Raw genomic sequence first — 228,477 nt, 5'->3', positions numbered from 1 at the left:
TGGCCGACAGAATTCACGTTTATTGATGAAGGATCGTCTCCGGCAGCTGCCGGTCCACGCCGCACTGAGCTCGTAGCTAAGCTGTCTGAGGAGGTGGATCGTCAACGAAAGTAATACCATTACGCGCTTTCGGCGACAATTGGGCTGGCCCCTACATGTTTAGATTAGATATTCCCGGTCATCGATGCTGCAGCATCATTTGCGAAGTACGAAATCGCCATCGTGCCTCGAAGTAACTTAGCAATGTAAATTTGTTGGATTCGGTAGCACTTTCCTTAGAGCGGGTTGATCTCTCGCACAATGTCAGTCGCAGTCGTTAGTATCGCATGGGTTGAACGATAGTCTGGCTCTTCGGCTCTATGAATGACGTCGTTCCTGGTGTCCGCCAGGATCTTCAGATCTTTATACGAGGCTTTGAAAGTAAATTGCGAGTCCTTCGCAATTGAGATTTGTGCCCCCAAAGTTGGCTTGTTTTTCAACCGTTTACGTTGAGATTCTGGCAGTTCGGAGGATCGTTTTTTCAGCTCTTTTAAGAGAGCTATTTCAACTGCTGCGGCTGCGTCTATTACTGCTCGACGGTAGTACTTTCTGTTTATTGCTGCACGTCCATCACGTAGCAAGGTGTGCTCTAAAGGAGGTGCCTTGTCTTGTTCGACAGCTGTCAGGATCTCTTGCCATTGATCGTGTCTAATAGGAATGACCGGCCCCAAACCGAAACGCATTATTATTGGTCCGTCGCGTTTGGGCTCGATGAATGTCAATCCAGCGCCCAGAGCCTCCGCATCGTAGACGCGGTGGTTTGGGTCAAGATCTTGTGCTGTTAGAACTTCAACCCAAGTGCGAACGCATTCGAACCAGTGATCGATTCGCTCGGCAAGTAGATGTTCTGGCGGTCGGCGGACCCTGGTCGGGATCGTGCGTGTGCTGGTCGGCATCGTGCGTGTGATGGAGGAATCAACGAGGACTCTTATTAGGGCAGTTGCGGGACTGTTGGATTCTGGAATTATGCTGGCAAAGTTTGCTGTCCATCCGGCATAGTGTTCGTCGACGATCTCTGGAATTTGAAGGTCGCTCGAGACAGGCGCTTCATCTGGTTCTCCAGGCTTTTGGGGCATTACGACGTCAAAACTAAGACCTTTGACTCCAGTTGTATAGGTTTTGCCCAGACACGAGTAACTCACCCAAATCGGAACTGGAAGCTTATAGATAGCCGCAACTCGTGCGGCAAGTTCGTTCTTCAAATGACAACATCCATCTCATTGTGTAACAGGAACGACGGCGAAATCGTTGCGGTCGGAGCTCTAATTAACGGGAGTCGGCGCGAATAATGATCTGCGCATAGACGAAACTCAGCAAAATAGCTGAGCTTGCGACGCCCCTGCAGTAGAGAAGTATCTTCCAATTCGGATGGAAAAGATTTAGCGTGGCGGATCTACTCTCCGCGGACGAGTGATGGCTCATGACTCATGCTTTGGAATGATACTTTGCCTCCGTCCTTTCATTTCGTACTGTTCATAGTTGTACACCACCGACTACCGGACGTTTTGATGCGTGGTTAGCGTTCTTGGTGACCATCTATAGTCAACGCTGGCTCATCGAGCTCTGGCAGATTCCATGAAACGAAAATTGGGTTTCCCTGCGCATCCCGCTTGACGTTTTCAGGTTGCGCCCGCCAACGCGCGGGTGCAATTGATTTGACACGTACGTTGAATCCCTCCAAATGTTCTTCCGCTAAGGCTATTTGCAGGTCGTCTGAATTGGAAGCAATTACCCGGTCACTAGCCACCCTGACTGATCCTAGATCAACTCTGCTGTTTTGAAACTCAAAAGGGAACCGAGGGAATATCGCCATGAAGGGTCGACCTTCAGAAGATAAGTCTCGGGCTAAATTTGCGGAATTTTCCCCACCCCCACTTAACTCAACATTGAAGATTCCGTCTACCGGAAGCCACGTACTGTAGCCTTCCAGCAGCAATTTAGATGCACGAAGCATTCCGCGTTCCCAATGCGTCAATGTCGCTGGCAACACAAATTTCAGTCCCGAAGCTTTCTGCACGACATCAAGATCATCGAGTACTCCTCGGAGATAGGAATCTGTCTGCCATGGATCTCTATCGTTGTTGATCTGCAGGAGCGCAATCTTTTGACCATTAATATAGAATTCCAGCTTTGCCTGTGGTTGTAGTGCTTCCATCATGTCAATGCCATACACGGCGGCGTCAATCAGTTTTCCATCAAGATCTAGATCAAACTGCATCTGCCCCTGCGGTTTGCCATCTCCCAGCCGGTCCAGCGATATCACTGCGGTCAAGCAACTGCCGAACCCAACCTGAATGCTATTCCCCCGCAATCCACTGGTTCGCCCCAAGATCTTCCCTTCAAAACGGCCTTTGCTAAATTGCCATTCATCACGAACGTCCAAAGTGACGATCTCCGAATCCAACGGAACATTAATCGGAGTCCCCAGCGAAAACTTTTCCTGATCATTATTTGTATACGGAGCAATCCATTCCGGACCAGTCCTCGACACTTTGCCCACTCCGTGAGGCAAGTCAACAGCCTCGAAAGCTCCATAATCAAGCACCTTCTGCACCATTTGGGCAATGGCACCATCTTCTGCACCAAATGACATTGTGAAATGGGTCTTAATCGGTTCATGTTTCATCGCATCAGGATGCTTGGGTCTATAAGACTCTTCATAGCCGTCAGAAGTAACGATGAAATCAGTGCTCCAATACAGGCTCCTATCCTCGGCAACCGATTGGAGGCCTTGAGCACGCTCACTGAGATCGGACGGACCAACAAGAGCCGCGCTTTCTTCTCGTATTTGTTTAAGAAGTTCGACTAACTCATTCCGCAAGACTGCTGCTTCAATATCGCGATGCTTAGCCAACAAACCATCCAGTTGGGCAACACCCCAACAATCAGTCGACACAGGCTTGCCACCAGCCAGCTTTAGCACTTCGTTAAGTTCATTTTTGTGCGGATTCTTAGGCATGACCAACGTCCACTCAGAAGGCCAATGATTCCTCCATGCGGAAGCAAACGACTCTTGAACCTGCGGCAAGCGACTTTTCCGAAACTCCCCCGTGAACCCTTCAGGAAAATACTTAAGCTGAAAGATACGTTCAATCCCCCCACTTCCTCTATCCCAGACGCCAACGTCTATGCCACCATCACCTCCTTTTCCATCAATAGCTCTAGCTACATGGTTCTCATCAGTGAACTCGCGAACAAGGAGCGCTTCAACAACTCGATTAAAGTCCTCTTCTGAAATACGGCCCCAGTCAATCCGATATTCGTTAACTCGATAAGGTCGTCCCGCCACAGCTTTAGTCCCCCTATAGGTCCACACAAACTTCCACATATGTACGCACAGCGTATACGACCTCAGAATCTTTCCAATGCGCGCAAGAAAAGAAATCGGAACACATACGACTCTCACTCCTCACCAAGAAAATCACCGACGTCGTCCTAAACGCGCTCACGATTAAGCGGTTAGATCGCAGGGAACCCGAAGCTCGACAAAGCTAAAGAACACCCACACAAAAATTTAGTAAAATCTCATTTGCTACAATTCAAGGTGTCAGATCAACCCACCCCAAGGACACCCCAATGCACGGCCTCACCCTCGAACAAGCAGCCAACAAAGCAGACATCAAACCCGCCTACTTCCGCTACCTCATGTCCCAACTCAACGGCACCAACCTCGACCTACGCACCCCACCAGAACCAGGCGAACGCGCTCGCCGGTATAGCCCGCAGAAGCTTGCTGCCTGGATGAAGAGTGGGAAGCCGCTTCCAGCGTCTGAGCGGACTACCGTTCCAGAAGATGCTGATGCGCAGACGCACGTGGCTGGTACAGCGGTCAGGACTACCAATGGCAATGGGTGGACTGTTTCCGTTGAAGATCCATCCATCCTGGTAGAAGCCAACACCTTACAGCGGGCTTGGTCCTTGAGTCGTATGAAAGCTGCGGAAAAACTAGGGATCGACCTCGAAGATGTGGTTGTCGACGTCATTGTTGAATTCCCCGCGGAACAGGCCGCGCACTTCGAGACTGGGCGCCAGCTCGCAGCCGAGGCGGAAGCTACGCGCCTGAAAGCAGAGCAGCACCGTATGGAGGGAATACAGGGCTTGGTCAAGGCCGGTTGGAGAAACAATGAGATTGCTGCTGCGTTGGGAATGACTCCCCAGCGCATACAGCAATTGCTGGCAGGTAAATAGTCGGGGACATACCAGTTTGCCCTGTCTGCAAGGCTTTTAGCCTGTTACAATTTATATGAAAGCGCCCCGTTCGCGAGGCTTCCCTTTATGGTGAAGCTGCGAGGAATGATCTGACAATCTACCTCTTCTCCGGGGCGCTTTTCTCTTGCCTATAATCGGCTGGCTCAAGCTAGGGCTTATAGGCAATAAATGGTGTCTGGCCCGGGCATGCCACCCGGACCAAACCACCTCAAAACCCAGAATTAGCGGCTACGCCCACCCCAACCAGCCCGAGCATAAAGACCCTCCTCAGCAATAGAAGCAGTGCCATAAACCTCAGGACCAACCAGGTACGGAACAGGTTTCCTGGCCACCTCCCGCTCCTTCAACAAGAGCTCTGATTCCTTGATGATCAAAGGCAGCGCCGGACGTTCCAACGAATCCGCGTGCGTCCAGCAAAACCATTCACACGCACGCCGGCGATGCTCAATGGGCATGCCACGGTGGAGCCTAATCATCTCTCTGATCCCGGAATTAATCGCTCCTTCAATCATGTTCGTTGTCGTACTGACGCCAAGACCAATGAGCTCCGGCTTCAGATACGTGAACAGATGGCCACGCTTCAAAACAGAGTTCATTGCGTTATAAGCCTTGAGCAATCGCTCGTGGGTCGGCCAGGACTTCCGGGACTGACTGATGCCTCTGGGCCAGGGCCCAGCCCAGTCTTTGGCGTAGGTGCGCTCATCGAGCAGATACTGATACTTTGACTGCCATTCAGCTAAGGCAGCCGCCCAACAGGCGGCTTCGTCCTGGTCTTTGATCCTGGTCAATTGCAAGCTCAAATGCCGTAGTGACTTGCCTGCTTCCATTCGTGGCTTCAGGGTCAGGTACGTGCGTATGGTGCGTTGGATATGCACTAGGCATCGTTGGACTTCCACTCCGGGCCAGAGCATTTTCAGCGCTTTGAGCAGTCCTGAGCCACCGTCGGTGACAACGACTTTCGGTTGTGGGAAGTGTTTGAGCAGCGCAATCCAAGCAGCTGATTTTTCGTGGTCGCACCATTGCCAGCCGATGACTTTGCCGTTGGCGATAGCGATGAGAAGGCACCAGCCTGGGCGCAGGTAGATCCCGTCGACCTGGATCTCGTCAAAGACTTCGCCGGTCTGGTTCAGGTACGGATACACGTCCCAGCACCACTGGGTTTGGTAGCGGAAGGTCCTGCCAGTGCCGCCAGCGTGGTCGGCTTGGGTTTGCTTGCTCAGCAGCCAGTTGACGAAGCCGATGAGGACGTTGCGTTGGGTCGTATCTGGTCGTTGATGAGTGGTCGAGGCATTGCAGCTAATGCATCGCCATCGTTGCTTGCCGTTGCGTTTCCCGTTCTTCTTTTGGGGACTTTGGCAGATACTACATAGGTGGGTGTTTTTTCTCTTAAGGGTCACACCTATGGGAACGAAATCCATGCAAAACTTGATTCTGCCCCGGAGTGCCGGGGCAGAATCAAGTTTTCAGACACCACTTATTGCCTATAGGCCCAAGCTAGCCGAACGTCGTCGGGTCGACATCTCTGACAACCCTCGTATTCAATGTGATGGCACCTTCAGGCACCTGGCTATCTGCTTGCTCTTTGGCGCCGTAGTAGTCTGGTCCGCTTACGGTAATACGGTCGACAACATCGCCAAGTTCATACGTCACGATCACATCCAAAGTGCGAATTTTATGCTGGTTCCAACTAGCCAGCACACGATCGATCGCTCCTAGCCAGCAAGATCCTGAACTCGTCTTCGCACAAGCCTGCGTCAGACTGTCCAATGACCGAAAGTATCCGCTGTTGGTTAGCCGCATCAAGAGCGTCCCAAGCCTGCAGTATTGCCTCGCATTCCGATAAGGATTCGGTTTGCAGATGCACCTTGCTGCAATCCACCTCGCTCGCGGCAACTAATGCCGCCACTTCGCTACGTGCCAAACGCCAACGGGCTATGCGAGCAAGCACTCAAACTATGAAAACCAGCCCTGTCAGCCATGCGGTTCCCAACCAGGCAGAGCGCACCTCCGGACGCGCGCCCTCTCTCGAAATCAGCACTAAGAATGCTGAAATAACCAGGGCCGCAAAGAAAGCCAGACACAGCAAGCAACTGCCCTTGGAAAAACGACTCAATGCTTTAAACCTCAGGTTGAATCCCCTGGACACTGTGTCGAGAAGATCCGGATACCACTGCTGATTCTTCCGTGGCAGGAAAAGGGTATAGCCCTCTGAGCGGAGATGGAGCCATGATGCGGTTGATCTCTCGTTGGTGCCAAAAGCGCCGTTAAGCGAGGTAGTGAAATTCATGGCTATTCCTCTTCCGGAACTTTCGAGCTAGCCCGCATCTGGGGGATCTGGCTTTCATTTACGGGTACGCGTTGCGCATGGCGGCTTTTATGGGTACGCCAGTGGCTCACGTCGAGAGGCATGCCGGCTGCACTGGTTAGTTTCTTCCGCCGGCGGAAGGTCGGCCGTGGCATCCAGGCGAGGCTGCCGAGCAGTACGACCGTGAGGACGAGGCTGTTTGCAGAGTCGGTGCGTTGGTTCAGATCCATGGGGACATACCGCCTAAAGATCCGCTGCGGCCAGGTCGTTCGCTGCTGCGATAGCCGCGTCGATTTTGGTGGGGTTGAATCCGTACCAGTGATCGCCTGTATGGGTATCGAAGACGACAGGGTTTTGGATGTAGCCCAGGTCTTTCAGACGCTGGAGTGCGTCCGGGTCGGCGGTGACGTCGTGGATTTTGTAATCAGCGTTACGCTTCTCCAGGTAGTTCTTCACTCGGTGCATGGCCCGCAGTGTGGTTTTGAGAATAGCTCTAGCATGGTCGTTCCCTTTCTTCAGAGGGGACGTACCGTAGATGGCGTTACTCCCCTGCAGCTGGATACTTCATGGCCAGCGTGGTTTCAATGCGTTTGAATCCCATCAGCGTATACAACGTCAGGTGATTGTCAGTATGAGCAACCAACCCCACAGTATGGTTCTGCTGGTATTGATGAGCTAGCCCCTGAATGAGGAGTTTTCCGTCACCAGGAGCCGACTTTTTCCACGGGCAATGCAGCTGAGCTCAACGTCAGTCGGGCCAAGGTCCTTGGTGAGATTCTTCCGGCTCATTTCCCGTTCAGCGGTCCGGCTTTCCCTGCTGGCGGACTGCGATGGCTGGCACCAAGGCATAAGCCACCGCCACATCCCACCACACTCCAGGAGGGCTCAAGAGTATTGCTACCACGAGGGGAGAAAGGAGAACGATCAGAAGGCTGAGTATGTCTGCTGCTCGATGGGCCGCTGTTGGTTTGAGGTCGTTAACGATCCCTAGTGCATGATTCTGCTGATAGAGCCGCCCACGAAGCTTTGCGCCGAGAGCAATGGAAAGTTAAACCGGGTAGGTGATCACGCGCATTATCCCTGCTCCTGGCTCGTGCCGGGAGAAGGCTGCCACCATGGTTCCTGCAGCTCCGGGGGACATACCACCATGGAGTTTTGGAGATCTCGTTGACGGTATAGGAACGGTTGGCTGAATGCCTGGCCAAAAGGCTACGTTGCACTGCTCAGTGGTTGCCACTGGATTCATGGCAAAGCAGGCCGGCAGTGAGATGCAGCATGTTTCGATACCTGGTGATTCATTTCCGGTATTTGGTGAAACTGGCATCAGGCCTCGCGTGTCGAGAACGTCGACGGTGCCCAGGATTCGGATCATTGGCGCCTTGTCATCAGTGCGCCGTGCCAGCAGTTGCTGAGCTTCGGTATGATGCGCAGCAACTGGATTGTCCATAAATATTTCGCCATCGAAGAAGAGCATCTCACGGCCCTCGGAAAGAGGACAGTGCATATGCCTTGGCGTCAGACTCCTCCACAAACAAAAGCGTTTCGGCCACGGCGGAAACTTATGGCGCTTGCTCTGCGTAGAGGCGCAGTTGATCCAATTTGTCCCCTTCGCTTTCGCGAACGTTCGCAGCCAACTCTTCACACTGTTCAACGCTCAAATCAGGATTGATGATCGCCACTTGCAGCACCACCTCGGTGTACCCGGCGTCGTCTTTCAGATCGTATCGGTAGGACAGCCCGTCCGGATTCTCTGAAGTGTGCATGATCAGCAGCCGATTCTCAATCAGGTCGTGGACGCGGTAGACCCGTTCGTGGCCTGCGACTCTATAGACCAGATTGGTTCCGACTTTTAGTTCTGGGTCATCTGAATGCATGGAACCAATTCCATGGATCCACAAAGGAGCTGCTGCCCAGTCGGTCAGCAATTCCCAGACGCGGCGCACCGGAAGATGTATGAGAACGGTGCTTTCAAAAACACTGAACTGGCTCATACCGGAATCGTTGCACTCTCGCCGTTTAATGGGAATAGTTTTCAGAAGATTTGGGTAGATAAAAACCGGCACCAGGCAATTCCCTGCCTGGCGCCGGTCAAATGCGCTACTGGTGTTTACCAGTCTTCTTCGACGTCTGCCTCGGAAATGCCCAGCTCTGGTTCCTGCTCACGGTCAAAGTTGTACCAAGCTTCAGTGAAGTCAGCCATCGAATCCAGCGCGTCCTGCGCATCGCCGTCCAAGACCTCCAGGGCCTCAGGGCTGTTCAACACAGCAGTCACCGCAACGAATGGGTGATGCTCAAAGTAATCGGTTGGGGTGGCATCTTCGTTAAACGTCAGATTCTCGCTCTGTGCAAAGAGTTCGACGTATTGCGCCACTGCCTCGGGCAGACGGCTCAGGTTGATGCCAGTCAAGGACTCATTGTAGATCTCAGCAGTTGCGTCGGCCCACTGCTCAATGAGCTCTTCGCTCATCATTGCCATCTGATTATCCACCTCGTGGTCGGGGTTTTTGCTTCACGTGATTCGGTAGCAATTCATCTTATTTCTTCAGGCCGAGCATGCCAAGACAGAATCTTCAGTTGGATTGTGATCTTTTCGATCGTGTGAATTTCGCTGGATGCTACTGGTCCAGCGATGGGATGTCAGGCAGTTCTGGCATGGGTGAAAAACTGAATTCTTCAGGCTTCGGCACAGGGGTTCTAGTCAACCGGTCAAGTTCTTCGCGTGGCAGCTGAACTGGTCCCGAAGGCTCTTCATCCACGGTTCCTCCAGAGCTGTCCGAGGACTGCGGGACACCAGCAAGCAATGAGAGCGACAGGACAAATGCAATGAATCCGAACACCAGATGCACCCCGATGAAGTACATCCCGCCGATGTTGCCTCGCAGCAGCGCGAAGCCTCTCGCTTTTGCCGAGCTGCTCACCGCCAGCCCATAAGCGAAAGCGTTGTTCTTGAATCCCAGACGGAGCTGGCAATAGGCCAAAACCCCACCGACCACCAACAGTCCCATACCCGCCGACCACATCGGAACTGCGGCCATCTGGCTTGGGCGGGCCATGCACACTCCGAAGAAGGCCAAATGCGCGAAAACTATCAGCACACGTTTCCAGAAGCCTGCTGCGTAGCTTCCGCTCAGGCGCACCAGATGCACCCTTTGTTCTTCAGGATCCTGGCGGTTCTGCGGAGGCCCTGATATTTCTCGAAATATGAGAGCATCGGCCACCCTGCCCGACACAACCCCAAGAAGCATCAAGATCGCACCCGCGAGTGGAACGAAGCAGCCCGCCACAGCGCCAGCTACCGCAGCCGCCCAACTGGCCTGGTACCCGCGCATGGCTTTGGGCAGCGCCGGGAAGCGGGCGTGAATATCTTTGATGTACCCGGAAGGTAGCGTTTTCTCCGTCCTTTTATAAGTGGAGATATTCCACCAAGCGAACAGGCCACCACCGCCAAGCACCAGCACAACCACAATCAGGGTGACCGGCAAGCTGGCAGCGTGCCCAAAAGCAGCGACGGCTGCGAGCGCCGGAATGGATAACCACCAGCGGTCGGCGTAAACCGCCTGCTTGACCAGAAAGTTCTCCGCGTAGTCCTCGTGCAGCTTTTCGTTCAATGGATCGCTGGCCAGCATGCCGCGCAATAATTGGCCGTGGTCCCCCACGATCATGCGACCCATTTCGATGCTGCCTGCCGAACGCAATAGCCCTTGATGATGAGGGTCAATGCGCAGCCCTGCTTCCAGGAGCCTCATCGCGCCGCGGTGATCTCCGGCGATGTCGGCTGCGAGAGCTGCACCTTGATAAAAGTCGGGGTTTTCAGGTTCCAATTTCAGTGCATGCTCAGTGGCCTGGCGGGCCAAGATCCGCTCGTCATTGTTCTGGATATTGCCCAGCAAGAAGATGCCCAGCAGATAGTGTCCACGCGCATGCTCCGGCGCCACCGCGATGACCTGTTGGATGGTTGCCAGGGCCTCTTCGCGACGGCGCTGGCCGGAAAGTGCCACCGCGAGCTGCTCGCCAGCTACTGGATGCTCGGGATTCAGCCCCAATGCCACGCGGGCGGCGGCTTCAGCTTCGCTCCACTGCTCCAGGTTCAGATGGCAGGCCGCGTACAGGATCCAGAATTCGGCAACCTGCTGATAATCATTGAGATTGTCCTTGAGCAGGCTAATGGCTTCGGCTTCCCTGCCCGTTGCCAGATGATGGGTGATCCTGGTGTAGAGGACGTCAAAATCCATGCGGTGCCTTCCGGGATTGGATTACAACAGTTTTCTGGCGACCAGATAATCAGCCAGCTCGTCGTAACGCCCATTTTCGTTGCTGAACCGCACCACATTGCGTGCAGACTCCAGCCACGGCAGGGTCGATGGCTTCACTTCTTTCATCGCCAGATGAATATGTGCCATATTCACCGGCAGCACCTCATTGCGCTCGATGGACTGCATCATGGCTTTTTCCGCGGCAGTGGTGCACAAGTGCTCCAGGTCGGCGCCCGAGAATCCATCGGTTTGCGCGGCAATCCATTTCAGGTCGATACCTGCGATGGGTCGACGCTCCAGGTGATAGCGCAGGATTGATTCGCGAGCTGGCTGGTCCGGAGCGGTGACCAGCACTGAGCGATCCAAACGTCCTGGGCGCAACAGCGCCTCATCCAGGTCCCATGGGTGGTTGGTCGCGGCCAGGATGTAGAGTCCGTCATTGTTTGAGGAGAGCGAATCCATCTCCATAAGCAGCTGATTGACCATCTGGCGCAGCCATGACGCGCTTCCGGTTAATGAGCCTCGGCGCAGCCCCAATGCATCAACTTCATCGAGGAACAACACTGTCGGCGAGTTGCTGCGGGCCTTGTCGAAGACCGCTTTAATATTCTTCTCAGTTTCACCGATAAGCGAATCAAGAATGTCGGTCATGGTGACGGCCATGAAGTTCGCTTGGAGCTCACCGGCAACCGCGCGAGCCACAAAGGTCTTGCCACAGCCGGGAGGACCGTACAGCAGCAGTCCGCCTCGCAGGGATTTGCCGAAGGCCTTGGCGATGGCGGCGTTGCGCATCGGTGCCAAGAATGATTCATTCAGCCGGTCTTTAACATTCTGCAGACCGCCAACATCAGCCAAGGTAATGCGCTGCCCCGCTGGTTCTACTGGGGCGACAGTTTCTGCGCTCCCGCCCATCTGGATTTCTGGCTCCGCAAATGGGGCTGGCACGGATTGGCCGAGCTGCTGGGCCGCCGCATCCCAATCAAAATCAGGTTCTTCGGTGTGCTGTGGCTTTGCTGGTTCCGGTGCGGAAGCCGGTGCGGGTATGGCGTTGCCCAGCAGCGCAGCACTCACCTGGCCGAGCAATTGCAAGGCCGCGGTGTTGCCGGGATCTTTTTGGACCACAATGTTGATATGCGTCAGAGCTTCAGCGGCACGGTTGGCCTGGTGCAGCTGCTGGGCCAGATGGAGGCGCAACTCGTGTTCCTCTGGCGCGGCGTCGACGGCGCGCATGAGGCTGGCGATCAGGGGATCATTCATGTCTTTGAGCTCCGCTATTGCAAGTTGTAGCTGCCAAACTTCATCTGACTGCTCTGCCACTTAAGGCATCCAACGGGTACCGCATAAACGATACCCGTTGGAATTATATGCCCGCTTAGAGCCTCGCCACGGAACCGACCCGGAGCATCCGCGCCGAAGTGCAGCCTAGTAGGCTTTGACCCCTTGTTCCACGATCAAGTGGATCAAGGCGAAAGTCCCGTTCTCCTCGATTGCCTCCACCGCTGCTTCCAGCGCTGCCGGGATCTCAGCATCCTTCTCTACGCGGACTCCAAAACCGCCAAAGGACTGGGCCATCAATGCGAAGTCAGGATTCTGCAGTTGCGTGCCGGAAATTCGCTCCGGATACTGACGCTCCTGGTGGGTGCGGATGGTGCCGTATTGCTGGTTGTCCATGATGATCACCAGCGGCGTTGCCCCATATTGGGTTGCCGTGGCCAGCTCTTGGCCGTTCATCAGGAATTCGCCGTCACCCGCAATGGCCACGACGCGGCGCCCCGGGTAATTCAGCGATGCTGCCACGGCCGATGGGATCGAGTAGCCCATGGAGCCGTTGCGTGCCGAGAGCATCGAGGCATAGCCGTTGGTCGGGAAGTAGCGGTGCGCCCAGTTGGTGTGCTCGCCGGCACCGAAGGTGACCATCGCATTTTCGGGCAGTGCGGTGACCAGATTCGACATCAAGGTCGCCATTTTTGCTGGCCCGTCCGCCGGCACCGGGGTTGGCAGCGCGGCGAATTTCTCCTGCTCGCCACGCATCCGCGAGGTCCATTCCTTCCAGGAATCCTTCACCGGCAAGTCCATGAGCAGCAGGTCGCGGACGAAGACATCCGGCTTGGCCACAATCTGGTGCGAGACCGGACCGGAGCGTCCGCGCAGCGACGGGTCGATGGTCACCAGGAAGTTTTTCTTCTCCCAGTTTTGGCGGACGTTGAAGCCGTCGGTGATGACGTCCCCGGGTACGGTGCCAACGAAGATCAGCAGATCTGTTTCTTCCAGGAGATCGTAGGTTGGCTTGGGACGCCCGTAGCCGATGGGCCCAACGTAGGAAGGAGAGCTGAACGGAACGGTTCCTTCGCAACGCCATTCGGCAGCGGCAGGAAGATCGTGTTCTTCGAGCCAGCGGGTGAAATCGGCAGCACCCTGCTGGGACCAGTCGTTGCCGCCAAAAATAAACAGTGGCTTATCCGCTTCCTGCAAGGCATTGTTCAGCGACTTCCAGTCAGTCACGGTCATGCCGCCGGTGGCGACAGGAATTTCCGGGTGCAGCTCGGCAGAAATCTCGTTGCGGATCACGTCTTCCGGAAGCCCGACCACCACCGGCCCCGGACGTCCGGACATGGCCGCGAACATCGCTTCGGCGACGACTTCGCTGGCGCGGTCCGCATGGTCCAGGATCATCACGCGCTTGGCTCCGGTGCCAAACCACGCCTTCGGGTCAAACTCCTGGAAGGCTTCTTTTTCGCGGTGCTCGAAGGGAATCAGGCCAACAAAGAGCACCAGCGGAGTGGAGTCCTGCCATGCAGTGTGCAGGCCAACGTGCGCGTTGGCGGCACCTGGCCCTCGGGTCACCATCGCGATGCCGGGGCGCTGATGCATTTTTCCTTCGGCTTCGGCCATGTAGGTCGCTCCGCCTTCGTGGCGGCAAACGACGGTCTCGATGGATGAGTTGTGCAGTCCGTCGAGGACGTCCAGGTAGCTTTCGCCCGGGACGACGTAGGCTCGTTCAACGCCGTGTGCGGCAAGCGTATCGACAATGACATGTCCGGCTGACTTCTTTGTCAGACCTTGAGCATTTTCACTCATCTTCAGGCGTCTTTCTGGTTGCGAGCAATAGTTGGACGCAACGGAAATTGGGGGCGCTAAAGCCGGTGATGCAACGTTGCGTCGTCGAGAAACAGTACTAAAGAACACCGGATTGCGCACCGTGAATGCCTATTGCTACGCGACTATGACACCATGCATGCCACAATGCATATTCTTGGGCAAATTGTCTAGATTTTTTCGATCAATGGAGCAGTAACGTTCATCACTCTGCGGGGCGAGCCATTTCACAGTCATAAAGCTGCCGGCCATTGACCTGTCGTAGCTCACACAAGTAGCCTATTGAGAAATAAAAGTTTACCTACGGTAAGCATTCTCACTCGCATCGGGGAAATCCATGGAATTCATCAATGGGGCCATTGTCGCGCTATATCTCGCGGCCATGCTCGCTTTTGGATGGTGGGGCAAGTCCCGCACCAAAAACAGCAGCGATTATCTGGTCGCCGGCCGTCGGCTCGGCCCCTTCCTCTACACCGGAACCATGGCAGCGGTGGTGCTCGGTGGCGCATCCACCGTGGGCGGCGTCGGGCTGGGCTACAAGCACGGGATCTCCGGCATGTGGCTCGTGGTGGCCATTGGCGCAGGCGTCATCCTGCTTTCGCTGGCCTTCGCACCGACCTTGCAGAAGCTGAAGGTCTTCACCGTCTCCCAGATGCTGAATCTGCGCTACGGCAGCGCGGCAGCAACCAATACCTCCGGCATCGTGATGCTGGCCTATACGCTGATGCTCTGCGCAACCTCCACCAGCGCCTACGCCACCATCTTTGTTGTGCTCTTCGGCTGGGAGAAGTGGGTTGCTATCGCCATTGGCGGCGCGATCGTTGTGGTGTATTCGACCATCGGTGGCATGTGGTCCATCACCCTGGCAGACCAGGTCCAGTTCATCATCAAGACCATCGGCATCTTCGCACTGATGCTGCCATTCTCGCTGAACGCCGCCGGCGGCCTGGATGGCATCCGCGAGCGCGTGGGCGCCGAGTTCTTCGACATCAACGGCATGGGCCTGCAGTCGATCATCACCTACTTTGTGGTCTACACCCTGGGCCTGCTCATCGGCCAGGACATCTGGCAGCGCGTCTTCACCGCGAAGACTCCAAAAGTGGCCCGCTGGGGCGGCATGACCGCCGGCATCTACTGCGTCTTCTACGGCGCCGCCGGCGCATTGATCGGCATGGCCGCGAAGGTCGCATTGCCAGAGATCGCAGGGGCTGCAGACAACAAGGACGTCGTCTACGCAGAAGTCGCCACACAGCTGCTTCCAGTTGCCGTCGGCGGGCTGGTGATGGCCGCAGCCGTGGCCGCCATGATGTCCACCGCCTCCGGCGCGCTGATCGCCGCGGCGACAGTTGCCCGTACTGACGTGACCCCATTTGTTGCCAGCTGGTTCGGCAAGCAGATCCAGGTCAACTCGAATGAGAACCCCGAGCACGATGTCCGGGCCAACCGCATCTGGGTGATGGTGCTGGGACTGGTCACCGTGGCCCTGGCAATCCTGGTGGACGACGTGGTTGCAGCACTGACCATCGCCTACGACATTCTGGTGGGCGGCTTGCTGGTGGCCATTATCGGTGGCCTGCTGTGGAAGCGCGGCAACGGTGTTGGCGCTACAGCCTCCATGGCTGCAGGTTCCCTCGTTACGCTCGGCACGATGATCGTCTTGGAAATCCAGGCCGAGAACAAGTTCGACGGCGTCTACGCCAATGAACCGATCTACTTCGGCCTCGTCGCTTCGGCGGTGGCATTCATAGTTGTATCGCTATTGACCAAGTCCACTGACCGACAGGTGATTGAGCACTGGAACCTGCGCGTAGCGGGCAAGATCCAGGACGCTCCGGTCAACACAGCGGCACAAGAGCCAACACTCTAGTCGGCTAGGAATACCGAGCCGGACTCATGAATTCGAGCCCTGTACTCAGCGGTGCAACCCGCTGAGCACAGGGCTCGTCTTGTTCCTTGCGTTTTAGTTCCTGGAGCCTGCGCCCCATTTTGCTGCCGGCGCCTGCCACAAAGACAGGGCATCCAAAAGCGCTTCTGGTTCGCTGGCCACCACCAATGAGTCGCGGAACTGCGAGGCCAAGAATCCCTGATCAGTCATGTGGTCCAGCATATTCAGCAGAGGCTGCCAGAATCCGTCAACATCCAGGAGTGCTACTGGTTTCGCGTGGATTCCAAGTTGCTGCCAGGTCCACACTTCAAAGAGCTCTTCCAAGGTCCCAGCACCACCTGGCAGGGCAACAAAGCCATCTGCCAGTTCCGACATGCGGTGTTTGCGTGCATGCATGTCGGGCACAACTTCCAGGCTCGTTAATCCTGGATGCGCCAGTTCGCCATCAACCAGGAATTGCGGCATGACCCCGAAAACTTCGCCGCCAACCTTGCGCGCCGCATCAGCAATTGTTCCCATCAAACCCACGCGTCCACCGCCATAAACGATGGCCCGGCCCGAGGCGGCAACAGTGCGTGCGAAGTTTTCTGCCGCCTTCTCATAAATGGATGACGCGCCTGAAGCCGAACCGGTGAAAACTGCCAACCTCTGGATATTTCGTTGCCCAGCGAGCAAAGCAGGGAAGACCACGTCTTGGAGCAAGGGTGCGACCTCGTCTAATTTCGCTGAGGGGTCGATCCACCGTAGCTGCTCAATTTCAGCCAAAGGTTCACCAATCGGAACCAAACGATGTTCAAATACGGTGGCTTGAACACGGCACCCCGACGAAATCGTCCAAAAACAAGGAATTTTATTCCTGCATCATGTGCCGCAACTAGTGACGCAGATTCATGCTTACACCATTAGTCACTAGAGGCTTTTATTAGATCGCCGATCGTACTCATCAAGTTTGATCGCGTAGCCGCCAAAGCCAGGAAAAAGACGGGCAAAGCCTAGGTCTGGTTCTCTGCGGCATATAGCAAAGTTTCAGATACAAAATGCTTAACCTGACATTTCAGTGCTCACGGTTGGCGCGCAGGGAATTGGAGGCTCAATTCGAAAATGAGAAGAAAATACCTTGAAATTGGTTGTGGCCACACTGTTTTCTATGTAGCGTCTATACAAAAGGCCCAAATCACGTCCGAAAGTGGAAAATCTATGAAGAAGCAGTTTGCGATAGCTCTTGCACTGTCATTAGCCCTAACAGGTACCATTCCTGCACATGCAATGAGTCCAGACAAAGCTGCCCCGGATGTTGTTAAGACTGCCAACGCCTCGTCCAATCCTTCAAAAGCTGATTCGTTGCCCATCTCCCCTGCAACGCCTGCTCGCGGGAGCGTTACATACTACCGATATGACGTGATCGATCTGAAGAAGACCAAAAATTGGACGAACACCAAAAAGCAACTAGGTATTTGCAAGGTGTCCAAAGGCGTCGGCGGCAGCTGCAGCATCAACGCCGGCTATTCAATTGGCACTGACGTCTCGGTAAGTCTAGGCGCGACCATTAACGATATTTCCGGCTCCGTAGGTTTCAACCGCCACTATTCGGCCAACGGCTCCGTCTCTTGGACCTCACCATCAATTAGCAAGAAATCCGCTGCCACCTATCGCGCTTACGCTGTAGGAACCAAGGCAACCTACAAAATCAGGAAGATGAAAGGCGTGAAAGCACTGGGACAAAAGAAAACACGGTGGACCACAGTAAGCACATCGGGCACCCTGACCGCTTTTTCGCCTAACATTGGATTCGACATCAAGAAATAAGGAAATTAATTGAACACTTACACAAGGTTGTTTCAACTTCTCGGGTGGACCATCGCGGTGCTTTCAACAGCATTTGGCATATTTTTCGTATCAAAAAAGGAAGCTATAGCCTGGGATCCTCAGCAGGGTTCTGCAGAGATATTTACTTCACGAGTGGTTTACCTAGAACCTGTAGGCTTGGCGCTACTGGTGGCAGGTGTCCTTTCGCTCGTAGCCCTATGCATCGTGGAAACTGTTCGAAAGCGTTAGTTCCCGGGGACCATTTCCGAGTGCGCCTCCGTGATATTGGCTTTAGCGTAAAGCAAGATTGGTGTCCCTGTAAGTTCAACTGCTTTAGCTGAATCACACTATTTCGTGTCGGTGTGATCGAGATATGAGTTTTTCTTGAAATCCGTCAATCGACGATTCGCTTGAATTCCAGGCCACCCAGATACCGTGCCGCGGCTTTGCTGATGTTGTTCGACGTTAGTCCATAGTCAATCAAAACCAGGCGGGAAACGTGCCCCGAGTTCAGCTTGGCATGAATCCTAGTGCCACCGGCCGGCACGAGTACGAGCCGGGACCAAGCCTGATCCGCACCATTCACGCGTGCCGTTTTCTACTATGTCCGGCACCGGTCCAAACGACCTTCTCCACCCCGATGTCACCGGCGGTTTTCAGACCATTCGTGGCGGCATAATTGAACAAATTTGCCACTGGACGAACAAGACTTATCGAGCAGGGAATAGCTCGACTTTTTGCATTCCTTGAGGCCCAAGCCAAGCCCTAGCATCGGTTGGTAATCTGCATCACATTTACGTGCGCAGTTTCCGCTGTTTCGCGAAAGGCACTCATGTCTATCACTTCTCAATCTTCGCTCGGTGCCACTAACGCAGCCACCAAAGAACGTCGCAAGGCCCAAGCATCTAGTTTTATGGGCACCTTGCTCGAAGCCTACGATTTTGTTCTCTACACCGCCGCAGCCGCATTGGTATCTCCCAAAGTTCTCTTCAGCGGCATAGATCCAGCATTGGGAACGATGCTGGCTTTTGTCACTCACTCATGGCCGGCTACTTAGCGAGGCCTATTGGCGGTCTACTTTTTGGGCACTTCGGTGACAAAATTGGCCGCAAACATATGCCCTTCACCACGGTCCTCATCATGGGCGTTGTTTCATTGGCCATTGGCCTGATGCCAACCACGCTCGGGGCCGCCACCGCAGGAATCTTGCTGACACTCATTCGTGTCATTCAGGGCCTAGTCGCTGGTGGCGAATGGGGTGGTGCGACGTTGATGTCAATGGAGCATTCCTCGAAGAAGACCAAGGGCTTCGGGGCTTCTCTCTCGGTTGCTGGAGGTCCCACCGGAGCACTAATGGCAACATTTGTCCTCGGTATCTTTGCTTCGCTCCCCGAAGAACAATTCCTCTCTTGGGGTTGGCGCATGCCGTTTTTGGCGTCCATCATCGTGGTCCTAGTTGCCCTGTACCGGCGTTATCAGGTGTCGGAATCTCCAGAGTTCCTGGCCGCCGAAAAGATTGCACGCACGCAAGAACCACCCATTCTCCAGATTCTGAAACAATACCGCTTCAAGACCTTCTTTGGCATCTTGCTGGCGTTGGCCCCACTCTTCTTATAGGCAATGTTGTCGGCCTTTATGGTGCCGTTCCTCGCAGGGCGTTCCGCTCAGATTGCCAGTGAAGGCCAAGAGCCCGCGGTAGCCGTAGGCTCCTTGCTCTTCATGGTCACCATTGCCAGTGGCTTAGCGGTACTCACCATTCCACTCGTGGGATGGCTTTCGGATCGCTTCGGACGAGATCGAATGCTAATTGTCGGTTCTGTGTTGGGCTTAGTAGACGTCTGGCCAATGATGCAACTGTTTATGTCTAACGACCCGATGTTGATTTGTGCTGGTTTCATCTTGGGACTGCCCATTATGCAGGTCGCCATTCTCGGCGTGCTCGGCTCCTACCTAGCCGAACTATTCAGCCCCACCACTCGCTACACCGGTTTATCTCTGACCTATCAGGTCGGTTCCGGCCTGGCTGCAGGAACCGCCCCACTGGTTGCCCAAGCCCTCGCAGCGTAGAGCAATAGCAGCCTGACGCTAATCGCTGTCTACTACATGGCGCTGGCAGCCGTCGCGATCATCTCAGTGCTCGCCTTGCGCGCTCACTCCCAGAAGAAAAACGTCACTTCAAACTAGCTGCAAAGAGCCGGCGCATGGATTATGCCTACGCCGTCAGCTTTGACGGTGCAGGCTTTTGCTTGGGCGGTGGTCGCAGCCTCAGCTATTGCGATGGTCAAGGCGACATTTTCCTTGATAAACGGAGCCACCATGTCCTGATTTCCGGCAAGATCCAGGACGCTCCGGTCAACACAGCGGCACAAGAGCCAACACTCTAGTCGGCTAGGAATACCGAGCCGGACTCATGAATTCGAGCCCTGTACTCAGCGGTGCAACCCGCTGAGCACAGGGCTCGTCTTGTTCCTTGCGTTTTAGTTCCTGGAGCCTGCGCCCCATTTTGCTGCCGGCGCCTGCCACAAAGACAGGGCATCCAAAAGCGCTTCTGGTTCGCTGGCCACCACCAATGAGTCGCGGAACTGCGAGGCCAAGAATCCCTGATCAGTCATGTGGTCCAGCATATTCAGCAGAGGCTGCCAGAATCCGTCAACATCCAGGAGTGCTACTGGTTTCGCGTGGATTCCAAGTTGCTGCCAGGTCCACACTTCAAAGAGCTCTTCCAAGGTCCCAGCACCACCTGGCAGGGCAACAAAGCCATCTGCCAGTTCCGACATGCGGTGTTTGCGTGCATGCATGTCGGGCACAACTTCCAGGCTCGTTAATCCTGGATGCGCCAGTTCGCCATCAACCAGGAATTGCGGCATGACCCCGAAAACTTCGCCGCCAACCTTGCGCGCCGCATCAGCAATTGTTCCCATCAAACCCACGCGTCCACCGCCATAAACGATGGCCCGGCCCGAGGCGGCAACAGTGCGTGCGAAGTTTTCTGCCGCCTTCTCATAAATGGATGACGCGCCTGAAGCCGAACCGGTGAAAACTGCCAACCTCTGGATATTTCGTTGCCCAGCGAGCAAAGCAGGGAAGACCACGTCTTGGAGCAAGGGTGCGACCTCGTCTAATTTCGCTGAGGGGTCGATCCACCGTAGCTGCTCAATTTCAGCCAAAGGTTCACCAATCGGAACCAAACGATGTTCAAATACGGTGGCTTGAACGCTATGCCCCTCTTCATTGGTTGCCGGGGCCGTGAAGGTTCCAACGAGACGCAGCAAAGCTGGATCCAGGTTCACTCCCAGCTCTTCGCTCACTTCCCGTACCGCCGCATCGATAGGCGACTCCCCCAGTTCCGGCTTGCCACCCGGGAACATGAATAATGTTGTTCCTCGCTTGCGAACGGTCAGAACCTGTCCCGCATCGTTTCGGATAATGACGGCGCTGACAGTGATCTGTGCTGGCAATGATATTCCTTCTTGTTCCATCCACGAACTGGTTGCGCCTGTTCGGTGCAACCGGCGGTCACAATTCAATTCTAGGGTTTTCATCTGGGCGTGCCTGAATCACGTGAGCAACCTGCTTCAACGCTATGCAAATGAAAAGGGGCCTTCGCAATTCATCAATTGATGAACTGCGAAGGCCCCTTAGCTTATGGAAATTAGTCCTTGATCAAATCGTGGCGCACGATGGTCTGATCGCGGTCCGGGCCCACGCCGATGGCGGAGATACGGGTGCCGGAGATCTTCTCCAAAGCCAGGATGTAGTTCCGGGCGTTCTCCGGAAGATCTTCCATGGTCTGCGCGCCAGAGATGTCCTCGGTCCAGCCCGGGAAGTACTCGAAGATCGGCTTCGCATGGTGGAAGTCGGTCTGCGTCATTGGCATTTCATCGTGGCGGATGCCGTCTACGTCATAGGCAACGCACACTGGGATCTGCTCGATATTGGTGAGCACATCCAGCTTGGTCACGAAGTAGTCAGTGAAGCCGTTCACGCGCGAGGCGTGGCGGGCCAGAACAGCGTCGTACCAGCCGCAACGACGTGGGCGGCCAGTGTTCACACCGAATTCGCCGCCGGTCTTCTGAAGGTAGATGCCCATGTCATCGAACAGCTCGGTCGGGAACGGACCTGCACCCACGCGGGTGGTGTAGGCCTTGATGATGCCGATGGAGCGGGTGATGCGGGTCGGGCCGACGCCCGAGCCCACCGACGCTCCGCCAGCGGTTGGGTTCGAGGAAGTCACGAACGGGTAGGTGCCGTGGTCCACGTCCAGGAAGGTAGCCTGGCCGCCTTCCATCAGCACAACCTTGTCCTCGTCCAGGGCCTTGTTCAGCTCGTAGGTGGAGTCGATGACCAGCGGGCGCAGGCGCTCGGCGTAGGACAGGAAGTACGAGACGATCTCCTCGACCTCGACGCTGCGCCGGTTGTAGATCTTGACCAGCAGTTCGTTCTTCTGGCGCAACGCGCCTTCGACCTTCTGGCGCAGGATGGACTCGTCGAAGACGTCCTGCACGCGGATGCCCAGGCGTCCGACCTTGTCCATGTAGGCAGGGCCGATGCCGCGTCCGGTGGTGCCGATGGCACGCTTGCCCAGGAAGCGCTCGGTGACCTTGTCCATGGTCTGGTGGTATGGAGCCACCAGGTGCGCGTTGGCCGAGACACGCAGCTTCGAGGTGTCGGCGCCGCGCGATTCCAGGCCGTCGATTTCTTCGAAGAGGGCTTCAAGGTTCACCACGCAGCCGTTGCCGATAATCGGAGTGGCGTTGGGGGAAAGGATGCCGGCTGGAAGGAGCTTGAGCTCGTACTTCTCGCCGCCGACGACCACGGTATGCCCGGCGTTGTTGCCGCCATTTGGCTTGACTACGTAGTCGACCTTGCCGCCGAGCAGGTCGGTGGCTTTTCCTTTACCCTCATCGCCCCATTGGGCTCCGACGATCACGATTGCTGGCATGGGATCCTCCCCCTTGCTTAAAGCAGTGGTTACGGCGTGCTTAGCGCCGTCCCGGCACGGTGCCGGGCAAAAAATATGCCCCTGTCCTGCTCACTGAAACCCGAAGGTTCGTTGCAAGAGTTAGGGGCTCTTACGACCAAAGTTTACCGAAACGATTAGTGAATCTCGAGCTGTGCGTCGCGGTGTCGTCCGCGGCGGCCATATGCGACGACCAGAACCGCAATTCCCGTGAAGAGCACCGCAATGGAGACCACGTACACGCTGATCACGCCATACCCCTGGTCCGGATTGAGGAACGGGTAGGGAACCCATCCATCGGTGGCTCCGCGCACCAGAACGGCCCCGGTCCACAGCAGCGGGTAAATCAGGATCAAGAACACTGCGCTATATGGCAAGGCCATACGGTCCTTGGCCAAAAGCCAATCTCCCAGGACGAACAGCGGCCCGAGAATATGCATCACCCAATTGGCCCAGGGAAGCGGCACTCCACCGGCCGCGCCCAGCGGTGCCAATAGGGTGAGGTAAATCAGTCCGACTACGACCATGCACACGCACACAAGGGCGCGCAGGCCAACAACCCAGCGAGGCACCCGCTCCGCTTTCACCAGCCCGGCAACCCCGGCAACAAGCCCCACGGCGACTACGAGCGCATTTGACTGTATGGTGAAGTATCCAAAGAAATTCATCGGCTGCACCGGACCCCTCGAGGCGGTGTCCGCGTAGGTTGCCACGATCGCCGCCAAGGTGACCAGCGCCCAAAGTATTCGCGCCAGATTGAAGCTGCGCAGGGTGGCTTGAGAAGTATTCACCCTCGAAGACTATCCTCCACGGGTGTAACGTCCAAAGGCCCAGCAATACCCTGCAATTGATATCCGTTGCCTTCCTTTCGACTTGCCCCCCGAGGCAGCGCTCGCGGTGCAACAATGGATTCCAGCCAGGAATTGACCCTGACACAGTGTGAGGGCGGAGAACTGAAGAATGTTATCCATCGGGATGTTTGCCCAGATCGGCCAGGTCACCCACCGCATGTTGCGGCATTGGGATACTGCCGGCCTGCTCACCCCCCGCCCACGTGGACCCGTTTAGCGGCTATCGCTCCTACGATCCCTCCCAGCTTCAGCGTTTGCATCAGATCGTTGCCCTGCGCGATTTGGGATTCGGGCTCGAAGAGATTTCTTTGATCCTGGACCAGGGAGCCACCGCAGGAAAAATAGCCGAACTTTTGCACATTCGCCAGGCGCAGGTCGAGGCCGAGCACCAGCTGGCCACGCAGCGCTTGGCCGATGTACAGCGGCGTCTGCAACTGATCTCCAAGGAGAACCTCATGTCTCACATTGAAATCATCCACAAGCCACTGCCCGCGGTGCGCTTGGCGGCCGGCCGCTTCACGGTGGCCGAGCAGCCTGAAATCGCCGGACGCATCGGCCCGCTCTTCGACAGAATCGCGCAGTCCATTCAGGGCCAAAGCCTTGCCACGCCCATTGCGCAATACAACGGCACCGAGGATGGAGTGGAGGTCATTGCCGGATACGCCACGAGCGCCCAAAGCCTGGCCGATGTCGAAATCATCGAGCTTCCCGCGGTGTCCGAAGCCATCTGCGGAGTGCACCTTGGCTCGATGGACACCATCCATGAAAGCTGGCAGGCCGTGCACGAAGAAGTCCTCGCCCGTGGTTTGGTGCCTACCGGTCCGTGCCGCGAAGTCTACGTGCGTGCTGTGTCCGACGACCAGGCGGATTGGGTGACCGAACTTCAGCAGCCGGTCGGCACTCCTTAATCCACCAGCAGGTGCGGGGCCTCCAGCAGGTCCCCGACCACGCTGCGCGCGGCCCCGGCCAGCGCACCGGTTTGGCCCAGCGGCGAGCACAGCAACCGGGCTTGCCCGGCAATGCTCGGCGCGTGCGCTTGGAGCCCAGCCTCCATGGCGGGGTGCAACCACTGCTCCAGGGCGGCAAAGTGCCCGCCAAAGACCACGGTGGAAACGTTGTACAGGCGCAGGGCCGAGGCCACGGCGATTCCCAAGGATTTTCCGGCCTCGGCCACGGCGCTCACCGCGGGCTCGGTACCAGTTTCCAGTGCTTGGCAGAGCTGGCTCATCCGCTCCTGCCGCGAAATCCTATCTGCTGCGGAACCGAGATTGGCGGCGGCCAAAATGGCTTCCTGTCCGGCCACGGTTTCCAGGCATCCGCGTCCTCCGCAGCTGCAGGCTTTGCCGTCGGGGGCGATCACCACATGGCCGAGCTCGCCTGCATGGCCCTGGGGCCCGACAAATAGTTCACCATCGATAATCAAGCCGCCGCCGATGCCCACTTCCCCGGAGACAAAGAGGAAGTCGCGGTCCTGGGCATCCATCAAATGCTGCTGGGCCAGCGCCGAGGCATTGGCTTCGTTAAAGAGCCGGAAGCGGGTTTTGGGTTCGGGCAGCAACGCTGCAACATCGAGTTCTTGCCCCTCCCAGCCAAGGTTCGGAGCTTGGAGAACGGTGAACTGCTCCTCGTTAACCAGGCCCGGAACAGCCAATCCGCCGCCCAGAATCATCAGGCCCTGGGCCCGGGCAGCGCCTTGGAGGCCTTGGCTCAGTTCTCCCAGAGCACCGAGCACCTCACTGGCAGTCGAGCGGTGATTGGTGCGCGGCAGGATTTCGTGCGCCAGCAGTTTGCCGTTGAGGTCAACGAGTCCGGCGGCAATGTAGTCGACGTTGATTTCCATGCCCATCACGCAGCGCGCGGGATTCAGCACCAGGCCCACCGAAGGCCGTCCGCGTTCCCCATCGCGGTGCACGCCGATTTCGATGACCAGCCCAGCGGCCAGCAAGTCGGCGACCAGGCTGGAGACCGAGGCCTTGGTCAACTGGCTGACTTGAGCGATATCAGCCCGTGATAGCCGCTGGTCATCCCCCGCGGCTGCAATCACGGACAACACCCTGGCCAAGTTGGCTCTGCGCACGTCCCCGACTGTGCCCGGGGCCGAAGACGTCGCGGCTCGGGCGGAAGGGGCTGGCTGGCGCATGCTTTCTCCTTGTCGAAATTCCTGGAATGCATTTGCAGAGTTCGCTATTGACTCTAGCGCATCACCGCCCATATAGTTCAGATCATAAACTAAATGGCTTAGGCCAGCCCTGCGATCCAAGGATGTATCTCGATGAGCGTTGCCCCGACCCCTGCAGACCATTTCACCTTCGGCCTCTGGACCGTGGGATGGACCGGTGCCGATCCCTTCGGCGTCGCCACCCGCAAGAACCTGGACCCGGTAGAAGCCGTCCACAAGCTCGCCGAGCTCGGCGCCTACGGCATCACCTTCCACGACAATGACCTGATTCCCTTTGACGCCACCGAGGCAGAACGCGAAAAGATCCTCGGCGACTTCAACCAGGCGCTGGAGGACACCGGACTGAAGGTCCCGATGGTGACCACCAACCTGTTCAGCCACCCGGTCTTCAAGGACGGCGGCTTCACCTCCAACGACCGTTCGATCCGCCGCTTCGCCCTGGCCAAGGTGCTGCACAACATCGACCTGGCTGCGCAAATGGGCGCCGAAACCTTCGTCATGTGGGGCGGGCGCGAAGGCAGCGAATACGATGGCTCCAAGGACCTGGCCGCAGCACTGGATCGCATGCGAGAAGGCGTTGACACGGCAGCGGGCTACATCAAGGACAAGGGCTACAACCTGCGCATTGCGCTGGAGCCGAAGCCGAATGAACCACGCGGCGACATCTTCCTGCCCACCGTCGGCCACGGCCTGGCCTTCATCGAGCAGCTGGAGCACGGGGACATCGTCGGCCTGAACCCGGAAACCGGCCACGAGCAGATGGCCGGGCTGAACTTCACCCACGGCATCGCCCAGGCACTGTGGGCCGAAAAGCTGTTCCACATCGACCTCAACGGCCAGCGCGGCATCAAGTACGACCAGGACCTGGTCTTCGGCCACGGCGATCTGACCAGCGCCTTCTTCACCGTCGACCTGCTGGAGAACGGCTTCCCCAACGGCGGGCCGAAGTACACCGGACCGCGCCACTTCGACTACAAGCCATCGCGCACCGATGGCTACGACGGCGTCTGGGACTCGGCCAAGGCCAACATGTCCATGTACCTGCTGCTCAAGGAGCGCGCGCTGGCCTTCCGCGCGGACCCGGAAGTCCAGGAAGCCATGAAGACCTCGGGCGTCTTCGAACTGGGCGAATCCACCCTGGACGCCGGGGAAAGCGCAGCGGATCTGATGAGCGATTCGGCGAGCTTCGCCGGCTTTGACGCCGAGGCCGCAGCACAGCGCAACTTCGCCTTCATCCGCCTGAACCAGCTGGCCATCGAGCACCTGCTCGGCTCCCGCTAGCCCCTGCCAGAACCCACCGCAGAAAGCAGCCACATTCAATGACGCTTGTCGCCGGGATCGACTCCTCCACCCAGTCCTGCAAGGTTGTCATCCGCGACGCCGGCACCGGAGCCCTGGTCCGCTCCGGACGTGCCAGCCACCCGGAGGGCACCGAAGTGGACCCGGAGTTCTGGTTCAGCGCCCTGCAAGAAGCGATCGCCCAGGCCGGCGGCCTGGATGATGTGGCCGCGATCTCGGTGGGCGGGCAACAGCACGGCATGGTGGTGCTGGATGCCACCGGTGCGGTGATCCGCCCTGCGCTGCTGTGGAATGACAATCGCAGCGCGCAGGCGGCCACCGACATCATCGCCGAAGCCGGCAACGGCGACAGCGAGGCCGGCGCCGCCTACTGGGCACAGCGCACCGGCACCCTGCCCGTCTCCTCGATCACCCTGACCAAGCTGCGCTGGCTCAAGGACCATGAACCGGACAACGCGGCCAAGGTCGCCGCGGTCTGCCTGCCCCACGACTGGCTGTCCTGGCGACTGGCCGGCAACGGCCCGGGCAGCGGCGCCGAAGGCTTGGCAGCCCTGCGCACCGATCGTTCGGACGCTTCGGGCACCGGCTATTACCGGGCCTCCGAGAACGCCTATGACCTCGAAGCGCTGGAGCAGCACCTGGGGCACGCCCCGATTCTTCCCACCGTGGCCGGCCCGCTGGAATCCATTGGCTGCACCGCTTCTGGCGCGCTGATCGGCCCTGGCGCGGGCGATAATGCCGCCGCCGGATTGGGCGTTGGCGCCACCGTTGGCGATGTGGTCATGTCGCTGGGCACCTCCGGCACGGTCTTCGCCGTCGCCGACGCACCCAGCGCAGATGCCACCGGGCTGGTGGCCGGGTTTGCCGATGCCACCGGTAACTACCTCCCGCTGGTATGCACCCTGAATGCCACCCGAATTTTTGATGCCACCGCAAATATCTTGCAGGTGAGCCTGGCAGAGTTTAACGACCTCGCGCTGTCCGCCAGCCCGGGCTGCGACGGCCTGGCGCTGCTGCCCTACTTTGACGGCGAGCGCACCCCGAACCTGCCAGATGCCACCGGTTCGCTGCACGGAATCACCCGGGCGAATTACACCGCACCGAACTTGGCCCGCAGCGCGGTGGAAGCGGTGGTCTGTTCTTTGGCCGACGGCCTGCAGGCGCTGGAGGCCCAGGGTGTTGCGGCGCAGCGCATCATCCTGGTGGGCGGCGGGGCGCAGTCCCGCGCGGTTCAGCACATTGCAGCCCAGGTGCTGGGCCTGCCGATCGTGGTTCCGGCACCGGGCGAATATGTCGCCGACGGTGCCGCTCGCCAGGCCGCCGGAGTGCTTGCCGGGCAGTTCCCGCAGTGGGCCCGGGATTCTGCCGAAGTCCCCGCCACAGAAGCAAGCCCGCATGTTTTGGAACGCTACCGTTCGCTGGTTTCCAGCCAGTGGACAGCAAAGTAGGGATTAGCCGTGAAGCTAGAGACCAGGGAACTGAACTGGGCCGGAAACCTCGAGTACCGGGCCAGCCAATTGCTGTACCCCACCAGCGTCGAGCAGCTGCAGGAACAGGTTCGCGCAGCAACCAAGGTGCGGGCCTTGGGCTCTCGCCATTCCTTTAATGGCATTGCCGATACCAGTGAAACCTTGATTTCCTTGAGCAAGATGCCTGAAGTCATCGAGATCGATGCGAAGGCCATGAGCGTGCGCGTCAGTGGCGGAACCACTTATGGCGCGCTGGCTGATGCTCTTGAGCAAGCTGGTTTTGCGCTGCACAACCTCGCTTCCCTGCCGCATATCTCGGTGGCCGGGGCGGTATCCACCGGCACCCATGGCTCGGGCGAAGCCCACGGCAACCTTGCTACCGCGGTCAGCGCGGTGGAACTGGTACTGGCCGATGGCTCGCAGCTATCCGCCAAGTGGGGCGACCCGGAGTTCGACGGCTACGTGGTGTCCCTTGGCGCCTTGGGTGTAATGACTCACCTGACCTTGGATATTGTGCCGAGCTTTGATGTTCAGCAAACCGTGTACGAGCAGCTGTCCTGGGACAAGGTGCTCGACAACTTTGATGGCCTCCAGGCTTCTGCCTATAGCGTCAGCCTGTTCACCGACTGGAGCGGGGAGCTGGTAGGCCAGACCTGGCTCAAGCGCCGTGTTGGCGATGGCCTGGTCGATGATATTGACCAGGGCAAGTTTGGCGGATTCCCGGCCACCGCCGCGATGCATCCGCTGCCCGGGGCCGACGGCGCCATCTGCAGCGAACAGCTCGGAGCGGCTGGGCCGTGGTCCGACCGGCTCTCCCATTTCCGCATGGACTTCATGCCCAGTGCCGGTGATGAGCTGCAGACCGAATACCTGGTCCCGCGCGAATACGCCGTTCAAGCCATGGCCGCAATGCGACAGCTATCCCCGGTGCTCACTCCCTTGCTGCTGGTGGCCGAGGTGCGAACCATCGCCGCCGACGATTTATGGCTCAGCGGCAACTATGGCCGAGACGGCATTGCCCTGCACTTTACGTGGAAGCCGCAGCAGCAAGCAGTCGAGGCCATCCTCCCGCAGGTTGAATCCGCCCTCGCTCCCTACGCACCTCGCCCGCACTGGGGCAAGCTCTTTGCTGCCACCGCAGCAGATCTGCGTGGAATCTACCCGAAGTTCAACGACTTCATCGCATTAGCTCGGCGCTTGGATCCTGACGGCAAATTCCGCAACGAGTTCCTTCAGCGCAATATTTTTGGTGCGTAGTCACCGAATTACAACAAGTTCGGCCCAATGGGAGACGCGACAGGAAGGTTTCCTTTTCAATCCTGCATCGATCGCAATCGATAGGCCGCAAATCATCTCATTGAGGGCTGTTCCCCTGTTACGAAGATGCCTTTTCCACGATCGCCCGCGCTGCCCTCTCGGCCTGGATCAGCTTGGTATTGCTAATGGGGTCAAAGCCATATCCCGCCCGGGTCTTCATGTGCAGCAGGGTGTCTAGCAATTTTGCAGCTGCGGCATCCGCAGTTGCCAGCAACTTGACGGCATCTTGGTGACTGTCACACTGCGCATACTTGCCAAGAGAGACAGCACAAATAACGTCAGCAGCAGCAATCCCCGCATGAACGTACAGGGTCACCGCAGTGTCTGCCACGACCGAGTCATCCTCATAAAGACTACGAAGATCGTCCGCAGATTGAAGGAATTGCCGAGCTTTGCTTAATCGGCCCTGACGCTCAGCTTTCCCTGCATCTACAGTCTTGATTTTGTCGTGTTTAGGGGTCACTGCGAAACCTTATGCCCACGTGCCATTCGCCGCAGCCACGCCGGGTCTCCCGCAACATCCACCCCGTCTTTGATAATGAGGTCAAATATCGGGGCTGGTTTTACCTCGGCGGCGCGATAGAGCAACGGCCGTACGTCATTGCCCGTCCACCGTGCGACCTTGCTGGCCAGGGCACCAGCCAATTCGTCGTCCAGCCCTTCCGGTGTTTCATCGGGCATCACGATGAGGATGTCAATGTCGCTGTCCGACCGCATTTCACCTCGGGCCGCTGAGCCAAAGATCGTCGCCGTCACAGGCTTGACTGGCCAGCTGTTGATGACATCTTGGATTAGCGAGGTCAGCTCTCTTCTGGAATTGGCGATTTTCAAGATGACATCCGCCAGCAGATGTTCCCGATTCAGGGCATAGGAGTGGGTCCTGCCCGTTATTTGCTCGAGGACGACGCCCTGCTCCACCAATCGAGAGAGCGCCTTGCGCGCCCCCGTGGATGACCCCTCCTCGGGGAGCAGCCGATGGATAGCGGGAATGGTCAGATATTGTTCACTGCGCGATAGGACAGCGAGAACCTGCGAGTCCATTCCCGTTGATCCCAGGGCAGCGAATGGGTTCTGCAGCCGCATAGATGCCTCCTTTATCGACAACAAGTACGCTCTCCTGATACACGAAAGTGTACTTGAATTGACGGAAGAACATCTATGCGCACGAAAGTGCATATCTGATCTGCCCTACTTCCCCCATCTTTTGCGAAGTCAGTAAGCGATTCCCTAATTGATCAACGACAGCACACGCTCAGAATCATGCCGCAGCTTTCGTGGACGCGATGGCTTTGCCGTTCACATTATTTGGAAACCACAGCGACAAGCCGAGGAGACGATCCTGCCTCGCGCCCTGCGCACCTCGCCCGCACTGGGGCAAGCTCTTTGCAGCCACCGCAGGGCAGCTGAGCAGCATGCACCCGAAGTTCTACGACTTCATCGCATTAGCTCGGCGCTTGGATCCTGACGGCAAATTCCGCAACGAGTTCCTTCGGCGCAATATTTTTGGTGCGCAGTCGCTGAAACGATTGGACCTATACTCCGCGGGCTCCACACCAACAGGATCAATAGCGCAACAGCAATCAGTGCCATGCCCGCCCAGCCCGTGAACCCCAAATGCTCCGAGAGCAATCCGACGGCCAATGCGGCGGCAACGGCTGGCTCGCTCAGCGTCACTGTGGTGGCGGTGCTCGCCGGCACCTTGGCCAGCGCCATGCCAAATGCGAGATAGCCCAGGAACATCGGAATCAGTGCCAGATAAGCAGCGACCATGAAGTTCTGGGCGCTGTCCAGAAGTGGCGCGCCGGAGAAAAGCAACACCGGCATCAGCAGCAAGCCTCCGACCCCGAAGACCGAACCCACGGCACCTTGTCGGCCAATCCCAGCCCGGATCAACCGTCCGGTAGCCCATGAATAGCAGGCGTAGCTGGCGCCGGCGACAAGCCCGAGCAGGCACCCTGCCACTACGCCAGTGCCGCTGCCTCCACTCTCCGCGGCTCGCGAGAATCCGAGCAGGGTGCTTCCCGCGATCCCCAGGATCGCCGCGGCATGCCAGCGCACCGTCAATCGTGCACCGTCAGCAAATCGTTCAAGGATTCCGGAAAAGAGCGGGGCCGTGCCCAAGGAGATCACGGTGCCCAGCGCTACTCCTCCCAAGGACATGGAACTGTAGAAGGCCAGCGGATAGATCATGACGGCCACCCCGCCGAAGATCACCAGGCCCTTGTTATCAACCAGTGCACTGCGGTCGCCCCACACCCGGCGTGCTCCCACTGCGCACTGCAGCAGACCGCCAATTCCCAGCGAGGCAGCACCGATGGCAAGTGGCGAAACCTCTGGTGCTTGCGCGGCCACGGTGCCGGTCGTCCCCCACAAAATGGAGGCGAGCAACAAGAGCCCGATAGCTCCGCCTGCACCATTTTGGCGCGGCCTGTTCACAGTGCTCCAACCATGTCGCTGATCATGGACCGCGCTCGCAAGAGCAACGCGCTGCTCCCCTCCAGACCGGCACGCGATATCGCGCCTTCCAGCAGGAAGGAAATCTGCCCGGCCAGCAGGGCAGCCTGTTTTTTCGCAGTCAGGGTTTCCAGGTGGCCAGCAAGAAGTTGTTCCACCTGGGACTTGTGAGCCGCGACAATCGCACGACCCGGATCTCCGGCTGGCAGTTCAGCGGCGGCATTAAGCAGGCCACAGCCGCGGAAACCGTGCTCATACCCGGCTTCCGCGTGGTCAATGTAGGCGTCTACAACGGCGAGCACTCCACCGGCTCCAGCGCCCGCCTTTTCCAGGCGCCTTTGATAGAGCTCCAGCCACTCCTGGTGACGGGCCTGAAGATAAGCGAGAACCAATCCGGTTTTTGACTCGAAGTTGTTGTAGAGGCTCATCTTGGCCACACCGGCCTTGGCGATCACCGCATCGATTCCGGTGGCCGATATCCCGTCGGCATAAAAAAGCTGCGCGGCCGCGTCGAGAAGCTTGGTGCGGGCGGTGATGCGAGGTGACATGAAAACTCCAAAGTAGACTGTTCTGTCTACTTTAAGAGAATAGCCGACTTATACCGACCGGTCTAGCTGTTGCCCGCCCTCGAGATCAGCTTCAAGCAAGCACTCCTGGAAAGCCGTGGCTGCAGGATTTTCAACACCCGTGCCTGCATAGAGCCGCGTCTTCGGCTTGCCCGACAAAGGATGGAATGAGACCTCGGGCATCTGGAAGCGGGAAACCGAGGCTGGCAGGATTGAGACTCCCAGTCCGGCAGCAACCAGCCCGAGGATGGTCTCCTGATGGATCGCCCGTTCCACAATTCGAGGGGGCGTATGCCCGTCAAACAATGAGTGCACCAGGGAATAGAAACCGCTCATGTACTTGTAGGGGAACAGGACAAAGTCTTCGTCCGCTAGCTCGCTAGCGTCGATCTGATCCTGGTTGCCCAGGCGATGCCCTGCAGGAAGTGCCACCACCAGCGGCTCCGAATGGATTTCCCGCAGTTCGATACCGGGCACTCGCGTTGGGTCACGCAGAATCCCAAGGTCGAGACTGCCCTCCAGCAACTTTTCTATCTGCTCGTCCGTAGTCAGCGGGTTCAGCACCAGCTCCACATTCGGCCGCAGCTCACGGAACCTGCGCAGTGCCGAGGGCATGGTGGCATAGCTCGCCGAGCTGACAAATCCAACATTGAGCCGCCCGCGCAGCCCCAGCCCGGCTTCCGTGAGTTCCCGGTTGGCCTTGTCCAGGTCGGACAGCAGCGGCTTGATCCGATCCAGGTACATTCGCCCGGCCGGGGTAAGGCTCACGCTGCGGGTAGTTCGATCAAAAAGCTGGACCCCCAGCTCTTGCTCCAGCTTTTTCACAGCCACCGTCAGGGGTGGCTGGGACATGCGGAGCTCTTCGGCGGCGCGGCCGAAATGCAAATGTTCTGCAACAACGAGGAAGTAGTGAAGGTGGCGCAGTTCCATGCAGTCTATTTTTGCACAAGAACTAATAATGTCTAGGAAAAAAGTATTGGACTGCCTAATAATACGCGTGAGTTACTAGAGGTAGAACAACAAAGATGCCCAGATCAGGAGCAAGCCATGAGCACCTCGTCCCAGTCCCCCTCCGCAGAATACGTCGTCATTGGGGCAGGTCTGGCCGGCTCTTCAACAGCCTGGCGACTAGCTCAGCGAGGCTACGAAGTCGCATTGCTTGAACGCAAGGTACCAGCGGCAGCCGATGCCAGTTCGCATGGCTCCGCACGAATTTTCCGCTACGCCTACCCCGACCAGTTCTACACGGATCTTGTTGTCCGCGCCCGTACCGCTTGGGACGAGCTGGAAGAAGCCAGCGGCAGCCAGCTGATCGCCCCGCATGGCTCCGTCGACTACGGCCCTTTGCGCAACCCCCGGCACCTCGCCGAAATTCTCGCAAACTCCGGCGTGGAGCATGAACTGCTCTCGGCCGCTGAGGCGCGCAACCGCTTTAACGGAATCAACTTCGATACCGAGGTTCTCTGGCACCCAGGGGCCGGGGTGTTGGATTCCGAACGCTCCGTCCAGGCGATGGTCGCACAGGCAAAGATCCACGGAGTCAAGATTGAAACCCAATGGCCCGTCGCCTCTGTCGAGGCAACAGCTAATGGCTACAAGCTCACCTCCAGCGACGGCCGCACCTATCTCGCTTCCAAGATCATCGTCACCGCAGGTGGCTGGCTGCCAGAACTGCTCGGCAATCTGCCATTGCCCTCCGGCTTCCTGCGCAGCATCCCCACGATGGACATCTATCAAGAGAATGCCTACCACTTCCCCTACCGGGACCAGGATCCCGAGGCCCGCCTGGCATGGCCCACCTACATCCACAAGGATCCTGCTTTCAAGTCCTACGGCCTGCCCGGTGGACGCGACGCAAGCTTCCGCGGCCAAAAGGTCGCAGAGTACATGGCCGGGCACCGCATGGACACCGCCAGCCAGCAGAACGGCCAGATCGATCCGGCCAACCGCGAACGCGTGATCGAGTACGTGAAAAAGTACCTTCCCGGACTGGAACCCACGCCCTATGCGGAGACCACCTGCATCTTCAGCGCAACCCCCACCGAGGATTTCATCATGGATGAAGCGGATGGCATCACCATCCTCTCCCCTTGCTCGGGGCATGGCGCCAAGTTCGGTCCGCTGCTCGGCGAACTGGCGGCAGACCTCGCCACCGGGGCGCGCGAAACCCCCGAGCTTTTCCGCCTGGCATCCCACGCCAAGGCCATGGCCTAGAAGACCGAGCAGAAAGCCCTTTTGGAGAATCCCTTGTTCAACATCCCGCTAGACCTGCCCACGACGACGGTCACCGAGCTCATGGCAGGCATCGCTGAAACCGGCCAAGACCAGCTGCGAGGCGGCTACTCCCGCCCAGTGTATTCCAGCGCTGAAATTGATTTGCGCACCTGGTTCATCGAGCAAGCCACTCGACGGCAGCTGAGCGTTGAGGAAGACGGCAACGGTGCACTATGGGCATGGTGGGATTTGCCGACCGGCATCCGCACCAACGCTGTAGTTACCGGTAGCCACCTTGATTCGGTTCCCGGCGGCGGACCCTTTGACGGTCCGTTGGGTGTAGCCAGCGCACTAATTGCCTTTGACCTGATGCAGTCACGCAATCTTGTGCGCACCCGAGCCATGGCCATCGTGGTCTTCCCGGAAGAAGAAGGCTCCCGCTTTGGCGTGGCTTGCCTGGGTTCGCGCCTGCTCACCGGAGCCATCGACCGGGACAAGGCCCTGAACCTGAAGGACCCCGACGGCAACAGTTTTGCTGATATCGCTACCAGAAATGGCCTTGATCCACGCTTCATCGGCTCGGACCGCCGCCTCTTGGGACAGATTGGCGTCTTCGTCGAGCTGCATGTGGAACAGGGACTCGGCCTGGCAGACCTTGATCATCCGGTAGCCATCGGCGGATCCATCCTCGGCCACGGCCGCTGGAAGCTGAGCATGCTCGGGCAAGGCAACCACGCCGGAACAACGCTCATGTCCGACAGGAAGGACCCGATGGTGGCCGCTGCCCGGAGCATTGCCGCGGTGCAGCATATTGCCCGCTCGCGAGATAACGCACGAGCTACCGTGGGCCGGCTGCAGCCGGTGCCAGGCGGAACCAACGTCATCGCTTCGCGCGTGGACTACTGGCTGGACGTGCGGCATCCAGATGATGCGGTGACAGCCGGAGTAGTTCAAGAGATTCACGAATCAGCGCGGATCATTGCCGCTGAAGAGGGGTGTACGCTGGAATTTTCCCAGGAGTCGTTGAGCCCGACGGTAACTTTTGATGCAGGGCTTTCTGGGAAACTTTCCCTGGCGCTCCCCAAAGCACCGGTACTGGATACCGGCGCGGGGCATGACGCTGGAGTACTGGCCAGACACGTACCGAGTGCCATGATCTTTGTCCGCAATCCCAACGGTGTCTCCCACTCCCCCGAAGAATACGTGGAAGACGCTGATGCCGAGCTCGGTGCGGCAGCTCTGGCCGACGCCTTGTCGTCTTTGCTGTCATAGCCGCTCCGCAGCTAAAAGCGCAGTGCCGGATACCGGTGCTGCGCTTTTGCGTGTTTTGAAATGGATGGTGCTTGCTACCTGGGATTCAGGGGCGCTCTTCCCAAAACATTAGCTCATGCCTATCGCAAGAGAATAGTCGTTCCATGCAACGCTGCACTCGATGCAACCCGGCACTGGTAGAGAACGGGAGCCGACAAGCCTTCCTAGCTTTCCAGCTTTCCAGCTTTCCAGCTTTCCAGCTTCCTAGCTTTCTAGCTTTCTAGCTTTCTAGCTTTCTAGCTTTCTAGCAAGCATGTATTTTGCCCGCAGGCAACTCAATCGCTCTCCCAAATTCCACTGACGATTCCTGCACCTGTCTCAAGCCCAGAATCCGTTGGAAATGCCCTCGCAATCTGCTCCGGACATGGCAAATCCCCGGAAAGCGGCCACACTCCGCTTTCCGGGGATCTGCGTTTATCTAAGTCCGGCAAGCCGGACCTAAAACTCTAGGCGAGGACCGGGGCGTCCCACAGGTTCAGGACCTGGCCAATGTTCTTCTCCTCGGCCGACTGGTACAGATCGGTAGCCCATGCCACGTCTTCAATCGGCATGCCACCCACCGAGTAGAGGATGATTTCTTCATCATTGCGGCGAGCCGGGATCTTGCCGGTAGCGACGTCAGCAATCTCTTCCAGCTTGGATTCGGGCAGCTTGCCTTCACGCATCAAATCATGGAAGTGAGTGCCGGGAATCCCCAGCAGCTGATAGGCCTGGGTGCCGTACTCCTCAGCCCACGCATCGTACAAGCCGCGGGCATCGAGAATCAGCCGAGCGTCGTTGATGACAAAGTCATCATCAAAACGTGCAGCCGCGGGCAGCAGCAAGAGAGCTCCGGGCTTGATGGCTGCGGTTGGGAAGTAAGGGAACGCCTCGGATCCCTTGATGTCGGTGCTGGTGGTCGCCATAATGACGTCCGCATCCTTGATCGCTTCCTCAACAGAGCCAGCGGCCACAATCGACTTCACCTGCGGGAAGTTGTCACGGATGTACTGCGCAAAGGTCTCCACGCCAGCGGCCGAACGGCCCTTGACGGTCACGGTGTCGATGCTCGGACGCAGTGACAGGGTCGCGTCAATGACGGACTTGGCAATCACACCTGGGCCAACGACGGCAGCAACCTTGGCATCCTGCTTGGCCAGGTGCTTCACACCAACCCCCGGAACGGCTCCTGTGCGGTAGGCACTGAGCAGGTTTGCGCTCATCACAGCCATCGGGGCGCCGGTGTCGGTGTCGTTAAGGGTGAACAGGTGAATGGACCGGGGCTGGCCCTTGGCCCGGTTCGCGGTGTTCGAGCCGTACCACTTCACGCCCGTGGTCCCGAATCGTCCACCGAGATAGGCCGGCATGGCCATGAAACGGCGGTCAGGGCCATCGCTTGGCATGCCTTCGTGAACAGGGTTCTGCGGGAAGGTGATCATCGCTCCGTGCGAGTTTCCGTTCTCGCCGGCCATCCGGTAGTCCCCATTGCGCAACAGGATCAGCGCTTCTTCCATCACCTCGGTGCAACGGGTGATGTCGGTGACTCCTGCTGCGATCATGTCCTGTTCGCTGAGGTAGCGGAAGTTGATAGTAGTCATGTGGTGCTCCTTTGCTGGATTTTCTAATCGATCAATGCTCAGATGGCTGCTTCGCCGGTTTCACCGGTTCGCACGCGGATGATCTGTTCCAGTGAAGAAACCCAGACCTTGCCGTCGCCGATTTCGCCGTCCTCGCCGGTTTTTGCGGTGCGGACAATAAGGTCCAGGGCGCGTTCCAAATCCGATTCTGCAACCAGCAGTTCCAGGCGGATCTTGGTCCTGAACTTCACGGAAAATTCTTGGCCTCGGTAATACTCGGTGCGCCCGCCCTGGGCGCCCCGGCCCTGGACTTCGGTGGCGGTCACTCCCGAGAAGCCGGCCTTCTCCAATTCGGAACATATGGATTCAAGCCTGATGGGCTTGATAACTGCAGTGATAAGTTTCATGGCAGAGCCTTTCTGTTCAGGCTGCTAGAGCTGACGGCTGTCGTAGGCGGATTCGGCATGGATGGAGTTATCCAACCCAGCCTCTTCTTCCGCCTCGCTGACGCGGATTGGGGAAATCTTGTTCATCACCCAGGCGATGGCGAAGGTCATGGCGAAGCTGTAAATCAAGGTGGCGGCAATCGCGATCAGCTCGTGGCCCAACTCGGCGAAGTGGCCACCGAAGAAGATGCCAGCCATTTCACCTGGCGCTTTTGGATTGGCGAAAAAGGTCGCGAACAGCGAACCGGTGATGCCGGCGATGCCGTGCACCGCAAAAACATCCAGCGAGTCATCAATCTGGTGGCGACGCTTCCAGGTGATGGCCCACGCGGCAGCTGCGGCGGCAAGGAAACCGACCATCAGTGCGCCAATCGGACCCACCACGTCTGCCACCGGGGTGATGCCGACCATTCCGGCAATGGCTCCGGTACCCAAACCCAGCATGGTGGCATGGCCATCACGGACACGCTCGATCGTGATGAACCCCAGCATGCCACCGCACAGGGCCAGCAAGGTAGTGAGGATGACGTATTGGGCCATGAAATTCGCTCCGCCGGCGGTGCCGCCGTTGAACCCCATCCAGCCAGTAGCAAGCAAGCCCACGCCGATCATCATCAGCGGCAGGTTATGCGGACGCCCCGGGTGCATTTTTCGCTTGCCCAAGACCACGGCCAGCGCCAGACCCGCAGCACCGGCATTCATGTGCACCGCGGTGCCACCGGCAAAGTCGTGGAAGCCCAGTTTGTTGCGCAACCAGCCGCCGACGGCGCCGGTCTCTGGATTATCAAGCGCAAAGACCCAGTGTCCCAGCGGGCAGTAGACCAAAATGATCCACAGGGCCACGAAGACCAGCCAAGCACCGAATTTCATGCGCCCGGCAGCGCCGGAAGCTACCAGCGCCACGGAGATTGCGGCAAAGAGGATGTAGAACGCACCCCAGAAGGTTCCTCCCGCCTCGTCGTCGGACATGAAGTCGGAGAAGAAGGTGTAGTCGAAGGGATTGCCGATGATTCCTGCGCCCCCGAGCGAATCACCGAGAACCAGTCCATGGCCGATAACCACGTAGACAACGCCGGTCACCGCCAATGCGCTGAGCACCATCAGCATCATGTTCAGGACGTTGCGTCCGTTGAGCATGCCACCGTACAGCATTGCCAGTCCTGGGAACATCAGCAGGACCATGGCGAATGCCGCCAGGAGCCATGCCATGTCAGCGGCTTCCATGATGGGCGCCCCTTTCGAAGTTTGTGTTTGCGAGCAATTTCAAACTATCGATGCAACATTCCGCTTCGCTTTCGAATCCATTTCCAGCAAGCAACATAATGTTTCGTTTCACAGCCCAAATATCGACCGTGTGAATTCTTTGTAAAAGGCCGGTCATCAGCGGACTTCTTGTAGGTTGACGGGCACCTCGAAGATATTCTGGAAGGCAATTATTAGCGGTCGACATGGCTTTATTAGCCAGTCGCTATAGATGAACTTGGGGAAACATGCAGGAAACATCCGCGATTCCACTACGAAATCCGGGACTTGTAGCTTAGGTTTCATCAACCCTTATCGGCCATTTTCACAGGCCCGAAATGCATTAGTTGGAGCTGGTCTTGGCACCTTTGAATTTCACGGTTCTGCACATACGCGAATCCCGACCGCACAACCCCCTATTCCAGCAGGAACTTGACGAGCTCAACGAAAACACCGTCGGCCAGATCATCGATGCCGGGCACAACGCAGCGCTGGTTCCATGCAGTGAACTAAGCCTCGAGCAGGTGCTGCAGTTTGTTGACGCGGCAGACGCAGTGCTGGTCATGGGCGGCGAAGATGTCGAGCCATCGCTCTACGGACGCACCTCGGCCTACCCCGGAGGTGGTCATCACGAGCTTGCTGCGGACCGGAACCACGTTGCCGCCATCCAGCATGCCATCGCCACCAGGACGCCTTTGCTCGGAATCTGCCGTGGCCTGCAGCTGTTAAACGTTGCCTTGGGCGGCACCTTGATTCAGCACCTGGAGAATGCCGATGCCCACCGCAGCACGGGTAATGATCCTTTTGTCGATACCCGTTTCGACTCCATCGCTTCCGGGCTGGAAGAAGACCTGTCTGCCAAGGCCACCCACAAGTGCACACATCACCAAGCCATACACGAGCTGGGCAAGGGCCTGCAGATCGCAGCCATGTCCACCGACGACATTATCGAGGCGGTCGTGCACGAGTCAGCTCCAGTGACCGCAGTGCAATGGCACCCGGAACATCCCCACACTGCTTCCAGCCAGCTCCGCGCGCTGATCCAGCGCTTGGCAATGCAGTGCCAGGCAGCATCAGGCGTAGCTCCCGAACTCATCAACGGCTAGCACGCCAGAGAGCTGCCTGCCTGAGGCTAGACTTGGTCTTATGGCATTGACTCAGTTAGCGGTCGTGAGTACCGCGGTCGACATCCTGCAACAGTTCGGGTTGGCTGACTTGTCGATGCGCCGTCTGGCCAAGGAGCTGGATGTTCAAGTTGGCGCTCTCTACTGGCATGTGAAGAACAAGCAGGAATTGCTGGCCCAGGTGGCCGCCAAGCTGCTCAACACTCCGCAGCTCTCGGTCAATGCCCATGACTTCAGCACTCCTGCCGATGCCATTCTTCAACTTTCTCGGCGGCTGTATCTCGCGTTGTTGCCGATTCAGGACAGCCCTGAAGTCATTGAAGTTGCCACCGCAATGCAGGCCACTGAATTGTCTCCAGTTCTGCAATTGCGCGAGCTCTTGGAAGCTTCGGGACTGTCTGCCGAGAACGCCCGCCACGGTCAGCAATTGCTGCTCAACCACATCCTCGGGTCTGTCGCCTTCCGCCAGAACCTCGTGCAGTTGGATGTTGATGCACCGCTAGCGGATGGCTTCGATTGGGGACTGCAAAGAGCTGTTGCAGGGCTGGTCAGCTGATAAGTCAGGTTAGAGCCCTATACTGATTCTTGAAGAAACTGAACTGGTACCGGCTTCGGCCCGTCAAGGTTCCGGGCTCCCGGCGACTGCTGCGGCACAAGGGAGCTTCTTCACCGATTACCCTTCGCTTTTGCTTGGCCCCTAATGTGACTGAGCATTCTCCAACAGCGTCAGAACGCGCTAAGCGCAAATACCACGAAGAAAAATGCGCAGGCCCAGAAGGCCACAAGCGCCCAATTGCCAACGAACTTGTCTTCCTCGGAACCGGTTTCCTTCCGATCTCGGCGTTCCCATTCGAATACACCGATGAACAACAAGGCCAAGAGCAAGGCAATGATTGCCGCGACTATCACTTAGTACCAGCTTTCGAATCGTTCACGCACCTGACAATATAGTTCAGTCCGTCGCTTATCGACGTGCGTTATTTCGGACAGCCCTCACGTACTAACCGCGTCATAGATTTGGGGCACATGGCGTGCCACCAGTCTCTTGAACCGAATTTGTCGTATTCACCATTGGAGAACATCTCGATGCCAGAGGTATCAGCGCTCGTTCGGTAATAGGTGATGATCGGATCCCCTTCAGTAGTTGGCGATAAAACAGCCGACTCGGCATTGCGCTCACCTGTCGCTGCATCCATGCAGTCAATGGCCTCTGCTGGTATCTGTTCACCCTGGGCAAGGGTTATCTCCCCACAGGACTCACGTTGAACATCATCATGGAATGCCGAGGGCGCGCGATCAGAATTTCGGGATTTTTCGAATATGTCTTGGGGCCCCGGCTGTCCATCAGGTGTCGCCCCAGCACACCCGGATAGCATCAGCATCGCAAGAACAACGAGAAGCAAGCCAACCGGAATCTTCATGCACAGAGTCTTGCACACGAGACTTCACCAGAAAACAGGCGTAATCGAAACGTGACTTGGGAGTGTTCGAGGGCTAACTCAGCTTGCCGCCAGAGGCTTCCAGATAGCAGGTCGCACATAGCGACTCGTACCAAACGTCGTCACCGTCGATAGCTACCTGGTCTCCGTCAAAGACCACAGCTTCACCAACCCGTCGGGTGTTAAACATCGCCTTGCGCCCACAACGGCAAATGGTCTTCAGCTCTTCCAAGGAATGGGCGAGCTCCATCAGGCGGGCCGAGCCCGGGAAGGCATGGGTGCGGAAGTCAGTGCGGATGCCATAGGCCAATACCGGCACGTTATCCAGCACTGCGATACGCAGCAGATCGTCAACTTGTTCGCGGGAGAGGAATTGCGCCTCATCCACCAGAAGGCATGCCACCGGTGGAGCATCGACATGCGTCAACAACGCATCGGGGTCATCTCCCGAGCTCTGTGCAGCGAATTGCTCCCTGACATTATCTTCAGGGCTAATGGTGAAGTCGGCGATGCGCTTGATTCCCAGTCTCGAAACGATCGAGTTCTCGCCCTTGGTATCCACGCCAGGCTTAGCCAGCAGGATTCGCTGGCCCCGTTCTTCATAGTTGAAAGCAGCCTGGAGCAAACTCGTGGACTTGCCAGAATTCATTGCTCCGTAGCGGAAATACAACTTGGCCACTATCGCTCCTCCAAGAATCGTTGCGCCAACTAACTAGATGGCACCCTACGATCTTAGTGCCAGCACCCTGATACTGTGGTGGTTACACTCGGGCCCGCACTCGATCCAGCTCAACTCACAGCTGGGCTGTTGGCCTGCCCTACCAAGAACTAAACGGATTCCTTCTGCGCTTTTCTGGCAAAAACTAGCCAGTACAGTACCGACATCACTACGACGAAAGGTACGCCGAAGATCAACGTGAACTTGAACTGGGGAACAAAGTACGAGGTCACCAGCAAGGCAGCCAGCAAGAGAGCGCCAAGGATGGACGCAGCTGGGTACCCGAACAGCTTGAACTCCAAGACTTCCTGTTCGCGTTTCACCCTGCGCCGGAAGGACACGTGGGTTAGCAGAATCATGAGCCAGGTAGCCAGCGCGCCGAAGGTGGCCAAAGACAGCATGATGCCGAATCCTCCATCGGGAACCAACGCATAAACCACGGCGGCGACGGCAATGCCGCCAGCAGACATCCACACTGCATGAATCGGCGCCCCTGCACTGTTGGTCCGATGCGCAATGCGTGGCGCATGACCTGAATCAGCCAGGGAATGCAGCATGCGAGTCGCGGCATATAGTTGTGCGTTCATGGCCGAGAGCGCTGCAATAATCAGCACAAAATTCAACACGGAATCAGCAAAGGGTATACCCACCTGGGACATCACCGTCACGAAGGGCGAGCCCCCGGAAATCAGTTCGCTGGTTGGCGCGACTGCCAGAATGAGAGCCATGGTGAATACGTAGAAGAGCAAGAGCCTCAGGAAGGAGACCTTGAAGGACTTGCGCACCGCAATCTTCGGGTTTCGGGCCTCGGCGGCAGCAATTGAGATTGCTTCAATGCCCATATAGGAGAAGATCGCAACAATCACCGCGCTCCATGTGCCAAACAATCCGTTGGCGAAGAAACCGCCTTCAGCGCTGTAGTTATGCACGCCAAACTGGTCTTGCGGATTATGGAATACCAGCCACAGGGCGATGATGATGAAGGCAAGAACCGCAAAAACCTTGATGGCCGAGAACCAGTATTCGGTGGTTCCGAAGATCTTCACGCTGCAGAAGTTCACCGCCAAGAGTACGGCGGAGAAAATAGCCACCCACCACAGTCCGGGAATTTGCGGGAACCAGTACTGCATATATTCGCCGACAGCACTGACTTCGGTACCGACCGCGAAGATCAGCGCGGACCAATACAGGTATTTGGTGAGGTATCCGGCGAAACGGCCCAGATACCGTTCGGCGTAAACGCCAAAGGATCCTGCCACCGGTTGCTTGACCGTCATTTCGGCGAGCGCACCCATCACCAGCAGGGCCACCACGCCACCGATCACGTAGCTGAGGATTACCGATGGCCCAGCCATCATGATGGCCAGCTTGCTGCCGGCAAAAAGCCCGGTGCCAATGGCACTGCCCAGGGCAATCATGGACATTTGCGCAGGGGTCAGTGATTTCTTCAGACCCGACCCGACGTCAGTGGCGCGTACCGGCTGCTTGCCCAACGATGCTCCCTTTAAACTCATACGAACAGCACGGCATCAGAACATGCCGTGCTGCGTATAAGCGTACTCTGGCCATCGCAGGCCATTGGTGGAGCAATCGCAAATTGCCGCCGCTAGTTTCCCGGCTACGTCACGGCATTTCGCACGGCGTACTCTTCACGGTGCCATGCGCCGGTGTGCAGAATTTCACGCAGTTTCTCCACGGCATCCCAGATATCGGTGCGTGTCAGGTACAACGGGGTGATTCCAAAGCGCAGGACTTCGGGCTCGCGGTAATCTCCGATGACGTCGTGGTCGATCAGCGCGGCGATGATTTCGTAGCCATGCTCGTGGCGGAAGCTCACGTGGCTGCCCCGGGCCGTATGCTCTCGTGGAGTCACCAGTTCCAGGCCGTATCCCGCGCACCGGGTCTCAACCAGCGTGATGAACAGGTCCACCAGCTCAAGCGACTTGGCCCGCACCTGAACCATATCGGCTTCCACGGCGATATCGAGTCCTACCTCGACCATGGCCAGCGAGGTCATTGGCTGGGTGCCGCACATGAATCGGCGGATGTCATTGGCTGGCGTGTAGCTTTGCGACATTTCGAATGGCTTGTTGTGGGACCACCATCCTGACAGGGGCTGCCAGAAGCGTTCGTGATGGCGGGCGTTGACCCAAATGAAGGCCGGTGAGCCCGGTCCTCCGTTGAGGTATTTGTAGGTGCACCCCACCGCGTAGTCTGCATCTGCGAGATTCAAGTCGATCGGTACCGCACCTGCGGCATGGGCCAGGTCCCAAATAACCAGCGCGCCGGCAGCGTGGACCGCGGCGGTGATTTCATCCATATTCCACATCGCGCCGGTCCGGTAATTCACATGCGACAGTGCCACGACTGCAACGCTGTCATCCAAAGCCGCGCGCAATGAATCTTCGTCATCAATCAGCTTCACCTCATAGGCGACACCGGTTTCCTGTGACAGCGAGTTGACGAGGTCGGCCAGGCCTTCGGCGATGTAAATGTCGGTAGGGAAATTATCGCGTTCGGTCAGGATCACTCGACGTTCAGGCGCATCGGCCTTTTGCGTACGCAGAGCGGACGCCAGAGCTTTAAAAAGATTCAGCGTGGTGGTGTCGGTGATTGCAGTTTCGTTCGGCTTCCCGCCGATCATGCTGCCGAGCTTGTCCCCCAGCTTCAGCGGCAGGTCGAACCAGCCAGCGGTATTCCATGAACGGATCAGCCCTTGTCCCCATTCTTCGCTGACCACCTGGGCTGCGCGTTCGGCAGCGCCCTTGGGCAAAGCCCCGAGCGAGTTTCCATCAAGGTAAATGATGTTTTCGGGCAAGATGAAACGGTCCGCGAAAGCGGTGAGCGGATCCGCAGCATCCAGCTGGGCCAAGGAATGGCGAGTCAACTCGGTAGGCATTTTGCTCCTAAGATTTCGGTTCTCTGCACTGTAGACATCGTAGAATCGAACACGAGATTATGCGACTGAATCCGAACTTTAATAAAGAATGAATTGAGATATCCGTGGAAAATTCCCTCTGGGAAGTGCAAGGCGAAGCTGTTCCGAATCCTGTTCGCGTTGATGCCACCGATCTGGCGATCCTCTCTGAGCTGAGCCAGGACGCCCGGATCCCCAACAATATTCTCGCCGCGAAAGTTGGCGTGGCTCCATCAACCTGTCTTGGACGGGTCAAAGCCTTGTCCTCGGCCGGAATCATTACCGGGTACCACACGGCTATCAATGAAAAACTGCTTGGTGTCACGGTCAATGCAATGATTTCTGTACTCGTATCGCCGTCAGCCCGGGACCGGTTGCTCTCCTCCGCAAAATCCTTGCAACGGTTGCCCGAAGTAAAAGAAGTCTTCGTATTGGGCGGATCCCCCGATCTGCTGGTTCGGGTAGCTACCCGGAGCATCGATGATCTGCGGACCTTTGTCGCTTCGCATCTGGGGTCTAACCGGGCGTTTTCTTCAACCCAAACAGTGATCATTTTTGAGCATCTGCGCTAGCTGAGCCCGTACCGTCATCTATCGGCAGCTCTCATCTAGATCTCATGTGCATCCGGAACAATGGGTGGCATGGGAAAGGAAACGTTGCGCCGCATTGTGGCTTCATTCGCCGTAGTGGCGGTGATCGGCTTGGGCATCTTTGGAATCAGCCGCGCCATGGGCGGGCCTTCGGACCAGGATCTAGGCGAAGGGTTCATCTTCAAAGAAGATCCTCCTTCCCACACCAGCGGCGTGCCCAACGGACCGACGCGGTCACCGAGTCCGTCAGAGTCTACAACTGCCAAGCCAACGCCTACTCCGTCCACAACGCCTAAACCAAGCAGTTCAACGAAAAATCCGTCGCCAAAACCCACCGCAACGGTTAAGCCCAAACCAACAGCGCCCGCTCCGCCTAAGAAAACCGTCACGCCATTGCCTCCCTCAGGTAGCCAAAACTACGATGACGACGACGATGATGATTACGAAGCCGATGACGACGATGCGGCCGACGACGTAGGCGACGATGACTAAAGCACCCGAACGCCGATGGTCCATCCGCGCTCGCGTGCTAACCGGCATGTTGCTCTTGGTCGGCCTGGCTCTTGTTGCTGCTGGTGCTGCAAGCTTCGCTGTGCAACGCCATGAACTCAATGAACGACTTGATGAATCCCTTTCACGGTCCGTCAAAGAATTCGGCGTGCTGACCGAAACGGGTGTTGACCCGCGGACCATGAAACGATTCGAGCATGCCGAGGACCTGCTCTACATCGCCATGCAGCGCACCCTCCCCTCCCCTAAGCAAGGAATGGTTTCCCTGGTTGGCAAGGAGGTGCGCTGGACTGCGCCGGATATAGTGGGCATCCGGCTGGAAGACGACCCCGAATTCATCGAATGGGCCTTCAACGTTCAAGCCAGCAATCATATTCGGCTCGGCACCGTCAAGACTGACGTCGCCACCTATCGTGCTGTCGTGGTCCCGGTAAGCTTGCCTGCCGACCGCGAGCGCGGCTCCTTTGTCTTGGCCTATGACTACTCGGCCGAGGCTATAGCAAATGACCGGAACTTCATGATCTACAGTGCTGTGGGTGCTTCGGTCATGTTGTTGTCGGCCCTGGCTGCGTGGCTGGTTGTGGGACGAATGCTGGAGCCGATTCGCAGATTGCAGACCACCGCGCAGCAGATCTCCGAAACCGATGTTTCCCAGCGCATTGAAGTCTCCGGCAATGACGAGTTCGCGGATTTGACCGTCACGATTAATGAAATGCTGGACCGCCTCGATGGCGCGCTGAAAGCCCAACGCCAGCTGCTGGACGACGTGGGACATGAGCTTCGCACCCCGGTGACGATCATCAATGGCCACCTGGAGCTCATGGATCCCCATGACCCGCAGGATGTGGAGCAGAGCCGCGATATCGCCATGGACGAGCTGGGTCGCATGTCCCTGCTCATCAATGACCTGGTGACACTCGCCAAGACCAACCGCACAGACTTCCTGCAAATTGAGCCGGTCCAGGTAGGCAAGCTGCTTGACGACATCCTGGATAAGGCCCGCGGGCTGGGCCAGCGCCAATGGCGCATCGACTACCGCACCGAGGCTACGGTCCGATTGGACCCGGCACGCTTGACCCAGGCCATGTTGCAGCTATGCGCCAACGCGGTGAAATTCTCGGAAGAGAATAGCCGTATTGCCCTGGGAAACGAGATCTTGCGGAACGGCCGTGGAGAGACCACCCTGCGCTGGTGGGTATCCGATGCCGGTATCGGCATTCGCTCTGATGATTTGGAACGCATCTTTGAACGCTTTGGCCGCGGGCAGAATTCTGCGCGCTCCTCGGGCTCCGGTTTGGGCCTGAATATCGTGCAAGCTATCGCCGAAACCCACGGTGGACGCGTCTGGGTAAACTCGGAGCCAAAAAACGGTTCCACGTTCTATATTGATTTGCCGCTGTCGACAGGAAGCAAGGAAGAATGAGCCAAATATTGATCGTAGAAGATGAACCTCGCATCAGCTCCTTTGTCGCAAAAGGACTGCGGGCCGCCGGTCTGACCTCCTCCATTGCCCAGACCGGCCACGACGGATTCACCCAAGCGCTCGACGGCGATCACGAATTGATCATCTTGGATTTGGGCTTGCCGGACGAAGACGGCTTCTCTGTCCTGCGCCGGCTGCGGGCAGCGCACATCACCATCCCGGTCATCATTCTGACCGCTCGCGGAAGCGTTGAGGATACTGTCGCCGGACTGCAAAATGGCGCCGATGACTACATGGCCAAGCCATTCCATTTTGATGAGCTGCTTGCCCGGGTTCGGCTGCGGTTGCGGTCCGACGACCACGCCCCTGAAGCTTCTTCCTTGACTCATGAAAACCTGCACATGGATCTGCTACGCAGACGAGTTACGGTGGATTCAACGGAGGTAGATCTTTCCGCCCGTGAATTCGCGCTTACCGAGGCCTTCTTGCGCAACCCTGGCCAGGTGCTCAGCCGCGAACAGCTGCTTTCACGGGTTTGGGGCTACGATTTTGATCCTGGTTCCAACGTCGTAGACGTTTACGTCCGCTACCTTCGCAACAAACTCGGCTCGTCACGCTTCGAGACCGTCCGCGGATTCGGCTACCGGCTAGCGGCCTCAAAATAGTTGGACGGAGCACGGGTTAGCCCAGCGTTGGATCCGGGACAAAATTCTGCTGCAACAACCTGCTCCAGCGGTTCGCGGGAAGATGCGGATTCAGCAGAGCCACGCCGATGCAGTACTTGGACATTGATACTTCGCGAATGCCCAGCTCTGCCAGTGCCCGGTCTGAGGCTCCTCGACCATCAGCGGACTTCGTCTCGACAACAATGAGATCCGGCCCGTTGATCTGCTTATTGGCGTTGGCGTATTCCAATTCGACATCGCAGGTCAGGCGTTCAGAATCGATCGGGTTCACGAAGGTGGCCCGCGTGTAGGCGCTGTCTAGCACCGGATGCAGTTCGGGGACTTGTTGGCCGTATTCGCTGTGCAGCACCGAGCCCAGGAACTGCAGGTTATCCACGGTCAGTTTTCCAGCCTCGTGCATCTCCTGCTGGATCCGGTGTTTCACGGTGGCCCCGCGCAATCCCTTGGTCTTGATTTCAAACATCGACAATCCGGTATCGGCATAGGTTCGTGAACGAACTTTGTAGCGTCTGCGCCGGCCCTGGCGGTGAGCCCGATACTGCTCGAAGTCCTCGGTATCGAAGTAAACGGATTCATACCGGAAAGTTCGCAGGCCATCGATCTGCATGATCTTGAATTTCTCGCCCAGTCGTTCCGATAATGCGGTGAACTGCTGGGGCGTGAGCACGAATTTCTTGTCAACACGCGTCTGCAGGGCAGCTTCGGAAACGACTTCCTGCAAGCTGATTGGTTCGCGATGCGCCACAGCTTCTTCCAGCGCAGTGCGGGCGCCAGCCGAGATAGCACTTCGAGTGCGGCTATCCAGCGCGGTCATCGGGACCACGTATCCTGCTTGGTTCCGTTCTGCGAAGAAGAATTCCCTGCTGTGCTTTGTCCATTGGCCAGTTCGAATGTTCCCGCGTGGGCGAAGCTGCTATCCGATTTGGCAGCTGAAGCGGCATTTGTGCGGAACCGAACATCTACTATGGTCAGATCGCGAACCATGTCCAGCTCGACCACCACGGTGCGCAGAACCTTGGCATCTAGCAGTTCTTCGAGCGCAGCTTGAAGTTCAGGCTTTTTCGGGTAGGCCTTTTCCAAGGTGACCGTCTGGCGTTCGGTACGTGGGGCGAAACTTGGGTGATCGGCGAGGAACATGACGAGCACCAGAGCCGCGGTGGCCGAAGGGGCCAACCACGCTGGATCTGGGTGCAGTCCGTTGACCAGTCCGATGGCCAGCGATATGAAGTAGTAGGCAACTTCTTCCTGGGTCAGCGTGTCTGACCGAAGGCGAATGATGGAAAGGATGCCGAAGAGTCCGAGCCCCAGCCCCATTCCTGCCCCGCTGCCGGAAAGAAGCAGGGTCACCGCGAAGATGCCCATGCTCAATGCGATGTACGCAAGCACCAAATCGCGGCGGAAGTGGCGACGGAAGTATACGAAGTACACCAGCACGGTAATGCCGATGATGTTTGAGGCCAGGCCTGTCCAGAAAGACAACATTCTTATCCCTTTCAATGATGTGAAGCGATGATCCCTTCTAAGTGAACTTTAGGTGAGCAGAATGAAGACAAATGTAGAACAGGATGAGAAAGTCCTCATATTACTGAATGCTTCATGACCTGAAGTTATAAGATTCCAGCTGTTGAAATACGATGATTCGCCGGTCACGCTGCTTGTAGACAATGCCCGATTATGACAAACGGCGACTCGTCCCGTAATGGGACGAGCCGCCGTTTGGCGATACTGCGGTTGCTTACTTGCCAGCTTCGATTTCAGCCTTGGCCGAAGCATCCGAATCGTTCAGGAATTTGCCGATTCGATCAACTTCTTCAGCTTCGCCGATGGCTGCGGCCGCACGACCCAGCGCGTAGAGCGAGCGGAGGAAGCCGCGGTTAGGCTCGTGGCTCCAAGGAACGGGTCCCTGCCCGCGCCATCCGGCCTTGCGCAACGAGTCGAGGCCGCGGTGGTAGCCCACGCGCGCGAACGCGTAGGACTCCACGGTGCGGCCTTCGCCATGTGCTTCGTCGGCCAGCAGCGCCCACACCAGGGAAGAAGATGGGAAATTAGCGGCCAAATCAACTGGCTCATCGCCAGCTTCGAGGCGCGCCAAGACCTCAGACTCTTCTGGGAGTAGCGTTTCTGGAATGCCCAGCAGGTTCTCTCCTGCCATCTTTACTTCAGCGACTTTCCGGCCGAGCCCAGCTGCTGCGCAGCTTCTACGATGCGAGCTGCCATGGACTCTTCGGCCTTGGCACCCCAAACGCGTGGGTCATAGGTCTTCTTGTTGCCAACTTCGCCGTCGATCTTCAGCACGCCGTCGTAGTTGCTCAGCATGTGGCCGGCTACCGGACGGGTGAATGCGTACTGGGTATCGGTATCGATGTTCATCTTGATGACACCGTAGGCAACAGCGTCAGCGATTTCCTGCTCGGAGGAGCCCGAACCACCGTGGAATACGAGGTCGAATGGGTTTTCCTTGCCGATCTTGGCGCCAACCTGAGCCTGGATGTCCTTCAGGATCTCCGGACGCAGCTTCACGTTGCCTGGCTTGTAAACGCCGTGGACGTTGCCGAAGGTCAGCGCGGTGATGTAGCGGCCCTTTTCGCCAGCACCCAGGGCATCGATGGTTGCCAGTGCATCCTCAACGGTGGAGTACAGCTTGTCGTTGATGGCGTTTTCCACGCCGTCTTCTTCGCCGCCCACTGCGCCGATTTCAACTTCGAGGATCTGCTTGGCAGCTGCGGTGCGTGGAAGCAGCTCTGCAGCGATGCGCAGGTTTTCTTCGAGGGTTTCAGCCGAACCATCCCACATGTGGGAGTTGAAGAATGGGTCGCGGCCGGCCGCAACTTCTGCTTCCGATGCAGCCAGCAGTGGCAGCACGAAGCTGTCCAGCTTGTCTGCTGGGCAGTGGTCGGTGTGCAGTGCGATGTTGACGCCGTAGTTCTTGGCTACTTCGCGGGCGAAGGCCGCGAAGCCCAACGAGCCTGCGACCATGTCCTTGATGGAGGCGCCGGACCAATAGGCGGCACCGCCAGTGGAGACCTGGATAATGCCGTCAGACTCGGCTTCGGCGAAGCCACGGATTGCGGCGTTCAGGGTCTGCGAGCTGGTCACGTTCACTGCTGGGAAGGCGTAGCCGCCTGCCTTGGCAGCATCAATCATGGCATTGTACTTATCGGGGGTTGCGATAGGCATGCTTCACTCCTGGTGATTAGCGAGGTTTCGCGTCTCCATTGACGGCGGTTCGCCATCCATCCTATCGTCTAGGTCACTATCTCTACCTAAAATCTCATATCGTGACACGGTAAAGAACCGCGTATCTGCAAAGACAGCGGCCGCCGGGAACGAGTGGAACACTCGCCCCCGGCGGCCGCCGTCTAGACAGTTGTTGGCTATTCACCAATGAATGCTGACAAACTTGCACCTTCGCTCGGATCAATCGAGACCTCAAGGCTCAAGGAATTCGATACTGAAGGTTCCGACGTCGTGGCTGGCGAACTGCTCGTAGCACCTGTACGGCTTGTCGGGCTGCCAGAAGTCTGTTCAGACGAAGATTCCTCGACTGCCTTGAACGAACTCTTATCAGGTTCAGCCGATCCCTCAGGCGTCACCGTCGTCGATGATTCCCGCGATGGAGAAACAGAGGTTGTCGGGGAATCCGATGTCGGGGGAACCGATGACTCGTCTGGCGACTTGGTGCCTGTTGGCTGTTCTGTCGTCGGAGCGGTAGAGGACGGCGGCCCGCTAGTCGTCGGGGCCTCGGTCTCGCTCTTGGACGGCGAGGTGGATTCGCTCGGGCTCTTCGAACCCGTAGGGCTCTTGCTCTCTTCATCGCTCTGGCTTGGCGTCGGCTTGGCCGACTTGGTCGGCGTAGGGCGCGGCTTCGGAGAAGGAACATATGGAGTGTCGTTCTCCGGAACTACGATGTCCGGATCTGGAGCATGATTGGATTGGCCAGAATTCTGCGAACCGTTTCCTTTCGGCGCGCTGTTCGCGTTGACGGTCAGCCGCTGGGAATCGATCATTGCATTGCGCTGGCCCGGGATCAGAGGCAGGTAGTTGCGAGGGTCATGCCAGCGCCCATCGATGATGACTTCAAAGTGCACGTGGCAGCCGGTGGAGTTGCCCGTGGTTCCGGCGAGCGCGATCAATTCGCCCTGCTTCACGCTCTGGCCAACCTTGGCGATCAGTTTTGAGTTATGGCTGTAACCGGTTTGGACGTTGAACCCATGGTCAATGGTCACGCGCATGCCGGAGTGCCCAGCCCATGCCGAGACCGAGACGGTGCCGTCTTCGGCAGCGTAAACCGGCGAACCGCAAGAAATTGGGTAGTCCTGGCCGATATGGATCTGGTTGCCCGGGCCGGTGGGGTTCGCGCGCCAACCGTAAGGGCTGGAAATGCGGCGGGTCGTCACCGGGTGCATCAGCTGCAAGTCCCCGGGAAGCTTGCCAAGTTCGCCAACGGTTCCGGCCAGCAACGCGGTGGAATCTTCGCTGGCGCTGCTCGATTCAGATGTCTCGGCGGCGCCCTCAATCATGCCAACTGGACGCCCATCAATAGCCAGTTCCTTGCCGGAAGCTCCAAAGGCATTCAGTGGGGCATCGCCACTGACAAAAACGGGACCATCGCCGACCGAGTAGTCAGCGATAGCTTCCATCGATACCGGAACGTCGCCCTGACGCGAATCAGCGGGCTGCGCCACGAGGGGAATAGCCAACGCTCCCGTCAGCGCGAAGGCAGCAACTATAGAGGTCGTCCAGATGACCACAGGTTTTTTGCGTCGGGGTAATCCAGGCAGCAATAGATCATGGTTCACTTGATGACGACGATTCACAGCCACTCACTCCCAGATCACATTTTCATAACCGATTAACAGCGTATGCGCAAAAATGTAACTAATCCAGATGCTCGACTAAAACTCTTCAGTAATAATTCCTGCGTTAGCTGACCCGCTGCCCAAATACGTGCCTGCGGATCCATGCGTGCATGGCAATTCCAGCAGCAGAGGCGGCATTGATTGAACGCGTTGAGCCGAATTGCTCAATTGACAAGGTGTCCTTGGCAGCAGCGTGAACTTCCGGGCTCAACCCCGGCCCCTCTTGGCCAAAGACCAAGACGCAATTCTTGGGAATATCGTAGGTTTCCAGCGGCACGGAATCCGGGAAAATGTCGATTCCCAATATCGTGAGCCCCTCGGATTCGGCCCAGATAACAAAATCCTCGACGGTTGGATGATGACGCACATGTTGGTAACGATCTGTCACCATCGCACCCCTTCGATTCCAACGGCGACGGCCAATAATGTGCACTTCCTTGGCCAGGAACGCGTTGGCGCTGCGCACTACCGTGCCGATATTCATGTCATGCTGCCAATTTTCAATGGCGATATGGAAGTCATGGCGGCGCTCGTCTAGATCCGCAATGATGGCATCCATTTTCCAGTAACGATATTTGTCAGCGACATTGCGCCGGTCGCCAAGTTCCAGCAACTCAGGATCATACTTTTCATCTAATGGGAGCTCCCCTTCCCAGGGGCCCACTCCAATGACATGCTGCTCGCTGGGGTCATTGACCGGGTCATGCAATTCTTGATTCACGCTATTAAGCGTAGTTCTTTCTGATCGTGCCCTTGTTCACGGCGCAATTCCCCAAGGCTGTGTAGTCTTTTTATTAGCAGGGGAATCTTTCAACGCAGATAGCTCCCACCACAATTTCATCAGGGAGGACTTCACCTCGTGACGACTACCAACCGCGCCGCACGCACCGTCCATGACATCAAGTGCTGGCTCACTGATATGGACGGCGTTCTTGTCCACGAAAATCAGGCCGTTAAGGGTGCCGCAGAGTTGATGGGGTACTGGCGTGAGAACAATCTGCGTTTCCTGGTCTTGACCAATAACTCCATCTTCACCCCTCGCGACCTTCGCGCCCGCCTGCTCGCTTCGGGCCTGGACGTTCCAGAGGAGAACATCTGGACCTCGGCCATGGCCACGGCAGAGTTCTTGGCCCGCCAGCGCCCGGGTGGCCGCACCTTTGTGATCGGTGAAGCGGGTTTGACCACGGCATTGCACGATGCAGGGTTCATCATGACCGACCAGAACCCGGACTACGTGGTGCTGGGCGAGACCCGCACCTACTCTTTCGAAGCCATCACCAAGGCAATCCGGCTCATTGAAGGTGGCGCCAAGTTCATCGCCACCAACCCGGACGCCACCGGCCCATCGGCCGAAGGGCTCTTGCCCGCAACGGGCGCCATCGCCGCATTGATCTCTCGAGCAACCAATCGCGAACCATACGTGGTGGGCAAGCCGAATCCAATGATGTTCCGTTCCGCGTTGAACCGCATCGATGCGCATTCGGAAACCACGGCAATGATTGGCGACCGCATGGACACCGACATTGTTGCTGGCATGGAAGCTGGCCTGCTGACCGCTTTGGTCTTCACCGGCATCACCGCCCGCGAAGATATGGACACCTTCCCGTTCCGCCCGGACCTGCAGTACCCCTCTGTAGCGAACCTGCATGCAGAATTGGCCAAGGGCGCACAACCAACTGAAACTCCTGCAACGAAGAAGTAGTTCTCGATGCACGCTGAAGGCCGGGCTTTGCCCGGCCTTCAGCGTTTTCCGGGACATCAGCGAATCTGAGCCCCGAGACGTATCCTGAAGCAGTGAGTAAGCCAGTACCGAATGAAGTCCCCGGTGCCCGCAAGCGCGGACGCCCCAAGGGAAGTACCACCGGATCAACAAAGTCCAAGATCCTCAAAGCCGCATCCAAGGAATTCGCCCATGCCGGCTTCGAGGGGGCGAGCCTGCGTTCCGTGGCCCGCCGCGCCTCAGTGGATCCAGCTTTGGTGCACCACTATTTCAAGGACAAGGGCGAGCTCTTCATCCAGACCATGCACCTCCCGGTCAACCCGGCAGCCATCATTGGGCAGGCGGTAACCGCACCGCTGGAAGAATTGGGCTACTCGCTGACCAGTGCCCTGATCAGCACTTGGCGAAAACCAGCATTTCGGCCACCTGCGATAGCCATGGTTCGAGGGCTGATTTCCAGCAACAACGCCGCAAAAATTTTAAAGCCGTTCATTCAGAAAGAGATTTTCTCCCGTGTGGGCGCCCGCCTGCCGCAGGAAACTGCAGAAGCGCGTGTTGCCCTGGTGGCCAGCCAGTTCATCGGCCTGATTATCGCCCGGTATGTTGTTGCCCTGGAGCCCTTGGCCTCCATGGATGATGATGAGCTCATCGAACTCGTAGCGCCAACAATTCAGCGTTACCTCACCGGGGATCTTCCTATCCAAAAGCATTGACTTGTCCGCCAAACGGGTCTCTAATTCATTATGTGATGAATAAATCGGCTTGTATCGACGTGCAAGAGCTCAACGTCAAGAGGGGCAAGAATCTGGTCCTGGACCAGCTGAGCTTCCAGCTTGAAGCGGGCAAGATCATCGGGCTGCTCGGTCCCAGCGGAAGCGGCAAGAGCACGCTGCTGCGCAGCATCGTTGGCAACCAGATCATCACCAGCGGCACCGTCACCGTCCACGGCCTGCCCTCAGGCAGCAAGGCCTTGCGGCACAAAGTCGGCTATATGACCCAGGCAGCCAGTGTCTATGACGATCTGACGGTAACGCAGAACGTCGCCTATTTCGCCAAAATTCTTGGGCTCCCCGATGAAGAGGTGAACCGTGTCATCCAAGGCACTGACCTCTCCGAGCAGGCTTCCAGCCTGGTCATTGACCTCTCGGGTGGCCAACGCAATCGCGTCTCACTGGCCATCGCGCTGCTGGGCAGCCCTGAAATTGTCATCCTTGACGAGCCCACGGTCGGGCTTGACCCGGTGCTGCGCGCAGATTTGTGGGGCCTATTCGCACGGCTGGCCGCCACCGGCTTATGCTTGGTGGTTTCCAGCCACGTTATGGATGAGGCCATGCGTTGCGATCAAATCCTGCTGCTCCGAGAAGGAAAAATACTCGCACAACTGACACCGTACGAACTCATGGAACGCACCGGCGCCACCGATCCGGAGACCGCGTTTTTGAAACTCATTGATACGGGCGCTTCGAATTCGCATGACAATGCCACCCCTGCCCCTGATTCGGCACCTCGGCACCGTGCCAGCGCAGATGGGAGCAAATAATGCGCAGAACATTAGCCACCACCGGCAGGGTGCTGAATCAAGTCCGCCACGACCCGCGAACCATTGCCCTGATGCTCGTGGTCCCCAGCCTCCTGATCGGATTGATCGCTTGGATTTTCACCGATACACCTGCTTTTCAGCGTATCGGCCCATCCATGATTGCCCTGTTTCCCTTTGTCGTGATGTTCCTTGTCACTAGCATCGCCACTCTGCGAGAACGGCGCAGCGGCACGCTTGAACGGCTTCTGAGCATGCCGCTAGCCAAGGGGGAATTCATCTTTGGCTACGCGGTGGCTTTCACCATGATCGCCATCGTCCAAACCATTATTGCCTCGAGCTTTGCCGTCTGGGTTTGCGGCCTGGAAATCTCAGGCAGTTTCTGGTTGATGTTCGCCGTGGCCGCGCTGGATGCCCTGCTGGGAATCAGCCTTGGACTCATGGCCAGCGCCTTCGCCCGCACGGAATTCCAGGTCGTGCAATTCATGCCGGCCTTGGTCATCCCCCAATTCTTGCTGGCGGGAATCATCCTTCCCCGAGAACAGCTTCCAGGAGTCCTTGAATCCATCGGCGATTGGCTGCCACTGTCCCATGCCATCGACGCCCTTTCTGACGTCGCAGCAGGGACCACGGATTCGGACACTGCTTTCAGCATGCTGGTGATCGTTGCGTGGATCGTCGTGGCGCTGCTTGTCGGATCGCTGACCCTGCGCCGGCGCACCGCGTAGCTGCTAGCTAACAACCACCCTTGTATCCATCACCCGGCCTTCACCGACTTCGCGGATATCCCCGACAATCTTGAACGCTTCCTGCTGGCCCAGATCCTCGCTATTGGAGCCAATAGCCGCAGTGAACTTTCCAGGCTCCACGATCCGGCGTCCGGCAAGCCCGGTAAACGAGGTCCGATCCGCATGCACAGTGAAGGCCACTCGTTTCGACTCCCCCGCTTCTAGCTTGATCTTCGCAAAGCCTGCCAGCCAGCGCCGTGGGCGAACTACCTGCGAGATCTCATCGGAGAGATACAGCTGAATGGCTTCGGCCCCCTGGCGCTCCCCGGTATTGGTCACGGTCGCGCTGACTTCCACCGTCCCTGCCGTCGGGATTTCCGTGGCTGATAACTGAAGCGCTGAGATTTCGAAACTCGTGTAGGACAGTCCGTAGCCGAAGGGATAGAGCGGGCGCGGATCAAGGTTCGATACCCCATCTGAATGCCATCCCAATTTAGGCGCCAGGTAGGTTCCGGGCTGCCCGCCGACATGGTCAGGGATCTGCACCGGCAATTTGCCCGAAGGATTCACTTCACCGGTGAGCACACCCGCCAACGCTGGTCCGCCTTCCACCCCTGGCATGAAGCACTGGACAATGCCCGCCGCCCGATCAGCGAATTGCCCCAGCGAATACGGGCGGCCGGTGACCAATACCAGGACGGTGGGCGTACCGGTTTCCAGCACGGCCTCAACAAGTTCAGCTTGCCGCCCGGGCAGTTTCAGATCCACCACGTCGCACCCTTCACCGGACGTTCCGCGGCCAAAGAGGCCTGCCAAATCACCCACGGTCACTACCGCCACTTCAGCATTCCGAGCTGTTTCAACGGCCTGTTCAATACCCGCATCATCAAGGTCCGTGAAGTCCACGCCACGGGCATATTCGATCTGGCTTCCGGCGAGCGCCGGAGACTCGCGCAGCGCCTGGAGAATGGAAACCATCTCCACGCCGTGGTCTTCTTGTTCGGCGAAGCGCGAGTACACGTGGTTGGTAAAGGAATAACAGCCCAGGTGGGTGCGTGGCTGGGTGGCGCTAGGGCCGATCACCGCGAGGCGGGCCGGGTTCGTTAATGGCAGGATCTGCTCATTGCGCAGCAGGATGATGGACTCTTCTGCCATGGCACGGGCCAGCGCCCGGTTCTGCCCAGAATCCAATTCCACGTCTGTGCCCAGCCAGGCCTGCTCAGGGCTGTAGCCAGGATCCAGCAGTCCGGCCTCGATCTTCTGGGTGAGCACGCGGCGTACCGCAGTGTCCAGGATCGTTTCGTCCAAGCCGCCGTCGCGCACCGCCTCCGCAAGGCGAGCGAAGGCGATCGTTTCGGGCAGTTCCACATCCATGCCGGCGCTCAGGGCCAGCAGTCCTGCAGCATCTTCGCTGTCGGCAATTTCATGCATGCTGTGCAGGAAGCTCACGGCCCAGTAGTCGGCCACCACGGTGCCGGTGAATCCCCAGCGTTCACGCAGTACGCCGGTGAGCAGCCGGCGGCTGGCCGCTGGCGCTTCGCCGTCGATATCCGCGTAGGAGTTCATCACCGACTGGACCTTGGCTTCGCGCACTGCTCGTTCAAATGGCGGGAATACGATGTCTTCCAAAGCGCGCTGGCCGATGGCTACCGGTGCGTGATTGCGTCCGGCCTGCGAAGCGGCGTAGCCGGCGAAATGCTTCAGGGTGGCATTGACGCCAGAACCCTGCAGCCCCTTCACATAAGCGACAGCGAGTTCTCCTACCAGGTGCGGATCTTCTCCAATGGTTTCTTCCACGCGTCCCCAGCGGTAGTCGCGCACAACATCCAATACCGGGGACAGGCCCTGGTGCACGCCCATCTTTTTCATATCCGCCCCGATATGCGCTGCCATGGACTGGACCAGTTCCGGGTTGAAGGTTGCTCCCCAGGCAATGGATGCCGGGTAGCAGGTGGCACCCAAGGCGGTGAAGCCGGTCAGGCACTCTTCATGGGCGATGGCTGGAATTCCGAAGCGGTTCGAGGCAATAACTTGCTCTTGCAGTTCGGCGAGCCGGGCGCGGCCCTGGCCCGGGTCCAGCGGAACGGTGCCAAAGGCCCGGGTAATGTGGCCTAGTCCGTTCTTGATGGCTGTCTCGAAGCTCGGGCCGCCGCCGAAAGTATCGGCCATCGGCGCCACATTGCTCTCGCCGTCGTGTTGTTCCTCCTCCGGACGGATCCAGTAGGAGCCCAGCTGCCCCGCTTTTTCTTCGAGCGTCATCTGCGCTAGAAGCGCGGCAACGCGCTGATCTGTTGGAAGGTTGGCATTGCGCCAGGTCTGCTCGGCAGTTTTCATGAAAATCCTATTCTCAAAAGAAGATCGGGTGCGCTTGGAGGCCCGCAATCTCAGCCCTTGACTGCGCCCTGCAGCCCGTTGACGATGCGCTTTTGCATGGCGAGGAAAAAAATCAGCGCGGGGATCATCGCCAAGGCGGTGAAGGCGAAAACGCCAGCGGTATCCGCAGAGTGCTCGCTGGAATAATCCGCAACACCCAATGGCAGGGTGCGCATATCCCCTTGCAGCAAGAGCAGCGGCAGCAAGTAGGCATTCCACGAGCCGACAAAGGCCAGAACGCCCACGGTGACCATGCCCGGACCGGACAGTGGCAGCAAGATGCGCCAGAAGAAGCCAATCCGGCTGGCCCCATCCAGCTGCGCGGCTTCCTCCAATTCCTGGGGCAGGGCCATGAGGAACGGGCGCAAGATGACCACGGTCATGGGCAGTGCGAAGGCCGCCTGCGGCAAGGCCACGCCCCACCAGGTGTTGCCCATATGCAGATCGCGGGTGATCAGGATGAACAGCGGAACGATGGCCACGGTAGCGGGAAAGAGCAGTCCCAGCACGAACACCATGAAGATCGGCTCGCGCATCCGGAATTGATAGCGGGCCAGCGGATAGGCGGCCATAATGCCCAGGACCACGACGATCACCGTGGTGATGACCGCGATCATGGTCGAATTCAGCGCGTACTGCCAGAAGTCCGGGTTTTTCAGCACCCCGGAATAGTTGTCCAGCACCCATGGCTCCGGCAAGCCTGACGGGTTTTCGGCCAGTTGCGCGTTGCTGCGGAAACCGCCGAGGATGCCATAGAGCACCGGGCCGAGGGTCAGTGCCACCACCGCCAGGGCGATGGCGTAAATGGCGACATTCCCGCCTTGGTTCCCGGCTCGTTTTTTGGCGCGCAGGGCCTGTGCCGGGGTGTGCTGCGGGCCGGTGGCCACGGTGGCGCTCATGCTTTGACCTTCTTCGGGTTGATTCGTCCGCCATCTGGCTGGGAGTCCCGCTTGAGGACAAACTGCTGGTAGGACACGGCGAGGACCAGGGCAACGATGAACAGCACCACCGAGGCGGCTGCGGCCACACCGAAATTCTGTCTTTTGGTGCCTTCGGATACTAGGAAGCTGGCCATGGTGGTGGTGGCGTTGGCCGGCCCGCCGCCGGTGAGGATCCACACCATGTCGAACAGCTGCAGCGAGCCGATCATCGAGAGGAACCCCCAGGTGCGCAGGGTGGGGCCGAGCAGCGGAATGGTGATCTTGCGCTGGATTTGCCACCAGGATGCCCCGTCGATCTCCGCGGCTTCGTAGAGCTCGGAGGGCACGCCCTGCAGCCCGGCCAAGAACAGGATGACGGCCAGGCCAAGGTACTTCCAGGTCAGCACCGCCAGCACGGTCCACAGCGCCAGTTCGGGTGTACCCAGCCAGCCCTGGGCCGGGCCTTGGACGCCGAGCTTGGACATGATGGTGTCTATTACCCCGTACTGGGGCTGCAGCAGCTGGAACCAGATGACACCGGCGATCACTTCGGAGAGCACGTAGGGAACAAAGATGATCGTGCGCAGCAGCGACTGGATCTTCATCTTCCGATTCAGCAGCAGGGCGAGGCCCAGGCCGATGGGCAGCTGCAGAGCAATGGATCCGCCGATGATGATCAAGTTGTGGATCATCGCATCGGTGAAGACCTCGTTTTGCAGCACCCGTGCGTAGTTTTTCAGCCCGACAAAGTCCACCAGCGGGCCGAAGCCCTTCCAGTTGTACACCGAGAAGCGCACAGCTTGGATGATGGGCAGCAGCATGAACACGGCGATCAGCACAAGCGCCGGGCTGACAAAGAACAGGATCTCCAGCGTTTTGCGCCGGTCCGAGGGCCTGCGCCCGCGCCGCTCGGCCTTATCCGCCCTGCGCGCGCCGGCCTGCCGTTCGCTGATGCCCGACTGTGGCGCGGTGCGCTCGGCCACGGAGCTTGATACACAAGTTGCTTCTTGAGCCACGACCCGAATCACTTCTCCAAGTCGGCGGCATCTTGGCTGGCGTCAACGATTTTCTGCGCGTCTGACTTGCCAGCGAAGAGCAAGGCGATTTCATCATTCATGGCGCCTCCCACGGATGCGCCGAAGGCGGTGTCAAAGTACAGCTGGAAATAGGGAGCCTTATCGCGCACTTCCAGCATGGAAGCCAGAGCTGGATCTGCAACGGCATCCGTTGCCTTGGGATTGGTCGGCAGGCCCATATCAAGTTCTGCAAAACCACGCTGGACCTTTTCGGAGAGCATGTACTTGGCAAATTCCACGGCTTCATCCGGTGCATCTTGGGCCACTGCCCAGGCGTCGCCGCCGCCGAGCTGCGCTTCCGGATTGCCCTGGCCGCCTTCGATGGCGGGGAAGGAGAACCAGCCGGTGTCAGCCCCAAGGCCCTTGCCGTCTTCGGTCAGTCCCTGCATCACGCCTGGCTCCCAGTGGCCGGCGAGCTCCATGGCGACCTTGCCGGTGGCGAGCAGGCCCGAGGCCGAAGTTGGCCCGGATTGCGCCGGGGTGGACAGGAAACCAGCGTTGAAAGGCTCGGCCTTGATCAGTTCATCCACGTCTTCGCCGGCCTTCACGAAGCACTGGTCGCTGAAGTCCATGTTGGCCACGGAATCGGCCATGGTTTGCTCGGAGCATTCGCGGACTGCGGCGTAATACCAATAGTGAGCCGCAGGCCATTTGTCGCCCGCGCCCACCGAGAGCGGGGTGATGCCTGCGCCCTTGAGCTTCTTGCTGGCGTCGAGGAGTTCTTGCCAGGTTTCCGGGGCTTTTTCAACGCCGGCTTTTTTGAACAGGGCCTTGTTGTACCAGAAGCCTGCTGCGCCCAGCGAGTAGGGCAGGGCGTAGGTTTTGCCATCAATTTGCCAGCCGCCAGCCGTATCGCCCAGGAAGCCGATTTCTTCGCTGGCCAGGTCGCTGAGGTCCTTTGTCAGTCCGGCGGCCACATGGGCTGCGAGCTCTCCACCACCACGTTCCATGTAGACGTCCGGCGCGTCGCCGCTTTGGAATGCCGCATCGAGTTTGGTGAGCATGTCTTCGTGCTGCATGGCTTGGACTTCGACGTCCACGCCTGGGTGCTCTGCTTCAAAATCCTTGGCGACCTTTTCGTAGTAGGCCTTGCCTTCGCCGTTGTTGGAATTGTGCCACCAGGTAACGGTGGTGCTTCCGTCGGCTGAATCCCCGGACGTTGATGATCCGGAAGCGCATCCGGCGAAAAGCAGCGAGCCAGTGGCTGCCAGCGCCAGAATTCTTGCGGTGCGGGACGTGGATAGCATGCGTGTGCTCCTGAGCAGTGGTGGTAGTGAGTTGGCCCTGCCGGCTTTCGCGCGGCAGGCACTTGGCTTCACCAAGAATTGCACCGTGACGCAGGTCATGTCAATCGTTTTCGATAACGTTTTCGAAATCATTGGCGAAAACGTTATCGCAATTTCCTCTGCGGCATGTCATGCGCCCGCAAACTCCACTGTTTTAGCGGAAATATGCGCTACTGTTAGTCGGGTGATGACCCCTGAGACCGAACACCCCGTGAATGCCACCGCCGGATGGCTGCCAGCGCCTGCTGAAAACCAGGTGGCAACCAGGGTCACCATCAACGATGTGGCTCGCGTCGCCGAGGTTTCGGTATCCACCGTTTCAAAGGTGGTCAACGGCCGCTATGGTGTCGCGCCGGCAACCATTGCCCGCGTGCACCAGGTCATCAACGAGCTCGGATACGAAACCTCGCTGGTTGCCTCCTCCATGCGCAATTCACGCACCAATATCATCGGCATCCTGGTGGCCGAATTCGAGCCCTTCGCCTTGGAGCTGCTGAATGGAATTTCCGCCACCCTGCGCGGCACCAAATACGATCTGATGGCGTACGCAGGCAACCTCACGCCGGAAGGGCATATCGGCTGGGAACGCCGCTCGCTCTCGCGCTTGGGCGGCACGCTCATCGACGGCGCCATCATTGTGACTCCCACCGTTGAAATCCCCCATAGCCCGGTCCCAGTGGTGGCGATCGACCCTCAGGCCGGCACCGACATGCCCATCATTGTGGACGTGGATAATTCCGGGGGAGCGCAAAAAGCCACGGAGCACCTGCTGGGACTTGGGCACCAGCGCATCGGGCACATCCGCGGCCGCGAGGATCTGAAATCAGCGCACCTGCGCGAGGCCGGATACCGGCAAGCGCTGGAGAACGCCGGCATCCCCCATGATGAACAGCTCATCGAGCAGGGCGATTACCAGCATGACGCAGCGGTAGAAGCGGCCCGGCGCCTGCTTGATCTTCCCCAGCCGCCCAGCGCAATTTTCGCAGCCAACGACATCTCCGCCCTGGCAGCCCTGGGCGTTGCGGCCGAACGCGGGCTGGCCGTGCCCGAGGACCTTTCCATCATCGGATTTGATGATATTCCCGCTGCGGCACAGAGCACTCCGGCGCTGAGCACGGTGCGCCAACCACTGCATGAGATGGGCAGCCACGCGGTGCGCCTGCTGCTGTCGCTACTTGACGGCGAAGAAGCCACCGCGCCACAGCAATTGCCAGCGGTACTGGTTCCCCGCGATACAACTGCGCCACCACGCGCCAATTAAGAAATGAAACCCGCCATCCCGGAAAGCCGGAATGGCGGGCTGCAGGCAATAGTGCTGGCTGGCTACAGGCCCAGCTCGTCCTTGCCGTAGGCGAACAGGTACGGAACGCCAGCTTCTGCTTCGATGCGTTCCTTGGCGCCGGTATCGCGGTCAACGATCACAGCCACAGCGATCACATTGCCTCCGGCCTTGCGCACGCCTTCAACGGCGGTCAGCGCCGAGCCACCGGTGGTGGAAGTATCTTCCAGCACGATGACATCGCGTCCCTCGACGCTTGGGCCCTCGACCTGGCGGCCCATGCCGTAGGACTTCTGCGCCTTGCGAACCACGAAGGCATCCACGGCGCGATCATTGGCGCGCGCGGTGTGCATGATTGCGGTGCCCACCGGGTCTGCGCCCATGGTCAAGCCGCCAACGTTGGTGAACTCGAGCTTCGCTTCATCCAGCAGATCAAGCATGACTTCGCCCACCAGGCCCGAGGCCTCCTGATGCAGGGTGACTCGGCGCAAATCGATGTAGTAGTCAGCTTCCTTGCCGGAAGACAAGATGACCTTGCCGCGCACAATGGCAAGTTCTTGGATCAGTTCTTTTAGCCGCTCTCGGGCGCTGGTTTTGCTCATACTCTCGATTCTAGTCGGCATCATCGCTAGGCTGATTTTATGAACGCACAACGCCCCTTGGGATACTGGCTAAAATTGGTGGATTCGCTGATTGACGAGCAGTTTGCAGCGACCTTGGAAGAACACGGTGTGACACGCCGGCAGTGGCAGGTGCTCAACTTGCTCGAGCAGCAACCGGCCACCGAGGCGCAGCTGAATGCCGGGCTCTCGCCCTTCTTCGCTTCCGAGGATGAGCCGCAATCATTGAACGAGCACCTGGCCGAACTGGTGGAATCGGGCTGGGTCACCGTCCACGAGGGCGAGTATTCGATCACCGACCGCGGCCACATCTCCCTGCTGAAGCTCAGCGAGCTGGTGGAAAAGATCCGCACGCAGTTCGGGCAGGATCTGGACGGCTCGGAATATGACGCGGTGGTGCAGACCCTGGAAAAGATTGCACGCAGCCTCGGCTGGGATCCGGAGCAAGCCCAGCAGTAGCCGGTCGCCGTTGCAGCGTATGTTGAGAACAGATTAATTTTCGAGGCAAACGCGGCCCCTGGCCTCCTCTAGCCGTGCCGACTGCCTAGGATTGAAGACATGCGTGAATTGCAAGCAGAGATCATTGAAGAGCTGGGCGTGCGCCCGGAAATCGACGCCGCGCAGGAGATCAGGCGTCGCGTGGATTTCCTCAAGGACTACCTCGCCGCGACCGGCGCCAAGGGCTTTGTGCTGGGGATTTCTGGCGGAATTGATTCCACCTTGGCCGGACGCCTGGCCCAGCTGGCTGTTCAGGAAGTGCGCGAAGCCTCAGGCGAGGCTCGCTTCATTTCGGTACGCCTCCCGCACGGGGTGCAGCAGGATGCCGACGACGCCGCAGCGGCCATGGACTTCATTGCCGCCGATGAGCAGTTCGAGGTTAATATCGCCAAGCCGGTGGCTGCCCTGGATGAAGCGATCGCCGATGCCGGCCACCCGAGGATCAGCGACTTCAACCGCGGCAACGCGAAGGCCCGCACCCGCATGATCGTGCAGTATGCGATCGCAGGCGATCGCGGCATGCTGGTTTTGGGCACCGACCACGCCGCCGAATCGGTGACCGGCTTCTTCACCAAGTTTGGCGATGGAGGTGCCGACCTGCTGCCGCTGGCCGGCCTGAACAAGCGGCAGAACCAGGCCTTGCTGCGTGAATTGCAGGCTCCGGAATTGCTCTGGTCCAAGAAGCCCACCGCTGACCTGCTTGATGGCCAGCCACAGCGCGCAGATGAGGAAGAGCTCGGCCTGACCTACGATCAGATCGATGACTACCTCGAGGGCCGCGAAGTTGCCGAATCGGCCGCCGAGGCCATCGAGAAGCGCTTTGTGGCCTCGCGCCATAAGCGTGCGGTGCCGGCCACCTACTGGGATCAGTGGTGGCGTTCCTAGGGATTACGCCAAACCGGTAATCTCTTTCAGCGCTTGAACATGTTGTGCAAAGGCCTTGCGCCCGGTCGAAGTGAGCTTCGCCCAGGTGCGGGGCCTTTTGCCGACATACCCTTTTTTGATCTGCACGTAGCCGCCAGCTTCAAGCGCGCTCAAATGCCGCGAAAGCACCGAATCGGAGACGCCCAGGGCTTCTTTCAGGGACTTGAAATCAGCCTCGTCCACGGCCTGCAGCAATCCCATGACCGATAGCCGCAGGGGATTCGAGAAATCTCCATTCAGCCGATCCCGGGCATGGGCGCTCATCGCCGCACCATCGCAATTCCAGTTGCGCACAATGGCGCAGCAACAACAACGCCAATGAGCGCCATTGCCGGCCAATCCAGCGGTCCGGCGCCAATCAATGCCACTGACACCGCGTAGAGCACCATGCTGGTCATGAATCCGCGCAGGTACATTTTCGAGTATCCCCTCGGAAGCGAACGGTAGAGCTTCCCATAGGCCAGGGACATCGCGAGAACAGCTGCGGCAAACAGCGCCATGATGACGATGAATCCGGCGAATTTCTCATCAGGTCGATAGATCTGCAAGAGCGCCGCGAGGCCGCCGATCAGCAGGCCCAGGGCAATGCAATAGGATCCCAGCAATCTGGCGCCCTACCCGGAGGCGCGATCCATGCCCTGCTGCGCCTTGCCCAGCGCGGCCAATTGCTCCTCGGGGCCCAGTTCCTGTTCCGAGCTCACTTGCTGTCCAATGCCAGGGCCTTGCGCTGCCGCTGCGCAAACAACGAGGCCATTGTCATGGTGGTAGCCATGAAGATCCCCATGCCGATGAAAATCAAGGCCTGTTGGCCGGTGGCGTACGCACTGAGCGCAAGCGCAAAAAAGGCCAATCCCGTCGCGATGATCGCGGTGAGGTACCAAGTGCTGAACGTCGCTTTCATGATCCTGCTCCTTTGCCTGCGAACCTTCGAATACCCCAACACTAACAAGTACTTTCCAGAATGGAAAGTACTTGTTAGTTGTTTTATTGGCTTTCGAACCGCTCAACGCCCGCTACACAAACGCGCTGATGCCTGTCAGCGCCCGCCCAACAATGAGCGAATTGATTTCGTAGGTGCCTTCATAGGTGTGCAGGATTTCCACGTCGCAGAACACCTTGGCCATCTCGAAATCGCTCACCACGCCATTGCCGCCCATCATCGCCCTGCCCAGCGCCGCGGATTCCCGTGCCAGCCGGGTGGCAGTGGACTTTGCCATGGCCGCATCAACCATCTGCAGGTCTCCGCGCTCCTGCTTGCGGGCAATATCGCCCATCATCGACAGGCAGAGGCTCAAATTGCCGGCGATCTGCGCCAGCGGCTGCTGTATCAGCTGGAAGGACGCAATGGGCTGCCCGAATTGCTGGCGCTCAAGGGCGTAGGCCTGGCAGATATCCAGGGTCGCCATCATCGCGCCAACCGCCTGCCAGCCCACCCAGGCCCGGGATTGCATCAGCAACCCGTTGGCGGAGGCAAAACTGCTCGCCCCGGGAAGCTTGTTGGCCACCGGGATCCGCACCTGGTCAAAAGCGATGTCCGCATTTTGCATGATCCGCAGCCCGATTTTATGCTCAATCTTGGTGGCGCTGTAGCCCGGGCGGTCGGATTCCACAAGGTACGCGCCGAGATCTCCGGTGCCTTCGTCCTTGGCCCAGATCAGTGCGAAGTCGCTTATGGTCCCCATGCCGATCCAGCGCTTGGCTCCGGAAATAACGTATGCGTCCCCGTCGCGCCGGGCGGTGCATTGCACTCCCCCAGCGATGTCAGAGCCATGCTCGGGTTCGGTGAGCGCAAAAGCGCCGAAAGCTTCAAAGGCCATGAGCTTGGGCAGCCATTGGTCCTGCTGCTCCTGGGACCCAAGTTCATGAATCATCCCGACCACCAGCTCATTGTGGATGCCCACCACCGAGGACAGCGAGATATCCGCCCTGGCGATTTCCGCATGAATCAGGCCGCGCAGCAGGTGCGAGCATTCCTCTAATTGCATTCCGGCTAATCCATGCTGCGCCAGCAGTGCCACCAGATCCTTGGGGAATTCTTCGCGGTTCCAGTAGCTGATGGACTGCTTGCGGATTTTGTCCTGCACCAGTTCTCTCACTTCCAGCAGGCGTTCATGTTCGCGATCGCCCAGCTGTTGTGCCACACCCAATAGGTCCATGGGGGTTCTCCTTCCAAACCTTAGGAAGTCCAAGTATATTGTTGGACTAGGTCTTCTTATGGGGGTATTCAAATGACTTCTCCGTTGCCACGCGACCCGATTGCCCAGGCCCGGGAACAGTGGATTTCACATGGATGGACAGCCCAAGCTGATTCCATGGCCGCGATTACCGCGGTAATGCGCACTGCGTCGATCTTCTTGCAGCGCGCCGATGCGATCCTCAAGCCGCACGGACTGACCTTTGCGCGTTTTGAGGTCCTGGCCCTGCTGGGATTCTCCAAGCGGGGATCGCTGCCCATGAGCCAGGCCAGCGACCTGCTCCAGGTGCACGCCACCAGCCTGACCAACTCGGTAGACCGCTTGGAATCCACCGGCCTGGTGCGCCGCATTGCGCACCCGACCGATGGCCGCACCCGGCTGCTGGAACTCACCACTCAAGGGCAGAAGGTCCTCGGCGCGGCCCGGGACGATCTCAACGAGCAGCTTTTCGCCCAGAGCAAGCTCTCCGGCATGGACGCCATCGAGCTTTTCGAAATCCTTGCCCGCTTCCGCAAGGCCTCCGGGGATTTCCTATAGCGATCCATCGCGAATGGCGTTGATGATGCCGGAGAAATCCGTTCCCGCATTGCCCTCGTCGCTGAATTTCCGATACAGGGCAGCAGCAAGGGAACCGAGCTGGGCATCTGTGGTGGTATGTTCCAACGCGCTGGCCGCCAGCCCAAGATCCTTGGCCATCAGGGCCGCGGCAAACCCTGGCTGATAATCCCGGTTTGCCGGCGAGGTCGGCACCGGGCCAGGCACCGGGCAGTTGGTGGTCACCGCCCAGCATTGGCCCGAAGCCGAGGAAATCACGTCATAGAGCGCCTGATGCTCCAGGCCCAATCGTTCGCCGAGCACAAAAGCCTCGGCCGCCCCGATCATGGAGATGCCCAACAGCATGTTGTTGCAGACCTTGGCCGCCTGGCCTGCGCCATAACCACCGCAGTGCACGATCCTCTTGCCCATGTGCTCAAGGACCGCGGTGATCTCTTCCAAATCCTCGCCCTGCGCGCCGAGCATGAAGGTCAAGGTCCCCGCTTCGGCGCCTACTACGCCGCCAGACACCGGGGCATCCGCGCTGCGGTGGCCAGCTGCCACCGCAAGCTCCGCGGCTTGCCGGGCCTGGGCAACATCAATGGTGGAGCATTCCAGAAACAGCGTATTGGGCTTGGCGCTTTTCAAAAGATACTGCGCATAGGCGTCAAGAACATGCTGCCCGGAAGGGAACATGGTCAGCACTATGTCAACGTCAACAGCGGCTTCAGCGCCGCTGCCCACGGTTTCGATCCCGGCATCCTGCGCGGCCTGCACCGCCGCAGGAACCACGTCGAATCCCTTCAGCTGATAGCCGGCACGATGCAGGTTGATGGCCATGGGCAAACCCATATGGCCCAGGCCCAAAAAGCCGATGACTGGCTTGTCGCTCATGATGCGCTCTTTTCTCCTCGGCTTGCACCCAGCAAGGCGTAGTTCAGTTCGGCACCCGGAAGCGGGCCGAGGTGCCGTTCGGTTCGTTGTTCATGGCTCATCCCGGGCAGAGATTCCGCCCAGTGCGGCGTACGATCTTTATCGATCACCGCGGCCCGGATGCCTTCTGCGAAGTCCGGGTCGTCCAGGCGATGCAATGCCGCCCGGAATTCCCGCTTGAGATCCGTGCGCAGATCATTGCCGGCCTGCCGCATGAGTTCACTGGTCAGCCGCACTGAACTAGGGCAAGCAGCACGAAGTGCTTCGGCCATCTCATGTGCTCGAGGTGCATCGCTGTTTTGCAGCGACAGAAGCACCGCGCGGAGATTGTCCTCGTCAAAGGCCTGCACCCACGGCTCGTGCATGAAGCCCTGGGGCGGCCTTTCCGCATAGCGCCCGATAGCGCTTTGGGCAGCCTCGGTTTCCAGCGCTGCCAGCAACGACGGCAGTTTTTCCTGCGGCACATAGTTGTCAGCCAGCCCAAGGAGGATGGCATCGGCCGCGCCAAATTTAGTTCCGGTCAATGCGGCCAGCCGTCCCGCTGCTCGCGGAGCCTTGCCCAGCAGATGTGTTCCGCCAACGTCAGGGAAGAACCCGATGCCGACTTCCGGCATGCCGCACTTGCTGGCATTGGTAACAATTCGATGGCTTCCGTGCGCAGAGATGCCGATTCCTCCACCGAGCACGATGCCGTCCATCAAGGCAATGTAGGGCTTGGGATACTCATTGATCAAGACGTTGAGCTGGTATTCGATGCGCCAGAAGTTCTCGGATGATCCGGTGCGCTCCTTGATGTCCTGGTATATGGCGACAATGTCGCCACCGGCGCATAGCCCGCGCTCCCCCGAGCCCTGGACGGCGACCTGGCTTATATCGGGGTCATCGCGCCAACCGAGCAAAGCATCAAGAAAAATCTGGCACATTTGAGTATTCAAAGCGTTGAGTGCTTTGGGTCGGTTAAGCGTGATGAGGCCTAAGTGGCCGCGACGTTCCGTCAGGATTTCAGGCAACATTGCCTCCTTGGAGTGATTGGCGTCACCTTCTGCACTCGAATATACTCGGACTTCCAAGTAAATTGAAGTGGCACAGGTCAGCAAACTTGATAGGTTGAACTTGTGAAGATTGCAACTTGGAATGTGAACTCGCTGCGAGCCCGCGCCGACCGCGTTGAGGACTGGCTGCGACGCACCGACGTAGATGTCCTGGCTATCCAGGAAACGAAATGCAAAGACGAGAATTTTCCGTGGGAATTGTTCGAGAACAATGACTACGAGGTAGCGCACTTTGGCGTTAACCAATGGAACGGCGTGGCCATCGCGTCACGCGTAGGCCTTGAAGATGTGCAGCGCACCTTCCCGGGCCAGCCTGAATTCGGCAAGGGCGGCAAGAACCCGATCCAGGAGCCGCGCGCCCTGGCCGCGACCTGCGGCGGCATTCGCATCTGGAGCTTGTACGTGCCCAACGGCCGGGCCCTGGACGATGAGCACATGGCCTACAAGCTGAATTGGCTCAACGAGCTCAAGGAACGCTCCGGGCAATGGCTGGCCGAGAACCCGGAGGCCCAGATCGCCCTGATGGGCGACTGGAATATCGCACCGAAGGATGAAGATGTCTGGGACATTGATTTCTTCCTGGAAAACAAGCTCACGCACGTTTCAGCTCCCGAGCGCGCGGCGTTCACCGCTTTTGAGGATCTGGGCTTCAGCGACGTCGTTCGCGGCTACACCGAGGGCCAGTACACCTACTGGGATTACACCCAGCTGCGCTTCCCCAAGGGCGAAGGCATGCGCATTGACTTCTCCTTGACCTCCCCAGCGCTCACCGCACGAGTCACCGCGGCAAGCATTGACCGCGAGGAACGCAAGGGCAAGGGCGCTAGCGACCACGCGCCGGTGATCGTGGAGCTCTCGGACTGACCATGACTTCTAAATTGACTGGGCCCACCAATGAGCTCACTTCGGCCACGGCGCACCTTCGTGTTTATGAACCGCTGGACACCTTTGAAGACTGGGCCCAGTCAATCATTCTGCGCACGCCACAGCGGACCGCCCAGCAATGGGACGAGTTTGAGAACGAACGCCTTTGGCAGCGCTCCCTGCGCAGTGTTTCCGACCCCTTCCCCCACAATGAGCCAGAATTCTTCCGGGCCATCAAGACCCTGGACTACCAGGGCACGGAGCACACCCGCTACTGCCCAGGGCAGTTGCAGGCTCGCAGCCTGCTAGCGGCCGAACAGGCTGAAGAAGCCATCCGGCCTGAGGTTTTCGACCTTCTCGTTCCTCCAGCTTCCCGGCAGGCTAATGCACAGCGCGTTAATCCCGACCGGCTCGCAGGAGATCTGACGCACCTTCACACCCGCACGTCCTCATGGGGCATTCCACTGAGCTGGTTCGCCCTGTTCCGCGAAGAAGACGAGCACGAAGTGATCCATGAGGGCGACCGCCTGAAGACCGTGCGCATGTACATTGGCTTCGATCAGGCAGTGGAACGACTGGCGTGGGCAGTCCAGACCCTGGTGGCCCACGCGCCGCAGTCGCAGCTCTTCGAGGAGCTGGGCGCCCTGGGCAGCTGGCTGGAGTCCTTTGATAGCCGTGCAGTGATTGAGCTGGACTACGGGCTGCTGGCTGAAATAGTTTGGCCCGACGATTCAGCCAGCGATCTCCTGGACGGCTTGCAGGCATTGGATGACGGGGATATGACTGGAGCCGCTGCGGCCTATCGCCGGCTGAGCAACCGCTGGATCGGTCCACGCCATCTGGGGCGCGCCAACTAACAGGCCCCAGATACAGCAAATGCCCCGGAAAACCGGAGCATCTGTTTATTGGCGACCCTGACGGGACTTGAACCCGCGACCTCCGCCGTGACAGGGCGGCGCGCTAACCAACTGCGCTACAGGGCCTAGTGTTTTGAATTACTTTCAATACACACAGTAAAACCCTCGGTAAACCGAGGGCCTGCGTGGCTCCGACCGGCGTCGATCCGGTGACCTTTCGATTTTCAGTCGAACGCTCTACCAACTGAGCTACAGAGCCTGGTACCACTAAGTGGACACCAAATTTACTAATAGATTAGTAAATCGAGCGACCCTGACGGGACTTGAACCCGCGACCTCCGCCGTGACAGGGCGGCGCGCTAACCAACTGCGCTACAGGGCCTTGCTTTCGCAAGCCAATGGATTTTATCCATCTGACAACTAATGAATTAGTTGTTTGTACCCCCAACGGGATTCGAACCCGTGCCGCCGCCGTGAAAGGGCGGTGTCCTAGGCCGCTAGACGATGGGGGCCTAAGTCGCTTCGGTTTCTTGCGTCTCCGTAGCGGACTCCAATAACTATACGTGGGGTTTTTTGATTTCGCAAAATCGGCTCCCGGGGCATTTTTTCGATGCCAATTCCGAGGTTCGCAACTAGGCTGAAAACATGGCTTTAGAGATGAGTGATGACGAGTTCGAGCAGCTGGTTGAGCAGGCGATCGATGCCATTCCAAAGGCAGCTTTCGCCATGATGGATAACGTCATTTTCTTTATCGAAGACGAATACTCCCCTCGTCCAGGCGAACCAAAAAACCTTGAAATTCTGGGGCAATACGAGGGTGTCGCTCTCACCGAAAGGGATCTAGGCTGGAGCGCAGGCGCGCTTCCCGACCAGATCACGATCTTCAAAAATCCGACTCTTCGAGCCTGCAAAACCCGGGAAGATGTCGTTCGCGAAATAGGCGTCACGGTCATGCACGAGGTGGCCCACCACTTCGGAATCGACGACCACAGATTGCATGCTTTGGGGTGGTCTTGAGCCCAAATCCGCTAAAACTTCTTTTGAGATCTGCCTCACAAATTTTCCTGAATCCGGTGGCCAGAAGGGGTTCCAAAGAGAGCCAGAACACATTGGATCTTCCCGCGCAAGATCGCCCCTTCCCCAATCTTCGGAGAACACGGTTTTGAGCTCCCCGAGAACGCTCCCTTTTAAAGGCAGTTTTTTGGTGGCGGAATTCGGATCAGCTTTGCCCCAGCTCTTTTAGTGCATCCACAGCGTTACCGAAGCTTCATGATGAGAGCGCTCAGATAACACTTCCCTGCACGCCTCCAAAAAAATTTCCAAGGTTTCTTTCAGGAAAATCTGCCCGCAATGTCCTGCGTTCCCGCAGATCACACCCCATAACCGCAAGTGAATTACACGTTTGGGATTCATGTGACTGATGTGAACAGTGTTGCCAAGGATGTTGCAGTTGGCCTAATGTGCTATTTGGAGCCTTGTCCTATTCGTGACCTTTCCTCCTCAGGAAGTCACGGTTTGAACGCTCCCTGTCATCCATGAACTTAGTGAGGAACGATATGGCTACTCGCCACACGCTCGGTGTCGCTGCTAGCACACTGGCCTTAGCAGCATCCTGCCTTGCAGGTGCCTTGCCCGCGTCCGCATCCACTCCAGCTACGTTCCCAGCATCTGTCTCCATCGCAGCTGCACCAAGCACTTCGGCTCTGCCCACGGATGCAGAAATCCAAGAGGCCAAGAAGAGCAAAGACTCCACAAACGCCATGATCGCCCGCATCGAGGCTTCCCTGGCTTCAAGCCGCGCTGAACTGCAGCGGGTTGAAACCGAAGCTGCCGAGGCGCAGGAATCCCTGCTGTCCGCTGGCGAAGAGCGCGACCAGCGCACCGCCGAAGCCGAGAAGGCCGTCAAGCAGCTCGATTATGCAAAGACCTACCTAGCTCAGAGCCGCAAGGACCTGGGCGCTATCGCCTCGGACATTTACCGCAATGGCGCTGGCACCTCCACCTTGGGCCTCCTGCTGGATGACAACAAGGAAGGCGACCTCTTCTACAAGGCCGCCACCATCGATGCACTGAGCGAACAGCAGGTCCAGTCGGTCAACACCGCCTCCGAGGCAGAAGCACTGGTTTCGGCCTGGCAGGAATACGCTGACGCGGCCCAGAGCGCAGCCGAAGATGCCGCAGCCAACTACGACTCGGCTGCAGCCACCGCCAACAGCACCCTCAACACCTACGAATCAGCCGTGGAGCCAGAGAAGAAGCTCCGCAATGAACTCATCGGCCACCTTGCCACCTTGCAGCAGAAGGAAGAAGCTGAAGTTCGCAAGGCAGTAGAGAAGAAGGAAGCCCAGGAACAGGAAGCAGCCCTCGAAGAGGCCATCGCTACCGAAGACACCACCGAGGTTCCTGAAGAAAAGCCTGCGGCAATTAAGCCACTGGCAGTAGCTGAGCCCCAGGAACTGGAACCTACCGAGTCCGACGATGAGCCAACGATCAAGCCAAAAGCAGTTGAGCTCGAAACCCTGACTCCAACGGCCGTGCCAAAGCCTCCAAAGGCCGAGCCAACCAAGACTGCTGAGCCGAAGCCGGAACCAACCAAGACGGCTGAGCCGAAGCCAACCAAGACTGCTGAGCCGAAGCCGGAACCAACCAAGACGGCTGAGCCGAAGCCAACCAAGACGGCGGAGCCGACTCCGAAGCCTGAGCCCAAGCCGACCAAGACCGCGGAGCCAAAGCCGACCAAAACGGCTGAGCCTAAGCCAACTCCGAAGCCTGAGCCAAAGCCAACCAAGACCGCGGAGCCCAAGCCGACTCCAACGCCAACGCCAAAGCCGACCCCTAAGCCTGAGCCAACCAAGACCGCGGAGCCACAGCCGGAACCGGACACTGGCCGCAGCTACTCGGCTGCCATCGCCTGGGCCTTGAAGACCGCTGACGACCCAAGCAAGTACTACGTCTACGGCGGCAACGGCCCTAACGCCTTTGACTGCTCGAGCTTCTCGCAGCGTGCCTTCGGCCAGTCGGGCATCAGCCTGCCACGCACCTCGACCCAGCAGTTCTTCAGCGCACCGCAGTACGTGTCGCTGAGCAACCTGCGCCCGGGCGACCTGGTGTTCTCCTCCTCCAACGGCGGATCCTCGTTCTACCACGTAGCCATCTACATCGGCAACGGCAATGTCGTCCACGCCCGCAACCCAAGTGTCGGCATTTCGGTGACGCCATTGAGCTGGGTCAACAACCTGTACTCAAAGGCAGCTCGCTACTAGAAGCAGCCGCCGAACAGCAGAAGGCCACGCACCCATCGGGTGCGTGGCCTTCTGCTATTCGCCTACTGCAGTGGCCGCGGCTACTGATCCTGGGCTCGGGTATCGAAGTTCTTGCGATCTTCCAGCCGTGGATCCTCGGAATCGGGAACCACCATGACCGGGCCCTTGGAGTGGTGCAGCACGCCCTGCGAAGTGGACCCCAGCAGCATGCCGGTGAATCCACCGCGGCCTCGCGAACCGGTCACGGTCAACACCGCATGCTCGGACTCGCGGATCAGCACCTCGACCGGAGGCCCGGAGACCACGTCGGTTTCCATCTTCAGCTCAGGGTAGTGCGAACGCAGCCACTTCGTGCCCACGCCCATCTGATAGCGGACATCTTCGAGCACCGCTTCCTGGTCAATGGTCGCCGGCATCCATGCCAGCGCCGCACCCACCGGTGGCACCGCGCAGATCAGGCGCAGCGTCAGGTCGCTGGCCATCGCCGCGTCAGCGGCCGCGAGCACCGCGGAGCGCGCCCGGTCAGAACCATCCACGCCAACCACAATGCACTTGCGATCAGCGGCCACATCTCCGGTGGCGTCCTGCTCCTTGGACATGCACAAGGGCACGACCACGGTCGGGCACTTGGAGTGGGCTGGCAGGGCCGAGGACACCGAGCCGAGCAGGCGGCCCACAAAACCGCCACGTCCACGGGTGCCGACCACGACCAGCTCGGCGTCCTGGCTCAAATCCAGGAGCACCCCGGCCGGGTCCCCCGACTCGATGTACGTGCGGATCTGCGCCGCACTGCCTTCAAGGTCGATCCGCGCCTGGCGCACGATTTCTTCGGCGCCACCGCGAATCAGGTCATCATCCAGGGTCGAATAGCCGGCATCCATGGAGGATGCGGCAAAGACCGGGATGGTGTAGGCGGAAACGATATTCAGCACGCTGCCGCGGCGCACCGCCTCGCGTTCGGCCCAGCGCAACGCGCACTTGCTTTGCTGCGAACCGTCAACACCGACAACAATTCCTTCGATCTTTTCTGCTGCGACTGGCGCTTCGTCACTCATCTGAATCGCTCCTTCATAACCTCAGATCAACATGGGTGTGATTTCCCTTACCTCCAATGTACTTGCTTTGATAGTTCTTGGTGTGAGTTGGGTCTAAAGATTTTTGATTGCGCCTAGTTAGCCATGAATCAGGTATCATTTGGCAACTAAAACGACATAGAATTTTTGCATGTCCTCCTCCACAAACACCGCGTCCGGGACTTCTGTGGCCGCGCGCATCGACCGATACTTCAAGATTTCGGAACGGCGTTCAACGTTCTCCACCGAAGTTCGCGGCGGCATCGCCACGTTCTTCGCGATGAGCTACATCGTCGTCCTCAACCCGCTGGTGCTCTCCGGCGCCGATTCCTCGGGCGGTGAGCTGGGCATCCAGCGCGTTGCCGCTGTGACCGCTTTCGTGGCTGGCATCCTGACCATCCTGATGGGCATTTGGGCCCGCCACCCCTTCGCCATGGCCACCGGCCTGGGCGTCAATGCCTTTGTGGCCATCACCGTGGCCACCAACCCTGAACTGACCTGGGCCGACGTCATGGGCCTGGTGCTCATCGCCGGTGTGGTCATGTTCGTCCTGGTGCTCACCGGCTTCAGAACCGCGGTGTTCAACGCCGTTCCGGCCGGGCTGAAAACGGCCATCGTGGTGGGCATCGGCATGTTCATCGCATTGATCGGCCTGGTGAACGCCGGATTCGTGCAGCGCATCCCGGATGCAGCGAACACCACCGTGCCGGTGGGGCTGGGCTTTGACGGCGAGTTGATGGGCTGGCCAATCCTGGTCTTCATCATCGGCCTGCTGCTGACCATGGCACTGGTGGTGCGCAAGGTCAAGGGCGCGATCCTGATCGGCATCGTCGTCTCCGCCATCCTGGCCAACATCCTCGAAGCCGTCTTCCACATCGGCGAATTCGAGACCGGCAGCTGGTCCCTGGTCGTCCCGTCCCTGCCGGAGTGGACCCTGCCTGACCTCTCGCTGATCGGCCAGGTGAGCATCTTCGGCGCCTTCAGCAAGATCGGCTTCACCGCGGCATCGCTGCTGGCCTTCGTCATCCTGCTCTCGATCTTCTTCGACGCCATGGGCACCATGGTGGGACTGGCTTCCGAAGCCGGCACCATGGACGAGAACGGGCAGATCCCCGACGTGGACAAGGTGCTGATGGTTGATGCAGCCGGCGCCATCGTGGGCGGCGGAACCTCCAGCTCCTCGGCCCAGATCTTCGTGGAGTCCGGTGCCGGCATCGGCGAGGGCGCGCGCACCGGCCTGGCCTCGGTAATCACCGGCTTGCTGATGATCGTCGCGATGTTCCTGAGCCCGCTGATCTACCTGGTGCCTTTCGAGGCTGTGGCCCCGGCCCTGGTGGTCGTCGGCTTCATGATGATCACCCAGGTCTCCAAGATCGACTGGAACGACTGGGGCATTGCGCTGCCGGCCTTCCTGACCTTCACCCTGATGCCGTTCACCTATTCGATTGCCAACGGCATCGGCGCCGGCTTCATCTCCTACGTCTTCATCCGCGCCACCCAGGGCCGCGCCAAGGAAATCCACCCGCTGATGTGGGTTGTCTCCGCGGCGTTCGTGCTGTTCTTCGGCATCGGCCTGATCGAGATGTGGGTCGGGGTCAAGTAATCCCGCGCTTCATGCTGCAGCCCGCCATGGCCTGTCCATGGCGGGCTGTTGTGCGTCTTCATCCATTTGCCGATTGGCTAGGATAAGGAGCATGAGCGAAGAGCACCCGATTGCCGGGCAATGGATCCAAGTCGCTGCCGGGTTGAAGAATCCCGGCATGCGCCAGCTGCTCGGGGCAGTGCTTGCCGGGACCGGGATGCCCGCGGAGCCCAGCAAGTCCCAGCTCAAGGACCTGGCGCGCTGGGAAAAGATCGGCTTGCTCCGCCATGACGGGCAAGGCTGGCAGGTCAACGAACAGCTATTGGAGCGGACCCTGTCTTCGGCGAGCGCGCAGAAGGCCGATCGCAGCGGCATCCAGCGCTTCTTCGACGGACCACGCCTGGCGGCTCTTCCGGCCAAGCCCGGGGACCGGCACGAGGTGCTGGTGCATATCCGCGACGCGGTGATCAGCCCGGCGGAGCAGCTGCGCGAAGAGCAGCTGAACGAGCGGCTGCGGGTCTTCCACCCCGATACCGCCCTGCTGCGCCGCTATATGGTCGATCATGCCCTGCTGCTGCGCGCAGCCGATGGCTCCAGCTACCGGATCGGTTCCGGAGCCTAGTGCCTAGGCCTGGGGAAGGATCGGGCTGGCCCCTGCGGCAAAGCGCTGCACCGAGGCCCCGGAGACCAGTTGCGCTGGCAGCGGCGCGGTGCGCAGGTTGCGCTCGAAAGCTGCGCCCAGGGTGAGCGGCTCGTCGCTGGCCAGGAAGACGATATTGCCGTAGCGCCGGCCCTTGAGCATCGGCGGGTCGGCAATCATGGCCACGTGCTCGAACACTTCAAGCAGGGTGGCTGCCTCGGCCTTGGCCCCGGCCAGATCGGCGGTGTCCCCGCAGTTCATGATGTACACGCCGCCGCCGTCCAGCACCCGCTGGGCATGGCGGGCGTAGTCCACCGTGGTCAGTTCGCGCGGGGTGGCGCTTCCGGCAAAAACGTCGCGGATGATCACGTCGCGGCTGTCATCGCTCAGGGTGGGCAGCACCTGGCCGGCATCGCCCACGCGCAGCCGCACCAGCGGGGCACGGGGCACGTCGAACGAGGTGCGCACCAGTTCAGCCAGCTTCGCGTCCAGTTCCACCACGACCTGGCGGGCGTTCTCGTAGCTTGCCGCGACCCAGCGGGCCATGGAGCAGCCGCCTCCGCCCAGATGCAGCACGCGCAGCTTGCGGGCGCGCCCGTCGAAGTCGCTGGCCGGGAAGCCGAAGGTGAAAATCGGTTCCATCCAGCGCATGTACTCGAAGTCGAGGTATGTCGGATCATCCAGGTCCACGTGCGAGGACGGGACGCCGTTGACCTTCAGGATGTAGCGGTTGCCGCCATAGGGGTCGGCCTCGATCATGGCGCTTCCGGTATCAATGGGGAATTCGCCGAGCAACGAGTCCCTGGAATCCCTAGCCATGTGCGCGCACCATCCGTCGTTCTACCAGTCCCTGCCAGGTGCCAACCAGTGCTTCGGTGGTTCCATCGGCGGTGAATCCCTGTTTTTCAAAAAATGCCTGCGCCCGGTGGTTGCCCTCCAGCACCCAGACCAGGGCATCGCGCTGCCCGAGCACCACCTGCATCAGGTGGGCGCCCAGTCCGCTGCCGTAGTACTGCTCGAGCACGTAGAGCATGCCCAGCTCGATATCGACGCCGGCATCCTGGTCTTCGTCGATGCTCGGGGTTGCCCCGGCCAGGCCGATGATCGCCCCCTGTGGGTCTTCGGCGATGAAAAACTGCGCGCCGGAGGCCAGTCCGCGTTCCCACCACGCAACCTGCCCGTCGAGCTCTTGCTCATGATGGGCGAAAAAGGATGGTTCGCGCAGTCCGGCATAGGCTTCGCGCCAGCATTGCAGCTTCATCTCCAGCGCTTTGCGCACGTCGTTCTCGGTCGCCAGGCGGATTCGGTAGTCGTTCATATGTGGCACATTTATACCCTACGGCAGTGCCCTGGCCTATTTCAGCCAACGCTCCCTGCGCCCCTCCTACTTAAGTAGGATTGCAGACAGTCCAAGTGTTTGAAAAAATACTAGTCGAGGCTCAATCCACCGGGAGCAGAAAAAGAGGCAAGGTTTGCATCAAAATACGAAGTACGCGTGTTTGACTGCAGGACTTGTCGGCTCGCTCACCCTGGCCATCAGCCTCTCTGCGACGCTGTGGGTGATCCTGCTCGGATCCATCATCCTCGCCGCCGGATTCAGCCTCCTGTCCAAGCTCGAGCGCTTGTGGGGCCCAGCCGCCCCGGAACATTACTACTACATCATCCCGATGCTGGTGGGCCCGGTCGTCGCCGGCCTGGTGCGCAATACCGAATACGCGCTGTGGGTGGGAGCCCCGGTGGCCTTGATCTGTGCGCTGGCGGTGCATTACCTGATCATCAAGTCCCCGCCGTTCAGGCATGACCCTGATGAAGAATTCGACCGCGAGTTCCACGATCACCATTCAGCGCGCTAGCCATCGGCTTTGCTCCCTACAGCACCCGCGCGAGCGCGAATCCGTCCCAGCCCTTGGAGCCCAGCGTCTGCAAAGCGGTCGCCGAGATCCGCGGATGATCACGCAGCCACAGCAGCGACTCCTGGACTCCGCGCACGTCGGCTTCCTGGCTGCCCAGCTGGCCCGGATCATCCAAGATGGCGCCGCCACGCACCACGTTGTCCACGACCAGCACCGTGCCCGGGTGCGAGAGCTCCAGCGCACGCTCCAGATAGATCACGTTGTTGCGCTTGTCGGCATCGATGAAGATCAAATCAAAGGCTTCGCTGCGCTTGGCAATCAAGGTGTCCAGGGTTCCGCGGGCGGCTCCCAGCTTGATTTCCACCCGGTCCGCGAGCCCGGAGCGTTCCAAATTCTCCCGGGCCACCGAGGCGTGCAACGGCTCGAATTCGCAGGTGACCACCTTGCCGGACGGACCGGCTCCGAGGGCCAGCCAGCTGGTCGAATAGCCGCCGAGCGTGCCGATCTCCAATACCCGCCGGGCGCCAATCATCTCTGCGAGCAGCTGCAGGAATTTGCCCTGGCCCGCGCTGACTTCAATGGGCGGCAAGCCGGCGGCCCGGCCGTGCTCGCGCCCTTTCTCCAGGGACTCGACCTGGAGCCCGAGGGATTCTTCCAGATATTGCTCAACCGCACCGGCCTCTCGGTCGGTTGAATGGTGAATCATGACGATGCACTCCCCTCACTATCCTTGATTGCCTGCTCCAGCCGCTGGATCTTTCCATCCAGTTCGCCTTCGCGTCCGGGACGGATATCGGCTTTGATGACCAGCGAGATGCGCGAGCCAAAGGGCGCGACGGCCTCGGTGGCGCGTTTCACGACGTCGAAAACCTCGTCCCATTCGCCTTCAATTTCGGTGAACATGGAACTGGTGCGGTTGGGCAACCCGGAATCGCGCACGACTCTTACGGCTTCGGCGACGGCGTCATGCACCGATCCGTCGGGGTTGCTGCCAGTACCGGATGGGGCTACAGAAAAAGCTACGATCATGCATCTACTTTCCCACCCCGGCCCCGGCTTGTCATCTGCTTTGAGCAGGTGCTCAGGCGGCCAGCCCGGTGGCGCGCAGCAGAATCGCGGCCAGCGCCCCGGCCAATACCACCACCAGGTAGGGAGCTTTGAAGAACAGCGCGATCATGGCGGCCGCCAAGGCGCCGATGCGTGCATCGAGCACCAGCTCCTGGCCGGAAGTGAACGCGTTGACGGTGACCAGGGAGGCCAGCAGCGCTATGGTCAGTGTCGAGGCCACGCGGGTCATGATCGGCGAATCCAGGACCTTGCGCGGAACGAAATAGCCGCACAGCTTGATGGCATAGGCGGCAAGGCAAGCGCCCAGAACCCACCAGCTCAGTTCGCTCATTTTTGCTCCTCGCCCACGCTGTGCAGCCCGCCATGCTCGGTTGCCGGCGGCGCCTTGCGCACCGTGCATAGCGCATAGATCGCGGCACAGACCGCGGTGATCAAAATCGGCAGGCCAGGGGCGCTGATCGGCACGGCCAGTGCGGTCAGCACCGCGGCGGCCACGGCGATGAGCACCGGCTGCATGGATTTCAGCCGCGGCCACAACAGGCCGATAAAGGCCGCGACCGCAGCACCGTCAAGACCCCAGGCTGCCGGATCCCCCATCTGCTCGCCGAGCAGGGCGCCGGCCAGCGTGAACAGGTTCCACAGCACATAGACCCCCACGCCCGCGGTCACAAATCCCCGGCGCTTTTCCGAGATCTTCGCCTGCCCCAGGCTCACGGCCGTTGATTCGTCGATGGTCACCTGGGCCATCCACGGCACCTGCTTGCCCAGCGGCCGCAAGGCCTGCTTGATCTGCATTCCGTAGACGGCGTTGCGCACGCCCAGCAGCGTGGCGGCAGAAAATGCGGCCGAGGCCGCGCCGCCGCCGGAGATCACTCCGATGAAGGCGAACTGCGACCCGCCGGTGAACATCAAGGCGCTCAATGCCACCGTCTGCCACAGGTCCAGTCCCGCGGCGATGGACAGGGCGCCAAAGGAAATTCCGTACAACCCGGTGGCGATCGAAATGGACAGGCCCATTTTTGTCGCCGGGGTCAAGAATCTAGCCACCGTGGCTGGCCTCGTAGCGCACCTTGCAGGCTCCGCGCTTGACCTTGGCTTCGAGAATAGTGAACCCGCTGAGCTGATCGACGTTGCCCACGTGGGTGCCGCCGCAGGGTTCGGCGTTGATCCCGGCGATGGTGACGGTGCGATGCCCTGCGGCGTCCATGGCGCTGCTGATGGCTCCGCCCTGGGCTACCAGCTGGTCAACCCGCTGCTGCAGCCATTGCCTGGCGGCTGCGCGTTGCGCCTCGTCAGCCAGCGGCATGTCGATGCTGTCCGGGTCGAAGTCCAGGCGCGCCTGCCCCGGGAAGTGCGAGTGGCCCCGGTGCTGCCAGCCGCGCTGTTCGCCGGCGAATCCCAGCACGTGCCCGGCGGTGTGCAAGGCAGCGTGCTTGAGGCGCAGTTCGCGGTCGATCGCCGTGTGCACCACTGCGCCGGCATTCTTGGCTTCTGCGCCGCGCAGGATCACCAGGCCATCCTTATTGCGCTGCACGGTGACCTGCTGCCCGTCAACGGTGCCCGAATCCTCGGGCTGCCCGCCTCCGCGCGGATGGAAAATATTGGGGCTCACCGCCACCCAGCGGCCCTCTTCGTCATCGCCGGTGGCTATGACGGTCGCCGTGGTGCTGAAAACATAGGTGTCCTGCAGATACAGGTTGATCTGGTCGATAGTATTGCCGCTCATGATCCTAGTGCTGTTCCAATTCCCTGCGTAGTTCCACCGGCCGGTTGCTGGTCAGCTCCCCGACTCCGAGCCCAATCAAATACTGCGCGTCGGCCGGGCGGTCCACCGTCCAGATCCGGGCCTGCCGCCCTTCATCCAGCCAGCGGCGCACGATCTTCTCATTGGCCCGCGTCCAGGCGACTCCGGATCCGATAATGCCGGCCCCGCCGGCGTTGATCAGCTCGATGCCCTCGGCCACCGAGCGGCAGAGCACCGAGTACACCCCGGCCCGCCCGACCTGGCCGGAATCCAGGAGCTCCTGGATGTACTCGGGGTTCACCTCGGTCATCAGCTGGCACAGCAGGCTGGAATCCACCGTGCGGCCCAGGTAGCGCAGCGAGTCCGGCTCAAAGCTCATCAGGGTCACCGCGATCTGCCCGCGGCTGCCGGCCTTCCCGGTCCCGGGATCAAAGCCATGGGCGTCGAGCACCTGCAGCACCCGGTCTTCGAGCAGGTGCCCGTAGGGACTGGGGTGCTTGATTTCCACGGCCAGGCCCACCGGCGTGCCGCGCTGATCGATCAGCTCCAGCAGCTCGCCCAGGCTCAGCAGCTGCTCATTTTCGGTGCCGTATTCTGCCGGCACCTCCGCGGGCACGACCCCGGTGAAGTCCATGGCCTTGAGCTGCTCGAGGGTGAAGGCGGAAACCAGGCCGGAGGCGTCGGAGGTGCGATCCACGGTGGGGTCATGGTGGCACACCACTTCCCCGTCCATGCTCAAATGGACATCGCACTCTATTCCGTCCGCGCCCTCGTCAATGGCCTGCAGGTAGGCGGCCCGGGTATTCTCCGAGTATTTGTGCGAACTGCCGCGGTGGGCGAAAAAGAGCGTATCCATGGTTCCTACGCTACGCGATATCGGCCCTAATTCCAGCCTTCGGTGGCATCGCGCAGCTTCGCGTAGCCTGCATAGATTTCCGGCCGGGGCGAGGCCTGGTAGCGGGTTGGCTCGGCGATATCCCAGACCGGCGGCTGCTCCTGGCCGCCCAGCGCCCAGGCCGCTTGCCGGGCGGCTCCCAGCGCCACGTATTCAGCAGTCCTGGGCACGTCCACGGCCACCCCGAAAATTTGCGGGGCGATGACCCGGACCGCCTCGGCCTGGGCGCCGCCGCCGATCAGCAGGATCCGCTTCGTGGCCACCTTGGTGCTCGCTTCCAGCGCCGCGACCGCATCCTTCATGGAGCACAGCAGCCCTTCCACATAGGCGCGGGCGATCTGCTCGCGGGTGGTGGTGCCGCGCAGCCCCTGAAGCAGGCCGGTGGCTTCGGGCCGGTTGGGGGTGCGTTCCCCGCCGAGGTACGGCAGCAGCACGACCCCGCCGGACCCCGGCTCGGCAGCCAGCGCCAGGTCGGAGAATTCCTGCTTCCCGACCCCGAGCATGCGTGCACCGAAGTCCAGGACCGGCGCCCCGTTCAGGGTGCAGGCCAGCGGCAGGAATTTGCCGTTGGCGGCGACAAAGCCGGTCACCATTCCGCTGCCGTCATGCACGCTGTCCTCGACCACCGCGGAGGCCACCCCGGAGGTGCCGACGGAGATGCAGACATCACCGGGCTGCAGGTCGAGCCCCAGCGCGGCAGCCATATTATCCCCGGTGCCCGCGCCGATCACGGCGCCGGTGGAGGTCCGCCCCACCGCCTCATTGGCCTCGGCCAGCCGCGGCAGCGCCACGCTGTGCCCCAGCGCGGCCGCCGCGAGATCGGGCAAGAAGCGGCGCGCGGCCGGATCGTAGTACCCGGTGCCCGAAGCGTCCCCGTGATCGGTCACCGCTTCCTTGCGCCCGCCCAAATGCCAGGTGAGGTAGTCGTGGGGCAGCAGGACCTGGGTGGTGCGCGACGCGTTCTCCGGCTCGTGATCGCGCAGCCAGCGCAGCTTGGTCACGGTCAGCGAGGCCACCGGGACGCTGCCGATCTTCTCGGCGCAGGCCTGCGCGCCGCCGAGCTCTTCGGTCAGGTCCCTGGCTTGCCGGGCGGAGGAGGTATCGTTCCACAGCATGGCCTCGCGCACCGGCTGCCCGTGCTCGTCCAGGGCCACCATGCCGTGCTGCTGCCCGGCGATGGACACCGCGGAAGCCTGCTCCAGCAGTCCCGCGGTGGCCGATTCCAGCGCGGTGATCCAGTGCTGCGGATCGATCTGGGTTCCCGGCAGGTGGCTGCTGCGCTGCTCGGCCACCACTTCCCCGCTCTGCGCGTCGACCAGCAGGGCCTTGCAGGATTGGGTGGAAGAGTCGATGCCTAGGACGTAGGTGGGTTTCATGGCTGTTCCTTTGCTCAGGTGCTGACGATGTGGATGCGCGGGCCCAGGCCCTGCAGTTCGCTCATGAGCCGCTGATCGAGCTGGTCGTCGATGACCACGTCGTCGATTTCGGCCAGGTCCATGACGTGGTAGATGCCGGCGGATTCGAATTTGCTGGAGTCCATCACCAGGATCTTGCGCCGGCCCATTTGCAGCAGGCTGCGCTTGGTGCGCGCCGCTTCGGCGTCCGGGTGCAGCAGGGCCTGGTTCTTGATGGCCGTGGTGGACACGAATACGGCGTCGGCCATCAGCCGCTGGGCTTGCTCGACCACGATCGAGCCGAGGAAGGAATCGGTTTCGGCATAGTACTGTCCGCCCAGGCCGACCATGTCGATATGCGCCATCGCGGAAACCGCGCCCATCAGCGCCAGCGAGTGGGTGATCACGGTGGACGGTTCGCGTTCTTCTAAATAGCTGCCCAGCGCCCCGATGGTGGTGGAGTCATCCAGTGCGATCACCGAGTTGCGTTCGATCAGCTGCGCCGCGGTGGCGGCGAGCTGGCGCTTGACCTCGGCGTTCAGGTGCCGGCGCAGGCGCACATCGCGTTCGGCGAGCCGGGCGGTGATGGCCCGGGCTCCTCCGCGGATCCGCTCCACCCGGCCTTCCTTGGCCAGCTGTTCCAGGTCGCGGTGGATGGTCATGGCACTGACCCCGAAGATCTCGGCCAGCTCTTCCACCCGGCAGCTGCGGGACTTGTTCACATGCCCGGTGATTTCCTCGCGGCGGGTCTCCGGAGGCAGCCCCTGGGCTGCATCGGGAGCATCGTTTTTAACATCAGATTCGTTATATGCCACAACTTCGATGATAGATGCTGCACCCGCACTTGCAAAACATCATTTTTAGCAAGTTTTTAACAAAAAATCTGTTGAGTTTGTTGTTTTGGTGTTAGATTAGTTCAATCGATCACACCTGCAAGGCCGTCGCAAAGGAGCGCCATGAATTCCCACCCATTGCCTGCACCACCGAGCACGAGCACCTCGATCCTCGATAAGCTCGGGCTGCCTCGCCCGCTGCTCTGGGGCTTCGTGGGCCTGATGATCTTCATGATCGGCGACGGCGTGGAAACGAACATCCTCGCCCCCTACCTGACCGGCGAACACGGCTTCTCGATCCCGCTGGCCGGAACCCTGGTCACCATTTACGGCGTGGCCGTGGCCATCGCCGCCTTCCTCTCCGCCTCGCTCTCAGATCTCTGGGGCCCGCGCAAGGTCATGTTCATCGGCGCAGGCATCTGGGTGGTCTTCGAGCTGCTCTTCCTGGGCGTCGCCCTGCACAGCTCGAGCATGCCGCTGATCTTCATCGCCTACGGGCTTCGCGGCTTCGGCTACCCCTTCTTCGCCTACGGCTTCCTGGTCTGGATTTCAGCCACGGCCAATGCCAAGCGCCTGGCCGTGGCCATCGGCTGGTTCTATGTGGCCTTCAGCTCCGGGCTTCCCACCCTCGGCGCGCTGACCGCCAGCGCCAGCCTGGAAATCTTCTCCCTGAGCTACTACCAGACCCTCTGGGTCTCCCTGGCGCTGGTTGTGATCGGCGCGGCGATCGCGCTGATTGGCGTGAAGGAAAAAACCGGACGCGCCGCCCTGGTCAGCAACCCGGAAGAAGTCTTCAAGACCATGAGCTTTGGGCTGCGCCTGCTGGCGAGCAATCGCAAGGCGCTGCTGGTGATGCTCACCCGGACCATCAACTCCGTCCCCACCTACGGCATGGCCATCTTCTTCCCGGCGCTGTTCGTGGACCGATTCGGCTGGAGCGTCGGCCAGTTCCTGATCCTGACCACGGTGATCTACGCGGTGAACATCCCGTTCAACCTGTTCTTCGGTGCGCTGGGCGACAAGCTGGGCTGGTCCAAGGTCGTGGTCTGGTTCGGCGCGGTGCTCTGCGCGATCTCCATGGCGGCGCTCTACCTCGTGCCTGCCTGGGCCGTCGATCACGGCTATTCCTTCGCCTACGCCCTGACCCTGGTGATTGGTGCGGTCTTCGGCATCGGCCTGGCAGGCTTCGTTCCGCTTTCGGCCATCGCCGTCTCCCTGGCGCCCGAGCACCCCGGAGCCGCCATGGCCTCCTACAACCTGGGCATTGGCGCCGCCGTCTTCGCCGGCCCGCTGCTGGTGGCCCTGCTCTACAACGTCCTCGGGGCCTCGGGCATGGTCTTCCTCTTCGCGGCGCTCTACCTGGTTGCGGCAATCATGTCCCACGCGCTGCGCGGCACCCAGCCCGGCTTCCACGGCGTGCAGCAGCCCGCCACCATCGCAGCACGCTGATCCACCCTCGAACTTGCCGACCAAGGAGCAATCAACCATGAAACTGAACAACCGCACCCTGACCCAGCTTGATCCGCAGGTGGGCACCCCGCAGTACGACCGCAACAAGGCCACCGCCGGCATTGTGCACTTCGGCGTCGGCGGATTCCACCGGGCCCACCAGGCCATGTACCTGAATCGGCTGATGAATCAGGGCAAGGCCCTGGACTGGGGAATTATCGGCATGGGCGTGATGGAATCCGATCAGCGCATGCGCGATGTGCTGTCGGCCAGCGATGGGCTCTACACCCTCGTGGTGAAGAACCCCGATGGCTCCCGTGACGTCGAAGTGATCGGCTCGATCCTCGGCTTCCTCTACGCACCCGACGATCTGGACGCCGCCATTGAGCAGCTGGCGGACCCGGCGATCCGCATTGTCTCGCTCACGGTCACCGAGGGTGGCTACAACGTGCACCCGGTCACCGGCGAATTCGACCTGGGCAACCGGGCCATCGCCGCAGACCTTGCCAACCCGCAGGCCCCGCGCACCACCTTCGGCCTGATCAGCGCCGGGCTGAAGCTGCGCCGCGAACGCGGCATCGCCCCCTTCACCGTGATGAGCTGCGACAACATCCAGGGCAACGGCGAGGTGGCGCACAAGATGTTCGGCGCCTTCGCCACGGCGCTGGACCCCGAGTTCGGCGACTGGGTGCAGGAGAACGTATCCTTCCCGAACTCCATGGTGGATCGCATTACCCCGGTCACCACGGATGCAGACCGCGCCGATGTCGCCGAGCGCTACGGCATCGAGGATGGATGGCCCGTGGTCTGTGAGGACTTCGAGCAGTGGGTGCTGGAAGACAAGTTCGTGGCCGGCCGCCCGCCCTACGAGGAAGCCGGAGTGCAGCTGGTCGATGACGTGGTGCCCTATGAACTGATGAAGCTGCGCCTGCTCAACGCCACCCACCAGGGTCTGTGCTACTTCGGCCACCTGGCCGGCTACCGCGCAGTGCATGATGTGGCGCGCAATCCCCTGTTCGCCGATTTCTTGTTGAGCTACATGAAAAACGAGGCCGAACCTACCCTGCGCGAGCTTCCCGGCGTGGATCTGGATGCGTACCAGCACAAGCTCATCGAGCGCTACAGCAATGAATATGTGGCCGACACCGTAGCACGGCTGTGCGCTGATTCCTCGGACCGCATCCCCAAGTGGCTCATGCCCGTGGTCCGCGAGAATCTCGCCGCCGATCGGGACGTCACCTTATCGGCCGCCATCGTGGCCAGCTGGGCGCGTTATGCCGAGGGCACCGATGAATCCGACGAAGCCATCGCCATCGTCGACAGGCTGGCCGAAGAAGTGCGTGCTGCCGCGTCCAACCACGGCGACGACCCGTTGGCCTTCCTGCGCCAGCGCGACCTCTTTGGGGACGTGGTTGATGATGAGCGTTTCACTACCCCGTACCTGAAGACCTTGGAATCCCTGCATGAGCACGGATCCCTTGCGACCCTGGCTGAGCTCATGGGCCAGAAGGCCACCGCCCGCTAATCAAAAACCCGCGCCAAAGCCGGCCTGCTCATGAACTCATTGCACGAGCAGGCCGGCTTTATTGCGCGCGGCGATAGTGGGCGGCAATAACGCCATTGTCCAGGCTCATTGTTTCCCGCAACTCCAGCCGGCGCGAAGCAGGCAACCCCGCATCGTACAGCCGCGGTCCATGCCCGGCAATGATCGGGTGAACCAGAAAGCGGTACTCGTCGATCAGTCCCAGCTGGTCCAATGCTGTTGCCAGCTTGCCGCTGCCCAAAAGCACGCCGTCCGGCACACGCTCTATCAGCTCTTGAACCGACGTGCGCAGGTCGCCAATGAGATGGTGGCTGTTATTCCACGGAAAGTCGGCGCGCTGAGCGGAAACCACATATTTGGACTTGTCCTGCAGCTTCAATGCCCAATCGCGCAGCGCCTGGGGCGCCTCGACTTCTCCGCTGGCCACCAGCGGCCAGTACTCTTCCATCATTTCGTAGGTAGTCCGGCCCCACAGCATTGCTCCGTGCTGGTCCATCAAGCCGGTGAAGTACTCGTGAGTCTCATCGTCAGCGATCCCCACTCTATGATCAATACAGCCATCAAGGGTGACATTGATAGCGAACGTTAGATGCCCCATCTGCGGATTCTCCTCGGCCAACGACCAGCGCGTGGGTCGACTCTAGAGCGGCCACGACTCGAGCGTCAAGGGACACCCAGCTAGTTATTGCTCTTTAAACAGGAAAAAAAGGGGGGGGCCAGGCACCGACCCTGGACTGCTCCCCAGAAGTTGGACTGAGAAATCAGAACTACTTCCGGGGAGCATTTTCATGCACAAACGCAGCTTATTTACCGAGGACCAACGAGTTCGGCTCGTTGAACTCTTCGAAGCAGGCATGGGAGCGACTGCGGCATCCAACCGCCTGAACGTTCGTTACTCCGCCACGGAGAAGCTTTACAATCGGTGGCGATTACATGGCAGGCTTTGTCTTATGGAAAAGCCAACCAAGACTGCGCTTTCCTTCGAGACCAAGAAGGAAATAGTCCAGCGGTACCTCGCCGGTGAAACTACCATGAATCTCGCAACTGAATTTCATCTCAGTTCAAATGCGTTGGTGCAGAAATGGGTGCGAGCATGGCGCCAAGGCGGGGACGAAGCGCTCATGCCCAAACCTAAAGGACGTCCTAAAGGTATTGCCAAGCCAGAACCATTAAGCGAAGAAGAGAAGCTCCGCCGGGAGAACAAGCGCCTGCTCGCCGAGGTGGCCTACCTGAAAAAATTGCGGGATTTGAGGGAGCAGGGGCGCGCCTGAAAACCCAGGCGATCGTCACCCTCAAGTCTATGCACGACCTCAATGACCTACTCGCCGTAGCCGGCCTAGCCAGATCAACCTACTATTACCAACTCAAATGCCTGGAAAAGCCGGAGAAACATGCCAAGCTCAAGGCCGCCATCGCCGGGTCCTTCAAGGAAAGTAAAGCCTGCTACGGGTACCGGAAAGTCCGGCTCGACCTGCAAGCCCATGGCTGGACAGTCAGCAAGAAACTGGTCCTCAAGCTCATGAAAGAACTGGGACTGAAGTCCAAGGTGCGGCGCCGGAAGAAATACAGTTCCTACCAGGGCGCTATTGGCAAGACGGCACCCAACCTGCTGGACCGCCAATTCGAGGTTGCTCAGCCGGATACGGCCTATGTCAGTGACGTGACCGAGTTCGCCGTGGCAGGACGCAAACTCTATCTCTCGCCAGTCATGGACTTATTTGACCGCAGCATCCTCAGCTTCACGTTCTCAACCTCGCCGACCACTGCATTCACAGCCAAGAGCCTGGAGATGGCCTTAGGCGATCGCCAGTTCAACAGGAAGCTTTTGGTGCACACCGATCAGGGAATCCACTACCAGCATTCCTCGTGGAGGAAGCTGCTTGCAGAGCATGGTGCGGTGCAGTCCATGTCTCGCAAGGGCAACTGCTATGACAATGCGGTCATGGAGAACTTCTTCGGCCAGCTGAAGACCGAGGCGTTCCATGGTGAGCGCTTTGAAAGCGTTGACGAACTGGCTGCAGTGCTTGAAACGCATATCGGCTGGTACAACTTGAAACGACGCCAAGAACGGCTGAAGGGCATGGCACCGATGGAATATCGGCACTATGCCCTTGCAGCCTGAGGGTGGCTTAGTATTTAGTTAGTCCAACTTTCGGGGACCAGTCCACCCGAACCCCCACCAACCAAAAACACCAACCAACAAGCCATCCCAGCACCAACCACCCTGTTTTGCTGGTTAAACAAGCAAGGGCCCTGACACACACTGTGTCAGGGCCCAAACCACATATTATCCAAGTTAAGTCCGGCGGTGACCTACTCTCCCACACCCTCACGAGTGCAGTACCATCGGCGCAATGGGCCTTAGCTTCCGGGTTCGGTATGGGACCGGGCGTTTCCCCCACGCTATGACCGCCGTAACAATCACGAAGCACACAAACCAACCATTCCTGGTCATGTTTTTCGGTGTCATCAAAGTCTTATATCTTCTTTTATGGTTTCAGAGGTTGTTGTCTCGTAACCGCATAGTGAACGCGAGCAGCATTGAAAAATTGTTAGTTCAAATAATGCTTTATTGTGTGTTGAAAGTCATCGGCCTATTAGTACAGGTCAGCTACACAAGTCTTCAGTCCTTGCTTCCACATCCTGCCTATCAACCCAGTGGTCTAGCTGGGGGCCTCACACACTCAAGGTGCATGGAAATCTCATCTCGAAGCAGGCTTCCCGCTTAGATGCTTTCAGCGGTTATCCCTTCCCAACGTAGCTAATCAGCGATGCACTTGGCAGTACAACTGACACACCAGAGGTTAGTCCGTCCCGGTCCTCTCGTACTAAGGACAGCCCTTCTCAAATTTCCAACGCGCGCAGCGGATAGGGACCGAACTGTCTCACGACGTTCTAAACCCAGCTCGCGTACCGCTTTAATGGGCGAACAGCCCAACCCTTGGGACCTACTCCAGCCCCAGGATGCGACGAGCCGACATCGAGGTGCCAAACCATGCCGTCGATATGGACTCTTGGGCAAGATCAGCCTGTTATCCCCGAGGTACCTTTTATCCGTTGAGCGACGGCCCTTCCACGAGGTGCCGCCGGATCACTAGTCCCGACTTTCGTCCCTGCTCGAGCTGTCACTCTCACAGTCAAGCTCCCTTGTGCACTTACACTCGACACCTGATTGCCAACCAGGCTGAGGGAACCTTTGGGCGCCTCCGTTACATTTTAGGAGGCAACCGCCCCAGTTAAACTACCCATCAGGCACTGTCCCTGAACCAGATCATGGTCCGAAGTTAGGTGACCGATACAGCCAGAGTGGTATTTCAACGATGACTCCACCTGAACTAGCGTCCAAGCTTCACAGTCTCCCACCTATCCTACACAAGCTGCACCGAACACCAATACCAAACTATAGTAAAGGTCTCGGGGTCTTTCCGTCCTGCTGCGCGTAACGAGCATCTTTACTCGTACTGCAATTTCGCCGAGTTCATGGTTGAGACAGCGGGGAAGTCGTTACTCCATTCGTGCAGGTCGGAACTTACCCGACAAGGAATTTCGCTACCTTAGGATGGTTATAGTTACCACCGCCGTTTACTGGGGCTTAAATTCTCAGCTTCGCCACTAGGGCTAACCAGTCCTCTTAACCTTCCAGCACCGGGCAGGAGTCAGTCCGTATACATCGTCTTGCGACTTCGCACGGACCTGTGTTTTTAGTAAACAGTCGCTTCCCCCTGGTCTCTGCGGCCCACACCCGCTCACAACTGCAAGAGCTGATCACGAGGCAGGCCCCCCTTCTTCCGAAGTTACGGGGGCATTTTGCCGAGTTCCTTAACCATGATTCTCTCGATCGCCTTAGTATTCTCTACCTGATCACCTGTGTCGGTTTGGGGTACGGGCGGACTGGGACCTCGCGCCGATGCTTTTCTAGGCAGCATAGGATCACCGAATCACCCACCAAAGCGGGCGCCTATCAGGTCTCAGAACATATGAGCGGCGGATTTGCCAACCACTCTTCCTACACCCTTGGACCAGGTCAATTCCATTGCCTGGCTCGGCTACCTTCCTGCGTCACACCTGTTAATACGCTGACCTCACTGCATCGGTTCCCACCACATCACACAACCAACAACCCGAAGGCTGCAACAATCATGATCCATCATGGTTAGCATCCACAGCTCAGTATGGGCGGTCCTTCGCCGGTACGGGAATATCAACCCGTTATCCATCGACTACGCCTGTCGGCCTCGCCTTAGGCCCCGACTAACCCAGGGCAGATTAGCTTAACCCTGGAACCCTTGATCATTCGGCGGACGGGTTTCTCACCCGTCATTCGCTACTCATGCCTGCATTCTCACTCGTATAGCGTCCACCGCTGGTTTCCACCGCGACTTCACCCGCTATACGACGCTCCCCTACCCATCCAAACACCCAATCGAAACCAGGTTAATATTTGAATGACGCAACTTCGGCGGTGTGCTTGAGCCCCGCTACATTATCGGCGCGGAATCACTTGACCAGTGAGCTATTACGCACTCTTTCAAGGGTGGCTGCTTCTAAGCCAACCTCCTGGTTGTCACAGCAACTCCACATCCTTTCCCACTTAGCACACGCTTAGGGGCCTTAGTTGGCGTTCTGGGCTGTTTCCCTCTCGACTATGAAGCTTATCCCCCACAGTCTCACTGCTGCGCTCTCACTTACCGGCATTCGGAGTTTGGCTAAGGTCAGTAACCTTGTAGGGCCCATCGCCTATCCAGTAGCTCTACCTCCAGCAAGAAACACGCAACGCTGCACCTAAATGCATTTCGGGGAGAACCAGCTATCACGAAGTTTGATTGGCCTTTCACCCCTACCCACAGCTCATCCCCTCCATTTTCAACTGAAGTGGGTTCGGTCCTCCACACGCTCTTACACGCGCTTCAACCTGGCCATGGGTAGATCACTTCGCTTCGGGTCTAGACCGTGCCACTCAAACGCCCTATTCAGACTCGCTTTCGCTACGGCTACCCCACACGGGTTAACCTCGCGACACAGCACTAACTCGCAGGCTCATTCTTCAAAAGGCACGCCATCACCCAGGAACAAGTCCCAGGCCCTGACGGATTGTAAGCGCACGGTTTCAGGTACTATTTCACTCCCCTCCCGGGGTACTTTTCACCATTCCCTCACGGTACTGATTCACTATCGGTCATCAAGTAGTATTCAGGCTTACCAGGTGGTCCTGGCAGATTCACACAAGGTTTCACGGGCCCCGTGCTACTCGGGTATCAACACTAGAACGGCAGACACGCATTACACCTACGGGACTATCACCCTCTATGGTCCGGCATTCCAACCGATTCACCTATACGCCTGCACCTCATCCCACCAGCAAGATAGCACTGGTACATGTCAACCCCACAACCCCGATGATGCAACGCCTATCCGCTATCACACACCAACCGGTTTAGCCCCATCCGCGTTCGCTCGCCACTACTAACGGAATCACTATTGTTTTCTCTTCCTGCGGGTACTGAGATGTTTCACTTCCCCGCGTTCCCTCCACACAGCCTATACATTCAGCTGCAGGTCACACCACATAACATGGTGCGGGGTTCCCCCATTCGGAAATCCTGGTATCAACGTCCGGTTATCGACTCCACCAGGCTTATCGCAGATTCCCACGTCCTTCATCGGCTCTTGATGCCAAGGCATCCACCGTGCGCCCTTAAAAACTTCAACACAAAACAAAGTTCTCAGAATTGAGCAATAAAACAATCTAACAAAATCACGCAGACAAGACTCAAACACCCCAGAATCCAAGGAAAAGGACCCCAAAGCTCATCTCATCTGCAAGATGCTCGCGTTCACTATACAGTTCCCAAACAACAACCCCGCACCCCCGCAAACACACCCCCGCGGCAACAACCCGCAACCCCCACCCCAAAGGATGAAAACCACAAACCACCACCACGCCAGGCACGCCCACGGCAAACACAGGACAAACACCGAAACACCAAGAACCCCTTGCAAACCCCAACCAGCAACCACCACCAACCCCCAACACGCACAAAACGCATCAAAGGCCAACAGCCAATCACCAGCCAGGCAAGGAGGCTTGTTGCCTCAAAACCCAACAGCATGCCAAACCATACAAGCCACACAACACCACCACCATCTTTCCAACACCCCAAAGGATGCGTACTCGACAACAACAGCGCCGCACAGCCACAGCCAGTACCCCGCCCGCACCACACAACCCCACCAAGGGGCCGATCAGGCACACGCGCTTTCCAGTACTGAGTTCATTGATATTCCACCCATGAGCAACCCACCCGGACAACACTCGTGTCCAGCATGGGCAACCAAAAAATGGTTAGCTCCTTAGAAAGGAGGTGATCCAGCCGCACCTTCCGGTACGGCTACCTTGTTACGACTTAGTCCCAATCGCCAGTCCCACCTTCGACGACTCCCCCCACACAAGGTGGTTAGGCCATCGGCTTCGGGTGTTACCAACTTTCGTGACTTGACGGGCGGTGTGTACAAGGCCCGGGAACGTATTCACCGCAGCGTTGCTGATCTGCGATTACTAGCGACTCCGACTTCATGGGGTCGAGTTGCAGACCCCAATCCGAACTGAGACCGGCTTTTAGGGATTAGCTCCACCTCACAGTATCGCAACCCATTGTACCGGCCATTGTAGCATGCGTGAAGCCCAAGACATAAGGGGCATGATGATTTGACGTCATCCCCACCTTCCTCCGAGTTGACCCCGGCAGTCTCCCATGAGTCCCCACCACTACGTGCTGGCAACATGGAACGAGGGTTGCGCTCGTTGCGGGACTTAACCCAACATCTCACGACACGAGCTGACGACAACCATGCACCACCTGTGAACCAGCCCCGAAGGGAAACCCCATCTCTGGAGCGGTCTGGCACATGTCAAGCCTTGGTAAGGTTCTTCGCGTTGCATCGAATTAATCCGCATGCTCCGCCGCTTGTGCGGGCCCCCGTCAATTCCTTTGAGTTTTAGCCTTGCGGCCGTACTCCCCAGGCGGGGCACTTAATGCGTTAGCTACGGCGCGGAAAACGTGGAATGTCCCCCACACCTAGTGCCCAACGTTTACGGCATGGACTACCAGGGTATCTAATCCTGTTCGCTCCCCATGCTTTCGCTCCTCAGCGTCAGTAAATGCCCAGAGACCTGCCTTCGCCATCGGTGTTCCTCCTGATATCTGCGCATTTCACCGCTACACCAGGAATTCCAGTCTCCCCTACATCACTCTAGTCTGCCCGTACCCACCGCAGATCCGAGGTTGAGCCTCGGACTTTCACGGCAGACGCGACAAACCGCCTACGAGCTCTTTACGCCCAATAAATCCGGATAACGCTTGCGCCCTACGTATTACCGCGGCTGCTGGCACGTAGTTAGCCGGCGCTTCTTCTGCAGGTACCGTCACTTTCGCTTCTTCCCTACTGAAAGAGGTTTACAACCCGAAGGCCGTCATCCCTCACGCGGCGTCGCTGCATCAGGCTTCCGCCCATTGTGCAATATTCCCCACTGCTGCCTCCCGTAGGAGTCTGGGCCGTGTCTCAGTCCCAGTGTGGCCGGTCACCCTCTCAGGCCGGCTACCCGTCGTCGCCTTGGTGAGCCATTACCTCACCAACAAGCTGATAGGCCGCGAGTCCATCCCCCACCGATAAATCTTTCAACAACCCACCATGCGGCAGGAAGTCATATCCGGTATTAGACCCAGTTTCCCGGGCTTATCCCAAAGTCGGGGGCAGGTTACTCACGTGTTACTCACCCGTTCGCCACTAATCCACCCAGCAAGCTGGGCTTCATCGTTCGACTTGCATGTGTTAAGCACGCCGCCAGCGTTCATCCTGAGCCAGGATCAAACTCTCCATAAAAAACAAAAAGCCACCGAAACCCCTCGGAAAATAAGGGAGAATCAATGAAAAAATCCTGGCGAATAAAAAACACTCAAGAACATCACACGGGGGTGCAATGCCTCAAGCAAATGTTATGTATTCACCAAATAAAAATATTCGGTATCAACAAACTTGGCACACTATTGAGTTCTCAAACAACAAACACTTACCGGTTCTCCACAACCCGTCAATTCGAGCCATGATTTCGTCCAGCGTTATATTCAAATCTTATCACCGTGAATTTCTGAAAGTCAAATCAATTGTTTGTGATTTGAAACAGTATTCACGATTCCCATTTATCAATGAATTCCGACAGTGACCTGTGCGAAAACCGTTGATTTTCTGGGGTTTTGCCTCCGTTTTGCATCCGGTTATTTCTTCCGTTTTGCTCTCGGCGACAAGGAAAAACTATACACAGGTTTTGGGGGTGGTGCAAATCGGGTGGGTGGTTTGCGGCGGTGACCGTGGACACTTAATCGATTGCACGTGTCCATATCCCCGGATTTACGCGGTTTAAACCGAAAAAACACCCCGTAAAACAGCTAACGCTGTATTACGGGGCGTTCCCTCGACATCCTCAGAGGCGCCAAACTCGGTTCGCCATCTAGTCCTCTACGATTTCGGATTCCAAAATCCGCGGATCATCCAGCGGCAGTGCGCTGGGCACCACCGTCGGGATGCCGGCAAAGGCCTCCTTGGCATTCTCGATCACGCGCTTGGCCATGTATCGGTTGCCTGCTCCACCGATCACCGCGCCAACACCGAAGGGAACCAGGCGTCCCACAACGCTAGCCGCCTGCGTGCCGATGATCTTGTGCAAGAACTTCTTCTGCAAGGTGCGCTGCACGCTCGCGTAGAAGCTGGTGCTCTTGTTCGCGCCGAAAGCCTGGGCCCAGCCCTTAACAGGTCCACCGCCGCGGCCGGCCGCCTGCGACGTAAGTCCAGCAATCATGGAACTGCCTTCCTCGCCCATCAAGATGCCCATGACCAAAACGCGCGAATGATCAGGATTCTCGATGGCGATGCCATGCAGTTCCGCCAGGCTCTGGGCGTAGAGGGCCGAAGCCTCCAGGAAGCCCAGGGTAGCGGCGACCGAAAGGCCCAAAGCGACACCGGTGCCAACAGCCGGCACCGCCGCGGTGCCGCCAACAGCCGCTCCGGACCCGGTGACAATACGAAGGTAATCCCGTTCAACGATAGCGGCCAGCTCGGGGGTATCGGCTTGGGGATTCTTCTTGCGAAGACGATTAATATACGCGAGCACCAGAGGCCGTTGCACTCCGATGCCCTTCAAGATGGCCTGCTGCACGCTGGAGCGCGGCTTGCCATCTTTGCCAATGAAAGTCATCGAGATTGGATCGTTTTTCATGATGCCCCCAGCTTATCTGCATGACCCTGAGAGTTGCCTTGGGACTGCCGGGTCTTGCGCGGTTCTTCTGAGAATGATTGGAACGTGTGGCATCTGCGTGCCTCGGCTGCCCTGCATAAACCCTCAGACCAGCGGGCTGTTGCCTGCAGAGCGAGTCCGCCTTCGATGCCTTGCAGAGTACAGCGGGCAGGGTCGATCGCCCTGCGCGAACGGATCTATCTGGCTGCAGTCCTGGCCCTGGGCAGCCATGCCAAGCCTAGAACTCGATGTCGGTCCAGATCAGGGATCCGGGTTCCTCGACGTCATTTGGCACTGCTTCTTCCAGCAGGGGTTCACGCTGCTCGATGCGCCCCTGGCCCGTAACCTCCCATGAGGAATCCGGGACCAGGTAGCTGCCGTCATCGTTCAGGGCATCTTCACGAGCTAATCCCTGGAGGAACGATTCCAGCCGGTCCGCGGAAGAATCCTGGAGATCCAGGGCGCCCGCTACGACGAACTTCTCACCGCCCAGGCCTTCGGCGTGACCGTCGCTGTCGGTGTGGACGTAGTCCTTGCCGGCCACGTAGTCCGAAATGACCTTCAGTTCATCAGCGTGCCGAGCTTGGGAGAATTCTCGGTTCCGGCCTTCGGGCTCGGTCTGGGTCGCGACAACATGGACCTGCTGGCCGCGATAGTCAATCGGGATATCCCAGAGGCCGGTGCTCATCACCGGGATGGAGGCTGCCAGCACGCCGGACAAGCCGGTGTGGTGCAACTGGTCGTTCTCGACCTGCTGCCACTTGAGCTTCGAGACGGCGGTAATCTTTCCTTCGTCCACCGGGTACTTGGAGAGCACTACTATCGAGCCCTGCTCTTCGAAGGCCCCCTGCCCCCAGGCGTCTTCGGCACTGCCGATCACGCCGTCTGCGTTCAAGTCGGCACCGCTCTGCAATCCCTTGGAGCCAACCGCCAGATAGGAATACGGGTAGTCCACGTCCGCGCGATCGTCCGCGATGTTGTTCAGGTAGAGATTCTTGAAGGTGTCGACTGCGCCTTGCTCGGCATCCATATTGGTCAGGACAACCACGTCGGCATCGGCGGCGGAAAGGCTGTCGGCCACCTGGGCCGCCTGCGAATTGGTTCCGCCCATCAGCTTCTCTTCCAGCCCATCGGCGGTATCGCCTGTGAGGTTGGCCTGGATGGTGGCCACGCGCAGGGAGGATCCGGAAAACAGCTGGGTCGGCTCGTCGGCCTGGTTGCCAAAACTAGTTGGTACAGCAAAGGCGGCAGTCGCCGGGAGGAGGCAAAGCGCTCCCAGGCTCAGGCTGGCTGTTCCTACTAAGATCTTGCGCACGAGTCAACCCTACGCCGTACCCAAGCTGTTTTTCCAGCGTCTTAATCGGATTGTAATGCCAGTGCCGCGGCGGCTTTCTTGTTGGCCGCGAGCACCTCTTCCATATAGGGGGCGCGAACCCGCGCGGAAATGCGGGCATCAACCAGGCAGACGCCCCGCGCGCCATCGGCCACCCATTGCCTGAGCCCGGCCAGATCCGCGAGCTCCTCTACCCGGACCCCGGTCGCGCCCATGGACCGGGCAATGCCGGCAAAATCGACGGTCGGAATCAGCATCGGGTCTTCATGCAGGCCGATCGAGCCGTACTGGTGGACCTCGGCACCGTAGGCAGAGTCGTTGTAGATCACGATCACCCCGCTGTCGATGGTGCGGATAATGGATTCGAGATCGGCCAAGCCCATCAGGAACCCGCCGTCACCGGCAGCCAGGACAACGGTGCGTCCTTCGGCCGCGGCCCCGGCACCCACCATTGAAGCGATTCCCAGGCCAATGGACTGGTAGGCGGTGCCGACGCAGGCCAGCGAACGCGCGCCGGTGGTTGACCAGTACATCGGGCCCCAGCCGATGAAATGCCCGCCATCCTGGACCAGGACTCGATTGGCCGGCAAGATCTTCTCCACCTCGCTGGCTACACGGCGCGGATCCAGCAGCCCGTCTTCGGCCTTTTCATCGCCGGCCGGGCGGCTGCGCACATCGTGCAGGTCAAGGCCCGAGCACCAGCTGCTTTCGGCAGCCTCGACGGCACCCAGCAGATCCAGGGCAGCGCTCTGGGCATCGGCGGTGGCAAAGCAGTCGACGCGGGCGTTGGTGGCAGCTGGCCCAAGATCGATCTGGATCAGCGTCGCCGACTCATTAATCAGCTCGCCGAAGCGCATGGTGAATTGGTTCAGGGAAGCGCCCAGGACCAGCACGGTATCTGCCCGGGCGATGACGCCCGCATTGGCCTCGGTGGAGAAACCGCCGGTAATGCCCAGATCGAACTCGTAGTCCAGCAGGTCGCGTGCCAGCAGCGTGCCCGAGGTGGTGGCATCCAGCTTCTGCGCCAGTTCCTTGACCTGCTCGGCGGCATCAATGGCACCCCGGCCATAGAGAATATGGGTGCGCTTCGAGGCGTTCAGCTTCGTTGCGATCTGCGCCAGCGCAGCAGGCTCAAGACGCGGCGTCGGCGGCAGGCAAGCCAGCGAGGCGAAATCCGGAAGTTCTTCCCCTGCGCATTCGGCGGCTGCCAGGTCATAGGGAATGGCGAGGACCACCGGGGCCTGTTCGCGCAGCGCATGGGCGGCGGCCTGCAGCGCGGTGCTCCCCGGGGTATGGCGGTCCACGACATAGCGAGGTGCTCGCACGCCAGCGTCGATGGCCCCCTGGTCAACGTCCCAGCCGCGCAATCCGGTGCTGGGAGCATCACCGGTGACAAATAGCAATGGGGTTCGGGCCGCTGCGGCTTCAGCCAGTGCGGTCACGGCGTTGGTGTACCCGGCACCGTAGGTGGTGGTGGCAATGGCCAGCTGGTTCGAAATCCGGAAATAGGCGTCGGCGGCCGAAACAGCTGCGGACTCATGGCGCACTGCGGTGTAGTCGAATCCCGCGCGAATGGCGGCATCAAGGAAGTGGGCGTTGCCATTTCCCATCAATCCGAAGATCTGCGGGGCAACTGGTTTCAGGGCATGGGCAATGGCTGCGGAAACGCTAGACATTATGGACTCTTTTCAAGAAATGATGCTGAAGAAAATTCCATATATGTCTGCCGTTACCAGTTGCTTGACGGCAACGGGTATCGCCCCTTTTGAGAGCGCCGGAAACCACAAGACTGTGGCTCCTGACTCAATGATGATAGGGCACCGGGACCGCTTTGCGCTAGATGGTGCGCGGCGTTGGCTTTCCCCGCATGTTGCGGTTCCAGCCAACGCCGCTACCCGCCTACCCCTTGACGCACAGGATGGTGCGCAGGTGGCCGACGACTTCCACCAGATCCTTCTGTGCTTCAATCACCTGGTGGATGTCCTTGTAGGCCGCGGGGATCTCATCCACGACCCCCGCATCCTTGCGGCACTCGATGCCTACAGTCTGCGCGGCGAGGTCATCGGCCGAGTACATCTTCTTCGCCGCCGTCCTACTCATCCGACGCCCGGCACCGTGGGAGGCCGAGAAGTACGACCCTGGGTTGCCGCGCCCACGCACAACATAGGATCCAGTGCCCATGGACCCAGGTATCAGGGCGAGATCTCCGGCACCAGCACGGATAGCGCCCTTGCGCGTCACCAGCAGCGCCTGCCCATCGATCATCTCCTCGTTCACGTAGTTGTGGTGGACGTTGATCGGCGCATCAAACCGGACATCAAGGGTTTCGAAGTGCCGGACTACGGCCTCCTTGAACAGCGCGAGCATCAGGGCCCGCGACGCGGCCGCGTACTCCTGCGCCCACCACAGATCGTGCTTATAGGCATCCATCTGCGGTGTGCCCTCGATGAAGACAGCCAGTTCCTTGTCGACCAAGCCCTGGTTGTGCCCCAGCGACTTCGCGATGCCGATGTGCCTGTCAGCCAGGGTCTTGCCGATATTGCGCGAACCGGAATGCAGGGTAATCCACACCCGATCATCCTGATCGAGGCACAGCTCCAGGAAGTGGTTGCCACCTCCCAGGGTCCCCAGCTGGCCGATGGCCTTGCTCTTGAGCTTCTGCACCTTCTCATCCAGGGTTTCGAACCTGCCGAAGAGCTGATCCACCCCGGGTTCCAGGCCGAAACGGCGCAACTGGGGCAGCTCCTCGTGAGCGTTGAATCCCACGGGGATCGCAGCTTCGATACTGGCTCGCAGCAGCTCCAAGCCAGCCAACTGGTCGGCACGGATGCTGGTGCGCACGGCGGCGACGCCGCAGCCGATGTCAACGCCCACCGCTGAAGGCGAGACGGCCTGGTTCATGGCGATGACGCTGCCGATCGTCGCCCCCTTGCCGACGTGGACGTCGGGCATCACGCGTACGCCGTGGACCCATGGCAGCTGAGCCACGCGGCGCAGCTGCTCAAGTGCTTCGTGTTCCACTTCGGCTTCTGCGGCCCACATTTTTACGCGGTCATTGCTGCCGGTCAGCGCTACGGGGAACGCTGCTGGACGATTCATCATTCTTCCTTCTTCTAGGAATTTAATGCGGATAAATTTTTCGCCTATTTCAATTTTCTGGCATGACAAATAAACCCATGCAAAACAATTGAATGGAAAATAGAAAAGGAGCCAATGAACTAAGTTCATCGACTCCCAGGGGAATTGCTGACCGCACCTCCAGCTTTCACCCAACCGGGCGGCAACTGGCACTAAAATATTAGATCTGGCAGGTCAAAGCGTGATTCATTCACCATTTCCGGCGAGTAAGAGTCGATGCGCACGTGGCTTCAGAAACCCGAACTGATGAGGTTGGCGGGGTTCACCTGTGCCGCTAAACAATCCCTGGAAGCTGACGGCTTGCAACTGATACTGCTCTCGTTGAGCATTATTATTCAACATCGCCATCCTCCTTCAAGTTTTCAGCGGTCGACAATTACTCTATTTACGATAATGTACTTTTCGCAGAATATCCACTCGAAACCAAAACATTCTCTAATTAATCCTGTTTCCCGCGCATCTATTATCGGTGCAAGACCAAACCCAAGCACACAATGCCGCAGGACCTTGAACAGCAGTTGGCACTCCTGTTCAAGGTCCTTGAAGCGATGGCGGAGCATCCCCCGTTGCGCTCGCGCGCTCTACTTCGCCTGGACCAGAGGCAGAACCGCCTTGTAGTCGGCTTCCTGCTTGGTCCAGAACTCGCCGTATTCCGCGGAATCCTGGTAGCTGGTGGTTAGCCCCAGATTGTCCATCTTCGAAACCACAGACTCGTCATCGATAGCAGCCTGCAGTGCAGACTCCAATTTCTTGGCCACTTCTTCAGGCAGGCCGGCCGGCGCGGCATAACCGCGAGCGGTTGCGGCCACCACGTCGTATCCTTCTTCGGCGAAGGTTGGCACATCCGGCAGAACATCGGTGCGTTCCGAGTCCATCACGCCGAGCACCTTCGCCTTGCCCTGCTTCTGAAGATCAATCACTTCGCTGACATTTCCAACCAGCACGTCAACGTGCTTGCCCAGGAATGCGGTGGAAGCCTGCGAGGCGCCTTCCGAGAAGTGCACGGGGCTCAGCTCAGCGCCTGTGGCCTCGTTGATCTGCGCGATGGCAAAGTGCTCGCCGCCCATCTGCCCTGTCGTCGTGGCGTTGACAGCCCCAGGATTGGCCTTGCTGTCCTCGAGCAGGTCCTTGAGATTCTTGTATTTGCTGTCCGCCTGGACCGCAATCACCATCGGATCAACCACCTGGCGTGCCAGTGGCTGAAGATCTTCTCGAGTAAACGCCGCTCCGCGCGCCTCGTCCAACGGGATGACCACAATCGACGGTGAGCCCACAGCGCCAATGGTGTAGCCATCGGGCTTGGCGTTGGCCAGCGAGGTGTAGCCGATCTGCCCGCCAGCACCTGGCTTATTAATCACTTCAACGTTGGTTCCCAGCTCTTTTTCCAGCACAGGCTGAATCAAGCGGGCGGCCGTGTCCACCGGTCCGCCGGGCGAGAATGCCACCAGCAGTTCCACAGGCTTGCCGTTTTTCGGGAAATCGGCTCCCGCATTGGACGGGGATCCGCTGCTCGACCCGCAGCCAGCGGCGGCCAGGGTCAGAGCACCTGCAGCAATAACGGTGATGATGCGTTTCATTTGAGTTCCTTCGGGTTCGGTACAGCTAATTTGCGGGTGTTCAGCTTTCGGGATCTTCAGCCACCAGCGCGGCTGGCTTGCGCAGTTTCAGCAGCGGGCTGCAGACAATGGCCAAGGCGATGAGCAGAAGCACCATGGTGATGGGACGATCGAGGAAGATGGCGAAGCTGCCATGGGAAATATCCAGGGATTCACGCAGCGAGCGTTCCATCAGCGGTCCCAGCACCAGGGTCAGGACCATCGGCGCCAGAGGAATATCCAGGCGCCGCAGACCCAGGCCCACCAGTCCGAAGATGATCATGACAAAGACGTCGAAGACCGAGAAGTTGATCGTGTACGCGCCCACAACCATGAACATCAAGATCAAGCCGGCCAGAATCGGGTAGGGCACTTTCAGGATCGAAGTCCAGAGGCCGACCAAGGGGACATTGAGAACGAGCAGCAGAATATTGCCAATGAACAGGCTGGCGATAATCGTCCATGCCAGCGTGCTGTGCTCGGCGAACAAGGTCGGGCCTGGGGTGAGGCCCTGCTGCAAGAAGGCTCCCATGAGCACGGCGATAGTCGGCGATGCTGGAATTCCGAGGGTAAAGAGCGGGATCAGCGCGCCGTTTGCGTGCGCATTATTCGCGGTCTCGGGTCCGGCAACGCCTTCGATGGCGCCCTGGCCCAGTTCGTCGCGATGCTTTGAGAACTTCTTCTCGGCGCCGTAGGACAGCAGCGAGGAAACCGACCCGGTCATTCCGGGAATCAGCCCCATGGCGAATCCAATGCCGGTGCCGCGCGCGAAGGCCGGGGTACTGCGCTTCCAGTCAGTTCGCGTGGGGAGCAGGGCACGCATTCCGGGTGCCTGCGTCACCGCCTGGTTCTTCCCCGGGCGGTAGGACAAGATTTCGGATAGCCCGAAAATGCCGACGATGACCGCCACGAATGAAACGCCGTCAAGCAAACGCTCCATGCCGAAGGTGAAACGCGGGGCTCCCATGACAGGATCGATGCCAATCATTGAAATCAGCAGGCCCAGGGCGCCGGAAATCAGGGCCCGGACCATTGAGCGCCCCGCCAAGGCAACAAGCAGCGAAATGCCGACAACCACGAGCGCGAAGAATTCCGGCGGCCCGATCAGCAGCCCCAGGCTGCCCAGGGGCTTGGCCGCCATGACCAGGCCAACGGTGGCGATGGTGCCGCCGATGAATGAGCCTACCGCGGCAATGGTCAGCGCTACGCCCGCCCGCCCGACTTTGGTCATTTGATAGCCGTCGATGGCGGTAATGGCCGATGCCGCCTCGCCGGGCGTATTAAGCAGGACGCTGGTAATGGTGCCACCGTAGGTTGTGCCATAAAAAATCGCGCACAACATGATGATGGATCCGGCAGGATCAAGGTTGAGGGTCAGCGGAATCAGCAAGGCGATGCCCGCGACAGGCCCAATGCCGGGCAGGACGCCAATGACCGTGCCCAGCAAGCAGCCGACAAAGGCGAAGAGGAGGTTTTGCCAAGTCATTGCCGCGGCAAAACCCATCATGAGTTCATTGAGAACATCCATGTCAAAGTCCAATCATGCTCAGTGGCGGCAGCGTTGCCACCGGCAGGGTGACGTGCAGGACGGTGGTGAACAGGTAAAAAACGCCGACGCTGCCGCAAAGGGAAATAACGATGGCTTTCACCCTTCCAATCCGGGCCCGGAAGCTGAGGTGGTACATGAGAAAGGCAAATACGCTCAGCTGGAATCCGAGGAATGGCAAGGCAGCGGCCAGAATCACCAAGCTGGCAATGACAGCCCAGACCTGCGCCCGGTCAAACGTCTCTCCCCCGGTTTCCACCGTTGGCTTGGCACGTTCCTGCACAAACCACAGGGCGACGAGAACCATCAGGAAAATGCCAAGTACTGCTGGAAAGAAGCCGGCCCCCGGGCCGAGGCTGCTCCAGAGTCCAAGGCTCAATGAGCCCAGGAACGCATACAGGCCGACGAGGGCGATAATTGCCTGGCCAATGAGGATTGGCCATCGTCCCGGTGGAACCCGTCTCCCCGTTGCATCGTTCGACACAGCTTCCTCCAATTGCATAGTTTGTTCATAAATTTCATACTGTAAAATTATCTAGCGTTCCATGAAATGGTGACATGGGGCACAGGCGGCCGTCAAGGAAGTGCATCAAATTACAAATTAATTGCATAGAATGAAATCATGGCGGCAGAAAAAGAGAAGTCCGAGACACCCAACGGCATGAGGTCTTTAACCAGGGCCATTGCCGTATTTGAGCAGATCCAGCGCTATGAGCACCCCAGGCGCCTGAGCGCCATCGCTGCCGATATGGGCATGAGCTCGCCGACAACACTGCGCATCCTGCGGGTGCTCCATGAGGCGGGACTCGTCAGCCAGACCGACAAGAGCTATCGATTGGGCCCAGCAGTACTGCCCGCAGCCCGCGTCTTCCTGGAAAATGACCCGCTGCCCCGTGTTGCGCAGCCGATCCTCCAGCAACTTTCCCAGGCCACCAATCTGACAGCTTCGCTGTACACGCGATTGGGCAGCGAGCGGGTACTGGTTGAACGCGTCGTGGGCGAAAGCTCCCTGGGCTACAACCTCCCGCAGGGCCGGCGCCTGCCCCTGACATCCGGCGCAGCCGGACGCATCTTCCTGCTCGGCGCCGATGACGACGAGCTAACGCAGATCGCCGAAGCATCCCGGCGCCTGCATTACGAATCCGAAGACTTCGATCTCGACGCCATCAAGTCCCGCACGCCCAAGGCTGGTGCAAACTACGCCATCTCCGAAGATGAGCGCGCCCTGGGCATCATCTCCATGGCCACCGCCATCCCGTCGCGCCAGGGCCCGCCCACGGAAGCGCTCTCGCTGACCGGCCCCATCCACACCGTGACCCGCGAAGCCCTGGAAACCCGGGCTCCCGAACTCCTCCAGGCCGCCCGCCGCCTATCCGACCTGCTGGCGAGCAGCGTCTACTAACGGCCGCAACCGCCCCGCCAATCAGGCGCGTGGATCACGCGCCTGATTGGCGCGCCCGGATTCCCCGGCGCCTTGGGCGCTCCTGCGCGAAACCCCCGCCCCCGCACCTTGACACTGTGATGCACCCCATGCAATGATTCCGTACATCATCAATAAATTGCGTAGTGTGAAACTATAGACCGGCTAATGAAATTTACCCTTGGCTGTTTCACGCTCGCCCCAGGACTTGGGACAGGTGCACCATGAACCAATCGACGCAATCTCTTCTCGTCGAGCAATCCGTCATCGATCGGCTCGCTGCGCTTCCGGCCGCCAACATCGGCGACGCCATGCAGCGGCTGGGCATTGCCTCAGCAGAAATCCAGGCAGTGTGGGATGGCGCCAAAATTTCCGGGCCGGCGTATACCGTCTGGGTGGCCCCGGGGGACAACGCCGGAATCCACGAAGCCCTCAAACATGTTCAACCCGGACAGGTTATCGTCGTCAACGGCGGGGGCTACACCGACCGCGCGCTTCTCGGAGAGCTCATCGGCGAACGCGCGATATCCAAGGGTGTCGCCGGATTCGCCGTTGACGGGGCAGTTCGCGATGCCGTGGATCTCGGCGAAATCAACCTGCCGGTCTTCGCCCGGGCCACCAGCCCCGCCGGCCCCTACAAGAATGGCCCCTTCGAGGTCAACGGGACTATCGCCTTTGGCGGCGTCGCGGTCTCGCCAGGAGACATCGTCGTCGGAGACTCGGACGGATTGGTGGTTATCCCGGCAGAGCGCGCCGAAGATATCGCCACCGCCGCAGAAGCAGTGAATCTTGACGAGTCCCAGCGCCGCGCAGCCATTCTTGCCGACCGCGCCAACACCCATTCCTGATTATTTAAGGCCCTGACACTATGAAATGTGCACTCATCGGACTAGGCGAGGTCGGACAGATTTATGCTGCCGCGCTCCTCGAAGCCGGCCACGACATCATCGGCTACGATCCATTCATCAACCACGCCCCGCACGGCGCGCACCTGGCCCAGTCGGCGGCAGAAGCAGCCAAGGATGCAGACATGGTCCTGGTGCTGACCGGCGCCGGTGCCGCACCGAAGGTCTCCCGGGAATGCTTGCCGGTGATGAAGCCGGGATCTGGCTATGCGGACCTGACCAGTTCATCCCCCAAGGTCATGGAGGAGCTGGGCTCCACTTCGAGCCAGGCCAGCTTCATCGATGTCGCGATCCTCGGACCCGTCATTGCCCAGGGGGCAAAAACTCCATTGATGGCCAGCGGCCAAGGAGCCGCGGCCTTTGCCGATCTGCTCGAATCCGTGGGAGCGCCGGTCGAGGTCGTGGAAGGCGGGCCGGGCAGCGCCATGGCCCACAAGCTGCTGCGCAGCATCTTCACCAAGGGCCTGGCCTCGGTGGTGATTGAAGCAGTTCGAGCCGGTGCCGCTGCGGGGCTTGAACCCTGGATCCGGGCAGAAATCTCCAAAATGCTGGCCGGCGACGGCCAGGCAACCATCGATCGCTTCCTGTCCGGCACCGCCAAGCACGCAGTACGCCGCGCAGCAGAGATGCGCTCCACCGGCGGGTATCTGGACGACCTCGGCGTCCCCCGCGAAATGACCGACGCCTCGGCCAGCGCCATGGAGCGCATGGCCATGGATACTAGGATGACAGCTGGCTAGCAGCGACGCTGGCAAGCTCTGGAAGGAAACAGCATGATTGGCATCTGGGCGCTGGGCGCCTACCTCGCGGTCATCATCATTTGGACGGTGCTGATGCGCCGCAACGTTGGCGAGGCGATGATTCTCGGCTTCATCGTGGCCGCGGCATTCAGCGGCAGCCAGATGCTCCCGGTTGGCTGGGCGGCGCTCTATGAAGCGCTCACCGATGAAATCGTCTATGCGACGGTGATTTTTGTGTTCATGGGCTACCTGCTCGAACGCGCCGGGGTCATGGAACGCATGATCAACCTGCTGGATTCGCTGATCGGCGGCCACAAGGGCGGGGCGGCCTACGTGTCCACGGTGTCCTCGGCCAGCTTGGGCAGCATCGTGCACAATCAGGCGGCCATCGCCGCGACGGTGGGATCAATTACCATTCCGTGGATGGAGCGCTCGAAGATCGACCGCCCCACCGCTGCCACCATCGTGGCCGGCAACGCGGGCATGGGAATCACCTTCCCCTTCAGCGCTTCGATGTTCGTTCTGGTTGGCTCCTCCACCGTCGGGCCGCTGCTCTCGGCCAATGAGCTCTTGGTCCCCTTGATTTTTGGCGGGCTTTGGTGCGTGGCGCACAGGTTGGTGGTCACCTATATCCTGGTTCGCCGCAGTGGCGCGCAAGCCACCCCTGCCGAACAGCGCCAGCTGCTATCGGTGGCATTCAGGCAAGGCTGGAGCACCCTCCTGCTTTTTGTCGGCGTTGCCATTCCGATGATCATCACCAGCGGCGCTGTCGCCGAGGCCTTGAGCAGCTACACCCAAACCAACGTTGCCAAGGCGATCAGCCCGATCTTCTGGATCCCCATCGCGTTGATCGCCATGGGCCTGCTGCTCGGGCTGGGCAAATTGCCCCGCAGCCTCAAGGCCTGGTCGCGCATGATCGAGGACTCCATCCCCCGTTTTGGCATTGTCGGCGTCACCGTGCTTTTCGCCTTCGCCGGAGCCAACGCCCTGGCCAGCACCGGATTGCCCGAGCAGCTCACCACGGTGCTGAACCAGCTTTCGCTGCCGGTGTGGCTGCTTGCCCTGGTGATCGGCCTGATTGTCATTGCCGTCGCGGCCCCGCTGTCCTCGACTGCGACAATGGCGGCCGTGGGCACCGTGGGAGTGGCTGCCCTTGTTGCCGCAGGGGTCCCTGCCCCGACCGCCGCGGTGGCCGTGCTGGTATTCTCCTCCTGCGAAGCAGCTGTTCCGCCCGGAGGCGCTCCCCTCTACGTTGCCTGCGGCATCGCCGGGGTCAACCCATACAGCACCTTCCGCCGGATGATGCTGTTCTACGCACTGCCATTGCTGGCTATCGGCGTGCTGATCGCGTCCGGGATCTTGCCGGTCTAACCCCCAAGGAGCCAAAATGTACCAACTTGTACTTCGAAAAACCTTCGTCGCCTCGCTGGCTCTGGCCCTGGGCGGTGGAATCGTGTTTGTCCTGCTGCAATTAGCCGGGATTATCCTCGGCAACGCGCCGCTGCTGACCGCACCGAACTCGGTGTTCAAGACGGTCCTTTGCATCTGCGCCTCCACCGCCTCGATCGCCGCGTACCTGCTGCTTCATGCAGGCTCCACCCCGCGCAAATACGCCCAGGAGAACGTTTCCAAATGAGCGGGAAGAAAAAGTACCCCACTCGTGCCGAGCTGAAACAGCGCCCGGGCCGGCTTGCCGGTACCTCATGGGACCTGTTCGCCTCCCCCTTGGCCGGAGCTCCGGGCAAAATTGATGCAGCCAAGCGCATTGCCGCGGCCGCATCGGTGCGCCTGGGCGAATGCTTCGGGCTGGATTATCCGATCGATGCCTTTTCGCCGGGCATGTCCAAAACCCGTGGCGCGCCAGAGCACCATATTTTTGGCAATCATCCGGCCCATCGCGACGACTATCTGGACGGCTTCTACCTGCAGGGCTCGTCGCAGATCGATGGGCTGCGCCACCGCCGTTCTGACGAGGTCGGCTTCTACAACGGCGTGCCCGACGAAAAGATCGTCCCTGGAACCACCGAGCTGGGAATCCAGTACTGGTCGGATCAGCCCATCGTTACCCGTGGCCTCCTGGTGGACCTCGACGGGTTTTCCAGGGCCCGGGGCCGGCAGCTGGATCACGCACACGGGGAGCAGATCCCGCTTTCGCTGCTGCTCGAAGCCCTGGACCACCAGGGAATTACTGCAGAAGAAGGCGATGCGCTGATGGTCCACACCGGCTGGAGCGAGTGGTTCCTGGCGCTGTCCCCCGAAGAGAAATCCAGGCAGCGCGACTGCGGCAAGGCTACCGGGCTGGTGCAGTCCGAACAGCTGCTGGACTGGGCCTGGGATTCGGGGCTGAGCATCCTGGCGGCAGATAACTTTGCCGTCGAATGCCTGCCGCCGGCCGCCAATTCCCCGTTCCTCGCCTCGGCTCCGAATGACCGCGGAATGATGCACCAGGAATTCCTGGCGAAGCTCGGCCTTCCGCTCGGGGAGCTGTGGCGCCTGGACCCGCTGGCACGGCGAATGAGCCAGCTGCAACGATGGGAGTGCCTGCTGACGATCAAGCCATTAAACGTTGTGGGAGGCACCGGGTCGCCGGCCAATGCCACCGCGGTGCTTTGAGCCCAAACTAACTGCCCTGTGGCGCCGGATCGCTTCCCGGCGCCGACAGGACGTGTAGCTACAGCGCCTTGGGGCCAATCTCAGCCAGGAACTGGCCCGGGCCGGGATTGGCGGCGGCGTCTTCGCCGCCCAGGTGCTTGACCACGCCCCACAGCGCGTTCAGGCCCGTGGTCACCGCGCCTTCGGCCCAGCCGGCAGTCCAGGACACGTCGTCGCCGGCCAGGAAGATGCCGCGGTGCGCAGCATCCATGCCTTGCTGGTCGAAGTGGGTGTACAGGCGCTGCTGGTAGCGGTAGTGGCCGGGCAGGTTGGCCTTGAACGCGCCCATGAAGTTCGGATCGGACTCCCAGGACACGGTGATCGGCTGGCCCACGATGTGGCTGCGGATATCCACGCCCGGGTAGATCTTCTCCAGCGAGTGCAGCATCAGCTCCATCCGGCGTTCGGCCGACAGGGACAGCCACTTCAGCGCATCGTCGTTCCAGGTGTAGGAGAGCAGGATGACCGCCGGCTGGTCCTCGCCGTGATCCAGCAGGTAGGTGGCGCGGTTCAGCCGGTCGGTGAGCGTCATGGACATGGCGTATTCTCCGGTCACCGGGTCGCGGTCCTTCCAGAACGGGCGATCCACCATCACGAAGGTCTTCGAGGACTGCATGTAGTGGCTGCGCTCGATCGCGGTCCACAGTTCTGCGCCGAACAGCTCCTCGTCGGTGTCGATGCCGGTGGACAGCAGCCAGGACTGCACCGTGGAGACCACGGCGCCGAATTCTTGGGTGCGGCCAAAGCGCTCGGTGACCTCGATGGTGTTCGCGCCGTTGAAGCCCGGGTTTCCGGTGCGGTAGACCTTGGCCACCGCGCCGCGCGGGGCGCCGGAGTGCAGCGAGGACAGGGAAGTGCCCGCCGGCCAGTGCGCCATCTTTTCCGGGGCGTGGTTCCACAGGGCCTCGGGCAGCTTGGCCGCTCCCCCGGTGATGCCGCGGTGGTAGTCGTCGGCGTCGGTGTAGACCACGCGCAGGATTTCCAGGATCGAGTTGGGGAAGTCGGTGTCCCAGCCGCCGGAGCCGAAGCCCACCTGGCCAAAGGCCTCGCGGTGCTCGAAGCCGGCCTGCTTGAAGGCCTTGGAGTTCGCGATGAACCCGTAGAAGCTTTCCTCGTCGAACTCCTGGAGCATCGAGTCCCAGAGTTCCTTGATCATTTTGGCATCGCGGTCGCGGATGGCCTGCTGCATCTGCTCGAAGTGGGCGTCTTCGCGCAGCGCCTGCTTCCAGGCGTCGGCCACTTCCTGGTAGAAGACCGGCAGGTCGGCCGGGTCCTCCACATAGATCTTCTGCCCCTTGAGCTCGATCACCGTGGAGTCGGTGGGCTCGGCCAGCGGGTTCGGGAAATCGTAGGTGTCCAGGCCCAGCAGCTCGATGTAGTGGTACAGCGCCTTGCTGGAGACCGGGAAGCGCATGCCGCCCAGGTCGCAGGTGATCTGCGGGGCCGCGGCGAAGCTTGCGGTGCGCAGCCGCCCGCCGATCTGGTCGGCCTCGTACACCACCGGCTTCAGGCCCAGCTTCATCAGCTCGTACGCGGTGACCAGGCCGGAAAGCCCGGCGCCGATCACTGCCACCTCGGTGCCATAGAGCGACTCGGGCACCGAGCCCAGGCCGGCGTCGTTGGCCAGGTAGAGGTCGTAGCTGAACGGGAAGTCCGGGTTGAGCATGGTGATGGGATTGGTGCTGTTCATGAAAAAATCCTGTGTTCCTACTTGCTGTTCAAAAGGTGGCTGTCGATATATTCCTGCTTGCTCAGCTTCCCGAGCACCGAGCGGCGGCGGCCATAGGCCAGGTAGATCACGATGCCCACGGCCATCCAGATCCCGAAGACCAGCCAGGTGTGCCAGCCCAGCTGGCTCATCAGGAACAGGCAGGCGGCCACGCCGAGGATCGGGGTGATCGGGTAGAAGGGCACCTTGAAGGTGCGCGGTGCCAGCGGCTGCTTGCGGCGCAGGTACATCACCGAGACGCCCACCAGCGCGAAGGCGAACAGGGTGCCGATGCTCGTCGCGTCGGCCAGCGCGCCCAGCGGGATGAACCCGGCGGTGATCGCCACCAGGATGCCGGTGATCAGGGTGCCGATCACCGGGGTTCCGGTGCGCGGGGAGATCTTGCCGAAGGCCGCCGGCACCAGACCGTCGCGGGACATGGACAGCAGGATGCGGGTCTGCCCGTAGAGCACGGTCAGCACCACCGAGGCGATGGCCAGCACCGAGGCCAGCGCAAAGACCAGCACCAGCCAGGGCTGTCCGGTCAGCTCGCCGACGATCTGCACCAGCGCGGCTTCGGTGCCCTCGAACCAGGTCCACTCGCGGGCGCCGATCGCGGAGACCGCCACCAAAACGTAGGTGATGGTCACGATCAGCATCGAGAGCATGATCGCGCGCGGCAGATCGCGCTTGGGGTTCTTGGCCTCTTCGCCGGCCGTGGAGGCGGCGTCGAAACCGATATAGGAGAAGAACACGCTGGAGGCCGCCGCGGTCACGCCGGCAGCGCCCATCGGCAGCAGCGGCTCGAAGTTGCCGGCGTTGAAGGCGCTGAAGGCGACGATCGAGAAGAAGACGAGGATGCCGGCCTTGATGACCACCACGATGGTGTTCACGATCGCCGATTCGCGCGCTCCGCGCACCAGCAGCAAGGTGGCCAGCACCACGACGATCAGCGCCGGCAGGTTCACCACCCCGCCTTCGGCCGGCCCGCCGGCCAAAGAGGCGGGCAGCTGCATATTAAAGGCCCGCAGGGTTTCGTTGACATATTCGCCGGCGCCCACCGCCACCGCGGCTACCGAGACCGCGTATTCGAGCACCAGGCACCAGCCGCAGATCCAGGCGATCCCTTCGCCCATGGTCGCGTAGGAATAGGAGTAGCTGGAGCCGGCCACCGGCACCATGCCTGCCATTTCCGCGTAGGACACGGCCGAAAGCAGCGCGGTCACGCCAGCGATCACGAAGGAGATCCAGATGGCCGGGCCGGCGATCGGCACGGTCGCGCCCAGGATCACCAGAATTCCGGTGCCCATGGTGGCGCCGACGCTGATCATGGTCAGCTGCCACATGCCCAGGGTGCGGCGCAGCGCACCGCCCGATGAGCTGGATTCCGCGTCGCCGATCATCTGCTGGATCGGCTTGCGGCGCCGCAGCTGCGGGCCAAGGCCAGTGGCTTGTTTCGGCCTGGCGCCGGTGGTGCTGTTCATCTCGGGTCCTCGCTGCATTGTGGATTGTGCTGCACTGTGGTTTTTCTTCCGCCTTCAAGCCTAGATCTGTGATCCGGCTCTCAAGATGTAAGTTTTGAACTAAAATAGTTTCTCATGGGACATTCCGCACCACAGCAATCAGTGTTCGACGCGACAGCTCCCGGCATCACGCTGCGCCGCTTCCTGCGCCAGCTGCCCCCGGAAATCTCCCTGGCCCACGACGCCGGCGATCGGCCGCTGCGCTGGGTCGAGGCCAGCGACATGGACGATCCCACCGACTACCTGCTCGACGAGGAAATGATCCTCACCAGCGGCTTCCCGCTGCTCGGCCATGATCAGAACCCCGAGCAGGTCCGGCAATTCATCGCCCGGCTCGCCCAGGCCAAGGTCAGCGCCCTGGGCTTCGGCCTCGAGCCCTACTTCACCGCCATCCCGCCCACCGTGCTCGACGCCTGCCGCGAGCACGACCTGCCACTGCTGGAAATTCCGCCCAGCGTCCCCTTCGCCGCCATCGGCATCGCCTTCGCGCAACTGATCGAGGCCGACAATGCCGCCCAGCTGCGCGGCAGCGCCGAAGCCAACCGCGCCCTCCTGCGCTGCCTGGCCCACCCGGACCCCGAAGCCCAGCTGGCCGCCGTGCTCTCCCAGCGGCTCAAGGCCAGCGTCCGCCTGCTCGGATCCGAGGGTAAGGTCCGCCACGAGACCTCCGCCGCCGAAACCGCCGACCTCGGCGACCAGCTCAAATCCGAGCTCTTCGAACAGGCCGCCAGCGGCGCCAACAACCAGCAATTTGCCATGCACCGCTCAGATTCGCAGGTTGACCTGGCTTTTCCGATCCGCGCCACGCTCGCCTCGTCCGGCCGCGCGCCACTTCTGGGCGTACTATGCATCGGCTTCGCGCGCACCCCGTCGGCCTTTGACCACAACCTGATCGCCACCGCGCTGGGCCTGCTCGACGTCCTCGCGCGCGAACGCGCCGCCAGCTCCCCCGCCTCAACCCAGCTGGCCACCGCACTGCTCCTGCGTTCGCGCGCCACTCTCGACGCCCCGGACCTCGCCCTGCTGGCCGCAAGCCTTGGCGGCGGCAGCACGCAGCCCATCCGCGTTGCGGTCATTTCGCCGCTGGACGCCCCCGCCGAACAACCGCTCACACTGCACCTCACCCACCTCCAAGCACTCCTGGACACCCACCTGGCAATGCAGCAGGACGACCACTTCATTGCGCTCACGCGGACCAAGCCGACCCAGGCCATATTCGATCGGCTCAAAACTGCCGGGTACGTCGCCGCCTTCAGCACCCCAGAGCCAGCCGACCTCCAGCTCGGCGAAAAATTGGGCGACCTGCAAGCCCAGGCCACCGGACTGCTCCCCCGCATCCGCGAAAAGCGCCAGAGCCTCGATACCCGATCCATTCCGCGCTCATTCCTGTCCCTCCTGCCGCCGCAGGCAGGCAAGCAACTCGCCGAAGAGGCCCTCGCGCCAATCCTTGAACTGCCCGATGCCCGTCGCGACCTCTATCTAGAGGTGCTTCAAGGCTGGCTGGAGGCCAACGGATCGTGGGACCAAACATCAAAGAACATCGACCTGCATCGCAATTCCGTGCGCCGCCACATCGCTACCATCGGCGAGGTTCTCGACAAGGACCTGAACCGGGCAGACGTGCGCCAGGAGCTCTACCTCGCGCTGAACTTCCTCGCCAGGAGCTAGCCAGAACCGCCCTGGCTCTGGTTAAAGTTTTCCACATTATTCGAAGACATATTCGAGATTACGAAGTATAATTAGAACATGTCCGAAGCAAAGGCGCACGGAGATAGCCTGCCCCCAGCGGTAGAGCCAGAGGAGTTCGAAAACCACTGGCTCGCACTGCAGAAAGAACTGGCGTGGATGCAAGACCACGGCGGTAAAGCCGACTGCGTCCGTGGCATAGAGGTGCTCGAAGCCCTCATCGCTTCTGCCCGATTCCAGCAAGCCTGCCTTTCCTATCATCTGGAGAAAGAGTTTGTTCGCGATCATGAAGAACGCGGAGTCAACCTGGATGATCAGACCCGCGGCGCAGCCGGCAGCGTGGCCATCGCCCGCAAACAATCCCCAACCGGATTCCGCAACTACCTAGTCAACTGCCGCATCTTGCTAGAAGACACACCTAATATTGCCGCCGCATTTTCCAGGGGTGAATTTACCGAACCCCAAGTCTTGGCAATCCTCAACGAGCTGCAGACCGTCAAAGCGCAACGCCGTACAGAATTTGATGAGATCTACGGCCAGAATCCAGACATGTTCGAGTGCATGGGTCGGAACCAGATCAAGGACACCGTTCGGAAATTCACGCTTTCCTACAATTCCGATCCGGTCTCCAAGGAGCATAAAACCATCGAAGAGCGCCGATTCGCTCGCATGGAGATCGATGAAGCGTCCGGCAGCGTGAAGCTAACTGCGCAGTTCCCGCTGCTTCCCGGCATGGGACTTAGAAACTATCTCTACAAGGAGTCCCGCAAGCTCAAGAAGAAGGGCGACAAGCGCACTCTCGAACAGATCAGGGCCGATATCCTCTTTAGCTACATGATGATCGGCGAGCCTTCAAAGATGCCGATCAATTTGCAGGTTGGCGTCATCATGACTGATCGAGCCCTGTTCCAGGGCGAACGGGAACCCGCATACCTTGAAGGCTACGGATACATCCCCGCACAGGATGTTCGTGAATGGATCGGCGGACATCAAATCGAGAACGAACTGACCTTTGAAGAGATGGAAGCAAGACTCACTCCGGAACACATTGAGCAGATTGAAGTGCTGACTGAACTTTCCAGGATCTACACGGCACCCGGAGATCAGGATTTGATAAGCATGGATTCCAAAGCCCGGATCTTCCCGGAGAAGCTCAAAAAATTCATCAGCATTCGAGACCGGCATTGCCGCACACCTTTTTGCGACGGAATCGTCGAAGAAGCAGACCACGTGAAACAGTACGCAAAGGGCGGAAAGACCAGCGTGCATAATTGCTGCGGCCGCTGCAAGGTCTGCAACAAAACCAAAGAGGCCCGCGGCTGGTTTGAATTTACCCTCTTGAAGGACCAGCACACCATGCTCATCAATCCGGTATCCGGGATGTCGTATCGGTCCACAGCTCCACCGGCGACCGGATACATTCACAAGCCTTTCCCGCAGTTGACGACCGATTCAAAATGGTTCAACGACTTCAAGGAAAAACTGAGCCGGCGCGATGCCCCGGAAGCCTCTGCGGCATAACCACAATCCCAAAACTCTAGATGTTTCCACACGGCGCTTCGCCGTGTGGAAATGCCCTAGAAGTTGATCATTCCGCAGATTGCCATTGAGCGTAAAGGTCCCGTCGAGCCTCCGAAAGATACGGAACTTCAGCCCTGATCTGCGCCAAAGAACTCACATCAATCTCGGCTGCAAGCAGTTCTGCACCAGATCCAGCTTGGGCCAAGACGGCACCGTCAGCACCGGCGATGACGCTAGTTCCCGCCAAGTCGAATCCAGCTTCAGAACCGCAGTGGTTCGCGTAGGCAATGAAAAGCTGGCTTTCCATGGCACGCGTCGGAACCAAACGAGTGCAAACCTGCTCATATCCGCGCCCCATAGCCGTCGGGACGAGCAAAAGTTGCACCGAACGACGAGCGGCCTCGCGGACAACCTCAGGAAATTCCACATCGAAGCAGATCACCATGCCCAACGTCATTCCCTTGTAATCGAATGATGCAGGAGGGTTGCTGCCCGCGATGAACACTTCATGTTCTTCAGCTCCGAAGAGCTGGACCTTCTGATAATGAGCACGCTTCACTCCGCGATCATCAAGGAAAGTTGAAGTGATCAGCCAGCCATCATCAGTGATTTCGGGAAGGGAGTAAACCAGTGCTATCGAATGCTTCGACGCAATGTGCGACAGCCGCTCATGCGCGGAGGGCAACAGGGAAACATCCAGCGAATCACGCAGGACGTAGGGCGCATAGCCCACGGCAAAAAGTTCGGAGGTGAGCAAGATTTTTGCGCCATCTCCAGCGGCACGCTGCGCAGCTTGATCGATGGCATCGAGATTGCGCTCAATCCCCAAGACCTCTGCTTCGCCCTGCATAACAGCGATGCGCATGTGGCTCCCTCCGAGCATCATTGATGACTAACATTAACCCTATTTCGAACACATCATCACTCGACTAGGGTATTTGGCACCGAACCAGAGCTGATGAGTACTTTTCGCACCAATGAGCACGCCTCCCGGAAACACCTCCCTGGACGGCGCCCGTCCCTACTGCTTAGTGGCAGCTTCAGCGAGAAGCTCGACCACGTGGCGGTATTCCTTTCCGGTTGCCCTCGTCATTCCCAATTCACAGGTGCGGTTGCACGAAGCATGGGCCGCGGCATCAAGATCGCGAACCTCGGCTGCTTCGCGCGCGGTTGCCGAATCGGTCAGCTCAGGATGCAGCATGCCGCGATCCCCGGCGAAAGCACAGCAGCCCCAATTCACCGGGGTATTCACCGTCTGCGCCACGGCCTCAGCAATTTTCTGCAAGTCCGAGTTGAGGCCCATCTGGGTCGACGAACAGGTCGGGTGCAGGGTCAGCGAGGAAATCTTCTCGATCCGAGGCAACTTCTCCAGCAGGTGCTTCGAGGTGAACGCCAACAAGTCGACCACCTCGTATCCATGCGCCTCAAGGGTGTGGGCAAAGCCTTCGGTGCAGCTGGACGCGTCCGAAATCACCGGCAGGTTCTTGCCAGGCATAGCCGCGCGAACTTCTTCGAGCACCCGAGCGGCCATTGCTTCATGCCCATCGGCATAGCCCTTGGAAGTCCATGGGGTGCCACAGCACATGGATTCAATGCCCTGCGGAACAAATACCGAGACGCCCGCGGCATGCAACAACTTAGTGAAGGCCGAAGCCACGCCTTCGCCCTCGCCGGCCGGTCCGAACATCGAGTTCACACAGGCCGGGAGGTAGACGGCCAGCAGTTCGGAGCCAGCAGCACCCAGATTGCCAGCCAGCGGCTTTCGGGCCTTGCCGCCGCCAGGAAGATCCGCGTCGTAGCGTGGCATGAGGTCGGTGCCCACGACCTTGCGGGCCGCATCGGTGATGCCTCCAACCAGCGTAGCCGGGAACTTATCGGCAATGCTGAGCGCTATCGAGCCGGCCCGGGTGGCCGGGCCCCAGCCCTTGGCAGCGGCTTTGAATCCGGCGGCGAGCACCGGGTGCGCGTCTTCGCGGCGCAGGCGCTTGACCAGCAGGCCGGTGTTAATGCCGACCGGGCAGGCGGTAACGCACATTCCGTCCACGGCACAGGTCTGCACGCCGTTGTATTCGTAATCGCGCTCCAGCTCGGCGGCCAATTCGGCGTTGCCCTCGGCCTCGGCCTTGGCGATGGCGCGACGCACCACGATGCGCTGGCGCGGGGTGAGAGTCAGGTCCTTGGAAGGGCAGACAGGTTCGCAATAACCGCATTCCACGCAGTGGTCGGCCTCAACTTCAATGGTTTCATTGAGCTTGATGTTGCGGATGTGCGCTGCGTGGTCCTCGTCGATGATCACGCCCGGGTTCATCATCAGGCGCGGGTCGCAGGCGGCTTTGAGTTCCAGGTGAACGTCGTAGAGTTCGTCGCCGTACTGCGCACGGACAAATGGCGCCATGGCGCGGCCGGTTCCGTGCTCGGCCTTGAGGTTGCCGCCCCTGGCGAGGACCAGTTCGACCATTTTTTCGTTGAAGGCGTTGTAGCGGTTCAGTGCCGCATCGCCCTCGAAACGGTCGGTGAGCATGAAGTGGATATTGCCGTCCTTGGCGTGCCCGAAGATCACCGAGTCCTCGTAGCCGTGCTCGGTGAACAGTTCCTGCAGGCTGCCACAGGTTTCGGCCAGCGATTGAACGGGGACGACCACATCTTCGAGCAGGGCGGTGGTCCCGGAAACACGGGCACCGGCCACCGAGGCGTAGAGCCCCTTGCGGAATTTCCAGGCTGCATTGCGGTTCTTGGCGTCCTGGGATAGCAGCGCCGGGGCGCGCAGCGCAGCCGAATCCAGCAGGCGCTGGCCGGCGCTTTGCAGCCCAGCTAATTCCTCGGCAGCGTCGGCATGGTATTCAACCAGCAGCGCGGCCTGTTGATCCACGTCAAAACCCATAATGGCATCGGGGACACCGGGCAGCCCTTGGCCCACGCGCAGCGAGGTGGAGTCCATGAGTTCCAGGGTGGCGGCACCTGAGTCCAGCAGTTCGGGCAGTGCACGTGTGGCCAGATCGAGGTTATCGAAGACTGCCAGGGTGGCGACGGCCAGTTTGCGGATGGGCACGGTGCGGAACACTGCCTCGGCGACAAAAGCCAAGGTGCCTTCGGAACCGATGATCAGGTGGGCCATCAGCTCGGCCGGGGTGCCATAGTCCAGGAAGGCGTTCAGCCCATAGCCCATGGTGTTTTTCAGGGCGAAGTGCTTCTGGATCTTGGCTACCGAGGCCGGGTTGGCGCGCACGCGGTCCAGCAGCTTTTCCAGGGTGGCGACCAGCTGCGGCTCGGCTGCGGCCAGCTGGCGGTCGGCGTCGGGATCGGCGGTGTTGATCATGGTGCCCGAGGGCAGCACGAAGGTCATCGATTCCAGGGTGCGGTAGGTGTTGAATTCGGTGCCGCAGGCCATGCCCGAGGAGTTGTTGGCGATCACTCCGCCGATGGTGCAGGCGGCCTCGCTGGCGGGATCCGGGCCGAGCTTGGTGCCGCAGACGGCCAGGCGCGCGTTGACTTGGCGCACGGTGGCGCCGGGCTGGACGCGCACGCGTGCCCCATTATCGAGCACCTGGATCTCGCGGAAGTTGCGGCGCACGTCGATCATCAGCCCGTCGCCGCTGGCTTGGCCGGCCAGCGAGGTGCCGCCCGAGCGCAGGGTGACCGGCTGGTTGTTGCTGGAGGCCGCACGCAGCAGGGCCGATACTTCGGCGGCGTCCTTGGCCAGGATCACGGCTTGCGGGGTGTACAGGTAGTGCGAGGCATCCGAGGCGTAGGCGACGCGGTCGATGGATCGGGTTTTGACGCGCCCAGGTTCGCTGACGAGGTCGAGAATGCTGGATGAAACCGTAGGTTCACCGAGTGCCGGCGTGCTCAATGCCATGGTGCGCTCCTGTGTGGAGGGCAAGAAAAACCTGCCCAAGAAGAAAATTGTCTAACAAGTACACATGCCATCGTAGTACGATTCATGGGATACTTGCATAGTTATTTTCTGCCGGCGCGAAAGGATCCCAGTGGCGGCCCGTTTAGGAGTGGTTTCGGTGGTCCAGGCGGTCATCGCCTCGCTGCGCACCCGGATCTTCAGCGGCGAGCTGGCTCCCGGCACGCCCTTGGGCGAAGTGGATGTGGCCGCGCACTATGAGGTCGCCCGGCCCACAGCCAAGGCCGCACTGGAAAATCTGGTGGCCAGCGGCCTGCTGACCCGCAACGCGCACCAGAGCGCCCGGGTTACGCGCCTTTCCTCGGCCGACGCCCGCGATATCTACCGCACCCGCGCGATCATCGAGGCCGAAGCGGTGCGCCTGCTGGCCAGCACCTCCCGGGTTCCGGAAGCCGCCCGCGAGGCCAACGCGGAAATCACCGCGCTCTCGGAGGCTTCGCCGATCCAGATCGTCGATCCCGACGTGCGATTCCACAGCGCGCTGGTCCAAGCCCTGGGGTCTTCTCGCACCAGTGCCATCTACGGCCAGCTCAGCGACGAGATCCGCCTGTGCATGACCCAGGTCCAGGACGCGACGCTGCTGAACACCTGCGACATCGCTGACGAGCACGCCCGCCTGCTGGAGAAGATCGCCGCCGGCGACCAGCAAGGCGCCGCGGAGCTCTTGGCCCGGCATCTGGAAAATGCCAGCGACCGGCTCTCCGCGCATCTAGATAGCCTGGCGGCAGGTTTCCAGCAGGCGTAGCCAAATTTCGCTGATGGTCGGGTAGGCCGGGACCGCATGCCACAGCCGATCCAGCGGGATTTCACCGACGATCGCGATGGTAGCCGCATGCAGCAGCTCGGCCACATCCTGGCCAACAAACGTCGCCCCGATCACCACCTGGCGCTCCCGGTCGATCACCAGCTGGGCGCGCCCGGAATAGCCATCGGCATGCAGGCTCGCACCGGCGACCTGGCCCAGGTCATAGGCCACGATCTGCACGGGGATCCCAGCATCCCTGGCCTGGGATTCGGTCAGCCCCACGGCGGCCACCTCCGGATCGGTGAAGATGACCCGCGGAACGGCGTGGTGATCGGCCGTGGCGGCATGCGCGCCCCACGGCCCGGCTGACAGCGGGGTACCATTCAGCCGGGCCGCGATCGCCTCGCCGGCAATGCGCGCCTGGTACTTGCCCTGATGGGTCAGCAGCGCCCGGCCGTTCACATCGCCCACGGCGTAAAGCCAATCGGTGCCGGCAACGAGCATGGTGTCATCAACGGCGAGCTTGGCATCCACCCCGGCGGCCTCCAGCCCCAGCTCAAGGGTGGCAGGGGCGCGCCCGGCGGCCACCACCAGTTCGCTGGCGCGCAGCGATGATCCATCGTCCAGGGCGATAGCGATCATGCCATGCTGGTCGCGGTCCACACGGGTGGGGGCGGCCCCGAAGCGCACCTGGACTCCCGCATCCTTGAGCCCGGCGGCGGCATATTCGCCGGCAAAGGGTTCTTCGCGGCCCAGCAGCGGACCGCGCGAAATCAGCGTGACGGCAGATCCCATCGAAGCGAAGGCGAGGGCCATCTCGGTGCCGGCCACCCCGCCGCCGAGGATGGCCAGGGATTCGGGCACATGGTCCGCCGCGGTGATTTCGCGCGTTCCCCAGGGCCGGGCTTCGGCCAGCCCCGGGATCTCCGGGAGCTTGGGGATCGATCCGGTGGCCAGCGCCACGGCGCGCGCGCTGAGAATCCGGTCGCCGACCTGCACCTTGCCGACCCCCAGCAGGCGGCCTCGGCCACGGATCAGCTCGATCCCGGCAGACTCCAGCCATTGGGCCTGCCCGTCGTCTTTCCATCCGCTGGTGAATTGCGTGCGCCTTGCCAGCACCGCGCTGGCATCAAGTTTCCCGGTGGCCGCTTGGCTGGCGCCGGGCACCCGCTGGGCCGCGCGCAGCGCATGTCCGCTGCGCAGCAGCGCCTTGGAAGGCATGCACGCCCAGTAGGAGCATTCCCCGCCCACCAGTTCGGACTCGACGATGGCCACGCGCACGCCTTTGCGGGTCGCATAGTCGGCCACATTTTCACCGACCGGTCCGGCGCCGATGACAATCAGGTCGTAGTTCTCTTGCTCGTTCATGCTCTAGCCTTTCGAAGCGTGAGGCCCAGGCTGCTGGCCGATATGGGAAAGAAGCCTGCCTCGAGCATGGCATAGCCAGCTGCCCCGGTCATCATGGATTGGCCCCCGGTTCCCCAGACGGCGAGCGCGAATGGGAGCGGAATCGATGCAATAGGGATTGCGCAGCTTGCTGGAGCAGCCGGTGGGGCAGCCCGGACGCCGGCCAGATTCAACATCGCCCCAGGCATACCCCCCACGGTATTATTGACATACCCCCTGGGGTATATCCTATGCTGGACTCAACACCAGACGAAAGGACAAGCGAATGCTTCTCGAACGCCTTTACGACGAGGACTTGGCGCAGGCCAGCTACTTCATCGGCTGCCAGGCCAAGGGCGAAGCCCTGGTCGTCGATGCACGCCGCGACATCTCCGACTACTTGGCATTGGCTGCCAAGCACGGCATGCGCATCACCGCTGCGGCCGAAACCCACATCCACGCCGATTACCTCTCCGGCACCCGCGAACTGGCAGCTGCCACCGGCGCAACGGCCTACGTCTCGGGCGAAGGCGGCAAGGATTGGCAGTACGGCTTCGAGGCAGAGCGGCTCATGGACGGTGACGCCATCAACCTGGGCAACCTGAAGATCATTGCCCGGCACACCCCGGGCCACACCCCCGAGCACCTGTCCTACCTGCTCACCGACGGCGCCTTCAGCAGCTCTCCTGGCTACCTGCTCTCCGGCGACTTCATCTTCGCTGGCGACCTGGGCCGCCCCGATCTGCTCGATGAGGCCGCCGGCGGCGTGGACACCCGCTTCGCAGGAGCCCGCGATCTCTACGCTTCGCTGAAGAAGACCCTGGCCGAACTGCCGGACTATATCCAAGTCCATCCGGGCCACGGTTCTGGCAGCGCCTGCGGCAAAGCCCTAGGCGCAGTGCCTTCCACTACCCTGGGCTACGAACGCGAGTTCTCCTGGTGGGCTGGCTACCTGGCCAATAACGACGAACAGGGCTTCATCGACGAGCTGCTCAATGGCCAGCCTGACGCGCATGCCTACTTCGCTCGAATGAAAAGCGAGAACCGCGAAGGCCCAGCAGTGCTTGGCCCGCTGCCGCACCTCGAAAAGGTCTGCGCCCAAGAAATCCTGGCGCAAGTCCAGGACGGCGCAGCAGTATTCGTCGACACCCGGTCGCACATCGAGATCGCCGCAGGCACGGTTCCAGGAGCATTATCCATTCCCGGCCTGGGCAAGACCGCCAGCTTCGGCGCCTGGGCCTACGACCCGGAGAACGACCAGCGCTCGATGATCGTGCTAGCCCAATCCGCGGAGCATGCCGAGCGGATCCGCGCACATCTGATGCGCGTGGGCATCGACGCGGTCACCGGCTATGCCACCAGCCTGGAAGGGCTGCCACTGGCCGTTCCGAAGTCCATCTCCCCGGCCCAGCTGGAGGAATTCGCCTATGAATTGCTGCTGGATGTGCGCAACAAGAGCGAGTACGCAGCCGGCCACATCCCGGGAGCGCGCCACCTCTCAGGCGGCAAGGTGCTGTGGCATCAGCAGGAGCTGCCTGCCGGCGGCAAAATCGTGACGTACTGCCAGAGCGGCATGCGCAACGCAGTAGCTGCCAGCGCACTGCGCGATGCCGGATTCGACGTGGTCGAGCTCGAAGGCAGCTACCTTGGCTGGAAAAACAGCTCCAACTAACCAACCTCCCAACGAAAAGGTGGACCGCATTCAATGAGTACCCCAGTGATGACCATGGACGCCGAAGCACTCAAGTGCCTAGTGGACTCCCCCAACGCCGATCTCGCGCTGATCGACGTGCGCACCCCAGGCGAATTCGAAACCGTCCACATCCCCGGCTCCTGCAACGTGCCGCTGGATGACTTCACCGCTAATCCCGCCGAGGTGCTGGCCAAGCTACCGGGCAAGCCGCTGCTGATCTGCCATAGCGGCAGCCGCGCAGCCAAGGCTCAGCGCGCGCTGCAGGATGCCGGCTTGGAGCACGGCACCGTGCTTAGCGGCGGAGTTACCGCCTACCAGGCTGCCGGAGGCACCGTGGCGCGAGGCATCCAGCGCTGGGCAATGGACCGCCAGATGCGCCTGACCGCAGGATCGCTCGTGGTGGCCGGGCTGATCGGCGCAAAAGTCATTTCCCCGAAGGCCGCTTGGCTTTCGGCGGCCATCGGCGGCGGGCTGGTGTTCTCGGCGGTGCGCGACTCCTGCCCGATGATCAGCGTGTTGGGCAAGATGCCCTGGAACAAGACGGGAAAGTAGGCAGTGGCAACCTCCGTGCTGATCATGACCTTGGCCGCTACCGTCCTGGTGGGGCTGAGCCTGGGGCTGTTTGGAGGCGGAGGGTCGATTCTGATGGTTCCGCTGCTCAGCTACATGGCCAAAATGCCGGCCCACGAATCGATCGCCACTTCCTTGCTGGTAGTGGGCGCGACCTCGGCGGCCACCCTGGTTCCCCATGCATTCAAGAAGAATGTGCGCTTTGGCCCCGGCGTGGCCCTGGCTGCAGCGAGCATGATCGGAGCATATGCCGGCGGGATGCTGGCCAAGGGCATCCCTGCCGCCGTGCTGATGGCCGGGTTCGCGGGGATCATGATAGCCAGCGCCCTGGGCATGATCCGCGGCCGCAAGCAGCCAGCGCGCACGCTGCCTGGCTTGCTGGTCCTCCCGATCGGCCTGGGCATTGGGCTGCTTACCGGTCTGCTCGGCGCCGGTGGCGGGTTCCTGATCGTTCCAGCACTGGTGCTGCTGGCGGGATTGCCCATGGGGCAGGCAGTCGGGACCTCGCTGCTGGTCATCGCCTTGAATTCGGTTGCCGGCGTGGCCGGGCAGGCAGCCTCGGCAGCAGTGAACGTGCCACTGTCCGCTGGGCTGGTGGCTGCCGCGATCCTCGGTTCGCTGGCCGGCGCACGCCTGGCGCACAGCATCAACGAGAAAGCGCTGCGCCGAAGCTTCGGATGGTTCGTGCTGGCGATGGGCGTCTTCGTGCTGACCCAGGAACTGCCAGCGCCTGCTGGCATCGCCGTCCTCGCTGTCGCAGGCGCGGCCAGCCTGCTCGGTACAGCCTGCCTCGTGATGCCCAACTGCCGGCTAGCCCTGAGAGCAGCTAGATCATGAAACCCGCAGACATCGCCGATTCCACCTGGACATCACCTTCGGAAAGGCCAACACGAAAATCCAGCCGGGGCTGGCCAAGGCCAGGCAAATTGCCGCGGTCCCGACGCTGATGGCGTTCAAGAAATGGAATACTTGTACATTCAGAACCCGGAGCACTGAACCCTGTTGCGTTCGAACAGCTGCTCACCGCGCTGGAGGACCACGGCACCAACACAAGGAGCAATTGATGCGCACCGCTGATGAAGCAACCCGCAAGCGAATCCTCAACCGGCTCAAGCGCGCCCGCGGCCAGCTCGATGCGGTGATCAACGCCGTGGAAACCGACGGATCCTGCAGGGAAGTGGTCACGCAGCTTGCTGCAGTGTCCACCGCGCTGGACCGCGCCGGATTCGCCATAGTGTCCACCGCGATGCAGTACTGCATCGCCGACCCGCAGAAGGCCTCCGAAGAAGAGGACGGCCTGAGCGTCGAAGAGCTCGAAAAGCTCTTCCTTTCCCTTTCATAGCCAACACCAAGGAGAAATCATGTGCCGCCAGGTTCAGTGCAAGATCTGCCAGAAGACCACCTGGGCTGGCTGTGGCCAGCACGTTGATTCCGTCATGCGCGGCGTTCCAGCCAAGGATCGTTGCGCCGGCCACGGGAACGAGGCGAAGAAGGGCTTCCTCGCCCGCCTGTTCGGCAGGTGAAAAGGGGGCAAGCGCTATTTCTGCGCCGCCTCGGCGCCTTCGTAGCCGATCAGCCAGTGCAGCCCATAGCGGTCGCGCACCTGCCCGTCGCTCGCGCCCCAGGGCTTCACCGAGAGCGGGTCGATCACTTCGCCCGAGGCGCCAAGCTGGTCGAACCACCGGTGCAGCACCGCCGGTTCCGCGGTGCCCAGCAGCGAAAGCATCATTCCCTCGGAGCGAAATGGCCGATCCTCCCCGGAGGCATCGGAGCCAGCCAAGCAAACCACGCCATTGAGCTCGCCATGGGCGATGGCCTGCGGGTCGCCATCGGTGCGGTTGAACTCCTCAAGGGTGTACAGCGCGAGCTCGCCGCCAAAAATGCCGGCGTAGAAGCCCAGCGCTTCGCGGGCAGTGCCCGGGAAATGGATATAGACCTTGGGACCTTGCATCAGTCGCTCCTAGCTGGAGGGGAATTCTATGATCTGGCTGCGGATCAGGAAGCGCTTGCCTTCCGGGGCCTCTACCGAGAACCCGGAGCCGCGCCCGGCCACCACATCAACGGTCAGCTTGGTGTGCTTCCAATACTCGAACTGCTCCTTGGACATCCAGAATTCGATCTCGCCCAGTGATTGGCCCTGCCCATCATCCAAGGGAAGCAGGCCGAGCAGGATATCCGAGCCGCCGGTGCGGAATTCTCCGGCCGGATAGCACATGGGCGAGGAGCCGTCGCAGCAGCCACCGGATTGGTGGAACATCAGCGGGCCATGGATCCCCCAGAGCTTGCGCAGCAGTTCCAAGGCCTCGGGGGTGAAAGCCACCCGGGAGAAGCTTTCCCCGTTGATGGTCGCCTTGGTTTCTCTCGCGGTACTCATGATTCGCTCCTGCGTGAAGTTGTTGTTGCCAGTGTCCTCCATTTGATCAATGCAGTCCACGGTGCTGGGCATACGCCAATGCCCGAGCCTGGCCGCCGAAAGGGGACGGCTGCCAGGCACGGGCAAGCGGTCGCGACTATTTTTCTCCGGTGTAGTCGATCACCACGCGGCCATCGATCTTGGCATGGCGCATCTCATCGAAGACTGCATTAATGTCGTCCAGGGGCCGTGTGTGGAATGTCGGTTTGATCTTTCCCGCGGCGTAGAAGTCCAGCGCCTCGATCATGTCCTGTCGGGTTCCGACGATCGAACCGCGGATAGTCAGACCCTTGAGCACGATGTCGAAGATCGGGGCCGGGAAGTCACCGGCTGGCAGCCCGTTGAACACAATAGTTCCGCCACGGCGAGTCATGCCGATCGCCTGCCCAAACGCCTTGGGGTGGACAGCGGTCACGAGCACGCCGTGTGTTCCGCCAATCTTTTCCTGGATCACTTCAGCAGGATCTTGGGCGAAGGCATTTACTGTAATTTCTGCACCGTGTTTAGCAGCCAATGCCAACTTGTCGTCAGCCACGTCAATGGCGATGACGCGCATTCCCATGGCTACTGCGTACTGCACCGCAATATGCCCCAGCCCTCCAATGCCCGAGATGGCGACCCACTGGCCGGGCCTGACTTCGGTCATCTTCAGCCCCTTGTACACCGTCACCCCCGCGCACAGCACCGGAGCAATTTCGTGGGGGTCTGAGCCTTCAGGGATGCGCGCCGCATAACGCGCATCGACCAGCATGTACTGGCCGAACGATCCGTCCACCGAATACCCGCCGTTGGTTTGGGCCTCGCACAGTGTCTCCCAACCGGTTCGGCAGTATTGGCAATGACCGCAAGCACTGGCGAGCCAGGCATTGCCAATCAAGTCGCCCACCGCGACTTCGGTGACTCCTTCGCCAAGCTTCTCAACAGTTCCCACGCCTTCATGCCCCGGGATCAATGGCAGCTTGGGCTTGACTGGCCAGTCACCTTCGGCAGCGTGAAGATCCGTATGGCAAACGCCGGAGGCAATCAGCTTGACCAGCACTTGACCGGGGCCCGGTTGCGGAATCGCAGCGTCCTTTACCTGAAACTCTTCGCCGAAACCTTCAACTATTGCAGCTTTCATCGTGCTCATGTACTTTGTCCTTTGCATGGCTTTCAAAGGTGCGGGGCAACGGATAGCTTCCGGGAAATGAGGCTAATCGAGTCCCGGTTGTTATCGGTGTTGACCCCGCACCTTTGAGGTCTACGTACTTTTGATAGTGCCTGTGGCAGTTATTCCGGCTTAGAAGAAGCCGAGCTTGTCCTCCGAGTAGGAGACAAGCAGGTTCTTGGTCTGCTGGTAGTGATCGAGCATCATCAGGTGGTTTTCGCGCCCGATGCCCGAGGACTTGTACCCGCCGAAGGCCGAGTGCGCCGGGTAGGCGTGATACTGGTTGACCCAGACGCGTCCGGCCTGGATGGCCCGGCCGGCGCGGTAGGCCACGTTGCCGTTGCGGCTCCACACGCCCGAGCCCAGCCCGTAGAGGGTGTCGTTGGCGATGGAGATCGCGTCGTTGTAGTCCTTGAACCTGGTCACCGCGACCACCGGTCCGAAGATCTCCTCCTGGAAGATGCGCATGTCATTGGTGCCCTCGAAAATGGTCGGCTGTACATAGTAGCCTCCGGACAGTTCCCCGCCCAGATCCGCGCGCCCGCCGCCGAGCAGCACCTTGGCGCCTTCGGCCTTGCCGATCTCCATGTAGGAGAGGATCTTCTCCAGCTGGTCGTTGGAGGCCTGGGCACCCATCATGGTGTCGGTATCCAGCGGGTGGCCCTGCTTGATGGCCTTGGTGCGGGCCACCACATCTCCCATGAAGCGCTCGTAGATGCTCTCCTGGATCAGCGCGCGCGATGGGCAGGTGCAGACCTCGCCCTGGTTCAGCGCGAACAGGGTGAACCCTTCCTGGGCCTTGTCATAGAAGGCGTCATCCTTGGCGGCGATGTCCTCGAAGAAGATGTTCGGGGACTTGCCGCCCAGCTCCAGGGTCACCGGGATCAGGTTCTCCGAGGCATACTGCATGATCAGCCGGCCGGTGGTGGTCTCGCCGGTGAAGGCGATCTTGCGGATGCGCTTGTTGGATGCCAGCGGCTTGCCCGCTTCCACGCCGAAGCCGTTGACCACGTTGAGCACGCCGGCGGGCAGCAGGTCGCCGATCAGTTCCATGAGCACCAGGATGGAGACCGGAGTCTGCTCGGCGGGCTTGAGCACGATCGCGTTGCCGGCGGCCAGCGCCGGGGCGAGCTTCCACACGGCCATGAGCAGCGGGAAGTTCCACGGGATGATCTGCCCGACCACGCCCAGCGGCTCATGGTAATGGTAGGCGGTGGTGTCATCGTCCAGCTGGGAGAGGCTGCCCTCCTGGGCGCGGATGGCTCCGGCGAAGTAGCGGAAGTGGTCCACCGCCAGCGGGAGGTCGGCGTTCAGGCATTCGCGGATGGCCTTGCCGTTGTCCCAGGTTTCGGCCACGGACAGCATTTCGAGGTTCTCCTCGATGCGGTCGGCGATCTTGTTCAGGATCACCGCGCGCTGCGCCGGGCTGGTTTTGCCCCAGGCGCCAGCCGCCGCATGGGCCGCATCCAGGGCGATCTCGATGTCCTCGGCGGTGGAGCGGGCCACCTCGCAGAAGACCTTGCCGGTCACCGGGGTGACGTTCTCGAAGTACATGCCCTTGGACGGGGCGACCCATTGCCCGCCAATGTAGTTCTCGTAGCGCGGCTTGAAATCGACCAGCGCGCCGTCGGTATTCGGGTTTGCGTAAACGCTCATGGCTGCGTGACTCCTTTGTCAGTACCTGATGCCGCGGATTCGGCCCCGCAGCCTCTTGAGTGAGACTTTAGCCACAGCTACGTTGCAGTCAGGTTGCAACCCAGTCCGGGCCTCTAGGCTTCGAGCCCCTGGATCTCGGCCACGATCAGCGAGCGTGCTGGAGAGCTGGCGGGAAGCTCGCGCAAGGCGGCGCGCAGCAAATTGGAATCGGCGAGTTGGCGGCCGAGATTCAGCAGTTGCTGGGCGCTGCCCCGGTCCATCACCAGTTCGCGCAGCGCGGCCTCTGCGCGGTAGCGCAAGGCGAGGATGCCCGGTGCTTGCGATCGCTCGAGCATTCCCGGGGAATACAGCTGCAGGGCAGTTTCGATATCGCCGCTTTCCAGCGCGCTCCACAGGCGCCCGATGGTCGTTTGGAGTTCCCATTGCAACCGGTACGGGCGCGAGGTCAGCGATCGGCCCGGGGATGAAGCCAGGACCTTGCGCAGCCGGACCATTTCGGCACGGACCGTGCCTTCAGCGGCGGCATCTGGCCGCTCGAAAAGCTCGTCAACCAGCTGGGCGCTGGATAAGCCATCGCGATGCTGCGCCAAAAGCGCCAGGATCTCGGCGTGGCGCAGGGAGACGGGGCAGGATCCGAGGTGCGCGCCGTCCGGGCGGCCCAGGTCCAGGTAATCGGGATCGGCCACCACCCCGGCCCCGGGAAGCAGCAGCTGGGTTTCTGCCGCCATGACGGCCGCTTGCAAAAGCGGCAGCGAGTGCGTTGCGATGGCCTCCGGCCCACCGGTCAGGTCGATGGCGCCAATCACCTGTCCGGTGCGCGGATCCCGAATGGGCACAGCCGAACAGCTGTACTGCTGGGCCTGCTCATACAGATGCTCCGCCCCTGAAACCTGCGATCCGGAACCAGTGGCCAATGCCATGCCGGGCGCGGAGGTGCCCACGGACTGTTCCGCCCAGTCGGCACCGGCCGTGAAGCCCACATGCTCGGCTTGGCTCATCGAGCCATTGCTTCCCGCCACCCACAGCAAGGTTCCCCCGGCGTCAGCGAGGGCGACCAGAAGGTTGGCATCGGTCGCGGCCGGGACCAGCAGTTTCTCGAACACGGGCCAGATCCGCTGCAGCTCGCTGCGTTCACGCGCAAGGCGCAGCCTGTCATTGCTCAATACCGGCGGGCCCTGGACTGAGCTCGCTTGGGCCAGCGACCGCCTCCAGGATTCCCGCACGTCATTGCGCAACGGGAGGTCGCTGATTCCAGCTTCCTTCGAGGAGAGCAGCTCGCGGGCTTTTTGCGCACGCAGATTTGCGTTGGACCAGTCGATGGCTGACGCGCCCATGCTCCCCCTTCACTTCGCTGGAAAGATGGTTCTGTGCGGTTCCCACCAGACTAGGCGAAGGGCGGGAACTTGAGAAGAGCCCAGTTCCAGCCGCTACTTCAACAGGTCGACCAGGGCATCCTCGTGGGTGAGCTGCAGGTGGTGCCCCGCGGAGGGAAGGGCCTGCAGTTCCACCTCGGGCCTGGACTCCAGATGCTCGATTGCCGAGGGCAGCAACGGGTCATCGGTTCCCCAGATCACGCTCAGCGGCCCGTCATAGCGATCGAGCGCCTCCCGCAATTCCCCGCGCCATTGCCCGGAACTTGCCAGGGCCAGGTGCGCAGCTGCCGCTGCGGCGGAACTTCGCAACAGATCGCTGGCGCTGGTGGCCAAGGCCGCGCAGCTCGCCGCGCTTCCGGTCAATTGGCGGGAGAGCCGTGCCGCGCTGGCATGGCGCAAATAGCTTCGAACCAGCGGCTGGATCTTCGCCGTCCTGTCTGCGGGCCCTTGCAAGAAGAACGGCGCGACCAAGGTCAAGGAGCGGACCTTGCCTGGGTGCTGATCGGCGGCGAGCACCGCGGCGGCTGCTCCGATGGAGTGCCCGATCAGGTCCACCGGGCCACCTTCCAGAAGGGCGGCGAGCCAGCGGTCCCAATCCGCGATGCCCTTCCCGCCACTGAGCCCAAGGCCTGGCAGGTCAACGGCCCTTCCTCCAATTCCCTGGGCCACGCCGGCCCACGTATCGGCATTCACCGGAAGTCCAGGGAAGATCAACTTGCGCGCCTCGCGGTCGCCCAGTTCAAAGGTTTTCACTCCCCCGACATCGACAAAGCGGCGTGCATCAGCTGGTGCGGCTCCGAATCGGTGTGCGGCCAGATAGTCGGCCCAGCGCTCCAGCGAGAGGCCGGCATCAGGCATCTGGAGTCCATGCCGGTTGGCGAATTCGATCGCGGGCCCGGTCGGATAGCGATCCGCGGACATGAAATGCAGCGTTTCCGGATCGGCTTTGGTAATCCATGAAGGAAGCGCCTTGATAAGCCCCACGGGCAAGCGCAGCTTGGGAACTTTCGCGCCAAGATGGCGGCCGGTGCTGGCCAGCAGTTGCCCCAGCGGCGCGGTGGCGTCATCCAACAGCCAATAGGATGTGCCGATTGCCTCCGGCGCGATAGCCACGGCCTGCATGAACGCGGCCATGTAGTCGACGGTGAGCACCGGCAGGAAAGTCGAGTCGCCTGCGGGCAGGGCAGCGGTTTTCCCTTCCCAGAGTTGTTCAATGGTGCTGGCCAGCCCAATGTGCTGATCTGTTTCCCCGGTAATGCTGTGGCCGATGACGCTCGCCGGATTGAGGATGCTCCAAGGAATTCCGCGTTCGTTGCCCAGAGCCTGGAATACCGCGTCGGACTCCACCTTGGAGGCTTCGTACGCGCCAAGTGTCCGGTAGAGCCGATCGCGGCGCTCTTGCGACCACCCAGCGAGCGAGGGATCCTGCCCGCCAACGCGATATCCGGAGATATGCACGATGCGCTGCAGCTCAGGCAGCGCTGCGGCAAAATCCATCAGCTTCTCGACGATGCCGACGTTGGCGCTGCGGGCTTCTTGCGCGCTCATGCCGAATCGGTAGGTTCCGGCGCAATTGTGGATTTCGGTGATATCGGCGAACGCTGCCGGTCCGCCGGCCAGGATTTCGGGGGCGCCGAAGTCTACGATCGCCGTCTTGATCCCTGGTGCCGCGCCGTGCAGGTCCAGCCATTTTTTGAGCCTTGCTGCAGATTCAGGACTCCGGACGGCTGCTGTCACCTGCGCTCCGGCTTCCAGCAGGGCAAGGATGAGGTGCCGTCCGATCAGCCCCGATGCCCCGAAGACCAGTACCCGGCGAAAATCCGTGCCGTGCATCAGCTTTGTGTCCCTTCGCCCTGGCGGCGCAGGCCGATGAGCTCCCCTACGGCGTCCGCCGCAGCCAGCAGCGGCTGCGTGTTTTTCATCGCCCGGGAAAGGATGGCCGCCCCTTCGATGGTCGAGACGATCACCGTTGCAAGGGACTTTGCTTGAGCGCGATCCACCCCGTCGGCTTCGAGCAGGGCGGCGGTCGGGGCGATCCATGATTCGAAAGCTGTGGCGCAGGCCTGCCGCAGGCGTTCGCTTGAATCCCCCATTTCCAAGGTCACCACCGAGACCGGGCAGCCTAAGCGGAAGCCGCTGTCGCTGATGATCGCGGCCAGCGCTTGGATAGCGAGCTTGGCCGCTTCGCCAGCACCGCCTGCGCTCTGGGCAGCCTGGATGATCATGGCCTCGAATTGCTTGGCGGCCAGTGCTACCGCGGCGACCCCCAGCTCCTCCTTCCCATCGGGAAAGTGGAAATAGACCGATCCCTTTGGTGCTGAGGCGTGCTCGATCACGGCGTTGAGGCCGGTGCCGCTGTAGCCGCTGGCCTGGATGAGTTCAAGCATGGACTGCGCGAGCCGTGCCTTGGTGAGGTCCCCTTTGGAAGTCATGGAGTTAAAAATAGACCAGTCTATATATTTTGGCAATCCGGCCTCGCGAGCGGCTCGTGCGGCGCAATAGTCCTGGACCACTACCCGATGGGAGACAAGTCATCTATTTCCCGCTAAGAAATATAGGTGACAAGTGGACTATTGGCAATCAATTTTGCTCCACCCCTTTACTCGCGCCGCATCATGGGGGTAATATACAACCAAATGGTTGTATATGAGTTGAGCGAAGAACAGACAAACAAGGTCTTCCGCGCCTTGGCCGATGCCACACGACGAGATATCGTGCGGCGGACCCTTCACGCCGAGGTGAGCGTTTCGGAACTTGCCGCAAGCTACGACATGTCTTTTGCGGCCGTCCAGAAACACGTCGCAGCACTGGAGGCCGCTGGCCTGGTCATAAAAATCGCACGTGGCCGCGAACGCATAGTTCGCGGGCAGCCGGACACCATCCGGCACGCACAAGAACTACTCTCTTCCCTCGAAGACATCTGGCGCCAGCGCATCAGCCGGCTCGATGATTTCCTCGCCGACGAGGACACATAAGGAGCATTCCCATGCCTGTCACATCCGTAGTCAAAGATCCCGAAGCACTCTCGCTCACCGTCCACGCTGAATTCCCGGTCAAGGTTTCCCGGCTCTGGGACGCCTACCTGGACGCCCGGCAGATCGAGAAGTTCTGGGGACCGGTCGAATACCCGGCAACGTTCACCCGCCACGATGCAACGCCCGGCGGCCGTTCCAACTACCACATGACCTCGCCCGAAGGCGAAGAGTTCCACGGCTATTGGCTCTGGCACGAAGTCGTCGAGCACAAATTCTTCGAAGTCAGCGACGGCTTTGCACATGCCGATGGCACCCCGAACTCCGATTTGCCGGTCAACCGCATGGTCTTTTCCTTCGACCCGACCGCCGAAGGATCAAAACTGACCATTACCGCCGCCTTCGATTCCGCCGAGGAACTGGAACAGGTCGTGGAAATGGGCATGATCGATGGCACCCGTTCGGCCATGAGCCAGATCGAACAGGTCCTCATGGACCTGCGCAACTACGCCCAGAATTTCGGCACCGATACGCAGATCCTGTCGGACACGCAGGTGCGCATCACCCGCCTGGTTCGCGGGACGGTCGAGCAAGTCTGGCGGGCCCACCATGACGAGCAGCTCATGAAGCGCTGGATGCTCGGCCCTGACGGATGGCAGATGGCCGAATGCGTGACGGCGCAAGAGGCCGGGGAAACCTACCGATACTGGTGGGAACCGCTCTCGACCGAGGCCGGCTCGGGCTTTGGATTCACCGGAACCGTGCTCGAAACGCTGCCCCGGTCCTACGAGCGGACCACGGAGCAAATGATCGACACGCAGTACCCGGCCACGGTGAACGAGCTGACGCTGACACCCAACGAGGGCGGCACCCTGCTGACCGTCCTCATCACCTACCCGGACGCGCAAACCCGCGACATGGTGCTCGCCACCGGAATGACCGACGGAATGGAGGCAAGCTACGCCCGGCTCGAATCGATCCTCTAGTTGGCGATTCGCCCCACATCCGGCGCCGAGGCGCGCGCAAATATGAAACACTTGGAATCATGAGTTCTCACAACGCGCGCGCAGGCCTGGACAAGAAGGCCGACCAGGTTCAGGACATGTTCGACAAGCTGGCTCCACGCTACGACTTGCTCAATACCTTGATGACCGGCGGCATTGTGAACTACTGGCGCAAGATCACCACCGAGGCCATCGCGCCGAAGCCCGGCGAGCGCATCCTCGACCTGGCCGCCGGCACCGGAACCTCCTCGGTCCCGCTGGCCGAGGCCGGCGCGAAGGTGACCGCCTGCGACATGTCCAACGGCATGCTCGCCGAGGGGCGCAAGCGCTACCCGCAGCTGGACTTCGTCTACGGCGACGCCCACGAGCTGCCCTTCGAGGATGGCACCTTTGATGCGGTCACCATTTCCTATGGGCTGCGCAATATCGACGACACCGAAAAGGCGCTGTCCGAAATGCGCCGCGTGACCAAGCCTGGCGGGCGCATCGTCGTCGCCGAGTTCTCCACCCCGACGGTGGCCCCGATCAAGGTGGCCTACCAGCAATTCCTGCCGCGCGTCATCCCGGCGCTGGGCTACCTGGTATCGCCAAACCCGACCGCGTACGCCTACCTGGCCGAATCCATCGCGGCGTGGCCGAACCAGGAAGACCTGGGCGCCAAATTCCTCAACGTCGGCTGGAAGAATGTGGAATACCGCAATCTGACCGGCGGCATCGTCGCGGTGCACCGCGCCTTCAAGTAGGCCTTCCGCAGCTTTGGCTTTTCGGCCCGCATCCACCCATGGATGCGGGCCGAATGCCGTTAAGCGCCGGCCGGGGGTTACGAGCCGAAATCCTGCCTGCTACACTCGATGGCATGGATACCTACTAAGCCAGCCAATGACCACGCGCCGAATCTGACCGGTGCACCTTGTTCATTTCGGCTACCGGCTTCGGTATCCATTTCTTTTCGGCTCCCCTTGAAGGTTGAGCCAGTTCCGTGATTCCCCTAGCCGGCGGCCCCTGCACAATCGTAGGAGGACCCTGCATGTCTATGACACCACCTATCACCCTGAAGAACCTCAGTTTCGCCTGGCCCTCGGGGGAACGCGCCCTGGCCCATGTGGACGGCACATTTCCCTCCGGCCGGACCGGATTGATCGGCGCCAACGGCAGCGGCAAGTCGACGTTGCTGAAATTGATCGCCGGGCAGTTGCGGCCCACCAGCGGAACCGCGGAAGCCAACGCGCCACTGGGCTATCTTCCGCAAACCCTCGCTTTGGAGCAGGACACCACCGTCGCGCAGCTGCTCGGGATTCATCGAGTCCTGGCCGCGATCGAAGCCATCGAATCGGGCAGTGTCGATCCGGCGGATTTCGATGCGGTCGGCGCGAATTGGGATGTGGAAGCCCGGGTTCGGGCTGAGCTGGCTCCGTTGGGCTTTGACGGCCTGGACCTGGGCCGCGGGATAGCCACGTTATCGGGCGGGGAAACAATGCTGCTGGCTGTGCTCGGCCTGCGCCTGGCGGACTCGCCCATCACGCTGCTCGACGAACCCACGAATAACCTCGATCGGCCGACCCGTGAGCTGCTCTACGATATGGTGCGCACGTGGAAGGGCACCTTGGTCGTGGTGAGCCACGATATCGAGCTGCTCGAGCTCATGGAGCATACGGTGGAGCTGCACGACGGGGAGCTCAGTGTTTTCGGCGGCCCCTTCAGCGCCTACCGCGAGCAGCTCGAAACCGAGCAGCAGGCGGCGCAGCAGGCAGCCAGAACCGCCCAGGCATCCTTGAAGGTGGAAAAGCGCCAGCGGGTCGAAGCGGAAACGAAGCTGGCGCGCGCCAAGCGCCAGGGACGGGCCGTCCAGCTTTCCGGCGGAATGCCCAAGATCCTGGCCAACCACCTTCGCCAGAAATCCGAGGCCAACGCGGGAAAGATGCGCTCCAACCTGGATGGCAAGGTCGATTCCGCCCAAGCCAGGCTCGATGATGCCGATCAGCGGGTGCGGCAGGTCGAGCACATCAACATCGAGTTGGCCGATCCGCTGCTGCCCTCGGGCAAGCAAGTGGCGATGCTCGGTTCGGCCGATCGCCAGTTCATCATCCAGGGAGCAGAACGAGTGGGCCTTGTCGGACCCAACGGCTCGGGGAAAACCACGCTGCTCAAGGCGATGCTCGCAGGAGTTGATGCCGGGCCCTCGCTGGGCGGAAAGCTCTTCCTGGACCGGATTGGATATCTGCCCCAGCGCTTGGACGGCTTGGACGAGGAGTTGAGCGCCATGGACAATGTGGCCGCCGTGGCGCCCAAGGCCACCGCGAATCACGTGCGCAACATGCTGGCCCGGTTGCTGTTGCGCGGCTCCAGCGCCGACCGGCCGCTGGCGGTGCTTTCCGGCGGCGAGCGCTTCCGGGTATATCTGGCGACGCTGCTGCTGGCAGAACCCGCCGCGCAGCTGCTCATCCTCGACGAGCCCACGAATAATCTGGATATGGACAGCGTGCGCCAGCTCGGCGAAGCGCTGGGCGCCTACAAGGGTGCGTTGCTGGTGGTCAGCCACGATCAGCATTTCTTGTCGCAGCTGGATCTGGACTATTTGCTGGAGGTAGGCCCGCATGGGAGCTTGGTGAAGTCCTACCCGAATCCGGCATGATTCCCCCACGGCGGTGTGCTGCCGGTCTAGACTTGTTCAAAGCACACCGCCGAGGACCCCGAAAGCAAGTTGACCATGTCCTATCCCCAGCGCACCGTCGAAGTCGTCAATACCGGCCTCGTGATCGACCAGTCCGCAACCCTGCTCTGGCAGGACATCAAACGCGCCTTCATCTATGAAACCGGCTCCGGCCAGGATGCCCTCACCTGCGCTGAATTCATGCTGGTTGAGGGCTACAGCGTGGAAATCAACAGCCAAATGCCCGGCTGGGATGCAGCTCTTGAGCATCTGCCCCGGCGCATCAACAATCTCGTCGACGAACGCTAGAGACCCCTAGGAGTACTGCCATGGCAACCATTGTCTTGTTCCACCACGTCCAAGGGCTTACCCCCGGAGTCCAGGCAATGGCAGCGCAATTGCGTGCCGCGGGGCATGCGGTTCACACCCTGGACCTGTTCGCGGGCAAGCTGCCCAAGGATCTTGAGGCCGGCATCCGCATGGCCAACAAGCTCAGCGAAGACAAGATCCAGGAACGCGTTGACAAGCTGTTCAGCAAATTGCCCGAAGAACTGGTCTACATCGGCACTTCGTGGGGCGCAGCGCTGGCCCAGCAGTGCGCGCAGCAGCGTCCCGGGGCGGTAGCCGCCATCCTGCTCGAATCCTTTGTGGGCCTGGACGCTGAATGGAGCTTCGGCCCATGGCCGGAAAATGTTCCGGTGCAGATCCATGGCATGGACGAGGATCCATTCTTCGCCAAGGAAGGCGATCTGGAAGCGGCGCAGGACTTTGCGCAAGGCGAAGGCCGGGAGCTGGCCCAGCTGTTCACCTACCCCGGAAACAAGCACCTGTTTACCGATAGCTCGTTGCGTTCCCACGACCCCGAAGCTCGCGCCTTGGTCATGGAGCGCATGATCAAGTTCCTGGAGCCCTACGCCTGAGTGCTGGGGACGCCGAAGTTCCTGAAGATGAGCTTGGGCGGCCAATGGCGAATCGGCGGCTCCAAGGTTGCCCGCTGATTCAGGCTCTTATATCCGGGACGCTCAAAATGCACCAAAGCACCCGTTGTTGGCCCATCTGGCTGGGCGGCCTCCCCAGCCCCGCTGTTAAGACGAAATAGGATCCAGCTTGCAGGAGCAAGCTGGATCCTATTTCATTTTTTGTGCGCCCTGCGGGGATCGAACCCGCGACCAATGGATTAAAAGTCCAGTGCTCTACCAGCTGAGCTAAAGGCGCACGGCACAAGGCCAAAATCCATACTACCCGATGGAACCGCATGAGTATTAATCGGCGGTTTCCGCCGGTGCGCTGGCGTTAAAACCTGCTGAATCCCGGGCGATATGAGGCGCAACACCCGTTAACGAAGCACCAAGGTTCAGCGAGTATTCTTGAGCCCATGAAAGGTGCACGCGCAGGATCTAAAGTTGCCCAGGATGCCGGATACCGCCATCACAAACCACGCCCATTCGCGCCAGAGGAATTCGAGCCCTACGAAGGCGGGGCCGATCCGGCGCGCGTTTCGGAAGCCGCCCACCTTTCAGCCCAGGCCTTTGTGCGCCGGGGCATCGAGAACAATGATCCGGAAGTGTCCCACCGGCTGATCGCGGTGGCAGAAGACGAGGGCCTGGAAGTCCTGGCTGAGCTGTGGAGCGAGGCGCCGGCCCATTCGCTGCCCGGGGCCCTGTGGAGGCTGTACGCAGTACGCGCGGCGACCATGGGCAAGCCCGAAGTGCACTCGGCCCGCTTCCAAGCCGGTGCCCACCGCGCGCAGGTGGAACGCATCGTTGCCGGCGTTGCCGAGCCGCCGACGGCTGAAGAGCTGAAGAAGATGACCGGGTCGATTCTTTCCGGCGCTTTTGATGGAGACTTTGCCCACGCGCTGGAACGCACCGCGGCTTATTGCCGGGTGCTGGTGCTGGGCATGACCGAGCACGCAGACGCCGCTGACCTGTCCAATAGCGAACGCGGGACCAAGCTGACCCAGCAAGCCCGGGCCTTGAGCAAGACCGCCGACGACCTGGAAATTTGTGCCCGGCTGTGGCGGCAAGACGCGTTGGACTGAAATCCCGGATCGGAGTTCTAGGATGGATGAGGAACTAGTCCCGCAATTTTAGGCAGGTGCGCGTGGTCGCCGGATCGAAAGCGAGCTCTTCGGGGATCATGCGCTGGCTGGTGATCCTGATCGCCACCGGGCTGCTTTCGCAGACCGCATTGAACCTCGTTCGGCCGGTCACCACCTATAAGCTCATCTCCTTCGGTTCAGGTTCCTTCACCGTGGGCGCGGTGACCGCAGCCTACGCGATCCTTCCGCTGTTCACCGCCATGATGCTGGGTCGGGTCAGTTCGCGCATCCGCCGGATTCGATTCCTGATGGTCGCCGGCGTGGGTCTCATCGCCGTTGGCGGCCTGGGCATTAATCTCGCCCCCAACGCGCTGGCGGTGGCACTGGCCAGCGCCGTGCTGGGCTTGGGGCATTTGATGTTCACCATCGGCGGCCAGTCCTCCATTGCCCGGTATTTCCCGGACAGCGACCTTGACAAGGGCTTCGGCTGGTTTACCGCCGCCTATGCCGCCGGGCAGTTCATCGGCCCGCTGATCGCCGGCATGGTGCTGGGTTCGGGCACCGATGCCGTGTCGGCGGAACGAATCGCGGATATCAGCCTGTCCTTGTGGATCGGCATGGGCGCCGCATTGCTGGCGGTGCCGTTCCTGCTCCCGAATTGGCAGCCGCGGGTTTCCAAGTCGGTGTCGGCTACCTCACCGGAGCGCTCCTCGGCGTCAATTGGCTCGGTGCTGCGGATCAAGGGCATGGCATCGCATATCTTCGCGTCGATGACGCTGCTGTCCATGCTGGACATCCTCACCGCTTTCCTGCCGCTGGTCGCCGAGAAACATAACGTCACACCGGCTGCAGTCGGTGTGCTTTTGGCCATCCGGGGTTGCGCCTCGGTGGTGTCCAGGTTGTTCATCCCGAAACTCTCCGCGCATTTCGAGCGCCGGGATTTGCTGGTGACCAGCCTGTATGTCGCCGGGGTTTCCATCGCGCTGGCCCCGGTCTTCATCGACGTGCTGTGGGCTTCCGGCCTCGCCTTGCTCATTGGCGGCTTCTTCCTGGGGCTGGGCCAGCCGATGACAATGACGATGATTTCCACCTCGGTGCCACCGGTGGACCGAGGTGCGGCGTTGGCCGTGCGATTGATGGGAAACCGGCTCGGACAAGTGGCTTTGCCGGTGATTTCGAGCACCGTGGCCGCCGGCTTGGGGCCGGCTGGCGCGGTGTGGTTCTGTTGCGCGCTATTGTGCTTGAGCGGGGCAGAAAAGAATCTGCGCCATTAGCGTGAGAAAACGCACGCACCGGCCGCTGTGGTTGACAGCAGGGGCGTTGGGCGAGAAAACTAGGTAGCGGTGTCGGGCCGCTGGTAACCCCGGGCTCCAAAATTCTGCCGCTTCGAGCGGCCTTCCGCCGAGAGGCGTTCCCGGTCCGACATCATCAAACCCCGGCGTTAACTTCCACGTCGTAAACTGTTCTGCGTTGGTACCCGAAGCAGTCGATCCGAATGGTGCGCCCAAAAGTGAAGTTCCAGGTCTTTCCCTCCTCCTCGCGTGGCATCGAGCTGCTTCGCGCGTTGACCACCACTATCCGTGGATCGGTGGAGAGCGTGGCCGAAATGATCGGCAGCCCGAGCACCCGTTCCGAGCGCCTGCGTGATCTGGCCGGCGCCGAGGCCGAAGCTTCCGACCTGGTGCACGCGGTGATGACCCACCTGCGAACCAGCTATGTCAGCCCGCTGCCGCGCGAGGACATGTATGCGCTCTCGCGCTTCCTGCACGAAACCATGGAGCATCTGCGCGGCACCGGCGAGCTGATCATGACCGTTGGCTCCACCCCGCTCTCGGAGCGTTCCTCGGAGCAGCTGGAATTGATCTCGCAGCTCGCGGAACTGGCCTCCGATGCGGTGCAGCGGCTGAACAACCTTGATGACCTGGAAGATCATTGGCTGCAGATGCTGCAGTTCTCCAAGCGCGCCTCGCGCACCCATCTGGTGTGGGGCCATGAGATCGCCAATTTTTCCAAGGCAAGCACCATTCATCGGCATCAGCTGGTTGCTGACCAGCTGATGCTGACCGCCAACACCCTGCGCCAGTTCGCCGATCACCTCGGCCGCGTGCTGGTCAAGGAGTCCTAAGGCCCATGACCCTCATTTCGGTGCTCACCGCGGTCGCGCTCGTGCTGACCCTGGCCTACGCGGTGCTCAACGGCATGCGTGATGCTTCCACCGCGGTCGCAGCCTCGGTCAGGACCCGGGCGCTGCGCCCGGGCATTGCGGTGTCCGTGGCGGCCCTTTTTGCCTTCCTGGGCACCATGGGCACCTCGGGGCTGAGCGTGGCCCTGGTGCAGGAATTGAACTTCAATGTGCCCGAGGGCGTTCTAGGGTTGAAACTGCTGATTTGCAGCCTGCTGGTGGCAGGGGCGTGGGGCATCTACTGCTGGTGGCGCGGCCTGCCGATCAGTTCCACCCATGCCCTGCTTTCAGCCTTGGTCGGTGGCAGCGGCGCTTCGGCGTTGATGGGCGACCAGTCGGTGTCCAACGCGTGGGGGCTGCTGCTCTCCTCGGTGATTCTTCCGATGCTGCTCGCCTCGGTGATCGCCTACACGCTCTCGTATCTGCTGGTGTTCCCGGCGACCAGGCTGCTGCGCTACAACACCTCGCGATCGGTGAATGAAGGTTCCCGCGCGGGGCAGGCTGTCGCGGCCGGGGCCGTGGCCCTGGGCCTTGGGCTCCAAGATGGCCAGCGCACCGCCGCCCTGTTGAGCCTGGTGCTGATTACTGGCCGGGCGATGGATCCGGGCCCGGTGACCCTGGCCATCCAGCTTTCCGCGGCGTTCGCCTTGAGCTTTGGTGTGCTTCTGGGCGGATGGCGGATTACCTACACGCTGGGCCGCCGCCTGGTGAATTTTGATCCGCTGCGCGGCATGATCGCCCAGGGCGTTGCCGCCGTAATGCTTTTTGTGGGTTCGCTCGTGCTTCACCTGCCGCTGTCCACGAACCAGTCGGTAACCAGCGGCATCGTCGGTGCCGGACGGAACCAGGCCTTTGAATCGGTCGTGTGGCGCAACGTGCTCAGGGTGTTCCGGCACTGGCTTTTGACACCCGTTGCCTGTGTTGCCGGCGGGGCGATCCTCACCCTGGCGGTGCGCCCGCTGTTTGCTGCAGGCTAGTGCTCGCCGGGGCTGAACAGGTCCTCGATGCGGCAGTTGAACACCGCGGCAAGCTTGAAGGCGAGGGGCAAAGACGGGTCGTAGCGCCCTTTTTCCAGGGAGATGATCGTCTGCCGGGATACACCGAGCTGGTCGGCTAGCGCCTGCTGCGAGAATCCGTGCTCCTTGCGGTAGTCGCCGAGGTTGTTCTCCATTAGCCTTCGGCTCGCTTAATCAGCAGGTAGCGGACCGCGAAATCCACCATGGCCACGAGGACCATGCCGGCTAGGGCCAGACCCAGCGAGACGGCTACCGGAATGAATGAAAACAGCGCTGCACCAAGGCCGCACACGATCAGCAGATCCTGGAATACCCCGACGGCCGCCTTGTCATGCCATTGGCTCTCCACCGATATCTCCGGATTTCTTGTGGCGCCGCGCAAGGTGTTCCGGTCCAGCAGCAATGCCCAGCAGGCTGTTGAAATCACCGGCAGCAAACCTGCGGCCATGATCAATGCTGCCAGCATGAAATGATCCGGGGCATTGAGCCGGGCGAACAGCACGCCGGCGCCAGCGGACAGCACCACGCCAGTGACGAGGCTGGCCGCGACCAGGGCTCCCGGGCCGCCGCCAAAGCGCGAACGGCCCCACTTGCTTTGAGTTGCAGCTTTCATCTCCACACCATTGCTCCCATTCGAATTGATGTAAACCTTACTTTACTGTCAAGCTTGCTTTACGGTCAAGGGTGCTTTACACGAGGAATTAAAAACCAACGGCGCACCAGTATTGGTGCGCCGTTGGCGGTGATCCCCTCCAGGATCCCCGGAAGACCCCCCTTCCGGTTCGTCTATCGCCAGCTCAAGAAGCGGCGATATCCGAAATCTTTATCCGAAGCGTCCGGAGACGTAGTCTTCGGTGGCCTTCTGCTCCGGGTTGGAGAAGATGGCGGTGGTGTCGTTGAACTCGATGAGCTTGCCCGGCTTGCCGGTGCCCGCAATGTTGAAGAATGCGGTCTTGTCGCTCACGCGCGCCGCCTGCTGCATATTGTGGGTCACGATCACCACGGTGAAGTCGTTCTTCAGCTCGTTGATCAAGTCCTCGATGGCCAAGGTCGAGATCGGGTCCAGTGCCGAGCAGGGCTCGTCCATCAGGATCACATCTGGCTTCACGGCGATGGTGCGGGCAATGCACAAACGCTGCTGCTGGCCGCCGGAGAGGCCCGAGCCCGGCTTGTCCAGGCGGTCCTTGACTTCGTTCCACAGGTTGGCGCCGCGCAGCGACTTCTCCACCAGGTCATCGGCGTCGGAGCGCGAGATCTTGGTTCCGTTCAGCTTCACGCCGGCGAGCACGTTGTCCTTGATGGACATGGTCGGGAACGGGTTCGGGCGCTGGAAGACCATGCCGATCTGGCTGCGCACGGTCACCGGGTCGACACCGGCGCCGTAGAGGTCATCCCCGTCCAGCAGCACCTGGCCCTCGACGCGGCCGCCGGGGATCACTTCGTGCATGCGGTTCAGGGTGCGCAGGAAGGTGGACTTGCCGCAGCCCGACGGTCCGATGAAAGCGGTGACGGACTTTGGCTCGATGTTGATCGAGACGCCTTCGACGGCGAGGAACTTGGAGTAGTAGACGTTCAGATCGTTGACGTCAATGCGTTTTGCCATGATGTATTCCTTGGAAAGTTTGGGTTTGTCCGGACCGGAGCCTTGGCTCAACGGCCCTTCTTTGGGGCGAAGATCGAGGCGACCAGGCGGGCGATCAGGTTCAATGCCATCACCATCAGGATCAGCAGCAGGGCGGCAGCCCAGGCTCGCTGCACCGACGGGTCGATGTTCGTCGGGCTGGTCGGAGTCAGGATCTGGTAGTAGATGAAGGTCGGCAACGTGGACATCCAGTTGGCGAACACATTCATGTTGATCTGGCTTGCGATGCCGGCGGTGACCAGGATTGGCGCCGTTTCGCCGATCACGCGGGCGATGGCCAGGGTGACACCCGAGGCGATGCCCGAGATCGCCGTCGGGATGACAACCTTCAAGATGGTGCGCCAGCGGCGCACGCCCAGTGCGAAGGAGGCTTCGCGCAGTTCGTTCGGAACGATCTTGAGCATTTCCTCGGTGGAGCGGACCACGGTCGGGATCATCAGCACGCTCAAGGCCACCGCGGCCACAATGCCCATGCGGGCGTTGGGCCCCAGGATCATGCCGAAGAAAGCGGCAGCGAACAGGCCGGCCACGATCGAGGGGATGCCGGTCATCACGTCAACGAAGAAGGTGATTGCCTTGGACAAGGCCTTTCCCTGCCCGTATTCGACCAGGTACACGGCGGTGAGCATGCCCACCGGAACCGAGATCAAGGTGGCCCAGAGGGTGATCAGCAAGGTGCCGATCACTGCGTGGTAGGCGCCGCCGATCACTGGCTCGCCGTTGGCCACGGTCTGGTTGTCGATGGCGCCGGTGACCCCGTTCATGGAAGAGAACAGGAAGTGGCTGTTGATGCCGGGCAGGCCCTTTTGCAGCACGGTGTAGAGCACCGAGGCCAGCGGGATCAGTGCCACGATGAAGGCGGCGTAGATCAGGTAGGTCCACATGGCATTCTTGCCGCGGCGCTTGCCCTCCACCACGGTGGTGATCACTGAGGCCGCAATCAGGAAGATGATCGCCGAGTAGATCGCGAAGGCGGCAACGCTGAAGCCGGTCAGGGTGGAGATCGCGGCGCCGATGATGATCGATCCTGCGGCGATGGCCCAGATGGCCCATTTCGGCAGCTTGCCCTTGGCCAGGGAGTTGCGCTTGCGCACCGGCGGGGTGGAATTGCCGCTGGCCTGGTTGCTGAGTCTGGTTGTGGTGGCACTCATCAGTTAGCTCCCGAGAATTCCTTGTGGCGGGCGATGATTCCGCGGGCGATCATGTTCACGATCAGGGTGATCAGGAACAAGACCAGACCAGCGGCAATCAGCTCCGAAAGACGCAGCCCGAAGGCTTCGGGGAAGTTCAACGCGATTTCCGCGGCAATCGTCTGGTTGCCGGTTTTGATCAGCGACGGGATCAGGTTGCCGGTGGAGAGCACCAGGGCCACGGCCATGGTCTCGCCCAGGGCGCGGCCCAGGCCCAGCATGACGGCGGAGATGATGCCCGGTCGGGCGAAGGGGATCACCGCGGTGGTGATCATTTCCCAGCGGGTGGCACCCAGGGCCAGGGCCGCTTCCTCATGCAGCTTTGGAGTCTGCAGGAAGATTTCGCGGCTCAGCGAGGTGATGATCGGCAGCACCATCACGGCCAGCACTATGCCGGCGGTGAGCATGGTCTTTCCGGTCTGGCTGGCAGGACCTTCAAAGAGCGGGATGAAACCCAGGTTCTTGGAGAGCCATTCAAAGCCCGGGACCAGGGCCGGTGCCAGGACCATGTAGCCCCAGGCACCGTAGATCACCGATGGGATCGCGGCCAGCAGGTCGATCAGGTAGCCCAGCGGGCCAGCCACCTTGCGTGGAGCGAAGTGCGAGATGAACAGCGCCACGCCGAGGCCGATCGGGGTAGCTACAGCCAGCGCAATGGCTGCTGCAATAACGGTGCCGATAACAATCGGCCAGATGTAGGCAAAGAATCCTTGGCCGCCGGAAATCTCTGCTGGATCAGCAAAGAACGTCGGCAGGGCCTGGATCAGCAAGAAGACCGCAACCGCGAAGAGCGTGATCAGGATCAGTACACCGGCAGCCAGCGCGGCACCGGAGAAGATCTTGTCACCTGCGCGGCCTGAAGTCGATGACTTGCTTGTCAAAGCATTGGTAGTCATGGCTAAAGCCTTTACGAAACGGGGGTGAAGCAGTTTTACCTGCTGGGGGGTGGAGGGGTGTTGCTGGTGCGGGTGGTCGAGTTCACCACCCGCACCAAATACCGGTTGCCCGGTTGGAGTTCTACTTGGCTACGGTGATCGAGTCGATCGCCTTGGCAGCCTTCTCAGCGATGGCCGCCGAGATTGGGGCGTTGCCGGCCGAGTCCTGTGCGGCCTTCTGGCCCTCATCGGAAACTACATAGTTGCCGAAGGCCTTGACCAAGTCCACAGTGGCCTGGTCCTTGTAGCTGCTGCAGAAGATGTGGTAGGAAACCAGCACGATGGGGTAGGTTCCGGCTTCGGTGGTGTCGCGCTTCAGATCCAGCGCGAGGTCGTTCTCGGAAGCACCTTCAACCGGGGTTGCGGCATCCAGCGCCTTGGCAGCAGCCTCGGCAGAGATCTTGGTGTACTCGTCGCCCACCTTGACGTTCACGGTGGACAGCTTGCCCACTGCAGAGTGGTCAGCGTAGGTGATGGCGCCGTTGGTGGAGGTGGTGGTCGAAACCACGCCGGAGGTGCCCTTGGCGTTCTCCGACTGGATGTCGCTTGGCCAGTCGCCGGACACGTCGTAGGTCCAGACATCGCCTGCGGCAGCCTTCAAGTACTCGACGAAGTTCTCGGTGGTGCCGGACTCGTCATTGCGGTGGACCACGGTGATGGCGGTGTCAGGCAGGTCCACATCCGGGTTCTGCTTGGCGATGGCCTCATCGTTCCACTTGGTGATTTCCTTCTTGAACACCTTGGCGATGGTGTCGGCATCCATGTTGATCTCATCGACGCCTTCAAGGTTGAAGGCGATCGCGATCGGGGAAACGTAGGCCGGAATGTTGAAGGCGCCATCCGGGCCGCAAACTTCCTTGGCCTTCTGCGCTTCGTCCTCCTTCAGGTAGGCGTCCGAGCCTGCGAACTGTGCTCCACCAGCCAAGAAGGCTTCGCGGCCTGCACCCGAGCCGTCTGGCGAGTACTGCACGGTGGCGCCCGAGTTGGCTGCCTTGAAGCCGGTGCTCCATGCTTCCATGGCCGAGTTCTGGCTGGAAGCACCGATACCGGTCAAGGTGCCAGTGACGCCAGCTGCGGACGAGCCGGCTGCGCTCTCAGAGCTGGCAGCGGTTGGATTGTCTGAACCGCAAGCGGTCAGTGCGATTGCCGCGACAGAAAGGACGGCAGCTGCACTGCCAAGGCGATTGAGCTTCACGAGTTGTACTCCCCATGTTGAATACTAAATGTAAGAAACTTTTCAGCGGATTCTGCCCCGCTTCATCTATGACGGTAAAGAGCCAAGGTAACCAGCTCCCCCGGCGAAGGTGAACAAGAGGTTAACAGCTTCTACGCCGGCTGGTGATCCTGCTCACGGAAGCAATATGGGCGCATGTTCATCGGCTTCGCGGCCGGTCCGTGGGAGACTGTGCCTATGGCTATTGGGAGCACGCCGAAGCGGATGCCGGCAAAGGTTACCGGCTTCCTCGCCGCGCGAAACCGCTCGGGGCTGCTGCGCGCGCGCAATTCGCTGCCGAGAATCCTGCGCATGACCCTGGGCGCCATAGGCGCTTTCTGGATTGCAGAGAGCATCTGGGGACACACGCAGCCCATTTTTGCCGCCACCAGCGCCCTGATCTCCCTGGGTTTCGGCGCCTCCACCACGGTGCGCAAAACCGCCGAAGTAGCCCTTGGGTGCACCCTCGGCGTGGCCCTGGGCGATACCTTGATGCACTGGTTCGGCCAGGGAATCTGGCAGGCAGCCCTGGTGATGTCGCTGAGCCTGGTTGTCGCCCGCTACCTGGATTCGGGCACCATCTTCTCCACCCAGCTGGGCATGCAATCGGCACTGGTGGTGCTGCTGCCGATCAGCGTCGACGGCCCTTTTGCCAGATCCATCGACGCACTGACCGGGTCCCTGCTGGCCCTGCTGGTCATCGTCTTCTGGCCCACCGACCCGCGCCGCACCCCGGTCGCGGCGCTCAGCGAGCTGTTCAAGGAACTCTCCGAAGCGATCCTCGAATGCTCGTGGGCGATCCGCGACGATGACCGTCGCTCGGCCTTCCATGCGCTGATCAAGGCCCGGGGAACCCAGAAGCATCTCGATCAGCTGCCCGGCGCCTTCAGCGTGTCCAAGGAGATCGCGACCATTTCCCCCGCCGGCCGCCGGCACCGCCACGAACTGAACCGGCTCTCCGAACGCTTCAACCATTACGACTGGACCGCCCGCAACTTGCGCGTTTTTGCCCGCCGGCTGGCTTCGGTGCTCAGCAACGGGGCCTTGACCCCGCAGGGCGCCCAAGCCCTGGCACCGCTGCTGCGCGAAGTCTCGGAGGCGGCGAACTCGTTGTCCCACTCGGTGCGCGAGCAAACCGTTGCCGGGCAGCGGAAATATGAAAAGGCCGCCGTGCTGCAGCTTGAAAATGCCGCGGCGCAGCTTGATCCGCAAGCCTTGGGAGTTGAAGGCTTGCAGGGTGAAGGGCTGGTGCTGCTGCTGCGCCCGATGATCGTGGATCTCCTGGAAGCGGCCGGGCGCAACCATGATGAGGCCATCGAAGCCCTGCCCAAGCTGTCTTGAGCAATTTTGTCCTCCCGGCTCGATAGCATGGGCCTATGGCCAAAACCTCCACGCGCAGCAAGTCCTCGCCCACATTCAAATGCTCTGAATGCGGCTGGACCACCATCAAATGGGTGGGACGCTGCGGCGAATGCCAGGCGTGGGGCACCGTTGAAGAAGTAGGCGTCGTTTCGGCGCGCACCGTGGCCGCGGCCAAGGTGGCGCATCCGGCCAAGCCCATCGCCCAGATCGACGGTTCCGAAGCGGCCTTCCGCCCCAGCGGCGTCTCCGAGCTGGACCGCGTGCTGGGTGGCGGGCTGGTCCCGGCCGCCGCCATCCTGCTGGCCGGCGAGCCGGGTGTCGGCAAGTCCACGCTGCTGCTGGATGTGGCGGCCAAGGCCGCGCAAACCGGGCTTCGGGTGCTCTACCTGACCGGCGAGGAATCAGCCGCCCAGGTCAAATCCCGTGCCGAGCGCATCAATGCCATTGCCGACACCCTGTACCTGGCCGCCGAAACAGACCTCGCATTGGCCCTGGGGCAGATCCAGGAAATCGATCCGCAGCTGCTGATCCTCGACTCGGTGCAGACCTTCTCCTCCGCAGAAATCGACGGGGCGGCCGGCGGTGTCTCCCAGGTGCGCGAGGTGGCCGCCTCGATCATCAACGCCGCCAAGACCCGCGCCATGTCCACCATCATGGTGGGGCATGTGACCAAGGAAGGCTCGGTTGCCGGACCCCGCTTGCTCGAGCACCTGGTGGATGTGGTCTGCCAATTCGACGGCGAGAAGCATTCGCGCCTGCGCATCCTGCGCGCGCTGAAGAACCGCTACGGCGCCACCGACGAGGTGGGCTGCTTCGACTTGAACGAAGACGGCATCGAGTCCCTGACCGACCCGTCAAAGCTCTTTGTCACCCGCACCCGCACTCCGGTTCCCGGCACCTGCATCACGGTGACCCTGGAGGGCCGCCGCCCCCTGGTGGCGGAAGTGCAGACCTTGCTCTCGCGCAGCAACGCCCCGGCTGCCCGCCGTGCCACCAGTGGACTGGACGCGGCTCGAGCGCAAATGGTGGTCGCGGTATTGCAGGCGCGGGCGCATATGGATTTATCCGCCATGGACTCCTACATCGCCACGGTCGGCGGAGTGAAAATCGCCGAGCCTGCCTCGGATTTGGCCTGCGCTCTGGCCCTGGCCTCCTCGATGAACGAGTTCCCGCTGCCGCAGGATTTTGTGGCCTTCGGCGAGGTGGGGCTGGCCGGCGAGGTGCGCCAGGTGCCCGAGATCTCCCGCCGCATCACCGAGGCGCAGCGCCTGGGCTTCTCCTTTGCGATGGCCCCGGCCACCCCCGAACCGCTGAAGAACATCCCCGACGGGATCCGTGTTTTCCAGGTGGAGAACATTGCCCAGGCCCTGGATATCGCCTTCGCCCAGCGGCAGAAGCCAGCACGATAAACTAGAGTGTTGCCGCCCGCCGAAAGGACGCACGTTGAAAGCGAACTCATCCCCCGGTTTTCTTGCCATTCTGGCCCAGATCGCCCCGGGCACCGAACTTGCCCAGGGGCTCGAGCGCATCCAGCGCGGCCGCACCGGCGCCCTGATCGTGCTGGGACATGACAAGGTGGTTGAATCCGTCAGCTCCGGCGGGTTCAGGATCAACACCGAATACACCCCCACCCGCCTTCGCGAACTGGCCAAAATGGACGGGGCGATCATCCTTGATGGCACCGCCCGCCAGATCCTGCAGGCCGGGGTGCAGCTGATGCCCGACGCGCGGATCGACACCCAGGAATCAGGCACGCGCCACCGGACCGCAGAACGCGTGGCGGCGCAGACCGGGTTCCCGACCATCTCGGTGTCCCAGTCGATGCAGACCATCACGCTCTATGCCGCCGGCGAGCGCCACGTGCTGGAACCTGCCGAGCGGCTGCTGGCACGAGGCAACCAGGCCATCGCCACCCTGGAGCGCTACCGGCACCGGCTGGACCAGGTCACCAGCGCCCTGTCGGCTGCGGAAATCGAGGATGTGGCCACCGCGCGCGAAGTATTGGCGGTGTTGCAGCGCACCGAAATGCTGCGGCGCACCAGCGAGGAAATCTCCCGCAACGTCCTGGAGCTGGGCATCGACGGGCGCCTGCTGGCCGCCCAGCACGCGGAATTGCTCTCCGGCATCCAGATCGACAACCAGCTGCTGATGCACGACTATGCGCAGGCCGAAGGCCAGGAACTGGATATCGACGTCGCCCTCGAGCGCCTGCACGAGGTCTCCGACGCGCAGCTGATCGACCTTGAGCCCCTGGCCAAGATCCTGTTCCCGCAGGGCACCATCGGACAGGACGACCAGCTCACGCCCAAGGGCTACCGGCTGCTTTCGCAGATTCGAACGGTGCCCAAGGCCATTGGCGACCGGCTGGTGGCGTCCTTCGATAATTTGCAGCTGCTGATGGCGGCGTCGACGACCGCGCTGATGGAAATCGAGGGCGTCGGCGAACAGCGTGCCCGTTCCATCCGCGAAGGACTGGCCCGCATGGCCGAGTCCTCGCTGCTGGACCGCTACATCTAAGGGGCTACTCCAGGGTGAAGCTCACCGGTTCGGATTCGATTTCCCCGATGGCCGCGGTGAACTTGTAGGTGCCCGGGCGCGGCTGCACGCTCACGGCTTTGCAGCCCGGGGCCGAGCGATCACGATTCCAGGTGAAGCGGGCATTCTCCTTCTGCCCGGGGGCGAAGACCAGCTGGACGTCCTCGCCGTTTTGCAGGCAGTCCACGGTGGAGAAGACCCTGTCGGCGCCGCTGGAGATCAGGAATTCCTGCATGCTGGTGCCCACGTTCAGTTCGCACTCGCGCTTGGAGGTATTTTCGACGCCCAGGATCAGTACCGGCTTTTTGCCCGCGGCATAGCTCTTCGCGTCCGTGGAGGCGGTGACCTTGACTTCGCCCGCCTTGCACTTCTTGCCCGCATCCTGATCGGAGTCCGGGCTTTGGGCAGGCGCGCTGGACTGCGCCGTGGGGGCAGGCGCTGCAGGATTTTCTGGATCCGGTGACAGCAAGCCGGCAATGGCGGCAATGCCCCAGATGATCAAGCCCACCAGTACCAAGGCGATCACCGCGAAGGTGATGCGCCGGCGCCGATAGACGCTGGCTGGAAGCTTTCCCCCTGATGCATTGCTCATGGCTTAAGGCTAGTTCATTGGCGTCCGGGAACCCGGTAATGGCAGGGGAATCGAGGCAATGAAGCGTCGTTGGCTACAGTGGTGTGGTGCAACAAATCCATCGCCAAATCAATCAGTGGTACCAGAAGAACTCCCGGGACCTGCCGTGGCGCAAAGAAGGCGTGAGCGGCTGGGAGGTGATGGTCAGCGAATTCATGCTGCAGCAGACCCCCGTGGTGCGTGTTTTGCCGGTCTGGGAGGAATGGATGCGCCGCTGGCCGCGGCCGCAAGACCTGGCTGGCGAACCGCTGTCCGAAGCGCTCAAGGCCTGGGGCCGGCTGGGATATCCACGCCGGGCCCAGCGCTTGCATGCCGCCGCCGTGGAAATCACCACCGAGTACAACGGCCAGGTGCCGCGCACCGAAGACGCGTTGAGGGCCTTGCCGGGCGTCGGGGACTATACGGCTGCGGCTATCGCCTGTTTTGCCTTTGGCGAGCCCACCGTGGTGGTTGATACCAATATCCGCCGGGTTCACGCCAGGCTCTTTGGCGGCATGGCCCTGCCCGAGCCCAGCCCGCGCGCCAGCGAATTTGCCCGCGCCCGGCAGGTGCAGCCCGAGGATGCCGAGCAGGCCAATGCGTGGAACATCTCGGTGATGGAGCTCGGTGCGCTGGTGTGCACCGCGCGCAGCCCCAAATGCGATTCCTGCCCGGTCTTTGAGAGCTGCGCATGGATTGCGGCCGGGCAGCCGGCCCCGCATTACACTCCCAAGGGCCAGGCCTGGAAGGGCACCGACCGCCAAGTGCGCGGAGCGATCATGGCGGTCTTGCGCGAGCATGAGCATCCGGTGCCGCAGGCTTCCTTCCTGGCGGACCTTGGCGGGCAGGAGCATCCCGCCTATGTGGCGCTGGAAAAATTGCAGGCCGAATCCCAGCAGCGCGAGCGGGCACTAGCCGGATTGCTCAAGGACGGGCTGGCAGTGCTCGAGGATGGCGGCGTGCGCCTGCCATCCTAGCTATGCTTGGCGCATGAACGATTCGGTTGACCCGGCCGCTGCCGCACAGCAGGCGGCACGGCACCCGCTCTTTGAGCGCTTGGCCCGGCTGGGCTACGTCGCCAACGGCATTTTGCACGCCACCTTGGGGGTGCTCGCTTCCGTGGTGGCCACCGGCGGCAAGGCCCAGGCCGATCAAAGCGGTGCCATGCGGGCGCTATCGGCCCAGCCCTTTGGTGTTGCGCTGCTGTGGATCTGTGCCATCGGAGCCCTCTTATTGGGGCTGTGGTCGCTGGCGCAACTGCTGCTGCCCGGGAAGAAAACGCGGGAACGGCTCAAGCTTGCGGGCACCGGGCTGGTCTTTTTGGCCGCAGGGTTCACCTTTGGCCGTTTTGGCATGGGCAATCCCAGCGACTCGGAGCACACCGCCACCAGTCTCAGCGGCGAGCTGATGAAGTCCTTGGCCGGCAGGGCGGCACTGGTGGCTCTCGGCGCGGTGCTGCTGGTGATGGCCGGCTACTACATCTACAAGGGCGCCAGCAGAAGGTTCCTTGATGACTTGCACCGCTCCAGCCGGCGCGAAATCTCTTGGGCGGTCAGGTATTCCGGGATGATCGGCTACCCGGCCAAGGGCCTGGTTCTTGGCGCCCTGGGTTTGCTGTTCATTGTGGCCACCGTCCAGGGCGATCCCGAAGAGGCTGGCGGCATCGATGGCGCGCTCAAGGCGATCCGCGACCAGGATCACGGGTCGGTGGCCTTGGGCGCCATCGCCGCTGGGCTGATCAGCTATGCCCTGTACCTGATATTGCGGGCCCGCTATGACCGGATGGACTAGCCGGGGCTAGTCCAGGGTGATGATCATGCGGGTATTGCCCAGGGTGTTGGGCTTGACCCGGGCCAGGTCCAGGAATTCGGCGACGCCCTCATCGCGTGAGAGCAGGATTTCCTGGTATACCGAGGGGTCCACGGCGCTTTGATCGGCCATCACGGAAAAGCCCTGGCGCTCGAAGAAGGACACTTCGAAGGTCAGGCAGAAGACGCGGGCCACGCCTACCGCCTTGGCCCGGCGCAGCAGTTCCTGCAGCAGCACATGGCCCACGCCCATGCCGCGCACCTGATCGGAGGTGGCCAGGGTGCGGATCTCGGCAATATCTTCCCAGATCACGTGCAGGCCGCCGCAACCAACAACATTTCCGTCCGCGTCTTGGGCTATGACGAATTCCTGGATGGACTCGTAATAGGTGACCGCTTCCTTGTCCAGCAAGATGCGCTCTTCGGCCAGCGGACGGACAAGGTCGCGAATGGCCGGGACATCACTGGTTTTGGCGGAGCGGACGGTAAAAGTATTCACCTTTCAAATCCTATGCCCGATGGCCGGCAGATCCGAAGCCGGTCCCGGATATGTCATAGTGCCCGGGAAGCCGGCTCGCTGGTGCAAGAACTTGGCTAGAATCGCGGTAGCGCCAAACAGAAGGATGAGGATGACAGCCAGAGAAGCACGCCCCGGATTCGGGCTGCTGGCCATCCTCCTGGCAGCCGTCGGCATTGCTCCGCTGCTGAGCTATGGGCTGAACGCCACCAGCGACCTGGTGATCCGCGACCTGGGCATCAGCGAATCCCAGTTCGGGCTCTTGGCTACGGTCTGCTTTGGCTGCGCTGCCATTGGCAATCTGGCGTTCGGGAAATTCTCCGATGCACAGCCCGATGCCCGGTTGATGCTGATCATCTTTGGCACCGCGGCCCTGGCCATGGGCTTGGCTGCGGTGGATGCCGGGTATGCGCTGCTGCTCGCGGCGTCGGGGATCGCTGGCTTCGCGCAATCTTTTCCCAATGGGGTGACCAACCGGATCCTGGCCCAGCGCGTGCCCAGCGCCTGGCGCATTGGCTGGACCGGAATCAAGCAGTCCGGCGTGCAGGTCTCCCAGCTGGTGGGCAGCCTCGCCTTCCCCCTCTTGGCCGCGTTCATCGGCTGGCAGGGCGCCTCCTTGGCCGGGGCTGTGGTGGCCGCTGGCTTGGCGCTGCTGGCACTGCGCGTTCTCCAGTCCGCCCCGTTGCTCGCGGCCCCGGCACCCGGCAAGAGCAGCCGGAGCGGCACGGCGAACAGCGAGCCGGCAGCCGGCGCGGCGGACTCCACGCGGTTCATCATCTACGCTTTGACCCTTTTCGGGTTCATCAACGGTGTGGGCGTGCAGGCCACCAACGTCTATTTGGCGCTGTTTGCGGTGCGCGAATTGGACTTCTCGCTGGTGGCCGGAGGGCTGACCGCTGCCGTGGCCGGGATCGTGGGGGTCAGCGCACGGGTTGGCTGGGGGCAGATGATGTCCCGCGGAGTGGCCGCGCCCAAGCTGCTGCTTCTCTTGGCGCTGCTGGCCACCGGTGGCGGCACGAGTTTCCTGCTGGCCCAGCAGCTGCATTCGCCGATTCTGCTCTGGGTTGCGGTGGCACTGCACGGCGCCTCGGCGCTCGGGGTCTCCGTGGTGCTGATGGCGGCGCTGCTCCGCGTGGTTCCGGCTAGCCGCTTGGGCAGCTCCAGCGGCCTGGTCTCCGCGGGGCAATTCGGCGGCTTCACCGTCGGGCCCCTGGCCATGGGGCTTCTGGTTGGTTCTCCTGGCGGTTTCACCGCAGGCTGGATCTGCGTTATCGGGGTATACCTGTGCTGCACGCTGCTGGGCGTCTTCCTGGTCCTGCGTTCAGCGCGGAGGCGATAGCCCATGGATAACCAGGCGCTGAAGGTTCTGGCTCACCTTCGCCGGGCCAAGGACCTGATGGACCGGCACTACGATCAGCCGCTGGATGTCCCGGCGATGGCCAGCAAGGCAGTGATGTCCCCCGCGCACTTTTCGCGCGAGTTCAAGCGGGCCTACGGCGAGACGCCCTATTCCTACCTGCTGACCCGGCGCATTGAACGGGCCATGCACCTGCTGCGCTCCGGGGTCTCGGTCACCGATGCCTGCATGCAGGTTGGCTGGAGCTCCCTGGGTTCTTTCAGCACGCGCTTCACCGAGGTTGTCGGCGAGACGCCCACCGCCTACCGGGAACGCGATCACGAGGATTCTGAACATATCCCGGCGTGCATTGCCAAGATCCTGTTGCGGCCCTCGAGATTCTGAGCAGTTTTGAAGAAGCCGTGGACACCATCCAGCTTCTAAGCTGAATCCATGGCAAATATTTCAGTTCAGCATTTCCCGCTCATCGTTCTCGACGTGGACGAAGCCCTGGCTTTCTACCGCGACGGCTTGGGCCTCGAGGTCGTTTCAGATGTCGCCAACGGCGACTTCCGCTGGGTTTCGCTTGGCGTTCCAGGCCAGCCCGGCTTGAATATCGTGCTCTCCGCTCCGGGAGCCGGCCGCTCGGACGAGGATGCACAGGTCATTGCGGAGCAGGTGGCCAAGGGCGCCTTCGGGCCATTGGTCTTTTCCGTGGCTGACCTTGATTCGCTCTTCGAGTCGCTGTCGGCCAGTGGCGCCGAGGTGCTGCAGGAGCCGGCTCTCCAGCCGTGGGGACCACGCGACTGCGCATTCCGCGACCCTTCGGGCAACATGATCCGCATCAACCAGGCAGCCTAGGAGCAAAAGATGGCAAACGAAGAAAAGACCGGCTTCAGCGATGCCGAGAAAGCAGCAATGAAGGATCGCGCGGCAGAGGTCAAGGCGACGAAGAAGCGCATGACCAAGGCTGAGAAGGCCGCCGCGGCCCTGGCCGCGGTGGAAGAAAAGATCGCCTCCTACGAGGGCACCGACAAGGTGCTGGCCCAAGCGCTGCATCGGATCATCACCTCAACGGCACCCGAGCTGGAACCCAGAACCTGGTACGGGATGCCGGCCTACGCCCTGGACGGCAACATCCTGTGCTTCATCCAGGATGCGGCCAAATTCGGTGCCCGCTACCTGACCCTGGGCTTCAACGATGCGGCGAAGCTGGATGACGGGACACTGTGGGCCACATCCTTCGCCATCACCTCATTGGATGGGCAGCAGGAGCAGATGATTGCCCGGCTGGTCAGCAAGTCCGTGGGACGCTAGCTGCGCGCCAGGGCGATGCCGATCAAAGGAACCTAGGGGACGAGTGTTTCCTGCTTTGCGCGTGGCAACGACCACGCCAGGACCGGAGCCGAGAGCCCAAATACGACGACTAGCCCAAGCAGCCCCATGCCCACGGGCAGGGAACCAGCTTCCTGCGCTTGTCGCCCCATCACGGTTACAAGCATCGATGCGCCCAGTGAAAGAATGCCGAACCCTGCCGCGAGGAAGCACACGACGATGGCCTTGGGACCTGGATACCAATGCCCCAGGGAATAGAAGTCCCGATAGGCCACAATGCCGATCAGCAAGCTGATGGCTGCGACTGCGCCAATGACCAGGGCTGCAAGCCACAGCGGGCCATATCCGGCGCCGTCGGGGCCCGCATGCCGAGCCAGCTGGCCGGGCAATAGCGGTCGCAGCACTGCATAAAGCACGGCATAGGCCACGATTGCCAGGCCCGAAATGACAATTAATCGGCCGATTCCGCTTCGCTTCATGGAATCAGCCTACGATCAATGGAATTAAAGTCAACGAGCCGCGGAACCAGTTTCATCTGGTTCCCCGGCTCGTCGCTAGTCAGGTGCTGCGCTTAGCTTTCCAGCGCAGCCGGTGCCGGCTCGCCTTCCAGCTGGCCGGTGCCGCCCTCAGCGTGGAAGACGAACTTCTGCTCCGCTCCCTCGCCTTCGACGTCCACCGTGACCTTCTGTCCGGCAAGGATCTGGCCGAAGAGGATCCGCTCGGAGAGCTGGTCTTCGATATCGCGCTGGATGGTGCGGCGCAACGGACGGGCACCCATGGCTGGGTCGTAGCCGCGCTGTGCCAGCAGGCTGCGGGCAGCCTGGGTCAGCTCGATCGTCATGTCGCGTTCCTTCAAGCGCTTGGCCAAGCGGCCAACAAACAGGTCGACGATCTCTTCGATCTCGTCCTGGTTCAGCTGCGGGAAGACCACGGTGTCATCAACACGGTTCAGGAATTCAGGGCGGAAGTGCTGGCGCAGCTCTTCCTGGACCTTGGCCTGCATCCGCTCATAACCGGTCTTGGTATCCGCGGCCGACTGGAAGCCGGTCATCACACCCTTGGAGATGTCGCGGGTACCGAGGTTGGTAGTCATGATGATGATGGTGTTCTTGAAGTCCACCACGCGACCCTGGGAGTCGGTCAAGCGGCCGTCTTCCAGAATCTGCAGCAGCGAGTTGAACAGGTCGGCGTGGGCCTTCTCCACCTCGTCGAAGAGCACGACGGAGAACGGACGGCGGCGGACCTTCTCGGTCAGCTGTCCGCCTTCTTCGTAGCCGACGTAGCCTGGAGGGGCACCGAACAGGCGGGAAACGGTGTGCTTCTCCGAGTATTCGGACATGTCCAGGGTGATCAGCGCGTCTTCCTCGCCGAAGAGGAACTCTGCCAGCGCCTTGGCCAGCTCGGTCTTGCCGACACCGGTTGGGCCGGCGAAGATGAACGAGCCGCCTGGGCGGTTTGGATCCTTCAGGCCTGCACGGGTGCGGCGGATCGCCTGGGAGATGGCCTTGATCGCCGAATCCTGGCCGATCACGCGCTTGTGCAGTTCGTCTTCCATGTTCAGCAGGCGCGAGGACTCTTCCTCGGTCAGCTTCACTACCGGGATGCCGGTGGAGTTTGCCAGAACTTCGGCAATCAGCTCTTCGGTGACCTCGGATACTTCATCCATGTCACCGTTGCGCCACGACTTTTCCTTTTCGTTGCGCGCCTCGATGAGCTTGGACTCCTTGTCGCGCAGCGAAGCGGCGCCTTCGAAGTCCTGAGCGTCGATCGCAGCTTCCTTCTCCAGGCGTACGGTCGCGATCTCCTCGTCCATTTCCTTCAGGGCAGGAGGGGCGGTCATGCGCTGGATGCGCAGGCGGGCACCGGCTTCATCGATCAGGTCCACTGCCTTGTCTGGCAGGAAGCGGTCCGAGATGTAGCGGTGGGCCAGCGTTGCGGCAGCCTGCAGCGCGCCATCGGTGATGGTCACGCGGTGGTGTGCCTCGTAGCGGTCGCGCAGGCCGCGCAGGATTTGCGTGGTCAGCTCAACCGAAGGCTCCTTGACCTGGATCGGCTGGAAGCGGCGCTCGAGCGCGGCATCCTTCTCGATGTTCTTGCGGTACTCGTCAAGGGTGGTGGCGCCAATGGTCTGCAGCTCTCCACGAGCCAGCATGGGCTTGAGGATCGAGGCAGCGTCAATAGCGCCTTCGGCGGCACCGGCACCCACGAGGGTGTGGATCTCATCGATGAACAAGATGATGTCGCCACGGGTGCGGATCTCCTTGAGAACCTTCTTCAGGCGCTCTTCGAAGTCACCGCGGTAGCGCGAGCCGGCCACCAGGGAACCGAGGTCCAAGGTGTACAGCTGCTTGTCCTTGATGGTTTCTGGCACGTCGCCGCGGACGATCGACTGGGCCAGGCCCTCGACGACAGCGGTCTTGCCAACACCAGGCTCGCCGATCAGCACCGGGTTGTTCTTGGTGCGGCGTGAGAGGACCTGCATGACGCGTTCCATCTCGTGCTCGCGGCCAATCACCGGATCGAGCTTGCCTTCGCGGGCTGCGGCGGTGAGGTTGCGGCCGAACTGGTCCAGTACTGCTGAACCAGCCGGGGTGCCTTCCTGCTGCCCGCCCGAGCTGACACCAGCGGAGGCAGTTTCCTTGCCGCCCTGGTAGCCCGAGAGCAGCTGAATGACCTGCTGGCGCACGCGGCCGAGGTCGGCACCCAGTTTCACCAGCACCTGGGCGGCTACGCCCTCGCCTTCGCGGATCAGGCCGAGCAGGATGTGCTCGGTCCCAATGTAGTTATGTCCCAGCTGCAATGCTTCGCGCAGCGACAATTCCAAGACCTTCTTGGCGCGAGGAGTGAACGGGATGTGACCGGAAGGCGCCTGCTGGCCCTTGCCGATAATCTCCTGAACCTGCTCACGTACGGCACCCAGCGAAATATTCAGCGACTCGAGCGCTTTTGCGGCTACACCGTCACCTTCGTGGATTAGGCCGAGCAGCAGGTGCTCGGTGCCGATGTAATTGTGGTTGAGCATGCGCGCCTCTTCTTGGGCGAGCACGACAACTCGACGGGCACGGTCGGTAAATCTCTCAAACATCTTCGGCACACTCCTTGCTTACCAATAATTCGATGCTACGCATCTAGCGCCTTCAATTCGCCCTTGTTCGCCACGGGGATAACCCGATCAGTTGCGTCAGCCCTGATTTCCGGCTCCGGGAAACGGGAGCGAATGCATTTTAGTTATTGCACAAACACTATTATCTTCAACCAAATTAAATGGATATATCACGGTCGCCGTTATAAGAAAATGAGTCGGCACATAGAATGTGCCGACTCATTTGAAGTTTATCTGCAACCGAATGAATTACTTCGTGCGGTTGCGACCGCCTTTGCGCATTGCAGCATTGTAGGCATCTACAACTTCTGCATTAAGGCGCCCGCGGGCATTGACCTTAATATTATTCTCTTTTGCCCAGGCGCGAATAGCTGGAGCTTCGCTGGTTGCAGTCTGCTTCGACGAACGCGCAGCTTCTACATACGGTTCAATAGCCGCGTGGAATTGTGCAGCATGCTCGTCGTTCAAATCAATTTCGAAGTGCTGGCCAGCAACACTAAAAGCAATTGATTCGGTTGCTTCGCTACCATCAATATCATCAATCAGGGCAATTTGAACCTGACGTGCCATCTGAGGATTCCTCCGAGCTTGAATGTGCTGGACTATCTGGTTTGAACCCACCAGTCCTTTTCAATGTTCAAGCCTATACAAATAACGCCTGGGAATTCTAATTCTGATCAGAATTCACAAGATTCTTTCAGGAATACCCTAATTCTCGTTAGACTGATTATTGGAATCCGAACGATTTTGAATAAGCGCATCGGCTTCCGCTTCGGCTTGGCGCTCTTTTCGGTCCGCGTTTGTAATAACTTTCATCACGTACCAAAAAAGCAACGCCAGGCAGATAGTCGGAACAATTGCCTCGATATATGGCATTTCTATGCCTCCGGCTTGAGCAGTGGGAAGAGAATGGTTTCGCGGATGCCTACATTGGTAAAGAGCATCACCAGGCGGTCAATGCCCAAACCGATGCCGCCCATTGGCGGGGCACCATATTCCAAGGCACGCAGGAAGTCTTCATCGAGCTGCATCGCTTCGGGATCGCCGCCGGCGGCCAGCAGGGACTGCTCGGTGAGGCGCTCGCGCTGGATGACCGGGTCGATCAGCTCGGAGAACGCGGTTCCGCGTTCCATGCCGCCGATGATCAGGTCCCAGGCCTCGATAACCCCTGGCTTCGAGCGGTGCGGACGAGCCAATGGCTGGGCCAGCGGCGGGTAGTCGCAGACGAAGGTCGGGTCGATCAAGGTCGGTTCGACGATCTCGCCGAACAGCTCAATCACCAGCTTCTGGGCACCCCAGGCAGGATCGATCTTGACTTCGTGCTTTTCGGCAATTTCGCGCAGCACCGAAGCCTCGGTGTCCGGGGTGATCTCGACGCCCACGGCATCGGACAGACCCGGGTACACGCTGAGCCAGCGCCATTCGCCATCCAGGTTGGCGGTACCCTTGGGGGTCTCGATGCTGCGGCCGGCTCCGATGGCGTCGGCGGCATTGAGGATGATCTCCTTGATGCGGTCGGCCATGACGTACTGGTCTGCGTAGGCTTCGTAGGATTCAAGGGTGGTGAATTCCGGCGAGTGGGTCGAGTCGACGCCTTCGTTGCGGAAGATGCGTCCAACCTCGAACACTCGGTCCACGCCGCCGACAACGCAGCGCTTGAGGTAGAGCTCGGTGGCGATGCGCAGGGTCATTTCCTGGTCGAAGGCATTCAGGTGGGTCTTGAATGGGCGGGCCGAAGCACCACCGTGGACCAGCTGCAGCATCGGGGTCTCAACCTCGACGTAGTTGTGGTTCTCGAGGGTGTTGCGCACGGCGCGAACAATTGCTGCGCGCTTGTAGACCATCTCGCGGGCTTCATTGCGCACGATCAGATCGGCGTAGCGCTGGCGAACACGGGTTTCCTCGTTCAGGTCGGCATGCAGCACCGGCAATGGGCGCAGGGCCTTGGAAGCCATCTCGAATGCATCTGCCATGATCGACAGCTCGCCGCGGCGGGAGGAAATCACCTTGCCGCTGACAAAGACGTGGTCACCCAGGTCGACCAGGGACTTCCACGCAGCCAGGCGCTCTTCGCCGACATTGGCCAGCGACAGCATGACCTGCAGGCGCACGCCTTCGCCCTTGGGGCCGCCCTCCTGCAAGGTGGCGAAGCACAGCTTGCCGGTATTGCGCATGAACACGATGCGGCCGACAACGCCCACCACATCCTCGGTTTCTTCGCCGGCTTCGAGGTGCTCGTATTTGTCGCGGATTTCCAGCAGGGAGTGGGTGCGGGCCACACCCACAGGGTAGGCTTCCTCACCCTTGGCCAAGAACTGGTTGCGCTTATCGGCACGAACCTGTCGCTGGTCGTTGGGATCAATGGGCTGTGCGGGATTATTTTCGGAAGTCACAATAGTCCATTCTACGTGTCATTGTGCACGGATAAAGCCCATCATGATCAGACTTACACCCCGAAGTTCAGCCAGCGACGACGGCAGGGCACCGGAAAAGCGAACTTTCCGATGCCCTGCCAGAGTGTTTTGATTATTACCAGATTTCAACGCGCTGCGCTGGATCCAGCCACATGCCATCTCCCGGCTTCGTGCCGAAGGCCTCGTGGAATGCCTCGAGGTTCTTGGGAACCTGGTTGCAGCGGAATTCGCCCGGCGCGTGCGGGTCGGTGCGCACCCGGACCACAGCGGTTTCCGGGCGGATGAGGGTGCGCCAGCATTCGGCCCAGGAGTAGAAGAAGCGCTGGTCGCCGGTGACACCGTCGATCACCTCGTCCTCGGTGATTCCGCGGGCCGCGAGCTCGAGCTTGTACGCCTTATAGGCGATGCCCAATCCACCCAAGTCGCCAATGTTTTCACCCAAGGTCAGGGCGCCATTGACATTGTGCTCCGGCGCTTCGGTAGGCGAGAGCGCGTTGTACTGTTCTACCAGCTTGCCGGTGAGCTTCTCGAAAGCGGCCCGGTCATCATCGGTCCACCAATTGGTCAGCTGGCCGCTGCCGTCAAACTGCGATCCCTGGTCATCAAAGCCGTGGCCGATCTCGTGTCCGATCACCGCGCCGATGGCGCCGAAGTTCGAGGCGATATCCCGGTCCACATCAAAGAACGGCAAGCGCAGGATGGCTGCGGGGAAGGCGATCTCGTTCAGCAGCGGGTGGTAGTAGGCGTTCACCGTCTGCGGGTACATGAACCACAGCTCGCGGTTAACGCCGTCGTCGATCTTCTTCAGCTCGCGCTTGAATTCGAATTCGTTGGCGGATGCCAGGTTGGCGATGACGTCCAGCTCATCGGTGGTGATGGACGAGTAGTCGATCCACTCGTTCGGGTAGCCGATCTTCGGGCGGAACTTCGAGAGCTTGTCCAGCGCCTTTTCAATGGTCTGCTCACCCATCCACGACAGCTCGCCAATGGAGATCCGGTAGGCCTCGATCAGACGCTGCACCAGCTGGTCCATGGCGGCTTTGGCTTCTGGCGGGAAATTCTCGGCAACGTAAAGCTGGCCGATATCTTCGCCGACCGCGCCTTCGGTGAAGGCGACACCACGCTTCCAGCGGTCCTTGATCTGCTCCACCCCGCCGAGCTTGGCGGAATAGAAGGAGAAGTTCTCATTCACGAAGTCGCTGGAGAGGTAGGGCGCGAAGGAACGCAGCACCTGCACACGCAGCCAGTTCTTCCATGCTTCCAGCGGCTGCTCGGCGACTAGTCCTGAGAGCCCCTCGAGGTAGCTTGGCTGCCAAACGACAACTTCCCCATAGTAGTTGGCATCGATTCCGGCACCAGACAGCCACTCTTTCAGCCCGGCGAAGAGGTCAAAGAGCTGCTCGCCGCTCAAGAGGTTGTAGCGGGCCTGGGCATCGCGGACCTTGACCCTGTCCCAGTGGCATTCGGCGATGGCCGTTTCGAGCTCGACAACTTGAACCGCGGCTTCCTCGGCGCCGTCAAAGCCGCCGAGGCTGAGCAGGCGCACCAGGTGCTCACGGTAATCGGAGACGGTCTCTGCCAGTTGCTCGTCGTGGTAGTAGGACTCGTCCGGAAGGCCCAGGCCGCCTTGGAGGAAGGTCAGCAGGTTGCGCTCCGGATTGCCCGCATCATTCATGGCCCCGATCTCGAGGAATCCGCTGATGCCCTTGCGGTAGAACGAGCCAGAGAGTTCAAGCAGGGATTCGACGCTTTGGATTTCGGAGATGGCCTGCAGGTATCCGGCGATCGGTCCCGCACCGCGCTCTTCGATGACTGCTTCATTCATGAATGAGCCATACAGGTGGGCGATGCGTTGTGTTGCTCCATCGGTGGCTGAGCCCGACTCGTAGGCCTGGACCGCTTCCTTGATAATGGCGTGAACTGCGTCTTCTGCCTGGTCGCGCAGTTCCATGAAGGAACCGTAGATCCCCTGGTCTCCGGGGATAGTGGCGGTTTCGAACCACTTGCCGTTGCTGTGGCGGTAGAGATCGTCCTGGGGACGAATCGAATCGTCGCGATAGCGCAGCGGGCTCGTTGTCTCAGTAGTCAAAGCAGGGCTCCCTCGGTAGCAGATCTCGTTTTATCTACTACACACTGTAACCAGTTCCCCGATGAAATAGAGCGTGAGTACCAATGGTGCGCGGACGGCTTAAACAGGTTTGGGCCCTGACACAAACTGTGTCAGGGCCCAAACCACATATTATCCAAGTTAAGTCCGGCGGTGACCTACTCTCCCACACCCTCACGAGTGCAGTACCATCGGCGCAATGGGCCTTAGCTTCCGGGTTCGGTATGGGACCGGGCGTTTCCCCCACGCTATGACCGCCGTAACAATCACGAAGCACACAAACCAACCATTCCTGGTCATATGTGTTTCCAGTGCCAGGACCGAAGCCCTGCACCTGCAAAAGTTTTATGGTTTCAGAGGTTGTTGTCTCGTAACCGCATAGTGAACGCGAGCAGCATTGAAAAATTGTTAGTTCAAATAATGCTTTATTGTGTGTTGAAAGTCATCGGCCTATTAGTACAGGTCAGCTACACAAGTCTTCAGTCCTTGCTTCCACATCCTGCCTATCAACCCAGTGGTCTAGCTGGGGGCCTCACACACTCAAGGTGCATGGAAATCTCATCTCGAAGCAGGCTTCCCGCTTAGATGCTTTCAGCGGTTATCCCTTCCCAACGTAGCTAATCAGCGATGCACTTGGCAGTACAACTGACACACCAGAGGTTAGTCCGTCCCGGTCCTCTCGTACTAAGGACAGCCCTTCTCAAATTTCCAACGCGCGCAGCGGATAGGGACCGAACTGTCTCACGACGTTCTAAACCCAGCTCGCGTACCGCTTTAATGGGCGAACAGCCCAACCCTTGGGACCTACTCCAGCCCCAGGATGCGACGAGCCGACATCGAGGTGCCAAACCATGCCGTCGATATGGACTCTTGGGCAAGATCAGCCTGTTATCCCCGAGGTACCTTTTATCCGTTGAGCGACGGCCCTTCCACGAGGTGCCGCCGGATCACTAGTCCCGACTTTCGTCCCTGCTCGAGCTGTCACTCTCACAGTCAAGCTCCCTTGTGCACTTACACTCGACACCTGATTGCCAACCAGGCTGAGGGAACCTTTGGGCGCCTCCGTTACATTTTAGGAGGCAACCGCCCCAGTTAAACTACCCATCAGGCACTGTCCCTGAACCAGATCATGGTCCGAAGTTAGGTGACCGATACAGCCAGAGTGGTATTTCAACGATGACTCCACCTGAACTAGCGTCCAAGCTTCACAGTCTCCCACCTATCCTACACAAGCTGCACCGAACACCAATACCAAACTATAGTAAAGGTCTCGGGGTCTTTCCGTCCTGCTGCGCGTAACGAGCATCTTTACTCGTACTGCAATTTCGCCGAGTTCATGGTTGAGACAGCGGGGAAGTCGTTACTCCATTCGTGCAGGTCGGAACTTACCCGACAAGGAATTTCGCTACCTTAGGATGGTTATAGTTACCACCGCCGTTTACTGGGGCTTAAATTCTCAGCTTCGCCTTACGGCTAACCAGTCCTCTTAACCTTCCAGCACCGGGCAGGAGTCAGTCCGTATACATCGTCTTGCGACTTCGCACGGACCTGTGTTTTTAGTAAACAGTCGCTTCCCCCTGGTCTCTGCGGCCCACACCCGCTCACAACTGCAAGAGCTGATCACGAGGCAGGCCCCCCTTCTTCCGAAGTTACGGGGGCATTTTGCCGAGTTCCTTAACCATGATTCTCTCGATCGCCTTAGTATTCTCTACCTGATCACCTGTGTCGGTTTGGGGTACGGGCGGACTGGGACCTCGCGCCGATGCTTTTCTAGGCAGCATAGGATCACCGAATCACCCACCAAAGCGGGCGCCTATCAGGTCTCAGAACATATGAGCGGCGGATTTGCCAACCACTCTTCCTACACCCTTGGACCAGGTCAATTCCATTGCCTGGCTCGGCTACCTTCCTGCGTCACACCTGTTAATACGCTGACCTCACTGCATCGGTTCCCACCACATCACACAACCAACAACCCGAAGGCTGCAACAATCATGATCCATCATGGTTAGCATCCACAGCTCAGTATGGGCGGTCCTTCGCCGGTACGGGAATATCAACCCGTTATCCATCGACTACGCCTGTCGGCCTCGCCTTAGGCCCCGACTAACCCAGGGCAGATTAGCTTAACCCTGGAACCCTTGATCATTCGGCGGACGGGTTTCTCACCCGTCATTCGCTACTCATGCCTGCATTCTCACTCGTATAGCGTCCACCGCTGGTTTCCACCGCGACTTCACCCGCTATACGACGCTCCCCTACCCATCCAAACACCCAATCGAAACCAGGTTAATATTTGAATGACGCAACTTCGGCGGTGTGCTTGAGCCCCGCTACATTATCGGCGCGGAATCACTTGACCAGTGAGCTATTACGCACTCTTTCAAGGGTGGCTGCTTCTAAGCCAACCTCCTGGTTGTCACAGCAACTCCACATCCTTTCCCACTTAGCACACGCTTAGGGGCCTTAGTTGGCGTTCTGGGCTGTTTCCCTCTCGACTATGAAGCTTATCCCCCACAGTCTCACTGCTGCGCTCTCACTTACCGGCATTCGGAGTTTGGCTAAGGTCAGTAACCTTGTAGGGCCCATCGCCTATCCAGTAGCTCTACCTCCAGCAAGAAACACGCAACGCTGCACCTAAATGCATTTCGGGGAGAACCAGCTATCACGAAGTTTGATTGGCCTTTCACCCCTACCCACAGCTCATCCCCTCCATTTTCAACTGAAGTGGGTTCGGTCCTCCACACGCTCTTACACGCGCTTCAACCTGGCCATGGGTAGATCACTTCGCTTCGGGTCTAGACCGTGCCACTCAAACGCCCTATTCAGACTCGCTTTCGCTACGGCTACCCCACACGGGTTAACCTCGCGACACAGCACTAACTCGCAGGCTCATTCTTCAAAAGGCACGCCATCACCCAGGAACAAGTCCCAGGCCCTGACGGATTGTAAGCGCACGGTTTCAGGTACTATTTCACTCCCCTCCCGGGGTACTTTTCACCATTCCCTCACGGTACTGATTCACTATCGGTCATCAAGTAGTATTCAGGCTTACCAGGTGGTCCTGGCAGATTCACACAAGGTTTCACGGGCCCCGTGCTACTCGGGTATCAACACTAGAACGGCAGACACGCATTACACCTACGGGACTATCACCCTCTATGGTCCGGCATTCCAACCGATTCACCTATACGCCTGCACCTCATCCCACCAGCAAGATAGCACTGGTACATGTCAACCCCACAACCCCGATGATGCAACGCCTATCCGCTATCACACACCAACCGGTTTAGCCCCATCCGCGTTCGCTCGCCACTACTAACGGAATCACTATTGTTTTCTCTTCCTGCGGGTACTGAGATGTTTCACTTCCCCGCGTTCCCTCCACACAGCCTATACATTCAGCTGCAGGTCACACCACATAACATGGTGCGGGGTTCCCCCATTCGGAAATCCTGGTATCAACGTCCGGTTATCGACTCCACCAGGCTTATCGCAGATTCCCACGTCCTTCATCGGCTCTTGATGCCAAGGCATCCACCGTGCGCCCTTAAAAACTTCAACACAAAACAAAGTTCTCAGAATTGAGCAATAAAACAATCTAACAAAATCACGCAGACAAGACTCAAACACCCCAGAATCCAAGGAAAAGGACCCCAAAGCTCATCTCATCTGCAAGATGCTCGCGTTCACTATACAGTTCCCAAACAACAACCCCGCACCCCCGCAAACACACCCCCGCGGCAACAACCCGCAACCCCCACCCCAAAGGATGAAAACCACAAACCACCACCACGCCAGGCACGCCCACGGCAAACACAGGACAAACACCGAAACACCAAGAACCCCTTGCAAACCCCAACCAGCAACCACCACCAACCCCCAACACGCACAAAACGCATCAAAGGCCAACAGCCAATCACCAGCCAGGCAAGGAGGCTTGTTGCCTCAAAACCCAACAGCATGCCAAACCATACAAGCCACACAACACCACCACCATCTTTCCAACACCCCAAAGGATGCGTACTCGACAACAACAGCGCCGCACAGCCACAGCCAGTACCCCGCCCGCACCACACAACCCCACCAAGGGGCCGATCAGGCACACGCGCTTTCCAGTACTGAGTTCATTGATATTCCACCCATGAGCAACCCACCCGGACAACACTCGTGTCCAGCATGGGCAACCAAAAAATGGTTAGCTCCTTAGAAAGGAGGTGATCCAGCCGCACCTTCCGGTACGGCTACCTTGTTACGACTTAGTCCCAATCGCCAGTCCCACCTTCGACGACTCCCCCCACACAAGGTGGTTAGGCCATCGGCTTCGGGTGTTACCAACTTTCGTGACTTGACGGGCGGTGTGTACAAGGCCCGGGAACGTATTCACCGCAGCGTTGCTGATCTGCGATTACTAGCGACTCCGACTTCATGGGGTCGAGTTGCAGACCCCAATCCGAACTGAGACCGGCTTTTAGGGATTAGCTCCACCTCACAGTATCGCAACCCATTGTACCGGCCATTGTAGCATGCGTGAAGCCCAAGACATAAGGGGCATGATGATTTGACGTCATCCCCACCTTCCTCCGAGTTGACCCCGGCAGTCTCCCATGAGTCCCCACCACTACGTGCTGGCAACATGGAACGAGGGTTGCGCTCGTTGCGGGACTTAACCCAACATCTCACGACACGAGCTGACGACAACCATGCACCACCTGTGAACCAGCCCCGAAGGGAAACCCCATCTCTGGAGCGGTCTGGCACATGTCAAGCCTTGGTAAGGTTCTTCGCGTTGCATCGAATTAATCCGCATGCTCCGCCGCTTGTGCGGGCCCCCGTCAATTCCTTTGAGTTTTAGCCTTGCGGCCGTACTCCCCAGGCGGGGCACTTAATGCGTTAGCTACGGCGCGGAAAACGTGGAATGTCCCCCACACCTAGTGCCCAACGTTTACGGCATGGACTACCAGGGTATCTAATCCTGTTCGCTCCCCATGCTTTCGCTCCTCAGCGTCAGTAAATGCCCAGAGACCTGCCTTCGCCATCGGTGTTCCTCCTGATATCTGCGCATTTCACCGCTACACCAGGAATTCCAGTCTCCCCTACATCACTCTAGTCTGCCCGTACCCACCGCAGATCCGAGGTTGAGCCTCGGACTTTCACGGCAGACGCGACAAACCGCCTACGAGCTCTTTACGCCCAATAAATCCGGATAACGCTTGCGCCCTACGTATTACCGCGGCTGCTGGCACGTAGTTAGCCGGCGCTTCTTCTGCAGGTACCGTCACTTTCGCTTCTTCCCTACTGAAAGAGGTTTACAACCCGAAGGCCGTCATCCCTCACGCGGCGTCGCTGCATCAGGCTTCCGCCCATTGTGCAATATTCCCCACTGCTGCCTCCCGTAGGAGTCTGGGCCGTGTCTCAGTCCCAGTGTGGCCGGTCACCCTCTCAGGCCGGCTACCCGTCGTCGCCTTGGTGAGCCATTACCTCACCAACAAGCTGATAGGCCGCGAGTCCATCCCCCACCGATAAATCTTTCAACAACCCACCATGCGGCAGGAAGTCATATCCGGTATTAGACCCAGTTTCCCGGGCTTATCCCAAAGTCGGGGGCAGGTTACTCACGTGTTACTCACCCGTTCGCCACTAATCCACCCAGCAAGCTGGGCTTCATCGTTCGACTTGCATGTGTTAAGCACGCCGCCAGCGTTCATCCTGAGCCAGGATCAAACTCTCCATAAAAAACAAAAAGCCACCGAAACCCCTCGGAAAATAAGGGAGAATCAATGAAAAAATCCTGGCGAATAAAAAACACTCAAGAACATCACACGGGGGTGCAATGCCTCAAGCAAATGTTATGTATTCACCAAATAAAAATATCCGGTATCAACAAACTTGGCACACTATTGAGTTCTCAAACAACAAACACTTACCGGTTCTCCACAACCCGTCAATTCGAGCCATGATTTCGTCCAGCGTTATATTCAAATCTTATCACCGTGAATTTCTGAAAGTCAAATCAATTGTTTGTGATTTGAAACAGTATTCACGATTCCCATTTATCAATGAATTCCGACAGTGACCTGTGCGAAAACCGTTGATTTTCTGGGGTTTTGCCTCCGTTTTGCATCCGGTTATTTCTTCCGTTTTGCTCTCGGCGACAAGGAAAAACTATACACAGGTTTTGGGGGTGGTGCAAATCGGGTGGGTGGTTTGTGGCGGTGACCGTGGACACTTAATCCAAATGGGCCGTTTCGGAGCTTACAAAGCAACCGTGCCAGTAAATGTCCAAGGAATCTAGAATTCCCTCGTCTCGCCAAATCCGTTTATGCGCTTGCGCTAATTGTTCTCCTAGGATTCCCCTCTCTTCAGCCTGTTACAACGCCCTGAGTGCGCCCGTGCCGTAAGCGCTCAACAACTTCGCAGAGAAGTCCGCGCTCATAGCCGGTCAAGACACGAAGCGATCAATCCCCAAGCCATCAACTGCGGCCTGAACCTCCTGAGCTTCTCATCGGCCGGATTGCATCGCTCTCGCTAGATGGTCGATCCGAACGCTCCTGCTGGAAGGGGCACGTATCGAGGTCCCCGTAGATTCCACGACAATCGGAGCTGCATCGCTGAGGCTCACGGAAGCGTATGCCTAGAAGTAGCGACCCGCGTTCATGGATAACCCGGCAGATGCCAGCGAGGTCGCTGATTCAACTGCTCCTGTAGCCGGAAGCATCGGGGTAACCAACACGGGAGGGGAGCCGCAACCACCATCTGCGAACGCATGAGCCGTTTGGAATTGCGCCTGGGCGTTGGCCAACTGGACTACTCGTGCACGTGGAGCGCCTCGTCCCATAGAACGCCACATGTCGTCAATGAGCGCTTCCATCGAACCCTGGTTGTGGAGCGCCACATAGGCAGCTCCCTTGCGGCTTAATCCCCTCGCCCCTGTCCACCAGAAACTGCATGTACTTCCGCTGAATTGCGGCACTGTCCGTTTGGTTGGTCAACGTGGGCACGGCTTCCATCGCGTCTTCGCCCTTCCCTGCAATCCCCGCATTGTTGGGATCAGCTTGGCTGAGTTCGGCAAGCCCAAGCTGTCGCGGGCCGGATGAAGGGGTGGTGCGTCTAGTGCCGTGCCGCATGATGCCGGAAGCTGATGAGGGAGGCAGCAGCTTCAACGATAAGTTGTCCGGGTTTCACGTAAAGTCCCAATGCCAGCAGGCACTGCCGGCTGACGCTGCATCGCAGGCTCCGTAAGCCGGGCTCGGAAAGTCCCGTTTTTGCTCCGCCATCCAATAGTGCTCTTCGGATCCAATGGAGATTACCGGAAGTGTCGTCCTGGGTGCGCGCAACCAACACTTTCTCTAATACGGTAAGCAAGACACGGATCGATTGGCTCTTGGAGCCACCAACCTGATTTGCTCGCGTGGTTTAGGACCGGGTCCGATTCCTGAAAGCCAGTATTGCGTTGTCGGATCGCCCCACTGCAGAAGGGGCCCGCAAATTCCGTTCCGAGATCGGCTTGTGAATATAGCGAGCGCGCCAGCGCAATAGTAAGTACATAGGACTGCGGCTAGCCTTGAATAGCTGCACCTGGAACGAACAGCAAGCTGGCATCATTGTAGGCAATGGCCTCATCGCCCTCTGCGAGGATGGCTACACCACGGACGTACCTACACCAATGAAGTGATACTTTGAAGTACACCGCGTTAGAACGCTATTGCCTCGTTACCGGCCGTACACACAGTGGAGTGACTCCCGATGAGCAGCAGAGCGACTACCAAGCTGGGGTCGCCGAGATTGACGGTCAGCTGTGGCGCATCAGGACCGCACGGATCACGCCCACCAAGTCAGGTGGGTTCGTAGCCATATGGAAGCGTGACAATACTGGGACTACTGCGCCCTACGAATTCGACGAAAGGCTCCACGGGGTCCTGGTCTTCATCGAGGAAGGCAAAAACTTCGGAGTCTTTCGCTTCGCTCAACAGCATCTCGAGCGCCTGGGCATCTTCGCCTCAACGTCCTCTCCGGGCAAGCGCGGTTTCCGCATCTATCCTTCTTGGACCACTGGGCTCAAGGGACAAGCAAAGAAAAGCCAGGAAAGTCAGCTGCCTGCGTTCACGTTACTCGCCGGCTAGCTCAGGGCGCTCGGACGTCTACTCCATCTCCATGCGCCGAAACCGCAGCTCCCTTTGTGCACCGCGCAGAGGCGACCCATCAAACGGAAGTTCACCAAGGTCTACGGCCATCGCCGCTTTCAGGGCTAACTGGTTGGCAGACTGCGCAGCACGGCCAGTTAGCCCCAGCCCTCCGGCAAGTTCGTCCCAGTGCTTCCTCTTCAGGTTCTTTGTCTTTCCTGCGACGGTCAGCGCCATGGTGTCATCGCCGTAGACCAAGGTGCAGGGGATGTCATAGATGGGTGCAACGCTGAACCGTCCATACTCGTCCGCCAGAATCGAAACGTTCTTTCCATGCAAATCGCCGTTGCCGGTTAGCCAGGCAAAAACGAACTGCATGTACAGGTTGCGTCTCGCGAGCACCGGAGCTTGGCACTGTAGCGCTAACGCCTCAATGACTTGCTCCGTTCCCACGGCATACTTGCTTGCCGGCGGAAGGTTCAGTACCTGCATGGCATCTTCCAATGCCAACCGGATCGTATGGTCTGTTTTCCCGATGGCTTTGCGATCGAATCTCTCGACCAGGAGCCCCTGGCTCCCCTTCGAGTCCAGAACTAGCTGATTGCTAACCACCGGAAGCTTGAGCGCTTTTGCTGCCTTCAGGTGCTGGGCCTCGTTAACCACCAGATGCGGGTGATCACGAGGATCGAGCTTGAGCAGATATGCGCTGTTCTTGAATTCCACTGGAGTCGTCAGCATCGTTGCGCTGATCTTGTCTTGCACACCAGGTATCGAGTGGCGGTCCAGGGTCCGTGCGAGAACTGAGAAGTCGAGGTCAGCTGCGCTGCTGAAATCGGCAACCACCGGAGCTTGTTCCAGTGCCGACCCCGCCGGGACAATGCGAACGTTGCCGGGGGTATCAGAGCCAACGGCCATCAATAGAGTCAGCTCGTCGGAGAGGCTAGTCTTAGTTGCGTCTTTGAGGACAGTAAGACGATGGCCTTCGGGTAATAGCCCCGAGAAGAACGACGGCAAGGCGCCCCCGGGGCCAAAGTATGGCTCCGGGGAAACAGGCAGAGATGTAGCAATGGCCGAGCGGCCGCCTGCAAGATAGTTCTCGTCATAGGTGAAGGCAACGCTTCCATCTGCTTGCCTGGTTAGATAGCCGGCCAGGCTTTCGTTGCAGTACACGTCAGCCTGAGTGACAAGCTTGAGGTCTTGGAGTTGTGGATTCATTGAGCCACAACAATTCGCAGGCCGAGAACATTTGCTACAGAGAACACGGCATCAATGGATGGGTTCCCCGCGCCGCGCTCTATGGAGCGCAGTGTACGTTCGGAGATGCCGGCTAATTCAGCCAGCTGCTCCTGTGTCAGGCCATTCTGTTTTCTGGCGCGTTGCAATTCTGCTCCGAGCTCCGTCACTGAATTCATGAATGATCCTTTTCCGGCAGTATGTCGCCGATTGGCAACATTCTGTTCCTAATCATTCACTACAGCACAGAATTCGGCAAGAAGTTACCGGAATGCCGGACTAGCGAAGATGATCGGGCCCCAGACAACCTGATAGGCAAAACTTTGCCGATCTACTGCTCTGGGGAAGTGATCGCTGCAGAAGCAGTGATGCTCCACTATAATGGCGCGGTGATCTGCCAGAAGCCGCCTGCCCAACTTAGTCGACTCGAGAGCCTGGGATCAGAACGATGGTCCGCCTGAACTGGACTCACATTCCAGCGCCTGGCATGTCGCTCTCCGCTAAGACGCCGCGGTAGCCGGTCAGCATCCAACGCTCTTTAAACAGGAAAAAAAGGGGGCCAGGCACACACCCGAACCCCCACCAACCTGTTTCACTGGTTAAACAAGCAAGGGCCCTGACACACAAACTGTGTCAGGGCCCAAACCACATATTATCCAAGTTAAGTCCGGCGGTGACCTACTCTCCCACACCCTCACGAGTGCAGTACCATCGGCGCAATGGGCCTTAGCTTCCGGGTTCGGTATGGGACCGGGCGTTTCCCCCACGCTATGACCGCCGTAACAATCACGAAGCACACAAACCAACCATTCCTGGTCATATGTGTTTCCAGTGCCAGGACCGAAGCCCTGCACCTGCAAAAGTTTTATGGTTTCAGAGGTTGTTGTCTCGTAACCGCATAGTGAACGCGAGCAGCATTGAAAAATTGTTAGTTCAAATAATGCTTTATTGTGTGTTGAAAGTCATCGGCCTATTAGTACAGGTCAGCTACACAAGTCTTCAGTCCTTGCTTCCACATCCTGCCTATCAACCCAGTGGTCTAGCTGGGGGCCTCACACACTCAAGGTGCATGGAAATCTCATCTCGAAGCAGGCTTCCCGCTTAGATGCTTTCAGCGGTTATCCCTTCCCAACGTAGCTAATCAGCGATGCACTTGGCAGTACAACTGACACACCAGAGGTTAGTCCGTCCCGGTCCTCTCGTACTAAGGACAGCCCTTCTCAAATTTCCAACGCGCGCAGCGGATAGGGACCGAACTGTCTCACGACGTTCTAAACCCAGCTCGCGTACCGCTTTAATGGGCGAACAGCCCAACCCTTGGGACCTACTCCAGCCCCAGGATGCGACGAGCCGACATCGAGGTGCCAAACCATGCCGTCGATATGGACTCTTGGGCAAGATCAGCCTGTTATCCCCGAGGTACCTTTTATCCGTTGAGCGACGGCCCTTCCACGAGGTGCCGCCGGATCACTAGTCCCGACTTTCGTCCCTGCTCGAGCTGTCACTCTCACAGTCAAGCTCCCTTGTGCACTTACACTCGACACCTGATTGCCAACCAGGCTGAGGGAACCTTTGGGCGCCTCCGTTACATTTTAGGAGGCAACCGCCCCAGTTAAACTACCCATCAGGCACTGTCCCTGAACCAGATCATGGTCCGAAGTTAGGTGACCGATACAGCCAGAGTGGTATTTCAACGATGACTCCACCTGAACTAGCGTCCAAGCTTCACAGTCTCCCACCTATCCTACACAAGCTGCACCGAACACCAATACCAAACTATAGTAAAGGTCTCGGGGTCTTTCCGTCCTGCTGCGCGTAACGAGCATCTTTACTCGTACTGCAATTTCGCCGAGTTCATGGTTGAGACAGCGGGGAAGTCGTTACTCCATTCGTGCAGGTCGGAACTTACCCGACAAGGAATTTCGCTACCTTAGGATGGTTATAGTTACCACCGCCGTTTACTGGGGCTTAAATTCTCAGCTTCGCCACTAGGGCTAACCAGTCCTCTTAACCTTCCAGCACCGGGCAGGAGTCAGTCCGTATACATCGTCTTGCGACTTCGCACGGACCTGTGTTTTTAGTAAACAGTCGCTTCCCCCTGGTCTCTGCGGCCCACACCCGCTCACAACTGCAAGAGCTGATCACGAGGCAGGCCCCCCTTCTTCCGAAGTTACGGGGGCATTTTGCCGAGTTCCTTAACCATGATTCTCTCGATCGCCTTAGTATTCTCTACCTGATCACCTGTGTCGGTTTGGGGTACGGGCGGACTGGGACCTCGCGCCGATGCTTTTCTAGGCAGCATAGGATCACCGAATCACCCACCAAAGCGGGCGCCTATCAGGTCTCAGAACATATGAGCGGCGGATTTGCCAACCACTCTTCCTACACCCTTGGACCAGGTCAATTCCATTGCCTGGCTCGGCTACCTTCCTGCGTCACACCTGTTAATACGCTGACCTCACTGCATCGGTTCCCACCACATCACACAACCAACAACCCGAAGGCTGCAACAATCATGATCCATCATGGTTAGCATCCACAGCTCAGTATGGGCGGTCCTTCGCCGGTACGGGAATATCAACCCGTTATCCATCGACTACGCCTGTCGGCCTCGCCTTAGGCCCCGACTAACCCAGGGCAGATTAGCTTAACCCTGGAACCCTTGATCATTCGGCGGACGGGTTTCTCACCCGTCATTCGCTACTCATGCCTGCATTCTCACTCGTATAGCGTCCACCGCTGGTTTCCACCGCGACTTCACCCGCTATACGACGCTCCCCTACCCATCCAAACACCCAATCGAAACCAGGTTAATATTTGAATGACGCAACTTCGGCGGTGTGCTTGAGCCCCGCTACATTATCGGCGCGGAATCACTTGACCAGTGAGCTATTACGCACTCTTTCAAGGGTGGCTGCTTCTAAGCCAACCTCCTGGTTGTCACAGCAACTCCACATCCTTTCCCACTTAGCACACGCTTAGGGGCCTTAGTTGGCGTTCTGGGCTGTTTCCCTCTCGACTATGAAGCTTATCCCCCACAGTCTCACTGCTGCGCTCTCACTTACCGGCATTCGGAGTTTGGCTAAGGTCAGTAACCTTGTAGGGCCCATCGCCTATCCAGTAGCTCTACCTCCAGCAAGAAACACGCAACGCTGCACCTAAATGCATTTCGGGGAGAACCAGCTATCACGAAGTTTGATTGGCCTTTCACCCCTACCCACAGCTCATCCCCTCCATTTTCAACTGAAGTGGGTTCGGTCCTCCACACGCTCTTACACGCGCTTCAACCTGGCCATGGGTAGATCACTTCGCTTCGGGTCTAGACCGTGCCACTCAAACGCCCTATTCAGACTCGCTTTCGCTACGGCTACCCCACACGGGTTAACCTCGCGACACAGCACTAACTCGCAGGCTCATTCTTCAAAAGGCACGCCATCACCCAGGAACAAGTCCCAGGCCCTGACGGATTGTAAGCGCACGGTTTCAGGTACTATTTCACTCCCCTCCCGGGGTACTTTTCACCATTCCCTCACGGTACTGATTCACTATCGGTCATCAAGTAGTATTCAGGCTTACCAGGTGGTCCTGGCAGATTCACACAAGGTTTCACGGGCCCCGTGCTACTCGGGTATCAACACTAGAACGGCAGACACGCATTACACCTACGGGACTATCACCCTCTATGGTCCGGCATTCCAACCGATTCACCTATACGCCTGCACCTCATCCCACCAGCAAGATAGCACTGGTACATGTCAACCCCACAACCCCGATGATGCAACGCCTATCCGCTATCACACACCAACCGGTTTAGCCCCATCCGCGTTCGCTCGCCACTACTAACGGAATCACTATTGTTTTCTCTTCCTGCGGGTACTGAGATGTTTCACTTCCCCGCGTTCCCTCCACACAGCCTATACATTCAGCTGCAGGTCACACCACATAACATGGTGCGGGGTTCCCCCATTCGGAAATCCTGGTATCAACGTCCGGTTATCGACTCCACCAGGCTTATCGCAGATTCCCACGTCCTTCATCGGCTCTTGATGCCAAGGCATCCACCGTGCGCCCTTAAAAACTTCAACACAAAACAAAGTTCTCAGAATTGAGCAATAAAACAATCTAACAAAATCACGCAGACAAGACTCAAACACCCCAGAATCCAAGGAAAAGGACCCCAAAGCTCATCTCATCTGCAAGATGCTCGCGTTCACTATACAGTTCCCAAACAACAACCCCGCACCCCCGCAAACACACCCCCGCGGCAACAACCCGCAACCCCCACCCCAAAGGATGAAAACCACAAACCACCACCACGCCAGGCACGCCCACGGCAAACACAGGACAAACACCGAAACACCAAGAACCCCTTGCAAACCCCAACCAGCAACCACCACCAACCCCCAACACGCACAAAACGCATCAAAGGCCAACAGCCAATCACCAGCCAGGCAAGGAGGCTTGTTGCCTCAAAACCCAACAGCATGCCAAACCATACAAGCCACACAACACCACCACCATCTTTCCAACACCCCAAAGGATGCGTACTCGACAACAACAGCGCCGCACAGCCACAGCCAGTACCCCGCCCGCACCACACAACCCCACAAGGGGCCGATCAGGCACACGCGCTTTCCAGTACTGAGTTCATTGATATTCCACCCATGAGCAACCCACCCGGACAACACTCGTGTCCAGCCTGGGCAACCAAAAAATGGTTAGCTCCTTAGAAAGGAGGTGATCCAGCCGCACCTTCCGGTACGGCTACCTTGTTACGACTTAGTCCCAATCGCCAGTCCCACCTTCGACGACTCCCCCCACACAAGGTGGTTAGGCCATCGGCTTCGGGTGTTACCAACTTTCGTGACTTGACGGGCGGTGTGTACAAGGCCCGGGAACGTATTCACCGCAGCGTTGCTGATCTGCGATTACTAGCGACTCCGACTTCATGGGGTCGAGTTGCAGACCCCAATCCGAACTGAGACCGGCTTTTAGGGATTAGCTCCACCTCACAGTATCGCAACCCATTGTACCGGCCATTGTAGCATGCGTGAAGCCCAAGACATAAGGGGCATGATGATTTGACGTCATCCCCACCTTCCTCCGAGTTGACCCCGGCAGTCTCCCATGAGTCCCCACCACTACGTGCTGGCAACATGGAACGAGGGTTGCGCTCGTTGCGGGACTTAACCCAACATCTCACGACACGAGCTGACGACAACCATGCACCACCTGTGAACCAGCCCCGAAGGGAAACCCCATCTCTGGAGCGGTCTGGCACATGTCAAGCCTTGGTAAGGTTCTTCGCGTTGCATCGAATTAATCCGCATGCTCCGCCGCTTGTGCGGGCCCCCGTCAATTCCTTTGAGTTTTAGCCTTGCGGCCGTACTCCCCAGGCGGGGCACTTAATGCGTTAGCTACGGCGCGGAAAACGTGGAATGTCCCCCACACCTAGTGCCCAACGTTTACGGCATGGACTACCAGGGTATCTAATCCTGTTCGCTCCCCATGCTTTCGCTCCTCAGCGTCAGTAAATGCCCAGAGACCTGCCTTCGCCATCGGTGTTCCTCCTGATATCTGCGCATTTCACCGCTACACCAGGAATTCCAGTCTCCCCTACATCACTCTAGTCTGCCCGTACCCACCGCAGATCCGAGGTTGAGCCTCGGACTTTCACGGCAGACGCGACAAACCGCCTACGAGCTCTTTACGCCCAATAAATCCGGATAACGCTTGCGCCCTACGTATTACCGCGGCTGCTGGCACGTAGTTAGCCGGCGCTTCTTCTGCAGGTACCGTCACTTTCGCTTCTTCCCTACTGAAAGAGGTTTACAACCCGAAGGCCGTCATCCCTCACGCGGCGTCGCTGCATCAGGCTTCCGCCCATTGTGCAATATTCCCCACTGCTGCCTCCCGTAGGAGTCTGGGCCGTGTCTCAGTCCCAGTGTGGCCGGTCACCCTCTCAGGCCGGCTACCCGTCGTCGCCTTGGTGAGCCATTACCTCACCAACAAGCTGATAGGCCGCGAGTCCATCCCCCACCGATAAATCTTTCAACAACCCACCATGCGGCAGGAAGTCATATCCGGTATTAGACCCAGTTTCCCGGGCTTATCCCAAAGTCGGGGGCAGGTTACTCACGTGTTACTCACCCGTTCGCCACTAATCCACCCAGCAAGCTGGGCTTCATCGTTCGACTTGCATGTGTTAAGCACGCCGCCAGCGTTCATCCTGAGCCAGGATCAAACTCTCCATAAAAAACAAAAAGCCACCGAAACCCCTCGGAAAATAAGGGAGAATCAATGAAAAAATCCTGGCGAATAAAAAACACTCAAGAACACTACACGGGGGTGCAATGCCTCAAGCAAATGTTATGTATTCACCAAATAAAAATATTCGGTATCAACAAACTTGGCACACTATTGAGTTCTCAAACAACAAACACTCTCGACACCACAACCACCACAAACTCAGCGGCTGCTTCGCTCCGGAGCAACTTTTCTAGCCTACCATGTTTCGTGATCCGATCAAAACCGGTCGAAACTCTTCGGTGAAAAGTGATTGGCTACCGGGTAAACAACTCGTAGATTCCGTGTTGTTTCCGTTCCGGCAACAGATAAAAACTATACAGAGGTTTCCGCGATGTTACAAATCGAGGGGCCGCGTTCTAGGTCACATCAAGTTTGCTGTTCTAGTCTGGGCACATGAGCGACCTACAACGCCTGCTTGGCTACCGCGAACCAATCTTCAACGCGCCGATGGCAGGAGCAGCAGGGGGCGCCCTGGCCGCTGCCGTTTCGCAGACCGGCGGCGTGGGGATGATCGGGGTATCCGGATCGCCAAAGAAGGAATGGATCGAGGAACAGGCAGGATACGTTGCCTCTCTGGATTCGCCCTGGGGCGTCGGCTTCATGGCCTGGTCCCTGGAAAGCGACTTATCCCCGCTGGAGAGCTTCCTCGAATTCTCCCCATCGCTGGTCTCGCTGAGCTTCGGTGATGTCTCCCGAGGTGCAGCGTTGGCTCACGAGGCGGGGGTGCTCACCGCTATGCAGGTAGGCAGCGCAGCAGAGCTGGATCGGGCCATGGAAGATGACATCGACATCATCATTGCTCGCGGCGGCGAAGGCGGCGGGCATGGGCGCAATGAATCCGGCACGCTGCCTCTCCTGCAGCTAGCCACTGCGCAACACCTGAAGCCGGTAGTGGCCGCGGGCGGCGTTGGCACCGCCCACGGGGTCGCTGCGGTGCTCGCCGCCGGGGCCCAGGCCGCCTGGGTCGGCACCCGCTTCCTCTCCGCAACAGAGTCGCTGGGACATGAGAATTTCAAAGCTGCCGTACGCCAGGCCGGCATGGACGACACCACCTATACCCGTGCCTTTGATATCGCCCAGCAACTTCCATGGCCCGCCGAGTTCGGCGGCCGCGCCCTGCGCAACCAGTTCAGCGACAGCCATGAGGACCTGTCCTCATGGGAAGCGAGCGGCGCACTGCGTGACCAGATGGTGCAGGCCCGCGCGGATGCGCAGCCAGATATGGCCCCGGTTTATGCCGGCCAGGCGGTGCAGTTTGTGCAGACGGCTCAAACTGCAGGCGAAGTCATGGCCGAGCTGTCCGGCTTCCGGCAGATCTTGAACGACACGGCCCGCCGTTTCGCCTAGGGCCCGGGACTAGATCGGCTGGTTGTCGATCAGCCGCACCTTGCCGACGGTGGCCGCCACCAGGATCAGGCCTTCGCCGGTGAAAGGGGTGTCCTGGCAGTTGAAGGCCAGCTCCTGGAGGGTGTTCGGGTCAACCACCACGAAGTAGTCCAGTTCAACCAGCGGTTCCATCTGGAACAATCCGATGGCGTCCTCGATATCCAATGGCTCATGGCGGGCGGCCCGATCGGCGATGAGCTTGATCGCCCGGTGCAATACCAGGGCCGCTTCCTTCTCTTCTTCGCTGAGCAGCGCATTGCGGCTGGAAAGGGCCAGGCCCTTCTCGCTGCGCACGATCGGCACCAGGCGAAGCTGCACCGGGTAGTCCAGGTCGGCCACCATGCGGCGGATCAGCACTACCTGCTGGGCATCCTTCTGCCCGAAGTACGCGCGGTACTCGCCTTGGCGCGGGTCGGCCAGGTGCAGGAGCTTGGAGACAACGGCCAGCATGCCATCAAAATGGCCGGGCCGGGAAGCGCCTTCATACAGCTCGCCCATGGTTCCGGAGTTCAGCTGGATCAGCGGCAGGCCGGCGTGATAGACCTCGCTAGCCTCGGGAGCAAAAATAATGTCGACCCCGGCTGCGCCAGCCAGCTGCGCATCCGCTTCAAGCTGGCGCGGGTAGCGGGCGTAGTCGGTGGCATCGTTGAACTGCAGCTCGTTGACAAAGATCGAGATGACCACCAGTTCATTCTCTTCGCGGGCGGCGCTGAAGAGAGATGCGTGGCCGGCATGCAGGGCTCCCATGGTGGGCACAAAGCCCAATGATCCCGGGTTGGCTTGGGCAATGGCAGCCTTCAGCTCGGCACGGGTTTTACAGATCTTGGGGGTTTTCACCCTTCTATTCTAGAACTCGCAGCAGTTCTTCGAGCGTGCCCTGCGAGATCAGCCCGCGTGATCCCGCGCGCAGGGCGGTGGCACGCGAGAGGCTGCGATAGGAATTATTGGTCTCAGCCGGATCGCTGGCCAGGGCCTGGAGGTGGGCGGCCACGGTGCCGATATCTCCCCGGGCCACCGGGCCGGTCAGCGCCCCGGCCCCGGAACGCAGGGCGTTATCCAGGCTGGCGCCCATTAGCGCGCGCAAGGTATTGGCCGGATCCTCAACGCCGATGCGGCGCAGGATGTCCGCGGACTGCGCGGTGATGGTGTTCAGGTGGTTGGCCGCATGGGCCAGGGCCGCGTGATAGCTGGCCCGGTCGGCCTCGGCGATCACTACCGGTTCGGCGCGCATTTCCACCACCAGCGCCTGGGCCACCGGCAGCATGACCTCATCGGCGGTGACCGCAAAAACGCAGTCGGTGAGCCGCGCCAGGTCCATGCTCATTCCGGTGAAGGTCATTGCCGGGTGGATCGCCAGGCCAAAAGCCCCGGCGTCCAGGGCCGGCTGCAATATGGAAGTGCCGTAGCGCCCGGCGGTATGGGCGATCAGCTGCCCGGACTGGATGTGGCCGGCCGCGGCCAAGCCAGCGACCAGATCGCCGAGCACATCATCTGGCACCGCAAAAAGCACCAGTTCGCTGCGGCGCAGGATTTCTGCGGGATCCAGCAGCTCAACGCCGGGCAGCAGCGCGTCGGCGCGAACCCGGGAAGCCTCGGAGACCGCGTGGATGCCGGTGATCCGGTGCCCGCTGGCTGCCAGCGCGGCGCCTAGCACGGTGCCGACCTTGCCGGCGGAGATGATGCCGATTCCCAATCGTGGTGCGTCCACTTCTACCTCTCAACCTGGCGTGCTGCTTGGGCCAGGGTAAATTCCGCTGCAACCTGCGCATCAACCTGATGCAGGTAGCCGATGATATTTCCGCCCGCGCAATACAGCCGGACCCCGGCCAGCTGGCGCTTCTGTTCCCATGGCCCCTGGCGGAATTCGGTGCCCTGGACCCTGGCATGCAGGACAAAGCTGGCGGTGCGGGCCAGCCACCCGTAGCGGGAGATCACGGTGGTGCCGGTGGCCAAAAAGCCCTGGTGCTTCCATGCTCCCGGGGAGAGCAGCTTGGCCCGGGACGGGGAGCCGGTGAATCCGTGCTCGTACCCGGTGCTCACCGCGGTGGACAGGACCTCGCGCTGGTTGCCGATGCCCAGATCGGGCAGCAGGATGCCCATGATGCGGGCCACCGATTCAAAATCCCCGACCGGCAGCACCTGCAGGTTATCCAGGTCATCGCTTTTGGTGCCCAGCACGTTCACTTCCACCTTGTACCAGCCCAGCAGCCGCCATAGCAGCGGTGCGGTGACCGAAATGGCCTGCACCCGTCCGGCGGGGATGGAGTGCTGGCGGGTGTCGGCCAGTCCGTAGCTGATGCGCATGCCGGTGTCCGAGGCGCTGGCGGTGTAGTTCCAGCCCTGGTTCAGCTGCTTGTAGAACCAGCCGCCGAAGCTGAGCAGGATCGGCAGGACGGCGGCGATGATGCCCTGGACGCCGCTGAGCCACAGGATCACAATGGCCACACAGGCCAGGGTGCCGATCACGACCGGCAGCTGGAGGAACAGCGAGGCCAGCAGCCGGGTGGCCGGAACCCTGGCCATCAGCGGCGCTGCCTCGCCGGCGGCATCGACCGCGGTGGCGGGCTGTTCGCTGGCGGCCTGGTCGCTGGCGCCCTGCCCGGCGGCCCGCTGCAGGATCAGCTGGCGCAGGGCATGGGCATCGGCCTTGGACAAGAAGGCCAGGCGCAGCACCGATTCGGAGGAGTCTGCCACGTCGAAGCGCAGCTCGGCCAGCCCCAGGAGCCGGGCGAGCAGCGGCTGGGCGATGTCGATGCCCTGCACCTTGTCGATGCGCGCCTGCTTCTGGCTGCGGAAGATCGTCCCCGAGTTCACATAGACATGCGAAGAGGTGAGCTTGTAGCGGGTGAAGTACCAGGACAGGAAGTAGAACACGAGCACCACCAGCAGCGCCGCACCGGCCAGGGCCACCGTCCAGATCAGCCGGTCCCCGGCAAAGCGTTCGGCCAGGGAGAGCTCGTCGGTGTTCTGCCAGTAGATGTAGAGCAGGCCCACGATGGCCAGCCAGCCGCGCACGAAGGGGCTGGCTGGATGCACCCGCTGCCAGTGTTCATCCTGGCTCACAGCATTTTCTCCTCGCCGGCGGCCACAAGCCGCTCGCGCAGCGCCTGGCCCTGGGCTTCGGGCAATCCGTAGACGTGGGCGGTGGCCCCGGCCCCAGCGGTATTCAGCGTCAACTGGCACAATCCGTAGCGGCGTTCCACCGGGCCGCTGTTGACCTCGACATATTGCATGCGCCCGTAGGGGATGACCAGCTGCTTGCGCCACATCACCCCGGAGCGGACCACGAAGTCCTCCTCGCGTTCCAGGTAGCCCAGGGCCTGGACCTGGCGGCGCAGGATGCGCAGGACCAGCAGCGCAATCACCAGCACCAGGGCCGCCGGGATGATGGCCAGCCACAGGGCCACCTTCACGCCGGTGGCCAGCAGCACGCCCGGGACGAGGCTGGCGAGCAGGACCAGCCCCCAGGCCACCGCCCAGGTGGTGAGCTTGACCTTGAAGTAGGCGGGGTCGGCGGGGGTGAAGCTATTCGGTGACCACGGAATCGTTGGTGTCATCGGTATCCTCCGGAGGTAGCTTGCACAGATGCTGGACAATATAGCCGACGATCACCATCAGCACCCCGGCACCGGCCAGCACCAGCGAGCGGGTCAGCGTGGGGCTCTGGCCATTGGCCAGCCACAGGGTGATCATGGCCGGCACATGCCAGCCGGTGATGACCGCGCCGGCGTAGGCCGAGGCCTGGGCCAGCACCAGGGTGCGGGCCGCGGCGATCGGCTCGAAGTGGGATTTGCCCATCGAGGAGCGTTTGACGCGGATCCCCAGGAACAGGATCACCGCGCAGACCGCGCCCAGCGAGTACAGGGCCGAATAGTCCAGCACCGGGGCGTAGCGGCCGGCGGCGGTGAGCACGCGCAGCGCGATCCAGCCGGCGAAGGCCCCGATCACCGCGCACCACAGCACCCAGCGCAGCTTCAGCTTGGTCATAGCCGGATGATGTCCTTGGTATCGGCCGCGCTCGCGGCCAGGCGGGAGACCAGCTGGCCGTCAAGGACCGCGTCGGGGTCCATCCAGCTCCATGGGGCCAGCACGAATCCGCGGATGGCTGCCCGCGGGTGCGGCAGGGTCAAGCGCTCGTCGTGCAGCCGCAGCTGGTCGTAGGCGATCAGATCCAAATCCAGGGTGCGGGCTTCCCAGCGCACCTCGCGGGTCCGGTGGTGCTTGGCTTCGATGCGCTGGCACAGGTCCAGCAGCTCATGGGCCGAGCGCCGGGTGCGCACTTCAATGACCTGGTTGGTGTAGTCCGGCTGGTCCGGCGGCCCGCCTACCGGCTTGGTGATGGCCAGCGGCGAGGCCTTGAGGATTTCCAGCTCTTCGCCCAGGTCCTTCACCGCCTGGGCCAAGGTGGCCTGCGGGTCGCCGAGGTTGGCGCCCAGGGCAATGATCGCGGTGTGCTGCTTCTGGCGGCGGGTCAGCGAGATGGTGACATCGCTGAAGGGCACCGGGATCGGGGCCTGCGGCTTGTGCACCACCACATCGATTTGTTGCACGCCGGGGTAGGCCGCGAGGATCGCCTCGGCGATTTCGCTGCCCAGCTTCTCGATCAGGTCCCAGGGCCCGGCCTGGATCTGGGCGACCACCAGCTCGCTGACTTCGCCGTAGTGCACGGTGTCCGCCACGTTGTCGCTGGCGGCGGCGCGGGTGATGTCCACGTGCAGCACCACGTCAATGATGAACTGCTGGCCGTCGCGCTTTTCATGGTCGAAAACCCCATGGTAGCCGGTGGCAGAAATCCCGTAGATGCTAATGCGATCCATAGGCCTTCACGACTTCAATGGCGTCGCGGCTGCCCACCACGTCATGCACGCGCACGGCCCACGCCTGGTCCCTGGCGGCCAGCGCGGTGGTGGCCGCGGTGGCGGCATCGCGCTGCAGCGGGGCACGGCTGGTGCCGGACTCTGCCAGCAGCTCGCCGAGGAAGCGCTTGCGGCTGGTGCCGATCAGCACCCGGTGGCCCAGCTCTTCGAGGGCATCCAGGCGGCCCAGCAGCGCCCAGTTGTGTTCGGCGTCCTTGGCAAAGCCCAGTCCCGGATCGATGATGATCTGCTCCGGGGCCACGCCCTTGGCCACGAATTCGTCGCGCAGGGTGCGCAGCTCGCCGATGACTTCGGCGACCACGTTCTCGTAGTTCGCTTCGGCCACCATGGACTGCGCGGTGCCGCGGCGGTGCATCAGCACGTAGGGCACGCCGGTCTGAGCGATCAGCTCGGGCATGCCGGCTTCGTAGGTCAGCCCGGAGACGTCGTTGATGATGTGCGCGCCGGCGTTGATGGCCGCGCGGGCGGTGTCCACATGCATGGTGTCCACCGAGACGATCGCCCCGGCCTTCACCAGGGTTTCGATCACCGGGATGATGCGCGACTGCTCCAGGGCAGGATCAATCTCCTTGGCGCCCGGGCGGGTGGATTCGCCGCCCACGTCGATGATGTCGGCGCCGGAGTACAGCAGCTTCAGCCCGCGGTCGATCGCCGCGTCGGCGGACAGGTACGCACCGCCATCGGAGAAGGAGTCCTCGGTGACGTTCAGGATGCCCATGACCAGGGTGCGGCCGGTGGGCAGGTCTGCCAGGGTCTTGACCTTGGACTTGCGGATCACGGGCAGGGGGCTGGTATTCGGGCCGGTGCCCGGGATGGCGCCTAGCGACATGGGTTTCCTACTTTCCGAGGATCAGGCTCATGGCTTCGGCACGGGTGGCGGTTTCCCGCAGCTGGCCGCGCACCGCACTGGTCACGGTCTTCGCTCCGGGCTTTTGCACCCCGCGCATGGACATGCACATGTGCTCGCATTCGACGACGACGATCGCGCCGGCCGGGTTCAGGTGCTCCACCAGCGAATCGACGATCTGCGTGGTCAGGCGCTCCTGGACCTGCGGGCGCCGGGCGTAGACCTCGACCAGCCGGGCCAGCTTGGACAGCCCGGTGACCTTGCCGCCCTTGCCCGGGATGTAGCCGATATGCGCCGATCCGTAGAAGGGCACCAGGTGGTGCTCGCAGGTCGAGTAGAACGGGATGTCCTTGACCAGGACCATCTCGTCATGTTCGATGTCGAAAGTGGTCGACAGGTGCTCTGCCGCGTTCTGGTGCAGGCCGGCGAAGAATTCCGCGTAGGCCTTGGCCACCCGCTTGGGGGTCTCTGCCAGGCCGTCGCGATCGGGATCTTCGCCAATGGCCTCCAGGATCTCGCGGACGGCTGCCGCGATCCGCGGCTGATCGATCTGTTCTAGTTCACTCACGCTTCGATCCTAGTCGGTCGAGGAAGCTGCGCGCTCCTTGGGGCTTAATACCGGGCCTTCTGAGTGGACCGGACGCCCCTCATTGCTCAGCCACACATCGCGCACCTCGCGCTTTTGCAGGTCGGAGAAGATCTCGGCGATTTCCTTCTGGTTCAGCGTCTCGCGCTCCAGCAGGGCCAGCGCCAGGCGGTCGAGCACATGGCGGTTGGCCGTGAGCGCCTGGTAGGCGTCGTTGTGCGCCTGCTCGATCAGCTCGCGCACTTCCTGGTCCACCAGGTGCGCCATCTCCTCGGAGAATTCGCGCTGTGCTGCGCCCATCTGCTGCTCCGCGGCCGAGCCGGCCAGGCGCACCGCGCCGACCTTTTCGCTCATGCCGTATTCGGTGACCATCTTGCGGGCCGTGGAGGTGGCCTTCTCGATGTCGTTGGATGCGCCGGTGGAGGGGTCGTGGAAGACGATCTCCTCGGCCACGCGCCCGCCCATGGCGTAGGCCATCTGGTCCAGCAGCTCGTTGCGGGTCACCGAGTACTTGTCCGACTCGGGCACCACCATGGTGTACCCCAGGGCGCGGCCGCGCGGCAGGATGGTGATCTTGGTGACCGGCGCGGTCTGGTTCATGGCCGCGGCCACCAGGGCGTGGCCGCCCTCGTGGTAGGCGGTGACCTTGCGCTCGTGCTCGTCCATCAGCCGGGTGCGCTTCTGCGGGCCGGCCATTACGCGGTCGATGGCCTCGTCCAGCGCGCGGTCGTCGATCAGGTTCGCGTTGGAGCGGGCGGTGAGCAGCGCGGCTTCGTTGAGCACGTTGGCCAAATCGGCGCCGGTGTAGCCCGGGGTCTTCTTGGCCACGGCGTTCAGATCCACGGTGGCATCCATTGGCTTGCCCTTGACGTGGACCTTCAGGATGTCTTCGCGGCCCTTCAGATCCGGTGCCTCCACCGGGATCTGGCGGTCGAAGCGCCCCGGGCGCAGCAAAGCCGGGTCCAGCACGTCCGGGCGGTTGGTGGCGGCGATCAGGATGACGTTGGTGGTGGCGTCGAAGCCGTCCATTTCCACCAGTAGCTGGTTCAGGGTCTGCTCGCGCTCATCGTTGCCGCCGCCGATGCCGGCGCCGCGATGGCGTCCAACGGCGTCGATCTCGTCAACGAAGATGATCGCCGGGGAGTTGTTCTTGGCCTGTTCGAACAGGTCGCGGACGCGGCTGGCGCCCACGCCGACAAACATTTCCACAAAGTCAGAGCCGGAAATCGAGTAGAACGGCACCTGGGCCTCGCCGGCGACGGCCTTGGCCAGCAGGGTCTTGCCGGTGCCCGGAGGGCCGTAGAGCAGCACGCCCTTGGGGATCTTCGCGCCCACGGCCTGGAACTTGGCAGGTTCCTGCAGGAACTCCTTGATTTCGTGGAGCTCCTCCACGGCCTCGTCGGCGCCGGCGACATCCTTGAAGGTCACCTGCGGCATGTCCTTGGTGATCAGCTTCGCCTTGGACTTGCCGAACTGCATGACCTTGGAGCCGCCGCCCTGGGAGCGGGCGAGGATGAACCAGAAGATTCCGGCGATCAGCAGGAACGGGATGATCACGCCCAGCATCGAGAGCAGCCAGTTGCTCTGGACCGGCTGATCGGTGAATTTGCCCGGTTCGGCCTTGTTGATCGCGTTGACGACCTGCTCGGCACGCGCGGTGGAGTAGTAGAAGCTCACCGCATTGCCCTTGTCCACGCCGTCGACCTTCAGCGCATCGCGCAGCTTCAAATCGACCCGCTGGTCCCCGTCGAACATCTTGGCTTCGGTGACATTGCCACCGGCCAGCTGCTGCAGGCCCACCGAGGTGTCCACCTTCGCAGAGCTGTTGCCGAAGACCATCGGCAAGAACAGCACTACGGCGATAACGCCAACCAGGACCCAAATGATCCAGCTATTAAAAAGCTTCTTCGTTTTCATTGATCCGCAAGGCCCCGCGCCTCACGCATCCCCCTCACGCACTGCTCTGGCGTCCGGGTCACGCCACCTTCGATACTTCTCAACGCCCTCGTGGCGAAAAAAGTTCCCTACTGGTAGATGTGCGGAGCCAAAGTGCCCACGCAATCGAGGTTGCGGTACTTTTCCGCGTAGTCCAGGCCGTAGCCCACGACAAATTCGTTCGGGATGTCCATGCCGACGTACTTGACGTCGATCTCGACCTTGGCGGCCTCCGGCTTGCGCAGCAGGGTGCAGATTTCCACCGAGGCCGGGCCGCGGGATTCCAGGTTGGACTTCAGCCAGGACAGGGTCAAGCCGGAGTCGATGATGTCCTCGACGATCAGCACGTGCTTGCCCATCAGATCCGAGTCCAGGTCCTTGAGGATGCGCACCACGCCGGAGGACTGGGTGCCCGAGCCGTAGGAGGAGACTGCCATCCAGTCCATGGTCAGGTGCGAATTCAGCGCGCGGACCAGATCGGCCATGATCATCACGGCACCCTTGAGCACACCCACAACGAGAATGTCGCGGCCCTCGTAGTCCTTGTCGATCTGCGCGGCGAGTTCCGCCACGCGAGCCTGGATTTCTTCCTTGGTGTACAGAACATGCGCCAGATCGGCTTCGACTGCAGTGGAATCCACGAGGGTTCTCCTGATTCTAGAGGTGTGGTACTTACCTAGAGTGCCACATTTAGCGAAGTGTTGTTGAGCCGGTGCTCGTGAAAACGATCACCGGACCTCGCCGGAAGGCGCTGATTTTGCCATCCAGCTGCACCGGACCAGCGGATTTGGACTTGGGCCCGCCGATTCCGGCCAGCGAGCACAGCGCCTGTGTTCGCTCATGGCCCAGATTTTTTGCGCCGGCTTCGATGGCGCCAAGCCGCACTACCCGCGAGGCCACGGCCACCGGAAGCCCGGACAGCGCGCGCAGCTGAAGCCCGTGCTGTTCCTTGGCCCGCTGTGCCCACAGGTCCAGGGCGTCGGCGTCGGCGGCAGCCAGTGCGGCGGTGCGGGCCAGCGCTTCGGGCAGATGCTCGCCGAGCTGTTCGCGCAGCAACGGCAGCGTGGCATGGCGGATCAGGTTCCGCCGGAAGCCGGTGTCCGCATTGCTCGGGTCATCCCAGTATTCGACGCCCGCCTCGCGGCAGATCTCTTCGGTCTGCTTCCGGGTCAGCCCAAGCAGGGGCCGGCGGTAGGGGCCGCGTTCGGCCGGCATCCCGGCCAGGGACCTGGTGCCTGAACCGCGCACCAGCCCGAGCAGCACCTGCTCGGCCTGGTCATCGCGGGTGTGCGCGAGCAAGAGCTGCCGGGCGCCGGTGCTGGCCAGCGCCTGCTCGAATTGCCCGTAGCGGGCGGCGCGGGCCGAGGCTTCATCGCCGGCGGTGCTCACCGGGCAGATGAGCACCGGATCCAGGCCCAGCTCGCGGCATTGCCCGGCGGCCCGCGCGGCAACCTGTGCGCTGTCTGGCTGCAGGCCGTGATCGACAATCACCGCGCCGAAGGCCCCGGGCAGGGTGGCGGCGGCAATGGCCAGGGCCAGGGAGTCGGCACCGCCGGAGACCCCGATCAGGGCCAGTCCCGGCGAGGTGGCCTTGGCAATCGCGGCGCGCGCTGCGTGCAAAGCGTGGCTCATCGGGTGCGGGCCAGCCAGCGTTCTGGGTGATCGAGTTCTTCGGCGCTGGGGAACAGTTCCCGGGAGCTGAAAACCTGGTTGAAGCCTTCATAGCCGATCTCGTCCACCACGTGGCGCACGAACTTGGCTCCGCGCTTGTACTGCAGCGCCTTGGCATCAAGGCCCAGCAGCTTGCCCAGCAGGGTGGCCAGCACCGAACGGTTTTCGCCGCGAGCTTCAAAGCGCCGCCGAATGGTCTTGATGCTGCCAATGCTGGTGACGTCGTTCATCACCACCATGGCGTGGCCCTCCAGCACGGACATGATGCTGGTCAGCTCGCCGACCTCCGACTTCATGGCCTTCAGCCGCTCGCCGAGCTGGCTCATCGACCCTTCATCCTCCAGCGGGCCGAAGGCTTCGGCGAGGATGGACTTCATGACCTCGGGGATCCAGGGCGCATGCTCGAACTGCAGCCGGTGGGTCTGTTCATGGGTGGCAATCCACAGATAGAAATCCCTGGCGTTCAGGTTCAGTTCGCCGCGGATCTGGGTGATGGTCGGGGCGTTGAGCAGCAGCCGCGGCCCGACAAAGGGATCGAATTGGCCCAGCACCCGGGTGCCCAGCACGGAGAGCACCGCACCAAGCTCGGCTCCGGCCACCGCCGGAACCATGGCGGGAACGTTGGCCTGCTCGGGGAGCATGGCCGCAAAGTTCTGGCTGACCGCCTTGGCCCAGCCGGCGCGGTCCACCACCAGGGTCTGCGAAGGCGCGGTGGAGAGAAGCTTGGAGATCTTCTCGGCCTCGGCTAGCCCTTCACCGGCGGCGATACGCAATTCCTCGACAATGCGCGCGGCATCCTTCTTGATGATTTTGGGCCCTGCAGGCATCAGCGTCCTGGCGGCATTGGCCGCCAATTTCCAATCGACAACCTGGTTCATCTGCTGCTCCTGCTCCTTTTAGCTCTGGCAGCCGCATCCGCGGATGGCGGCCACTGCAGAGTCGATAATCGGCTTATGCGGCGCGAGTGCTCCGCCCGGCTGGTGGGCAAAAATCGAGAAGGCGAGCAAGCGCCCGTCCTGGGTGATGGTCATGCCGGTCAATGTGGCTACCCCGGTCAGGGATCCGGTTTTGGCGCGCACCAGCCCCAGGGTGGACGGCTGGCCCAGGCGCTTCATGAGCGTCCCGTTGTATCCGGCCACCGGCAGCGAATACACCAGCTCGCGCAATTCAGGCTTGGGGCTGGTGGCCGCCGCGCGCAGCACTGCGGTCAGCGCGGCGGGCGAGATCTTGTCCTGCGCAGCCAGGCCGCTGGTATCGGCCAGATCCGCCCCCTCGGCGCCGTGTTCGCTGGCCACCGCCGCTACCGCTGCTCCGGCCTGTTCCGGGGCCATGCCCCGCTTGATGGCCACGAGCCGCCCCATGGTTTCGGCGATGTAGTTGTCGGAGACCAGCAGCATGTGCTTGATGATCTGGCGCAGCGGGGCGGATTTCACCTCGGCGATCTGCTCCCCGCCCTCATGGGATCCGCGTCCGCCCTCATTGACCTTCACCGAGGCGCCGAGCTCTTGGGCGAAAACCTTGCGGACTTGTTCGGCGGCGTCGGATTGGTAGGCGGTATCGGTGCTTTGACCGGCGCGCCCGGCATAATGCGCTATCGGGTACACCTCGCCGATGTTATTGGAGGTGAACAGCGACTTGTCCCAGGCGGCATTATTGTGCGCGTCGCCAAATAGCGAATCGTCAAGCCACAGCGAGACTTCGCCAACCCCGCGGGATTCGAGTTCCTTGGCCGTTTGCTCGGCCAGGGTGGCCAGCCCCGCGTAGCCCTTGGGATGTCCGGGGTCTGATTTTCCGTCGCCCAGCAGCACGTCTCCCCCGCCGCGCAGGATCAGGGTGTTTCCATCAAGCAGCACCGAGGTGGACAGCTGGCTATCTCCGCCCAGGGTTTCCAGGGCGGCCAGCGCGGTCACCACCTTCAGGCTGGAGGCCGGGGTGCCGCTGGTGTCGGCGTTGCGGTTATAGAGCACCGTTTCGCTGGCTACGTCGACCACCTGCGCAGTGAAGCTGGTGCCATCGGAAGTGTCAGCGAGGATCGCATCCAGTTGCGCGGTCAGTGCGGCGGTATCCGGCACCGGGGCTTCCGGGTTGAGATCTGCGACGGCGACCGGGTCTTTTTCAGCAACGTGGGCACTGGCCGGCGTGTAGAAGGCCTCGGGTTCACCGGTGAAGAACCGCGGGGCCAGCACCATGGCCAGAATGACTGCAACCACTGCCAGCACAGCCACCCCCAGCGTAATCGCGCGTCGGGCGGCAGTGTTCATATGGTTACATTCCTCTCGAAGTTTTATCGAAGGTGCCCTGTGGGGCGATACCCTTATTAGCGGATAACCCTAAGACTAGTTCAGGAGCGTGCTTTTCATGAGCCACGACGTGACCATCGAGATCCCGACCGGATCGCGCGTCAAGTACGAGATCGACCACGAGACCCACCGCCTGCGCCTGGATCGCGTGCTGTTCACCTCGATGCAGTACCCAACCCACTACGGCTACTTCGACGATACCCTGGGCGAAGATGGCGATCCATTGGACGCCATGGTCTTCATCCCGGGTGTTGACCTGATCCCGGGTGTTGTTGTCGAAGCTCGCCCCATCGGCGTCTTCAACATGACCGACGATGGCGGTGGCGATGCCAAGCTGCTGTGCGTTCCTGCCGACAAGCGCTTTGACCACATCAAGGAACTTGAGGACATCGATCAGTGGCTGATCAAGGAGATCGAGCACTTCTTCACCCGCTACAAGGACCTGGAACCAGGCAAGTGGGTCAAGGCCGAGGGCTGGGAAGGCCGCGAGGCTGCCGAGGCCGAGCTGGCTCGCTCCATCGAGCGCTTCAAGGCCTAGTCGCTAGGCTTGAGCTGCAATGGCGGTGGCCCCCGAGACGGGGGTCGCCGCCATTTTCAGGTTCCGGGGTCATCTGGATTACACACTGCGCATGCGCATCGGCCGCTCCTAGGCCTCGGGGAGCAATCCGGTGAGCACATCTTCTTGGGCGGCGACTTCCAGGGTCTGGACATCTTTGAGTTTGCGTTCCACGGCGCGCGTGCGCGTTCCGGCCTCCCGGACAGTGTTCTGCGCGGTGGCCAGCTGCTTGCCCAGCTTGTCCCAGACGTCCCCGTATTTGCGGAATTCTTCCTTGGCTGCCGAGAGCACCTGCCAGACTTCGCTGCTGCGTTTTTCAATGGCCAGCGTCCGGAAACCCATCTGCAGCGAGTTCAGCAGGCTCATCAGGGTGGTCGGCCCGGTGACTAGCACGCGATGCTCGGTCTGGAGCTTGCTGGCCAGGCCGGGGCTGCGCACGACTTCGGCGAAGAGCCCTTCGGTGGGCAGGTACATGATCGCGAAGTCGGTGCTGTAGGGCGGGGCGATGTACTTGCTGGAGATCAGTTTCGCCTGCTCGATAATCGCCCGGTTCAGCGCCTTGGCCGCCGCATCGATGGCAGCCTTCTCGCCCGCCTCCTGGGCATCGAGCAAGCGCTCATAGTCTTCCTGCGGAAGCTTGGAGTCAATGGGCAGGTAAATGGTTCCGGCGTCTCGCCCGGGCAGGATCACGGCGAACTCCACGACTTCGCGGCTGCCGGGGACCACCGCGACGTTTTGCTCATACTGCTCCGCGGTGAGGATATCTTCCAGCTGGCGCGAGAGCTGGACTTCACCCCAGGAGCCGCGGCTCTTCACATTGGTGAGCACGCGCTTGAGCCCGCCAACATCCTGGGCCAGCGACTGCATCTCGCCGAGTCCCTGCTGGACCATTTCCAGCCGCTTGCTGACCAATTCGAATGATTCGCCCAAGCGCTTCTCCAAGGTTCCCTGCAACTTCTCGTCCACGGTTTCGCGCATCTTTTCCAGCTTGGCTTCGTTGCCGGAGCGCAGCTTCTCCATTTCCTGTTGGAGCAGCCTCTGGATCTGGATGTGCCGGTTGGCGTTGGATTCGCTCATGGCGCTGAGCTTGGCGTCAATCTCGGAGCGCACTTCTGCCATGCCTTGGCGCAGTTCATTGCGCTGGGTTCCCAGCTCTTGGCGCAATTCGGCATTGGCAGAGCGCACGGAGTCCCGAATCTGCGCTTGATCGTTGCCTGGCGTGCGGCGAATCAGCAGCAGGGCAATACATGCCGTTGCGAGAATATTAAGGATGACGAGGATTAGAACCGCGATAACCATGAGCACCTATCCAGTGGCTTTCGATTGGACATACACCCAAGATCTATCAACTCGCACCGACACTTTAGGCCCATAATGGGTTCATGCATCTTTTGGTGACCGGCTTCGAGCCCTTCGGCAACGACCAGTACAACGCCAGCGGCGAAGCCGTCCGGCTGCTTCCCGAACACTTGGACGGCCACCGAATCAGCACGGCAATCTTGCCGGTTTCCTTCCGGCGCTCCGGGGAGGTTCTGGCTGCGCTATTGCAGGAGCATCAGCCCGATGCCCTGGTCTGCGTGGGCGAGGCTGGCGGCCGGGATGAGATCAGCATTGAAGTCCGCGGCGCCAATGAGGACAACGCCCGCATTGCGGATAATGATGGTGCCCAGCCGGCACAGCAGGCCATCATCCAGGGAGGGGATTTCTTCCGCAGCGCCACAGTGGATCCCCAAGCTGTGCTCCGGGCATTGCACCAGCATGGGCATGCCGCCTATCTCTCCGAGGATGCCGGGAGATTTGTTTGCAACCACATCGCGTACCTCGCCTATGGGCAGGAAGTTCCGGCGCTTTTCATCCATGTGCCAGCGCTGCGCCTCGAGGGGCAGACAGCCTCCGTGGGCGCCGAGACCGACGAACTCGAATCTGTTCGAAGCGTTCAGGCCGAAGTCGGCTATAGCATCGTTGGACTAGTTGTTGCCCTGAAAGACTCGTTGCAGTCGGTAATCAGCCTGATGAAATAGACTTCTAGCATGGACAGCAGTTTTGCTTTGGACCCATTGGAAGCATCAATCCTTCTGCTTTGGAGTGCAGGCCTCATCTACGTGGGCTGCCGCTACGTCCAGCGTCGCTCGGTGCCCCTGCTGGTAGCGCTGATGGCTGCTCTATGCATTCCAGGATTTGGCGTTTGCTACGCAGCGGTTCAGCTGATCCGGAATGCCGCCAACCGAAATAAGCAGGTCTAGAAGTTGAATTCATCTGGGGCGCGCTGGCTCGTATTATTCTCAATCGTCATCGGCATCGTTTTTGTCGGCGCCTTCGCACTCATTACCTCTGGGGCACTGGCTACCTGGCTGGACTGATCCACAGGTTATTCGAGCCACAAGCAATTTTCAGGCAGCCACTAAGCCGCCACCTTGTGCCAGGCCTCGGCGATAGCGGGGAGCGCCTGCTCCAGATCGGCTCTTTCCTGGGCGAAGGGCAGGCGCAGGTAGTGTTCCAGCCCGTGGCCCTCAACGGCAAAGGTGGAGCCCGGGGCAAGCAGGACTGACCTGAGCTGGCGCGCCAGGGCGCTGGAGCGCGGCTGGGGCAGCTGGCACCAGAGGCTCAGTCCGCCTGCTGGCCTATTCGGCTTCCATTCCGGCAGCAGCCGCTGCAGCTCGGCGATCATCCAGTCCCGGTTATCCCGCAAGGAATCCCGGGTACTCTGCGCGAGGGTTGCACCCGAGTTCAGCAACTGCGCCAACACCAATTGCTCCAGCACCGGAGCCCCGAGATCCATGCTCATGCGCGAACGGGCCATTGCACCTGATAGGTGCCGCGGGGTGCGCAGCCAGCCAAGGCGCAGTCCGCCCCAGTGGGATTTGCTGGCGCTGCCCACGGTGATCAGGTTCTTGGAGAACGCGGCCATGGGAAGGACTTCCGGCTCGGCATCCAGCCACAGTTCGGCGCAGGTTTCATCGATGACGCCAATGGTTCCGGATCGGTCCAGGTCTGCCGCCCAGCGCTCTCGCCGGGCATCATCCAGCAGGGTTCCCACCGGGTTGTGGAAGTCGGGAAGGCATAGCATCATGCTCGGGGACACCGTGCGCAAGGCCGAGGCGATCTGCTCCATATCCGAGCCCTCAGGGCCAATGGGCACTGCCGCGGTGCGAGCACCATGCGCCTTGAGCGCGAGCAGCGAATTGGGGTAGGTCGGGGATTCTGCCAGCACGCTCTGCCCGCGGGCCATCACCGCTCGTCCTGCGGCTGCCACCGAGGAGAGGGCGCCGGAGGTGACGATGATCTGGTCCGGCCCGGTGGGCAAGCCTTTGCGGGTGTAGTAATCGGCCAGGGCCAGTCGCAGCGGTTCAATGCCCAGCGGGTAGTAGCCCATGGTGGCCGCGTACCGCGGCAATTGCTCCAGGGCCGTTTGGAACTCTTCCAGCATCCCCGTGGGTGCATTGGGTGCCGCGCAGGTGAGATCGAGTGCGGTGCTTCCCGGCATCGGCCCAAAACCACCCAGCGGCAAGGGCTCGGCTCCGCCCGCCACTGGTCCTCCGGGAATCTGAGCGATGGTGCCCGAGCCTTGGCGAGAACTGGCATAGCCGCTTTCGCGCAGTTCGGCGTAAGCGCGGGAGACCGTGGTGCGGCTCAAGCCCAGGCGGGCCACGGCTTCGCGTTCGCTGGGCAATACCGCGCCGTGCAGGATGCGGCCATTGGCAATAAGCGAGCGCAAGGTCTCAAAAAGCCACCGGTAGGCCGGCTGGGATGAGTCGGCCGTTCCGAGCATGCCGGCCAGCGCAGCTCCTGTGACGCGTCCCATAAGTCCACCTTTTCAAAATTGGCTCTTTTTTACATGGCCAATTTACCGGATTATTTTATTCATGACCATCACTAATCTGACTCCGCGCCAACAGCTCGCCAGCGGGCGATTGCCTTTGCGATTCTTTAACCTCTTTGCAGGCTTGTCGCTCTACGCCCTTGCGATGGCCATGATCATCCGGGCACAGCTGGGCGTGGATCCATGGGATGTGCTGCATCTGGGCATCGCCAACCACGTGCCGCTCTCGCTGGGCACCATCATCATCCTGGTTGGCGCACTGGTCCTGCTTGCATGGATCCCGTTGCGCCAGTGGCCAGGGCTGGGAACCATTGCCAACACGCTGTACCTGGGCATAGCGCTGGACTTCTTCCTGCGTTTTTTGCCATCAATCAATGGCCTTGGCTGGCAGATCCTGACCTTGGCGGTCGCAATCCTCATCAACGGATTGGGCGGGGCGCTCTACATTGGCAGCCACTTCGGCCCGGGTCCGCGTGATGGACTGATGACCGGATTGCATCTGCGCACCGGTCTTTCATTGCGGCTGATCCGCACCGCGCTGGAGCTGTCGGTATTGGGCATCGGATGGCTGCTGGGTGGTCCGGTGGGCCTGGGCACCGTGGCCTATGCAGTGCTCATCGGGCCGGCCACGCAGCTCTTTGTTGCACGTACCAGCGTGCGATTGCCGCAACAGCAATAACGGCAACATCTCGGGCAGTACTCGCGACAAACCCGCTTGCACAGGCAATACTGGAAATATGTTTGTCGTTGCGCTCAGCCCCCGGCCCCGCTCGGTTACCGATGTTGCCGACGCCAGCGAGCAATTATGGCATCAGCTCTCCCAGGTGGACACCCTCGCGCCCTTTACCGCGCTGAGCGGACAGCTGCTGCTGGGCGTGCCCAGGGATCCCGACGCCGCGGTGGATGCGCTGATGCGCGTGACAAGGTTGAACTTCTGCAATATCGGACTGGGCATCGGCAGCCTGTACGAGCCGGTACCCTCCGAGGCAGACCTGGTAGAGGGCAAGGCCGCACGCCGTGCGCTGGGCGCCCTCGAAGCGGCCAGCCATCGCGGCGAACGAGTGCCAATCTGCGTTTCCTCCGGCACCGATGAGATGGATGCCGAATTAGAAGGGCTGCTGCGCATGCTGGGCCAGTGGATCCGCACCAGGACCGAAGCCGAATGGTCAGTGGTGGATCTGCTGACCCCGGGAGTGCGCGGCCAGCAGAAAGCGGTGGCCGAGATCCTCGGCATCACCCCGCAGGCGGTGTCCGCCGCCATTGTGCGTTCCGGGTACAACGACGAGCTCGGCGCCCGGGCTGCGATCGCCCGGCTGCTGGAATTCACCGACCGGCTCTAGGGCACGGCAGGCAGCAGCCATTGTCCCTGCAATAGGGCTAGTCCTGGAGCAGCCCCTCGAGGATGATCGCCAAGCCGTCCTCGTCTACGCCTTCGGTCACCGCATCTGCCGCGTCCTTGACCTCGTCCGGGGCCTGGCCCATGGCCACGCCATGTCCGGCCCACTGGAGCATTTCGATGTCATTGCGGCCGTCGCCTACGGCCAGGGAATCTGCCAAATCAAACTCGAGGATCGCGCGCAGGCGCTCCAGGCCGCTGGCCTTGGTGGTGCCGTCGGCGGCGATATCCAGCCAAGCGGTCCAGCCGACCGAGTAGGTGACTCCGGACAAGCCCAGGCCTTGCACCGCATGGCCGAATTCTTCGGCGGTGTTATCGGTGGAGAACACCACAACACGCACGGCCTTGTTGCTCAGCAATTCGTCAAAATCGACCACCCTGGTTTCGGCGCCGAAGCTGGCATCGCCAAAAGCCTGGTTGGAAAGAAATTCGCCGCGCTCGTTTTCCAGCGCGTACTTGGCCTTGGGCAATTGCTTCCAGAGCGCCTTCAAGGCGACGGAAGGATCAAAGACTTCGCGGTGGATCACTTCGACGTCCCCGTCTGCCACCTTGGCCAGCACTCCGCCATTGCTGACGACCACATAGCCGTGGTCAATGCCCAGCTCTTCCATAACCGGAAGGGCGGCACCCAGGGAGCGTCCGGTGGAAATGACCACTTCATGGCCTTGCTCCACCACGGCCCGGGCAGCCTCGCGGACCCGCTGGCTCATCTGTCCCTGATGGTTGACGATGGTTCCGTCCACATCAAGGCAGATCATCAATTTCTGCTTATTCAGTCGGTCGTCGTTGCCGATCTTTGTCATAACTGTCATGGCTCAAGTTAACCATTGCCGCCGCAGTTTAGCGATGACCCACGGCACAGGTGCGCTTGAACAGCTGGTTAACTGCAGTTGCCGGCCACCCGCAAGGGGTGGCCGGCAACTAGCTAAACCTGGTTTTACTTGAGCACTTCAAGTCCGCCCAGGTATGGCTGCAGGGCCTTGGGCACGTTGACCGAGCCGTCGGCGTTCTGGTGGTTCTCCAGAATTGCCACGATCCAGCGGGTGGTAGCCAAGGTGCCGTTCAGCGTTGCCACCGCACGGGTCTTGCCCGGCTTTCCATCAACGATTTCGCGTTCGCGGATGTTCAGGCGGCGGGCCTGGAAGGTGGTGCAGTTCGAGGTGGAGGTCAGCTCGCGGTAAGCGTCCTGGGTGGGAACCCATGCTTCGCAGTCGAACTTGCGGGCAGCGCTCATGCCGAGGTCTCCGGCGGCGGTGTCGATCACCCGGTAGGGAAGTTCCATGCGGCCGAGCATTTCTTCTTCCATCGCCAGCAGGTTCTGGTGCTCGGCTTCGGCGTTCTCCACGCTGGTGTAGATGAACATCTCCAGCTTGTTGAACTGGTGCACGCGGATGATGCCGCGGGTGTCCTTGCCAGCCGAGCCGGCCTCGCGGCGGTAGCAGGAGGACCAGCCGGCGTAGCGAAGTGGACCTTCGGACAGGTCCATGATCTCGTCCGCGTGGTATCCGGCAAGGGCCACCTCGGAGGTGCCAACCAGGTACATGTTGTCGCGCTCGAGCTTGTAGATCTCGTCGTCGTGGGCCACGTCGAAGCCGGTGCCTTGCATGGTTTCGGGGCGCACCAGGGTCGGGGTGATCATCGGGGTGAACCCGCGCTCCAGGGCCACGTCCAGGGCCATGTTCATCATCGCGATTTCCAGCCGGGCGCCGATGCCCTTGAGGAAGTAGAAGCGCGAGCCGGAGACCTTGGCGCCGCGTTCCATGTCGATGGCGCCGAGCTTTTCGCCGATCTGCAGGTGGTCCAGCGGCTCGAAGCCCTCGGCCTTGAAATCGCGGATGGTGCCCACGTGCTTGACGACCGTGAAGTCGTCTTCGCCGCCGGCAGGAATGCCCTCGATGATCAAGTTCGGGATCAGGCGCTGCAGCTCGGTGCACTTGGCAGCGGCCTCATCGGACTGGGCCTGGGCGGACTTGACCGAAGCGGCCAGCTCCTTGACCTCGGCCAGCAGCGCGGAGCGCTCCTCCCCCTTGGCTTGGCCGACCTTCTTGGAGAACGCATTCTGCTCGGCACGCAGGCGTTCGTAGGTGGCGATGGTTTCACGACGTGCCGTGTCAGCTGCCAGCAGCTGGTCAATTAACGACTCGTCGGCACCGCGCGCGCGTTGCGAGGCACGGTACAAATCCGGATTTTCGGTGAGCATTTTAAGGTCGATCACACATAAAGCGTAGCAATCATGAGTACGATGAAAGCACTATGCAGACAAATCGTGTGATCGTTTTCGCTGCCGTGGCTGCCGCAGCTGCCGTCGCGGCAACCAGTTGGTACTCGGTGCGCAAGCTCTCGCACTACCGCTTGCCCTCGGCGCAAGAGCCGGTAGCGGCCGAACACGCCACCCCGGGCAAGGTGGCACTGGTCATCAATCCTTCCAAGTCAGGTGCGGAAGAAGCGCAGAAGGCCGTGGAGCGGGTTTGCGCTGAAGCAGGCATCGAAGCGCCACTGGTTCTGCACACCACCAAGGAGAACCCGGGCCAGGATGCGGCCCGGGAAGCCCTGGATGCGCAATGCGACACAATTATTGCCGCGGGCGGCGACGGAACGATTCGCGCCGTGGCAGAGGTGCTCGAAGGCACCGATGCCTCGTTGGGCATCCTTCCGCTGGGCACCGGCAACCTGCTCGCGCGCAATGTCGAGATCCCCATTGACGACCTGCACACCGCAGCACTGGTGGCAGTGCGGGGCATGGTGCGCCGAATCGATGTGGGGCACATGAAGCTGAAGCTGCTCGATGGCAGCGAGGCGGACCATGCGTTCCTGGTCATCGCCGGTGTTGGCACCGACGCGGATCTTTTCGACGACACCAATGAAGAGCTGAAATCCAAGGTCGGCTGGCTCGCCTACTCGGAGGCTGGCCTGCGCCAGCTGCCCGGCAAGCGCAAGAAGGTCAACTTCAAGCTGGACGGCGATGAGAACTGGCAGAACCGCAAGGTCCGCTCGGTGCTCTTCGCCAACTGCGGCAAGCTGCAGGGCCTGGACTTCGTCCCGGACGCCAAAATTGATGACGGCGTGCTCGACGCGGTCATCCTGTCTCCGCGCTCGGCCGCTGGCTGGATGTGGATTCTGCTCAAGACCGCCTTCCGGGCCAAGAACAAGATTCCGGTGATGAGCTTCTACCAGACCCCGGGCATCGCCCTTCGCTGCACCGAGCCGATGAATACCCAGATTGACGGGGACCCCACCGGCGAGGTCAATGAGCTGGAAGTCAGCGTTTCGCCCAGCGCGCTGCGCCTGCGCACCCCATAGCTGCGAACCCCGCCTGGACACAAAGTAGGCCCTGATGATCCCGCGAGGATGATCGGGGCCTTCGCGCACCTGCCTAGAACCGGTCGCGCAGCGACTGCACCCAGCTGCGGGCTTCGCTGAACGCGGCATCGGAATTGTGCGTATCAACAAAGGGCTCAACGCCCTGGGCCGCCGGGTAGGAACCGAGGAAACGCAGCTCCGGGGACAAGCGGTGCAACCCGGACAGGGCCGCGGCAACGCGTTCGTCGGCGACGTGGCCTTCAAAATCCACGGAGAAGAAGTACTGCCCCAGGCCTTCTCCGGTGGGACGCGATTCAATGCGCGAAAGGTTCACCCCGCGCGCGGTGAACTGCTCAAGGAGTTCCATCAGCGCGCCGGGACGGTCTTCGGGCAGCGGCATGATCAGCGTGGACTTGTCCACCCCGCTGGGCGCCGGGATCTTTCCCGGACGGGTGACCAGGATAAAGCGGGTGACCGCGCCGATGTTGTCCTCAACCCCGCGCACCAGCACGTTCAGTCTGCGCTCCTCGGCCACCAGCGGGTTGCAGATCGCCGCATCATGCCCTGGTTCATCATCGCCCAGAGCCACCGCGGCAGCCGCGGTGGAAGAGGCAGGGGTGAAGACGGCGCCGGGGATATTCGCCTCTGCCCACAAACGGCATTGCGCCCACGCGTGGCCGTGAGTGGAGACGAGCTTGATCTGGTCCAGCGAGTCGATGCCCGGGCGCACCGCCAGCACGAAGCTGATGGGCACCAGGATCTCGGCAATGATCTGCAGGGCCTGGCCTTGGGCGATGGCGTCCAGGGTGGCCGAAACGCCGCCCTCCACCGAATTCTCGATCGGCACCATCGCAGCGTCGACACTTCCATCGCGCACCATGGCCAGCGCGACATTCACATTTGCTGCGGGAATGCGCTGCGCTGCTTCAGCACCGGGAACCTGCAGCAGCGCCGACTCGGTGAAGGTGCCGGCAGGTCCCAGATAGGCGTATTTCATCGGACGGCCGGCTCCTGCCCGTTCTCCGATTCCATGGGCAATCCTGCTTCAATCCACGCGTCGGATCCGCCGGCAATGTTGAAAGCGGTGTGGCCCATGCCGGTGAGCCAGGCGGCGGCCTGCGCCGAACGCCCGCCGGTACGGCAGATCACGTAGGTGTCCACGTCCGGGTCCAGCTCGCCAACACGCTCGGGCAGGGTGCCGAGCACGATGTGGGTGGCACCGGTTGCGTGGCCTGCTTCCCATTCGAAGTCCTCGCGCACGTCAAGGATGAAGGCATCCTTCGGGACATCGTTGACCGAGACAGTTTCAAAATCGCTCACGGCTAGCATTCCTCACTTATAGGGTGTTTGCTTATAAGACTAGTCATTTCCTGCGTCGAAAGCCGACATGTTTCCCTCCAGCGCCTTGAAATTGCGAGACGATCTGGCCCGTGGCGAGATTTCCAGCCGCGAGCTCACCGAGCACTACCTGAACCGCATCGAGCAGCACAAGGATCTGGGCGCCTTTGTGCATGTGGCCGAGGACGCCATGGCGGCCGCGCGGGCCGCCGACGAGGCGCAGGCCCGAGGGAAGACCGGCCGGCTGCACGGGCTGCCCACCGCATTCAAGGACCTCAACGACGTCGCCGGAATGCCCACCACCTATGGGTCGGCCGCGGTGGATCATCCAGAAGCCACCCGCGACCACCCGCTGGTGGGGCGCTTGCGTTCCGAGGGCGTGGTCATCCTGGGCAAGACGCAGGTTCCGGAGTTCGGGCTGAGCAGCCATTCGGAAAACCTGGTGTCAGCGCCCTCGCGCAATCCCTTTGATCCCCAGCGCTCCTCTGGCGGCTCCTCGGGCGGGCAGGCCGCGGCGATCGCTGCCGGGATGATTCCGCTGGGCGCGGGATCCGATGGCGGCGGCTCCGTGCGGATTCCGGCCGCAGCTTGCGGACTGATCGGGCTCAAGCCCTCGCTGGGCCGGGTGCCCTCGGATGTGCTGGACGGATATGTTGATCCGCTGGGTGCGCCTAAGCTCGCGGTCTCCGGCCCGCTGGCCCATGATGCGCTGGATGCGGCCCTGCTGCTCGACGCGATGCGCGGAAAGGACCACTATCTGCCGTTGCTGCAGGGCAGCTACCCGCAGCGGCTGGACGGGTTGAACATCGGATTCAGCACCCTCTCGCCCTTTGAATCGGTGTACGACATCTCGCTCTCCCCCGAAGCACGCACCGCCTTTGAGCGCGGCCTTGAGCTGCTCGGGCAGCGCCACCGGGTGCAGCCAGCCCGGCTGGACTACGCCTCGGACTATCCAGAAAGCTTCGCTACGGTGTGGACCAACGGGCTGAAGGACGTGCCAGTGAATGACGAGTCCTTGCTGGGCGAGCTGGCCAGGGATTACCGCCGCCGCGCAGCCGGGCGGTCGCTGGAACAAAATTTGCAGGCGGGTTCACGGCTCAAGCAGATCGCTGCCGATTTTGTGCGCCAGTGGTCGGCCTATGACGTGATTGCCACCCCGGCCATGGCGAGCATTCCACCGCTGGTCGGGCACTATACACAATCCACGGCAGATCGCGATTATATGTTGCAATGCCAGTACACCCCGTACACCTCCATGGTGAACGTCGCCTCAGTCGCTGCCATCACCATCCCGGTCACGACCACCAGTGGCGGATTACCCATGAGTATTCAGCTGATTTCCCCGCGTTCCGACGAGGGGCTCCTGCTCGCGCTGGCGGCCCAGATGCAGATGTGAGCTTTCCCATATAAGTAGGTACTCGGGTAGGCAAAAGCGAAAAATATTACGTATGTCTACTGCAACAACGAGCACTTCCAGCACCGGAAGGACCTTCTTCGGTCACCCCGGTGCGCTCGCAAGCCTGTTCAGCGTGGAAATGTGGGAGCGATTCTCCTTCTACGGCATGCAGGGCTTGCTGGCTTACTACATGTACTACTCGGCCACCGAGGGTGGCCTGGGGATGGACCAGGGCCTGGCCCTGTCGCTGGTCGGCGCCTACGGCGGCGCTGTCTACCTCTCCACCATCCTGGGCGCATGGCTCTCGGACCGGCTCTTCGGCTCCGAGCGCGTGCTGTTCTTCTCGGCCATCGCCATTATGCTCGGCCACATCGGCTTGGCACTGCTGCCAGGCTACATCGGCCTGATCGTTGGCCTGATCCTGGTCGCGGTGGGATCCGGCGGCCTGAAGGCCAACGCCGTGGCCCTGGTTGGTTCGCTCTATGCCAAGGATGATCCCCGCATTGATGCCGGCTTCTCCCTGTTCTACATGGGCGTGAACATCGGCGGGCTGATCGGCCCGCTGCTCACCGGCTGGCTGCAGGTTTCCTTCGGCTTCCACATTGGCTTCGGCGCCGCCGCCATCGGCATGGCTATTGGCCTGGGCATCTACACTGCCGGACGCAAGAAGCTTCCTGCCGGCGGCAACATCCCGAACAATCCGCTGCCTGCCGCCGAGCGCAAGCGCTACGTGGTCATCTTCGCCGCCGTGATCGTCCTGATCATTGCCGCCTTCGCCAGCAAGATCGTGACCCCGGAGAACCTGGCAAGCACCATCGCCTACGTGGTCATCGCCGCTTCGATCATCTACTTCGCACTGATCCTGCGCAGCAAGAAGGTCGATGCGACCGAACGCAAGCAGGTCTGGGCATTCATTCCGTTCTACATCGGCTCGGCCGCCTTCTGGGCACTGTTCCAGCAGCAGTTCACCTTCATCGCCGCCTACTCGGATCAGCGCCTGGACCGCCACTTGGGCAGCTGGGAAATGCCGCCGAGCTGGGTCACCTCGATCAACCCGGTGTTCATCATCATCTTTGCCGGCATCTTCGCGGCCCTGTGGACCAAGCTGGGCAAGCGCCAGCCGCACACCGCCATCAAGTTCGGCTTGGCACTGGTCATCGTGGGTGCTGCATTCCTGTGCTTCATCCCGCTGGAATCTTTCGCCAAGACCCCGCTGCTGGCCCTGGTGGGCATCTTGCTGCTGTGCACCTTCGCCGAGCTGCTGCTCTCGCCAGTAGGCCAGGCAATTGCCACCAAGCTGGCTCCGGCCGCATTCGGCACGCAGATGATCGCGCTGTTCTTCTTGTCGGTATCCCTGGGCACCACCCTGTCGGGCGTGCTGGCCGGGTACTACACCCCGGGCAACGAGATCCCCTACTTCATCGCCATGGGCGGCACCGCCGTCGTCGTGGGCGTAGCCATGATGGCTGCAACCCCGGGGCTGAAGAAGCTGATGGGCTCGGTTCACTAGAGCGCGGCTCAAATGAGCAATGGCTGGTCCCGTTCGGGGCCAGCCGTTGTTGTCTGCGGGAAGATCCTGCGCGGTTTTGAGCTTATGAGTAGGTCATATTCTCGTAATAGGAATAATCCCCGTATTCGGAACCGATGAACCAGATGAACCAGATGATCACCGCGTAGGCGACTATGGCTAGGGCCAATCCGATCCACGAGGTGATCAGGCCGGCTATGGCCAAACCCCTGGATTGCGGTTCGCGGCGTAAACCGAGGTGCCCCGTAATGACTCCGGCCAGCGGAACGAGGATAATGGCAGCAAAGCCCAGCATCGACAAGATGCCCAGCACGAGGGAAGCCACGGACAATCCTGTGGGCTCTCTCGGTGGCTGGTAGGGATTTTGCGGATACTGGTAGTAGCTCACAACTACTATTCTTCTATGAATTCGCATAAAGCGCATCAACCTGAGAGGCAATCTGTGGCACACCTTCGAGCCGGACAACCAGCCAACGAATCTGACCTGATCAATCTTCAGGAGGTGCTCGATGCCTACAGCAGCATCATTCCTTCCAGCGACAACCCCGACCAGGCAGTCATCTTTGGCACCTCGGGGCACCGCGGCACCTCGCTGAACGGCACCTTCAACGAGGCGCATATCGCCGCCATCACCCAGGCCGTGGTGGACTACCGCGTCGCAGCGGGGATCACCGGCCCAATGTATGTGGGCAAGGACAGCCACGCGCTCTCGGACCCTGCCTACCAGACCGCCCTCGAAGTCCTGGCAGGCAACGGCATCGAGGTTCTCGCCGACGACGGGCTGACCCCTACCCCGGCGGTTAGCCACGCAATCCTGGTGCACAACGCCAAGGGCGGCGATCAGGCGGACGGCCTGATCATCACCCCATCGCACAACCCGCCAACCGACGGCGGCATCAAGTACAACCCGCCCCACGGCGGCCCGGCAGAATCCGAAATCACCGGTCCGATCGCCGCACGCGCCAATGAGCTGCTGGCCAACGGGCAGATCAAGCGGGGCGAAGCCGCCGCAACGCCTTTCGACTTCCGCGAACTGTACATTGCCGATCTGGCTGAGGTCATCGACTTCAAGGTCATCGCCGAATCGGGCATCTCCATCGGCGCCGACCCGCTGGGCGGGGCTTCGGTGCACTACTGGGGTGAAATCGGACGCCGCTACGGCTTGAACTTGGAAGTCGTCAACGAGAGCGTCGACCCGCGCTTCGGCTTCATGACCTTGGATAAAGACGGCAAGATCCGCATGGACTGCTCCTCGGCGCACGCCATGGCATCCTTGGTAGCCAACCGCGAAAAGTACGACATCGCCACCGGCAACGACGCGGATGCAGATCGCCACGGCATCGTCACCCCGGATGCCGGGTTGATGAACCCGAACCACTTCCTGGCTGTGGCCATCGACTACCTGCTGACCCATCGCGGGAACTGGCCGGAAGATGCCGAGATCGGCAAGACCCTGGTCTCCTCGGTGCTCATCGACAAGGTAGTGGCCTCCCACGGCCGGACCCTGCGCGAGGTGCCGGTGGGCTTCAAGTACTTCGTTGAACCACTGGCCTCGGGCAAGGTGGCCTTCTGCGGCGAGGAGTCCGCGGGAGCAAGCTTCCTGGACTTGTCCGGCAAGGCCTTCAGCACCGACAAGGACGGGCTGATGCTCGCCCTGCTGGCCAGCGAGATGCGCGCCGTCACCGGCAAGAGCCCCAGCCAGCTGCACGCGCAGCTGGTGGAGCGCCACGGTTCGAGCTTCTATGACCGCTTCGATGCCCCGGCAAACCGCGAGCAGAAAGCCGTGCTCTCCAAGCTGGATCCCTCGATGGTCTCCGCCACCGAATTGGCGGGGGATGCGATCACCGCAAAGGTGACCGAAGCAGCCGGTTTCGCCATTGGCGGCCTGAAGGTCTCCAGCGAGCACGCATGGTTCGCGGCACGTCCTTCGGGCACCGAGGACATCTACAAAATTTATGCAGAGTCGACAAAATCACCCGAGCATCTGCAGCAGGTGCTCGCAGAAGCTCGGGTGATTGTTGATGCTGCCCTAGCTGGCTAGTTCAGCTTCGCGGTCCATGGGTCGATGGCCTCGGCTGGCTGCTTGCGGGTAGCCAGCCAGTGGCCCAGCCACAGCAAGAGGAAGATCGGAAGGCCGACGTAGCTTGATGCCATCTGCAGCAGGTTGCCGTCTATGACCGCCTGGTAATTCTGGCCGGCGATAACAACCAGCAAGATCACAAAGGCGAGAATTGGGCCCAGCGGGAACAATGGCGCCTTGTACGGAAGGTCGGCTAGATCCTGGCCGCTGGCCACGTACGCCTTGCGGAATTGGTAATGGCTCACCGCAATCCCCACCCAGGCGATAAACCCGGACAGGCCGGACACGTTCAGCAGCCAGGTGTAGGCCTCGCCCTGGCCGATAATTGCCGTCAGGAATCCGAAAAGTCCTACTGAGGCGGTCAAGAGCATGGCCGGCACGGGGACGCCGCGCTTGTTGAGGCGTCCAAAAATCTTCGGCGCCTTCCCATCCTTGGCCATGGAGTAAAGCATGCGCGCAGAGGCATATAGGCCCGAGTTGCCTGCCGAAAGAATGGCCGAGAGGATTACTGCGTTCATCAATGCCGCAGCGAAGGCGATGCCCGCGCGCTCGAAGACCAGGGTGAATGGCGAGGTGGCAATGTCCGATGCCTCGGATGAGAGCAGCGATGGATCCAGATACGGGATCAACATGCCGATGACAAAGATGGCACCGATGTAGAAGAGCATGATGCGCCAGAAGATCGTCTTGATGGCTTTCGGAACATCGCGCTGGGGGTTTTCCGCTTCACCAGCAGCTACACCAACCAGCTCGGTGCCCTGGAAAGAGAATCCAGCGATCATGAAGACCGAGACGATGGACAGCCAACCGCCGACAAATGGCGCATCGCCTTCGGTCCAGTTGCCGAAGCCAGGCGAGGTGCCGCCGATGATTCCGAAGATCATCGCAAAGCCGCAGACCAGGAAAACGATCACGGTGATGACCTTGATTGCCGCCAGCCAGTACTCGCCCTCGCCAAACGCCTTCGCTGACATGGCGTTGAGTCCGGTCAGCAGCACCAGGAAGATCGCCGCCCAGATCCAGCCCGGAACATCCGGAAGCCAATAGGACATCACGATGCCGGCCGCTACCAGCTCGGCGGCAACGGTAATCGCCCAGTTGAACCAGTAGTTCCAGCCAATCGCGAAGCCGAAGTGCCGGTTAACGAAAACGGTGGCATAGGTCTGGAATGAACCTGCCACCGGAAGCCGCGCACTCATCTCGCCCAGGGACTGCATCAGCAGCAGCACCATCATGCCAATCAGGGCGTAGGCCACCAGCGCGCCACCGGGGCCAGCTTCAGAGATCGTGCCGCCGGACGCGACGAATAGTCCGGTACCAATTGAGCCGCCAATGGCAATCATCTGCATATGGCGAGCTTTGAGGCCACGCTTCAGGCCGTCCTGCGACGGTGCGGGCTCAGTCATGCGTTACATCTCCTGATGCCTAGAAATTTCCAACCTTTCAATCCAAGCACCCTGAGCAGTCTCATAGCTATGAACCGCGCTACAGTAAGCGATCAATAATCTTTCGCTTGGCCCACGAATATGGAGGATAAATTGCGCTCAGGGTGTCCACCACCGTGGTTTTGTTGAGTTCTGAACGCATCTGCGAAAGCCGGTCAAAGCCATGCTTGCCGTGATACGACCCCATTCCGCTGGCCCCCACCCCGCCAAACGGCAGGGTGGGAATGACCATCTGGGCCAGCGGAGCGTTGTGCACGATGGCCCCGGCGCGAACCCTGTCCGAGAAAATCGACTGAAGCCGAGGGCTCTCGCTCATGAGGTATGCGGCCAGCGGCGATGGGCGCCGGGCAATGAACTCCAGCGCTTCTTCGAAGGTTTCGACCTCGATGATTGGAAGGATCGGACCGAAGATCTCCTCGGTCATCAAGGTGCCGCCAAGGTCCACGTTGCGCATGATGGTCGGGGCGATGCGCAGGGTTGCTTCGTCATACTCACCGCCGAACACCACCTCGCCCTGTTCCATCATGGCCAGCAAGCGCTCAAAATGCTGGTGGCTGGCAATCCTGCCAAAGTCCGGGTGGGTGATTGGCTCCTTGCCGTAGAAACCGGAGATGGCCTGGCCCAACCGGTTAATCAATGGCGTGGCATCGCCGATGCACAGGATGTAGTCCGGTGCGACGCAGGTCTGGCCGGCATTCATGAACTTCGCGTAGGCCAAGCGCTTGGCGGTGGCCAGCGAGTGGTTGTCAACGACGGCCGGGGACTTGCCCCCGAGTTCCAAAGTGGTGGGAGTCAGGTGCTGGGCGGCTGCCATCGCGACGATTTTCGCAACCCGCTCCCCACCGGTGTAGAAGATGTGGTCCCAACGTGCTGCCAGCAATTCGGAGGCGGTATCCGCACCGCCTTCGATGACCGCGAAGACCCGCTCGTCCAGATAGAGCGGGAGGAACTTGGCCAGGGCCCCCGAGGTGGCCGGGGCGAGTTCCGAGGGCTTGAGAACCGCGGCGTTGCCAGCGGCAATGGCGGCAACCAGCGGCGCGAGCACCAGCTGCAGCGGGTAGTTCCATGCGCCAATAATCAAGACCACGCCCAAGGGTCGCGGCTCGATCTTCGCGATGGCCGGCTGGAGCGCCAGCGGCACCTTCACGCCGGTGCTGTCCATCCATTCGGCCAGATGCCTCAGCGCAAAATCGATTTCGGCGCGCACCACGTCGACCTCGGCAAATTTGGCTTCGGTGGGGCTCTTTCCGAGGTCGTCATTCAGTGCCTGCACAAAGTCGTCAAGATGCTCTTCGAGCATCTTCTCCAGCGCGCGCAATTGCTGGATCCGGAAGCGGCGCGGGTGGGTGATGCGGGTGTCGGCAGAACGGCGCAAATGGCTCAGAACCGTGGCAATTCGTGAAGGATGCTCGTCCACCGGAGGGGCGGAATCGCCGACCGGCTCGGGCAACGGAGTGGAAGTAAACAGACCCATGATTTGAGCGTACGTCACCAAACGGAAATTCCATCGATTAATGCGCCGAAGGATTCATTATGTATCAACTGTTTGATACATTAATTATCACCGAGGAGGCACGATGGCATCTCTATCAACACAATTCGGCACATTTGCCGTAGCGGCGCTGGTTGTTTATTTCTTATTGCGGGCATTCGGTCGTGCTAAGAACGGTGAACTGCTCAGAAGCGCACGACAGCACGCATTGTGGTGTGCAATCATCGGCTACTTTGCCACTGCCTCAAGCAATTGGTTCGGCGAAGCCGTGGACGTGCCCATAAGCGATCAAAGTAATCTCGATGTTGCGATGGGCATTGCTTCAGCAGCCACCCCTGGCCTGTGGGTCGCTTTCATCTATGTCGCCAGCCAGTACACCTGGCCACGCCGGTTGAAGCCGCTGCGCACCGCGACTCTTGCCCCACGTTCCTTGACGAGCCCGATACCCAAGAAGCTCGTTGCAGCAACGCTGGTTGTTCTGATCCTGGCCTGCGTGACGGTTTACTCTGTTCGAGACGTCGCAGCCATTGCACCATTGCCAGAGACTGAAATCAGTGCCGATGATTACTCCTACAGCAATCCTTCGCAGGACGGATTGCGTGCTGCCGGAGAGATCCTTCCTTACCTCTACGTGAGCTTCGGAATCCTCGCATTGGCTGCAATCGTAGCTTCCATTGTCATTCTTAGGCGTCGGCCACTTCCGGGAATCTCCGAGCACAATAACCGGCTGTTGCGCACCATCTGGCTGAACCGCCTCTACCGCACCGTTGCCGTATCGCTGGCGGTACAGGCGGGAGAGGCCCTGCACTACAAGGCGCGCTGGTTCCACAACGAGTCCACACGCTACATTGATGGATCAGGTGCGGGGATCGAGTACATGGATAGCATGTACAAAATCGGCAACAACCTGGACTGGACGGCGAACTACGCTGTCCTGGGCATTTCGGTCTTGATGCTTTTCTGGCGACCGCCGACGAACTTTGAAAATCTCCCGCGGGCAAAACGCACCGGGTTCAGCAGGCTGCGCGATCAGCTGTTCTCCCTGCAATACGCGACAGCCCTGCTCATGTTCGTTGCCATTTTCATCGCATGGCCGAATTTGCCTGTCAGCGATGACTACAAGTTGCCTACCGGCGAGCGCGAGACTTGGATGCTGGTGTTGTTCACCAGTGCCGCAGTGTTCTACCTTGCGTTGAATGCGCTTTACCTCGGGTACGCGAACGTGGTTTCACGGCAGATTTCTGCCGCTCCCAAGCATTCGGCAAGGTTGCCCATGTCGCCTTATATTTGCGCCGGATTGCTCATAGTTGCGTGCTTGTACTTCTTGCTCTTTCCCCCGTTGGACTACTTATGGGGTTTCGTTGCGCCAAGCAAAGTGGTTGTCATTGCCCTGGTAGTCCTGCTCGTCCTCGCACATCTGGGATTTGCCTGGTTCGCGCGTAGATCCATTATCCCGTGGAACGTTACGGCCGCTGAAGAAATCTGGTACCGGAGGGTTTTAGAACTGCGTTCCCTGCGAGCGGTCACAAGTACCGTCGCGGCCATGCTGGTTGTCGGCTACGAGTTTCCGGTCCGCCTGGATCTTCTTGCCATCATGATCTTCTGCATTCCGGCGGTCATATTCCTCGAACGCCCCATGGACAGCGAAGCAAGGTCCTTGCAGAGGTCAACGTCCGCATGAGCACACAGATCAGTGTGGACCTTGAGGCAGCCACCGCACCCTATGAGCAGATCCGCTCGCAGATTGCCGCGCTCATCAACCTTGGCGAGTTGGCGCCGGGCAACCGATTGCCGACCGTCCGAGCGCTGGCCACGGACTTGGGGGTTGCAGCCGGAACGGTGGCTCGCGCCTATAAGGAGCTGGAAGCCGAAGGGCTGATTTCCTCGAGGCGCCGCGCAGGCACCATAGTGAGCGAACGACCCGGATCTGTTGATACCCACGAAGACCTGGTGGCCGCGGTGGACCAGCTGTGGAAATTGGCGGCGGCGCAGCATGTTGACGCCGCGACGCTCAAGGCATTGGTGGCACGACGCGAACCCTGAGGATTTGTTCTGGGCACCCCTTCTGCGTACTCTCTAAATCAGTGACACGGGGTGCCGGAGAAGCCGACTGAGATGAAACCCGTCGAACCTGATCTAGTTCACGCTAGCGGAGGGATGTCGCATGACTCTGCCTATCGTTGCCCAAAAATACCGGCAACGCTCCCCCTTGGTTTTTTGCCTGACGAATACTGTCGTCACCAACTTCACCGCCAATGTCCTTCTTGCCTCCGGCGCATCGCCGGCGATGACCAACCTGCCCGGAGAGGCCGGAGGGTTTGCCGCCATGGCTTCCGCGGTACTGGTGAATCTGGGCACTCCAAGCACCGAGCAAATGGTTGCCATGGAGGAAGCGGTCCTCTCGGCGAGCGCGGCTGGCACCCCCTGGGTATTGGATCCGGTAGCCGTGGGCGCCCTTTCGGTGCGCACCGATTTCGCACGACACATTGTGCAGCAGCGTCCGGCCTTGATCCGCGGCAATGCCTCGGAAATCCTGGCCTTGGCGGGCAAGGATTCCAGCGGCCGAGGTGTTGATGCAGCAGATACCGTGCAGGCAGCCCTGGACGCCGGACGCGAATTGGCCAAGGAGCACGGGTGCGTTGTTGCCATCTCCGGTGAAGCGGACGCCATCATCGACGCGAACCGCACCGTGCTGGTGCATACCAACGGGATCGGGTTGACCAGGATCACCGGTGGAGGATGCGCGCTGGGCGCCTTCAACGCGGGCATGCTCGCAGTGCACGAGGACCCCTTTGACGCAGCCATCGCTGCCCACGGATTCTATGGCCTCGCCGCAGAAAAGGCGCTGGCGGCAAGCAGCGGTCCGGGGAGTTTTGCCGTGGCCTTCCTTGATGCCCTGGCCGCCACCGAACCTGAAGAACTACAGAATTTGAAGTACGAGGAATTGAACCATGGATAATATCGGCGCATACCTGGTAGCCAACACCGCTAGCTGCACGCCACGCACCACCCTGGAAGTCATCGAAGGGGCGGTGGCCGGCGGCATCGAGTGGATCCAGCTGCGGGCCAAAGACGAGACCGCGCGCGAATTCTTCGAACTGGCCTGCGCCGCGACCCGCCTCACCGAAGGCAAGGCGAAGTTGCTGATCAATGACCGGATCGACGTGTTCTTGGCGGCCCGCGCGGCCGGGGCAGCGGTCAGTGGAATCCACATCGGCCAGAAGGACATCCCGGTGCGCCTGGCACGCCAGATCATGGGCGAAGGCATCATCGGCTTGAGCGCTTCCACCGATGCCCAGCTGGCGCAGGCCAACCTCGATGCCGAGGCGATCGACTACTTGGGGGTCGGCGCAGTGCGTGCCACTCCAACCAAAAAGGACCACCCAACCCCGATTGGGCTGGACGGTTTTGCCCGCGCCGCATCGCGGACTTCCCTGCCCTGCGTAGCCATCGGGGCGATCACCGCGCAGGATGCCAGCGCCATCCGCGCAGGCGGCGGAGCCGGCTTGGCCGTGGTCCGCGCCATCTGCAATGCCGACGACCCGCAAGCTGCCAGCGGGCAGCTGGTGGCAGCGTGGGCGGCAGCGCAGTGAAAAACATTCTCTCCATTGCCGGCTCCGACCCCTCCGGTGGCGCAGGAATCCAAGCGGACCTGAAGGCCATTGCCGCCAACGGCGGCTACGGCATGTGCGTGATCACCGCGCTGACCGCGCAGAACACCCTGGGCGTCAGCGCGGTACAGGCCATCGATGGCGAGTTTGTGCTCGCTCAGCTCAACGCGATCAGCGCCGACGTCCAGATCGATGCCATTAAAATTGGCATGCTGGCCAACGAGGAGATCATCCGCGCCGTCAACGGATGGCTGGATACCGTGGATGCCCCGGTGGTACTGGATCCGGTCATGGTAGCCACCAGCGGGGACCGGCTCCTGGAAGATGAGGCGGTGCTCGATTCCCTGTTGGACCGCGCTTCGGTGATCACGCCCAATCTGCTGGAGCTGGCAAGCTTGCTGCGCGAGCCGGCAGCGGCCGACTGGCCGCAGGTCCTGGAACAGGCCCGGCGGCTGGCTGCCAAGCATGATGCACTGGTCCTGGCCAAGGGCGGGCATCTGGCCGGGGACCTGTGTCCCGATGCGCTGGTTTCCGCCCAGGGAGTATTGGCCGAGTTCAGCAACCAGCGCCACCACACCAAGAACACCCACGGCACCGGATGCACCCTGTCCAGCGCCCTGGCGACGATCTATGCATCGGGCGGCGACTGGGCCAGCGCGCTGGAACAGGCCAAGGCCTATCTGTTCCGCGCCATCGGAGCTGCCGATGAACTCAACGTCGGCCGCGGGCATGGCCCGGTGAACCACTTTGCCCACTTCTTCAGCGAAGCTGATCCGATGGATCAGTGGTGGCAGCAGATCCACGAGCTGCGCGGCTCCATCGACAACCTGGAGTTCATTGCCCAGCTGGCCGACGGCACGCTGGACCCAGCGGACTTTGAATACTATTTGGCGCAGGACGCGCTGTACCTGCAGCGCTATGCCCAGGTGCTGGCCGAAGCCAGCGCATTGGCCCCGGATCTTGACGCGCAGCGCTTCTGGGCCGGCTCCGCCCGGGAAATCCTGGAAGGCGAGCTGCAGCTGCATCGCAGCTACCTGGCCGAAGGGACCGCCAATCCCAGCGCCATCACATTGAACTACGTGAACCACCTGGCCGCTTCCAAGCGCAGCTACGCGGAGCTGATCGCCGCAATCCTGCCGTGCTATTGGCTGTACCAGGATATCGGCAAGCGCCTGGCCTCAGCCAACCATCCAGCGCACCCGTACAAGCAGTGGCTGGTGACCTATGCGTCGGAGGAATTCGATCTAGCCACCGAGCGCGCCATCGACATGGTGCGCGTCGCGTGGAAGCAGGCCGACGTCGATCTGCGCGAGCGGATGCGGCTGGCCTTCGTGCGATCCTCCGAACACGAGGTGGCCTTCTTCGATCAGGCACGGCGGAACCGAGTAGAATTCTCTACGGCCTGAAACGCGCGGGCCACGATCTGGAGGATTGCATGAGCTGGAGCATTCACGGCAACGGAAAGACCATCACCCCGGGCGAAGTTGTTGCCCCGGAAGAACGTCTGCACTGGCCGCAAACCATTTCCATTGGCGCCCAGCACATCCTGGCGATGTTCGGCTCCAGCATCCTGGTCCCGACCCTGACCGGTTTCCCGGTGACCACCACCTTGCTGTTCACCGGCTTGGCCACGATCATCTTCTTGCTGATGACCAAAAACAAGGTCCCCAGCTACCTCGGCTCGTCTTTTGCGATGATCGCTCCGGTCATCTCCACCACCCAGTCGCACAGCATGGCTGGCGCGCTGGGCGGCATCGTGATGACCGGTGCGCTGCTTTTTGCGGTGGGGCTGATTGTCCAGGTGACCGGCACCGGATGGATCCACTCCTTGATGCCGCCGGTGGTCATGGGCACAATCGTTGCGCTGATCGGCTTGAACCTGGCCAGTGCGACCCTGGCGCCCATGACCGATTTCCCGCTGACCACCTTCTTGACGGTGATCTTCACGGTGCTGGCCACGGTGGCCTTCAAGGGCCTGCTGGGGCGCCTGTCAATTCTGGTGGGCCTGGTCCTCGGCTACCTGCTGGCTTTGGTCCAGGGCCAAGTTGATTTCAAGGCCGTCCACGCTGCCGACTGGGTGGGCCTGCCGCAATTCACCACTCCAACCTTCCACTTTGATACCGCGCTGATGTTCCTGCCAGCCGTGTTCGTCCTGATTGCCGAGAATATCGGGCACGTGCGCACCGTGGGCGTGATGACCGGGCGGGACCTCTCGAAGTTCAATGGCCGCGCGTTGATGGCCGATGGCGCTGCCAGCGTCGTTGCCGGGCTCGGTGGCGGTTCGGCCACCACCACCTACGCCGAGAACATTGGCGTGATGGCCGCGTCCCGCGTGTACTCCACTGCCGCCTACTGGGTGGCGGCCATCGTGGCCATGGCTTTGGCCTTCTTGCCGAAGTTCGGCGCTTTGGTGGGCACCATTCCGGCGGGTGTCATCGGCGGCCTGGGCATTGTCCTGTACGGCATGATCGGCATTGTCGGCGCCCGCTTGTGGATCGAGGCGAAGGTCGACTTTGGCAACCCGATCAATTTGATGACCGCAGGCACCGGGCTGATTATCGCGATTGCCGTGACCAGCGATATCTCCTTCGGCCAGTTCCAGCTCGGCGGCATCGCGCTGGGCTCGATCGCCACCTTGGTGGTGTTCCATTCGATGCGCGCGGTGGCCAAGCTGCGCGGCAATGACCTCGCCGGGAACCCGAGCGAATCCTGAGATTTTTAAAAAAATTTTTTCGGCCGGCCGGTGCTGCGACTTTGCTCGTGGCACCGGCCGGCCTTTTTTGTGCAATCCCCCGCTGGTTAGGCACGAGGCGTAGTGGCCCGAAAGGCATTCTGGGTGAATCTTGTAAGGACTCCTTCCAAAATGTGATTGTTATCCCACCAAAAACTGAAAATTACCGATTTCCGCCCCGGCCAAATCGGATAGCATGGCTGATTGTGACTGCGACAACATCAGACGGAAAACTCTCCGCGCGACTCATCTTCATCGCCCTCGGGGCGGCACTGGGTGGGTTCGTTTTTGGATATGACTCATCAATCGTTAACGGCACCGTAGACGCTGTCGAGCACGAATTCGGGCTCAACGCGGTAACTATCGGTTTCACTGTTTCCTGCGCCTTGCTGGGCGCAGCTCTGGGCGCATGGGTAGCAGGTGTGGTCTCCGAACGCGTGGGACGCGTGCGCACCATGCTCTTCGCCTCCATTCTCCTGGCCATCTCGGCCATCGGCTGCGGCCTGTGCTTCAGCGCCGCCGACCTCATCGTATGGCGCATCGTTGGCGGCATCGGCGTCGGCTTCGCTTCGGTGATCGCTCCCGCCTACATCGCCGAGGTCTCCCCGGCAGCCCACCGTGGACGCCTGGGCACCATGCAGCAGATGGCCATCGTGCTGGGCATCTTCGTGGCCTTCCTGGTCAGCGCGCTGCTGGTCTTCGTCATGGGTTCGGCCGACGCCACCGGCTGGTTCGGCCTGGCGGCGTGGCGCTGGATGTACCTCTCGCTGCTGGTGCCAGCGGTGCTCTACGGCGTGCTCTCGCTGCGCCTGCCCGAATCCCCGCGCTACCTCGTTGAGCGCGGCCGCTACGTGGAAGCCGCCGCTGTGCTGACTCGTGACATGGGCATGAACGCTGGCGCGGAAACCGAGAAGAAGATCGAAGAAATCCGTGCCACCGTGCACGTGGAACGCCGCCAGAAGTTCAGCGACCTGCTGGGCCGCTTCGGCTTCCACCCGCTGGTCTGGGTTGGCATCCTGCTCTCGGTCTTCCAGCAGTTCGTCGGCATCAACGTGATCTTCTACTACTCCACCACGCTGTGGAAGTCGGTGGGCTTCGCCGAATCGGACTCCTTCACCATTTCGCTGATCACCTCGGTGACCAACGTGGTGGCCACCATTGTGGCCGTCCTGCTGATCGACGTTCTGGGACGCAAGCTGCTGCTGACCATCGGCTCGGCCATCATGACCTTGTCACTGGGCATGATGGCAGTGGCCTTCGCGCAGTCGGTCACCATCGATGGCGCGGTCTCGCTGCCAGGCAGCTGGGGCATCATCGCCCTGGTGTCGGCCAACCTGTTCGTGGTCGGCTTCGGCGCGACTTGGGGTCCGGCCGTCTGGGTTCTGCTCGGCGAGATCTTCCCGAACTCCATCCGCGCAATGGCCCTCGGTGTGGCTGCTGCCGCGCAGTGGATCGCCAACTTCGTCGTTTCCACCACCTTCCCGGCGCTGGCCGATGCAGGCCTGGCACTGGCATACGGCATCTACGCCGTGGCTGCGCTGCTGTCCTTGATCTTCGTGATCTTCATGGTCAAGGAGACCAAGGGGCGCACCCTGGAAGACATGAAGCTGTAAAGCGGCAACGCTCGCAACTGGACTGCGGCGAGGCGGTGCGGAATCATCAGGTTCCGCACCGCCTCGCCATTTAACGCCGCGCGGGCCTACCAGGCCTTGCGGGGCACGTCGACCCCGGCCTCGCTCTGCACCTCGAGGACCTTGTCCAGGCTCGGGCGGCCTTCGCGCACCGGCCCCTGATCGGCCAGCTCGACCACGACGCGGCCGCCCGGAACCAGGTCCACCTGCTCCCCGCGCACCCAGATCGGGCGCGAGTGCGCGCCCTCAAGGGTGAAGGCGATGCTGGTTCGTTCCAGGCGCACCGCAATGCGCATGCCATGCCAGGCCAGGCTGAAGCTGATCGAGCGCCAGGCTTCGGGCAGGCGCGGATCAAAGCAGAGCCGGTCATCGTCATCACGCAAGCCGGCAAAGCCATAGATCAGCCCGGACCAGACGCCACCGGTGGAAGCCACGTGCACGCCGTCCCCGGTATTGCCATGCAGATTCTGGAGATCCACATTCAGCGCGTGCTCGAAGTACTCCCAGGACAGCTCTCGGTACCCGACCTCGGCAGCCAAAATGGACTGCACGGTCGCCGACAACGTGGAGTCGCCGGTGGTCAGCGGGTCATAGTAGTTGAAATCGGCAAGCTTCTGCTCGGCGCTGAAGTCGCTGGAGCGCAGCCACAGGGCGAGCACCGCATCGGCCTGCTTGATGACCTGGAAGCGGTAGATCACCAGCGGGTGGTAATGCAGCAGCAAGGGGCGCTTGTCCGGGCCGGTATTGGCCAGGTCCCACACTTCGCGGTTCAGGAAGTGCTCATCCTGCGGGTGGATTCCCACGGATTCCGAATACGGAATATGCATGCAGTCAGCGGCCTTGAGCCACAGGGCGATTTCGCCGTCGCTCAAATCCAGCTTGCTGGCCAGCTTGGCGTACTCCTCGGGCCGCTGCTGCGCGAGCTCGAGCAGCAGCTGGGCGCTGCGGCGCAGATTAAAGCGGGCCATGACATTGGTGTACAAGTTGTCATTGACCACCGCGGTGTACTCGTCCGGGCCGGTGACCCCATGGATGTGGAAGCGCTCATTGCCTTCTTGGCCGCGCCAGAAGCCCAGCGACGCCCACATGCGGGCGGTTCCCGCCAGGATTTCGGCGCCGCCAGCGAGCAGGAACTCGTCGTCCTCCATCACGCTCAGATAGCGGTTGAGCGAATATACGACGTCGGCGTTGATGTGATACTGCGCGGTGCCCGCAGGATAGTAGGCACTGGCTTCCTCGCCGTTGATGGTGCGCCACGGGAAGAGCAGCCCGGCCTCGTTCATGATGCTGGCCCGCCGCGTGGCCGCCGGGATCATCGCAACCCTGGCGCGCAGCGTATTGCGCGCCCACTGCTGGTTGGTATAGGTCAAGAACGGCATCACATAGATTTCGGTATCCCAGAAGTAGTGTCCCGAATAGCCATTGCCGCTCACACCCTTGGCGCTGATGCCAAGGCCATCGGCCCGGCCCGCGGCCTGGGCCAGCTGGAACAGGTTCCAGCGGATCTTGCGCTGCAGTCCGGCATCGTCGCAGTCCACCACGACATCGCTGCGCTTCCAGAAGTCGGCCATGAAGTCCCGCTGGGCGCGGAAGTGCCCGTCCATGCCCTGTTCGGCCAGATGGTCCAGCGCGCGATCCGAGCGCTGCAGCATTTCCTGGGCCGGGTGGCGACGCGAGCAGTTGTAGACCGCGTACTTCGACACGCGGATGCCCTGCCCGGCTTCCAGCCGGGTGCTGATGATCTCATCGGCACGCTCATCGGCGGTCTTGCGGTCAATGCGCAGCGGCTGATCGGCTCCGCCGGTGGTGCTCACCTGGTGCTCCACCATTGCGGCCACGGACATGCCGGACCCGGGAACCTCATATGAGATGCCCAAGCGGGATCCGCTCACCGTGTGCCCGGCGGGCCGCAAGGGATTTTCGCTGGCTTCCTCGCTCTTGCGCGGATCGGCGACGCCCGCAGCAGAGGCGTCGGTCTCCTCGGGCGAGGCCACGGTGCGCTGCGAGCGGTAGCCCACCACCGATGATTGCACGAGCACCCTGGCCGGAGCATCCAGCAGCCGAACGTGGACATCCTGCAAGGCCAAGTGGCGGTCGGTGAAGGAGATCATGGTGCGGGCCATGACGGCCACACGGTGCCCTTCGGCGGTGCGCCACAGGGTTCGCGCGCACAGGGTCCCGTCGCGGAAGTCCAGGCGCAGTTCATCGCGCAGCATCTCGGTGCGGCCAACTTCCAGGGCTTCATCGTTGATGAAAACGCGCAGCGTCCTGAAATCCGGGGCGCTGATCATGGTCTGGCCGGTTTCGGCCAGGCCGAAGGCGCTTTCCGCGTGCCGGATCTGCCAGGCCTCGTGCAGGCCATTGATGAACGTTCCACCGCTTTGATCGCCTAGGCCCAACTGCGCCGCCCGGGCGCCAAGGAAGCCGTTGCCCAGGGAGAAAACGGTATCCTGGGCGCCATCGGCGTCCCGGTGCTCATCACGCAACAGGGACCAGGAATCGTCCTCCCAGCTCTGCGCGGATTCATCGGAAACCAGTTCGGAAAGATCCTCAATGACAAAATGCGCGCCGGCTTCCAGCAGTTCGGCGGCATTCCCTTCCCGTGCCACACCGACCACGCCAAAGCCCCCGGCCCGTGCGGCGGCCACGCCGCTGGTGGCATCTTCGAAAACCACGCACTCTTCGGGACGCCAGCCCAAGTCGGCGGCGGCAGCCAAGAAGGTATCCGGGGCAGGCTTGCCGGCCAGTTTTCGGGCGGCGGCTTCCTGGCCGCCCATCACCAGCGGGAAGTGCTCTTCCAGGCCTGCGGCCGAAAGCACCATGCGCGCGTTGCGCGAGGACGACACCACCGCGACGTCGAGCCCGGCATCAAGAACCTGGCGCAGGTAGGCCAGGGAACCCGCGTAGGGCTCGATCCCATCGCGCAGCAGCACCTCGGTGAATTTGTCGTTTTTCATATTGCCCAGTGCGCAGATGGTGTCCTGGCCTGCGGGATCCTGGACGTTTCCCCATGGCAATTCGAGACCGCGCGAGGCGAGCATGGCTTGCACCGCGTCATAGCGCGGACGCCCGTCGAGCAGGTTGAAATAGTCCTGCTCGGTGTAGCTGGCCACGCCCGGGATTTGCTCAAAATAGGAAGTGAAAAGTTCTTGCCAGGCTCTGCGATGCAGCAGCGCCGTTGGTGTAATCACACCATCCAGATCAAAGAGGACGGCTTTGTAATCACGATGTCGGTACTCAGGTCGATAAGCGTTCACGATCGAAATCCTTCGAAAGGGGAGCAAATTACTAGCCGTAGTCCATACGGTAGCAACTGAACGCGTTTGCATCGACATACTACGATAAGAACGTGGCACAGTGGATAGATTTGTTCAACAGCGATAACTGGCGTGAGTCGACCGCCGAATGGATCGACGCGGCCTGCGAGGCCTACGGCATCCAGCGCACCTCGGGTCCTGACTTCTGGCCTGCCCAATTGCACCAGATCCAGGCATCGGTGCAAACCGACGCAGCGGACCTGATCTTCAGCGCCAACGCCCCGGGGCTGGCTGCTGAAGCTGCCACCACAGTGGTGGCCGGACAGCTTTTGCCTGATCGCGTGGTGATGCCGCTGGCGGTGGATCGCCGCGCTGGCTACATGCTGAGCCCGGACTTCGGGCATACCATGGCGGATCTCGGGGATTCCGTGGAAAACTGGGAGCTGGCACTGGCCTCGCTCGGGTCCTTGCAAGTGGCGCTGATGGGTAGTGAAGACCAGTTCTTTGATGCCGGCGTCACCGTCGTTGACCCCCAGTTCCTGCCCGAACAGTTCGAGCAGGCGTTGATGATGCACGTTTCCCTGCCAGCAGAACACCCATTGCACATCGACGGGGCGCAGGCAGATCATCTGGCCGCGCATATCGACGAGCTGACCCAGGCCAGCGCTGCCCTGCACCAGGGCGCAGTCCCGCTGAGCCTGGAACACGGAAATTTTGATCTTTCCCAGGTTGTTGTACCGGCAGAAGCTGGCATCCACGGGCGTATCCTGAATCTTTCCTCAGCTCACTGGGCGCACCCCTTCTCATCGCTGAATACCGCCTTGGCGGCCATGACCGAAGCGTGGAACTGCGAGACCAGCGACGAGCGGGTCATGCAGGTGCTTTTCGCCTATCTGGATCAATTTGCCGCGTACGGCTCGCCGGATGAACTCTACGACCTGATCAATCCAGCCTGTCTGGTGGCTCCGCTGTCCCAGCACGAGACGTGGCTGCGCTTGCTCTTGGATGCCGACGATGAGCATTTGCGCGAGAACGCTCCCAGCGTATTGAGCACGCTGGACCTTCAATAGCTTTAACGACGCATGGGCCCCCGAGGGGGCCCATGCGTTCTTGCTACTGGGATACTGCGGCTTCGATTTCCTTGAACGCATTCTGCGCGGCATCGCCCACGCTCTGGCGGTCAAAGAAGACTTCCATTTCGTAGCGATACAGGATGTCCTGCACGGCACTGAATCCCATTGGAGGAATT

General features: G+C 60.6%; 211 protein-coding genes, 5 tRNA genes, 9 rRNA genes, 2 pseudogenes and 1 riboswitch (2 of these 228 running past the window's edge). Of the genes and pseudogenes, 93 read left to right on the top strand and 134 right to left on the bottom strand.

From position 1 onward, the window contains the following. A protein-coding gene (locus tag AOZ07_RS01395; RefSeq protein WP_194943732.1) for a hypothetical protein crosses the window boundary here: on the top strand, positions 1-114 show its 3' portion. The gene continues 1,524 nt to the left of window position 1, outside the view; 114 of the gene's 1,638 nt are visible here — the last part of the coding sequence; its start codon lies off the left edge, out of view; its stop codon occupies positions 112-114. 161 nt (positions 115-275) lie between these two features. On the opposite strand, the gene AOZ07_RS01390 is transcribed toward AOZ07_RS01395, so the two are convergent. Together AOZ07_RS01390 and AOZ07_RS01385 are read right to left on the bottom strand one after the other, a co-directional pair. Next, complete coding sequence (locus AOZ07_RS01390; protein ID WP_194943731.1) at positions 276-1,241, bottom strand: hypothetical protein; 966 nt, start codon at positions 1,239-1,241, stop codon at positions 276-278. Between the two features lie 314 nt (positions 1,242-1,555). Next, positions 1,556-3,328: a hypothetical protein gene (locus tag AOZ07_RS01385; RefSeq protein WP_194943730.1), complete on the bottom strand. Its 1,773-nt coding sequence runs from the start codon at positions 3,326-3,328 to the stop codon at positions 1,556-1,558. A 287-nt stretch (positions 3,329-3,615) separates the two neighbouring features. On the opposite strand from AOZ07_RS01385, the gene AOZ07_RS01375 reads away from it, so the two are divergent. Then, on the top strand, positions 3,616-4,227 hold the full coding sequence (locus AOZ07_RS01375) for a hypothetical protein (protein ID WP_060700363.1): 612 nt from the start codon (positions 3,616-3,618) through the stop codon (positions 4,225-4,227). 242 nt (positions 4,228-4,469) lie between these two features. Here AOZ07_RS01375 and AOZ07_RS01370 read toward each other — a convergent pair whose 3' ends face one another. From AOZ07_RS01370 to AOZ07_RS01315, 11 genes are all read right to left on the bottom strand, one after another. Then, on the bottom strand, positions 4,470-5,666 hold the full coding sequence (locus AOZ07_RS01370; RefSeq protein WP_060700362.1) for an IS1249 family transposase: 1,197 nt from the start codon (positions 5,664-5,666) through the stop codon (positions 4,470-4,472). A 76-nt stretch (positions 5,667-5,742) separates the two neighbouring features. After that, the gene (locus AOZ07_RS01365) at positions 5,743-5,910 is read right to left on the bottom strand and encodes a hypothetical protein (protein WP_194943729.1); all 168 of its coding nucleotides are present in this window, start codon (positions 5,908-5,910) and stop codon (positions 5,743-5,745) included. 286 nt (positions 5,911-6,196) lie between these two features. Further along, complete coding sequence (locus AOZ07_RS01355) at positions 6,197-6,535, bottom strand: hypothetical protein (protein ID WP_060700359.1); 339 nt, start codon at positions 6,533-6,535, stop codon at positions 6,197-6,199. Positions 6,536-6,537: 2 nt separating this feature from the next. Beyond that, positions 6,538-6,783 carry a hypothetical protein gene (locus AOZ07_RS01350; protein WP_060700358.1) on the bottom strand — a complete coding sequence of 82 codons (246 nt, stop codon included), beginning with the start codon at positions 6,781-6,783 and terminating at the stop codon, positions 6,538-6,540. 13 nt (positions 6,784-6,796) lie between these two features. Next, complete coding sequence (locus AOZ07_RS01345; protein ID WP_084793092.1) at positions 6,797-7,018, bottom strand: glutaredoxin family protein; 222 nt, start codon at positions 7,016-7,018, stop codon at positions 6,797-6,799. 583 nt (positions 7,019-7,601) lie between these two features. Beyond that, complete coding sequence (locus AOZ07_RS01340) at positions 7,602-8,027, bottom strand: hypothetical protein (protein WP_060700356.1); 426 nt, start codon at positions 8,025-8,027, stop codon at positions 7,602-7,604. An 85-nt stretch (positions 8,028-8,112) separates the two neighbouring features. Beyond that, positions 8,113-8,544 carry an SRPBCC family protein gene (locus AOZ07_RS01335; protein ID WP_060700355.1) on the bottom strand — a complete coding sequence of 144 codons (432 nt, stop codon included), beginning with the start codon at positions 8,542-8,544 and terminating at the stop codon, positions 8,113-8,115. A gap of 116 nt (positions 8,545-8,660) precedes the next feature. After that, positions 8,661-9,029: a hypothetical protein gene (locus tag AOZ07_RS01330; protein WP_060700354.1), complete on the bottom strand. Its 369-nt coding sequence runs from the start codon at positions 9,027-9,029 to the stop codon at positions 8,661-8,663. A gap of 139 nt (positions 9,030-9,168) precedes the next feature. Next, a complete protein-coding gene (locus tag AOZ07_RS01325) occupies positions 9,169-10,785 on the bottom strand; it encodes a tetratricopeptide repeat protein (protein ID WP_060700353.1) in 1,617 nt (538 codons plus the stop codon). A gap of 21 nt (positions 10,786-10,806) precedes the next feature. Further along, entirely contained in the window at positions 10,807-12,063 is a 1,257-nt protein-coding gene (locus AOZ07_RS01320; protein ID WP_060703253.1) for a tetratricopeptide repeat protein, read from the bottom strand. Between the two features lie 165 nt (positions 12,064-12,228). Beyond that, the gene (locus AOZ07_RS01315; protein WP_060700352.1) at positions 12,229-13,884 is read right to left on the bottom strand and encodes a thiamine pyrophosphate-dependent enzyme; all 1,656 of its coding nucleotides are present in this window, start codon (positions 13,882-13,884) and stop codon (positions 12,229-12,231) included. A gap of 355 nt (positions 13,885-14,239) precedes the next feature. On the opposite strand from AOZ07_RS01315, the gene AOZ07_RS01310 reads away from it, so the two are divergent. Continuing rightward, positions 14,240-15,769: a sodium:solute symporter family protein gene (locus tag AOZ07_RS01310; protein ID WP_060700351.1), complete on the top strand. Its 1,530-nt coding sequence runs from the start codon at positions 14,240-14,242 to the stop codon at positions 15,767-15,769. Between the two features lie 93 nt (positions 15,770-15,862). Here AOZ07_RS01310 and AOZ07_RS01305 read toward each other — a convergent pair whose 3' ends face one another. Next, on the bottom strand, positions 15,863-16,552 hold the full coding sequence (locus AOZ07_RS01305; RefSeq protein ID WP_236995234.1) for a TIGR00730 family Rossman fold protein: 690 nt from the start codon (positions 16,550-16,552) through the stop codon (positions 15,863-15,865). A 432-nt stretch (positions 16,553-16,984) separates the two neighbouring features. Here AOZ07_RS01305 and AOZ07_RS01300 point away from each other — a divergent pair, with 432 nt between their 5' ends. From AOZ07_RS01300 to AOZ07_RS18590, 5 genes are all read left to right on the top strand, one after another. Continuing rightward, positions 16,985-17,593: a hypothetical protein gene (locus tag AOZ07_RS01300; RefSeq protein ID WP_194943728.1), complete on the top strand. Its 609-nt coding sequence runs from the start codon at positions 16,985-16,987 to the stop codon at positions 17,591-17,593. Positions 17,594-18,425: 832 nt separating this feature from the next. Continuing rightward, positions 18,426-18,650 carry a hypothetical protein gene (locus tag AOZ07_RS18595; protein ID WP_194943727.1) on the top strand — a complete coding sequence of 75 codons (225 nt, stop codon included), beginning with the start codon at positions 18,426-18,428 and terminating at the stop codon, positions 18,648-18,650. Continuing rightward, complete coding sequence (locus tag AOZ07_RS18385; RefSeq protein WP_060700349.1) at positions 18,635-19,210, top strand: MFS transporter; 576 nt, start codon at positions 18,635-18,637, stop codon at positions 19,208-19,210. Before AOZ07_RS18595 ends, AOZ07_RS18385 begins: the two co-directional genes overlap by 16 nt. A 3-nt stretch (positions 19,211-19,213) precedes the next feature. Next, positions 19,214-19,660, top strand: coding sequence for an MFS transporter (locus AOZ07_RS18380; RefSeq protein ID WP_060700348.1), 447 nt, complete (start codon positions 19,214-19,216; stop codon positions 19,658-19,660). 134 nt (positions 19,661-19,794) lie between these two features. After that, complete coding sequence (locus tag AOZ07_RS18590) at positions 19,795-19,977, top strand: hypothetical protein (protein WP_194943725.1); 183 nt, start codon at positions 19,795-19,797, stop codon at positions 19,975-19,977. 93 nt (positions 19,978-20,070) lie between these two features. Here AOZ07_RS18590 and AOZ07_RS18995 read toward each other — a convergent pair whose 3' ends face one another. From AOZ07_RS18995 to AOZ07_RS01275, 3 genes are all read right to left on the bottom strand, one after another. Beyond that, positions 20,071-21,051 carry a TIGR00730 family Rossman fold protein gene (locus tag AOZ07_RS18995; protein WP_075972384.1) on the bottom strand — a complete coding sequence of 327 codons (981 nt, stop codon included), beginning with the start codon at positions 21,049-21,051 and terminating at the stop codon, positions 20,071-20,073. Between the two features lie 194 nt (positions 21,052-21,245). Next, positions 21,246-22,535, bottom strand: a complete 1,290-nt coding sequence (locus AOZ07_RS01280; protein WP_060700347.1) for an adenylosuccinate synthase — start codon at positions 22,533-22,535, stop codon at positions 21,246-21,248. 155 nt (positions 22,536-22,690) lie between these two features. After that, positions 22,691-23,344, bottom strand: coding sequence for a Pr6Pr family membrane protein (locus AOZ07_RS01275; protein ID WP_060700346.1), 654 nt, complete (start codon positions 23,342-23,344; stop codon positions 22,691-22,693). A gap of 169 nt (positions 23,345-23,513) precedes the next feature. Here AOZ07_RS01275 and AOZ07_RS19205 point away from each other — a divergent pair, with 169 nt between their 5' ends. Together AOZ07_RS19205 and AOZ07_RS01270 are read left to right on the top strand one after the other, a co-directional pair. Then, positions 23,514-23,621 (top strand): MerR family DNA-binding transcriptional regulator, encoded by a 108-nt coding sequence (locus AOZ07_RS19205; RefSeq protein ID WP_417935203.1) that lies wholly within the window; start codon positions 23,514-23,516, stop codon positions 23,619-23,621. After that, positions 23,608-24,312 (top strand): MerR family transcriptional regulator, encoded by a 705-nt coding sequence (locus AOZ07_RS01270; RefSeq protein WP_060700345.1) that lies wholly within the window; start codon positions 23,608-23,610, stop codon positions 24,310-24,312. Before AOZ07_RS19205 ends, AOZ07_RS01270 begins: the two co-directional genes overlap by 14 nt. Here AOZ07_RS01270 and AOZ07_RS01265 read toward each other — a convergent pair. Next, positions 24,309-25,544, bottom strand: coding sequence for an ROK family transcriptional regulator (locus AOZ07_RS01265; protein ID WP_060700344.1), 1,236 nt, complete (start codon positions 25,542-25,544; stop codon positions 24,309-24,311). The two genes, AOZ07_RS01270 and AOZ07_RS01265, sit on opposite strands and share 4 nt — an antisense overlap. Positions 25,545-25,676: 132 nt before the next feature. Here AOZ07_RS01265 and xylA point away from each other — a divergent pair, with 132 nt between their 5' ends. The 3 genes from xylA to AOZ07_RS01250 are packed head-to-tail and all read left to right on the top strand — an operon-like array spanning position 25,677 to position 29,608. Then, complete coding sequence (gene xylA, locus AOZ07_RS01260; protein ID WP_060700343.1) at positions 25,677-26,864, top strand: xylose isomerase; 1,188 nt, start codon at positions 25,677-25,679, stop codon at positions 26,862-26,864. A 38-nt stretch (positions 26,865-26,902) separates the two neighbouring features. After that, positions 26,903-28,330 carry a xylulokinase gene (gene xylB / locus AOZ07_RS01255; RefSeq protein ID WP_060700342.1) on the top strand — a complete coding sequence of 476 codons (1,428 nt, stop codon included), beginning with the start codon at positions 26,903-26,905 and terminating at the stop codon, positions 28,328-28,330. Positions 28,331-28,339: 9 nt separating this feature from the next. Then, positions 28,340-29,608 (top strand): FAD-binding protein, encoded by a 1,269-nt coding sequence (locus tag AOZ07_RS01250; protein ID WP_060700341.1) that lies wholly within the window; start codon positions 28,340-28,342, stop codon positions 29,606-29,608. Positions 29,609-29,726: 118 nt separating this feature from the next. Here AOZ07_RS01250 and AOZ07_RS01245 read toward each other — a convergent pair whose 3' ends face one another. Continuing rightward, positions 29,727-30,131, bottom strand: coding sequence for a hypothetical protein (locus tag AOZ07_RS01245; RefSeq protein ID WP_060700340.1), 405 nt, complete (start codon positions 30,129-30,131; stop codon positions 29,727-29,729). Then, entirely contained in the window at positions 30,128-30,751 is a 624-nt protein-coding gene (locus AOZ07_RS01240; RefSeq protein WP_060700339.1) for a nucleotidyltransferase domain-containing protein, read from the bottom strand. The genes AOZ07_RS01245 and AOZ07_RS01240 overlap by 4 nt, the downstream gene beginning before the upstream one ends. A 200-nt stretch (positions 30,752-30,951) precedes the next feature. On the opposite strand from AOZ07_RS01240, the pseudogene AOZ07_RS19190 reads away from it, so the two are divergent. Beyond that, positions 30,952-31,107, top strand: a pseudogene (locus AOZ07_RS19190) (D-arabinono-1,4-lactone oxidase); the annotation flags it as partial. Here the strand turns inward: AOZ07_RS19190 and AOZ07_RS01235 are convergent. The 3 genes from AOZ07_RS01235 to AOZ07_RS01225 are packed head-to-tail and all read right to left on the bottom strand — an operon-like array spanning position 31,103 to position 33,618. After that, positions 31,103-32,104 (bottom strand): DMT family transporter, encoded by a 1,002-nt coding sequence (locus AOZ07_RS01235; protein ID WP_075972382.1) that lies wholly within the window; start codon positions 32,102-32,104, stop codon positions 31,103-31,105. The pseudogene AOZ07_RS19190 and the gene AOZ07_RS01235 sit on opposite strands and share 5 nt — an antisense overlap. Beyond that, a complete protein-coding gene (locus tag AOZ07_RS01230) occupies positions 32,101-32,670 on the bottom strand; it encodes a TetR/AcrR family transcriptional regulator (RefSeq protein ID WP_060700338.1) in 570 nt (189 codons plus the stop codon). The genes AOZ07_RS01235 and AOZ07_RS01230 overlap by 4 nt, the downstream gene beginning before the upstream one ends. Positions 32,671-32,718: 48 nt before the next feature. Continuing rightward, positions 32,719-33,618, bottom strand: a complete 900-nt coding sequence (locus tag AOZ07_RS01225; RefSeq protein ID WP_060700337.1) for a LysR family transcriptional regulator — start codon at positions 33,616-33,618, stop codon at positions 32,719-32,721. 117 nt (positions 33,619-33,735) lie between these two features. On the opposite strand from AOZ07_RS01225, the gene AOZ07_RS01220 reads away from it, so the two are divergent. Both AOZ07_RS01220 and AOZ07_RS01215 read left to right on the top strand, forming a co-directional pair. After that, positions 33,736-34,902 (top strand): FAD-dependent oxidoreductase, encoded by a 1,167-nt coding sequence (locus AOZ07_RS01220; RefSeq protein WP_060700336.1) that lies wholly within the window; start codon positions 33,736-33,738, stop codon positions 34,900-34,902. 21 nt (positions 34,903-34,923) lie between these two features. Continuing rightward, positions 34,924-36,174, top strand: coding sequence for an allantoate amidohydrolase (locus AOZ07_RS01215; protein WP_075972381.1), 1,251 nt, complete (start codon positions 34,924-34,926; stop codon positions 36,172-36,174). Between the two features lie 485 nt (positions 36,175-36,659). Here the strand turns inward: AOZ07_RS01215 and AOZ07_RS01210 are convergent, their stop codons facing one another. From AOZ07_RS01210 to AOZ07_RS01200, 3 genes are read right to left on the bottom strand one after another with little or no spacing between them, the layout of a single operon-like run. Next, positions 36,660-37,790 carry a tyramine oxidase subunit B gene (locus AOZ07_RS01210; RefSeq protein ID WP_060700335.1) on the bottom strand — a complete coding sequence of 377 codons (1,131 nt, stop codon included), beginning with the start codon at positions 37,788-37,790 and terminating at the stop codon, positions 36,660-36,662. A gap of 38 nt (positions 37,791-37,828) precedes the next feature. Continuing rightward, the gene (locus AOZ07_RS01205; protein WP_060700334.1) at positions 37,829-38,176 is read right to left on the bottom strand and encodes a P-II family nitrogen regulator; all 348 of its coding nucleotides are present in this window, start codon (positions 38,174-38,176) and stop codon (positions 37,829-37,831) included. Between the two features lie 24 nt (positions 38,177-38,200). Further along, complete coding sequence (locus AOZ07_RS01200) at positions 38,201-39,439, bottom strand: ammonium transporter (RefSeq protein ID WP_060700333.1); 1,239 nt, start codon at positions 39,437-39,439, stop codon at positions 38,201-38,203. A gap of 377 nt (positions 39,440-39,816) precedes the next feature. Here AOZ07_RS01200 and AOZ07_RS01195 point away from each other — a divergent pair, with 377 nt between their 5' ends. Both AOZ07_RS01195 and AOZ07_RS01190 read left to right on the top strand, forming a co-directional pair. Further along, entirely contained in the window at positions 39,817-40,563 is a 747-nt protein-coding gene (locus tag AOZ07_RS01195) for a gamma-glutamyl-gamma-aminobutyrate hydrolase family protein (RefSeq protein WP_194943724.1), read from the top strand. Between the two features lie 40 nt (positions 40,564-40,603). Then, on the top strand, positions 40,604-41,137 hold the full coding sequence (locus AOZ07_RS01190; RefSeq protein ID WP_075972380.1) for a TetR/AcrR family transcriptional regulator: 534 nt from the start codon (positions 40,604-40,606) through the stop codon (positions 41,135-41,137). A 170-nt stretch (positions 41,138-41,307) separates the two neighbouring features. Here the strand turns inward: AOZ07_RS01190 and AOZ07_RS01185 are convergent, their stop codons facing one another. The 5 genes from AOZ07_RS01185 to kynU all read right to left on the bottom strand — a co-directional run bounded on the left by AOZ07_RS01185 (position 41,308) and on the right by kynU (position 45,637). After that, positions 41,308-41,490, bottom strand: a complete 183-nt coding sequence (locus AOZ07_RS01185; protein WP_060700330.1) for a hypothetical protein — start codon at positions 41,488-41,490, stop codon at positions 41,308-41,310. A gap of 68 nt (positions 41,491-41,558) precedes the next feature. Then, positions 41,559-42,002, bottom strand: a complete 444-nt coding sequence (locus AOZ07_RS01180; protein ID WP_060700329.1) for a hypothetical protein — start codon at positions 42,000-42,002, stop codon at positions 41,559-41,561. A gap of 73 nt (positions 42,003-42,075) precedes the next feature. Then, positions 42,076-42,699 carry a thymidine kinase gene (locus AOZ07_RS01175; protein ID WP_060700328.1) on the bottom strand — a complete coding sequence of 208 codons (624 nt, stop codon included), beginning with the start codon at positions 42,697-42,699 and terminating at the stop codon, positions 42,076-42,078. Between the two features lie 149 nt (positions 42,700-42,848). After that, a complete protein-coding gene (locus AOZ07_RS01170) occupies positions 42,849-44,252 on the bottom strand; it encodes an amino acid permease (RefSeq protein ID WP_060700327.1) in 1,404 nt (467 codons plus the stop codon). 104 nt (positions 44,253-44,356) lie between these two features. Then, positions 44,357-45,637, bottom strand: a complete 1,281-nt coding sequence (gene kynU / locus AOZ07_RS01165) for a kynureninase (RefSeq protein WP_060700326.1) — start codon at positions 45,635-45,637, stop codon at positions 44,357-44,359. A gap of 104 nt (positions 45,638-45,741) precedes the next feature. Here kynU and AOZ07_RS01160 point away from each other — a divergent pair, with 104 nt between their 5' ends. The 4 genes from AOZ07_RS01160 to AOZ07_RS01145 all read left to right on the top strand — a co-directional run bounded on the left by AOZ07_RS01160 (position 45,742) and on the right by AOZ07_RS01145 (position 48,843). Next, positions 45,742-46,227 carry an Lrp/AsnC family transcriptional regulator gene (locus AOZ07_RS01160; RefSeq protein ID WP_098945481.1) on the top strand — a complete coding sequence of 162 codons (486 nt, stop codon included), beginning with the start codon at positions 45,742-45,744 and terminating at the stop codon, positions 46,225-46,227. A 69-nt stretch (positions 46,228-46,296) separates the two neighbouring features. Beyond that, the gene (locus AOZ07_RS18585; RefSeq protein WP_171919445.1) at positions 46,297-46,737 is read left to right on the top strand and encodes a hypothetical protein; all 441 of its coding nucleotides are present in this window, start codon (positions 46,297-46,299) and stop codon (positions 46,735-46,737) included. After that, a complete protein-coding gene (locus AOZ07_RS01150; RefSeq protein WP_236995233.1) occupies positions 46,730-48,178 on the top strand; it encodes a sensor histidine kinase in 1,449 nt (482 codons plus the stop codon). The genes AOZ07_RS18585 and AOZ07_RS01150 overlap by 8 nt, the downstream gene beginning before the upstream one ends. Next, positions 48,175-48,843, top strand: a complete 669-nt coding sequence (locus tag AOZ07_RS01145) for a response regulator transcription factor (protein WP_060700322.1) — start codon at positions 48,175-48,177, stop codon at positions 48,841-48,843. Before AOZ07_RS01150 ends, AOZ07_RS01145 begins: the two co-directional genes overlap by 4 nt. Positions 48,844-48,859: 16 nt before the next feature. On the opposite strand, the gene AOZ07_RS01140 is transcribed toward AOZ07_RS01145, so the two are convergent. From AOZ07_RS01140 to AOZ07_RS01115, 6 genes are all read right to left on the bottom strand, one after another. Then, entirely contained in the window at positions 48,860-49,678 is an 819-nt protein-coding gene (locus AOZ07_RS01140) for a polyphosphate polymerase domain-containing protein (RefSeq protein ID WP_060700321.1), read from the bottom strand. Continuing rightward, positions 49,675-50,346, bottom strand: a complete 672-nt coding sequence (locus AOZ07_RS01135) for a DUF4956 domain-containing protein (RefSeq protein WP_060700320.1) — start codon at positions 50,344-50,346, stop codon at positions 49,675-49,677. The genes AOZ07_RS01140 and AOZ07_RS01135 overlap by 4 nt, the downstream gene beginning before the upstream one ends. A gap of 253 nt (positions 50,347-50,599) precedes the next feature. Next, complete coding sequence (locus tag AOZ07_RS01130; protein WP_060700319.1) at positions 50,600-51,016, bottom strand: DUF3151 domain-containing protein; 417 nt, start codon at positions 51,014-51,016, stop codon at positions 50,600-50,602. Between the two features lie 2 nt (positions 51,017-51,018). After that, positions 51,019-52,041, bottom strand: coding sequence for a class II fructose-bisphosphate aldolase (gene fbaA, locus AOZ07_RS01125; protein ID WP_060700318.1), 1,023 nt, complete (start codon positions 52,039-52,041; stop codon positions 51,019-51,021). Between the two features lie 197 nt (positions 52,042-52,238). Beyond that, positions 52,239-53,549 carry a M23 family metallopeptidase gene (locus tag AOZ07_RS01120; protein ID WP_194943723.1) on the bottom strand — a complete coding sequence of 437 codons (1,311 nt, stop codon included), beginning with the start codon at positions 53,547-53,549 and terminating at the stop codon, positions 52,239-52,241. A 238-nt stretch (positions 53,550-53,787) separates the two neighbouring features. Next, a complete protein-coding gene (locus tag AOZ07_RS01115) occupies positions 53,788-54,444 on the bottom strand; it encodes a TrmH family RNA methyltransferase (protein ID WP_060700316.1) in 657 nt (218 codons plus the stop codon). A gap of 138 nt (positions 54,445-54,582) precedes the next feature. On the opposite strand from AOZ07_RS01115, the gene AOZ07_RS01110 reads away from it, so the two are divergent. The 4 genes from AOZ07_RS01110 to AOZ07_RS01095 all read left to right on the top strand — a co-directional run bounded on the left by AOZ07_RS01110 (position 54,583) and on the right by AOZ07_RS01095 (position 57,708). Further along, entirely contained in the window at positions 54,583-55,425 is an 843-nt protein-coding gene (locus tag AOZ07_RS01110) for an HAD-IIA family hydrolase (protein ID WP_060700315.1), read from the top strand. 92 nt (positions 55,426-55,517) lie between these two features. Continuing rightward, on the top strand, positions 55,518-56,156 hold the full coding sequence (locus AOZ07_RS01105; RefSeq protein WP_060700314.1) for a TetR/AcrR family transcriptional regulator: 639 nt from the start codon (positions 55,518-55,520) through the stop codon (positions 56,154-56,156). A gap of 35 nt (positions 56,157-56,191) precedes the next feature. Further along, the gene (locus AOZ07_RS01100) at positions 56,192-56,983 is read left to right on the top strand and encodes an ABC transporter ATP-binding protein (RefSeq protein WP_060700313.1); all 792 of its coding nucleotides are present in this window, start codon (positions 56,192-56,194) and stop codon (positions 56,981-56,983) included. Then, positions 56,983-57,708, top strand: coding sequence for an ABC transporter permease (locus AOZ07_RS01095; protein WP_060700312.1), 726 nt, complete (start codon positions 56,983-56,985; stop codon positions 57,706-57,708). Before AOZ07_RS01100 ends, AOZ07_RS01095 begins: the two co-directional genes overlap by 1 nt. Positions 57,709-57,711: 3 nt before the next feature. Here the strand turns inward: AOZ07_RS01095 and AOZ07_RS01090 are convergent, their stop codons facing one another. From AOZ07_RS01090 to AOZ07_RS01075, 4 genes are read right to left on the bottom strand one after another with little or no spacing between them, the layout of a single operon-like run. Next, positions 57,712-60,042, bottom strand: coding sequence for a glycoside hydrolase family 3 N-terminal domain-containing protein (locus AOZ07_RS01090; RefSeq protein WP_060700311.1), 2,331 nt, complete (start codon positions 60,040-60,042; stop codon positions 57,712-57,714). 50 nt (positions 60,043-60,092) lie between these two features. Further along, positions 60,093-60,980, bottom strand: a complete 888-nt coding sequence (locus AOZ07_RS01085; protein WP_060700310.1) for a carbohydrate ABC transporter permease — start codon at positions 60,978-60,980, stop codon at positions 60,093-60,095. Next, entirely contained in the window at positions 60,977-62,017 is a 1,041-nt protein-coding gene (locus AOZ07_RS01080; protein WP_060703250.1) for a carbohydrate ABC transporter permease, read from the bottom strand. Before AOZ07_RS01080 ends, AOZ07_RS01085 begins: the two co-directional genes overlap by 4 nt. A gap of 8 nt (positions 62,018-62,025) precedes the next feature. After that, complete coding sequence (locus tag AOZ07_RS01075; protein WP_060700309.1) at positions 62,026-63,324, bottom strand: ABC transporter substrate-binding protein; 1,299 nt, start codon at positions 63,322-63,324, stop codon at positions 62,026-62,028. Between the two features lie 226 nt (positions 63,325-63,550). On the opposite strand from AOZ07_RS01075, the gene AOZ07_RS01070 reads away from it, so the two are divergent. Then, the gene (locus tag AOZ07_RS01070; protein ID WP_186467998.1) at positions 63,551-64,624 is read left to right on the top strand and encodes a LacI family DNA-binding transcriptional regulator; all 1,074 of its coding nucleotides are present in this window, start codon (positions 63,551-63,553) and stop codon (positions 64,622-64,624) included. A gap of 62 nt (positions 64,625-64,686) precedes the next feature. On the opposite strand, the gene pyrE is transcribed toward AOZ07_RS01070, so the two are convergent. Next, entirely contained in the window at positions 64,687-65,244 is a 558-nt protein-coding gene (gene pyrE / locus AOZ07_RS01065) for an orotate phosphoribosyltransferase (RefSeq protein ID WP_171919695.1), read from the bottom strand. 39 nt (positions 65,245-65,283) lie between these two features. Here pyrE and AOZ07_RS01060 point away from each other — a divergent pair, with 39 nt between their 5' ends. Together AOZ07_RS01060 and nadE are read left to right on the top strand one after the other, a co-directional pair. Beyond that, positions 65,284-65,721 (top strand): MarR family winged helix-turn-helix transcriptional regulator, encoded by a 438-nt coding sequence (locus AOZ07_RS01060; protein WP_060700307.1) that lies wholly within the window; start codon positions 65,284-65,286, stop codon positions 65,719-65,721. Between the two features lie 99 nt (positions 65,722-65,820). Continuing rightward, positions 65,821-66,645 carry an ammonia-dependent NAD(+) synthetase gene (gene nadE / locus AOZ07_RS01055; protein ID WP_060700306.1) on the top strand — a complete coding sequence of 275 codons (825 nt, stop codon included), beginning with the start codon at positions 65,821-65,823 and terminating at the stop codon, positions 66,643-66,645. Between the two features lie 3 nt (positions 66,646-66,648). On the opposite strand, the gene AOZ07_RS01050 is transcribed toward nadE, so the two are convergent. The 4 genes from AOZ07_RS01050 to AOZ07_RS01035 all read right to left on the bottom strand — a co-directional run bounded on the left by AOZ07_RS01050 (position 66,649) and on the right by AOZ07_RS01035 (position 68,840). Next, positions 66,649-66,948 (bottom strand): winged helix-turn-helix domain-containing protein, encoded by a 300-nt coding sequence (locus tag AOZ07_RS01050; protein WP_060700305.1) that lies wholly within the window; start codon positions 66,946-66,948, stop codon positions 66,649-66,651. Continuing rightward, a complete protein-coding gene (locus AOZ07_RS01045; protein WP_060700304.1) occupies positions 66,945-67,289 on the bottom strand; it encodes a hypothetical protein in 345 nt (114 codons plus the stop codon). The genes AOZ07_RS01050 and AOZ07_RS01045 overlap by 4 nt, the downstream gene beginning before the upstream one ends. 92 nt (positions 67,290-67,381) lie before the next feature. Continuing rightward, a complete protein-coding gene (locus AOZ07_RS01040; RefSeq protein WP_060700303.1) occupies positions 67,382-67,585 on the bottom strand; it encodes a hypothetical protein in 204 nt (67 codons plus the stop codon). A 112-nt stretch (positions 67,586-67,697) separates the two neighbouring features. Further along, a complete protein-coding gene (locus AOZ07_RS01035) occupies positions 67,698-68,840 on the bottom strand; it encodes an acyl-CoA dehydrogenase family protein (RefSeq protein WP_060700302.1) in 1,143 nt (380 codons plus the stop codon). 72 nt (positions 68,841-68,912) lie between these two features. Here AOZ07_RS01035 and AOZ07_RS01030 point away from each other — a divergent pair, with 72 nt between their 5' ends. Continuing rightward, a complete protein-coding gene (locus AOZ07_RS01030) occupies positions 68,913-69,416 on the top strand; it encodes a MarR family winged helix-turn-helix transcriptional regulator (RefSeq protein ID WP_060700301.1) in 504 nt (167 codons plus the stop codon). On the opposite strand, the gene mmsB is transcribed toward AOZ07_RS01030, so the two are convergent. Next, positions 69,411-70,307 carry a 3-hydroxyisobutyrate dehydrogenase gene (gene mmsB, locus AOZ07_RS01025; RefSeq protein ID WP_060700300.1) on the bottom strand — a complete coding sequence of 299 codons (897 nt, stop codon included), beginning with the start codon at positions 70,305-70,307 and terminating at the stop codon, positions 69,411-69,413. The genes AOZ07_RS01030 and mmsB overlap by 6 nt on opposite strands. Next, positions 70,304-71,359, bottom strand: coding sequence for a 3-hydroxyisobutyryl-CoA hydrolase (locus tag AOZ07_RS01020; RefSeq protein ID WP_236995232.1), 1,056 nt, complete (start codon positions 71,357-71,359; stop codon positions 70,304-70,306). Before AOZ07_RS01020 ends, mmsB begins: the two co-directional genes overlap by 4 nt. 102 nt (positions 71,360-71,461) lie before the next feature. Here AOZ07_RS01020 and AOZ07_RS01015 point away from each other — a divergent pair, with 102 nt between their 5' ends. Both AOZ07_RS01015 and AOZ07_RS01010 read left to right on the top strand, forming a co-directional pair. Beyond that, a complete protein-coding gene (locus tag AOZ07_RS01015) occupies positions 71,462-72,262 on the top strand; it encodes an exodeoxyribonuclease III (RefSeq protein WP_060700299.1) in 801 nt (266 codons plus the stop codon). A gap of 2 nt (positions 72,263-72,264) precedes the next feature. Continuing rightward, positions 72,265-73,119: a DUF8083 family protein gene (locus tag AOZ07_RS01010; RefSeq protein WP_060700298.1), complete on the top strand. Its 855-nt coding sequence runs from the start codon at positions 72,265-72,267 to the stop codon at positions 73,117-73,119. A gap of 49 nt (positions 73,120-73,168) precedes the next feature. On the opposite strand, the gene AOZ07_RS01005 is transcribed toward AOZ07_RS01010, so the two are convergent. The 4 genes from AOZ07_RS01005 to AOZ07_RS00990 form a co-directional block, all read right to left on the bottom strand. Beyond that, positions 73,169-73,245: transfer RNA gene (locus AOZ07_RS01005), tRNA-Asp, on the bottom strand. Positions 73,246-73,305: 60 nt separating this feature from the next. Then, positions 73,306-73,378, bottom strand: a tRNA-Phe gene (locus tag AOZ07_RS01000). 49 nt (positions 73,379-73,427) lie between these two features. After that, positions 73,428-73,501 (bottom strand) — tRNA-Asp (locus AOZ07_RS00995). 57 nt (positions 73,502-73,558) lie between these two features. Then, a tRNA-Glu gene (locus tag AOZ07_RS00990) sits at positions 73,559-73,631 on the bottom strand. A 133-nt stretch (positions 73,632-73,764) separates the two neighbouring features. Between AOZ07_RS00990 and AOZ07_RS00985 the strand changes: the two genes are divergently transcribed. Continuing rightward, the gene (locus AOZ07_RS00985; RefSeq protein WP_060700297.1) at positions 73,765-74,136 is read left to right on the top strand and encodes a metallopeptidase family protein; all 372 of its coding nucleotides are present in this window, start codon (positions 73,765-73,767) and stop codon (positions 74,134-74,136) included. Positions 74,137-74,675: 539 nt separating this feature from the next. Continuing rightward, positions 74,676-76,382 carry a C40 family peptidase gene (locus AOZ07_RS00975; protein ID WP_146277361.1) on the top strand — a complete coding sequence of 569 codons (1,707 nt, stop codon included), beginning with the start codon at positions 74,676-74,678 and terminating at the stop codon, positions 76,380-76,382. Between the two features lie 80 nt (positions 76,383-76,462). Here AOZ07_RS00975 and AOZ07_RS00970 read toward each other — a convergent pair whose 3' ends face one another. Next, the gene (locus tag AOZ07_RS00970; RefSeq protein ID WP_060700294.1) at positions 76,463-77,437 is read right to left on the bottom strand and encodes a universal stress protein; all 975 of its coding nucleotides are present in this window, start codon (positions 77,435-77,437) and stop codon (positions 76,463-76,465) included. A gap of 169 nt (positions 77,438-77,606) precedes the next feature. Between AOZ07_RS00970 and AOZ07_RS00965 the strand changes: the two genes are divergently transcribed. Then, entirely contained in the window at positions 77,607-79,058 is a 1,452-nt protein-coding gene (locus tag AOZ07_RS00965) for an NCS2 family permease (protein ID WP_060700293.1), read from the top strand. Between the two features lie 91 nt (positions 79,059-79,149). After that, positions 79,150-79,659, top strand: coding sequence for a DUF2087 domain-containing protein (locus AOZ07_RS18375; RefSeq protein ID WP_060700292.1), 510 nt, complete (start codon positions 79,150-79,152; stop codon positions 79,657-79,659). A 3-nt stretch (positions 79,660-79,662) separates the two neighbouring features. On the opposite strand, the gene AOZ07_RS00955 is transcribed toward AOZ07_RS18375, so the two are convergent. Further along, positions 79,663-80,496: a spermidine synthase gene (locus AOZ07_RS00955; RefSeq protein ID WP_236995231.1), complete on the bottom strand. Its 834-nt coding sequence runs from the start codon at positions 80,494-80,496 to the stop codon at positions 79,663-79,665. Beyond that, positions 80,489-80,995: a GNAT family N-acetyltransferase gene (locus AOZ07_RS00950; protein WP_206693585.1), complete on the bottom strand. Its 507-nt coding sequence runs from the start codon at positions 80,993-80,995 to the stop codon at positions 80,489-80,491. Before AOZ07_RS00950 ends, AOZ07_RS00955 begins: the two co-directional genes overlap by 8 nt. A 181-nt stretch (positions 80,996-81,176) precedes the next feature. Between AOZ07_RS00950 and AOZ07_RS00945 the strand changes: the two genes are divergently transcribed. Further along, the gene (locus AOZ07_RS00945) at positions 81,177-81,530 is read left to right on the top strand and encodes a hypothetical protein (protein WP_060700289.1); all 354 of its coding nucleotides are present in this window, start codon (positions 81,177-81,179) and stop codon (positions 81,528-81,530) included. A gap of 16 nt (positions 81,531-81,546) precedes the next feature. On the opposite strand, the gene AOZ07_RS00940 is transcribed toward AOZ07_RS00945, so the two are convergent. The 8 genes from AOZ07_RS00940 to AOZ07_RS00905 are packed head-to-tail and all read right to left on the bottom strand — an operon-like array spanning position 81,547 to position 87,446. Next, on the bottom strand, positions 81,547-82,236 hold the full coding sequence (locus tag AOZ07_RS00940; RefSeq protein WP_060700288.1) for an O-methyltransferase: 690 nt from the start codon (positions 82,234-82,236) through the stop codon (positions 81,547-81,549). Further along, positions 82,233-82,559, bottom strand: coding sequence for a thiamine-binding protein (locus AOZ07_RS00935; RefSeq protein WP_060700287.1), 327 nt, complete (start codon positions 82,557-82,559; stop codon positions 82,233-82,235). Before AOZ07_RS00935 ends, AOZ07_RS00940 begins: the two co-directional genes overlap by 4 nt. Before the next feature lie 52 nt (positions 82,560-82,611). Further along, positions 82,612-82,929, bottom strand: a complete 318-nt coding sequence (locus tag AOZ07_RS00930) for an AzlD domain-containing protein (protein WP_060700286.1) — start codon at positions 82,927-82,929, stop codon at positions 82,612-82,614. Next, positions 82,926-83,615 carry an AzlC family ABC transporter permease gene (locus AOZ07_RS00925; protein WP_060700285.1) on the bottom strand — a complete coding sequence of 230 codons (690 nt, stop codon included), beginning with the start codon at positions 83,613-83,615 and terminating at the stop codon, positions 82,926-82,928. The genes AOZ07_RS00930 and AOZ07_RS00925 overlap by 4 nt, the downstream gene beginning before the upstream one ends. A gap of 22 nt (positions 83,616-83,637) precedes the next feature. Further along, entirely contained in the window at positions 83,638-84,324 is a 687-nt protein-coding gene (locus tag AOZ07_RS00920) for an alanyl-tRNA editing protein (RefSeq protein WP_060700284.1), read from the bottom strand. A 4-nt stretch (positions 84,325-84,328) separates the two neighbouring features. Then, positions 84,329-85,198, bottom strand: coding sequence for a glycerophosphodiester phosphodiesterase (locus AOZ07_RS00915; protein ID WP_060700283.1), 870 nt, complete (start codon positions 85,196-85,198; stop codon positions 84,329-84,331). Positions 85,199-85,224: 26 nt separating this feature from the next. Continuing rightward, positions 85,225-86,613 (bottom strand): xylulokinase, encoded by a 1,389-nt coding sequence (gene xylB / locus AOZ07_RS00910; RefSeq protein ID WP_060700282.1) that lies wholly within the window; start codon positions 86,611-86,613, stop codon positions 85,225-85,227. A 14-nt stretch (positions 86,614-86,627) separates the two neighbouring features. Next, a complete protein-coding gene (locus tag AOZ07_RS00905; protein WP_075972379.1) occupies positions 86,628-87,446 on the bottom strand; it encodes a DeoR/GlpR family DNA-binding transcription regulator in 819 nt (272 codons plus the stop codon). A 141-nt stretch (positions 87,447-87,587) separates the two neighbouring features. Here AOZ07_RS00905 and AOZ07_RS00900 point away from each other — a divergent pair, with 141 nt between their 5' ends. Both AOZ07_RS00900 and AOZ07_RS00895 read left to right on the top strand, forming a co-directional pair. After that, positions 87,588-88,913 (top strand): MFS transporter, encoded by a 1,326-nt coding sequence (locus tag AOZ07_RS00900; RefSeq protein ID WP_060700281.1) that lies wholly within the window; start codon positions 87,588-87,590, stop codon positions 88,911-88,913. Positions 88,914-88,950: 37 nt separating this feature from the next. After that, positions 88,951-90,438, top strand: a complete 1,488-nt coding sequence (locus tag AOZ07_RS00895) for a mannitol dehydrogenase family protein (protein ID WP_060700280.1) — start codon at positions 88,951-88,953, stop codon at positions 90,436-90,438. Between the two features lie 58 nt (positions 90,439-90,496). Here AOZ07_RS00895 and AOZ07_RS00890 read toward each other — a convergent pair whose 3' ends face one another. After that, entirely contained in the window at positions 90,497-91,054 is a 558-nt protein-coding gene (locus AOZ07_RS00890; RefSeq protein ID WP_060700279.1) for a dihydrofolate reductase family protein, read from the bottom strand. Positions 91,055-91,244: 190 nt separating this feature from the next. Here AOZ07_RS00890 and AOZ07_RS18935 point away from each other — a divergent pair, with 190 nt between their 5' ends. Both AOZ07_RS18935 and AOZ07_RS18930 read left to right on the top strand, forming a co-directional pair. Next, a complete protein-coding gene (locus tag AOZ07_RS18935; protein WP_060700278.1) occupies positions 91,245-91,727 on the top strand; it encodes a helix-turn-helix domain-containing protein in 483 nt (160 codons plus the stop codon). A 29-nt stretch (positions 91,728-91,756) separates the two neighbouring features. Further along, positions 91,757-92,578, top strand: a complete 822-nt coding sequence (locus AOZ07_RS18930) for an IS3 family transposase (RefSeq protein WP_060700277.1) — start codon at positions 91,757-91,759, stop codon at positions 92,576-92,578. 178 nt (positions 92,579-92,756) lie between these two features. On the opposite strand, the gene rrf (AOZ07_RS00875) is transcribed toward AOZ07_RS18930, so the two are convergent. From rrf (AOZ07_RS00875) to AOZ07_RS00830, 10 genes are all read right to left on the bottom strand, one after another. Further along, positions 92,757-92,873, bottom strand: a 5S ribosomal RNA gene (rrf, locus tag AOZ07_RS00875). A gap of 159 nt (positions 92,874-93,032) precedes the next feature. Beyond that, positions 93,033-96,165: ribosomal RNA gene (locus AOZ07_RS00870) — 23S ribosomal RNA — on the bottom strand. Positions 96,166-96,811: 646 nt separating this feature from the next. Then, positions 96,812-98,337, bottom strand: a 16S ribosomal RNA gene (locus tag AOZ07_RS00865). Together the 16S, 23S and 5S rRNA genes form the textbook arrangement of a ribosomal RNA operon. A gap of 625 nt (positions 98,338-98,962) precedes the next feature. Beyond that, positions 98,963-99,727, bottom strand: a complete 765-nt coding sequence (locus tag AOZ07_RS00860) for a hypothetical protein (protein ID WP_060700276.1) — start codon at positions 99,725-99,727, stop codon at positions 98,963-98,965. Positions 99,728-99,983: 256 nt separating this feature from the next. Next, positions 99,984-101,060 carry a hypothetical protein gene (locus AOZ07_RS00855; protein ID WP_060700275.1) on the bottom strand — a complete coding sequence of 359 codons (1,077 nt, stop codon included), beginning with the start codon at positions 101,058-101,060 and terminating at the stop codon, positions 99,984-99,986. Between the two features lie 41 nt (positions 101,061-101,101). Further along, positions 101,102-102,754: a thiamine pyrophosphate-binding protein gene (locus AOZ07_RS00850; protein WP_060700274.1), complete on the bottom strand. Its 1,653-nt coding sequence runs from the start codon at positions 102,752-102,754 to the stop codon at positions 101,102-101,104. A 223-nt stretch (positions 102,755-102,977) separates the two neighbouring features. Beyond that, a complete protein-coding gene (locus tag AOZ07_RS00845) occupies positions 102,978-104,177 on the bottom strand; it encodes an RtcB family protein (RefSeq protein WP_060700273.1) in 1,200 nt (399 codons plus the stop codon). Positions 104,178-104,797: 620 nt separating this feature from the next. After that, on the bottom strand, positions 104,798-105,793 hold the full coding sequence (locus tag AOZ07_RS00840) for a tripartite tricarboxylate transporter substrate binding protein (RefSeq protein ID WP_060700272.1): 996 nt from the start codon (positions 105,791-105,793) through the stop codon (positions 104,798-104,800). Between the two features lie 40 nt (positions 105,794-105,833). After that, a complete protein-coding gene (locus AOZ07_RS00835) occupies positions 105,834-107,339 on the bottom strand; it encodes a tripartite tricarboxylate transporter permease (RefSeq protein ID WP_060700271.1) in 1,506 nt (501 codons plus the stop codon). Between the two features lies 1 nt (position 107,340). Next, complete coding sequence (locus tag AOZ07_RS00830) at positions 107,341-107,841, bottom strand: tripartite tricarboxylate transporter TctB family protein (protein WP_060703246.1); 501 nt, start codon at positions 107,839-107,841, stop codon at positions 107,341-107,343. 138 nt (positions 107,842-107,979) lie between these two features. Here AOZ07_RS00830 and AOZ07_RS00825 point away from each other — a divergent pair, with 138 nt between their 5' ends. The 6 genes from AOZ07_RS00825 (at position 107,980) to AOZ07_RS00800 (ending at position 113,035) form a co-directional block, all read left to right on the top strand. Continuing rightward, a complete protein-coding gene (locus tag AOZ07_RS00825; RefSeq protein ID WP_060700270.1) occupies positions 107,980-108,759 on the top strand; it encodes an IclR family transcriptional regulator in 780 nt (259 codons plus the stop codon). A 242-nt stretch (positions 108,760-109,001) separates the two neighbouring features. Further along, positions 109,002-109,625: an RraA family protein gene (locus AOZ07_RS00820; RefSeq protein ID WP_060700269.1), complete on the top strand. Its 624-nt coding sequence runs from the start codon at positions 109,002-109,004 to the stop codon at positions 109,623-109,625. A 20-nt stretch (positions 109,626-109,645) separates the two neighbouring features. Then, the gene (locus AOZ07_RS00815; RefSeq protein ID WP_060700268.1) at positions 109,646-110,422 is read left to right on the top strand and encodes an NAD(P)-dependent oxidoreductase; all 777 of its coding nucleotides are present in this window, start codon (positions 109,646-109,648) and stop codon (positions 110,420-110,422) included. Between the two features lie 33 nt (positions 110,423-110,455). Continuing rightward, on the top strand, positions 110,456-111,793 hold the full coding sequence (locus tag AOZ07_RS00810; RefSeq protein ID WP_060700267.1) for a TRAP transporter large permease subunit: 1,338 nt from the start codon (positions 110,456-110,458) through the stop codon (positions 111,791-111,793). A 16-nt stretch (positions 111,794-111,809) separates the two neighbouring features. Next, positions 111,810-112,058: a hypothetical protein gene (locus tag AOZ07_RS00805; RefSeq protein WP_060700266.1), complete on the top strand. Its 249-nt coding sequence runs from the start codon at positions 111,810-111,812 to the stop codon at positions 112,056-112,058. After that, positions 112,055-113,035: a cyclase family protein gene (locus AOZ07_RS00800; RefSeq protein ID WP_060700265.1), complete on the top strand. Its 981-nt coding sequence runs from the start codon at positions 112,055-112,057 to the stop codon at positions 113,033-113,035. The genes AOZ07_RS00805 and AOZ07_RS00800 overlap by 4 nt, the downstream gene beginning before the upstream one ends. Positions 113,036-113,093: 58 nt before the next feature. On the opposite strand, the gene AOZ07_RS00795 is transcribed toward AOZ07_RS00800, so the two are convergent. Beyond that, positions 113,094-114,764 carry a flavin monoamine oxidase family protein gene (locus AOZ07_RS00795; RefSeq protein ID WP_236995229.1) on the bottom strand — a complete coding sequence of 557 codons (1,671 nt, stop codon included), beginning with the start codon at positions 114,762-114,764 and terminating at the stop codon, positions 113,094-113,096. Between the two features lie 17 nt (positions 114,765-114,781). Beyond that, the gene (locus tag AOZ07_RS00790; protein ID WP_060700264.1) at positions 114,782-116,266 is read right to left on the bottom strand and encodes an amino acid permease; all 1,485 of its coding nucleotides are present in this window, start codon (positions 116,264-116,266) and stop codon (positions 114,782-114,784) included. 114 nt (positions 116,267-116,380) lie between these two features. Here AOZ07_RS00790 and AOZ07_RS00785 point away from each other — a divergent pair, with 114 nt between their 5' ends. Beyond that, the gene (locus AOZ07_RS00785) at positions 116,381-117,973 is read left to right on the top strand and encodes a PucR family transcriptional regulator (RefSeq protein ID WP_060700263.1); all 1,593 of its coding nucleotides are present in this window, start codon (positions 116,381-116,383) and stop codon (positions 117,971-117,973) included. 78 nt (positions 117,974-118,051) lie between these two features. Continuing rightward, positions 118,052-119,512 carry an HNH endonuclease gene (locus AOZ07_RS00780; RefSeq protein WP_060700262.1) on the top strand — a complete coding sequence of 487 codons (1,461 nt, stop codon included), beginning with the start codon at positions 118,052-118,054 and terminating at the stop codon, positions 119,510-119,512. 67 nt (positions 119,513-119,579) lie between these two features. Here AOZ07_RS00780 and AOZ07_RS00775 read toward each other — a convergent pair whose 3' ends face one another. Continuing rightward, the gene (locus AOZ07_RS00775; RefSeq protein WP_060700261.1) at positions 119,580-120,377 is read right to left on the bottom strand and encodes a carbon-nitrogen hydrolase family protein; all 798 of its coding nucleotides are present in this window, start codon (positions 120,375-120,377) and stop codon (positions 119,580-119,582) included. A gap of 156 nt (positions 120,378-120,533) precedes the next feature. Continuing rightward, a complete protein-coding gene (locus AOZ07_RS00770; protein ID WP_060700260.1) occupies positions 120,534-123,368 on the bottom strand; it encodes an FAD-binding and (Fe-S)-binding domain-containing protein in 2,835 nt (944 codons plus the stop codon). A 130-nt stretch (positions 123,369-123,498) separates the two neighbouring features. On the opposite strand from AOZ07_RS00770, the gene AOZ07_RS00765 reads away from it, so the two are divergent. Beyond that, on the top strand, positions 123,499-124,170 hold the full coding sequence (locus tag AOZ07_RS00765; RefSeq protein ID WP_060700259.1) for a GntR family transcriptional regulator: 672 nt from the start codon (positions 123,499-123,501) through the stop codon (positions 124,168-124,170). Here AOZ07_RS00765 and AOZ07_RS00760 read toward each other — a convergent pair. Beyond that, the gene (locus tag AOZ07_RS00760; RefSeq protein ID WP_060700258.1) at positions 124,135-125,538 is read right to left on the bottom strand and encodes a dihydrolipoyl dehydrogenase family protein; all 1,404 of its coding nucleotides are present in this window, start codon (positions 125,536-125,538) and stop codon (positions 124,135-124,137) included. The genes AOZ07_RS00765 and AOZ07_RS00760 overlap by 36 nt on opposite strands. Before the next feature lie 304 nt (positions 125,539-125,842). Between AOZ07_RS00760 and AOZ07_RS00755 the strand changes: the two genes are divergently transcribed. The 5 genes from AOZ07_RS00755 (at position 125,843) to AOZ07_RS18505 (ending at position 129,342) form a co-directional block, all read left to right on the top strand. Then, positions 125,843-127,228 (top strand): MBL fold metallo-hydrolase, encoded by a 1,386-nt coding sequence (locus tag AOZ07_RS00755; RefSeq protein WP_060700257.1) that lies wholly within the window; start codon positions 125,843-125,845, stop codon positions 127,226-127,228. 33 nt (positions 127,229-127,261) lie between these two features. Further along, a complete protein-coding gene (locus tag AOZ07_RS00750) occupies positions 127,262-127,801 on the top strand; it encodes a rhodanese-like domain-containing protein (RefSeq protein ID WP_060700256.1) in 540 nt (179 codons plus the stop codon). A gap of 3 nt (positions 127,802-127,804) precedes the next feature. Continuing rightward, positions 127,805-128,656, top strand: a complete 852-nt coding sequence (locus AOZ07_RS00745) for a sulfite exporter TauE/SafE family protein (protein WP_236995228.1) — start codon at positions 127,805-127,807, stop codon at positions 128,654-128,656. A gap of 226 nt (positions 128,657-128,882) precedes the next feature. Next, the gene (locus AOZ07_RS00740) at positions 128,883-129,161 is read left to right on the top strand and encodes a metal-sensitive transcriptional regulator (protein WP_060700255.1); all 279 of its coding nucleotides are present in this window, start codon (positions 128,883-128,885) and stop codon (positions 129,159-129,161) included. Positions 129,162-129,180: 19 nt separating this feature from the next. Beyond that, entirely contained in the window at positions 129,181-129,342 is a 162-nt protein-coding gene (locus tag AOZ07_RS18505) for a hypothetical protein (RefSeq protein WP_098945479.1), read from the top strand. A 14-nt stretch (positions 129,343-129,356) separates the two neighbouring features. On the opposite strand, the gene AOZ07_RS00735 is transcribed toward AOZ07_RS18505, so the two are convergent. The 7 genes from AOZ07_RS00735 to AOZ07_RS00705 all read right to left on the bottom strand — a co-directional run bounded on the left by AOZ07_RS00735 (position 129,357) and on the right by AOZ07_RS00705 (position 136,840). Then, entirely contained in the window at positions 129,357-129,770 is a 414-nt protein-coding gene (locus AOZ07_RS00735) for a VOC family protein (protein ID WP_060700254.1), read from the bottom strand. Between the two features lie 9 nt (positions 129,771-129,779). After that, positions 129,780-130,193: a DUF779 domain-containing protein gene (locus AOZ07_RS00730; protein WP_060703243.1), complete on the bottom strand. Its 414-nt coding sequence runs from the start codon at positions 130,191-130,193 to the stop codon at positions 129,780-129,782. 136 nt (positions 130,194-130,329) lie between these two features. After that, positions 130,330-131,361, bottom strand: coding sequence for an alcohol dehydrogenase AdhP (adhP, locus tag AOZ07_RS00725; protein WP_060700253.1), 1,032 nt, complete (start codon positions 131,359-131,361; stop codon positions 130,330-130,332). Positions 131,362-131,511: 150 nt separating this feature from the next. After that, positions 131,512-133,035, bottom strand: coding sequence for an aldehyde dehydrogenase (gene adh, locus AOZ07_RS00720; protein WP_060700252.1), 1,524 nt, complete (start codon positions 133,033-133,035; stop codon positions 131,512-131,514). Between the two features lie 113 nt (positions 133,036-133,148). Then, positions 133,149-134,369: a GAF domain-containing protein gene (locus tag AOZ07_RS00715; RefSeq protein WP_060700251.1), complete on the bottom strand. Its 1,221-nt coding sequence runs from the start codon at positions 134,367-134,369 to the stop codon at positions 133,149-133,151. Positions 134,370-134,462: 93 nt separating this feature from the next. Then, positions 134,463-136,241 carry an alpha/beta fold hydrolase gene (locus tag AOZ07_RS00710; RefSeq protein WP_060700250.1) on the bottom strand — a complete coding sequence of 593 codons (1,779 nt, stop codon included), beginning with the start codon at positions 136,239-136,241 and terminating at the stop codon, positions 134,463-134,465. After that, positions 136,241-136,840 carry a TetR/AcrR family transcriptional regulator gene (locus AOZ07_RS00705; protein ID WP_075972378.1) on the bottom strand — a complete coding sequence of 200 codons (600 nt, stop codon included), beginning with the start codon at positions 136,838-136,840 and terminating at the stop codon, positions 136,241-136,243. The genes AOZ07_RS00710 and AOZ07_RS00705 overlap by 1 nt, the downstream gene beginning before the upstream one ends. Positions 136,841-137,044: 204 nt before the next feature. Here AOZ07_RS00705 and AOZ07_RS00700 point away from each other — a divergent pair, with 204 nt between their 5' ends. The 6 genes and pseudogenes from AOZ07_RS00700 to AOZ07_RS00675 form a co-directional block, all read left to right on the top strand. Further along, entirely contained in the window at positions 137,045-137,383 is a 339-nt protein-coding gene (locus AOZ07_RS00700; RefSeq protein WP_060703242.1) for an ArsR/SmtB family transcription factor, read from the top strand. 11 nt (positions 137,384-137,394) lie between these two features. Further along, positions 137,395-138,366 carry an SRPBCC family protein gene (locus AOZ07_RS00695; protein WP_060700248.1) on the top strand — a complete coding sequence of 324 codons (972 nt, stop codon included), beginning with the start codon at positions 137,395-137,397 and terminating at the stop codon, positions 138,364-138,366. Positions 138,367-138,425: 59 nt separating this feature from the next. Next, positions 138,426-139,127, top strand: coding sequence for a class I SAM-dependent methyltransferase (locus AOZ07_RS00690; protein ID WP_060700247.1), 702 nt, complete (start codon positions 138,426-138,428; stop codon positions 139,125-139,127). A gap of 284 nt (positions 139,128-139,411) precedes the next feature. Continuing rightward, positions 139,412-141,016 (top strand): ABC-F family ATP-binding cassette domain-containing protein, encoded by a 1,605-nt coding sequence (locus AOZ07_RS00685; RefSeq protein WP_060700246.1) that lies wholly within the window; start codon positions 139,412-139,414, stop codon positions 141,014-141,016. A 75-nt stretch (positions 141,017-141,091) separates the two neighbouring features. After that, positions 141,092-141,343, top strand: coding sequence for a hypothetical protein (locus AOZ07_RS00680; RefSeq protein ID WP_060700245.1), 252 nt, complete (start codon positions 141,092-141,094; stop codon positions 141,341-141,343). Positions 141,344-141,354: 11 nt separating this feature from the next. After that, positions 141,355-141,954 (top strand): annotated as a pseudogene (locus AOZ07_RS00675) (dienelactone hydrolase family protein); the annotation flags it as partial. Between the two features lie 222 nt (positions 141,955-142,176). On the opposite strand, the gene AOZ07_RS00670 reads toward AOZ07_RS00675, so the two are convergent. Then, a tRNA-Lys gene (locus tag AOZ07_RS00670) sits at positions 142,177-142,249 on the bottom strand. Positions 142,250-142,409: 160 nt separating this feature from the next. Between AOZ07_RS00670 and AOZ07_RS00665 the strand changes: the two genes are divergently transcribed. The 4 genes from AOZ07_RS00665 to AOZ07_RS00650 all read left to right on the top strand — a co-directional run bounded on the left by AOZ07_RS00665 (position 142,410) and on the right by AOZ07_RS00650 (position 146,234). Then, positions 142,410-143,075 (top strand): hypothetical protein, encoded by a 666-nt coding sequence (locus tag AOZ07_RS00665; protein ID WP_060700243.1) that lies wholly within the window; start codon positions 142,410-142,412, stop codon positions 143,073-143,075. A 62-nt stretch (positions 143,076-143,137) separates the two neighbouring features. After that, the gene (locus AOZ07_RS00660; protein ID WP_236995227.1) at positions 143,138-144,349 is read left to right on the top strand and encodes an MFS transporter; all 1,212 of its coding nucleotides are present in this window, start codon (positions 143,138-143,140) and stop codon (positions 144,347-144,349) included. Between the two features lie 221 nt (positions 144,350-144,570). Further along, entirely contained in the window at positions 144,571-145,200 is a 630-nt protein-coding gene (locus AOZ07_RS00655) for a hypothetical protein (RefSeq protein WP_060700242.1), read from the top strand. Between the two features lie 5 nt (positions 145,201-145,205). Then, a complete protein-coding gene (locus tag AOZ07_RS00650; RefSeq protein WP_060700241.1) occupies positions 145,206-146,234 on the top strand; it encodes an inorganic phosphate transporter in 1,029 nt (342 codons plus the stop codon). On the opposite strand, the gene AOZ07_RS00645 is transcribed toward AOZ07_RS00650, so the two are convergent. From AOZ07_RS00645 to pstS, 6 genes are all read right to left on the bottom strand, one after another. Then, positions 146,231-146,428, bottom strand: coding sequence for a helix-turn-helix transcriptional regulator (locus tag AOZ07_RS00645; protein ID WP_060700240.1), 198 nt, complete (start codon positions 146,426-146,428; stop codon positions 146,231-146,233). The genes AOZ07_RS00650 and AOZ07_RS00645 overlap by 4 nt on opposite strands. Next, positions 146,428-146,886: a hypothetical protein gene (locus tag AOZ07_RS00640; RefSeq protein WP_060700239.1), complete on the bottom strand. Its 459-nt coding sequence runs from the start codon at positions 146,884-146,886 to the stop codon at positions 146,428-146,430. The genes AOZ07_RS00645 and AOZ07_RS00640 overlap by 1 nt, the downstream gene beginning before the upstream one ends. Before the next feature lie 210 nt (positions 146,887-147,096). Beyond that, complete coding sequence (gene pstB / locus AOZ07_RS00635) at positions 147,097-147,876, bottom strand: phosphate ABC transporter ATP-binding protein PstB (protein ID WP_028268887.1); 780 nt, start codon at positions 147,874-147,876, stop codon at positions 147,097-147,099. Between the two features lie 47 nt (positions 147,877-147,923). Next, entirely contained in the window at positions 147,924-149,066 is a 1,143-nt protein-coding gene (pstA, locus tag AOZ07_RS00630) for a phosphate ABC transporter permease PstA (RefSeq protein ID WP_060700238.1), read from the bottom strand. Then, positions 149,066-150,001, bottom strand: a complete 936-nt coding sequence (gene pstC / locus AOZ07_RS00625; RefSeq protein ID WP_060700237.1) for a phosphate ABC transporter permease subunit PstC — start codon at positions 149,999-150,001, stop codon at positions 149,066-149,068. The genes pstA and pstC overlap by 1 nt, the downstream gene beginning before the upstream one ends. A gap of 121 nt (positions 150,002-150,122) precedes the next feature. Then, positions 150,123-151,235: a phosphate ABC transporter substrate-binding protein PstS gene (pstS, locus tag AOZ07_RS00620; RefSeq protein WP_060700236.1), complete on the bottom strand. Its 1,113-nt coding sequence runs from the start codon at positions 151,233-151,235 to the stop codon at positions 150,123-150,125. A 216-nt stretch (positions 151,236-151,451) separates the two neighbouring features. Between pstS and AOZ07_RS00615 the strand changes: the two genes are divergently transcribed. From AOZ07_RS00615 to disA, 3 genes are read left to right on the top strand one after another with little or no spacing between them, the layout of a single operon-like run. Continuing rightward, positions 151,452-152,594 carry an FUSC family protein gene (locus tag AOZ07_RS00615; RefSeq protein WP_060703240.1) on the top strand — a complete coding sequence of 381 codons (1,143 nt, stop codon included), beginning with the start codon at positions 151,452-151,454 and terminating at the stop codon, positions 152,592-152,594. A 35-nt stretch (positions 152,595-152,629) separates the two neighbouring features. Then, entirely contained in the window at positions 152,630-154,024 is a 1,395-nt protein-coding gene (gene radA, locus AOZ07_RS00610; protein WP_060700235.1) for a DNA repair protein RadA, read from the top strand. A 34-nt stretch (positions 154,025-154,058) separates the two neighbouring features. Further along, on the top strand, positions 154,059-155,132 hold the full coding sequence (gene disA / locus AOZ07_RS00605) for a DNA integrity scanning diadenylate cyclase DisA (RefSeq protein WP_060700234.1): 1,074 nt from the start codon (positions 154,059-154,061) through the stop codon (positions 155,130-155,132). Positions 155,133-155,136: 4 nt separating this feature from the next. Here disA and AOZ07_RS00600 read toward each other — a convergent pair whose 3' ends face one another. Further along, the gene (locus AOZ07_RS00600) at positions 155,137-155,742 is read right to left on the bottom strand and encodes a hypothetical protein (protein WP_060700233.1); all 606 of its coding nucleotides are present in this window, start codon (positions 155,740-155,742) and stop codon (positions 155,137-155,139) included. Positions 155,743-155,828: 86 nt separating this feature from the next. Between AOZ07_RS00600 and AOZ07_RS00595 the strand changes: the two genes are divergently transcribed. Together AOZ07_RS00595 and AOZ07_RS00590 are read left to right on the top strand one after the other, a co-directional pair. Beyond that, positions 155,829-156,737, top strand: coding sequence for an HhH-GPD family protein (locus AOZ07_RS00595; protein WP_060703239.1), 909 nt, complete (start codon positions 155,829-155,831; stop codon positions 156,735-156,737). Positions 156,738-156,750: 13 nt separating this feature from the next. After that, the gene (locus AOZ07_RS00590; RefSeq protein WP_060700232.1) at positions 156,751-157,551 is read left to right on the top strand and encodes a DUF1206 domain-containing protein; all 801 of its coding nucleotides are present in this window, start codon (positions 156,751-156,753) and stop codon (positions 157,549-157,551) included. A gap of 6 nt (positions 157,552-157,557) precedes the next feature. Here the strand turns inward: AOZ07_RS00590 and AOZ07_RS00585 are convergent, their stop codons facing one another. After that, entirely contained in the window at positions 157,558-158,067 is a 510-nt protein-coding gene (locus AOZ07_RS00585) for an amino-acid N-acetyltransferase (protein ID WP_060700231.1), read from the bottom strand. A 130-nt stretch (positions 158,068-158,197) separates the two neighbouring features. Here AOZ07_RS00585 and AOZ07_RS00580 point away from each other — a divergent pair, with 130 nt between their 5' ends. Genes AOZ07_RS00580 through AOZ07_RS00565 form a run of 4 tightly spaced genes read left to right on the top strand, consistent with a single transcriptional unit; the run spans position 158,198 to position 160,738 of the window. After that, entirely contained in the window at positions 158,198-159,424 is a 1,227-nt protein-coding gene (locus tag AOZ07_RS00580; RefSeq protein ID WP_060700230.1) for an MFS transporter, read from the top strand. A gap of 3 nt (positions 159,425-159,427) precedes the next feature. Further along, entirely contained in the window at positions 159,428-159,826 is a 399-nt protein-coding gene (locus tag AOZ07_RS00575) for a helix-turn-helix domain-containing protein (RefSeq protein ID WP_060700229.1), read from the top strand. A gap of 48 nt (positions 159,827-159,874) precedes the next feature. Further along, positions 159,875-160,282: a VOC family protein gene (locus AOZ07_RS00570; RefSeq protein ID WP_060700228.1), complete on the top strand. Its 408-nt coding sequence runs from the start codon at positions 159,875-159,877 to the stop codon at positions 160,280-160,282. Between the two features lie 9 nt (positions 160,283-160,291). Continuing rightward, positions 160,292-160,738 carry an iron chaperone gene (locus tag AOZ07_RS00565; RefSeq protein WP_060700227.1) on the top strand — a complete coding sequence of 149 codons (447 nt, stop codon included), beginning with the start codon at positions 160,292-160,294 and terminating at the stop codon, positions 160,736-160,738. Between the two features lie 32 nt (positions 160,739-160,770). Here AOZ07_RS00565 and AOZ07_RS00560 read toward each other — a convergent pair whose 3' ends face one another. From AOZ07_RS00560 to AOZ07_RS18575, 10 genes are all read right to left on the bottom strand, one after another. Next, positions 160,771-161,235 (bottom strand): hypothetical protein, encoded by a 465-nt coding sequence (locus AOZ07_RS00560; RefSeq protein ID WP_060700226.1) that lies wholly within the window; start codon positions 161,233-161,235, stop codon positions 160,771-160,773. A gap of 92 nt (positions 161,236-161,327) precedes the next feature. After that, on the bottom strand, positions 161,328-163,841 hold the full coding sequence (locus tag AOZ07_RS00555) for an ATP-dependent Clp protease ATP-binding subunit (protein ID WP_060700225.1): 2,514 nt from the start codon (positions 163,839-163,841) through the stop codon (positions 161,328-161,330). Positions 163,842-164,108: 267 nt separating this feature from the next. After that, positions 164,109-164,429, bottom strand: coding sequence for a histone-like nucleoid-structuring protein Lsr2 (locus AOZ07_RS00550; protein ID WP_022876972.1), 321 nt, complete (start codon positions 164,427-164,429; stop codon positions 164,109-164,111). Positions 164,430-164,567: 138 nt separating this feature from the next. Then, positions 164,568-164,735, bottom strand: a complete 168-nt coding sequence (locus tag AOZ07_RS18580) for a hypothetical protein (protein WP_186467995.1) — start codon at positions 164,733-164,735, stop codon at positions 164,568-164,570. Between the two features lie 2 nt (positions 164,736-164,737). After that, a complete protein-coding gene (gene lysS / locus AOZ07_RS00545) occupies positions 164,738-166,252 on the bottom strand; it encodes a lysine--tRNA ligase (protein WP_060700224.1) in 1,515 nt (504 codons plus the stop codon). A gap of 136 nt (positions 166,253-166,388) precedes the next feature. Continuing rightward, on the bottom strand, positions 166,389-168,362 hold the full coding sequence (locus tag AOZ07_RS00540; protein ID WP_084793086.1) for a M13 family metallopeptidase: 1,974 nt from the start codon (positions 168,360-168,362) through the stop codon (positions 166,389-166,391). Between the two features lie 163 nt (positions 168,363-168,525). Next, positions 168,526-168,642 (bottom strand): 5S ribosomal RNA (rrf, locus tag AOZ07_RS00535). A 170-nt stretch (positions 168,643-168,812) separates the two neighbouring features. After that, positions 168,813-171,944 (bottom strand): 23S ribosomal RNA (locus AOZ07_RS00530). A gap of 646 nt (positions 171,945-172,590) precedes the next feature. Then, positions 172,591-174,116: ribosomal RNA gene (locus AOZ07_RS00525) — 16S ribosomal RNA — on the bottom strand. A gap of 898 nt (positions 174,117-175,014) precedes the next feature. Continuing rightward, positions 175,015-175,275, bottom strand: coding sequence for a hypothetical protein (locus tag AOZ07_RS18575; protein ID WP_146277286.1), 261 nt, complete (start codon positions 175,273-175,275; stop codon positions 175,015-175,017). 841 nt (positions 175,276-176,116) lie between these two features. Between AOZ07_RS18575 and AOZ07_RS00515 the strand changes: the two genes are divergently transcribed. Beyond that, on the top strand, positions 176,117-176,503 hold the full coding sequence (locus AOZ07_RS00515; RefSeq protein ID WP_236995226.1) for a MepB family protein: 387 nt from the start codon (positions 176,117-176,119) through the stop codon (positions 176,501-176,503). A gap of 18 nt (positions 176,504-176,521) precedes the next feature. On the opposite strand, the gene AOZ07_RS00510 is transcribed toward AOZ07_RS00515, so the two are convergent. From AOZ07_RS00510 to AOZ07_RS00485, 5 genes are all read right to left on the bottom strand, one after another. Then, entirely contained in the window at positions 176,522-177,718 is a 1,197-nt protein-coding gene (locus AOZ07_RS00510) for a type II toxin-antitoxin system HipA family toxin (RefSeq protein ID WP_060700221.1), read from the bottom strand. Then, entirely contained in the window at positions 177,715-177,915 is a 201-nt protein-coding gene (locus tag AOZ07_RS00505; protein ID WP_060700220.1) for a helix-turn-helix transcriptional regulator, read from the bottom strand. The genes AOZ07_RS00510 and AOZ07_RS00505 overlap by 4 nt, the downstream gene beginning before the upstream one ends. 486 nt (positions 177,916-178,401) lie before the next feature. Continuing rightward, positions 178,402-178,518 (bottom strand): 5S ribosomal RNA (rrf, locus tag AOZ07_RS00495). A gap of 170 nt (positions 178,519-178,688) precedes the next feature. Further along, positions 178,689-181,821, bottom strand: a 23S ribosomal RNA gene (locus AOZ07_RS00490). Positions 181,822-182,466: 645 nt separating this feature from the next. Continuing rightward, positions 182,467-183,992: ribosomal RNA gene (locus tag AOZ07_RS00485) — 16S ribosomal RNA — on the bottom strand. Positions 183,993-184,438: 446 nt separating this feature from the next. On the opposite strand from AOZ07_RS00485, the gene AOZ07_RS00480 reads away from it, so the two are divergent. Next, complete coding sequence (locus AOZ07_RS00480; protein ID WP_060700218.1) at positions 184,439-185,392, top strand: NAD(P)H-dependent flavin oxidoreductase; 954 nt, start codon at positions 184,439-184,441, stop codon at positions 185,390-185,392. A 9-nt stretch (positions 185,393-185,401) separates the two neighbouring features. Here AOZ07_RS00480 and panC read toward each other — a convergent pair whose 3' ends face one another. The 13 genes from panC to dacB form a co-directional block, all read right to left on the bottom strand. Further along, a complete protein-coding gene (gene panC / locus AOZ07_RS00475) occupies positions 185,402-186,268 on the bottom strand; it encodes a pantoate--beta-alanine ligase (RefSeq protein WP_060700217.1) in 867 nt (288 codons plus the stop codon). Between the two features lie 4 nt (positions 186,269-186,272). Beyond that, positions 186,273-187,139: a Rossmann-like and DUF2520 domain-containing protein gene (locus tag AOZ07_RS00470; RefSeq protein WP_060700216.1), complete on the bottom strand. Its 867-nt coding sequence runs from the start codon at positions 187,137-187,139 to the stop codon at positions 186,273-186,275. Positions 187,140-187,141: 2 nt separating this feature from the next. Next, positions 187,142-188,494 carry a PH domain-containing protein gene (locus AOZ07_RS00465; RefSeq protein ID WP_060700215.1) on the bottom strand — a complete coding sequence of 451 codons (1,353 nt, stop codon included), beginning with the start codon at positions 188,492-188,494 and terminating at the stop codon, positions 187,142-187,144. Beyond that, positions 188,491-188,988: a PH domain-containing protein gene (locus AOZ07_RS00460; protein WP_060700214.1), complete on the bottom strand. Its 498-nt coding sequence runs from the start codon at positions 188,986-188,988 to the stop codon at positions 188,491-188,493. The genes AOZ07_RS00465 and AOZ07_RS00460 overlap by 4 nt, the downstream gene beginning before the upstream one ends. Next, positions 188,957-189,418 carry a DUF3180 domain-containing protein gene (locus tag AOZ07_RS00455; protein WP_060700213.1) on the bottom strand — a complete coding sequence of 154 codons (462 nt, stop codon included), beginning with the start codon at positions 189,416-189,418 and terminating at the stop codon, positions 188,957-188,959. The genes AOZ07_RS00460 and AOZ07_RS00455 overlap by 32 nt, the downstream gene beginning before the upstream one ends. Next, the gene (gene folK, locus AOZ07_RS00450; RefSeq protein WP_060700212.1) at positions 189,415-190,248 is read right to left on the bottom strand and encodes a 2-amino-4-hydroxy-6-hydroxymethyldihydropteridine diphosphokinase; all 834 of its coding nucleotides are present in this window, start codon (positions 190,246-190,248) and stop codon (positions 189,415-189,417) included. The genes AOZ07_RS00455 and folK overlap by 4 nt, the downstream gene beginning before the upstream one ends. Continuing rightward, a complete protein-coding gene (folP, locus tag AOZ07_RS00445) occupies positions 190,235-191,137 on the bottom strand; it encodes a dihydropteroate synthase (protein ID WP_060700211.1) in 903 nt (300 codons plus the stop codon). Before folP ends, folK begins: the two co-directional genes overlap by 14 nt. A gap of 7 nt (positions 191,138-191,144) precedes the next feature. Beyond that, positions 191,145-191,723: a GTP cyclohydrolase I FolE gene (folE, locus tag AOZ07_RS00440; protein ID WP_060700210.1), complete on the bottom strand. Its 579-nt coding sequence runs from the start codon at positions 191,721-191,723 to the stop codon at positions 191,145-191,147. A gap of 9 nt (positions 191,724-191,732) precedes the next feature. Continuing rightward, on the bottom strand, positions 191,733-193,658 hold the full coding sequence (gene ftsH, locus AOZ07_RS00435) for an ATP-dependent zinc metalloprotease FtsH (protein WP_060700209.1): 1,926 nt from the start codon (positions 193,656-193,658) through the stop codon (positions 191,733-191,735). A 107-nt stretch (positions 193,659-193,765) separates the two neighbouring features. After that, complete coding sequence (gene hpt, locus AOZ07_RS00430; RefSeq protein WP_060700208.1) at positions 193,766-194,317, bottom strand: hypoxanthine phosphoribosyltransferase; 552 nt, start codon at positions 194,315-194,317, stop codon at positions 193,766-193,768. A gap of 49 nt (positions 194,318-194,366) precedes the next feature. Next, positions 194,367-195,308, bottom strand: a complete 942-nt coding sequence (gene tilS, locus AOZ07_RS00425) for a tRNA lysidine(34) synthetase TilS (RefSeq protein WP_236995225.1) — start codon at positions 195,306-195,308, stop codon at positions 194,367-194,369. Next, on the bottom strand, positions 195,305-196,225 hold the full coding sequence (locus tag AOZ07_RS00420; protein ID WP_060700206.1) for a zinc-dependent metalloprotease: 921 nt from the start codon (positions 196,223-196,225) through the stop codon (positions 195,305-195,307). The genes tilS and AOZ07_RS00420 overlap by 4 nt, the downstream gene beginning before the upstream one ends. A gap of 18 nt (positions 196,226-196,243) precedes the next feature. Then, positions 196,244-197,608 (bottom strand): D-alanyl-D-alanine carboxypeptidase/D-alanyl-D-alanine endopeptidase, encoded by a 1,365-nt coding sequence (gene dacB / locus AOZ07_RS00415; protein ID WP_060700205.1) that lies wholly within the window; start codon positions 197,606-197,608, stop codon positions 196,244-196,246. 97 nt (positions 197,609-197,705) lie between these two features. Between dacB and AOZ07_RS00410 the strand changes: the two genes are divergently transcribed. After that, entirely contained in the window at positions 197,706-198,185 is a 480-nt protein-coding gene (locus tag AOZ07_RS00410; protein ID WP_060700204.1) for an inorganic diphosphatase, read from the top strand. A 108-nt stretch (positions 198,186-198,293) separates the two neighbouring features. On the opposite strand, the gene AOZ07_RS00405 is transcribed toward AOZ07_RS00410, so the two are convergent. Further along, on the bottom strand, positions 198,294-199,502 hold the full coding sequence (locus AOZ07_RS00405; protein ID WP_060700203.1) for a DNA recombination protein RmuC: 1,209 nt from the start codon (positions 199,500-199,502) through the stop codon (positions 198,294-198,296). Between the two features lie 83 nt (positions 199,503-199,585). On the opposite strand from AOZ07_RS00405, the gene AOZ07_RS00400 reads away from it, so the two are divergent. Continuing rightward, the gene (locus AOZ07_RS00400; RefSeq protein WP_060700202.1) at positions 199,586-200,224 is read left to right on the top strand and encodes a pyroglutamyl-peptidase I; all 639 of its coding nucleotides are present in this window, start codon (positions 199,586-199,588) and stop codon (positions 200,222-200,224) included. 9 nt (positions 200,225-200,233) lie between these two features. Then, on the top strand, positions 200,234-200,446 hold the full coding sequence (locus AOZ07_RS00395; RefSeq protein WP_060700201.1) for a hypothetical protein: 213 nt from the start codon (positions 200,234-200,236) through the stop codon (positions 200,444-200,446). Between the two features lie 158 nt (positions 200,447-200,604). On the opposite strand, the gene yczR is transcribed toward AOZ07_RS00395, so the two are convergent. Then, the gene (gene yczR, locus AOZ07_RS00390; RefSeq protein ID WP_060700200.1) at positions 200,605-202,005 is read right to left on the bottom strand and encodes a MocR-like transcription factor YczR; all 1,401 of its coding nucleotides are present in this window, start codon (positions 202,003-202,005) and stop codon (positions 200,605-200,607) included. Between the two features lie 61 nt (positions 202,006-202,066). On the opposite strand from yczR, the gene yczE reads away from it, so the two are divergent. Together yczE and AOZ07_RS00380 are read left to right on the top strand one after the other, a co-directional pair. Further along, positions 202,067-202,702 (top strand): membrane protein YczE, encoded by a 636-nt coding sequence (gene yczE, locus AOZ07_RS00385; protein ID WP_060700199.1) that lies wholly within the window; start codon positions 202,067-202,069, stop codon positions 202,700-202,702. 58 nt (positions 202,703-202,760) lie between these two features. Then, entirely contained in the window at positions 202,761-203,363 is a 603-nt protein-coding gene (locus AOZ07_RS00380; protein WP_060700198.1) for a hypothetical protein, read from the top strand. Between the two features lie 37 nt (positions 203,364-203,400). Here the strand turns inward: AOZ07_RS00380 and AOZ07_RS00375 are convergent, their stop codons facing one another. Then, positions 203,401-204,231, bottom strand: coding sequence for a Cof-type HAD-IIB family hydrolase (locus AOZ07_RS00375; protein WP_060700197.1), 831 nt, complete (start codon positions 204,229-204,231; stop codon positions 203,401-203,403). 125 nt (positions 204,232-204,356) lie between these two features. Beyond that, positions 204,357-205,634: a serine--tRNA ligase gene (gene serS / locus AOZ07_RS00370; RefSeq protein WP_060700196.1), complete on the bottom strand. Its 1,278-nt coding sequence runs from the start codon at positions 205,632-205,634 to the stop codon at positions 204,357-204,359. Positions 205,635-205,672: 38 nt separating this feature from the next. On the opposite strand from serS, the gene AOZ07_RS00365 reads away from it, so the two are divergent. Continuing rightward, on the top strand, positions 205,673-206,719 hold the full coding sequence (locus AOZ07_RS00365) for a diacylglycerol/lipid kinase family protein (RefSeq protein WP_060700195.1): 1,047 nt from the start codon (positions 205,673-205,675) through the stop codon (positions 206,717-206,719). A 73-nt stretch (positions 206,720-206,792) separates the two neighbouring features. On the opposite strand, the gene pheA is transcribed toward AOZ07_RS00365, so the two are convergent. Both pheA and AOZ07_RS00355 read right to left on the bottom strand, forming a co-directional pair. Further along, positions 206,793-207,716: a prephenate dehydratase gene (gene pheA, locus AOZ07_RS00360; protein WP_060700194.1), complete on the bottom strand. Its 924-nt coding sequence runs from the start codon at positions 207,714-207,716 to the stop codon at positions 206,793-206,795. After that, a complete protein-coding gene (locus AOZ07_RS00355) occupies positions 207,713-208,039 on the bottom strand; it encodes a rhodanese-like domain-containing protein (RefSeq protein WP_060700193.1) in 327 nt (108 codons plus the stop codon). The genes pheA and AOZ07_RS00355 overlap by 4 nt, the downstream gene beginning before the upstream one ends. A gap of 67 nt (positions 208,040-208,106) precedes the next feature. Here AOZ07_RS00355 and AOZ07_RS00350 point away from each other — a divergent pair, with 67 nt between their 5' ends. Together AOZ07_RS00350 and AOZ07_RS00345 are read left to right on the top strand one after the other, a co-directional pair. After that, positions 208,107-209,453: an amidase gene (locus tag AOZ07_RS00350; RefSeq protein WP_060700192.1), complete on the top strand. Its 1,347-nt coding sequence runs from the start codon at positions 208,107-208,109 to the stop codon at positions 209,451-209,453. A 52-nt stretch (positions 209,454-209,505) separates the two neighbouring features. Beyond that, positions 209,506-210,963, top strand: a complete 1,458-nt coding sequence (locus tag AOZ07_RS00345; protein WP_060700191.1) for a peptide MFS transporter — start codon at positions 209,506-209,508, stop codon at positions 210,961-210,963. A gap of 82 nt (positions 210,964-211,045) precedes the next feature. Here AOZ07_RS00345 and AOZ07_RS00340 read toward each other — a convergent pair whose 3' ends face one another. Further along, a complete protein-coding gene (locus tag AOZ07_RS00340; RefSeq protein WP_236995224.1) occupies positions 211,046-211,369 on the bottom strand; it encodes a DUF4190 domain-containing protein in 324 nt (107 codons plus the stop codon). Positions 211,370-211,423: 54 nt separating this feature from the next. Here AOZ07_RS00340 and pgm point away from each other — a divergent pair, with 54 nt between their 5' ends. Then, complete coding sequence (gene pgm, locus AOZ07_RS00335) at positions 211,424-213,022, top strand: phosphoglucomutase (alpha-D-glucose-1,6-bisphosphate-dependent) (protein ID WP_060700189.1); 1,599 nt, start codon at positions 211,424-211,426, stop codon at positions 213,020-213,022. Here the strand turns inward: pgm and AOZ07_RS00330 are convergent. Both AOZ07_RS00330 and AOZ07_RS00325 read right to left on the bottom strand, forming a co-directional pair. After that, positions 213,019-214,467 carry an amino acid permease gene (locus AOZ07_RS00330; RefSeq protein ID WP_060700188.1) on the bottom strand — a complete coding sequence of 483 codons (1,449 nt, stop codon included), beginning with the start codon at positions 214,465-214,467 and terminating at the stop codon, positions 213,019-213,021. The two genes, pgm and AOZ07_RS00330, sit on opposite strands and share 4 nt — an antisense overlap. 79 nt (positions 214,468-214,546) lie before the next feature. Beyond that, complete coding sequence (locus AOZ07_RS00325) at positions 214,547-215,980, bottom strand: aldehyde dehydrogenase family protein (RefSeq protein WP_084793084.1); 1,434 nt, start codon at positions 215,978-215,980, stop codon at positions 214,547-214,549. 103 nt (positions 215,981-216,083) lie between these two features. Here AOZ07_RS00325 and AOZ07_RS00320 point away from each other — a divergent pair, with 103 nt between their 5' ends. The 7 genes from AOZ07_RS00320 (at position 216,084) to AOZ07_RS00290 (ending at position 223,953) form a co-directional block, all read left to right on the top strand. Beyond that, entirely contained in the window at positions 216,084-217,679 is a 1,596-nt protein-coding gene (locus tag AOZ07_RS00320; RefSeq protein WP_194943722.1) for a hypothetical protein, read from the top strand. Continuing rightward, positions 217,676-218,041: a GntR family transcriptional regulator gene (locus tag AOZ07_RS00315; RefSeq protein WP_060700186.1), complete on the top strand. Its 366-nt coding sequence runs from the start codon at positions 217,676-217,678 to the stop codon at positions 218,039-218,041. The genes AOZ07_RS00320 and AOZ07_RS00315 overlap by 4 nt, the downstream gene beginning before the upstream one ends. Positions 218,042-218,078: 37 nt before the next feature. Then, positions 218,079-218,173: riboswitch (TPP riboswitch) on the top strand. Beyond that, positions 218,163-218,957: a hydroxyethylthiazole kinase gene (gene thiM / locus AOZ07_RS00310; RefSeq protein WP_060700185.1), complete on the top strand. Its 795-nt coding sequence runs from the start codon at positions 218,163-218,165 to the stop codon at positions 218,955-218,957. (Overlaps the previous riboswitch by 11 nt.) After that, positions 218,950-219,591: a thiamine phosphate synthase gene (thiE, locus tag AOZ07_RS00305; RefSeq protein WP_060700184.1), complete on the top strand. Its 642-nt coding sequence runs from the start codon at positions 218,950-218,952 to the stop codon at positions 219,589-219,591. The genes thiM and thiE overlap by 8 nt, the downstream gene beginning before the upstream one ends. Beyond that, positions 219,573-221,015, top strand: coding sequence for a bifunctional hydroxymethylpyrimidine kinase/phosphomethylpyrimidine kinase (gene thiD, locus AOZ07_RS00300; protein ID WP_060700183.1), 1,443 nt, complete (start codon positions 219,573-219,575; stop codon positions 221,013-221,015). The genes thiE and thiD overlap by 19 nt, the downstream gene beginning before the upstream one ends. A 29-nt stretch (positions 221,016-221,044) precedes the next feature. Continuing rightward, positions 221,045-222,322: a uracil-xanthine permease family protein gene (locus AOZ07_RS00295; RefSeq protein ID WP_060700182.1), complete on the top strand. Its 1,278-nt coding sequence runs from the start codon at positions 221,045-221,047 to the stop codon at positions 222,320-222,322. A 224-nt stretch (positions 222,323-222,546) separates the two neighbouring features. Beyond that, positions 222,547-223,953, top strand: coding sequence for a sugar porter family MFS transporter (locus AOZ07_RS00290; RefSeq protein WP_084793082.1), 1,407 nt, complete (start codon positions 222,547-222,549; stop codon positions 223,951-223,953). Positions 223,954-224,039: 86 nt separating this feature from the next. On the opposite strand, the gene AOZ07_RS00285 is transcribed toward AOZ07_RS00290, so the two are convergent. After that, complete coding sequence (locus tag AOZ07_RS00285) at positions 224,040-227,228, bottom strand: beta-phosphoglucomutase family hydrolase (RefSeq protein WP_060700181.1); 3,189 nt, start codon at positions 227,226-227,228, stop codon at positions 224,040-224,042. A 92-nt stretch (positions 227,229-227,320) separates the two neighbouring features. Between AOZ07_RS00285 and AOZ07_RS00280 the strand changes: the two genes are divergently transcribed. Beyond that, positions 227,321-228,298: a hypothetical protein gene (locus AOZ07_RS00280; protein WP_146277248.1), complete on the top strand. Its 978-nt coding sequence runs from the start codon at positions 227,321-227,323 to the stop codon at positions 228,296-228,298. 43 nt (positions 228,299-228,341) lie between these two features. Here the strand turns inward: AOZ07_RS00280 and AOZ07_RS00275 are convergent, their stop codons facing one another. After that, positions 228,342-228,477 carry the final stretch of an ABC transporter substrate-binding protein gene (locus tag AOZ07_RS00275; RefSeq protein ID WP_060700179.1) on the bottom strand. The gene runs 1,181 nt beyond the window's last position, so the window shows 136 of its 1,317 coding nt (coding positions 1,182-1,317); its start codon lies beyond the right edge, outside the window; it ends in the stop codon at positions 228,342-228,344.

This window comes from Glutamicibacter halophytocola, from assembly GCF_001302565.1.
In the GTDB taxonomy this organism is placed as follows: Bacteria; Actinomycetota; Actinomycetes; order Actinomycetales; family Micrococcaceae; genus Glutamicibacter; species Glutamicibacter halophytocola.
Note: the sequence above shows the minus strand (reverse complement) of the source record. Positions and strands in the feature narration are given on the sequence as shown.

Bases quoted from the DNA above. Each gene is read 5' to 3' on its own strand.
- AOZ07_RS01140 (WP_060700321.1), bottom strand. From the start codon at position 49,678: ATGACCGCGCTGGATAGCCGCACTCGAAGTGCTATCTCGGCTGGCGCC.
- adh (WP_060700252.1), bottom strand. From the start codon at position 133,035: ATGAGCGTTTACGCAAACCCGAATACCGACGGCGCGCTGGTCGATTTC.
- AOZ07_RS01315 (WP_060700352.1), bottom strand. From the start codon at position 13,884: ATGAGTGAAAATGCTCAAGGTCTGACAAAGAAGTCAGCCGGACATGTC.
- AOZ07_RS01300 (WP_194943728.1), top strand. From the start codon at position 16,985: ATGAAGAAGCAGTTTGCGATAGCTCTTGCACTGTCATTAGCCCTAACA.
- AOZ07_RS00380 (WP_060700198.1), top strand. From the start codon at position 202,761: ATGTTTGTCGTTGCGCTCAGCCCCCGGCCCCGCTCGGTTACCGATGTT.
- AOZ07_RS00590 (WP_060700232.1), top strand. From the start codon at position 156,751: ATGAACGATTCGGTTGACCCGGCCGCTGCCGCACAGCAGGCGGCACGG.
- kynU (WP_060700326.1), bottom strand. From the start codon at position 45,637: ATGCCTACCGAGTTGACTCGCCATTCCTTGGCCCAGCTGGATGCTGCG.
- AOZ07_RS00975 (WP_146277361.1), top strand. From the start codon at position 74,676: ATGGCTACTCGCCACACGCTCGGTGTCGCTGCTAGCACACTGGCCTTA.
- AOZ07_RS01240 (WP_060700339.1), bottom strand. From the start codon at position 30,751: ATGCGGCTGCAGAACCCATTCGCTGCCCTGGGATCAACGGGAATGGAC.
- AOZ07_RS00365 (WP_060700195.1), top strand. From the start codon at position 205,673: ATGCAGACAAATCGTGTGATCGTTTTCGCTGCCGTGGCTGCCGCAGCT.
- AOZ07_RS00315 (WP_060700186.1), top strand. From the start codon at position 217,676: ATGAGCACACAGATCAGTGTGGACCTTGAGGCAGCCACCGCACCCTAT.
- AOZ07_RS01060 (WP_060700307.1), top strand. From the start codon at position 65,284: ATGAACGCACAACGCCCCTTGGGATACTGGCTAAAATTGGTGGATTCG.
- AOZ07_RS00690 (WP_060700247.1), top strand. From the start codon at position 138,426: ATGAGTTCTCACAACGCGCGCGCAGGCCTGGACAAGAAGGCCGACCAG.
- xylB (WP_060700282.1), bottom strand. From the start codon at position 86,613: ATGAAACCCACCTACGTCCTAGGCATCGACTCTTCCACCCAATCCTGC.
- AOZ07_RS01030 (WP_060700301.1), top strand. From the start codon at position 68,913: ATGACTTCTCCGTTGCCACGCGACCCGATTGCCCAGGCCCGGGAACAG.
- AOZ07_RS01355 (WP_060700359.1), bottom strand. From the start codon at position 6,535: ATGAATTTCACTACCTCGCTTAACGGCGCTTTTGGCACCAACGAGAGA.
- AOZ07_RS01095 (WP_060700312.1), top strand. From the start codon at position 56,983: ATGCGCAGAACATTAGCCACCACCGGCAGGGTGCTGAATCAAGTCCGC.
- AOZ07_RS19205 (WP_417935203.1), top strand. From the start codon at position 23,514: ATGTTATCCATCGGGATGTTTGCCCAGATCGGCCAGGTCACCCACCGC.
- AOZ07_RS01090 (WP_060700311.1), bottom strand. From the start codon at position 60,042: ATGAAAACTGCCGAGCAGACCTGGCGCAATGCCAACCTTCCAACAGAT.
- AOZ07_RS00915 (WP_060700283.1), bottom strand. From the start codon at position 85,198: ATGGATACGCTCTTTTTCGCCCACCGCGGCAGTTCGCACAAATACTCG.
- AOZ07_RS00935 (WP_060700287.1), bottom strand. From the start codon at position 82,559: ATGATCGTAGCTTTTTCTGTAGCCCCATCCGGTACTGGCAGCAACCCC.
- folP (WP_060700211.1), bottom strand. From the start codon at position 191,137: ATGTCGCTAGGCGCCATCCCGGGCACCGGCCCGAATACCAGCCCCCTG.
- AOZ07_RS00600 (WP_060700233.1), bottom strand. From the start codon at position 155,742: ATGAGCAATGCATCAGGGGGAAAGCTTCCAGCCAGCGTCTATCGGCGC.
- AOZ07_RS01310 (WP_060700351.1), top strand. From the start codon at position 14,240: ATGGAATTCATCAATGGGGCCATTGTCGCGCTATATCTCGCGGCCATG.
- AOZ07_RS01010 (WP_060700298.1), top strand. From the start codon at position 72,265: ATGACTTCTAAATTGACTGGGCCCACCAATGAGCTCACTTCGGCCACG.
- AOZ07_RS00480 (WP_060700218.1), top strand. From the start codon at position 184,439: ATGAGCGACCTACAACGCCTGCTTGGCTACCGCGAACCAATCTTCAAC.
- AOZ07_RS00795 (WP_236995229.1), bottom strand. From the start codon at position 114,764: ATGAACAGCACCAATCCCATCACCATGCTCAACCCGGACTTCCCGTTC.
- AOZ07_RS00760 (WP_060700258.1), bottom strand. From the start codon at position 125,538: ATGAACGAGCAAGAGAACTACGACCTGATTGTCATCGGCGCCGGACCG.
- AOZ07_RS00405 (WP_060700203.1), bottom strand. From the start codon at position 199,502: ATGGTTATCGCGGTTCTAATCCTCGTCATCCTTAATATTCTCGCAACG.
- AOZ07_RS00770 (WP_060700260.1), bottom strand. From the start codon at position 123,368: ATGGCATTGAGCACGCCGGCACTCGGTGAACCTACGGTTTCATCCAGC.
- AOZ07_RS00700 (WP_060703242.1), top strand. From the start codon at position 137,045: ATGGTTGTATATGAGTTGAGCGAAGAACAGACAAACAAGGTCTTCCGC.
- AOZ07_RS00420 (WP_060700206.1), bottom strand. From the start codon at position 196,225: ATGAACCAGGTTGTCGATTGGAAATTGGCGGCCAATGCCGCCAGGACG.
- AOZ07_RS00850 (WP_060700274.1), bottom strand. From the start codon at position 102,754: ATGTCTAGCGTTTCCGCAGCCATTGCCCATGCCCTGAAACCAGTTGCC.
- AOZ07_RS01350 (WP_060700358.1), bottom strand. From the start codon at position 6,783: ATGGATCTGAACCAACGCACCGACTCTGCAAACAGCCTCGTCCTCACG.
- AOZ07_RS01180 (WP_060700329.1), bottom strand. From the start codon at position 42,002: ATGAAGATTCCGGTTGGCTTGCTTCTCGTTGTTCTTGCGATGCTGATG.
- AOZ07_RS00565 (WP_060700227.1), top strand. From the start codon at position 160,292: ATGGCAAACGAAGAAAAGACCGGCTTCAGCGATGCCGAGAAAGCAGCA.
- AOZ07_RS00395 (WP_060700201.1), top strand. From the start codon at position 200,234: ATGGACAGCAGTTTTGCTTTGGACCCATTGGAAGCATCAATCCTTCTG.
- AOZ07_RS00750 (WP_060700256.1), top strand. From the start codon at position 127,262: ATGAGTACCCCAGTGATGACCATGGACGCCGAAGCACTCAAGTGCCTA.
- AOZ07_RS18380 (WP_060700348.1), top strand. From the start codon at position 19,214: ATGTTGTCGGCCTTTATGGTGCCGTTCCTCGCAGGGCGTTCCGCTCAG.
- pstC (WP_060700237.1), bottom strand. From the start codon at position 150,001: ATGACTACCAATGCTTTGACAAGCAAGTCATCGACTTCAGGCCGCGCA.
- AOZ07_RS18385 (WP_060700349.1), top strand. From the start codon at position 18,635: ATGGCCGGCTACTTAGCGAGGCCTATTGGCGGTCTACTTTTTGGGCAC.
- AOZ07_RS00790 (WP_060700264.1), bottom strand. From the start codon at position 116,266: ATGAACAGCACCACCGGCGCCAGGCCGAAACAAGCCACTGGCCTTGGC.
- AOZ07_RS00930 (WP_060700286.1), bottom strand. From the start codon at position 82,929: ATGAGCGAACTGAGCTGGTGGGTTCTGGGCGCTTGCCTTGCCGCCTAT.
- AOZ07_RS18590 (WP_194943725.1), top strand. From the start codon at position 19,795: ATGGATTATGCCTACGCCGTCAGCTTTGACGGTGCAGGCTTTTGCTTG.
- AOZ07_RS01320 (WP_060703253.1), bottom strand. From the start codon at position 12,063: ATGAATGATCCCCTGATCGCCAGCCTCATGCGCGCCGTCGACGCCGCG.
- AOZ07_RS01085 (WP_060700310.1), bottom strand. From the start codon at position 60,980: ATGAGCGCCACCGTGGCCACCGGCCCGCAGCACACCCCGGCACAGGCC.
- AOZ07_RS18935 (WP_060700278.1), top strand. From the start codon at position 91,245: ATGCACAAACGCAGCTTATTTACCGAGGACCAACGAGTTCGGCTCGTT.
- AOZ07_RS00330 (WP_060700188.1), bottom strand. From the start codon at position 214,467: ATGACTGAGCCCGCACCGTCGCAGGACGGCCTGAAGCGTGGCCTCAAA.
- AOZ07_RS00320 (WP_194943722.1), top strand. From the start codon at position 216,084: ATGGCATCTCTATCAACACAATTCGGCACATTTGCCGTAGCGGCGCTG.
- AOZ07_RS18580 (WP_186467995.1), bottom strand. From the start codon at position 164,735: ATGCCATATATCGAGGCAATTGTTCCGACTATCTGCCTGGCGTTGCTT.
- AOZ07_RS00940 (WP_060700288.1), bottom strand. From the start codon at position 82,236: ATGATTCACCATTCAACCGACCGAGAGGCCGGTGCGGTTGAGCAATAT.
- AOZ07_RS00890 (WP_060700279.1), bottom strand. From the start codon at position 91,054: ATGGGGCATCTAACGTTCGCTATCAATGTCACCCTTGATGGCTGTATT.
- AOZ07_RS01100 (WP_060700313.1), top strand. From the start codon at position 56,192: ATGAATAAATCGGCTTGTATCGACGTGCAAGAGCTCAACGTCAAGAGG.
- AOZ07_RS01190 (WP_075972380.1), top strand. From the start codon at position 40,604: ATGGCATTGACTCAGTTAGCGGTCGTGAGTACCGCGGTCGACATCCTG.
- AOZ07_RS00295 (WP_060700182.1), top strand. From the start codon at position 221,045: ATGAGCTGGAGCATTCACGGCAACGGAAAGACCATCACCCCGGGCGAA.
- AOZ07_RS00925 (WP_060700285.1), bottom strand. From the start codon at position 83,615: ATGGGCCTGTCCATTTCGATCGCCACCGGGTTGTACGGAATTTCCTTT.
- AOZ07_RS00775 (WP_060700261.1), bottom strand. From the start codon at position 120,377: ATGCGCATCGCTGTTATGCAGGGCGAAGCAGAGGTCTTGGGGATTGAG.
- tilS (WP_236995225.1), bottom strand. From the start codon at position 195,308: ATGAGCCACGCTTTGCACGCAGCGCGCGCCGCGATTGCCAAGGCCACC.
- AOZ07_RS01130 (WP_060700319.1), bottom strand. From the start codon at position 51,016: ATGGCAGGAGAGAACCTGCTGGGCATTCCAGAAACGCTACTCCCAGAA.
- AOZ07_RS01225 (WP_060700337.1), bottom strand. From the start codon at position 33,618: ATGGAACTGCGCCACCTTCACTACTTCCTCGTTGTTGCAGAACATTTG.
- AOZ07_RS01210 (WP_060700335.1), bottom strand. From the start codon at position 37,790: ATGACTACTATCAACTTCCGCTACCTCAGCGAACAGGACATGATCGCA.
- AOZ07_RS00570 (WP_060700228.1), top strand. From the start codon at position 159,875: ATGGCAAATATTTCAGTTCAGCATTTCCCGCTCATCGTTCTCGACGTG.
- AOZ07_RS00835 (WP_060700271.1), bottom strand. From the start codon at position 107,339: ATGGATGTTCTCAATGAACTCATGATGGGTTTTGCCGCGGCAATGACT.
- pyrE (WP_171919695.1), bottom strand. From the start codon at position 65,244: ATGAGCAAAACCAGCGCCCGAGAGCGGCTAAAAGAACTGATCCAAGAA.
- mmsB (WP_060700300.1), bottom strand. From the start codon at position 70,307: ATGAGCGACAAGCCAGTCATCGGCTTTTTGGGCCTGGGCCATATGGGT.
- AOZ07_RS00665 (WP_060700243.1), top strand. From the start codon at position 142,410: ATGAAAGGTGCACGCGCAGGATCTAAAGTTGCCCAGGATGCCGGATAC.
- AOZ07_RS01200 (WP_060700333.1), bottom strand. From the start codon at position 39,439: ATGGAAGCCGCTGACATGGCATGGCTCCTGGCGGCATTCGCCATGGTC.
- fbaA (WP_060700318.1), bottom strand. From the start codon at position 52,041: ATGCCTATCGCAACCCCCGATAAGTACAATGCCATGATTGATGCTGCC.
- folK (WP_060700212.1), bottom strand. From the start codon at position 190,248: ATGGATCGCATTAGCATCTACGGGATTTCTGCCACCGGCTACCATGGG.
- AOZ07_RS00895 (WP_060700280.1), top strand. From the start codon at position 88,951: ATGAAACTGAACAACCGCACCCTGACCCAGCTTGATCCGCAGGTGGGC.
- AOZ07_RS00840 (WP_060700272.1), bottom strand. From the start codon at position 105,793: ATGAAACGCATCATCACCGTTATTGCTGCAGGTGCTCTGACCCTGGCC.
- AOZ07_RS00920 (WP_060700284.1), bottom strand. From the start codon at position 84,324: ATGAGCGGCAATACTATCGACCAGATCAACCTGTATCTGCAGGACACC.
- AOZ07_RS18505 (WP_098945479.1), top strand. From the start codon at position 129,181: ATGTGCCGCCAGGTTCAGTGCAAGATCTGCCAGAAGACCACCTGGGCT.
- AOZ07_RS01150 (WP_236995233.1), top strand. From the start codon at position 46,730: ATGACTAAAGCACCCGAACGCCGATGGTCCATCCGCGCTCGCGTGCTA.
- AOZ07_RS00615 (WP_060703240.1), top strand. From the start codon at position 151,452: ATGGCTATTGGGAGCACGCCGAAGCGGATGCCGGCAAAGGTTACCGGC.
- AOZ07_RS18375 (WP_060700292.1), top strand. From the start codon at position 79,150: ATGAGCGAAGAGCACCCGATTGCCGGGCAATGGATCCAAGTCGCTGCC.
- AOZ07_RS01205 (WP_060700334.1), bottom strand. From the start codon at position 38,176: ATGAAACTTATCACTGCAGTTATCAAGCCCATCAGGCTTGAATCCATA.
- AOZ07_RS01035 (WP_060700302.1), bottom strand. From the start codon at position 68,840: ATGGACCTATTGGGTGTGGCACAACAGCTGGGCGATCGCGAACATGAA.
- AOZ07_RS00350 (WP_060700192.1), top strand. From the start codon at position 208,107: ATGTTTCCCTCCAGCGCCTTGAAATTGCGAGACGATCTGGCCCGTGGC.
- AOZ07_RS00730 (WP_060703243.1), bottom strand. From the start codon at position 130,193: ATGAGTACCGCGAGAGAAACCAAGGCGACCATCAACGGGGAAAGCTTC.
- AOZ07_RS01040 (WP_060700303.1), bottom strand. From the start codon at position 67,585: ATGAAAGCGACGTTCAGCACTTGGTACCTCACCGCGATCATCGCGACG.
- AOZ07_RS01230 (WP_060700338.1), bottom strand. From the start codon at position 32,670: ATGTCACCTCGCATCACCGCCCGCACCAAGCTTCTCGACGCGGCCGCG.
- AOZ07_RS01135 (WP_060700320.1), bottom strand. From the start codon at position 50,346: ATGTTGTCTTTCTGGACAGGCCTGGCCTCAAACATCATCGGCATTACC.
- AOZ07_RS00755 (WP_060700257.1), top strand. From the start codon at position 125,843: ATGCTTCTCGAACGCCTTTACGACGAGGACTTGGCGCAGGCCAGCTAC.
- AOZ07_RS00345 (WP_060700191.1), top strand. From the start codon at position 209,506: ATGTCTACTGCAACAACGAGCACTTCCAGCACCGGAAGGACCTTCTTC.
- AOZ07_RS00645 (WP_060700240.1), bottom strand. From the start codon at position 146,428: ATGGAGAACAACCTCGGCGACTACCGCAAGGAGCACGGATTCTCGCAG.
- pstB (WP_028268887.1), bottom strand. From the start codon at position 147,876: ATGGCAAAACGCATTGACGTCAACGATCTGAACGTCTACTACTCCAAG.
- AOZ07_RS00900 (WP_060700281.1), top strand. From the start codon at position 87,588: ATGAATTCCCACCCATTGCCTGCACCACCGAGCACGAGCACCTCGATC.
- AOZ07_RS00640 (WP_060700239.1), bottom strand. From the start codon at position 146,886: ATGAAAGCTGCAACTCAAAGCAAGTGGGGCCGTTCGCGCTTTGGCGGC.
- AOZ07_RS00860 (WP_060700276.1), bottom strand. From the start codon at position 99,727: ATGAAAAACGATCCAATCTCGATGACTTTCATTGGCAAAGATGGCAAG.
- AOZ07_RS01050 (WP_060700305.1), bottom strand. From the start codon at position 66,948: ATGAGCGCCCATGCCCGGGATCGGCTGAATGGAGATTTCTCGAATCCC.
- AOZ07_RS00650 (WP_060700241.1), top strand. From the start codon at position 145,206: ATGACCCTCATTTCGGTGCTCACCGCGGTCGCGCTCGTGCTGACCCTG.
- AOZ07_RS01335 (WP_060700355.1), bottom strand. From the start codon at position 8,544: ATGAGCCAGTTCAGTGTTTTTGAAAGCACCGTTCTCATACATCTTCCG.
- AOZ07_RS00555 (WP_060700225.1), bottom strand. From the start codon at position 163,841: ATGTTTGAGAGATTTACCGACCGTGCCCGTCGAGTTGTCGTGCTCGCC.
- AOZ07_RS00800 (WP_060700265.1), top strand. From the start codon at position 112,055: ATGAGCGGGAAGAAAAAGTACCCCACTCGTGCCGAGCTGAAACAGCGC.
- pheA (WP_060700194.1), bottom strand. From the start codon at position 207,716: ATGAAATACGCCTATCTGGGACCTGCCGGCACCTTCACCGAGTCGGCG.
- nadE (WP_060700306.1), top strand. From the start codon at position 65,821: ATGCGTGAATTGCAAGCAGAGATCATTGAAGAGCTGGGCGTGCGCCCG.
- AOZ07_RS01330 (WP_060700354.1), bottom strand. From the start codon at position 9,029: ATGGCAATGATGAGCGAAGAGCTCATTGAGCAGTGGGCCGACGCAACT.
- AOZ07_RS01020 (WP_236995232.1), bottom strand. From the start codon at position 71,359: ATGTTGCCTGAAATCCTGACGGAACGTCGCGGCCACTTAGGCCTCATC.
- AOZ07_RS00375 (WP_060700197.1), bottom strand. From the start codon at position 204,231: ATGACAGTTATGACAAAGATCGGCAACGACGACCGACTGAATAAGCAG.
- AOZ07_RS00740 (WP_060700255.1), top strand. From the start codon at position 128,883: ATGCGCACCGCTGATGAAGCAACCCGCAAGCGAATCCTCAACCGGCTC.
- AOZ07_RS01325 (WP_060700353.1), bottom strand. From the start codon at position 10,785: ATGGATTTTGACGTCCTCTACACCAGGATCACCCATCATCTGGCAACG.
- AOZ07_RS00845 (WP_060700273.1), bottom strand. From the start codon at position 104,177: ATGAATCGTCCAGCAGCGTTCCCCGTAGCGCTGACCGGCAGCAATGAC.
- AOZ07_RS01265 (WP_060700344.1), bottom strand. From the start codon at position 25,544: ATGCGCCAGCCAGCCCCTTCCGCCCGAGCCGCGACGTCTTCGGCCCCG.
- AOZ07_RS00955 (WP_236995231.1), bottom strand. From the start codon at position 80,496: ATGGCTAGGGATTCCAGGGACTCGTTGCTCGGCGAATTCCCCATTGAT.
- ftsH (WP_060700209.1), bottom strand. From the start codon at position 193,658: ATGAAAACGAAGAAGCTTTTTAATAGCTGGATCATTTGGGTCCTGGTT.
- AOZ07_RS00820 (WP_060700269.1), top strand. From the start codon at position 109,002: ATGAACCAATCGACGCAATCTCTTCTCGTCGAGCAATCCGTCATCGAT.
- AOZ07_RS00560 (WP_060700226.1), bottom strand. From the start codon at position 161,235: ATGAAGCGAAGCGGAATCGGCCGATTAATTGTCATTTCGGGCCTGGCA.
- AOZ07_RS00985 (WP_060700297.1), top strand. From the start codon at position 73,765: ATGGCTTTAGAGATGAGTGATGACGAGTTCGAGCAGCTGGTTGAGCAG.
- AOZ07_RS00805 (WP_060700266.1), top strand. From the start codon at position 111,810: ATGTACCAACTTGTACTTCGAAAAACCTTCGTCGCCTCGCTGGCTCTG.
- AOZ07_RS00815 (WP_060700268.1), top strand. From the start codon at position 109,646: ATGAAATGTGCACTCATCGGACTAGGCGAGGTCGGACAGATTTATGCT.
- thiE (WP_060700184.1), top strand. From the start codon at position 218,950: ATGGATAATATCGGCGCATACCTGGTAGCCAACACCGCTAGCTGCACG.
- pstA (WP_060700238.1), bottom strand. From the start codon at position 149,066: ATGAGTGCCACCACAACCAGACTCAGCAACCAGGCCAGCGGCAATTCC.
- AOZ07_RS00550 (WP_022876972.1), bottom strand. From the start codon at position 164,429: ATGGCACGTCAGGTTCAAATTGCCCTGATTGATGATATTGATGGTAGC.
- AOZ07_RS00965 (WP_060700293.1), top strand. From the start codon at position 77,607: ATGTCCTCCTCCACAAACACCGCGTCCGGGACTTCTGTGGCCGCGCGC.
- AOZ07_RS00735 (WP_060700254.1), bottom strand. From the start codon at position 129,770: ATGCAAGGTCCCAAGGTCTATATCCATTTCCCGGGCACTGCCCGCGAA.
- AOZ07_RS01280 (WP_060700347.1), bottom strand. From the start codon at position 22,535: ATGCCAGCAATCGTGATCGTCGGAGCCCAATGGGGCGATGAGGGTAAA.
- AOZ07_RS01170 (WP_060700327.1), bottom strand. From the start codon at position 44,252: ATGAGTTTAAAGGGAGCATCGTTGGGCAAGCAGCCGGTACGCGCCACT.
- dacB (WP_060700205.1), bottom strand. From the start codon at position 197,608: ATGAACACTGCCGCCCGACGCGCGATTACGCTGGGGGTGGCTGTGCTG.
- AOZ07_RS01070 (WP_186467998.1), top strand. From the start codon at position 63,551: ATGACCCCTGAGACCGAACACCCCGTGAATGCCACCGCCGGATGGCTG.
- AOZ07_RS00400 (WP_060700202.1), top strand. From the start codon at position 199,586: ATGCATCTTTTGGTGACCGGCTTCGAGCCCTTCGGCAACGACCAGTAC.
- AOZ07_RS01375 (WP_060700363.1), top strand. From the start codon at position 3,616: ATGCACGGCCTCACCCTCGAACAAGCAGCCAACAAAGCAGACATCAAA.
- AOZ07_RS00685 (WP_060700246.1), top strand. From the start codon at position 139,412: ATGTCTATGACACCACCTATCACCCTGAAGAACCTCAGTTTCGCCTGG.
- AOZ07_RS00580 (WP_060700230.1), top strand. From the start codon at position 158,198: ATGACAGCCAGAGAAGCACGCCCCGGATTCGGGCTGCTGGCCATCCTC.
- AOZ07_RS00780 (WP_060700262.1), top strand. From the start codon at position 118,052: ATGTCCGAAGCAAAGGCGCACGGAGATAGCCTGCCCCCAGCGGTAGAG.
- AOZ07_RS00825 (WP_060700270.1), top strand. From the start codon at position 107,980: ATGGCGGCAGAAAAAGAGAAGTCCGAGACACCCAACGGCATGAGGTCT.
- AOZ07_RS18595 (WP_194943727.1), top strand. From the start codon at position 18,426: ATGTCTATCACTTCTCAATCTTCGCTCGGTGCCACTAACGCAGCCACC.
- AOZ07_RS18930 (WP_060700277.1), top strand. From the start codon at position 91,757: ATGCACGACCTCAATGACCTACTCGCCGTAGCCGGCCTAGCCAGATCA.
- AOZ07_RS00455 (WP_060700213.1), bottom strand. From the start codon at position 189,418: ATGACCAAGCTGAAGCTGCGCTGGGTGCTGTGGTGCGCGGTGATCGGG.
- radA (WP_060700235.1), top strand. From the start codon at position 152,630: ATGGCCAAAACCTCCACGCGCAGCAAGTCCTCGCCCACATTCAAATGC.
- AOZ07_RS00785 (WP_060700263.1), top strand. From the start codon at position 116,381: ATGGGACATTCCGCACCACAGCAATCAGTGTTCGACGCGACAGCTCCC.
- xylB (WP_060700342.1), top strand. From the start codon at position 26,903: ATGACGCTTGTCGCCGGGATCGACTCCTCCACCCAGTCCTGCAAGGTT.
- AOZ07_RS01220 (WP_060700336.1), top strand. From the start codon at position 33,736: ATGAGCACCTCGTCCCAGTCCCCCTCCGCAGAATACGTCGTCATTGGG.
- AOZ07_RS00705 (WP_075972378.1), bottom strand. From the start codon at position 136,840: ATGACTTCCAAAGGGGACCTCACCAAGGCACGGCTCGCGCAGTCCATG.
- AOZ07_RS01370 (WP_060700362.1), bottom strand. From the start codon at position 5,666: ATGGATTTCGTTCCCATAGGTGTGACCCTTAAGAGAAAAAACACCCAC.
- AOZ07_RS00810 (WP_060700267.1), top strand. From the start codon at position 110,456: ATGATTGGCATCTGGGCGCTGGGCGCCTACCTCGCGGTCATCATCATT.
- AOZ07_RS00410 (WP_060700204.1), top strand. From the start codon at position 197,706: ATGAGCCACGACGTGACCATCGAGATCCCGACCGGATCGCGCGTCAAG.
- xylA (WP_060700343.1), top strand. From the start codon at position 25,677: ATGAGCGTTGCCCCGACCCCTGCAGACCATTTCACCTTCGGCCTCTGG.
- AOZ07_RS18585 (WP_171919445.1), top strand. From the start codon at position 46,297: ATGGGAAAGGAAACGTTGCGCCGCATTGTGGCTTCATTCGCCGTAGTG.
- AOZ07_RS00695 (WP_060700248.1), top strand. From the start codon at position 137,395: ATGCCTGTCACATCCGTAGTCAAAGATCCCGAAGCACTCTCGCTCACC.
- AOZ07_RS00325 (WP_084793084.1), bottom strand. From the start codon at position 215,980: ATGGGTCTGTTTACTTCCACTCCGTTGCCCGAGCCGGTCGGCGATTCC.
- AOZ07_RS00970 (WP_060700294.1), bottom strand. From the start codon at position 77,437: ATGAGTGACGAAGCGCCAGTCGCAGCAGAAAAGATCGAAGGAATTGTT.
- AOZ07_RS01075 (WP_060700309.1), bottom strand. From the start codon at position 63,324: ATGCTATCCACGTCCCGCACCGCAAGAATTCTGGCGCTGGCAGCCACT.
- AOZ07_RS01145 (WP_060700322.1), top strand. From the start codon at position 48,175: ATGAGCCAAATATTGATCGTAGAAGATGAACCTCGCATCAGCTCCTTT.
- yczR (WP_060700200.1), bottom strand. From the start codon at position 202,005: ATGGGACGCGTCACAGGAGCTGCGCTGGCCGGCATGCTCGGAACGGCC.
- AOZ07_RS01345 (WP_084793092.1), bottom strand. From the start codon at position 7,018: ATGCACCGAGTGAAGAACTACCTGGAGAAGCGTAACGCTGATTACAAA.
- AOZ07_RS00950 (WP_206693585.1), bottom strand. From the start codon at position 80,995: ATGAACGACTACCGAATCCGCCTGGCGACCGAGAACGACGTGCGCAAA.
- AOZ07_RS00575 (WP_060700229.1), top strand. From the start codon at position 159,428: ATGGATAACCAGGCGCTGAAGGTTCTGGCTCACCTTCGCCGGGCCAAG.
- AOZ07_RS00715 (WP_060700251.1), bottom strand. From the start codon at position 134,369: ATGGGCGCGTCAGCCATCGACTGGTCCAACGCAAATCTGCGTGCGCAA.
- AOZ07_RS00655 (WP_060700242.1), top strand. From the start codon at position 144,571: ATGGTGCGCCCAAAAGTGAAGTTCCAGGTCTTTCCCTCCTCCTCGCGT.
- AOZ07_RS01340 (WP_060700356.1), bottom strand. From the start codon at position 8,027: ATGCTCTTCTTCGATGGCGAAATATTTATGGACAATCCAGTTGCTGCG.
- AOZ07_RS00460 (WP_060700214.1), bottom strand. From the start codon at position 188,988: ATGACACCAACGATTCCGTGGTCACCGAATAGCTTCACCCCCGCCGAC.
- AOZ07_RS00680 (WP_060700245.1), top strand. From the start codon at position 141,092: ATGTCCTATCCCCAGCGCACCGTCGAAGTCGTCAATACCGGCCTCGTG.
- yczE (WP_060700199.1), top strand. From the start codon at position 202,067: ATGACCATCACTAATCTGACTCCGCGCCAACAGCTCGCCAGCGGGCGA.
- AOZ07_RS00510 (WP_060700221.1), bottom strand. From the start codon at position 177,718: ATGAATCCACAACTCCAAGACCTCAAGCTTGTCACTCAGGCTGACGTG.
- AOZ07_RS00710 (WP_060700250.1), bottom strand. From the start codon at position 136,241: ATGCACGGCACGGATTTTCGCCGGGTACTGGTCTTCGGGGCATCGGGG.
- thiM (WP_060700185.1), top strand. From the start codon at position 218,163: ATGACTCTGCCTATCGTTGCCCAAAAATACCGGCAACGCTCCCCCTTG.
- adhP (WP_060700253.1), bottom strand. From the start codon at position 131,361: ATGAGCACGATGAAAGCTGCAATAGTTGAAGGTTTCGGCGAAGAGTTT.
- AOZ07_RS00505 (WP_060700220.1), bottom strand. From the start codon at position 177,915: ATGAATTCAGTGACGGAGCTCGGAGCAGAATTGCAACGCGCCAGAAAA.